Origin of the sequence: Pseudomonas sp. 67(2021), assembly GCF_017491835.1 — a bacterium.
Classification (GTDB): Bacteria; Pseudomonadota; Gammaproteobacteria; order Pseudomonadales; family Pseudomonadaceae; genus Aquipseudomonas; species Aquipseudomonas atacamensis.
Genome location: NZ_JAFGYL010000013.1, coordinates 1 through 169,184, shown reverse-complemented (window position 1 = coordinate 169,184; position 169,184 = coordinate 1). Strand labels below are relative to the sequence as shown.

153 protein-coding genes are annotated in these 169,184 nt (G+C 60.4%); 54 read left to right on the top strand and 99 right to left on the bottom strand.

The window, feature by feature from the left end; all coding sequences use genetic code 11:
• Nucleotides 1–263 (top strand): DUF6124 family protein (locus J5M66_RS17405; RefSeq protein ID WP_207808680.1); only part of this gene is annotated, 263 nt, incomplete at its 5' end.
• A gap of 166 nt (nucleotides 264–429) precedes the next feature.
• Here J5M66_RS17405 and J5M66_RS17400 read toward each other — a convergent pair.
• From J5M66_RS17400 to J5M66_RS17145, 52 genes are all read right to left on the bottom strand, one after another.
• On the bottom strand, nucleotides 430–666 hold the full coding sequence (locus J5M66_RS17400) for a hypothetical protein (RefSeq protein WP_095050185.1): 237 nt from the start codon (nucleotides 664–666) through the stop codon (nucleotides 430–432).
• Between the two features lie 139 nt (nucleotides 667–805).
• Nucleotides 806–1,945, bottom strand: a complete 1,140-nt coding sequence (flhB, locus tag J5M66_RS17395; protein ID WP_076566597.1) for a flagellar biosynthesis protein FlhB — start codon at nucleotides 1,943–1,945, stop codon at nucleotides 806–808.
• Nucleotides 1,946–1,948: 3 nt separating this feature from the next.
• Complete coding sequence (fliR, locus tag J5M66_RS17390; protein WP_073472764.1) at nucleotides 1,949–2,734, bottom strand: flagellar biosynthetic protein FliR; 786 nt, start codon at nucleotides 2,732–2,734, stop codon at nucleotides 1,949–1,951.
• A 3-nt stretch (nucleotides 2,735–2,737) separates the two neighbouring features.
• Nucleotides 2,738–3,007, bottom strand: a complete 270-nt coding sequence (gene fliQ / locus J5M66_RS17385; protein ID WP_016771067.1) for a flagellar biosynthesis protein FliQ — start codon at nucleotides 3,005–3,007, stop codon at nucleotides 2,738–2,740.
• Nucleotides 3,004–3,762, bottom strand: a complete 759-nt coding sequence (gene fliP, locus J5M66_RS17380; RefSeq protein WP_071171446.1) for a flagellar type III secretion system pore protein FliP — start codon at nucleotides 3,760–3,762, stop codon at nucleotides 3,004–3,006. The genes fliQ and fliP overlap by 4 nt, the downstream gene beginning before the upstream one ends.
• Nucleotides 3,762–4,214, bottom strand: coding sequence for a flagellar biosynthetic protein FliO (fliO, locus tag J5M66_RS17375; RefSeq protein WP_024012109.1), 453 nt, complete (start codon nucleotides 4,212–4,214; stop codon nucleotides 3,762–3,764). Before fliO ends, fliP begins: the two co-directional genes overlap by 1 nt.
• Nucleotides 4,215–4,676 (bottom strand): flagellar motor switch protein FliN, encoded by a 462-nt coding sequence (gene fliN / locus J5M66_RS17370; RefSeq protein ID WP_162999812.1) that lies wholly within the window; start codon nucleotides 4,674–4,676, stop codon nucleotides 4,215–4,217. It abuts the gene before it with no gap.
• A gap of 52 nt (nucleotides 4,677–4,728) precedes the next feature.
• A complete protein-coding gene (gene fliM, locus J5M66_RS17365) occupies nucleotides 4,729–5,697 on the bottom strand; it encodes a flagellar motor switch protein FliM (RefSeq protein ID WP_003222890.1) in 969 nt (322 codons plus the stop codon).
• 9 nt (nucleotides 5,698–5,706) lie between these two features.
• Nucleotides 5,707–6,210, bottom strand: a complete 504-nt coding sequence (gene fliL / locus J5M66_RS17360) for a flagellar basal body-associated protein FliL (protein WP_016771071.1) — start codon at nucleotides 6,208–6,210, stop codon at nucleotides 5,707–5,709.
• 213 nt (nucleotides 6,211–6,423) lie between these two features.
• Entirely contained in the window at nucleotides 6,424–7,791 is a 1,368-nt protein-coding gene (locus J5M66_RS17355) for a flagellar hook-length control protein FliK (RefSeq protein ID WP_207808682.1), read from the bottom strand.
• 105 nt (nucleotides 7,792–7,896) lie between these two features.
• Nucleotides 7,897–8,244, bottom strand: coding sequence for an Hpt domain-containing protein (locus tag J5M66_RS17350; protein WP_130901802.1), 348 nt, complete (start codon nucleotides 8,242–8,244; stop codon nucleotides 7,897–7,899).
• 30 nt (nucleotides 8,245–8,274) lie between these two features.
• The gene (locus J5M66_RS17345; protein WP_279381530.1) at nucleotides 8,275–9,978 is read right to left on the bottom strand and encodes a fused response regulator/phosphatase; all 1,704 of its coding nucleotides are present in this window, start codon (nucleotides 9,976–9,978) and stop codon (nucleotides 8,275–8,277) included.
• 5 nt (nucleotides 9,979–9,983) lie between these two features.
• Nucleotides 9,984–10,289, bottom strand: a complete 306-nt coding sequence (locus J5M66_RS17340; RefSeq protein WP_016771075.1) for an STAS domain-containing protein — start codon at nucleotides 10,287–10,289, stop codon at nucleotides 9,984–9,986.
• A 190-nt stretch (nucleotides 10,290–10,479) separates the two neighbouring features.
• The gene (fliJ, locus tag J5M66_RS17335; protein ID WP_016771076.1) at nucleotides 10,480–10,929 is read right to left on the bottom strand and encodes a flagellar export protein FliJ; all 450 of its coding nucleotides are present in this window, start codon (nucleotides 10,927–10,929) and stop codon (nucleotides 10,480–10,482) included.
• 6 nt (nucleotides 10,930–10,935) lie between these two features.
• Nucleotides 10,936–12,294 carry a flagellar protein export ATPase FliI gene (fliI, locus tag J5M66_RS17330; RefSeq protein WP_207808686.1) on the bottom strand — a complete coding sequence of 453 codons (1,359 nt, stop codon included), beginning with the start codon at nucleotides 12,292–12,294 and terminating at the stop codon, nucleotides 10,936–10,938.
• Nucleotides 12,284–13,090, bottom strand: coding sequence for a flagellar assembly protein FliH (fliH, locus tag J5M66_RS17325; RefSeq protein WP_041479018.1), 807 nt, complete (start codon nucleotides 13,088–13,090; stop codon nucleotides 12,284–12,286). The genes fliI and fliH overlap by 11 nt, the downstream gene beginning before the upstream one ends.
• A 4-nt stretch (nucleotides 13,091–13,094) precedes the next feature.
• On the bottom strand, nucleotides 13,095–14,114 hold the full coding sequence (gene fliG, locus J5M66_RS17320) for a flagellar motor switch protein FliG (RefSeq protein WP_016771079.1): 1,020 nt from the start codon (nucleotides 14,112–14,114) through the stop codon (nucleotides 13,095–13,097).
• Nucleotides 14,107–15,894, bottom strand: coding sequence for a flagellar basal-body MS-ring/collar protein FliF (gene fliF / locus J5M66_RS17315; protein ID WP_071171439.1), 1,788 nt, complete (start codon nucleotides 15,892–15,894; stop codon nucleotides 14,107–14,109). Before fliF ends, fliG begins: the two co-directional genes overlap by 8 nt.
• Before the next feature lie 14 nt (nucleotides 15,895–15,908).
• Nucleotides 15,909–16,238, bottom strand: coding sequence for a flagellar hook-basal body complex protein FliE (gene fliE, locus J5M66_RS17310; RefSeq protein WP_016771081.1), 330 nt, complete (start codon nucleotides 16,236–16,238; stop codon nucleotides 15,909–15,911).
• Between the two features lie 128 nt (nucleotides 16,239–16,366).
• On the bottom strand, nucleotides 16,367–17,749 hold the full coding sequence (locus J5M66_RS17305; protein ID WP_207808688.1) for a sigma-54 dependent transcriptional regulator: 1,383 nt from the start codon (nucleotides 17,747–17,749) through the stop codon (nucleotides 16,367–16,369).
• Between the two features lie 5 nt (nucleotides 17,750–17,754).
• Nucleotides 17,755–18,966, bottom strand: a complete 1,212-nt coding sequence (locus tag J5M66_RS17300; protein ID WP_207808690.1) for an ATP-binding protein — start codon at nucleotides 18,964–18,966, stop codon at nucleotides 17,755–17,757.
• A gap of 110 nt (nucleotides 18,967–19,076) precedes the next feature.
• A complete protein-coding gene (locus tag J5M66_RS17295) occupies nucleotides 19,077–20,552 on the bottom strand; it encodes a sigma-54 dependent transcriptional regulator (RefSeq protein WP_016771084.1) in 1,476 nt (491 codons plus the stop codon).
• A gap of 172 nt (nucleotides 20,553–20,724) precedes the next feature.
• Complete coding sequence (locus J5M66_RS17290; RefSeq protein WP_016771085.1) at nucleotides 20,725–21,021, bottom strand: hypothetical protein; 297 nt, start codon at nucleotides 21,019–21,021, stop codon at nucleotides 20,725–20,727.
• Between the two features lie 11 nt (nucleotides 21,022–21,032).
• Complete coding sequence (gene fliS, locus J5M66_RS17285; RefSeq protein ID WP_071171435.1) at nucleotides 21,033–21,431, bottom strand: flagellar export chaperone FliS; 399 nt, start codon at nucleotides 21,429–21,431, stop codon at nucleotides 21,033–21,035.
• A gap of 129 nt (nucleotides 21,432–21,560) precedes the next feature.
• Nucleotides 21,561–23,021, bottom strand: a complete 1,461-nt coding sequence (fliD, locus tag J5M66_RS17280) for a flagellar filament capping protein FliD (protein WP_207808692.1) — start codon at nucleotides 23,019–23,021, stop codon at nucleotides 21,561–21,563.
• Nucleotides 23,022–23,103: 82 nt separating this feature from the next.
• A complete protein-coding gene (locus J5M66_RS17275; protein ID WP_207808694.1) occupies nucleotides 23,104–23,460 on the bottom strand; it encodes a flagellar protein FlaG in 357 nt (118 codons plus the stop codon).
• 72 nt (nucleotides 23,461–23,532) lie between these two features.
• Nucleotides 23,533–24,384: a flagellin domain-containing protein gene (locus tag J5M66_RS17270; RefSeq protein ID WP_071171432.1), complete on the bottom strand. Its 852-nt coding sequence runs from the start codon at nucleotides 24,382–24,384 to the stop codon at nucleotides 23,533–23,535.
• Nucleotides 24,385–24,626: 242 nt separating this feature from the next.
• The gene (locus J5M66_RS17265; protein WP_123442849.1) at nucleotides 24,627–24,893 is read right to left on the bottom strand and encodes a hypothetical protein; all 267 of its coding nucleotides are present in this window, start codon (nucleotides 24,891–24,893) and stop codon (nucleotides 24,627–24,629) included.
• Nucleotides 24,890–26,179 carry a 6-hydroxymethylpterin diphosphokinase MptE-like protein gene (locus J5M66_RS17260; protein WP_207808696.1) on the bottom strand — a complete coding sequence of 430 codons (1,290 nt, stop codon included), beginning with the start codon at nucleotides 26,177–26,179 and terminating at the stop codon, nucleotides 24,890–24,892. The genes J5M66_RS17265 and J5M66_RS17260 overlap by 4 nt, the downstream gene beginning before the upstream one ends.
• Nucleotides 26,180–26,265: 86 nt before the next feature.
• Nucleotides 26,266–27,192 (bottom strand): ketoacyl-ACP synthase III, encoded by a 927-nt coding sequence (locus J5M66_RS17255; protein WP_207808698.1) that lies wholly within the window; start codon nucleotides 27,190–27,192, stop codon nucleotides 26,266–26,268.
• Nucleotides 27,193–27,419: 227 nt separating this feature from the next.
• Nucleotides 27,420–28,472, bottom strand: a complete 1,053-nt coding sequence (pseI, locus tag J5M66_RS17250) for a pseudaminic acid synthase (protein ID WP_207808700.1) — start codon at nucleotides 28,470–28,472, stop codon at nucleotides 27,420–27,422.
• On the bottom strand, nucleotides 28,465–29,970 hold the full coding sequence (gene pseG / locus J5M66_RS17245) for a UDP-2,4-diacetamido-2,4,6-trideoxy-beta-L-altropyranose hydrolase (RefSeq protein ID WP_123442852.1): 1,506 nt from the start codon (nucleotides 29,968–29,970) through the stop codon (nucleotides 28,465–28,467). The genes pseI and pseG overlap by 8 nt, the downstream gene beginning before the upstream one ends.
• The gene (pseF, locus tag J5M66_RS17240; protein ID WP_207808702.1) at nucleotides 29,967–30,662 is read right to left on the bottom strand and encodes a pseudaminic acid cytidylyltransferase; all 696 of its coding nucleotides are present in this window, start codon (nucleotides 30,660–30,662) and stop codon (nucleotides 29,967–29,969) included. Before pseF ends, pseG begins: the two co-directional genes overlap by 4 nt.
• 6 nt (nucleotides 30,663–30,668) lie before the next feature.
• A complete protein-coding gene (pseC, locus tag J5M66_RS17235; protein WP_207808710.1) occupies nucleotides 30,669–31,832 on the bottom strand; it encodes a UDP-4-amino-4,6-dideoxy-N-acetyl-beta-L-altrosamine transaminase in 1,164 nt (387 codons plus the stop codon).
• Nucleotides 31,829–32,830, bottom strand: a complete 1,002-nt coding sequence (pseB, locus tag J5M66_RS17230) for a UDP-N-acetylglucosamine 4,6-dehydratase (inverting) (protein ID WP_130901151.1) — start codon at nucleotides 32,828–32,830, stop codon at nucleotides 31,829–31,831. The genes pseC and pseB overlap by 4 nt, the downstream gene beginning before the upstream one ends.
• 23 nt (nucleotides 32,831–32,853) lie before the next feature.
• Nucleotides 32,854–35,769 carry a TIGR00180 family glycosyltransferase gene (locus tag J5M66_RS17225; RefSeq protein WP_207808712.1) on the bottom strand — a complete coding sequence of 972 codons (2,916 nt, stop codon included), beginning with the start codon at nucleotides 35,767–35,769 and terminating at the stop codon, nucleotides 32,854–32,856.
• A gap of 51 nt (nucleotides 35,770–35,820) precedes the next feature.
• Complete coding sequence (locus tag J5M66_RS17220; protein WP_207808714.1) at nucleotides 35,821–36,555, bottom strand: cephalosporin hydroxylase family protein; 735 nt, start codon at nucleotides 36,553–36,555, stop codon at nucleotides 35,821–35,823.
• 63 nt (nucleotides 36,556–36,618) lie between these two features.
• Nucleotides 36,619–37,476, bottom strand: coding sequence for an NAD(P)-dependent oxidoreductase (locus J5M66_RS17215; protein WP_207808716.1), 858 nt, complete (start codon nucleotides 37,474–37,476; stop codon nucleotides 36,619–36,621).
• Nucleotides 37,473–38,699, bottom strand: coding sequence for a class I SAM-dependent methyltransferase (locus J5M66_RS17210; RefSeq protein ID WP_207808719.1), 1,227 nt, complete (start codon nucleotides 38,697–38,699; stop codon nucleotides 37,473–37,475). The genes J5M66_RS17215 and J5M66_RS17210 overlap by 4 nt, the downstream gene beginning before the upstream one ends.
• Nucleotides 38,696–39,256, bottom strand: a complete 561-nt coding sequence (gene rfbC, locus J5M66_RS17205) for a dTDP-4-dehydrorhamnose 3,5-epimerase (protein ID WP_207808722.1) — start codon at nucleotides 39,254–39,256, stop codon at nucleotides 38,696–38,698. Before rfbC ends, J5M66_RS17210 begins: the two co-directional genes overlap by 4 nt.
• Nucleotides 39,253–40,335: a CDP-glucose 4,6-dehydratase gene (gene rfbG / locus J5M66_RS17200; RefSeq protein ID WP_207808724.1), complete on the bottom strand. Its 1,083-nt coding sequence runs from the start codon at nucleotides 40,333–40,335 to the stop codon at nucleotides 39,253–39,255. The genes rfbC and rfbG overlap by 4 nt, the downstream gene beginning before the upstream one ends.
• Nucleotides 40,317–41,090 carry a glucose-1-phosphate cytidylyltransferase gene (gene rfbF / locus J5M66_RS17195; protein ID WP_207808727.1) on the bottom strand — a complete coding sequence of 258 codons (774 nt, stop codon included), beginning with the start codon at nucleotides 41,088–41,090 and terminating at the stop codon, nucleotides 40,317–40,319. Before rfbF ends, rfbG begins: the two co-directional genes overlap by 19 nt.
• Before the next feature lie 283 nt (nucleotides 41,091–41,373).
• Nucleotides 41,374–45,054, bottom strand: a complete 3,681-nt coding sequence (locus J5M66_RS17190; protein ID WP_207808729.1) for a calcium-binding protein — start codon at nucleotides 45,052–45,054, stop codon at nucleotides 41,374–41,376.
• Nucleotides 45,055–45,281: 227 nt separating this feature from the next.
• Nucleotides 45,282–48,884 (bottom strand): glycosyltransferase, encoded by a 3,603-nt coding sequence (locus J5M66_RS17185; protein WP_207808732.1) that lies wholly within the window; start codon nucleotides 48,882–48,884, stop codon nucleotides 45,282–45,284.
• 114 nt (nucleotides 48,885–48,998) lie between these two features.
• Nucleotides 48,999–50,567, bottom strand: a complete 1,569-nt coding sequence (locus J5M66_RS17180) for a flagellar hook-associated protein 3 (RefSeq protein WP_207808733.1) — start codon at nucleotides 50,565–50,567, stop codon at nucleotides 48,999–49,001.
• A 13-nt stretch (nucleotides 50,568–50,580) separates the two neighbouring features.
• Nucleotides 50,581–52,626, bottom strand: a complete 2,046-nt coding sequence (flgK, locus tag J5M66_RS17175; RefSeq protein ID WP_207808734.1) for a flagellar hook-associated protein FlgK — start codon at nucleotides 52,624–52,626, stop codon at nucleotides 50,581–50,583.
• Between the two features lie 25 nt (nucleotides 52,627–52,651).
• Nucleotides 52,652–53,968 carry a flagellar assembly peptidoglycan hydrolase FlgJ gene (flgJ, locus tag J5M66_RS17170; protein ID WP_123442866.1) on the bottom strand — a complete coding sequence of 439 codons (1,317 nt, stop codon included), beginning with the start codon at nucleotides 53,966–53,968 and terminating at the stop codon, nucleotides 52,652–52,654.
• An 11-nt stretch (nucleotides 53,969–53,979) separates the two neighbouring features.
• On the bottom strand, nucleotides 53,980–55,068 hold the full coding sequence (locus J5M66_RS17165) for a flagellar basal body P-ring protein FlgI (protein WP_024012083.1): 1,089 nt from the start codon (nucleotides 55,066–55,068) through the stop codon (nucleotides 53,980–53,982).
• Between the two features lie 27 nt (nucleotides 55,069–55,095).
• A complete protein-coding gene (gene flgH, locus J5M66_RS17160; protein WP_016771110.1) occupies nucleotides 55,096–55,791 on the bottom strand; it encodes a flagellar basal body L-ring protein FlgH in 696 nt (231 codons plus the stop codon).
• A gap of 51 nt (nucleotides 55,792–55,842) precedes the next feature.
• A complete protein-coding gene (gene flgG / locus J5M66_RS17155) occupies nucleotides 55,843–56,628 on the bottom strand; it encodes a flagellar basal-body rod protein FlgG (protein WP_024012082.1) in 786 nt (261 codons plus the stop codon).
• 45 nt (nucleotides 56,629–56,673) lie between these two features.
• The gene (locus tag J5M66_RS17150; protein ID WP_016771112.1) at nucleotides 56,674–57,414 is read right to left on the bottom strand and encodes a flagellar basal body rod protein FlgF; all 741 of its coding nucleotides are present in this window, start codon (nucleotides 57,412–57,414) and stop codon (nucleotides 56,674–56,676) included.
• Nucleotides 57,415–57,730: 316 nt separating this feature from the next.
• Nucleotides 57,731–59,290, bottom strand: a complete 1,560-nt coding sequence (locus J5M66_RS17145; protein WP_123442868.1) for a sigma-54-dependent transcriptional regulator — start codon at nucleotides 59,288–59,290, stop codon at nucleotides 57,731–57,733.
• 393 nt (nucleotides 59,291–59,683) lie between these two features.
• Between J5M66_RS17145 and phhA the strand changes: the two genes are divergently transcribed.
• The 6 genes from phhA to J5M66_RS17120 all read left to right on the top strand — a co-directional run bounded on the left by phhA (nucleotide 59,684) and on the right by J5M66_RS17120 (nucleotide 64,094).
• The gene (gene phhA / locus J5M66_RS17140) at nucleotides 59,684–60,475 is read left to right on the top strand and encodes a phenylalanine 4-monooxygenase (protein WP_206420852.1); all 792 of its coding nucleotides are present in this window, start codon (nucleotides 59,684–59,686) and stop codon (nucleotides 60,473–60,475) included.
• A gap of 115 nt (nucleotides 60,476–60,590) precedes the next feature.
• Entirely contained in the window at nucleotides 60,591–60,947 is a 357-nt protein-coding gene (locus tag J5M66_RS17135) for a 4a-hydroxytetrahydrobiopterin dehydratase (protein ID WP_016771115.1), read from the top strand.
• Nucleotides 60,947–62,140: an amino acid aminotransferase gene (locus J5M66_RS17130; RefSeq protein ID WP_207808736.1), complete on the top strand. Its 1,194-nt coding sequence runs from the start codon at nucleotides 60,947–60,949 to the stop codon at nucleotides 62,138–62,140. The genes J5M66_RS17135 and J5M66_RS17130 overlap by 1 nt, the downstream gene beginning before the upstream one ends.
• 269 nt (nucleotides 62,141–62,409) lie before the next feature.
• Nucleotides 62,410–62,541: a hypothetical protein gene (locus tag J5M66_RS27175; RefSeq protein ID WP_016771117.1), complete on the top strand. Its 132-nt coding sequence runs from the start codon at nucleotides 62,410–62,412 to the stop codon at nucleotides 62,539–62,541.
• A gap of 70 nt (nucleotides 62,542–62,611) precedes the next feature.
• Entirely contained in the window at nucleotides 62,612–62,794 is a 183-nt protein-coding gene (locus J5M66_RS17125) for a hypothetical protein (protein ID WP_039761215.1), read from the top strand.
• 112 nt (nucleotides 62,795–62,906) lie between these two features.
• On the top strand, nucleotides 62,907–64,094 hold the full coding sequence (locus J5M66_RS17120) for an MFS transporter (RefSeq protein WP_051600625.1): 1,188 nt from the start codon (nucleotides 62,907–62,909) through the stop codon (nucleotides 64,092–64,094).
• Here the strand turns inward: J5M66_RS17120 and arfB are convergent.
• Nucleotides 64,091–64,504 (bottom strand): alternative ribosome rescue aminoacyl-tRNA hydrolase ArfB, encoded by a 414-nt coding sequence (arfB, locus tag J5M66_RS17115; protein ID WP_016771119.1) that lies wholly within the window; start codon nucleotides 64,502–64,504, stop codon nucleotides 64,091–64,093. The two genes, J5M66_RS17120 and arfB, sit on opposite strands and share 4 nt — an antisense overlap.
• Nucleotides 64,505–64,728: 224 nt before the next feature.
• The gene (locus J5M66_RS17110; protein ID WP_123442870.1) at nucleotides 64,729–66,141 is read right to left on the bottom strand and encodes an amino acid permease; all 1,413 of its coding nucleotides are present in this window, start codon (nucleotides 66,139–66,141) and stop codon (nucleotides 64,729–64,731) included.
• An 892-nt stretch (nucleotides 66,142–67,033) separates the two neighbouring features.
• On the opposite strand from J5M66_RS17110, the gene J5M66_RS17105 reads away from it, so the two are divergent.
• Entirely contained in the window at nucleotides 67,034–67,171 is a 138-nt protein-coding gene (locus J5M66_RS17105) for a hypothetical protein (RefSeq protein WP_003222780.1), read from the top strand.
• A gap of 71 nt (nucleotides 67,172–67,242) precedes the next feature.
• The gene (locus J5M66_RS17100; protein WP_207808737.1) at nucleotides 67,243–68,208 is read left to right on the top strand and encodes a leucyl aminopeptidase; all 966 of its coding nucleotides are present in this window, start codon (nucleotides 67,243–67,245) and stop codon (nucleotides 68,206–68,208) included.
• 291 nt (nucleotides 68,209–68,499) lie between these two features.
• On the opposite strand, the gene rluB is transcribed toward J5M66_RS17100, so the two are convergent.
• From rluB to J5M66_RS17070, 6 genes are all read right to left on the bottom strand, one after another.
• Nucleotides 68,500–69,720 (bottom strand): 23S rRNA pseudouridine(2605) synthase RluB, encoded by a 1,221-nt coding sequence (rluB, locus tag J5M66_RS17095; RefSeq protein WP_073472826.1) that lies wholly within the window; start codon nucleotides 69,718–69,720, stop codon nucleotides 68,500–68,502.
• A 142-nt stretch (nucleotides 69,721–69,862) separates the two neighbouring features.
• Nucleotides 69,863–70,054 carry a DUF1289 domain-containing protein gene (locus J5M66_RS17090; protein ID WP_016771121.1) on the bottom strand — a complete coding sequence of 64 codons (192 nt, stop codon included), beginning with the start codon at nucleotides 70,052–70,054 and terminating at the stop codon, nucleotides 69,863–69,865.
• A 144-nt stretch (nucleotides 70,055–70,198) separates the two neighbouring features.
• Nucleotides 70,199–71,164: an SMC-Scp complex subunit ScpB gene (scpB, locus tag J5M66_RS17085; protein WP_207808738.1), complete on the bottom strand. Its 966-nt coding sequence runs from the start codon at nucleotides 71,162–71,164 to the stop codon at nucleotides 70,199–70,201.
• Between the two features lie 11 nt (nucleotides 71,165–71,175).
• The gene (locus J5M66_RS17080) at nucleotides 71,176–71,874 is read right to left on the bottom strand and encodes a ScpA family protein (RefSeq protein ID WP_172828192.1); all 699 of its coding nucleotides are present in this window, start codon (nucleotides 71,872–71,874) and stop codon (nucleotides 71,176–71,178) included.
• Nucleotides 71,875–71,997: 123 nt separating this feature from the next.
• Nucleotides 71,998–72,627: an L-threonylcarbamoyladenylate synthase gene (locus tag J5M66_RS17075; protein ID WP_016771124.1), complete on the bottom strand. Its 630-nt coding sequence runs from the start codon at nucleotides 72,625–72,627 to the stop codon at nucleotides 71,998–72,000.
• 13 nt (nucleotides 72,628–72,640) lie between these two features.
• The gene (locus tag J5M66_RS17070) at nucleotides 72,641–73,504 is read right to left on the bottom strand and encodes a PHP domain-containing protein (protein ID WP_207808741.1); all 864 of its coding nucleotides are present in this window, start codon (nucleotides 73,502–73,504) and stop codon (nucleotides 72,641–72,643) included.
• A gap of 87 nt (nucleotides 73,505–73,591) precedes the next feature.
• Between J5M66_RS17070 and J5M66_RS17065 the strand changes: the two genes are divergently transcribed.
• The 4 genes from J5M66_RS17065 to J5M66_RS17050 all read left to right on the top strand — a co-directional run bounded on the left by J5M66_RS17065 (nucleotide 73,592) and on the right by J5M66_RS17050 (nucleotide 75,925).
• Nucleotides 73,592–74,188: a septation protein A gene (locus J5M66_RS17065; protein WP_016771126.1), complete on the top strand. Its 597-nt coding sequence runs from the start codon at nucleotides 73,592–73,594 to the stop codon at nucleotides 74,186–74,188.
• Nucleotide 74,189: 1 nt separating this feature from the next.
• A complete protein-coding gene (locus tag J5M66_RS17060) occupies nucleotides 74,190–74,489 on the top strand; it encodes a YciI family protein (RefSeq protein ID WP_206420856.1) in 300 nt (99 codons plus the stop codon).
• A 340-nt stretch (nucleotides 74,490–74,829) separates the two neighbouring features.
• Nucleotides 74,830–75,240, top strand: coding sequence for a translation initiation factor 2 (locus J5M66_RS17055; protein ID WP_039761083.1), 411 nt, complete (start codon nucleotides 74,830–74,832; stop codon nucleotides 75,238–75,240).
• A gap of 7 nt (nucleotides 75,241–75,247) precedes the next feature.
• Nucleotides 75,248–75,925, top strand: coding sequence for a response regulator transcription factor (locus tag J5M66_RS17050; protein WP_016771129.1), 678 nt, complete (start codon nucleotides 75,248–75,250; stop codon nucleotides 75,923–75,925).
• A gap of 160 nt (nucleotides 75,926–76,085) precedes the next feature.
• On the opposite strand, the gene J5M66_RS17045 is transcribed toward J5M66_RS17050, so the two are convergent.
• On the bottom strand, nucleotides 76,086–76,559 hold the full coding sequence (locus J5M66_RS17045) for a hypothetical protein (RefSeq protein WP_207808742.1): 474 nt from the start codon (nucleotides 76,557–76,559) through the stop codon (nucleotides 76,086–76,088).
• A gap of 265 nt (nucleotides 76,560–76,824) precedes the next feature.
• Between J5M66_RS17045 and J5M66_RS17040 the strand changes: the two genes are divergently transcribed.
• On the top strand, nucleotides 76,825–77,277 hold the full coding sequence (locus J5M66_RS17040) for a Spy/CpxP family protein refolding chaperone (protein WP_207808744.1): 453 nt from the start codon (nucleotides 76,825–76,827) through the stop codon (nucleotides 77,275–77,277).
• Between the two features lie 176 nt (nucleotides 77,278–77,453).
• Nucleotides 77,454–78,794: a HAMP domain-containing sensor histidine kinase gene (locus J5M66_RS17035; RefSeq protein ID WP_206420858.1), complete on the top strand. Its 1,341-nt coding sequence runs from the start codon at nucleotides 77,454–77,456 to the stop codon at nucleotides 78,792–78,794.
• A gap of 214 nt (nucleotides 78,795–79,008) precedes the next feature.
• Here the strand turns inward: J5M66_RS17035 and J5M66_RS17030 are convergent, their stop codons facing one another.
• A complete protein-coding gene (locus tag J5M66_RS17030; protein WP_206420859.1) occupies nucleotides 79,009–79,575 on the bottom strand; it encodes a nitroreductase family protein in 567 nt (188 codons plus the stop codon).
• A gap of 121 nt (nucleotides 79,576–79,696) precedes the next feature.
• Between J5M66_RS17030 and J5M66_RS17025 the strand changes: the two genes are divergently transcribed.
• The gene (locus J5M66_RS17025; protein ID WP_207808746.1) at nucleotides 79,697–81,151 is read left to right on the top strand and encodes a TrkH family potassium uptake protein; all 1,455 of its coding nucleotides are present in this window, start codon (nucleotides 79,697–79,699) and stop codon (nucleotides 81,149–81,151) included.
• Here J5M66_RS17025 and J5M66_RS17020 read toward each other — a convergent pair.
• Entirely contained in the window at nucleotides 81,108–82,169 is a 1,062-nt protein-coding gene (locus J5M66_RS17020) for an AraC family transcriptional regulator (protein ID WP_206420860.1), read from the bottom strand. The two genes, J5M66_RS17025 and J5M66_RS17020, sit on opposite strands and share 44 nt — an antisense overlap.
• 165 nt (nucleotides 82,170–82,334) lie before the next feature.
• Here J5M66_RS17020 and J5M66_RS17015 point away from each other — a divergent pair, with 165 nt between their 5' ends.
• A complete protein-coding gene (locus J5M66_RS17015) occupies nucleotides 82,335–82,646 on the top strand; it encodes a DUF962 domain-containing protein (RefSeq protein WP_016771135.1) in 312 nt (103 codons plus the stop codon).
• A 14-nt stretch (nucleotides 82,647–82,660) separates the two neighbouring features.
• Nucleotides 82,661–83,251, top strand: a complete 591-nt coding sequence (locus J5M66_RS17010; protein ID WP_016771136.1) for an HD domain-containing protein — start codon at nucleotides 82,661–82,663, stop codon at nucleotides 83,249–83,251.
• A gap of 110 nt (nucleotides 83,252–83,361) precedes the next feature.
• Here the strand turns inward: J5M66_RS17010 and J5M66_RS17005 are convergent, their stop codons facing one another.
• Nucleotides 83,362–84,177, bottom strand: coding sequence for a UDP-2,3-diacylglucosamine diphosphatase (locus J5M66_RS17005; protein WP_016771137.1), 816 nt, complete (start codon nucleotides 84,175–84,177; stop codon nucleotides 83,362–83,364).
• 135 nt (nucleotides 84,178–84,312) lie between these two features.
• Between J5M66_RS17005 and J5M66_RS17000 the strand changes: the two genes are divergently transcribed.
• Both J5M66_RS17000 and J5M66_RS16995 read left to right on the top strand, forming a co-directional pair.
• Nucleotides 84,313–85,077: a helix-turn-helix domain-containing protein gene (locus J5M66_RS17000; RefSeq protein WP_207808748.1), complete on the top strand. Its 765-nt coding sequence runs from the start codon at nucleotides 84,313–84,315 to the stop codon at nucleotides 85,075–85,077.
• Between the two features lie 72 nt (nucleotides 85,078–85,149).
• Nucleotides 85,150–86,043, top strand: a complete 894-nt coding sequence (locus tag J5M66_RS16995; RefSeq protein ID WP_206420863.1) for a DMT family transporter — start codon at nucleotides 85,150–85,152, stop codon at nucleotides 86,041–86,043.
• Here J5M66_RS16995 and J5M66_RS16990 read toward each other — a convergent pair.
• Nucleotides 86,037–86,324 (bottom strand): SelT/SelW/SelH family protein, encoded by a 288-nt coding sequence (locus tag J5M66_RS16990; protein ID WP_016771139.1) that lies wholly within the window; start codon nucleotides 86,322–86,324, stop codon nucleotides 86,037–86,039. The two genes, J5M66_RS16995 and J5M66_RS16990, sit on opposite strands and share 7 nt — an antisense overlap.
• Before the next feature lie 71 nt (nucleotides 86,325–86,395).
• On the opposite strand from J5M66_RS16990, the gene J5M66_RS16985 reads away from it, so the two are divergent.
• Entirely contained in the window at nucleotides 86,396–88,585 is a 2,190-nt protein-coding gene (locus J5M66_RS16985) for a patatin-like phospholipase family protein (RefSeq protein ID WP_122880861.1), read from the top strand.
• Between the two features lie 103 nt (nucleotides 88,586–88,688).
• Here the strand turns inward: J5M66_RS16985 and J5M66_RS16980 are convergent, their stop codons facing one another.
• The 3 genes from J5M66_RS16980 to recQ all read right to left on the bottom strand — a co-directional run bounded on the left by J5M66_RS16980 (nucleotide 88,689) and on the right by recQ (nucleotide 93,321).
• Entirely contained in the window at nucleotides 88,689–90,497 is a 1,809-nt protein-coding gene (locus J5M66_RS16980; protein WP_123443097.1) for a FimV/HubP family polar landmark protein, read from the bottom strand.
• 127 nt (nucleotides 90,498–90,624) lie between these two features.
• Complete coding sequence (locus tag J5M66_RS16975; RefSeq protein ID WP_016771142.1) at nucleotides 90,625–91,059, bottom strand: MarR family transcriptional regulator; 435 nt, start codon at nucleotides 91,057–91,059, stop codon at nucleotides 90,625–90,627.
• Nucleotides 91,060–91,191: 132 nt separating this feature from the next.
• On the bottom strand, nucleotides 91,192–93,321 hold the full coding sequence (gene recQ, locus J5M66_RS16970) for a DNA helicase RecQ (protein ID WP_123442881.1): 2,130 nt from the start codon (nucleotides 93,319–93,321) through the stop codon (nucleotides 91,192–91,194).
• A 405-nt stretch (nucleotides 93,322–93,726) separates the two neighbouring features.
• Between recQ and J5M66_RS16965 the strand changes: the two genes are divergently transcribed.
• The 3 genes from J5M66_RS16965 (at nucleotide 93,727) to J5M66_RS16955 (ending at nucleotide 97,878) form a co-directional block, all read left to right on the top strand.
• Nucleotides 93,727–94,314: a YecA family protein gene (locus J5M66_RS16965; RefSeq protein WP_016771143.1), complete on the top strand. Its 588-nt coding sequence runs from the start codon at nucleotides 93,727–93,729 to the stop codon at nucleotides 94,312–94,314.
• Between the two features lie 10 nt (nucleotides 94,315–94,324).
• A complete protein-coding gene (locus J5M66_RS16960; RefSeq protein ID WP_123442882.1) occupies nucleotides 94,325–94,720 on the top strand; it encodes a YbaN family protein in 396 nt (131 codons plus the stop codon).
• A 149-nt stretch (nucleotides 94,721–94,869) separates the two neighbouring features.
• Nucleotides 94,870–97,878: an Ig-like domain-containing protein gene (locus tag J5M66_RS16955; protein ID WP_207808751.1), complete on the top strand. Its 3,009-nt coding sequence runs from the start codon at nucleotides 94,870–94,872 to the stop codon at nucleotides 97,876–97,878.
• Nucleotides 97,879–98,170: 292 nt separating this feature from the next.
• Here J5M66_RS16955 and J5M66_RS16950 read toward each other — a convergent pair whose 3' ends face one another.
• Nucleotides 98,171–106,018 (bottom strand): retention module-containing protein, encoded by a 7,848-nt coding sequence (locus J5M66_RS16950; protein ID WP_207808759.1) that lies wholly within the window; start codon nucleotides 106,016–106,018, stop codon nucleotides 98,171–98,173.
• Nucleotides 106,019–106,550: 532 nt separating this feature from the next.
• Here J5M66_RS16950 and J5M66_RS16945 point away from each other — a divergent pair.
• The 3 genes from J5M66_RS16945 (at nucleotide 106,551) to J5M66_RS16935 (ending at nucleotide 111,610) form a co-directional block, all read left to right on the top strand.
• The gene (locus J5M66_RS16945; RefSeq protein ID WP_016771146.1) at nucleotides 106,551–107,909 is read left to right on the top strand and encodes a TolC family outer membrane protein; all 1,359 of its coding nucleotides are present in this window, start codon (nucleotides 106,551–106,553) and stop codon (nucleotides 107,907–107,909) included.
• 169 nt (nucleotides 107,910–108,078) lie between these two features.
• Nucleotides 108,079–110,238, top strand: coding sequence for a type I secretion system permease/ATPase (locus J5M66_RS16940; RefSeq protein ID WP_207808761.1), 2,160 nt, complete (start codon nucleotides 108,079–108,081; stop codon nucleotides 110,236–110,238).
• 10 nt (nucleotides 110,239–110,248) lie between these two features.
• Nucleotides 110,249–111,610 (top strand): HlyD family type I secretion periplasmic adaptor subunit, encoded by a 1,362-nt coding sequence (locus J5M66_RS16935; RefSeq protein WP_016771147.1) that lies wholly within the window; start codon nucleotides 110,249–110,251, stop codon nucleotides 111,608–111,610.
• 114 nt (nucleotides 111,611–111,724) lie between these two features.
• Here the strand turns inward: J5M66_RS16935 and J5M66_RS16930 are convergent, their stop codons facing one another.
• Both J5M66_RS16930 and J5M66_RS16925 read right to left on the bottom strand, forming a co-directional pair.
• Complete coding sequence (locus J5M66_RS16930) at nucleotides 111,725–112,321, bottom strand: DTW domain-containing protein (RefSeq protein WP_207808764.1); 597 nt, start codon at nucleotides 112,319–112,321, stop codon at nucleotides 111,725–111,727.
• 6 nt (nucleotides 112,322–112,327) lie between these two features.
• The gene (locus tag J5M66_RS16925; protein WP_007956593.1) at nucleotides 112,328–113,221 is read right to left on the bottom strand and encodes a LysR family transcriptional regulator; all 894 of its coding nucleotides are present in this window, start codon (nucleotides 113,219–113,221) and stop codon (nucleotides 112,328–112,330) included.
• 293 nt (nucleotides 113,222–113,514) lie between these two features.
• Here J5M66_RS16925 and speB point away from each other — a divergent pair, with 293 nt between their 5' ends.
• From speB to J5M66_RS16905, 4 genes are all read left to right on the top strand, one after another.
• Complete coding sequence (gene speB, locus J5M66_RS16920) at nucleotides 113,515–114,465, top strand: agmatinase (RefSeq protein ID WP_003222717.1); 951 nt, start codon at nucleotides 113,515–113,517, stop codon at nucleotides 114,463–114,465.
• 9 nt (nucleotides 114,466–114,474) lie between these two features.
• Nucleotides 114,475–114,897: a nuclear transport factor 2 family protein gene (locus tag J5M66_RS16915; protein WP_207808766.1), complete on the top strand. Its 423-nt coding sequence runs from the start codon at nucleotides 114,475–114,477 to the stop codon at nucleotides 114,895–114,897.
• Nucleotides 114,898–114,948: 51 nt separating this feature from the next.
• Nucleotides 114,949–116,460, top strand: coding sequence for a cytosine permease (locus J5M66_RS16910; RefSeq protein ID WP_125917806.1), 1,512 nt, complete (start codon nucleotides 114,949–114,951; stop codon nucleotides 116,458–116,460).
• A 157-nt stretch (nucleotides 116,461–116,617) separates the two neighbouring features.
• Nucleotides 116,618–117,997: a sodium:solute symporter gene (locus J5M66_RS16905; RefSeq protein ID WP_039761028.1), complete on the top strand. Its 1,380-nt coding sequence runs from the start codon at nucleotides 116,618–116,620 to the stop codon at nucleotides 117,995–117,997.
• A 161-nt stretch (nucleotides 117,998–118,158) separates the two neighbouring features.
• Here J5M66_RS16905 and J5M66_RS27170 read toward each other — a convergent pair whose 3' ends face one another.
• Nucleotides 118,159–118,287 (bottom strand): PA1414 family protein, encoded by a 129-nt coding sequence (locus J5M66_RS27170; RefSeq protein WP_003184145.1) that lies wholly within the window; start codon nucleotides 118,285–118,287, stop codon nucleotides 118,159–118,161.
• 142 nt (nucleotides 118,288–118,429) lie between these two features.
• Nucleotides 118,430–119,323, bottom strand: coding sequence for a LysR family transcriptional regulator (locus J5M66_RS16900; RefSeq protein ID WP_123443098.1), 894 nt, complete (start codon nucleotides 119,321–119,323; stop codon nucleotides 118,430–118,432).
• A gap of 103 nt (nucleotides 119,324–119,426) precedes the next feature.
• On the opposite strand from J5M66_RS16900, the gene J5M66_RS16895 reads away from it, so the two are divergent.
• Nucleotides 119,427–120,608 (top strand): MFS transporter, encoded by a 1,182-nt coding sequence (locus tag J5M66_RS16895; RefSeq protein WP_123442888.1) that lies wholly within the window; start codon nucleotides 119,427–119,429, stop codon nucleotides 120,606–120,608.
• Here the strand turns inward: J5M66_RS16895 and J5M66_RS16890 are convergent.
• From J5M66_RS16890 to J5M66_RS16880, 3 genes are all read right to left on the bottom strand, one after another.
• Entirely contained in the window at nucleotides 120,556–121,485 is a 930-nt protein-coding gene (locus J5M66_RS16890) for a DMT family transporter (protein WP_123442889.1), read from the bottom strand. The two genes, J5M66_RS16895 and J5M66_RS16890, sit on opposite strands and share 53 nt — an antisense overlap.
• 253 nt (nucleotides 121,486–121,738) lie before the next feature.
• Nucleotides 121,739–122,131, bottom strand: a complete 393-nt coding sequence (locus J5M66_RS16885) for a DUF2177 family protein (RefSeq protein WP_016771156.1) — start codon at nucleotides 122,129–122,131, stop codon at nucleotides 121,739–121,741.
• 44 nt (nucleotides 122,132–122,175) lie between these two features.
• The gene (locus J5M66_RS16880; RefSeq protein WP_016771157.1) at nucleotides 122,176–123,012 is read right to left on the bottom strand and encodes a S1-like domain-containing RNA-binding protein; all 837 of its coding nucleotides are present in this window, start codon (nucleotides 123,010–123,012) and stop codon (nucleotides 122,176–122,178) included.
• Between the two features lie 339 nt (nucleotides 123,013–123,351).
• Between J5M66_RS16880 and J5M66_RS16875 the strand changes: the two genes are divergently transcribed.
• The 3 genes from J5M66_RS16875 (at nucleotide 123,352) to J5M66_RS16865 (ending at nucleotide 125,407) form a co-directional block, all read left to right on the top strand.
• Complete coding sequence (locus tag J5M66_RS16875; protein ID WP_016985943.1) at nucleotides 123,352–123,540, top strand: hypothetical protein; 189 nt, start codon at nucleotides 123,352–123,354, stop codon at nucleotides 123,538–123,540.
• A 203-nt stretch (nucleotides 123,541–123,743) separates the two neighbouring features.
• On the top strand, nucleotides 123,744–124,460 hold the full coding sequence (locus tag J5M66_RS16870; protein WP_016771158.1) for a TorF family putative porin: 717 nt from the start codon (nucleotides 123,744–123,746) through the stop codon (nucleotides 124,458–124,460).
• 77 nt (nucleotides 124,461–124,537) lie between these two features.
• Nucleotides 124,538–125,407 carry a DUF6279 family lipoprotein gene (locus J5M66_RS16865; RefSeq protein ID WP_207808768.1) on the top strand — a complete coding sequence of 290 codons (870 nt, stop codon included), beginning with the start codon at nucleotides 124,538–124,540 and terminating at the stop codon, nucleotides 125,405–125,407.
• Between the two features lie 121 nt (nucleotides 125,408–125,528).
• Here J5M66_RS16865 and J5M66_RS16860 read toward each other — a convergent pair whose 3' ends face one another.
• The gene (locus J5M66_RS16860) at nucleotides 125,529–125,921 is read right to left on the bottom strand and encodes a transcriptional regulator (protein ID WP_122752047.1); all 393 of its coding nucleotides are present in this window, start codon (nucleotides 125,919–125,921) and stop codon (nucleotides 125,529–125,531) included.
• A gap of 172 nt (nucleotides 125,922–126,093) precedes the next feature.
• On the opposite strand from J5M66_RS16860, the gene J5M66_RS16855 reads away from it, so the two are divergent.
• Nucleotides 126,094–126,828 carry a thioredoxin family protein gene (locus tag J5M66_RS16855; protein WP_206420875.1) on the top strand — a complete coding sequence of 245 codons (735 nt, stop codon included), beginning with the start codon at nucleotides 126,094–126,096 and terminating at the stop codon, nucleotides 126,826–126,828.
• An 88-nt stretch (nucleotides 126,829–126,916) separates the two neighbouring features.
• Nucleotides 126,917–127,192, top strand: a complete 276-nt coding sequence (locus tag J5M66_RS16850) for a hypothetical protein (protein WP_206420876.1) — start codon at nucleotides 126,917–126,919, stop codon at nucleotides 127,190–127,192.
• Between the two features lie 51 nt (nucleotides 127,193–127,243).
• Here J5M66_RS16850 and J5M66_RS16845 read toward each other — a convergent pair whose 3' ends face one another.
• Nucleotides 127,244–128,584, bottom strand: a complete 1,341-nt coding sequence (locus J5M66_RS16845) for a DEAD/DEAH box helicase (RefSeq protein ID WP_024012040.1) — start codon at nucleotides 128,582–128,584, stop codon at nucleotides 127,244–127,246.
• Nucleotides 128,585–128,775: 191 nt separating this feature from the next.
• Here J5M66_RS16845 and J5M66_RS16840 point away from each other — a divergent pair, with 191 nt between their 5' ends.
• A complete protein-coding gene (locus J5M66_RS16840) occupies nucleotides 128,776–130,074 on the top strand; it encodes a mechanosensitive ion channel family protein (protein ID WP_056783642.1) in 1,299 nt (432 codons plus the stop codon).
• A 106-nt stretch (nucleotides 130,075–130,180) separates the two neighbouring features.
• Here the strand turns inward: J5M66_RS16840 and J5M66_RS16835 are convergent, their stop codons facing one another.
• The 3 genes from J5M66_RS16835 to J5M66_RS16825 form a co-directional block, all read right to left on the bottom strand.
• On the bottom strand, nucleotides 130,181–131,047 hold the full coding sequence (locus tag J5M66_RS16835; RefSeq protein ID WP_136492163.1) for a carboxylate/amino acid/amine transporter: 867 nt from the start codon (nucleotides 131,045–131,047) through the stop codon (nucleotides 130,181–130,183).
• Nucleotides 131,048–131,408: 361 nt separating this feature from the next.
• Nucleotides 131,409–132,008, bottom strand: coding sequence for an FMN-dependent NADH-azoreductase (locus J5M66_RS16830; protein ID WP_073472882.1), 600 nt, complete (start codon nucleotides 132,006–132,008; stop codon nucleotides 131,409–131,411).
• A gap of 232 nt (nucleotides 132,009–132,240) precedes the next feature.
• On the bottom strand, nucleotides 132,241–132,555 hold the full coding sequence (locus J5M66_RS16825; protein ID WP_016771198.1) for a hypothetical protein: 315 nt from the start codon (nucleotides 132,553–132,555) through the stop codon (nucleotides 132,241–132,243).
• A gap of 49 nt (nucleotides 132,556–132,604) precedes the next feature.
• On the opposite strand from J5M66_RS16825, the gene J5M66_RS16820 reads away from it, so the two are divergent.
• From J5M66_RS16820 to J5M66_RS16805, 4 genes are all read left to right on the top strand, one after another.
• Nucleotides 132,605–133,528, top strand: a complete 924-nt coding sequence (locus J5M66_RS16820) for a LysR family transcriptional regulator (RefSeq protein WP_016771199.1) — start codon at nucleotides 132,605–132,607, stop codon at nucleotides 133,526–133,528.
• Between the two features lie 14 nt (nucleotides 133,529–133,542).
• On the top strand, nucleotides 133,543–134,346 hold the full coding sequence (locus tag J5M66_RS16815; RefSeq protein ID WP_125917798.1) for an alpha/beta hydrolase: 804 nt from the start codon (nucleotides 133,543–133,545) through the stop codon (nucleotides 134,344–134,346).
• A 3-nt stretch (nucleotides 134,347–134,349) separates the two neighbouring features.
• Entirely contained in the window at nucleotides 134,350–134,913 is a 564-nt protein-coding gene (locus J5M66_RS16810) for a peptidylprolyl isomerase (RefSeq protein WP_016771201.1), read from the top strand.
• A gap of 88 nt (nucleotides 134,914–135,001) precedes the next feature.
• Nucleotides 135,002–136,834 carry an ABC transporter ATP-binding protein gene (locus tag J5M66_RS16805; protein ID WP_207808770.1) on the top strand — a complete coding sequence of 611 codons (1,833 nt, stop codon included), beginning with the start codon at nucleotides 135,002–135,004 and terminating at the stop codon, nucleotides 136,832–136,834.
• A 117-nt stretch (nucleotides 136,835–136,951) separates the two neighbouring features.
• Here J5M66_RS16805 and J5M66_RS16800 read toward each other — a convergent pair whose 3' ends face one another.
• On the bottom strand, nucleotides 136,952–138,076 hold the full coding sequence (locus J5M66_RS16800; RefSeq protein WP_207808772.1) for a GNAT family N-acetyltransferase: 1,125 nt from the start codon (nucleotides 138,074–138,076) through the stop codon (nucleotides 136,952–136,954).
• A 281-nt stretch (nucleotides 138,077–138,357) separates the two neighbouring features.
• Here J5M66_RS16800 and J5M66_RS16795 point away from each other — a divergent pair, with 281 nt between their 5' ends.
• Complete coding sequence (locus tag J5M66_RS16795) at nucleotides 138,358–139,680, top strand: putative porin (RefSeq protein WP_207808774.1); 1,323 nt, start codon at nucleotides 138,358–138,360, stop codon at nucleotides 139,678–139,680.
• A 143-nt stretch (nucleotides 139,681–139,823) separates the two neighbouring features.
• Here J5M66_RS16795 and J5M66_RS16790 read toward each other — a convergent pair whose 3' ends face one another.
• The 5 genes from J5M66_RS16790 to aceK all read right to left on the bottom strand — a co-directional run bounded on the left by J5M66_RS16790 (nucleotide 139,824) and on the right by aceK (nucleotide 148,148).
• Nucleotides 139,824–140,060: a zf-HC2 domain-containing protein gene (locus tag J5M66_RS16790; protein ID WP_130900119.1), complete on the bottom strand. Its 237-nt coding sequence runs from the start codon at nucleotides 140,058–140,060 to the stop codon at nucleotides 139,824–139,826.
• Nucleotides 140,054–140,665, bottom strand: coding sequence for a sigma-70 family RNA polymerase sigma factor (locus J5M66_RS16785; protein ID WP_041478829.1), 612 nt, complete (start codon nucleotides 140,663–140,665; stop codon nucleotides 140,054–140,056). The genes J5M66_RS16790 and J5M66_RS16785 overlap by 7 nt, the downstream gene beginning before the upstream one ends.
• A 135-nt stretch (nucleotides 140,666–140,800) precedes the next feature.
• Nucleotides 140,801–141,922 carry a beta-ketoacyl-ACP synthase III gene (locus J5M66_RS16780; RefSeq protein WP_130909987.1) on the bottom strand — a complete coding sequence of 374 codons (1,122 nt, stop codon included), beginning with the start codon at nucleotides 141,920–141,922 and terminating at the stop codon, nucleotides 140,801–140,803.
• Nucleotides 141,923–142,375: 453 nt separating this feature from the next.
• Entirely contained in the window at nucleotides 142,376–146,287 is a 3,912-nt protein-coding gene (gene hrpA / locus J5M66_RS16775) for an ATP-dependent RNA helicase HrpA (protein ID WP_207808775.1), read from the bottom strand.
• Nucleotides 146,288–146,426: 139 nt separating this feature from the next.
• Nucleotides 146,427–148,148, bottom strand: a complete 1,722-nt coding sequence (aceK, locus tag J5M66_RS16770) for a bifunctional isocitrate dehydrogenase kinase/phosphatase (RefSeq protein WP_207808777.1) — start codon at nucleotides 148,146–148,148, stop codon at nucleotides 146,427–146,429.
• 214 nt (nucleotides 148,149–148,362) lie between these two features.
• Between aceK and J5M66_RS16765 the strand changes: the two genes are divergently transcribed.
• Complete coding sequence (locus tag J5M66_RS16765; RefSeq protein ID WP_207808780.1) at nucleotides 148,363–149,271, top strand: DMT family transporter; 909 nt, start codon at nucleotides 148,363–148,365, stop codon at nucleotides 149,269–149,271.
• A 113-nt stretch (nucleotides 149,272–149,384) separates the two neighbouring features.
• Here the strand turns inward: J5M66_RS16765 and J5M66_RS16760 are convergent, their stop codons facing one another.
• The gene (locus J5M66_RS16760) at nucleotides 149,385–150,248 is read right to left on the bottom strand and encodes a DMT family transporter (protein ID WP_207808782.1); all 864 of its coding nucleotides are present in this window, start codon (nucleotides 150,246–150,248) and stop codon (nucleotides 149,385–149,387) included.
• Between the two features lie 445 nt (nucleotides 150,249–150,693).
• Between J5M66_RS16760 and J5M66_RS16755 the strand changes: the two genes are divergently transcribed.
• Nucleotides 150,694–151,230, top strand: a complete 537-nt coding sequence (locus tag J5M66_RS16755) for a hypothetical protein (protein WP_123442898.1) — start codon at nucleotides 150,694–150,696, stop codon at nucleotides 151,228–151,230.
• A gap of 43 nt (nucleotides 151,231–151,273) precedes the next feature.
• Nucleotides 151,274–151,450, top strand: coding sequence for a hypothetical protein (locus J5M66_RS16750; protein WP_207808784.1), 177 nt, complete (start codon nucleotides 151,274–151,276; stop codon nucleotides 151,448–151,450).
• Between the two features lie 46 nt (nucleotides 151,451–151,496).
• Here J5M66_RS16750 and J5M66_RS16745 read toward each other — a convergent pair whose 3' ends face one another.
• Both J5M66_RS16745 and cysK read right to left on the bottom strand, forming a co-directional pair.
• Nucleotides 151,497–152,435: an aspartyl/asparaginyl beta-hydroxylase domain-containing protein gene (locus J5M66_RS16745; RefSeq protein WP_041478836.1), complete on the bottom strand. Its 939-nt coding sequence runs from the start codon at nucleotides 152,433–152,435 to the stop codon at nucleotides 151,497–151,499.
• 184 nt (nucleotides 152,436–152,619) lie between these two features.
• Nucleotides 152,620–153,594, bottom strand: a complete 975-nt coding sequence (gene cysK / locus J5M66_RS16740) for a cysteine synthase A (protein WP_016771214.1) — start codon at nucleotides 153,592–153,594, stop codon at nucleotides 152,620–152,622.
• A gap of 141 nt (nucleotides 153,595–153,735) precedes the next feature.
• Between cysK and J5M66_RS16735 the strand changes: the two genes are divergently transcribed.
• Nucleotides 153,736–154,812, top strand: a complete 1,077-nt coding sequence (locus J5M66_RS16735; protein WP_016771215.1) for a DUF748 domain-containing protein — start codon at nucleotides 153,736–153,738, stop codon at nucleotides 154,810–154,812.
• On the opposite strand, the gene J5M66_RS16730 is transcribed toward J5M66_RS16735, so the two are convergent.
• Nucleotides 154,809–155,306, bottom strand: a complete 498-nt coding sequence (locus J5M66_RS16730) for a helix-turn-helix domain-containing protein (protein ID WP_207808786.1) — start codon at nucleotides 155,304–155,306, stop codon at nucleotides 154,809–154,811. The genes J5M66_RS16735 and J5M66_RS16730 overlap by 4 nt on opposite strands.
• A gap of 225 nt (nucleotides 155,307–155,531) precedes the next feature.
• On the opposite strand from J5M66_RS16730, the gene J5M66_RS16725 reads away from it, so the two are divergent.
• Nucleotides 155,532–156,377: a MoxR family ATPase gene (locus tag J5M66_RS16725; protein ID WP_007911294.1), complete on the top strand. Its 846-nt coding sequence runs from the start codon at nucleotides 155,532–155,534 to the stop codon at nucleotides 156,375–156,377.
• A 12-nt stretch (nucleotides 156,378–156,389) separates the two neighbouring features.
• Nucleotides 156,390–157,568: a VWA domain-containing protein gene (locus tag J5M66_RS16720; protein WP_207808788.1), complete on the top strand. Its 1,179-nt coding sequence runs from the start codon at nucleotides 156,390–156,392 to the stop codon at nucleotides 157,566–157,568.
• Between the two features lie 141 nt (nucleotides 157,569–157,709).
• Here the strand turns inward: J5M66_RS16720 and J5M66_RS16715 are convergent, their stop codons facing one another.
• The 4 genes from J5M66_RS16715 to J5M66_RS16700 all read right to left on the bottom strand — a co-directional run bounded on the left by J5M66_RS16715 (nucleotide 157,710) and on the right by J5M66_RS16700 (nucleotide 161,432).
• The gene (locus tag J5M66_RS16715) at nucleotides 157,710–158,633 is read right to left on the bottom strand and encodes a biotin-dependent carboxyltransferase family protein (RefSeq protein WP_207808790.1); all 924 of its coding nucleotides are present in this window, start codon (nucleotides 158,631–158,633) and stop codon (nucleotides 157,710–157,712) included.
• Nucleotides 158,630–159,334: a 5-oxoprolinase subunit PxpB gene (gene pxpB / locus J5M66_RS16710; protein ID WP_207808801.1), complete on the bottom strand. Its 705-nt coding sequence runs from the start codon at nucleotides 159,332–159,334 to the stop codon at nucleotides 158,630–158,632. Before pxpB ends, J5M66_RS16715 begins: the two co-directional genes overlap by 4 nt.
• Complete coding sequence (locus tag J5M66_RS16705) at nucleotides 159,331–160,083, bottom strand: 5-oxoprolinase subunit PxpA (protein ID WP_207808802.1); 753 nt, start codon at nucleotides 160,081–160,083, stop codon at nucleotides 159,331–159,333. The genes pxpB and J5M66_RS16705 overlap by 4 nt, the downstream gene beginning before the upstream one ends.
• A 62-nt stretch (nucleotides 160,084–160,145) precedes the next feature.
• Complete coding sequence (locus J5M66_RS16700; protein ID WP_071174695.1) at nucleotides 160,146–161,432, bottom strand: MFS transporter; 1,287 nt, start codon at nucleotides 161,430–161,432, stop codon at nucleotides 160,146–160,148.
• Between the two features lie 159 nt (nucleotides 161,433–161,591).
• Here J5M66_RS16700 and J5M66_RS16695 point away from each other — a divergent pair, with 159 nt between their 5' ends.
• Nucleotides 161,592–162,506 (top strand): LysR family transcriptional regulator, encoded by a 915-nt coding sequence (locus tag J5M66_RS16695; RefSeq protein WP_207808807.1) that lies wholly within the window; start codon nucleotides 161,592–161,594, stop codon nucleotides 162,504–162,506.
• Nucleotides 162,507–162,739: 233 nt separating this feature from the next.
• Here J5M66_RS16695 and J5M66_RS16690 read toward each other — a convergent pair whose 3' ends face one another.
• The 3 genes from J5M66_RS16690 to J5M66_RS16680 are packed head-to-tail and all read right to left on the bottom strand — an operon-like array spanning nucleotide 162,740 to nucleotide 164,584.
• Complete coding sequence (locus tag J5M66_RS16690) at nucleotides 162,740–163,282, bottom strand: DUF2937 family protein (protein ID WP_024012023.1); 543 nt, start codon at nucleotides 163,280–163,282, stop codon at nucleotides 162,740–162,742.
• Between the two features lie 12 nt (nucleotides 163,283–163,294).
• Nucleotides 163,295–164,071: a class II glutamine amidotransferase gene (locus J5M66_RS16685; protein ID WP_024012022.1), complete on the bottom strand. Its 777-nt coding sequence runs from the start codon at nucleotides 164,069–164,071 to the stop codon at nucleotides 163,295–163,297.
• A gap of 15 nt (nucleotides 164,072–164,086) precedes the next feature.
• Entirely contained in the window at nucleotides 164,087–164,584 is a 498-nt protein-coding gene (locus J5M66_RS16680; protein WP_016771225.1) for a hypothetical protein, read from the bottom strand.
• A 236-nt stretch (nucleotides 164,585–164,820) separates the two neighbouring features.
• Between J5M66_RS16680 and J5M66_RS16675 the strand changes: the two genes are divergently transcribed.
• Both J5M66_RS16675 and J5M66_RS16670 read left to right on the top strand, forming a co-directional pair.
• Nucleotides 164,821–166,875 (top strand): S9 family peptidase, encoded by a 2,055-nt coding sequence (locus tag J5M66_RS16675; protein WP_207808809.1) that lies wholly within the window; start codon nucleotides 164,821–164,823, stop codon nucleotides 166,873–166,875.
• 236 nt (nucleotides 166,876–167,111) lie between these two features.
• Nucleotides 167,112–167,585: a cyclic nucleotide-binding domain-containing protein gene (locus tag J5M66_RS16670; protein WP_016771227.1), complete on the top strand. Its 474-nt coding sequence runs from the start codon at nucleotides 167,112–167,114 to the stop codon at nucleotides 167,583–167,585.
• Here J5M66_RS16670 and J5M66_RS16665 read toward each other — a convergent pair.
• Nucleotides 167,582–167,866 (bottom strand): hypothetical protein, encoded by a 285-nt coding sequence (locus tag J5M66_RS16665; protein ID WP_016771228.1) that lies wholly within the window; start codon nucleotides 167,864–167,866, stop codon nucleotides 167,582–167,584. The genes J5M66_RS16670 and J5M66_RS16665 overlap by 4 nt on opposite strands.
• 80 nt (nucleotides 167,867–167,946) lie before the next feature.
• On the opposite strand from J5M66_RS16665, the gene J5M66_RS16660 reads away from it, so the two are divergent.
• A complete protein-coding gene (locus J5M66_RS16660; protein ID WP_016771229.1) occupies nucleotides 167,947–168,633 on the top strand; it encodes an MnmC family methyltransferase in 687 nt (228 codons plus the stop codon).
• Nucleotides 168,634–168,682: 49 nt separating this feature from the next.
• Entirely contained in the window at nucleotides 168,683–169,054 is a 372-nt protein-coding gene (locus J5M66_RS16655) for a YajD family HNH nuclease (RefSeq protein ID WP_003222612.1), read from the top strand.
• Nucleotides 169,055–169,184: the final 130 nt, after the last annotated feature.

The following is a 169,184-nucleotide window of genomic DNA, read 5'->3' as shown; positions in this document are numbered from 1 at the left end:
TCGACCACTACCTCTGCCCACCCGGCTCTACTCCACCGCCGTTCAGCCCCCGCGCCATGTACGCCGTCACCGCCGACACCAAAAACGAAGACCTGCTGGCCAACGCCTGCGAAACCCTCGCCTCGGCCAAAACCATCGCCCAGGAATTCGCCGGACTGGTCAAACCATCCCAGCGCCGAACCCTGATGGGGATTGCGCAACTGATCATGCTCGGGGAATTGGCGGTGAATCGGGTGCTGGATAATCTGGAGTTGGCGCAGTAGCACGGCGCAATGATCGTTCCCACGCTCCTGCGTGGGAATGCCTCAACGGACGCTCTGCGTTCGGCTTTGGAAGGGACGCGGAGCGTCCCGGGCTGCATTCCTTTGCTGCGCGTGGTAACGATCATAAAGAACCGCCGCCCCGTTCAGCAGCTTTGCGATCAATTGCTCAATACCGGAGGATTTTTACTTTTCCATTCTTGCTCTTGGGCAATTCGAACTCGACCTCGCCGCCGACTTTAACGCTCGCCCGCAGGGCATCGGGCAATGGAATGCTGAATCGGTATTCTTTGGCCGTCAGAAAAAAACCCGTGGCTTCGGCAAAGGAAATACATCGTCCCGAGGGCTTCGGCGTGATGGTGCCCCTTCCGGTTTTTTCGTCATAACTGCTGAAAATACCTTTCATTGTCGTGCTCCCTTGCACTCGCCTGCCTGACAGCGTCAGTGCGTGCCTGCACCTTGCATCAAACTGCAAAATCACGACGAGCGCACCTGTCAGAGTTGACAGTAAAGGGAGATCTCAGACCAATGGCTGCACAACGACGTCAGGAGTCGCGACGCAGATCCGGCGGAATCGGCAAGTCGTCCTTGAGCGGATCCGGCCGTTTGCCCTTGCCTGCCTGGTGCTGGCGGATCTGGTAGACGTAGGCCAATACCTGCGCCACTGCCAGATACAGCCCGCCAGGAATTTCCTGCTCAAGCTCAGTTGAGTAATAGATCGAGCGCGCCAGCGCCGGCGATTCAAGCAGCATGACGTTGTTGGCCACTGCGATTTCGCGGATTTTCAGGGCGATGAAGTCGCTGCCCTTGGCCAGCAGCACCGGTGCGCCGCCCTTTTCCGAGTCGTATTTGAGTGCGACGGCGTAGTGGGTCGGGTTGGTGATGACCACGTCGGCTTCGGGAATCGCTGCCATCATGCGCCGCTGGGACATTTCGCGCTGGGTCTGGCGGATGCGTTGCTTGACCTCTGGGCGACCTTCCTGGTCCTTGTGTTCGTCGCGCACTTCCTGCTTGGTCATCAGCAGTTTCTTGTGCGCTTCCCAGAGCTGCACCGGCACGTCGACGGCGGCGATGATGATCAGGCCGCAGGCCAGCCACAGTGTGCTCCAGCCCACCAGCAGGACGCTGTGAATGATCGCCATGTCCAGTGGTTCGTGGGCGATGCGCAGCAAGTCGTCGACGTCGGCGGACAGCACCAACAGCGCCACCCCCAGAGTAATCAGAAACTTCGCCAGGGCCTTGAGCAGTTCGACCACAGCCTTGAACGAGAACATGCGTTTGAGGCCGGCGGCCGGGTTCATCCGGCTGAATTTGGGCGCCAGCGACTTTGCGGCGAACAGCCAGCCACCGAGGGAGATCGGCCCGATGATGGCGGCGAGCAACAGGGTGATCATCACCGGCTGAATCGCCAGCAAGGCGATCAGGCCCGACTCCAGCAAGAACCGGCCCATCGCGCCTTGGTCCATGACCACTTCGCGGGACAGGGTGAAGTTCAGGCGCATCACGTCCATCATTTCTTGCGCGAGCATGCCGCCGAAGATCAGCAGCGCAGAGGCGCCAGCCATCATCACGGCGAGGGTGTTGAGTTCTTTGGAACGGGCGATTTCACCCTTCTCACGGGAGTCCTTTTTGCGTTTCTCCGTGGGGTCTTCCGTTTTGTCCTGACCGCTTTCGCTCTCTGCCATGACTCAGCGCGCCCGTGCCAGTTCGCGTAGCAACTGCAAGGCCTCGCTGGCCAGCGGTTGATACTGGTTGAGAATGTCCGCCAGGCCCACCCAGACGATGAACAGGCCGAGCACCAGGGTCAGCGGAAAACCGATCGAGAAGATGTTCAGTTGCGGCGCGGCGCGGGTCATCACGCCGAACGCGATGTTGACCACCAACAGTGCGGTGACGGCCGGCAACACCAGCAGCAATGCGGCGCCGAGGACCCAACCGAGTTTGCCGGCCAATTCCCAGTAATGCGCAACCATCAAACCACCGCCGACCGGCAGCGTGGTGAAGCTTTCAGTGAGGACTTCGAACACCACCAGATGGCCGTTCATTGACAGGAACAGCAACGTCACCAGCATGGTGAAGAACTGCCCGATCACCGCCACCGAAACGCCGTTGGTAGGGTCGATCATCGAGGCGAAGCCCATGCCCATCTGCACCGCGACAATCTGCCCGGCGACGGCAAAGGCCTGGAAGAACAGTTGCAGGGAAAAGCCGAGCACGGCGCCGACCAGAATCTGCTCGCCGATCAGCAGCAGGCCGCTGAGATCCAGCGGGCTGACGGCGGGCATCGGCGGCAGCGCCGGGGTGATGACCACGGTGATCGCCACAGCGAAATACAGGCGCACGCGCCGCGGAATCAGGGTGGTGCCGAACACCGGCATGACCATCAGCATCGACGCCACGCGAAACAGCGGCAACATGAACGACGCCACCCAGGTGCTGATCTGGGTGTCGGTCAGCTGAAGCAGCGACTGCATGGCTTAGCCGATGACCATCGGAATGTTTTTGTACAGCTGGATGATGTATTCCATGAACGTCTGCACGATCCACGGACCGCCGATGATCAGGGTCACCAGCATCACCAGAAGACGCGGCAGGAAGCTCAGGGTCTGTTCGTTGATCTGCGTGGCGGCCTGGAACATCGACACCAGCAGGCCGACCAAAAGGCTCGGCACCACCAGAATGGCGACCATCATGGTGGTCAGCCACAGGGCTTCACGAAAGATATCGACCGCGACTTCCGGCGTCATGGCGAAACACCTCCAAAACTGCTGGCCAGAGTACCGATGATCAGCGCCCAGCCATCGACCAGCACGAACAGCATGATCTTGAACGGCAGCGAGATAATCAGCGGCGAGAGCATCATCATACCCATGGCCATCAGCACGCTCGCGACAACGAGGTCGATGATCAGGAACGGAATGAAGATCATGAAGCCGATCTGGAAGGCGGTTTTAAGCTCGGAGGTCACGAACGCCGGCACCAGAATGGTCAACGGCGCCTGATCCGGGCTGGCGATGTCGGTGCGCTTGGACAGGCGCATGAACAACTCCAGATCGCTGGTGCGGGTCTGCGCGAGCATGAAGTCCTTGATCGGCACCTGAGCCTTTTCCACAGCTTGCTGGGCGGTGAGGGTTTCCGCCAGATACGGTTGCAGCGCGTCGTTGTTCACCCGGTCGAACACCGGCGCCATGATGAACAGCGTCAGGAACAGCGCCATGCCGGTGAGGATCTGGTTCGACGGCGTCTGTTGCAGGCCGAGGGCCTGACGCAGGATCGAGAAGACAATGATGATCCGCGTGAAACTGGTCATCAGGATGACCGCTGCCGGAATAAAACTCAGCGCGGTCATGATCAGCAGGATCTGCAGACTGACCGAATATTCCTGCGCGCCGTCGGCATTGGTGCCCAGCGTGATCGCCGGGATCGACAACGGATCGGCGGCGAACGCCAGCGGCGCGGCCAGCAACAGGAGCAGCGTCAAGACGATGCGGAGCGCACCCATTACTTCGTATCCTTTTGGTCCTTGCCAAGAATCTTCAGCAGATGCTGAGCAAATTCCGGCGTCGCTTTTTCACTGGCGGTGGGGACTTCGACCGGCTCTTTGAGCACATGCAGCGCGGTGATGGTGCCGGGGCTGAGGCCGAGCAGAATCTGCTCGTTGCCGACCTGCACCAGCATCAAGCGATCACGCGGACCGAGCGCGCGGGAACCGATCAGCTCGATCACCTGGCCCTTGCCCGCCGGCCCCGCCTGTTGCACGCGGCGCAACAGCCAGGCGAGGAAGAAGATCAAGCCCAGCACCAGTAGCAAACCGAACACCAGTTGCGTCAACTGACCGGCCACGCCGCTGTTGACCATTGGCGCGGTGGCGGCAGGCGCGGCAGTGGTCGCGCTCGGCTCGGCAGCCAGCACGCTCAACGGCCATGCCAGCAGCACCCAGAGAAACCTTTTCACTCAGCGCAGCTTCTTGATGCGTTCGCTTGGGCTGATCACGTCAGTCAGGCGGATGCCGAACTTCTCGTTGACCACCACTACTTCGCCGTGGGCGATCAAGGTGCCGTTGACCAGCACGTCGAGCGGCTCACCGGCCAGCCGATCAAGCTCGATCACCGAACCCTGGTTGAGTTGCAGCAGGTTGCGGATATTGATGTCGGTGCTGCCGACTTCCATCGAGATCGACACTGGAATGTCGAGGATCACGTCCAGGTTCGGACCGTCGAGGGTCACCGGATCATTGTTCTTCGGCACACTGCCGAACTCTTCCATCGGCAGACGGTTGGAGCTGGAAGTGCCGGCGTCGGCGGCCAGCAGTGCATCGATGTCAGCCTGGCCGGCATCACCGGTTTCTTCCAGGGCCGCAGCCCATTCATCGGCCAGTGCCTGATCGTCCTGCGCGTTCATATCGTCGTTCATCATGTGTCCTCGGCGGGCAACAATTCGGTTAAATACGGGGGTGAAAGGCGCCGCCTCAGCGACGCTCGATCGGCTCGATCACTTGCAACGCGAGGTTGCCTTTGTGCGAGCCCATCTTGACCTTGAAGGCCGGCACGCCGTTGGCGCGCATGATCATGTCTTCCGGCATCTCGACCGGGATCACATCGCCCGGTTGCATGTGCAGGATGTCGCGCAGCTTCAACTGGCGGCGGGCCACGGTGGCACCGATCGGCACGTCGACATCGAGCACGTCCTGGCGCAGGGCGTTGACCCAGCGCTCGTCCTGATCGTCGAGGTCGGACTGGAAACCGGCGTCGAGCATCTCGCGCACCGGCTCGATCATCGAGTACGGCATGGTCACGTGCAGATCGCCGCCACCGCCATCGAGTTCGATGTGGAAGGTGGAGACCACAATCGCTTCGCTCGGGCCGACGATGTTGGCCATGGCCGGGTTCACTTCCGAGTTGATGTACTCGAAATTGACTTCCATGATCGCCTGCCAGGCTTCTTTCAGATCGACGAAAGCCTGCTCGAGCACCATGCGCACTACGCGCAGTTCGGTCGGGGTGAATTCCCGCCCTTCGATCTTGGCGTGACGGCCGTCGCCACCGAAAAAGTTGTCCACCAGCTTGAACACCAGTTTGGCGTCGAGGATGAACAGCGCGGTGCCGCGCAGCGGTTTGATCTTGACGAGGTTGAGGCTGGTCGGCACGTACAGCGAGTGCACGTATTCGCCGAACTTCATCACCTGCACGCCACCGACAGCCACGTCCGCCGAGCGGCGCAGCATGTTGAACATGCTGATGCGGGTGTAGCGGGCAAAGCGCTCGTTGATCATTTCCAGCGTCGGCATGCGTCCACGGACGATGCGATCCTGGCTGGTCAGGTCGTAGCTTTTGACACTGCCGGGTTCGGCAGCATTATCGGTCTGTACCAGACCATCATCGACGCCATGCAGCAGCGCATCGATTTCATCCTGGGACAGCAGATCCTGCACGGCCATGTCGTGTTCCTACTGCAGTACGAAATTAGTGAAAAGCAACTGTTCGATGACCACTTTGCCCAGTTCTTTCTGCGCCACTTCCTGGACGCTGGCGGTGGCCTTCTGGCGCAACATCTCCTGGCCGACCGGGGTCGCCAGTGTGGCGAAATCCTGACCGGAGAAGAGCATTACCAGGTTGTTGCGGATAACCGGCATGTGCACTTTGAGCGCGTCCAGATCGGCCTGATTACGCGCCAGCATGGTGATGCTCACCTGCATGTAGCGCTGACGGCCGTTCTGGTTGTAGTTGGCAACAAAGGCCGGCGCCATCGGCTCGAAAATCGCCGCCTGCTTGCCGACCGGCGCTGCTTCAGCGGCCTCGGCAGGCTTGCTCTGCGCGCCATGCATGAAGAACCAGGTCGCCCCGACGGATGCACCGATGGCCACCAGCAACGCCAGCACGATCACGATGATCAGCTTGAGTTTGCCTTTGGTTGCGGGGTCTTTTACTGCTGCAGCTTCGCTCTTCGCCATGCCAATAATCCGTCACTAATCGGGGGTTTCACAGTCGCACGGCAAGGCAAGAGCAAGTGTTATGCCAGAAGTGTCAGCGCGTCATCTGAACGGCGCCATAAACAAATGTGGGAGCGAGCCTGCTCGCGAAAGCAATGTGTCAGTCAACATATAGGTCGAATGTCACATCGTATTCGCGAGCAGGCTCGCTCCCACATTGGGTATTGCGTTGCGTCAGGCGTAATAGTCGACCGCGCTGGTGCCAATCACGCTGGTAGTCTGCGCCGCCACTTCAGCGACAGTAGCTGGTGCCAATTCCTCATCCGCCGAATCCAGGCGTCCGCCGGCAGCGCTGGTCCGGCCACTCTGGCCCTGCTGCGCCTGCTCCTGGCCTTGCTGCCCCTGCCAGCCACGGTTCTGGTCGGCGACGTTGACGTCGACCTGGCCCATGCCCTGCTGGTTGAACATGTCGCGCAGGCGGTGCATCTGGCTGTCGAGCGCTTCACGCACGCTCGGATGCGCGCTCATGAAGGTGACCTGGGTCTGCTGATCGGGAACCATGTTCACGCGGATATCCAGGCGCCCCAGCTCCGCCGGCTGCAACTGAATGTCGGCGGCCTTCAGGTTGACGCTGGACAGGTACATGACGCGGTTGACCACTTCTTCGGTCCAGCCGCTCTGGTGCATGGCGATCGGCTGATTCACTGGCAGCGCATTCGCGGTTTTCGGCGTAGCGGCCTGGGTGAGTGCCGCCAGACGGTTGGCGAAGTCGTCGACACGGGTGTCGCTGGTGGCGGACTTCAGATCCTTCAGGCCATCATCGATCAGCCCGCTGAAAGCTTTATCGCCGCCCTGGCTGGTGCTGTCCTTGTCGGCCTGCACGTCGAGCATGCTGGCCATGCCGGCGGCAAAGTTCTGCGCGGCGGTCAATTCGCCGTCAGCCTGAGCTTGAGCAGGCGTGGCTTTCGGTTGCGCCTGGCTGGCGGCAGAAATATGCCCGCCCTGCTCCATCGCCATGCGCACGGCCGGCAGCGAATCGAGCGGATCGGCTGTCGGATCAAATTCGCTGTCGGTTGCCGCCGGATCTTTGACCATGCCCGACACGACCGCCAGTGCAGGCGTTTCGGTTTCCGGCTGGGCTGGCGTGGTGACTGTTGGTGCTTGCACCACAGGCGCTGCCACCAACGGCTGAACGACTTGCGCCAAGGCCGGATCAAGCGCCGGATCTACAGGCGCGGCATCGGCCACAGGGGTTTGTACCGTTTCAGTGGTGTCATCGGCAGTGGCAGTCGCGTCGTCGCTCGTCGCCGCTTTGTCGGCAGGCAACGCTTTGCCGCTATCGGCAACAGCTGGCTCGGGCGCGGCAGACTGATCTTTGCCGATATCCTTTTTGCCGCTGCTGTCTGCGACCTTATCGCGTGCCGGCTTGACTGAGTTGTCGGCGCTCACGGCAGGCTTGGCCGGCGCCTGATCGGCGAACACTTTGGCGAAGCTGGAGGCCTTGTCCCCGGCGTCTGCGGCCATTGCCGACGATTTGGCAGAGGCGGCTTGTGCCTTGGCCTGAGCGGCGGTCTGAAGAAGAATGTTGGGGGTCGCAGGCATGACACGGTCTCCGCTGCACTGGGATCGTAGGTACAGTTGAGCAAGATGACTGCAAGTGCCGGGCCAGTTTGGCCTGACACTTGCGAAAAGCGCCGTACGGCAGCTTCAGTGGATGTGGGCGTGGTGCTTTTCGCTTTCGTACACCGGGCGTACTTCGGCGAATTCGGAATGGATATCGGCCACCAGTTGAGCGAGCGCTTCCGGACTTTTGTCCTTGGCATTCGACTCAAGGTCCTGGCACAACTCGGCCAGTCGAACCGCGCCCATGTTGCTGGCACTGCCCTTGAAGCTATGGGCTACATCGGATAGCGCTTTGGCGCTGGTGCTGTCCTGCAACTCGTGCAGGCGGCTTTGCGAATCTGCCAGAAAAGTCTCCAGCAATTCCGTATAGCCGTCCTCCATTACCTCGCGCAAAGTATCGAGGACTTCGCGATCTACATGTGTGTCTGTCACTTGCTCACTCCTTGATCAAGAATGGGCGGATTATGCCTCAATCTCCCAGAAAAACTCCACGCTGGCACTACGACCCTGGTCCGACCAACTGGCGTTGCGCCCCAGTTGCCGGACCAGCCCGATGCCGCGTCCCGACAAGCGGGCGTTATCCACGGGCCGCTCCATGACCCGCGCCACATCAAAGCCCTTGCCGCTGTCCTCGACGCGAATGACCAGCCGCCCGCCCTCGCCTTGCGGCTGGACCTGCAGATGCACGCGCACGAAACCGTCTTGCAGCGCCTCCAGCCGCGCCGCGCGCATTTCATAGTAGCGGGCGAAACCTGCCGCATCGCGTTTAAGGCTGGAGTCCAGCCCAAGCACGCCATGCTCCAGGCCATTGGAATACAACTCGGCGAGCACGCTGTACAGCGCTCCGCTTTGCGCGCGCAGGCCATGTACCTCAAGCAGCAACTGCAAGAGGAACGGCAACGGATTGAAACGCCTGAGCGTGGCGCCGCGAAATTCGAAACTGGCCGACCAGTCCAGCGGGCACGACTGGCCGCTGTCGGAATACACCGGCGCCGCGCCGTGGGTCTGCGTCGACTCAAGCAGACTGACCTCGACCATGCTCACATCGTCACGGGCCTGCCCGCGAAAATCGCGCAGTGCCTGTTCGATATCCTCGAACAACCGATCCGGCTCGCGGTTCGCCGCAAAGACCTGCTGCAAGCGCTCGACGCCGAACAACTGGTCATTGGCATCGCAGGTATCGATTACCCCGTCCGATAACAGAAACACCCGATCATCGACGGCCATCGGATACACATCCGTACGGTCATCGAAGGCTTGCGCGCTGAGAATCCCCAGTGGCAAATGCCGCGCCGGCAACGGCACGCGCTCGCCACTGGCCATGCGATGCAAGTAACCGTCGGGCATGCCGCCGTTCCACACCTCCACCGAACGGCTCTGGAAACTCAGACTGAGCAAGGTAGCGCAGCAGAACATGTCCACCGGCAGGATGCGCTTGAGCTTGGCGTTCATCTCGCGCAGGGTTTCGGCCAGGCCATAGCCCTTGGCGGTCATCCCATAAAACACTTCGGCCAGCGGCATCGCCCCCACCGCTGCCGGCAAACCATGCCCGGTGAAATCGCCGAGCATGACGTGCATGTCACCGGCCGGCGTGTACGCCGCGAGCAACAAGTCACCGTTGAACAGCGCGTAAGGCGATTGCAGGTATCGGATGTTCGGCGCACTCAGGCAACCGGAATGCGCGACTTTGTCGAACACCGCTTTGGCCACGCGTTGTTCGTTGAGTAGATAGTCGTGATGTCTGGCGATCAGATCGCGCTGCTGCAGGACCGTTGCCTGAAGGCGGCGCAAGCGATCCATCGCCTTGATTTTGGCGGCGAGTATCACTTGGTTGTACGGCTTCGCCAGAAAGTCGTCGCCGCCAGCCTCCAGACACCGGGCCAGCGCCTCACTCTCGGTCAGGGATGTGAGGAAGATGATCGGCACCAGCGCTTCCCCCGCCAGTGCCTTGATCTGCCGCGCCGCTTCGAAGCCGTCCATCACCGGCATTAGCGCGTCCATCAACACCAGATCGGGCTGCTGTTCTTTGAACGTTTCCACCGCCTCGGCACCATTGGCCGCCGTCAGCACCCGATGGCCCTGACGGCGGACAATGGTCGACAGCAGCAGCCGGTCGGCGGCGCTGTCTTCGGCGATAAGAATGGTCAGCGGCTCTTGCGCCTGCATGGGCGTCAACTGATGTCGAAGAGTTTGTCGAAGTTGGAAATCGCGAGGATTTTCTTCACATCGGAGCTGCTGTTGACGACACGGATATCCGACTCGTCGCCGCCGGCGTGATCACGCAGCAGAAGCAGCATGCCCAGCGCTGAGCTGTCGAGATAAGTGGCCTCTTTGAGGTCGACCACGATGGATTCGGGTTTGTGTGGGAGCCGTTCATACGACTCGCGAAATTCCTGATGGCGACCGAAATCGAACCGGCCTTTGACGGCGATGGTGAGCTTTTTCTGGTCTGGAGAGACTTCTGTAACGACTGACATTGACTGGCTTCCTTGTCATTGACGAACCTGTACAAGGTGTAGCACCTGGATAGGGTTGGGGCAAGGCGCAACGGTTGAACAAGTGTGGGAGCGAGCCTGCTCGCGAAGGCGTTCTGGCAGTTGACTACAGGGTTGACTGACACGGCGCTTTCGCGAGCAGGCTCGCTCCCACAGGGTTTGGCGGTGTGATTTAGAAGGCATCACGCCGTGGCAACCGCTGGGACAGTTCATCCAGCAGCTTCTGCTCGCGCTTGTCTTCCAGGCGCTGCGCCTCGTCGCGATAGCGCTGCACCAGTTTGCGCAAACCCTCGACGCGGGCAAACGCCTGCTGCCATTCCTCACGCGCCTTGTCGAGCTTGTTCTGATGCCAGACCAGGCTCTGCCGTTGCTGGTCGACGGCAGTATCGAGTTGCGCCAGGAAACCCTGAAAACCCAGCAGCCATTGCCCGGTCACGCCGGTGCTGCCGCGCACGATCCACTGCTGCGAGTAATCCAGACGAAAGGCATTGAGGTCGGCCAGTTTGCTTTCGGCAACTTTGACCTGGCCCTGAAAGTAGGCGAGGCGCTGCACGGCGGCTTTCTCGGCCTTTTCGGCCATGTCCACCACCGGTGCCAGGCGCGCGGCGCGGCTGACGGCCATGGCCGGTTACCCGCCCGCCGCAGGGGCGAACAGGGTTTCCAGATAGGCCTGGCTTTCACCCAGATTGATTTTGTCGTTGAGGCCCTGGCGCTGATACCTGACCAACTGCGGTTGCAGGGAAATCGCCAGATCGGTCTCGCGATCGCCACCGGCCACATAGGCACCGACGCTGATCAGATCGCGGCTCTGTTGATAGCGCGACCAAAGCTGCTTGAAATACTGCGCGCGCTGCATGTGATCCGGCGAAACCACCGCCGGCATCACCCGGCTGATCGAGGCTTCGATGTCGATCGCCGGATAGTGACCTTCCTCGGCCAGGCGTCGTGACAGCACGATATGGCCGTCGAGCACACCCCGCGCCGAGTCGGCAATCGGGTCCTGCTGGTCGTCGCCTTCGGACAGTACGGTGTAGAACGCCGTGATCGAACCGCCGCCCTTCTCCGCGTTACCGGCACGCTCCACCAGTTTCGGCAGTTTGGCGAACACCGAGGGCGGATAGCCCTTGGTTGCTGGCGGTTCGCCGATGGCCAGAGCGATTTCCCGCTGGGCCTGGGCGAAACGGGTCAGCGAGTCCATCAGCAGCAGAACGTTCTTGCCCTTGTCGCGGAAATACTCGGCGATGCGCGTGCAATACATCGCCGCGCGCATACGCATCAGCGGCGCATCGTCCGCCGGCGAGGCAACCACTACCGAACGCTTGAGGCCTTCTTCACCGAGGATGTGCTCGATGAACTCTTTAACTTCGCGACCACGCTCACCGATCAGGCCGACGACGATGATGTCGGCTTCGGTGAAGCGGGTCATCATGCCCAACAGCACCGATTTACCGACGCCGGTACCGGCGAACAGGCCCAGACGCTGGCCACGGCCGACCGTCAGCAAACCGTTGATGCAACGGATGCCGACGTCCAGCGGTACGCTGATCGGGTCACGGTTGAGCGGGTTGATTGTCGGGCCGTCCATCGGCACCCAGTCTTCGGCCTTCATGCCGCCCTTGCCGTCCAGCGCGCGACCGGCGCCGTCGAGGACACGGCCGAGCATGCTCATGCCCATCGGTAAACGACCGGTATCGGCCAGGGGCACCACGCGGGCGCCCGGGGCAATGCCAGCGACGCTGCCAACCGGCATCAGAAAGACTTTGCTGCCGGAAAAACCCATGACTTCCGCTTCCACCTGAGACGGATGGTAGCTGTCGTCATTGATCACCATGCAGCGGGTGCCCATGGCGGCGCGCAGGCCTTCGGCTTCGAGGGTCAGGCCAACCATGCGCAGCAGCCGACCTTCAAGGATCGGCGCGCCGGCAATCTCGGTGGCCCCGGCATAGGTGCTCAGGCGCTTGGCGAAGCTGGTGCGTTCAAGGCGCATCGCTGGCGTCCGCGCGCGGCTCGTCAGAGTCGACAGCCGCTGGGGTGTCTTCGGGAATGTCCAGACTCAAGTCAGGCGCTGCCGGATGCAGAGCCTGCTCATGCAATTGGTCGAACAGCTTGGCCATAACCTGGGTCACCCGCGATTCGACGCTGGCGTCGATGCGGCTGTGCTCGGTTTCAACCCGGCAGCCGCCCGGCAACAGCGACTCGTCTTCAACGATGCGCCAGGTTTCTTCGTGGCGTTCGCGCAGGGCTTTGACCTGGGCGAAATCCTGCGGATTGACGTACAGGCGCACGTTTTCCACGCCCAGCGGCAGCAGCTTGAGGGCATCGCGCATGACGTGTTCGATCTGCGTCGAATCGATGGCCAGTTCGCGCTTGATCACCTGTTTGGTGATGTGTTGCACGAGGTCGACCAGCGACTTTTCAATCTGGGTGTCTTGCTCGGCGATCGGTTCGAACAGGTTGGCCATCAACAGCTCGAGGCTGGCGATTTTCGCCGCCAGCGCCGTTTCGGCTTCCTGACGCACCTTCAGCGTGGTGCTGTGAAAACCTTCTTTTTCGCCGATGGCGAAGCCCTCGTTGTAAGCCTCCTGACGGATGCTTTCGAGTTCCTCCAGGGTCAGTGGCTGGACTTCTTCCAGCGGCACTTCTTCCATTTCCGGCGGTTCGGGCTCCGGCTCAGGCTCGGGTTCCGGTTTCGGCGGGTCGAAGCTGGGCAGCGCCCAGGACTCGAAACCACGAACATCGCGGGCGCGGATCAGATCCGTCACAGATTCGTCAGGCTTATCCATGGGCTTAGATCATTTCCTCGCCGCCCTTGCCACCGAGCACGATCTCGCCGGCTTCGGCCATACGACGGGCAATGGTGAGGATTTCCTTCTGCGCGGTTTCGACATCGCTGACGCGCACCGGGCCTTTCGCCTCGAGGTCGTCGCGCAACAGTTCGGCAGCACGCTTGGACATGTTCTTGAAGATCTTTTCCTTGACGCCTTCGTCCGAACCCTTGAGGGCCAGCACCAGCACATCGGAAGATACTTCGCGCAACAGTGCCTGGATGCCACGGTCGTCGACGTCGGCAAGGTTGTTGAACACGAACATGAGGTCTTCGATCTGACCGGACAGGTCTTCGTCGACTTCGCGGATCGAGTCCATGAGCTGGCCTTCGATCGAGCTGTCGAGGAAGTTCATGATGTCGGCCGCACGCTTGATGCCACCCAGGGTGGTGCGCGAGGCGTTCGAGTTGCCGGAGAACTGTTTCTCGAGAATCTGGTTGAGTTCTTTCAAGGCAGCCGGTTGCACGGTGTTCAACGACGAAACACGCAGGATGATGTCCAGACGCACTTTGTGGTCGAAGTTGCCGAGCACTTCACCGGCCTGATCCGGATCGAGGTACGCGACCACGATCGCCTGGATCTGCGGGTGTTCGTAACGGATCACGTCAGCGACTGCGCGCGGCTCCATCCATTTCAGGCTGTCGAGGCCGCTGGTGTTGCCACCGAGCAGGATGCGGTCGATCAGGCCGTTGGCCTTGTCTTCGCCCAGGGCCTGGGTGAGCATCTTGCGCACGTAGTCGTCGGAACCGACGCCGAGGCTGGTCTGATCGCCGACGATGTCGACGAACTCGCTCATCACCTGCTCGACCTGTTCGCGATGGACGTTGCCCATCTGCGCCATGGCCACGCCGACGCGCTGAACCTCTTTGGGGCCCATGTGGCGCAGCACTTGCGCAGCATCGGTCGAACCCAGGGACAGCAGCAGAATCGCGGCTTTGTCGACCTTGGTCAGTTTGACGGTGGCGGCTCGGTTATCACTCATCTGCGTTAATCCACTCTTTCACGACCTGAGCCACGCGACCCGGGTCTTCAGCTACCAGACTCTTGATTGCATTCAGCTGCGCGTCATAACCCTCGCTCGGGCTCGGCAACAGAATGCTCTGCGGACCACCGAGGCTCACGCGGTCGTTGGCCAGTTCGCCGTCCAGGCCGCCCATGCCACCGAGTTCCACGTCGCTGCCCAGACCGGCCAGCTCCTTGCCTTTGCCACCGCCGGTGATGTTGTTGAGCACCGGACGCAGCACACCAAACACCAGTACGAGGATGAACAGCACACCCAGCACTTGTTTGACGATGTCCCAGAACCATGGCTGGGAGTAGAACGGAATATCGGCAATCACTTCGCCACGCTCGGCGGAGAACGGCATGTTGATCACGCTGACGCTGTCGCCACGGCTGGCGTCGAAACCGACGGCGTCCTGCACCAGACGAGTGAAGCGCGCCAATTCGTCGGCGCTCCACGGCGCACGACTGGTTTCACCGTTGGCCGGGTTGATCTTGACCTGATCGTCGACCACCACCGACACCGACAGGCGATTGAGACGGCCCTGCTGCTGCTTGGTGTGGCTGATCGAACGGTCGAGCTCGAAGTTCTTGGTCGATTGTTGACGCTTGTCCGCCGGGTACGGCGCGAGCATTGGCTGGCCGGTGGCCGGGTCCATGATCTGCTGACCGTTGGCGTCAACCAGTGGCTGACCCGGCTGGATCATCCCGGCCGGTGCGGCGGTGCCACCGGTGGTCTGCGGCGCCGAGGCAGGCGCCGGTGGCTGGTTGCTCAGGGCACCCGGCACACCTTGCGGACCATTGCTGGCGGTACGTTGTTCGTTGACCGACTGCTCGCTGCGCAACGCCGGTTGGTCCGGGTTGAATTGCTCGGCAGTCGATTCGACGGCACTGAAATCGACGTCGGCCGAAACTTCAGCCTTGTAGCGATCGTTGCCCAGTACCGGTTGCAGAATGTTGTGCACGCGCTGGGTGAGCATGCTTTCCATGCGGCGGCTGTAATCGAACTGCTTGCCGGCCATGGTCATTTCCGAGTTCTCCGCCTGATCGGAGAGCAGGTTGCCCTTCTGATCGACGACGGTGATCTGCGATTTGCTCAACTCTGGCACAGAAGTCGCCACCAGGTTGATGATCGCCACCACCTGACCCGGCTCCAGCGAACGCCCGCTGTACAGCTCGACCAGTACCGAAGCGCTTGGCTTGCGCTCGTCACGGACGAACACCGAACTCTTCGGAATCGCCAGGTGCACGCGGGCACCCTTGACGTTGTTCAGGCTGGAGATGGTCCGCGCCAGTTCGCCTTCGAGGCCGCGACGATAACGGGTCGCTTCCATGAACTGGCTGGTGCCCAGACCCTGTTCCTTGTCGAGGATTTCGAAACCGATGTTGCCGTCGCTGGGAGTGACACCAGCAGCAGCGAGTTTCATCCGCGCACGGGACAGGTCGTCGGCCTTGACCAGCAAGGCGCCGGAATTGGGTTCTACGTTGTAAGGGATGTCAGCGGCGGCCAGGGTTTCCATGACCTGCTTGGCGTCCATGCCGGCAAGGCTGCCGTACAGTGGACGGTAATCCGGCTGCTGCGACCACAGCACCACGGCAAAGCCAATCGCCACGCTCGCAGCCAGACCGACCAACAGGCCGACCTGACGCAGCACGGTCATCTGGGAAAGGTTTTCCAGAAAGGACAGGCCGAACAGCGGCGGTTTGCCGTCGATCGGGGTGGCCTTGGCCGGAACGTTATCAGCGACTGCTTCTGCCATGACTTATTTCGCCCTTAAACCGGCATCTGCATGATGTCTTGGTAAGCCTGGACCAGCTTGTTGCGCACCTGGGTCAGAGCCTGGAACGACACGCTGGCTTTTTGCGACGCAATCATGACGTCAGTCAGGTCGACACCGCTCTTGCCGATCTCGAACGCGTTGGCCAGTTGAGTCGACGCCTGCTGGGTATCGCTGACTTTATTGATCGCCTGACCGAGCATGTCGGAAAAGCTGCTGCCCGCGATTTCAGGGACAGCGGCAGTCGATTTACGCGCAGACATGGCATCCACTTTCATGGCCTGCATGTCCATCATCAACCGATTAAATTCAATACCTTGGCTCATGGTCTACTCTCTTGGGCGGCCCGCAATTTTTTGACACTCACTCGGCGGGTACACAGGTATTAGCAACAAGGGTGCCAGCTAGTGGGCACCCTTCTGAGAAAAGCATCTGGAATGTTTTGCAGCATCGATCAGGTGGCGAACAGATAGCCTTCGACGTCCATCCCGGCGTCGCGCATTTGCGCGAGCTTGTAGCGCAGAGTTCGCGGGCTGATGCCGAGCTTTTCGGCAGCTTCCTTGCGCCGGCCACGCTCAGCGCGCAGGGTGTCGATGATCATCTGAAACTCCCGGCGGCGCAGGTCATCGCCAAGGGCGCCGGAAGAATCCGCCTCGATTTCCACCTCGCGGATCACCGATGCCGGGACCGGCAACGGCGCAAATGTCACCGCACCGCTCAGGCAAAAATCCTGCGGCTGAATCAAACCGCCCTGCTGCAGGATCAGCGCGCGCTGAATGGCGTTGTCCAGTTCACGCACATTGCCCGGCCACGGGTACGCGGTCAGACATGCTTGGGCTTCGGGGGACAGCTTCGCTGCTGCGTGCTTCATTTTATTGACGTGTTTGGCCAACAACTTTTCCGCCAGCGGCAGGATATCGGCAGTGCGTTCGCGAAGTGGACGCCAGGCCAGAGGGAAAACCGACAAGCGATAAAACAGGTCTTCGCGAAAACGCCCCGCCGCCACTTCGCCGGCCAGATCACGGTTGGTCGTGGCGACCACGCGAATATCCAGACTGATCGGCTTGCGCGCGCCCACTCGCTCCACTTCACGCTCTTGCAGAACGCGCAGCAGCTTCGCTTGCAGGCCGAGGGGCATTTCGGAAATTTCGTCGAGCAGAATGGTGCCGCCGTCCGCCTGCTCGAACTTGCCTGCCTGCGAGGCGATAGCGCCGGTGAACGAACCCTTCTCATGACCGAACAATGTCGCTTCGAGCATGTTGTCAGGGATCGCCGCGCAGTTGATCGCAATAAACGGCTGGCTCGCCCGTCGCGATTGCTGGTGAATGTAGCGCGCCAGCACTTCTTTACCGGTGCCAGACTCGCCGGAGATGAGGACAGTCGAATCACTGCGCGCAACCCGCGCCGCCAACTCAAGCAACTGCGCACTGGCCGGTTCAACGGCGACGGGGCCATCCGCTTCGCCAGCGTCAATGCTGCCCAGCGCATGGCGCGCCACCAGATCGAGCAGCGCTTTGGGCTCGAACGGCTTGACCAGATAATCCGCCGCCCCTTGGCGCATCGCATCGACCGCACGCTCGACGGCGCCGTGGGCGGTCATCAGCAGCACCGGCAATTGCGGCTGGCGCGCGCGCAGCACCGCGAGCAATTGGTGGCCGTCCATGCCCGGCATGTTGACGTCACTGACCACCAGGCTGAAGGCTTGCTGCGCGACCGCCGTCAGTGCTTCTTCGGCGCTGCCGACGGCGTGATAGTCGTGGCCGGCGAGCAGCAGCGTATCGGCCAGCGCTTCGCGCAACGAACGGTCATCCTCGACCAGCAACACCTTGAGGCCCATGACGTTTATTCAACTCCCTGTGCAGCGGAAAACAGTGGCAGGCTGACCTGCGCGCAGGTGCCGCGCCCGACTCGCGAGCGCAGGGTCAATTCTCCCTGATGCGCACGGGCCACCGCTTTGACCACGGTCAGGCCGAGGCCGGTCCCGGTAACTTTGGTAGTAAAAAAAGGCTCGCCGAGGCGCACCAGAACTGTCGGCTCAATGCCGCTGCCGCTGTCGCTGACACACACGCGCAGAGTGTTGCCTCTGGTGTAGCAATGCACTTTCAGGCGCGCCCCGCCGGCGCTGGCCTGAATGGCGTTTTCAATCAGATTCAGTAATGCCCCGACCAGCGTATCGCGGTTGCACAGCAGCTCACCGGCATGGCTGTCGCACTGCCAGCGGATCGGCAGATCCTGCACATGGGTCAGCGCCGCTGCCTGCAGCGATTGCATCAAGGCATTGGGGGTAATGCGGTCGGTCAGCGGCAATTCACCGCGAGCGAACACCAGCATGTCGCGCACTTGATGTTCGAGTTCGTGCAGACGCTCTTTCAGGCGCCCGGCAAAGCGTTGCTGGGTTTCCACCGGCAATTGCTGTTCGGTCAAATGGCTGGCGTAAAGCAAAGCGGCGGACAGCGGCGTGCGAATCTGGTGGGCCAGCGAGGCAACCATGCGCCCCAGCGACGACAAACGCTCATGCCGTGCCAGTTGATCCTGCAGATGCCGGGTTTCCGTCAAGTCGTTGAGCAACACCAACTGCCCCGGCTCGGCATCCAGCGAGCGGGTGGAAATCGACAGGCGTCGACCGTTTTTCAAGGAGATTTCGTGACCGTCGTCTTCACGGGGAGCGAAGCAGCGTGCGATCACATGGCGCCAGAGTTCGCCTTCGAGTGGCGAGCCGAGCAGATCGATGGCGGCCGGGTTGGCTTCGCGTACCAGACCGTGACCGTCAATGACGATGACGCCGCCGGGCAACAGGTCGAGGAGGTTTTGCAGGCGATTGGCCAGGCGTTCTTTTTCCGCCAGTTCCTGCATGCGCTGGGCGCTGACCACGGCCAGCTCACCCTTGAGTTCGGTGACCCGCGCTTCGAGCAGGCTGTAGGAGTCGGTCAGCTGGCTCGACATCTGGTTGAACAGCTGGAAGGCCTGCTCAAGCCCCTGACGACTTGCCTGCTCTACGGACGAGGGTTGCCCCACGATATTGGAGGCAGAAGAGATCTGGGCGGCTTGGGGCATTGGGCTCTCTCGCTTGGCTGACCGTCAGTGAAACGGAACGTTGCGAGGGCTGTAGCAATACCCGTGCCTAAAAAAAACTGCTTATAAATGAAGCGCTTGAAAAACAGGCGTCAATCATCCGCCTGTTCGTCTCCTCCAGCCCGGCTCATGCCGTATTTGCGCATCTTCTCGACCAGGGTGGTGCGACGGATGCGCAGACGTTCAGCGGCGCGGGCAACAATGCCATTGGCATCGTCCAGCGCTTGCTGAATCAGGCCCTGCTCCAGACCACCGAGGTAGTCCTTGAGGTCGAGGCCTTCCGGCGGCAGCAGTGCACTGGCGCTGAAGTCAGGCGTATGGCCGTTGATCGCCACGCGCTCTTCCAGATCGCTGCGCAGGCTGTCGACCATCTGCTCGTCTTCGTCGTCGACGTAGCGGAATTTCTTCGGCAACTCGACCACGCCGATCACGCCGTACGGGTGCATGATCGCCATGCGCTCGACCAGGTTGGCCAGCTCGCGGACGTTGCCCGGCCAGCCGTGACGGCACAGCGACATGATCGCCGCCGAGTTGAAACGGATCGAACCGCGCTTCTCGTGCTCCATGCGCGAGATCAGTTCGTTCATCAGCAGCGGGATGTCTTCGACGCGCTCACGCAGTGGCGCCATCTCGATCGGGAACACGTTCAGGCGATAGTAGAGGTCTTCGCGGAACGAGCCGATCTCGATCATGCTTTCGAGATTCTTGTGCGTTGCGGCAATGATGCGCACGTCGACGCTCTGGGTCTTGTTGCTGCCCACGCGTTCGAAGGTGCGCTCTTGCAATACGCGCAGCAGCTTGACCTGCATCGGCAGCGGCATATCGCCGATTTCGTCGAGGAACAGCGTGCCGCCGTTGGCCAGCTCAAAGCGCCCGGCACGGCTGGTGATCGCGCCAGTGAAAGCGCCCTTCTCGTGGCCGAACAGTTCGCTTTCGAGCAGCTCTGCAGGGATCGCCCCGCAGTTGACCGGCACGAATGGCGCGTCGCGGCGTTTGGAGTGGTAGTGCAGGTTGCGCGCGACCACTTCCTTGCCGGTGCCGGACTCGCCAAGAATCAGCACGCTGGCGTCGGTGTCGGCCACTTGCTGCATCATCTGCCGCACGTGCTGAATCGCACGGCTGGTGCCGACGAGGCTGCGGAATAGATTGGGTTCGCGATGACGGCCGCGCTCGCGAGCCTGATCGTACATCTCGCGATAGACCTGGGCGCGGTGCAGCGAATCGAGCAATTTGCTGTAGCTAGGCGGCATTTCCAGGGTCGACAGGACGCGGCGACGCTGGTCTTCAGGCAGGTCAACGGAAGAATTATCGCCCATTAACAAAACCGGAAGGAACTCATCCCAGGTTGCGAGTGTCTTTAGCAAGCCCAAAAGCGCGCCAGGAGCATTGACGGTCCCGATCAGTACGCAAATGACTTCACGACTAGACGACAAAGAGCCGACAGCCTGCTGCCAGTCATGGCTGCCGCAGGGTAAATTTTCTTCGCCAAGAAAATTCAGAATCACCGCCAGGTCGCGGCGGCGGACGCTATCGTCATCGATCAGCAGAATTTTGGTTTCACGCCACATGCAATAGCAACTTCCCTAGTCAACTCAATGCCCGAAAAATAAGGCAAGCGAGACGCTTGCAGGACACCATGTGCCTGTAGACGCCCTAAACCTGATAATAGCCACTAGTTAAGTCAAAAAACCGTGCACAGTCAAATTTATGGCGCACATCTCTGGTTCAACTGACGGTTAATCAACCAAACAGATGGTAAACCTTTGCAGCCTTTTGCGCTTGGGTGATCTGCGACATCTCGTTGGCTATCGCCTGCCGCTCGCCCATTGCTACCTCGAGAAGCTCTTTGTAGACGAATAGCAGCTCCTCAAGGTTGTCGCGCAGTGCTACTTCGTCCAGCGAAGCTTCCGCCATGACGTCTTCCATGCAGGAACGGCAAGCCAGATCCAACTCACCAATGGCTTCCCAGTTTCGTTCGGCCAATGCTCCGACCAACGCTTCACGGGTATCGGCAATTCGCTGCAATACAAGACTCATGGTGATCTCCTTCAGAACTGCGGAGCCGGCACGGGCGCGATGGCGTCCCAGCCTTCTTTTACCGTTGTCAGCAGGCCGGCTACCTCATCAAGAATCTTCGGATCGCTCTTGACGTTGGCTTCAGCCAGCCGCTTCATCATGTAGATGTACAGCTGGTTGAGCTCGCCTACTGAATCGGCGCTGTTTTCCAGATCCAGACCCTCACACAAGCCGCCAATGATGCCGACAGCCTTGCTGATCGCCGTGCACTTGGCCGGGATGTCCTTGCGTTCGATGGCGCCTTTGGCCTGAGCGATACGCTCCAGACCACCTTCCATCAGCATTTGCACCAGACGATGCGGGCTTGCTTCGGAAGTCTGTGCGTGAGCGCCGACTTTCTGGTACTGCCGAAGGGCTAACATTGGATTCATGTTCTACCTCATTGCCACAATGACTCGTATAAGCAGTGTATCGCCAACGAATCGCAGAACTTTAGATCAAAAGACAAAAACCCGGCACACGCCGATAAAGCGTAGCCGGGTTTTTGTCGTCCCTGCTCGTTACTTCGCAGATTGCTGAGCGTTCAGCGTGCTGAAGAACGACGTGATGTTGCTGGCTGTTGCTTTCATCTGGCCGACCAGCAAGTCCATGGCGTTGTACTTGGCGGTCAACGTCTTCGTCAAGTTGGCGACACGCAAGTCCAAAGCCAATTGCTGATTGGTCAGGTTGCGCGTGTTCTTGTTCAGAATGGCCATACGCTGGTCGAGCAAGCCGGTACCAAGCTTGTCATCCGCCGGTGGCTTGAGGTACGGATCCACCGCCTTGCTCATGCGCGCCAACAGACCATTGGTGTCGTCAGTACCGGTAAACAACTGTTGAACCTGACCGGTCATGCCTGGCTGGGCCATCGTTTTGTTGAACGCATTGGAGTCAAACGTCAGGTTACCGGTGTTGCGGTCGGTCATGACACCCAACTGCGACAGCACCGCCAAAGGCCCACCGGCGCCTGGCGCAGTCAATTCCGCTCGAACATTGGCAAGCAGCGCGCGCGGCATGGCGTCGCCCGTGAACGCCGCCTGCACTGTCAGCTTGCCATCTGCGTCCGGCGTCGCCTTGGACAGCGTATCAATGGTGTTTTTCAGCGTGTTGAATGCATCGACAAACGCTTGAATCGATGTTTGCAGGCCCTTGGTGTTAGCGTCCACGCCGACAATAGTCGGAGTCGCAACATTGCCCGTTACAGGGCTGACTGTCGTCAAGTTCAGCGTCAAGCCACTGATAGCACCGGTCACCGTGTTGCTCTTGCTGCTGACCTGCAAGCCGTCAATGGTCAGCTGAGCGTTTTGTGCGACACCGTTGACCGCACCCGAAGCCCCTGCTGCTGGACTTGCACCCATCGGCTTGGTGCCATCGATTTCCAGACCGGCAATGCCGCTGACGGTGAGGTCGGAGCCTTCGCCAGTCTTGCTCGAGCTGATGACCAGGCGCGAAGCGCCGGTGCTGTCGGTCACGATGTTCGCTGAGATACCGTTGGCGCCCTGTGCCTTGTTGATCGCGTCGCGCGTGGTTTGCAAGGTGGAGTTCGCCGGAATATCGACGTTGTAATCAGTGCCATTCTGACTGATTTTCAGGGTACCACTCGGAATGGCACTGGCGGCACCGCCGGCGAAAGATGCGCTGGCGACTTTCGAACCCGTAGCCAGCTGACTGACAACGACGCTGTAACTGCCCGAAACCGCGGTGCTATCGGAGGTAGCGGTCAGCGTCGTGTTATTCGCTGAAGCGGTGAAACCGGCGAAGGCCGGGTTGGTTTTGTTGCCAAGATTGCTCATCGCTGTCTGGAAAGCGGTCAGCGCGCTTTTCAGCGACCCTATACCGGAAATCTTCAGCGTGTTGGCTTTGGTCGCAGTGTCGATCTGCGTCTGCTTCGGCGCCTTGTCGGCATTGACCAAGGCAGTGACGATCGCACCGATGTCCAGGCCGGAACCCAGTCCGGAACCCGGTAGAATTGGACTTGCCATGTGCATCTCCCTTCAGATTGTTGCCATTCTTTTGACCGCTACAGGCGTCCTGAGAACGAACAAACACTATTCATGCCAGCTATCAGACTTTGGCGTCGAACAGCACGTGGCTTGCATTGGCGAGGCTGTCTGCCAGCTTGAGGGCTTCTGCGGAGGGAATCTGTCGCACGATCTCACCCGTCTCGCTTGCAATCACCTTGACGATGACTTTGCCGGAATGCTCGTCGATAGAGAATTCCAGATTGCGCTTGATCGATTGAACGAACTTCTCGATCTCCTGCACTGCCAATTTCAACTTGGTGTCGTCCGAATCCCGACTCTTGGCAGCGACCGGCGCTTGAACCTTGGCCACCTCGGGCGTTTCCGACGGTTTTTCAGCAACCGACGTGACTGGCTTGGGAGCCGGATAAGACAGGTTAAGCTTGACGCTCATGTCCATGCTCATCACCTCCTAACGTAAAAAAGCGAGAGAGCACGACCAGCGCACTCCCCCGCTCAAACTCATTCCGAATTACTGAAGCAGCTTCAGTACAGCGGAAGGCAGTTGGTTGGCTTGAGCCAGAACCGAAGTGGAAGCTTGCTGCAGAGTTTGCTGCTTGGTCAGGTTAGCAGTTTCAGCGGCGAAGTCGGTGTCTTGTACACGACCCTGTGCAGCGGTGGTGTTCTCAACGATGTTCTGCAGGTTGGAGATGGTGCTGGTCAGACGGTTCTGCGAAGCACCCAGGCTGGCACGGGTATCACCGATCGCAGCGATAGCAGCGTCGATTGCAGTGATAGCAGCGTCAATGTTGGTGCCAGCAGTAGCGGCGTCGGTACCGGTCAGAGCTAGGGTAGCTTTGTCCACGGACAGGCTGACGGCGTCGAACTTGGAGCTCAGTACCAGGTCGATGTGGTTGGCAGTACCGGTGTTTGCGCCAACTTGCAGAGTCACAGTACCAGCCGAACCGTCCAGCAGGTTTTTGCCGTTCAGGTTGGTGGAAGCTGCGATACGGCTGATTTCGTCGGACATGTCGGCGAATTCAAGGTTGGTTGCTTTCTGGTCAGCAGTGCCGTTGGTGCCGGTACGTGCTTTAACAGCCAGCTCACGCATACGCTGCAGGATGTCGGTGGTAGCTTGCAGAGCGCCTTCAGCGGTCTGGGCAACGGAGATACCGTCGTTGGCGTTCTGGATAGCCTGGTTGCCACCACGGATTTGCGATTGCATACGAGTGGAGATCTGCAGGCCAGCGGCGTCGTCTTTGGCGCTGTTGATTTTCAGGCCGGAAGACAGGCGCTGCATCGAAGTGGACAGAGCGTCGGAAGCGCGGTTCAGGTTTTTCTGAACGTTCAACGATGTGGTGTTGGTGTTTACTGTTAAAGCCATGACGAATTCCTCGTTGGTTGGGTACTGCGGCTTCCGGCCCTGGCAACCGCCGGGTATGGCCTAGAGAACCTTCGTAATAGTTATCGTCGGGATTGCAGGTTGCTTGAGGGCTTTTTGAAAAAATTTTGCCATCACCACGCCACCCCCGAGAAAACAAAGACTTAGCAGCACATCCAGCGCGAAAAAATGACGTCATAAAACCGCCTGTAACGCAAAGCCGCGGGCCAGCGCTGCGCAGCGGTTCAGCGCCTGGCACTTTCCAGCAATTCGACCAGTTCGTATTCCATATAGTCAGCCAGGCCCAACCAGTCCTGGCGCTCCTGACAGTCGAGCATTTGCGTGAGCACCTGTGCCCACGCCTGCTGGATATCCACTGAGGCAGACGCCAGACATTGCTGGGCCTGTTCGAATGCATCGACCATCGTCAGTGCCGCCTCAACGTCACGCCCAAGGCGAAACAACGCGGCACACTGACGACACTGATCCTGACACTGACCCAGCGCACTCATTGCACGAACTCCGGATTGAAAGCGGTCCCGGCAATCAATGCACCGGCGCGGCTGCTGTTGAGAAACTCGACCTGCGGATGCGCGGCGATATAACGCTCAAGCACACACAGATAACCGCGAAAGTTCAGCTGAGTGCTGACGCGCTGACCGTAGCCATCGCGCACCCAGTGCCGCGCCTGATTCACCGGTGGTCCGAGATCGCCGTCATTCCAACCCGCGTGAGTCTTGTTCATCGGGAAAGCGAAGTCAGCGCCAAATAGCGTGATACGCCTCACGCCCATTTTTACCGCGAGGTCCACCGCCGGATGGATCACGCTACCGCCGACATGCAGCTCACCGCGTGGATACTGTTCTCGCAGGTCGCTGTAGATCGGGCTGGCCGAATAGCCGCCATAGCGCTTGCCCTTCCATGCCTTCAATACCTGCGGGTCGCTCATCGGCAGGTACACCAGGGTAATGCCGTCAGACGTATCGAAGGGCAGATGCCGAAAGCCGATGCGCTGATCGATGCTCACCACCAGATCAGGCACGATGCCGTGTTCGCGCAACGGTCGATAAGCGGTATCAACACAGATGAACAACGGCCGCTCGGCACGCTGACGAATCGCCGCCAGCCGCTCGAAATGCTGCTCCAGCGTCGGGCCGGTGGCGATCACGTAGATTTCACGTCCAGCGCAACTGCCGAACAGCTGCGCGACATCGGCATCGCCAAGCAGCACCGGCAGACATTCCTGCAAGCGTTGCTGGATTTGTGGCGACTGCGGATCGAAATCGCGATTGTTGAATGTCAGGTGCACTTCATTGGTCAGCCGGTCGCGGATCTTCGCGTTGAAGTCATCGGCCAGCAGCATCTCGGCCGGCAAGGCAAAGAATGGCGTGAAGAAGTCAGGATGATCACCGGCGTAAAACAGTTCGACCCGAGGATCCTGCAGCCACTGGCGCTGATCGAGCAGTTGCAGTACCAGCGCGAACAGCGCGCCGTTGAGGATGTGCACGTACAGTTTTTCCAGGTCTGCGCGATCGAGCAGCACGCCGGGCAAATCGCCCAGGCCGGTGCCATAGACATGCAGATGCGGTTTTGCCGGCAGGCTTGCCGCCTGAACCTGCGCCTCATGCAGACGATCATGGCGACTGGTCAACTGAATGCCGTCAACGCTCAGCGTCGAGCCCAGCCCTTGCACGAGTTCGGCCTGTACGGACGCGCTGTCTTCAGCCATCAATCGCTCGAACAGCGTCGGCCAGCGCCGTTGCAACACCTCGGCATTGGCTTGGAAAAACTCGCTCATGGCGCCTCGCGCTCCTTCTCGGGCAAAAAAATAGCGTTCAAGGTTAACCTTGAACGCTATTTTTGTATCAGTGGTTTTTCTGCAGTTTACGGGCGATAGATGATCGCCGAGCCCCACGACAGACCGACACCAAAACCGCTCAGCGCAACGCGCTGCCAGTCGGAATCAAGCACGTGTTTTTCCAGCAGCAGCGGAATGCTCGACGACACGGTGTTGCCGGTCTCGACCATGTCCTTAATGAACTTCTCCGGTTCGCCTTCAAAGCGTCGCGCCACGGCGTCGACAATCGCCGCGCTGCCCTGGTGAATGCAGAATGCGTCGATGTCATCGGCCTTGAGATTGGAATCGTCGAGCAACTCGTGCAGGTGCGCCGGGACTTTCAGCAGAGCGAAGTTGAAGACCTGACGACCATTCATGAAGAACACGCCGTTGCTGACTTTCAAGTGCGGTGCGCCGGAACCGTCGGTGCCGAACTTGGCCTTGCCCAGCGCCCAGGTCGGGTTTTCGCCCATCCACGTAGCGGTGGCGGCATCGCCAAACAGCATGGTGGTGTTGCGGTCTTGCGGGTCAACGATTTTCGAATATGGGTCAGCAGTAATCAGCAGGCCGTTCTTCAGGCCGGCGGCTTCCATGAACCCCTTGATCGCGTAGATGCCGTAGACGTAACCGGAGCAGCCCAAGGAGATATCGAACGCTGCGACATTGGTCGGCAGGCCGAGCTTGTCCTGGACGATTGCTGCGGTGTGCGGCAAGCCTTCTTCGTCACCGTTCTGAGTGACGACAATCAAGGCGTCGATCGATTCACGCTTCAGTTCAGGATTGCTGGCAAACAGCGCTTTGGCCGCTTCCACGCACAGATCGGAAGTTTCCTGCTCAGCATCTTTGCGCGGCAGGAACGCCGAACCGATCTTGCCAAGGATGAACTCTTCATCCTTTTCGAATTTTGCACCTTGTGCGTAATTGTCCACGCCGGCTACAGGAACGTAGCTCGCAATGCTTTTTATGCCAATCATTACGGCTTCCCAATAAAAAACAGCCCAAAACCACCGCTCGCAAGGATTCGAGGGGCGCCGACAAACAGAAAACGGCCGCCACAACGGGCAGCCACGGGAAGCGCAAAGGGCTATCACTGGAACCGCAAAACGGGCCAGGCGCCATCTCCCCGGTCAATACAATACAGTGAAGATGCGCGTTATGACTCGCAGGTCACGCTATTTTGCCGAATCGATGGCAGATTGGCCTATTCGACCAGCGACCAGTCCAGCGGCGTACCGCGCTTGATCGCGGTGCGCGCACGGCGTCCGAGGACGGCATCGGTGTGCTTGGGCGGCAGACCGAGACCGGGACGAATGGCGCGCAGATTGTCGCCGGTAAAGGTTTCACCGGCAGCCATGTCAGCGGAGACATACAGCGAGCGGCGATAGACCAGCGACTTGCGCTCGGCCTCGGTCACGCCGTAATGCACCTGCCCCATGGCTTGCCAGGCGCGCTCGGTCTCCACCACCAGGCTGGCCATTTCCGCCGGCTCCAGGGAGAAACTCGCGTCCACACCACCGGCGGAACGATCGAGGGTGAAATGCTTCTCCACCACGGTGGCGCCCAGCGCCACCGCTGCCACCGACACGCCAACGCCCATCGAATGATCTGACAGCCCGACCTCGCAGCCAAACAGCTCGCGCAGATGCGGGATCGTGCGCACGTTGCTGTTGAGGGGCGTGGCCGGATAGGTGCTGGTGCACTTGAGCAACACCAGATTCTTGCACCCGGCCTCGCGTGCGGCACGCACGGTCTCATCCAGTTCGGCGATGCTGGCCATGCCGGTGGAGATGATCAGTGGTTTGCCGGTCGCTGCCACTCGACGGATCAACGGCAGATCGGTGTTTTCAAAACTGGCAATCTTGTACGCTGGCACTTCAAGGCTTTCGAGAAAATCCACCGCGCTGTCATCGAACGGCGTCGAGAACGCGAGCATCCCCAACTCCTTGGCCCGAGCAAAAATCGGCGCGTGCCACTCCCACGGCGTGTGGGCTTTTTCGTAGAGATCGTAGAGCGACGTGCCGGCCCACAGACTACCCGGATCCTTGATGAAGAATTCGCCTTCAGCCAAATCCAGGGTCATGGTTTCGGCGGTGTAGGTTTGCAGCTTCAAGGCATGCGCTCCCGCCTTGGCCGCCGCCTCGACGATTTGCAGAGCGACGTCGAGAGACTGGTTATGGTTGCCGCTCATTTCGGCAATGATGAACGGCGGCGCATCGGCACCGATGGTGTGCTGGCCAATCTTGAAACTAGACATGCGGGTGATCCTTCAAAACACGGCTGAACGCGCAGGTCTCTTGAGTGAACCCGGCGTCGCGGAAGACTTTCAATGAAGACTGATTGGCGGGCATGACCCGCGCAGTGATGCGCGTCAATTGCGGCCAGTGCGCAGCGACAAACGCCTCGCCACGGCTGAGCACTGCCCTGCCCCAACCGAGGCCGAAACGCCCCTCCAGCAGATAAATCGACACTTCGGCTTCGAACCCGCGCAAGTCGTAGCGCAGCACCCCGACCGAGCCGTCGTCCGCCTCGGCAATCAACAGCAGGCGCTGAGGGTTGCGCAAACTGGCCGTCAACCAGTTCAGATGCTGCGCCCAATCGATCACGCCGGTTTCCAGCGACCAGCGCCGTACCGCTTCAGCATTGCGCCCATCGAACAGCAACTGCGCATCGTCCAGCGTCGCCGGGCGCAGTTTCAGCACCGCGCCGGCCAGCGCCGCCGCGACGCGTGCGGCACCGCGCCCGTCGACCAGTTGCCGCGAGCGCTCGGCGAGGCTGCGGCGTAGAAAATGATTGTTCACGACGAAGCCGACCGCATCACGCAACTGCTCGACGCTGACCTGCTCGCGAGCCCCCATGAACACATGCGCACCGGCAGCGGCCATGACTTCGCCGTTGGCCTGCTGATTGTTCGCCACGGCGATGCAGATGGTCGGCAAGCCCAACGCCGCGCGCTCCCAACTGGTGCCACCGCCAGCGCCGATAAACAGGTCGGCCTCAGTCATGCGCTGATGGAAATCGCTGACGAAACTGTGCAGGCGCCAGTTCGGTCGCTTCTCGGCCAACGCTTGCATCTGCGTCCACGCCGGGTTGTCGGCGCCAGCGACGAAATCCACCTGCAACTCAGTGAAATCCGCCAGCGCCAGCATCGCGTGGTGAGTCTGCCTCGCCGCGTCGAAACCGCCGAAATTCACCAACACCCGGCGCGCCTGCGGTTTGATCTCGATGGCATCGCAGTTGAATTCTTCGCGCAGCATGGCGTAGCGCGGGCCGAGCAAGGTGCGACAGCCTGGCGGCAGCAGCGGCGCGTAGTTTTCGCTAAGACCGGACAGGTTCTGATTGAGCAGCAGATCGACGCTGTAGCGCCGCGTGGCCAGATCATCCACGGCGGCGATTCGATGCGCCCAGCGCCGGGCAGCGGTTTGCCAGTGATGATCGAGGCCGTAATGGTCGACGATGATCCAGTCGAACGGTGCCTGCCCGTCCAGCAGCAGGCCCAGTGCATCAATATCGAACTGCCACGGCAACATCGATTCGATGGCCTGCAGCGGGTCCTCATCACGATAGCGCTCGGGCAGCGCGAAGATCTCGAAGCCCTCGGCATTCAAGGCTTCGAGTCGATGCCCGGGCAAACGCCGAGAGGCAAATGCGACATGACTGCCCTGCCCGCGCAGCACCCGCGCCAGGGTCAGGCAGCGGGCAATGTGGCCGCTGCCAATGGTCGGCGAAGCGTCGGCGCGGATCAGCACCCTCATCGCAGCTCTCCGCCGGCCTTGAGCGCCGCGTACAGGTATTCGGCGCGTTTCCAGTCCTCGGGGGTGTCGATGTCCTGGACCAGATGACGCGGCAGGACCACCGGCAGGCTGGTTGGCGAGAACAGCGTCTCGCCACGCAACCACGCTTCGCTGCGCCCCCAGTAAAATTGCCCGGCATCCTGAAACGCTTCGGGCAGATCCTGCGAACGGGTGGTACGAAATTCGGGGTACATGGACATCAAAGCGCCCTCCTCGTCGAGGGTCAGTGCGCGCTGCACCGGGAAACCGAAACCGCACACCGAAAAGGCAAACGACTTGTGCGGATGCTGCTTGAGCAAATCCAGACCCTGACGCAGATAACGCGCCTGCAACAACGGCGCGGTCGCGTACACGCAGCAGGCGTAATCGAACGTCGGCAATTGCTGCAAGGCATGCACGATCACCGCAGCGGTACCGGTGAAATCATCGGCCAGATCGGCCGGTCGCATGAACGGCACTTCAGCGCCATGTGCTCGTGCGACGTCGGCGATTTCGTCATCGTCGGTGCTGACCACAACCCTCTCGAACAGCCCTGACCCCAGCGCCGTGCGAATCGAGCGGGCGATCATCGGTACGCCGTCGAACGGTTTGAGATTCTTGCGCGGGATGCGCTTGCTGCCACCACGGGCGGGGATGATCGCGACGCAGCTCACGGTGCCTTACTCCTCCAGTAGCAGCCGACGCAGTTGCTCGACCACCTGATCCTGTTGTGCTTCGCTGAGCAAAGGGAACAGCGGCAAGCTGATCGCCTCGGCGTAATAGCGCTCGGCCTCGGGAAAGTCGCCCTCGGCAAAACCCAGCTCGCGATAGTACGGCTGCAGATGCACAGGAATATAGTGCAGATTCACGCCGATACCGGCGGCACGCAAAGCTTCAAACACCTGACGATGACTGAGGTTGCAGCGCTCGACCTGCACGCGCACCACGTAAAGGTGCCACGCCGATTCGGCCTCCGGTTGCGCGCTCGGCAAGGTCAGCGGCAGGTAGGCGAGGAGTTGATCGTAACGCGCGGCCAGTTCCCGGCGACGTGCAACAAACTCATCCAGTTTGGCCAGTTGCGACAGGCCCAGCGCCGCTTGCAGATCGGTGATCCGATAGTTGAAGCCCAGCTCGACTTGCTGGTAATACCACGGCCCGTGGCTGGGCTCGGTCATGTGCTCGGGATCGCGGGTCATGCCGTGGCTGCGCAGGCGTCGCAGACGTTCGGCCAGCGCCGGGCGATTGGTCAGGACCATGCCGCCTTCGGCGCTGGTGATGATTTTCACCGGGTGAAAACTGAACACCGTCATTGCCGCAAATTCGCCACAACCGACCGGGCGGCCGGCGTAGCTCGCGCCCACCGCGTGCGAGGCGTCTTCGATCACGGTGAATTTATAGCGCACCGCCAAGTCGGCAATCTTGCGCATATCGCAGCTCTGCCCGGAGAACGCGACGGCGACGAGGACTTTGGGCAGCGTGCCGTCGCGTTCGGCCCGTTCGAGCTTCGCTTCAAGCGCGAACGCATCGAGGTTCCAGGTCAGCGGATCGATGTCGACGAAATCAACATCAGCGCCGCAATAACGCCCGCAATTGGCTGAAGCCAGAAACGTATTCGGCGAGGTCCACAAGCGATCGCCCGGCCCCAGGTCAGCGGCCAGACAAGCGATGTGCAGCGCCGCCGTGGCGTTGCACACCGCCACGGCGAAATCGGCCTGACAGCGCTCGGCCATGGCCTGCTCGAAGCGTTCGATGGTCGGCCCTTGGGTCAGCCAGTCCGATTGCAGCACCTCGACCACCGCATCGATGTCCGCCTGATCAAGGCTCTGCCGACCGTAGGGGATCATACCGACAGCTTCGCGTGCAGATCGGCGATCTGCCCCACTGAAAGGAAATGCGGGTTGGTGTCCGAGCGATACTCGAAATCCTCGCCCACCGCACGGCCACGTTCACCGAGTTTATCGACGGCGAAATCGACGTCGACGCTGGTAAAACGAATCGACGGCTGAATCGTGTAATGGTCTTCAAACTCAAGGGTCATGCGCGCATCGTCCAGCGGCACCATCAGTTCGTGCAGCTTCTCACCGGGACGAATGCCGACGTTCTTGTGCGGCAGATGCTCGGCCATGCCACGCGCCAGATCGACGATGCGGATCGACGGAATCTTCGGCACGAACACTTCGCCGCCGTGCATGCGAGCGAAGCTATCGAGGACGAACTGCACGCCGTGGTCGAGAGTGATCCAGAACCGCGTCATGCGCTCGTCGGTGATCGGCAATTCTTGCGCGCCGTCAGCGATCAGCTTGCTGAAGAACGGCACCACCGAACCACGCGAGCCAGCGACATTGCCATAGCGCACCACGGCGAAACGGGTCTGCTGCTCGCCGGCGATGTTGTTGGCGGCGACGAATAATTTGTCCGAGAGCAACTTGGTCGCACCGTACAGATTGATCGGGCTGGCCGCTTTGTCGGTGGACAGCGCGACGACTTTCTTCACGCCATTGTCGATGGCGGCGGCGATGATGTTCTCCGCGCCATTGACGTTGGTGCGGATGCATTCAGTCGGGTTGTATTCCGCCGCCGGCACCTGCTTCAACGCCGCAGCATGGACGACGTAATCGATGCCGCGCATGGCCTGACGCAAGCGCTCGGCGTCACGCACGTCACCGATGAAATAACGCATGCATGGCGCGTTGAACGTCTGCTGCATTTCGTACTGCTTCAGCTCGTCGCGAGAGAACACCACGACGCGCTTGGGCTGGTATTGCTCGAGCAAGCGGCGAATGAAGTTACGGCCGAACGAGCCAGTGCCGCCGGAGATGAAAATCGATTGTCCGTTGAACATGTGGTGATTCCTGTCCGGCCTGCTCAGGCGAGCAACTGCGCCCAATTGATCGAGGCGTTTTCGCCAAGAGTGAAACCTTTGCCACTCAGGGCCAGGTTGGCGTTGTACGCCGGGTCCTGCGCGAAAGCATCCGGCCACTTTTCACGCAGTGCCGCCAATGCCGCTGGCGCCTGTGGCAGCTCGCCGGTGTGCAGCACCTGCACCAGTGGCGTCCACACGGTGAGGTAACCGGCCTGTCCGGCCTTGAGGCACAGATCGACATCGGCATAGCCCGCAGCGAAGGTCATCTCGTCCAGGCCACCAAGTGCATTGAACATGTCCTTGCCAATCATCAGGCACACCTTGGACACCGCCGAGTAATTCTGCTCGACAGCCAGACGCTGCATGTAACCCTCAGCCTTGTGTTTCTCGCCGATGAAGGGCGAACCGACGCCATCGTTGAGGCCGAGAATCAGACCGGCCTGAGCAACCTTGCCATCACGATCGACCAGTTTGGCGCCGACGATGCCGACTTCAGGACGCTGGGCATGGTTGAGCAGCGAATCGATCCAGTTCGGGTTGACCACTTCGCTGTCGGCGGCCAGCAGCACCAGGTATTCACCCTGCGCCTGCTCGCTGGCGGCGTTGTACAACGCGACTTCGCCGAGTGGCTGATCGGCACGCAGTACGTTGACCTTGGCGTGGCGCAGCGTGCCCAGCCAGTCGTTGACCGCTGCCGACTGGTTGGCGTTGGCGGCCAACAGCACTTCGTAGCGGCTGTAACGGGTGCGCAGCAGCACGCCTTCGAGGCAGCGACGCAGTGCCGGCAGATCATCAATGACCGGCACAATGATCGACACCAGCGGTTGTTCGGTATGGCGATAATCGATCTGCCAGGTGCCCGGCAGCGCCGAGGTGACCTTGGCCTTGTAACCGCGATTGCCCAAGTGACGCAGCAGCGCCAGACGCTCATGGGCGTTTTCTTCCAGAGGCGCCTGCTCGGTGATCAGCAGCGGCTCGTCGAGGTGCGCCAGACCGTCGAGGCCGCCCTGTTCGATGATGCGCAGCAACAGATCGAATTCCAGCGCTTTGCTGAAGTCGGCCTGATAGCCACCCGCTTCAAGCAACACTTCGCGACGGATCAGCCAGTGCCGCGCCATCAGCGATGGCACGCTTTGCAGCAGATCAAGGTTGAAACCGGGGCGGAACACGTCGACCAGCGCTCCTTCGGCAGTGCGCTGAATTTCATCAGTCGCTACTGCGCGAACACCGCTGGCCGCCATCAGTTCCAGACCCGCGCGGCCCAGGCCGGCCGGAGTGAATTCGTCGCCCACGTTCGCCAGCAGCAACCAGTCGCAAGGCGACTGCGCAGCGCTCTGGTTGAGCTTGTCGACAAGATTGCCCGGGGTAACCCGAACAAAATGCAAGGTGTTTTGCGCGGTAGTCGCGGTCTGCGGCTCACCCGTGGTGAAGACTACAATCTTGAAAGCTTTGCTGATCCCTTCGACAAGGCTGTCGAGCGTGATTTGCAGCTTCTCGATACTGTCATCCAGGTCAAGCAGGAAAATACCGAATTGCGGTCCGCCGTTGCTGGCGGCCAGACGCGCAGCAATTGACCCAGCCTGTTCGGCGTCAGGCTTGCGCGCCGCCAGCCAATCGAGCAAACGCCCCGAGCGCATCTTGCGGAAGAGCGGGTAGTGATCAAGGTTCGACACGACTTCAAGACGCGCGTCCCACTCGAGCATTTCCTGTGCAGGCACTTCCTCGCCAACCAGCTGAAGTTGCTCGGCCAGACGCTTGACCACGTGACGGTTGAACGCGTTGCTGTCATGAGCTTGCCACAGCCGGTCGGTGACACTTTCAGGGGTGTCGTTATTACGCGCCTGCAGCAGATACTCCTGCCGGGTCCAGACGCCTTCAAGCTTCTCAAGCTGAATACGCCCGGCGGGCATCGCATGCAAGAGGAATTCGAACTGGGTCAGCAAGTCGAAGAAGTGCTGGTTGTAAAACGGCATCTCGACGTATTGCCGTGGGCCGAATTTGCGTTCAGGTGCCTTGGTGAAGTTGTTCCAGGTCGACTCGAAAATCAGCTCGGTCGTCAACGCACGCCCAGAGACCAGACTGTCGGTCATGGCCTCGAAGCTTTTCAGGGCAAATGCCTTGCGCTGCGCCTGATCGAGATCGGTGATGGCGGTCGGCAAGGACGCAAGGAATTCTGCGAAGGCTTCCCGTTCGGCCACCGACTTGGCATCGGTATAGGACAGTGCGTGATAGACCTCGGTGTTGTGGTCAGAGAAGCCGATGTTGATCTCGCGCACGACATACGGGATCGGCAGGATCCGCGCCTTGGCGTTTGCCAGCAGATAATAGGTGTGGCCGATTTCCTGCCATTCGAAGCTGGTGCCTGCCGGCAAAGCGGCGTACCAGTCCTGAATGATCGAAGTACGGCACACGCCGTAAAACGGCGGTACGTACTGATGCATGAAATCGAGGACGCGATCCTCGGCGCGCTCGGATGCGTAGTCTTCACAGATCTTCTTGTCGCGACGGTAGTAGCTGACGCTTCCCGCCAGCGCCAGGTACATCAGGCAGTAACCGTGGCACAGGCCGTAGTCACGGTTCGCTTCGAGGAACCTGACCGATTCGGCCAGCGACTCATGCAGGATGAAGTCGTCGTCGGCGGCAAACACCATGTACGGCGTGGTCAACTGCGCAACGCCGTAAGTCAGTTTGGCCTGCATGCCCCAGTAGGCAAATTGCGGCAAGTGCTGATAATCGACCGCCGAAAAATCACCTTCCGGGCGCTCGGGGGAAGAATCCAGCACCAGCACCTTGCAAGGCAGGCTGCTGTAGTACTGCAGCGCTCGGCGCAAAAAAGCCGGGCGGTTGTGAGTGATCAGTACCACTGTCAGCAACTCGCTCAATGGCAGCGTGTTTTCAGAACCGTACTTGCCTTGCATAACTTCTCCTGCCGCGATCAAACCGTGCGAAAACACTGTAATGAAAAACTGTCAACGAACCCGACGCAGATAACCGTCCGAAGCAACGGTGATCAGCAACTTGTCCTGCATCTGCTGATCGATTTCAAAATCAGCGTTTTCCTTGAGATAAGCCCACACCGCAGTCTTAGGGTTGTCACCCGGGCCCCACGGACGATCCGGGAAAGCATCGGCCGGCATGTCCTCGACGACGGTGTCCATGACCACGCAATAGCTGTCCACCGACACCAATGGTGCGTAGAGACGCAACTCTTCCAGGACGTGTTCGTGGGTATGGTTGGAGTCGAGCACCACGATGACTTTCTTGCCAGCAGCCGCCTGACGCACCTGCTCGACCACCGCCGGGTCAAGGCTGGAACCTTCGATCATGCTGATGCGCTTGATCATCGGATGGCTTTCGATGGCCTCACGGTTGTGCGCGCGGATATCGCGATCAATGCCGAGCACTTCGCCATGACCCTGCAGCTCCAGCAACGAAGCGTAGTAAATGATCGAACCGCCATGAGCGATACCGCACTCGATCACCAGGTCCGGCTTGATCCGCCAGATCAGTTCCTGCATCGCCATCATGTCTTGCGGCAATTGAATGATCGGGCGACCCATCCACGAAAAGTGATAGGTGTACTTGTGCTTGGCCGACTCGTTATAGAACTGCTGGGCCAGCGCCTTGAGTTCCTGGTTCCGGCCTTGGGCAACCACTTCAGCCTGGCACTCTGCTTCGAAGGCTTTGATCAGGTTATCGCTCATTGTTGGTCTCACTGAAAATTCATTGGGTTTGCACATGGCCAAAAGGCCTTCGCGGCAGGCGCATCAGTCGCTGCGCTGCGCCTCGAGTAATTGTTGTAACCGCTCCACCACAGCCCAGAACGCCATGGGCTCGTGGGTCGGATAGGGATAGTGGCCGAGGTTCAAATCCAGCGTTGCGCCACGCTCACGCAAGCGCTGTTCGACCAGCGCACGCACCGACACCGGTTGACCGCTGGCGCAGTTGACTACGCCAGCGAAGTCGCGCTGATGGAGGATCGCGGCGAGATGACTCGCAGCGGTTTCAATTGCGAGGAAATCGCGCAACTGCTCACCGGCCGACATGTTGAAGGTCGGCTCACCGCTATCGATCGCCCGGTCCAGCGCGGCCAACAGACTGTTGGGGTTCTGCCCTTGGCCATGCAGGTAGAACAACCGCGCCCACTGCAAAGTGAACGGCCGCTCCTGCTGCAGGTTCTGCAAAAACAAGTGCAGCGTGTGCTTGGCCAGACCGTAAGGATTGCTCGGCCGTGGCTCGGTTGACTCGCTGAGCGGGCCGCTCTGCATGCCGTATTCGAAACAGGTACCGGTAACCAGAACCTGCTGCACGCCCGCCTCGACCGCACTTTTGATAAAGCGGTAATCGGCCATCAGGTTGTGCTCGAAATGAAACAGCGCCCGATAGTTCGGCAGCCCCGGCCAGGCCAGATGCACGAGTGCATCGATGCCTTCGGTCAGCGCTACGACATTCAGATCGGCAGCGTGAATATCCGCGCTGACGAACTCGACGTCGTCGATCCACGGTATGCTTCGCGCCGTTTCTGCGTTGCGAGCTACCGCGCGAATTTCGCAGCCGCGTTCAAGCAATGCAGCAACCAGATGCCGACCGACGAAACCGGTAGCGCCGGTAACCAGAACCTTCACAGCACTTTCAACTCAGGCACGGCGATGACGAAGCGCCCGTCCCACTGACGCATCTGCGCCAGTTGCTGACTGACTTCGTGCAGCAGGTTCCACGGCAGCACCAGCACGTAGTCCGGTTTCTCAATGTCGATCTGCGCCGGTGCCACTATCGGGATGCGACTGCCCGGCAAGAACTTGCCCTGTTTGTGCGGGTTGGCATCCGCGACCCAAGCGAGCAAGTCTGGCTTGACCCCGGCGTAATTGAGCAAGGTATTGCCCTTGGCTGCCGCGCCGTATCCGACCACACGTTTACCGTCGACCTTGGCCTGCAACAGGAAGCGCAGCAGGTCATGTTTGATGCGTTCGGCAGCAGGCGCGAGGGTCGCGTAGTACTCGGCGGTTTTCACCCCGGCATCGAGTTCGGCCTGCAGTTGTTGCTGAACTGCCGGGAGAACAGTGCGGCGCTGGCCGTCCTTGCGCTGCACGAATACGCGCAGCGAGCCGCCGTGCGTGCTCAACTGGCTGACGTCGAACACTTCCAGGCCGTTGCGCTCGCACAGGGTCCGCACGGAGGTCAGCGACAGGTAGGAATAATGTTCGTGATACAGCGTGTCGAACTGCGCGCCGGCCATCAGCGTCAGCAGTTGCGGAAACTCGAAGGTGGCGACGCCGGTCGGCTTGAGCAACATCGCGAAGCCGGCGAGGAAATCGTTGATCTCCGGCACATGGGCGAGCACGTTGTTGGCCGCCATCAGGTCGGCGCTCCAGCCTTCGCTGCGCAATTGCGTGGCGGTGTCGCGGCCGAAAAACAGCTCACGAATCTCCAGGCCTTTCTCGCGTGCAGCCTGTGCGGTGCTGCGGGTCGGCTCGACGCCCAGGCACGGGATGCCGCGCGCGGCGACGTATTGTAGCAGGTACCCGTCATTGGCGGCGACCTCGACCACACGGCTGTCGGCGTTCAGCCCGAAGCGCTCGCTCATCTCGGCGACATAGCGCTCGGCGTGATTCAGCCAAGTGCTGGAAAACGAACTGAAATAGGCATATTCGGCGTCGAAAAGTCTGTCGGCACTGGTGTAGTCCTCAGTCTGGACCAGCCAGCATTGCTCGCACACCGCGACTTTCAGCGGGACCCATTGCTCGGCCTGTTCCAGGCGATCGGCGTGCACGTAGGCGTTGGACGGCGGCGAAGTGCCGAGGTCGATCAGCGGCAGGCTCAGCGGTGCGGCGCACCCACGGCAGTTCATAGACGCACTCCAGCAAAGTGTTGATCGAGCGCGGGATGGCTGGAATCACGCGCTGACAAATTATTGACAGGCAACGGCCAGGCAATCGCCAGCCGCGGATCGTTTACCGACAAGCCGCCCTCGTGTTCCGGCGCGTAATCGGCGCTGTGCAGATAGAGCAATTCGGCGTCGTCGGTGAGCGTCTGAAAGCCATGAGCGAAACCGGCCGGAATCAACAGGCTGCGGCCATCGCCCGCCTTCAAGCGCTCGGCGTGCCAGTGCAAAAAGGTTTCCGAGTCAGGACGCAGATCCACCGCGACATCCCAAACTTCACCGCGCAGGCACGTGATCAGTTTGGCTTCCGGGGCGTCGGCATCCTGATAGTGCAGGCCACGCACACTGCCCTTCTCGCGAGTGCAGGAATGGTTGATCTGGCGGATGTGGAAAGCGCTGCCGAACGCACTCAGGCTGCCTTCGCAGAACAACCGGGCGAAGTGCCCGCGCTGATCTTCGAAGCGCTTGTGCTGAACGCAGAACAGACCGGCCAGCGGCAACGCTTGCAGGGAAAACTCGCTCACAGCGCGCCTCGGTACAGATTCAATTGGCCCAGAGTTACGGCGCGCATGTCATCGCCGTTCTGCCACGCCAGATGCCAATCCAGGGTCTGCGCCAGGCACGCCTGCAACGACCAGCGCGGCTGCCAGCCGAGCACCTGCCGCGCACGACTGCTGTCCAGACGCAGCAGACCGGCTTCGTGCAATTCACTCGGCTCGATGCGCAAACCACGGGCCTGCGGCCAACGGTTGGCGAGCAGTTCAACCACTTCACCGACGCTGCACATGTCAGCCTCACCGGGACCGAAGTTCCACGCACCGGCGTATTCCGGGCCGTACTCGTAGAGAGCAGCAGCCAGTTGCAGATATCCGGCCAGCGGTTCCAGCGCGTGCTGCCACGGACGCACGGCTTGCGGGTAACGCAGGGTCACTGGCTCGTCGGCGGTCCATGCTTTCAATACGTCGGGAATCAGTCGCTCCGGCGCAAAATCACCACCGCCCAGTACATTGCCAGCGCGTGCGGTAGCCAAGGCCAGACCGTGTTCGGCATGTTTGTCCGCCGGGAAGAACGACGCCGCGTACGACTGCGCGAGCAATTCGCAGCAGGCCTTGCTGCTGCTGTAAGGATCGTGTCCACCAAGGGCTTCGTCTTCGCGGTATGGCCACAGCCATTCCTTGTTGGCGTAGACCTTGTCGGTGGTCACCAGCACGCAGGCCCGCACGCCGCCGACCTGACGAATCGCTTCGAGCAGATTCAGCGTACCCATGACGTTGCTGGAATAGGTGCCAAGCGGATCGCGATAGCCCTCGCGCACCAGAGGCTGGGCCGCCAGATGCAGGACGATTTCCGGCTCGGTCTCGGCGATGATTTCCAGCAAGGCACCGAGGTCACGCAGATCGCCGCGTTGATCATTGATGCCTTCGCGCACGCGCGCCAGTTCGAACAGGCTCGGCTCGGTCGACGGATCCAGAGAAAAACCGCTGACCTGCGCACCAAGGCTTTGCAGCCACAGGGTCAGCCAACTGCCCTTGAAACCGGTGTGTCCGGTGACCAGCACGCGTTTGCCACGCCAGAAATCCGCATTCAAGCCCATTGCTTCCATGGGGCCTCCCCGCTCTGCCACAGCGCTTCGAGATGGTTCTTGTCGCGCAGGGTGTCCATCGGTTGCCAGAAGCCGTCGTGTTCAAACGCTTTCAATTGCTCCTCGCGGGCCAGACGCGCCAACGGCTCGGCTTCCCAGGTGGTTTCATCGCCAGCGATGTAGGGCAAGACTTTCGGCGACAGGACGAAGAAGCCGCCATTGATCCAGCCGCCGTCGCCACGGGGTTTTTCAGTGAAGCCGAGGACCTGATCGCCTTGACGCTCAAGTGCACCGTAGCGCCCCGGTGGCTGCACGGCAGTGACCGTCGCCAGGCGACCATGGCCCTTGTGGTAATCGACCAATTCACGGATGTTCAAATCGGAAACGCCGTCGCCGTAGGTGAAGCAGAACGCGTCTTCATCCTTGAGGTAACGGCCGGCACGCAAGAGGCGGCCACCGGTCATGGTCTCCTCGCCGGTGTCGATGAGGGTCACGCTCCACGGCTCGCTGTAGTTCTGATGTACGTCCATGCGGTTTTCACGCATGTTGAAAGTGACGTCGGAGGTGTGCAGGAAATAGTTGGCGAAGAAGTCCTTGATCGCGTAGCCCTTGTAGCCCAGGCAGATGACGAAGTCGTGGATCCCGTGGGCGGAATACTGCTTCATGATGTGCCAGAGAATTGGCTTGCCGCCGATCTCGATCATCGGCTTGGGCTTGAGGTGCGATTCTTCGCTGATGCGCGTGCCGAGGCCACCCGCCAAAATTACTGCCTTCATCGTCTCCCCTCTTGTTCTTCACCGGGCTGCGCATGGCTTTCTTGAGCGTTGCGGGCCAACTGCCTCTACCTTTTGCCGGACGGGGCGCCGGTGCAGTGACCGCTAGCGCTCGTTTTATGGCGATTTGAGGGGAGCTTGCAGGAAACGCGCCAGCTCGCGCGCACCGTATACCAGCTCTATTAGTTGCGTTTACGCGCTGCCATGAAAAAGGGGGCCCGATCCACTGGATCGGGCCCCCTTCGTTACAGGCTGCGAAAACCGTTAATTACGGCAATCGGTCAAATCAGCCAAACATGGCAAACCCATCACCATTGAGTGGCAGAACATCACCGTTGGCCGCTATGAAGTGTTCGATGGTGTTGCCACCCGCGAACCAGTCTTGCAGCTTTACCCCCTGGGCGGTGGGGTCAGACACAGGGTAATAACCGTCATTGAGGTATAGGTCATCACCCACCCGTGCGAGTTGCAATGACTGGGCCGACTGAATGTTGTTCAGTTTCAGCGTGTCATTGAGACTTAGCCCATCGTCACGGATGGTCACCAACTGGGCGGTGTTGACGATGTAGGTGTCGTCACCGGCCCCCCCATTGGCAAAGCCACCAGAGCTCATTTGCCAAGGGTAAGCATTTTTTATCCCGAGCGTCAGTGAGTCATCGCCCGTCCCGCCCAGCAGGACAAAATTATTGCCCGTGCCCGTGAGCGTGTCGTTACCCTCGCCACCCTCTGCCTTGCCTGAAGCAACAATGATCGTGTCTCGCCCCGCCTCTCCGAAGGCCAGGGTGCCGGTGTCGTCCGCAGCACTGTAGATGTAGTCGTCACCGTAGCCGCCAAACAGCATGTCTGCTTGCGGTCCAAGGGAAATGCCGATCAGGTTGAACGGTCCGACGGCGGAGACCAGCCCGCCATACAGGGTGTCACCGCCATTACCGCCATACAGCACATCATTGCCCAGCCCACCCTCGAGAAGGTTTCCGGTTGCGCTGGCTGAAATGGTGTCATCGAAGTGACTGCCGACTACTCGCTCGATATTGAGCAAGACATCACCTTGAGCATCTCCGCCCAGATTGAGGTTGGTCGTCAGATTGATGTTTACCCCTGACGCACTGGTGATGTACCAGGCACTGTCATACCCTTCTCGCCCGTCGATCCTGTCGGCACCACTACCACCAATGAAGATATCGGTGCTGGCCGAGCCGGACAGCGTGTCGTCAAAGCTACTGCCCTGATAGATCTCAATGCCGGCGAAGGTGTCTCCCGCCGCGTCACCGCTGTTGGCGTTGGTTTTCAGGTCAATGGTCACGGCGCTTTCGGACTGCTCGTAGCTGACCACGTCCTGGCCCAGCAGGCCATCGAACGCCATGGCCGCACTGGATGCAATGAAAGTATCGTTGAAACCGGTGCCACGCAGGCCCTCGATGCTGACGTAGGTGTCCCCCGCCGCGATCCCCGAATGCACGCCTGTCTTGAGGTTGATATTGACCGCTACCGTGCTGTCCGCATAGCCCACGGTGTCGATCCCGGCGCCGCCGATAAACTGGTCGGCTCCACCACCGCCGAACAACACGTCATTACCCGCCCCACCCGTAATGATGTTGTCGATGGCGTTGCCGTATCCGGTGAACGCACCGGTGCCGGTGTAGGTCAGGCGTTCGACGTTGGCACTCAGTGCGATCTGACCGTAAGTGGTCCGCACCTCGTCAATACCCCCGCCGGACTGCTCGACCACCGTGCCGCCGGCGCCATTGAGGAAGTACACGTCGTCACCCGCACCGCCTTCGAAGGTGGCCGTCATCAGATCAATGGTGAACGTGTCGTTGAAAGCGGAACCGATGACCTTCTCGATGTTGATCAGGGTATCGCCTTCGGAGTCGCCACCCACGCCTGCGCGGCCTGGAGTGTTGTAGCGAATCTCGACGTTGATTCCGGCGGCGGAAGTCGAATAGTCAACCGTATCCATGTTCCCGACAGAGCCATCGAAGGCAATGGCGCGGCCATCGGCGACGAAGATATCGTTGTAGTTGGAACCGCGAACACCTTCGATGTCGTTGAAGGTATCGCCAGTCGCAATGCCGCTATTAACGCCGGTTTTCAGGTTAACAGTCACTGCCACCGCGCTGTCGGTGTAGCCCACCGTATCGAAGCCCGCACCGCCGAAGAACTGGTCGGCACCGCCGCCACCGAACAGCGTGTCATTACCGATGCCGCCGGTGATGATGTTGTCGATCGCATTGCCGTATCCGATGAACGCACTAGTGCCGGTATAGGTCAAGCGTTCTACATTGGCGTTCAGACTGAGCTGACCGTAGGTGGTCCGAACCTCGTCATTGCCCCCTCCAGCCTGCTCGACCACCGTGCCGCCAACACCATTGAGGAAGTACACATCGTCACCCGCGCCACCTTCGAAGGTGGCCGTAAGATTATCGAGGGTGAACGTGTCGTTGAAAGCAGAGCCGATCACCTTCTCGATGTTGATCAGCGTATCGCCTTCGGAGTCGCCTCCGATGCCTGCACGACCTGGGGTGTTGTAACGAATGTCGACGTTGATTCCGGCGGCGGAAGTCGAATAGTCCACCGTATCCATGTTCCCGACAGAGCCATCGAAGGCAATCGCGCGGCCATCAGCGACGAAGGTGTCGTTGAAGTTGGAGCCACGAATACCTTCGATGTCGGTAAAGGTGTCACCGGTGGCTATCCCCGTGTGGACGCCGGTTTTCAGGTTGACGGTGACGCCGACAGTACTGTCGGTGTAACCCGCCGTGTCGACACCCGCACCGCCGATGAATTGATCCGCGCCGCCGCCACCGAACAGCGTGTCATTACCGATGCCGCCGGTGATGATGTTGTCGATCGCATTGCCGTAGCCGGTAAACGCTGTGGTACCGGTGTAAGTCAGGCGTTCGACGTTGGCACCCAACGACTGCGAATAATAGTTGGTGCGCACTTCATCATTGCCACCGCCGGCCTGCTCGATGACCGTGCCACCGAGACCGTTGATGATGTAAACGTCGTCCCCGGCACCGCCTTCGAAGGTCGCCGTCAGGGTATCGATGCTGAAGGTGTCGTTGAAAGCAGAGCCGATCACCTTCTCGATGTTGATCAGCGTATCGCCTTCGGAGTCGCCGCCGATGCCTGCACGACCTGGGGTGTTGTAACGAATGTCGACGTTGATTCCGGCGGCGGAAGTCGAATAGTCCACCGCATCCATGTTCCCGACAGAACCATCGAAGGCAATCGCGCGGCCATCGGCGACGAAGGTGTCGTTGAAGTTGGAGCCACGAATACCTTCGATGTCGGTAAAGGTGTCACCGGTGGCTATCCCCGTGTGGACGCCGGTTTTCAGGTTGACGGTGACGCCGACAGTACTGTCGGTGTAACCCGCCGTGTCGACACCCGCACCGCCGATGAATTGATCCGCGCCGCCGCCACCGAACAGCGTGTCATTACCGATGCCGCCGGTGATGATGTTGTCGATCGCATTGCCGTAGCCGGTAAACGCTGTGGTACCGGTGTAAGTCAGGCGTTCGACGTTGGCACCCAACGACTGCGAATAATAGTTGGTGCGCACTTCATCATTGCCACCGCCGGCCTGCTCGATGACCGTGCCACCGAGACCGTTGATGATGTAAACGTCGTCCCCGGCACCGCCTTCGAAGGTCGCCGTCAGGGTATCGATGCTGAAGGTGTCGTTGAAAGCAGAGCCGATCACCTTCTCGATGTTGATCAGCGTATCGCCTTCGGAGTCGCCGCCGATGCCTGCACGACCTGGGGTGTTGTAACGAATGTCGACGTTGATCCCGGCGGCAGATGCCGAGTAATCAACAGTATCTAAATTCGCCCCCCCATCGATCTTGTCTGCACCGGCTCCGCCCATTATCAGATCATTGCCCGCCCATCCGATGATCTCATCATCACCACTCGTACCTACCAGCGTATCCGCGCCGTTTGTTCCGTTTATGACCGCCATTTATTCTTCCTTGCCTTGTTGTGAATCGGTACAGGTTCGTGTGGTGATCACAGGTCATCGCAGCGAACGTTGAAGACAGACGATTAGGTAAATATCGACAGCAAATGATTACAGCTTTAGCCGTGGCCAAAAATTCTTTCCAGAGAAGGCACCGAACAAGCTACAAACAAAAAAACAGGCGGCTTTTATCAAAGGCGCCTGTTCGAATGGTCACGACTGCATTTCAATCAATCTGCCAACCAGCCATATTCCCAATGCCGCAAATTATCACCACGCAGTACATAGTCACGCAGTACCACCTCACGCAATTCGTCGCCCATGCGATAGCTCGCATCCGGATCAGCCAGATGCATGCGGATAGCCTGCAGCCACTCATCGGTCGTATTGGTCTTGATCCGCGTGCACGGCAGGTAACCTCGGTACGCCTCGGTGTCCGTACAAATGACCGGGTAGCCGCAAGCGCCGTATTCCAGCAGACGCAAATTGCTCTTGCAGTCGTTGAAGATATGAAACTCCAGCGGCGCCAGAGCCAAGTCGAGATTAAGGCTGGCAAGTTTCGCCGGGTATGCGTCAAGGGCGATGACGCCATGGAATTCATGCATATAAGGGCGCAAGTCATCCGGGCACATGCCAAAAAACACCCAGTCAACCTCGTCAGCAAGTTCGCGCACGACATCCGCAATCACCGCCAGGTCACCATGGTGACTGGTGCCGCCACCCCAGCCCACACGCGGTTTCTTTGAAGTACGGCGCTGGCTGCGCAGATTGCTCCAGAACTCTTTTGCCAACATGTTAGGCACCACACGGATATCGTGATGCATGTCTGACAAGGCATTGGCCAACGGCTCGGTCGAGACCACGACGCGATCACACAAGCCGATCCCCCGGCGCACGATCCGCTCCATCTCATGCTTGTCCGGCATGTTGCGAATGTGGGCGTTGCGATGAGGCACATCGATGACGTAGTCGTCCAGTTCATAGATGCGTCGGGCGTGGAAGTAGTTGCGCAGCAGCGGAATTTCATTGACCGGTGCTTCGGTGTAACGCCCTTGCAGAATGATCACATCCGGTGCCAGCCGCTCGATTTCGACGATCGGCGGCAGGTTTACGCTGTAGCGGATCTGCCCTTGCACCCTGCCCGCCGCCTCAAGTTCGATCAGCGGTTGCGTGACACGATAATGACCGATAGCCGATGCATTGATCGGCAAACCCAGAATCTTCGGCAAGGTGCTGTGGCTGAAGGGCGTCCAGCCAGCGCGCAGGCCCGGCTCGAGGGTGAAACTGGAACCGGTATGCTTGTACAACGCCAGATTGGGATTGTAGGCCGGATCCCGCGCAATGAACGGCAGCCACCGTTTGTAGAATGTTTCTTCCTGCTGGCTGTGCGAGGTGGTTTCTTCATTGTTGACCGTCTCGATCGGCTGCGCACCAAGCGCCAGGGTCGCATAAGGCGTCCACACTACGAGATATCCCTGGCTGGCCACGCGCATGGCCAGGTCGACTTCATGCAGCGTGCGCGGCAGCTCCTGCTCGTCCAGGCCGTCAGCCGCTTCGTATACGGACTTGCGCACCATCAGGCAATCGGCGCCGACGGCGCTCAGGTTCTGCACCGCCTGCAAGCGGAACATGTACCCGGACGACTGCATCGCCTGTCCGTAGAACGGCAGACCGGCAGCGCCCTGCAAACCGAGCACCAGGCCCGCATGCAGCACATGGCCGTCGGGGTTGAAGAGTTTCGCCCCGACGATACCGACTTCCGGACGCTGGGCGTGGTTAAGCAACTCATCCAGCCAGTCACTCTGTGTGATCACGGTATAGGGGTTGAGTAACAGCACGTATTCGCCCTTCGCCTGGCCAACGGCAAAATTGCGCAATGCGGCGAGGTTACCCAGGCGCGGGTAACTCAGCACCCGCACGCGCTCGCTGCCCAGTTGCGCCATACCGTACAGCCAGGCGCGCGCCTCGGCTGTCTCGCTGGCGTTGTCGACCAGCAACAGTTCGTACTCGCTGTAGCCGGTTTTCTCCAACAGGCTTTCGACGCAGCGTTGCAAGGCAGCGACCTGGTCGCGGGTGGAAATGATGATCGAGACCAACGGGCGACGCGCATGGCGGTAATCGACCCGATTGAGCAGCTCGACGCTGCCGCGGCGCAGATCATGGGCGATCCCCAGGCGATCAAGATGTGCCGACAACAATCGCGGGTTGGTTTGCGTCACGGCTGGCAAAGACAACCATTGGCTCAGGTCGAATGACGACTCGATGGCAATTTCGGCCAGATGGCCCACCACCTGAGTGCCCTGATCCTCAACCATGCGCCAGAGCATGTCGTGAGGCGCCAGCTCTGTGAACGTCGAATCGAAACCGCCCATTGCGAGAAAAGCCGCGCGCCGAAACGCCAGCGCACGACCGACGTAAGGGAAGGTGCGCATCAGGTCCAGATTGAAGTCGGGCTTGAAGGCCGGCTCCATCGACTCACCCGCACGCAAGCTGCCTTCATCGCTGTAGACACAATCCAGATCACTATTGAAGGCGATGCGTTCCGCCATCATCAGCAAGGCCGGGGCCACCAGACGATCACCGGCGCGCAGCAAGTAGAACCAGTCGGCGCCTTCGAGCTGCGGCAGCAACTGATTGATCTGTTGCAGATAGTCTTCCTGCAACGGCAGATGGAACACCCGTTCATGCAGAACCGGCTCAGCGCAATCGTTCGACAGCACCAGTGTCAGTTCCGGCGCATAGATCTGTGCGGCGAGACTTTCCAGGGTTCGCTCCAGCGCCGCAGGGCTGCCTTGCTCATCAATCACAATGGGCACAAAACGCGGTGTGGAAGGCCACTCGGCCAAAGTGTCGGGCAGCAACCGACGCTGCACGTCACTGAGCGTGCGACACTCCAGCCACTGCGCATAAAGCTCGGAAAAACTCTGGCTTTCGCCGCCCACTTGCCATTTCTGGGCACTCTGCTTGGTGCCGAGCGTTCGGCTCAGCGGCAACTCCTCCCAGACTCTCGGTGAGTCATCGGCCTTGGGCATGGGGACATAACGCACCCATCCCGGCGCAGGCGCCGACTCACCGCTGCGAGCCTTGAGCATTTGCAACAGCCATTGCCGTTCGACCTCAAGCGCGTCCTTCATCGCTTGCTGAGCGCTGAGACGATCGGGATAGAGGCGTTCGACGCTCAAGACATGATTGGAGACCATTGCATTGCCGCGCCGCAGCAGACAAACGAACAGGGCAAAATCGAGGCTTGCGACAAAACAATGGCCCGGCTGTGTCAACGCTGGCAGTAGTTCGGCCACGTCAGCACGGCGGAACAGTGCATTACTGAACCCACCGAGAATGTTCGCTGGAAACGATTCGAAGAGCGCCAGCAGGTCATCACCCTTGAACAACCCGCTGATCGGCGACAGCGGCGTGTTCTCCAGCCGGGATGGCAGGACCATGTCATCGGCGTCCCAGAACAGACGCTGAGCCAGCACCAGATTGACTTCGTCGCGATGAGCCAGCACGTCGGCCTGGCGCTCGATGCAACTGGTGAACAACTGATCGTCGTCACACAAAAACTTGATGAACTCGCCCTGAGCCTGAACCAGGCAGGCCTGCAGATTGCCGACCATGCCCAAGGTGCGCGGATTACGCACATAGCGCACGGCAACGCCGCTCTGCTCACTCAGCGCGACAACCATCGCCTCTATTTCATCGCCACGACTGTCATCGCACACGATGATTTCAAGATTGCCGTAGCCCTGACTGATAGCGCTGCGCAGCGCCCGCTCGAAGAAGCGCGGATTGAAGGCAGGAATCACAAGGCTGACAAGGGGGAGAGAATTCACGGTGGACTCGCAGGCGGCGCGAACCCGACCGGAACAGCGAGCCCTCAAACCGCGAAAAAAAGACTATAAAAATTCAAGAGCCAACGTACCGGGTGCTTGCACACCCGGTCACTATCAGATCTTGTTGAACAGACCCAACTGGCTGATTTTGCTGAACGCCAGTTGCGCAGCCTGCAACATGGTCTGCTGCAAGGTCAGGCGGGTCATGACTTCAGCCGGATCCGAATCACGAATCGAGCCCTGCGTCGTGGTGTTGGCCGTGCTCAGGCTGTCATTGGTGACGCTCTGCATATCCAGCGCCTGCCCGCGCGCACCGATCGAAGTGACCGCCGTGCCAATCTGGTTGGTAGCGGCGTCGATATTGCCGAGACCCGCCTCCATCGCACCTTGCAGTTTTTGCTTGGCTACAGGATCGCCATCGATTGGCGTGTTCAATGCGCCAATCATCTGACCCAGTGTGTCGAGAATATTCTGCGTCTGGTGATTGTTCGGCTGTATCGAGAACTGATCACCGGTTGCCGGGGTGTTGCCCAAGGCAAACGTCACACCGGCGGCCGTTGCGTTGCCACCGACCACGGTGCCCGAAGACACCGGTTTGCTGTCGGCGGTGACCGGTGCTGCGTACAGATCGAAATCGGTGGCACTGGTGAACTTGAGAACCGCGCCGCCCTGCGGGAATGCCGCAGTGTAGGCTGCCTGATCGGTGATGGTCGATCCAGTAATCACCGCTGTAGAGGTATTGCCCGGGCTGCGCGTGGTGGTGAACGTATCAGGGCTTACCGCCAGCTGAAAGCTGTGCCCGGCAATGACTGCGTCCGGGTTGGTGTCGCCTTCTTTCAGGTTGATATTCAGCTTCATGTCGATGCCACGGAAGCTGAAGCTCTGGTTGGAGCCGCTGGTATTGCTGATCACGCCGTTCTTGCTCGCTTCCGCAGTCACGTCGTTGCCCAGGGCGTCGGTGATTTGCATCTGCGTGCTGCTGATGAAGCTGACGGTGTACGGCTGACCACTGGTGAATTTGGCGTTGTAAGTAGCTTCGGTACCGACCGTGCCGTTGGACAGCACCACGCGACCATCGTCCACCGCCGGGGCGGTCATCTTGACGCTGGTGCGGGCGGCATTGATGGTCTGCTGGAAGGCATCCCAACCGGTGGTGTTGGTGCCGACTGTCAGGCCATCGCCAATGCCCAGATCGATGGTGGTCTGGTCGCCGTTGTACGTGTAGGTGCCGTCGGTGTTTTGCGAATACGGCGCGGTATCGGTTTTCGAACCCGAGAACAGATAGTTACCGTTGGCGTCCTTGGCGTTCATCAGCCCCAGCACTTGTTGCTGGATCTGGCCCAGTTCCGCAGCGTACGCCTGGCGATCCTTGTCGGTGATCGTGCCGTTGTTCGCGGCCAGCGCAAGTTCCTTGGCCCGTGCCAACGCCGTGGTGATCGAATCCAGCGTGGACTCCTGCACGTTCAACGCACTTTTGGTGGTATCGACGTTGGTCTTGTACTGATCGAGCATCGCTGCCTGCTGGCCCAGCTGCAGCAGACGCCCGGCACCGATCGGATCGTCGGCGGCAGTGTTGATGCGTTGCAGGCTGCTCGCCTCGCTCGCGGTGGCAACGGCCTTGTTGAAGTTACGCTGATAGTCCGAAGCTTGCGTTCCGTAATACTGGGCGGTGGAAATGCGCATGAATTACGACTCCTTAAAGGCTGTTGATCAGCGTGGCGAAAGTTTCCTGCGCAGCTTTGATGATCTGCGAAGACGCTGTGTAGTACTGCTGGTACTTGACCAGGTTGCCGGTTTCTTCGTCCAGGTTGACCCCGGAAAGCGAATCGCGGGCACCCTTGGCGTTCTCCAGAATCGCCGTGGTCGCGGCGCTGTCGGACTTGCCTTGGGCGGTCTTGGTACCGACGTTGGTCACCAGGGTGTTGTAGGCGTCGGTCAGGCTGATGCCCTTGCTCGCCGAACCGGTGTCCACGGTCTGTTTGGTTTGCAATGCGACCAGTGCCTGGGCGTTGCGGTTGTCCGAAGACGCCGCGCCGGTCAGGTTCATGGTGAAGGTCTCGCCGGTTTTCGGCGTGCCGCCCACGGTGGTCTGCACGGTGAAGGTCTTCTGTACGTTCGGCGTGACCGTAGTGTCCATCACCGGGTTGCCGCTGGCATCGACGATGCCGACCTTCAAATTCAGCGTGTTCGACTGGCCAGGGACGATGGTGCCGGTGCCCAGCGTCCCGCCCTTGGCGTCGACCAGGGTGTACGACTGGCTGCCACCGCTGGCCGCGCCGAAGACCAGTTTGACCGGCGTCGAATTCTTCAGCGCCGCCTGCATGTCAGCCTGGGCGGTCGGGTTGTAGATGTCGATCCTGTCGCTGAGCGTCGGCTGGGTGTAAGTGCCCAGACCATTGGCGCTGGCGACGCCGGTCAGCGGACCGGCCGCAGCGATTTTCTTCGGATCGGTCAGGACCGTCTGAATGCTCGCCGCGGCGTTGCGGGTCGGCGTGACTTTAAATGAGTCACCCGCGCTCAGCGCGCCGCCATTCAAGGCCAAGGTGAAACCGTCGATCACTGGCGGCGGATTGGTCGTGGTGCTGAATGCGCCCAGATCGGTGCCGTCGGAACGCTTGACGGTGTAATCGGTGGCGCTGGTGAAGGTCACCTGATAGTCGCTGGTGGTCAGCTTGCCGGTGTCCTTGATGGTCACATCGAGGTTGCCCGAACCGGCGCTGTTGCCATCCTTCGCAATGCTGCGCTGACTGATCAGCGCGGCACTGTTGATGTTGTTGAAAATCGCCGCGCCGAAGTCACCGTTCTTGTCGATGCCCTGGGCTTGCTGGCTGTTGATCTGATCGGCAATCACCAGAGCGACGCGACCGAGCTCGTTGAGCGACGGGTCGAGGACTTCCTTGCGATAGGTCAGCAGACCGCCGATTTCGCCACCGCTGATCACCGAAGTAATGTCGATGGTGCTCGAACCGCGATCCATCTGAATCGACATGCGCGAAGGGTCGGTCTTGCTCGCAACCATGCTCAGGCTGTTGGTGGTGTTGCCGATGACCAGCGGCTGGCCGCTGCCGACATAGATGTCGAAGCTGGTGCCGCGTTCGACGACCTGGGCACCGGTCAGTTCGGAGAGCTGACGCACGGCTTCGTTACGGCTGTCGAGCAGGTCGTTCGGCGCCCCGCCACTGGTGGAGATTTCGCCGATCTTCTGGTTGAGATTGGCGATCGCCGTGGCGAGTTTGTTCACCTGGGCGGTCATGTCGCCGAGGCTGCCGTTGATCGTGGTGTTCTGATCGTTGAGCTGCTTGGCCAGGGTATTGAAACGGCTGGTCAGCGCCTGCGCGCCGGTCAGCACCGACTGACGCGAAGTGTCATCGGTGGCCGACGTCGATACGCCCTGCATCGAGGTGAAGAATTTCTGCAGCACACCGGTCAGGCCGGTGTTGGTGTCCGACAGCATGGCGTCCAGCGGCGTCGCCTGCTTGAGGAAAGCTGCCGATTCGCTGTCCAGCGACGTCGCGGTGTGCAGCTGCGATTCCAGGTACGAGTTGTACACCCGGCGCACGTCAGCCAGGGTCGTGCCCGTGCCGATGAAAACGCTGCCGTACTGCTGCGAGGACTTGGTGCCCTGCACGGTTTGCTGACGTGAATAACCGGCGGTGTCGACGTTGGCAATGTTGTTGCCTGTCGTAGCCAGAGAGGACTGGCTGGCCGACAGTCCCGACATCCCGATATTGAGCAAACTCATGGTTCAGACCTTATTACCTGGTGCCTTATAAAGGCGTGGTGGAGACACCCGCCGCAGCGTAGTTTTCAAAACTGTTCATCTGCTTGGCAATTTGCGAAATCTTCGTCGCATAGTTCGGGTCGGTGGCGTAACCGGCCTTCTGCAACTCGCGTACAAACTGTTCTGGGTTATCGGCCGACTTCAGCACTTCTTGATAGCGATTATTGCTCTGCAGCAACGTCACCAGATCGTGGAAGCTGTCCTTGTACGAGGCGTAGGAACGGAACTCTGCCGTCTCCTTGACCATCGCGCCATTGCGGAACTCGCTGGTGATCGCGCGGGCCGAATCGCCCTTCCAGTTGCTGCTCGCCTTGATGCCGAACAGGTTGTGGCTGCTGCTGCCATCCTGAGCGCGCATGACCGATTTGCCCCAACCGGTTTCCAGTGCCGCTTGCGCCACCAGATAACGCGGATCGACGCCGATGCGGTCGGCGGCTTCCTTGGCCATCGGCAGCATGGTGTTGACGAATTCGTCGGCAGAGCTGAAGGCCTTTTTCGCCGGTGCCAGCGGAATCTGCGCCATGGCGCGGCCGTAGACCTGCATCTGCCCGCCGGCAGCTTTCTGCTCTTCGGCACGGGCCAGCCAGTCGCCGTTGTACAACGCACCGGAGCCTGTGACGGCGTTAGTCGCAGCCCGTTGCGGCAAGGCGTTGGTCGCTGCGGCCGCAGTGCTGGCAGTGGCCACGCTCGGCGCCGACGGCACCAGACCAGCGAGCAAGCGGTCGGCCAGTTTCGGCGGCAATGCCAGACGCCGCTGGTTGATCAGCGCCATGTCGTTGCGATGGGAAATATCGGTGTTGTTCGGCGCATGCACCGAGCGCGATGCCCACAACGGACGCTCGCCGTTGACGCGGGACAGCGGACCGGTGGCGACGGTGCCGGCGGCAATCGGCGTCGGCACGGCGGCGGCCTTGGCCAGCGCTTCCTGCTGCTTGGCGGCGGACGCGGCCGCAGCCTCGCCCGGCGCCATCGGTTTGTTCTTCGACATCTGCCGGATCAGCACGTCGGCCAGGCCGATACCACCGCCCTCCCGCGACATGGAAACCGCCAGTTGCTGGTCGTACATTTCCTGATACTGCTTGGCCGCCGGCGTGTTCAGCGGGTTGTCCTGGCCGAGCGCTTCGGTGGCCGAACGCATCGACTTGAGCATTTCGCCGAGGAACAGCGACTCGAACTCCTGCGCCACCTTGCGCATGTTCTCGTCGCTGTTCTTGTCGCCGACCTTGAGCTGGTTCAGACGATTGAGGTCGGAGTAGGAACCCGAATCGCTGCTGCTGACCAGACCGCTTTTGCGCATATCCATGGTGGCCGGCCTCAGATCACGATCAGGTCGGCTTGCAATGCGCCGGCCTGCTTCAGAGCTTCGAGAATTGCCATCAGGTCACCCGGTGCCGCGCCGACCTGGTTCACCGCACGGACGATCTCGTCGAGGGTGGTGCCCGGGCCGAACTTGAACATCGGTTTGGCTTCCTGTTCGGCATTCACTCGCGAGCGCGGCACGACGGCGGTCTGGCCGTTGGACAGCGGGCCCGGCTGGCTGACGATCGGGTCTTCGGTGATGGTCACGGTCAGGCTGCCGTGGGTCACGGCGGCTGGCGACACTTTCACGTTCTGGCCGATGACGATGGTGCCGGTACGCGAGTTGATGATGACTTTTGCCACCGCCTGACCCGGATCGATTTCGAGGTTCTCCAGGATCGACAGGTAGTCGACGCGCTGGCTCGGATCCAGCGGCGCAGTCACCCGCACCGATCCGCCGTCGATGGCTTGGGCGACGCCAGGGCCGAGCATGTCGTTGACCTTGTCGACGATGCGCTTGGCGGTGGTGAAGTCGGAGCGGTTGAGGTTCAGCGTCAGGCTGTTGCCCTGGTTGAAACCGCTCGGCACCGCACGTTCCACCGACGCACCGCCAGGGATGCGACCGGCCGACGGAACGTTGACGGTGATCTTCGAACCATCGCGGCCTTCAGCGTCGAAACCGCCAACGACGAGGTTGCCCTGAGCGATCGCATAGACGTTGCCGTCGATACCCTTGAGCGGCGTCAGCAGCAAGGTGCCGCCACGCAGGCTCTTGGAGTTACCGATCGAGGACACGGTGATGTCGACCTGCTGACCCGGTTTGGCAAACGCTGGCAGATCGGCACTCACCGACACCGCCGCGACGTTCTTCAACTGAACGTTGCCCGATCCCGGCGGCACCTTGATGCCGAACTGCGAGAGCATGTTGTTGAAGGTCTGCAGGGTGAACGGGGTCTGCGTCGTCTGGTCACCGGTGCCGTTAAGCCCGACCACCAGGCCGTAACCGATCAACTGGTTGGAGCGCACGCCGGAAATGCTGGCGATATCTTTCAGCCGCTCGGCGTGGGCGGTGAACGCCGCAGACATCAACAACGCGGCCACCATAAGGCTTTTCAGATTCAACGTAGCCACCTAGAAAGGGAACAGCGGGCTGAGGAAGAAACGGTCGAACCAGCCTGGCTGACTCGTATCGGCAAACGCGCCGGTACCCGAGTAGGTAATGCGCGCATCGGCGACACGGGTCGACGACACGGTGTTGTCGGTCGCGATGTCGTCGGCGCGGACCATGCCGGCGATGCGCACCAGTTCGTCACCGGTGTTGAGCGTCAGCCACTTCTCGCCACGCACGGCGATGATGCCGTTGGGCAGCACGTCGGCCACGGTCACGGTGATCGAACCGGTCAGGCTGTTGCTCTGCCCGGACTTGGCGTCGCCCTTGGTCGAACGGTCGGCGCTGTAGCCGGCGTTGAGGCTCAGGTCACCGCCGCCAATCGGGTTGTTGGTGGTCAGGCTGGAGCCGAACAACGAGGTCAGGCCGATCGAGTTATCGCTGTTCTTGTCCATCTGCGAGTTGGCGTTCTTGCTTGCCTGCGTGCGCTCGTTCAGGGTGATGGTGATGATGTCACCGACCCGGAACGCCTTGCGGTCGCTGTACAGGTTCTGCTCGAAGCCGGCCTGATAGATCGAGCCGTTGTTGGCCGCCGCCGGCAACGGTGTGCGCGGCAACACCGGGGCGTAGTAAGGGTCATTGGGCTTGGGCGTCGGGGCGACGCAGCCCGCGAGCGAGACGACCCCACTCAATGCCAGAACAGATACAAAGCGCTTCATGACCCTACCTCACGGTGTTGCTGGCGACCTCAGGCCGCCCCAAAGACTGGATTACAGATTCTGCGTTACGAACGAGAGCATCTGGTCGGCGGTGGAGATCACCTTGGAGTTCATCTCGTAGGCGCGTTGAGTGGTGATCATGTTGACCATCTCTTCAACGGTGCTGACGTTCGAGGTTTCCAGGGTGTTCTGCAGCGTGGTACCGAAACCGTTGAGGCCCGGGGTGCCGACCTGCGGCGCGCCGGAAGCAGCGGTTTCCAGGAACAGGTTGTTGCCCACGGCTTGCAGGCCGGCCGGGTTGATGAAGTCGGCGGTCTGCAGGTTGCCGATCACTTGCGAGGCCGGGTTGCCGGCGATGGTGATCGACACGGTGCCGTCACGGCCGACGGTGAAGGTCTGCGCATCGTTCGGGATGATGATCGCCGGCTCCAGGGCGAAACCGCTGGCGTTGACGATCTGGCCATTGGAGTCGAGGTGGAAAGTACCGTCACGGGTGTAGGACGTGGTGCCGTCCGGCTGCAGGATCTGGAAGAAACCGCGACCGTCGATGGCCATGTCCAGCGGCTGCTCAGTGGTTTGCAGGCTGCCGGCGGTGAAGTTTTTCTGGGTGCCGACAATGCGCACACCGGTACCCACTTGCAGACCCGACGGCAGTTCGCTGTCCTGGGTCGACTGGGCACCTGGCTGACGCTTGATCTGATAGAGCAGGTCCTGGAACTCGGCACGGTCACGTTTGAAACCCGTGGTCGAGACGTTCGCCAGGTTGTTGGAAATGGTGGTCAGGTTGGTGTCCTGGGCGGACAGACCGGTTTTGGCAACCCATAGAGCCGGAAGCATTCGATTCTCCTCGTGCGCCTGTTTTACGGCGCGACGTTCTGATAATTAGCTGATCTGCAAGACCCGAGCCATGGCCTGGTCGTCGTCTTTGGCGGTGTTCATCATCTTGACGTGCAACTCGAACTGCTTGGCCAGGGCCAGCACCGAAGTCATTTCTTCCACGGCATTGACGTTGCTCGACTCAAGGAAACCCGAGACCAGTTTGACGTTGGCGTCGGCTTGCGCCGGCTGGCCGTCCTTGGTGTAAATCGAACCGTCGAGGCCTTTGTTCATGTTCTTGATGTCCGGGTTGACCAGCTTGATCCGGTCGACTTCGGCCATGACGCGGGGGCCTTCGCCCATCGCGCGAATGCTGATGGTGCCGTCTTCGCCGACTTCGACCTGCTGCTCGGGCGGCACGGCGATCGGGCCGCCATTACCGATCACCGGCATGCCGTTGCCGGCGCGCAATACGCCGAGGGCGTCGATGTTGAGGCTGCCGGTGCGCACGTAGCTTTCACCACCGCTGGGGTTTTGCACGGCGATGAAACCGTTGCCGGATACCGCGACGTCGAGTTCACGACCGGTCTGCACCAGCGAGCCCGGCGTGAAGTCGGTGGCGGGACGTTCGCTCATGGCAAACGCACGCGCCGGAAAGCTGTCACCGAACACCGGCATCGAACGCGCCTGCTCGAGGTCGCGCTGGAAGCCGTTGGTGGAGATGTTCGCCAGGTTGTTGGCATGCGCCCGCTGCGCCAGTGCGTTCTGGCTGGCGCCGGTCATTGCCACATAAAGGTACTTGTCCACTGTGTTTCCTCTGCATGCCGGACGTTTGCCGCCCACCGCTGTACTGCTCAGCCATAAGCAATTTGCAGACCAACTTTTTATTGGCGGGCGAAGGCCCGGTAAACAGGGGACTTGAGGGGATCAGAGGGGGAATCTGAAATGGGTCGAAGACGAAAAACCGGCGGTGTCATGCCGGTTAGTGGCAAGGTTCGGCCTGGACACTGATCGTTCCCATGCTCTGCGTGGGAATGCCTCACTGGACGCTCTGCGTCCGCTTTGGGACGCGGAGCGTCCCGGGCTGCATTCCCACGCAGAGCATGGGAACGATCACTTGCGGCTATGACTGAGACTTGCCAACCTCATACTCACGCAACTTGTTGGCAATCGTCGTGTGCGAAACCCCCAGCCGCTTGCCCAACTGCCGACTGCTGGGATGCTCGGAATACAAGCGCTCCAGCACCGCTTTCTCGAAACGCCCGACGATCTCGTCCAGACTGCCGTCGAGAGAAAAATCGCCAAGCGGCTGCCGCACGCCGTAATCCGGCAGGCGAATATGTTCGGCCTTGACCGTGCCGCCGTCGCACAGGGAAACCGCCTGGAACAGCACGTTCTCCAGCTGCCGCACGTTGCCCGGCCAGTGGTAATGGCTGAGGCGATCCATCGCCGCCGGAGCCAGTTTCGGCAGCGGACAGCCGATCTGCCGACTGGCCTGGTCGAGAAAGTGTTCAACCAGCGGCGTCAGACCGTCGAGGCATTCGCGCAGTGGCGGGATGTGCAGCGACAGCACGTTCAAGCGGTGATAGAGATCCTGACGAAACTCGCCGCGCGCGCACAATTCGGACAAGTCCACCTGGGTTGCGCAGATCACCCGCACATCGAGATAGACCTCTTCATCACTGCCGACGCGACGGAAGCAACCGTCCTGAAGAAAGCGCAGCAGCTTGACCTGCAAGCGCGGGCTCATCTCGCCGACGCCATCGAGAAACAGCGTGCCGCCAGCGGTCAACTCCAGCAGGCCAAGCTTGCCCTCAGCGCGAGCGCCTTCGAAAGCGCCGGGGCCGTAGCCGAACAGTTCGGTCTCGGCCATCGACTCCGGCAGTCCGGCGCAGTTGAGCGCCATCAACGGTGACTGTCCACGCGGGCTGGCGAGGTGACAGGCGCGCGCGAGCAGTTCCTTGCCGGTGCCGGTTTCGCCTTCTATTAATAGCGGCGCATCCAGCGGCGCCATGCGTCGCGCTTCGCGGACCACAGCGGCCATGACTTTCGAGCTCTGGAAGATACTGTCGAAGCCGCGCAGCTCCTGTTTGCGCACGTTGTAGATGCGCTCGCCGACGCGGTCGGCGCGGTGCAGCGTCAGTACGGCGCCGGCCATGGCCTCGCTGTCATCGTGCTCCGATTGCAGCGGGGCGATGTCGGCGAGAAAGATGTCGCCCTTGACCTTGACCCGCATGCCGTTGATCCGCGATTTGTTGGCGCGCACCAGTTCGGGCAGGTCGAAATCCTCGGCGTAGCGCGACAGCGGAATCCCCGGCACCTCATCGACGCGCACCCCGAGCAACTGCGCCGCCGCGCGGTTGGCCGCAACGATCGAGCCGCCCATGTCGATCGACAACACCGGAAACTCCAGCGCGCCAAGCAGTGCGTTCAATTCCATGTGCCGGCGTTCACTGGGCATCAGCCCGACGCGCTTGACCCCAAACACCCCGCCGATCGCCTCGAACTTGGGGCGCAACGCCTGGAACTGAATGTTGATCAGGTTCGGGCAGTGCAGGTAGATCGCATTGCCATGCTCACCACCCACCTCGCCGCGTGCGACGTTGATCCCGTACGCCACCAGCAGATTGAGAATGTCGCGCAGGATGCCGATGCGGTTCTGGCAGTGGACTTTGATGCGCATAGAAAAAGGCCCGACAGGTTTGAGAGGAAAACACATGTCCTTGTGGGAGCGAGCCTGCTCGCGAAGGGGCCAGCACATCCAGTATCGATGTGTCAGACAGACCGCTTTCGCGAGCAGGCTCGCTCCCACAGGGTTCTGTGGCGCGCCCGGGGCAGATGTTTCTGTCGAGGCACGCAGATAGTTGTCAAGATTATGTGACAGCCCCTGCCCTTTTCAAACCCGCCAATCACCGTAATTGCTGATTACCCGACAAAGCGTAACGATAACTTTACGAAACTCGACGAAATTTCCTACACATGCACGGCTCAACATGCTGCGCAGCTTCGCGCTCTGGGGTATTCCTTTAGCCATCGCTGGACATAACAAAAACGAATTTCCTAGCAGGAGAGCAGCATGAAGCAGACGCAATACGTGGCTCGCGAGCCCGATGCGAAAGGTTTTATCGACTACCCCGCCGAAGAACATGCGGTGTGGAACACGCTGATCACTCGCCAGTTGAAGGTGATTGAAGGTCGCGCGTGCCAGGAATACCTGGACGGTATCGAAAAACTCGGTCTGCCCCACGACCGCATCCCGCAACTGGCCGAGATCAATAAAGTGCTCGGCGAGACCACTGGCTGGCAGGTTGCCCGGGTGCCGGCGCTGATTCCCTTCCAGACCTTTTTCGAGTTGCTTGCCAGCAAACAATTCCCCGTCGCCACCTTCATACGTACCCGCGAAGAACTCGACTATCTGCAAGAGCCGGACATTTTTCACGAGATCTTCGGCCACTGCCCGCTACTGACCAACCCCTACTTCGCTGAATTCACCCACACCTACGGCAAGCTTGGCCTGCAAGCGACCAAGGAAGAACGCGTGTATCTGGCGCGGCTGTACTGGATGACCATCGAATTCGGTCTGGTCGACACCCCGCAGGGCAAGCGCATCTACGGTGGCGGGATTCTGTCCTCGCCGAAAGAAACCGTTTACTGCCTGTCGGACGAGCCCGAGCATCAGCTCTTCGATCCGCTGGAAGCCATGCGCACGCCGTATCGCATCGACATCCTGCAGCCGCTGTACTTCGTCCTGCCCAATCTCAAGCGCCTGTTCGATGTGGCCCATGAAGACATCATGGCCATGGTTCGTCAGGGCATGCAGTTGGGCTTGCACGCGCCGAAATTTCCGCCGAAACCCAAAGCCGCCTGAACCGCGACTTTTGCTGACAATTGCGTCTGTCCGTCGCCGCCACTTTGCTTTAGCGTGGCGGCATTGACGGCACACGCGCTTTAATAAAAAACACACTCGTTTTCAGGAATCCACCATGTCGACTTTGAACCAAGCCCACTGCGAAGCCTGCCGCGCCGATGCGCCACAAGTCAGCGACGAAGAACTGCCGATCCTGATCAAGCAGATCCCTGACTGGAACATCGAAGTACGCGACGGCATCATGCAGCTGGAGAAAGTTTTCCTGTTCAAGAACTTCAAGCATGCGCTGGCGTTCACCAACGCCGTCGGCGAAATCTCCGAGGCCGAAGGTCACCACCCGGGCCTGCTGACCGAGTGGGGCAAAGTCACCGTGACCTGGTGGAGCCATTCGATCAAAGGCCTGCACCGCAACGACTTCATCATGGCTGCGCGCACTGACGAAGTGGCCAAGACCGCAGAAGGACGCAAGTAATGCACTTCGACGCCATCGGCCGGGTCCCCGGCGACCCGATTCTCGGTTTGATGGAGGCCTATGCGCAGGATGCCAATCCGCGCAAGTTCGACCTCGGCGTTGGCGTCTACAAGGATGCCCAGGGTCTGACGCCAATCCCCGAGGCGGTGAAAATCGCCGAGGCACGACTGGTCGAAAGCCAGGACACCAAGACCTACATCGGTGGCCACGGCAATCCGCTGTTCGGCAAGGTCATCAATGAGCTGGTACTCGGTGCCGACTCGCAACTGATCACCGAACAACGCGCCGGCGCCACCCAGACCCCGGGCGGTACCGGTGCCTTGCGGCTGGCGGCAGACTTCATTGCGCAGTGCCTGCCGGGCAAAGGCGTGTGGTTGAGCAACCCGACCTGGCCGATCCACGAAACCATTTTCGCCGCCGCCAAGGTCAAGGTCAGCCACTACCCGTACGTCGGCAGTGACAACCGCCTCGACGTCGAAGCGATGCTCGCCGTGCTCAGGGAAGTGCCGAAGGGTGACGTGGTGCTGCTGCATGCGTGCTGCCACAACCCGACCGGTTTCGACCTGAGCCATGACGATTGGAAGCGCGTGCTTGAAGTGGTGCGCAGCCGCGATCTGCTGCCGCTGATCGACTTTGCTTATCAGGGTTTTGGCGATGGCCTGGAGCAGGACGCCTGGTCGACCCGGCTGTTCGCGGCCGAAGTGCCGGAGCTGCTGATCACCAGTTCCTGCTCGAAGAACTTCGGCCTGTATCGAGACCGTACCGGTGCGCTGATCGTCTGCGCGACCAGCGCTGACAAGCTCATCGACATCCGCAGCCAACTGGCCAACATCGCCCGCAATCTGTGGTCGACGCCGCCGGATCACGGCGCGGCGGTGGTCGCGACCATCCTCGCCGACCCAGAGCTGAAAGCGCGCTGGGCCGATGAAGTGGAAGCGATGCGCTTACGAATCGCGCAGTTGCGCAGCGGTCTGGTCGAAGCGCTGGAACCCCACGGTTTGCGCGAGCGTTTTGCCCACATCGGCGTGCAACGCGGGATGTTCTCCTACACCGGCCTGTCGCCGGAACAGGTTAAACACCTGCGCGAGCGGCACAGCGTGTACATGGTCAGCTCGGGTCGGGCGAACGTTGCCGGGATCGACGCCACCCGCCTCGCATCGCTCGCCGACGCGATCGCTGACGCCTGCAAATAATCCCCCACCCGACTGATCGTTCCCACGCTCTGCGTGGGAATGCAGCCCGGGACGCTCCGCGTCCCAACAGCGGACGCAGAGCGTCCATTGAGGCATTCCCACGCAGAGCGTGGGAACGATCAGCAGACCCAGCGCTTGCCTCCCTGCGGCCATGTGTCGCATTAATTTGAATTAAAAGTCTGATTGTCATTTTTCCTGCTGTATCCTGCGCAGGCTTTGTAAAGCGCGGAGCACCTGATCTATCAACAGACTTAGCGAGGAGCGCAACCATGCACGAGATTCCCAATCTCCCCTTCCCAAGCCTGCACGTACCTGAGCAGACGACCCCGCAACACGCCGGCGCTGAAAAGCCCGAGCCGCAAGAAGCCGCTGACAGCCGCAAAGCTGACAGCGAAGAGTAAGACCCGCCGTACAGACCGTGTGGAAAGCGCTAACATGCGCTTTCCACACTGCCTGAAGCCCGAGCCCGCCATGACCGACGAATTCTCCGAAAGCCAAGCTGCCGTGCTGATCGGCGCCACCGAGAAAATGATCGAGATCTGGAATCGCCTCTCACCCGAGAAACAGGCCGCCCTGCTCGAGCGTTTCGGCAGCGAAGAAAACGCCCTCGCCGCCCTCGTCACCACGCAACTGGTCGCCCCCGCGAAATCCTGAAAGCGCCGCCCGGCAAATAGTTTTACTTTTCCCCGCCCCTGAACGGTTCACGCCGGTATCATGAGCAGCCTATCTAATCTGCTGCTCCCGTGGATCGTTACCCATGTCGTCTATACCCGAGCCCCAGCGTCCGCTGGCGGTTACGCTGCAAGTAGTCTCCATCGTCCTTTTCACCTTCATCGGTTACCTGAACATCGGCATCCCGCTCGCCGTGTTGCCGGGCTACGTCCACAGTGACCTGGGTTTCGGTGCGGTGATCGCCGGGCTGGTGATCAGCGTGCAATACCTCGCCACCCTGCTCAGCCGCCCGTACGCGGGCAAGATCATCGACAACCAGGGCAGCAAACGCGCAGTGATGATCGGCCTCGCTGGCTGTGGCTTGAGCGGTGTGTTCATGCTGATTTCCGCGTGGACACCGAACCTGCCACTGCTGAGCCTGATCAGCCTGCTGATCGGCCGTCTGGTGTTGGGCAGTGCGGAAAGCCTGGTCGGTTCTGGTTCGATTGGCTGGGGCATCGGCCGGGTCGGCGCGGCGAATACGGCGAAAGTGATTTCCTGGAACGGCATCGCCAGTTACGGCGCCCTGGCGATCGGCGCGCCGTTCGGTGTATGGCTGGTAAGCAGGTTAGGGCTGTGGAGCATGGGCGTGAGCATCATCCTTCTCGCCCTGCTCGGTCTGGCGCTGGCATGGCCGAAGACCGCCGCGCCGATCGTCGCCGGTGAACGCCTGCCGTTCATGCATGTGCTGGGCAAAGTCTTCCCCCACGGCTGCGGACTGGCGCTGGGCTCGATCGGTTTTGGCACCATCGCCACGTTCATTACCCTGTATTACGCGACCCAGCACTGGGACAACGCGGTGCTGTGCCTGAGCCTGTTCGGCGCCAGCTTCATCGGCGCGCGGCTGCTGTTCGGCAATCTGATCAACCGCCTCGGCGGCTTCCGCGTGGCGATTGCCTGTCTGTCGGTGGAAACGTTGGGACTGTTGCTGTTGTGGATTGCTCCGGATGCGCATTGGGCACTGGCCGGTGCGGCGCTGAGCGGTTTCGGCTTCTCGCTGGTGTTCCCGGCGCTGGGCGTGGAAGCAGTAAATCTGGTGCCAGCCTCGAGCCGTGGCGCGGCGGTCGGTGCCTATTCACTGTTCATTGATTTGTCGCTGGGGATCACCGGGCCGCTGGCCGGGGCGATCGCAGCAGGATTCGGTTTTGCTTCGATCTTCCTGTTCGCCGCATTTGCAGCGTTGAGCGGCCTTGGCTTGAGTGTCTATCTGTACAAGCACACGGCGAAGTATCGCGAGGTTTAGAAGTCCACCTTGCCGCGCCCGGCCTTGATGCTGCCGCGCTTGGTTTTCGACTCCAGCCGACGCTTCTTCGAACCGAGGGTCGGCTTGGTCGGGCGGCGTTTCTTTTCCACTTTGGTGGCGCTGAGAATCAGCTCGACCAGCCGCTCCAGCGCATCGGCGCGGTTGGCTTCCTGGGTGCGATATTGCTGCGCCTTGATGATCAGCACGCCGTCGCTGGTGATACGACTGTCTCGCAGCGCCAGCAGGCGTTCCTTGTAGAACTCCGGCAATGACGAGTTGGGAATGTCGAAGCGCAAGTGCATGGCACTGGAGACCTTGTTGACGTTCTGTCCACCGGCGCCTTGCGCGCGGATGGCAGTCAATTCGATCTCGGCATCCGGAAGATGCACGTTGTTGGAAATCACCAGCATGGAAAAGCGTCCGTAATCAGAGGGTGCAGGATAACCTGATTCACTCAACCTCTGTGGGAGCGAGCCTGCTCGCGAAGGCGGTGTGTCAGTCGATGCAGATGTTTCTGATGGACCGCTTTCGCAAGCAGGCTCGCTCTCACAGGGTTCGGTGTGATGCCAGATTTTTCCATTTCAAAACAACAAACCCGGCACTCTGGCCGGGTTTGTCGTTTCTGCCTGCGAGGTTATTTCGCTGTTGCAGCCACCACCGCCTGCACACTGCGCTTGTTCTTGATCAGGTAGCAGACCCACATGAACACCACCCACACCGGAATCGCATACACCGAGATCTGAATCCCCGGGATCAGCAGCATCACGCTGAGGATGAACACCACGAACGCCAGGCAGACGAAGTTGCCGTACGGGTACCACAGCGCCTTGAACAATGGCGTCTGTTTGGTCTGGTTCATGTGCTGGCGGAACTTGAAGTGCGAGTAGCTGATCATCGCCCAGTTGATCACCAGCGTCGCAACCACCAGCGACATCAGCAGTTCCAGCGCGTGCTGCGGGATCAGGTAATTGAGCAACACGGCAACCAGCGTCACTGCCGCCGACGCCAGAATCGAACGCACCGGCACGCCGCGCTTGTCGATCTTCGCCAGACCTTTCGGCGCATCGCCCTGCTCGGCCATGCCCAGCAGCATGCGGCTGTTGCAGTAGGTGCCGCTGTTGTATACCGACAGCGCAGCGGTCAGCACGACGAAGTTGAGGATGTGCGCGGCGGTGTTGCTGCCGAGCATCGAGAACACTTGTACGAACGGGCTGCCGCTGTAGGAATCGCCCGACGCATTGAGAGTTTCCAGCAGGCTATCCCAAGGAGTCAGCGACAGCAGGATCACCAGTGCGCCAATGTAGAAAATCAGGATGCGGTAGATCACCTGATTGATCGCTTTCGGGATCACGGTTTTCGGCTTGTCCGCTTCAGCGGCGGTGAAACCGAGCATTTCCAGACCGCCGAAGGAGAACATGATGATCGCCATGGCCATCACCAGACCGCTCACCCCGTTGGGAAAGAAACCGCCGTGGGACCACAGGTTGCTCACCGACGCTTGCGGGCCGCCGTGGCCGCTGACCAGCAGGTAGCTGCCCAGGGCGATCATGCCAACGATGGCCACAACCTTGATGATCGCGAACCAGAATTCGGCTTCACCGAAGACTTTGACGTTGGCCAGGTTGATCGCGTTGATCAGCACGAAGAATGCTGCCGCGGAGACCCAGGTCGGGATGTCCGGCGCCCAGTAATGGATATACTTGCCAACCGCCGTCAGCTCGGACATGCCCACCAGAATGTACAGAATCCAGCAGTTCCAGCCCGAGAGGAAACCGGCGAAACCGCCCCAGTATTTGTGCGCGAAATGACTGAAGGAACCGGCCACCGGCTCTTCGACGATCATTTCGCCGAGCTGGCGCATGATCATGAAGGCGATGAAGCCGCAGATGGCGTAGCCGAGGATCATCGACGGCCCGGCGGATTTCAGGACCCCGGCAGAACCGAGGAACAATCCGGTACCGATCGCGCCACCGAGGGCGATCAGTTGAATATGGCGATTTTTCAGGCCGCGTTTAAGCTCGCCTGATTGTGAGGGTTGTCCACTCATGAAAAAGGTCTCACGCAAGGTTTGATGATGTTCAGTAGACGTTGCTGCAAGGTTGCGATTTCAGGCAGCCCCGATCAAACCCCAGCGCAGGCACCAGGAGTTCAGCTCATTTACAACGGTCATGCGTCACCTGTTTGTTTTTATCTGTGACGAAATCGAACCCGGCACGCTTGTGGCGCGGCGGAGTGAACAAGGCGGATAGCCTCGAGATTTTTGCGATTACGCAGAGGGTCACAGTTAAAACGCGGCGCATTGTACACCGCTAACCCCCTGCTGCCAGACCCGCCTGATCAGCGTGTCGGTTGCCGGGATTGCATGTGTCCGCCTCGACAGTCTCGAGCGGCTGCAAAATGTGAGTCAGACCTTTGCAGGCCATCGACGGGGACGAGGAGAAAACCGTCCCACGGGGAGAAGTGGAAATCAGTCGCGGCGTACATTGCGCCTCCTTCTTGTTATTCGCCTGCACAACAGGCATGGGGCGCATAACACCCTGCCTGAAGGCTGGAAACAAGCGCGCCAGAGCCCTGCGTGGCGCACGCTGCGTCGGGTTACGGAAGCTTTTCCTTACAACGGAGGGCGAGACGGGAAATCACCGCGTTGGCGGGCCAATATCGTCAGGTTTTCTTTACAACGCGTAACGAATATTTTCCGAATCAGAAATTTCTGTAGGACGTCTGCATATTGACGGTCGCTAGCTTGCTATCAATTTCGCCGACCTAGTTTTTTGTTTTCAAATAAGAAAATTCATCGCGAAAAACAGAACAAAAAGTCTATTTAAAAATTAAATGGATAAATTTTTGCATTCACAAAAACGCTCAACTAGGTTCTTCACGTCTCACCGGCCACCTCGACCGGTCAGTCATAAACCGTGAAATTCTCTAGGAGATCGACCATGCAAGCACTGGAAAAAGACTTGGATACCGAACTGCAACTGGACGAATGGTTTGAAGCGCCAACCCATGAGGCCGCTGTGGAAATGATGCAAGCCGACGCGGTGGTTCCGTTCGGCACGGCGATGTGGCCTCTGTAAGACATCCCGGGCAGGCACGGTCCGGCCGGTCGTGCCTGCCGCTTCATTTCCCGGTCAGTCAGGGAGGATTCATGGACAAGCCCCGCGCCATCTCGCATTTCCTTTACTACCTCGAACATCACCCAGCCCTCGCCGGCCTCGACTCGGCGAAGGTCATGCTCGGCCATACTGCCGACTACGAAGCCCTGACCGGCGCCATTGCCGAACAGGCCGGTGAACATCCGCGCTTCCAGTTCAGCGCCCGGCGCCTGGACCTGGAAAGCACCGCAGCGCTGTCCGAAGCAATTGCCGATAGCGATCTGTACATTTTCTTCTACGACTCTTCCACCCTGCTCAACCCACGCCCCGACGGCCCGGAGTTCGTTCGTGCGCTGCAAGCGGTCATGGCGGAAAACTGGAAGAAGTCGCTGCTGTTCAAGGATTACGGCGACTACTTCTACGACACTTTCAGCATCACCCCGCAGCGCATCGCCGGGCTCAACAGTCACCTGATCCAGCGCATGTCCCAAGCGACCACGCTGAGTTTCAAGGACGACCACGGCTCATGGTTCGAAACGCCGATGAGCAGCATCAAGAAGTGGACCGACATCAATGGCGTCGGCAACTTCGACCTCGCCCCCGGCGAAATTGCCACCCACAGCGAAGCCATCAATGGCCATGTGAAATTCAAGGGCACCTTCCTCAGCACCATCCCCTTCGCGCGCAAGTACGGCGTGCTGGATTCGCCGCTGGAATTGTGGATCGAGAACTCGACCATCAGCCGCATCGCCACCGACGTGCCGGGGCTGGAACATGATTTCAACAAGTACCTGGATGCCAACCCGTCGAACCGGCGAATTGAGGAGTTGGGGATTGGCACAAACGAAGGCGTGAAGGATCTGTATGCGCGCAATGCCGGGTTCGAGGAGCGGCATTGTGGGCTGCATCTCGGACTGGGCGGTGGCGCCAAGGGCAGTCATCACCTGGACCTGATTTTTTCTGGCGGGGTGTTGGCGCTGGATGACAAGCCGGTGTTTGACGGGCGATTTGTGTTTTAGGCGACTGACACCTTCGCGAGCAGGCTCGCTCCCACAGGGGATTTATGTAAGCCGCAGATGATCATTCCCACGCTCCGCGTGGGAACGCAGCCCGGGACGCTCCGCGTCCCTTCCAAAGCCGAACGCGGAGCGTCCGTTGAGGCATTCCCACGCAGAGCGTGGGAACGATCGGTGTCAGCACAGACTTTCGTCCAGACAAAAAAAACGCCAACCCTGAGGTTGGCGTTTTTGCTTCAGCTTGTAGCTTGTAGCTTGTAGCTTGTAGCTTGCAGCTAGTAACTCACAGCTGCCTTATTCCGGTTTCTTGCGTCCAAAACCCGGACGCTGACCGGAACCGGCCGGTGCGCCGCGACGCTTGCCCGAGGGCTTGTCGCCGTCGACCAGTTTGATCCCCGGACGCTTCGGCGCCGGTTTGGCCGGGCGCTTGTTGCTGGTGTCGGCTGGACGATCCGCCACTGGCGTACCGCGACCGGCCGGTGCACGACCTTCGCCACGCTCGGTACGACCATTGGCCGGACGCGGTGCGCGCTCGCCGTCACGGGCGACTGGCTTACGACCTGGACGCTCGCCTTCGATCTGCGGCTCACGGCTCGGGCGCGGTGCGGTGGGTGCGCCAGCGGCTGGACGCAGGGTACGCACGCGCTCGGTCTTGGCCATCGGCCGCGACGATTTGCGCTGCATGCGTTCGAGCTTGTCCTTGCTCTTGGCGTTCAGCTGCGGCATTGCCACCGGCGTCAGGCCGACTTCGGCGCTGAGCACGTCGACTTCGTACTGGCTCATTTCGCGCCAGCGGCCCATCGGCAGGTCGGAGTTGAGGAACACCGGACCGAAACGCACGCGCTTCAGACGGCTGACCACCAGACCCTGCGATTCCCACAGACGACGCACTTCACGGTTGCGCCCTTCCATGACCACGCAGTGGTACCAGTGGTTGAAACCTTCACCGCCCGGCGCCTGTTGAATGTCGGTGAAACGCGCCGGGCCGTCTTCCAGCACCACGCCGGCCTTGAGGCGTTCGATCATCTCGTCATCGACTTCGCCGCGTACGCGCACGGCGTACTCGCGGTCCATCTCGTAGGACGGGTGCATCAGGCGGTTGGCCAGCTCACCGTCAGTGGTGAACATCAGCAGACCGGTGGTGTTGATGTCGAGACGGCCGATGTTGATCCAGCGGCCTTCTTTCGGACGAGGCAGCTTGTCAAACACGGTCGGACGGCCTTCCGGGTCGTCACGGGTGCAGATTTCGCCGTCGGGCTTGTTGTACATGATCACGCGGCGCACCGATTCGGCGGCCTCTTCGCGCTTGATCACTTTGCCATCGATGGTAATGGCGTCGTGCATGTCGACGCGCAGGCCGAGGGTGGCGTCTTTGCCATTGACCTTGATCCGGCCCTGGCTGATCCAGGATTCCACGTCACGGCGCGAGCCGACGCCGATACGGGCGAGGACCTTCTGCAGCTTTTCGCCTGCTGGGCCGATTTCCTGGTCGTCTTTCTGATTGATGTCACTCATCTGGGCACCTCCCGGTGTGGTCTGTTCAGGCGGCGCCTGAAGTATTGAAAACTGGGTCCAGGCCGAAGGGATCGGCGAAGGGTCGCGAATCATACGCGGATGTGCGCCATCGCGCATCAGAGACTAGTTGATCGAGTGCCGGTTATTTCTTTTTCCGCCGACCGGCACCACCGAGTTTGATCAGGCGCAGCGCGGCTTCGGCCAGCACGGTACGCTTGTCGTCCTTGTCGAGTTTCTTCCAGGCCTTGATCTCGCGCTTGCTGCGACCGCAACCCAAGCAGATGTCGTCGGAGAATTTGCAGAGGCTGATGCAGGGGTCTTTGGTTGAGCTCATCGCAATCTCCAGAACGACATTTCACCCTGTGGGAGCGAGCCTGCTCGCGAAGGCGCAGTGTCATTCAGTATTGATGTATCTGACACACCGCCTTCGCGAGCAGGCTCGCTCCCACAAGGGTCTTCACTGGTTTCTCAATAGGCGTCAGTCTTCGAACTCGCGCCGTTCGGCTTCGATTGCCTCGGCCAGTGCGCGGGCTTCGGCTTCTTCTTCGCTGAGTTCCGGTTCCGGCTGTTCGAGGGCGGCGACAGCGGCCAGGAGTTTCTCGCGGGCTTCGGCGACACCGAGAATATCTTCTTCCGGTTCGGCGTCGGGCGCGGCTTCAAGTTCAACTTCAACTTCATCAACCGGCGCGATGATCTCAAGCTCGGGCACCGGCGCTTCGCCATCCACCGCATCGCGCAGCAAATCGTCGAAATCGGTTTTGATGCCCTCTTCCATGCTGTCCAGCTCCAGCAACAGGGAATGGAAACTGGTTTCTTCCTTTTCCTCCTCCGGCTCGGCGCTGGCGTCGGCCAGCTCCTGCAGGCTCTGCGGCACCGGCGCGTCGTCGAAGTCGAGCACCGGTTCGGCTTCCATCTCGCGCAGTTCGGCCAGCGGCGGCAGGTCTTCGAGGTTTTTCAGATTGAAGTGGTCGAGAAACGCCTTGGTCGTGGCGAACATCGCCGGTTTGCCCGGCACGTCGCGATAACCGACGACGCGGATCCACTCACGCTCGAGCAAGGTCTTGACGATGTTGCTGTTGACCGCCACGCCACGCACGTCTTCGATTTCGCCCCGGGTGATCGGCTGGCGATAGGCGATCAACGCGATGGTTTCCAGCAAGGCGCGGGAATAGCGCTGCGGGCGCTCTTCCCAGAGACGGCCGACCCACGGCGAGAACTTCTCGCGGATCTGCAAGCGATAGCCCGACGAGACTTCCTTGAGCTCGAAGGCACGGCCCTCGCAGGATTTGCCGAGCAGGGTCAGGGCTTTCTTGAAGACCGCCGGCTCCGGCCGCTCGCCTTCTTCAAACAGTTCATACAGGCGCTCAAGGGATTGCGGCTTTCCCGAGGCCAACAGAAAGGCTTCAAGCAGGGACGCCAGCTCGCGGGGTTCAGTCAGGTTCATACAGGGACTCGTTATTCGGCTCGGGCTCGCACGTGGATCGCGGCGAACGGCTCATTCTGCACCAGCTCGACCAAGGATTCCTTGACCAGTTCAAGGATCGCCATGAAGGTCACCACCACACCCAGGCGACCTTCTTCAGCGGTGAACAGCTCGACAAACGGCACAAAACCGCCGCCCTTGAGCCGTTCCAGCACATCACTCATGCGCTCGCGGGTGGACAGCGCTTCACGGCTGACCTGGTGGCTTTCGAACATGTCGCCACGGCGCAGAACTTCGGCCATGCACATCAGAATCTCTTCCAGCGCGACGTCGGGCAACAGCTTGCGCGCCCGCGCTTCCGGGGCATCGAGCTTGGGCACGATCACATCCCGGCCGACCCTACTCAGCCCATCGATACCTTCAGCGGCAGCCTTGAAGCGCTCGTATTCCTGCAAGCGGCGGATCAGTTCAGCGCGCGGGTCGTCTTCTTCATCTTCAACGGTTTCGGCGCGCGGCAGAAGCATGCGCGATTTGATCTCGGCGAGCATCGCCGCCATCACCAGATATTCGGCGGCCAGTTCCAGGCGCACCGATTGCATCAACTCGACATAGCCCATGTACTGGCGGGTGATTTCCGCCACCGGGATGTCGAGGATATTGATGTTCTGTTTGCGGATCAGGTACAGCAGCAGGTCGAGCGGACCTTCGAAGGCTTCAAGAAAGACTTCCAGCGCATCCGGCGGGATGTACAGGTCCAGCGGCATTTCCATGACCGCCTGGCCATAGACCATCGCGAACGGCAGTTCCTGTTGGGCGCCGGCCTGGGGATCGATCACGGTTTCCACTGCGGACATTCAGGCCTCGACCATGAACGGCGTCGGATCGCCGCAACCGACGCGGACCACTTCCGGGTCGTCGCCGGTCAGGTCAATCACCGTTGAGGCCTTGATGCCGCCAAAACCGCCGTCGATGATCAGATCGACCTGATGCTCAAGCAACTGGCGCATTTCGTAGGGATCGCTGAGTGGGTCTTCATCGCCGGGCATGATCAGCGTCACGCTCATCAGCGGCTCGCCGAGTTCGGCCAGCAGCGCCAACGCGATCGGATGGCTTGGCACGCGCAGGCCGATGGTGCGTTTTTTCGGATGCAGCAACAGGCGCGGCACTTCGCGGGTGGCGTTGAGAATAAAGGTGTAAGGCCCCGGCAGGTGCGCCTTGAGAATGCGGAAGGTGCCGGTGTCGATCTTGGCGTAATTGCCTAGTTGCGACAGGTCGCTGCAGATCAGCGCGAAGTTGTGTTTTTCATCGAGCTGACGCAGACGTCGCACACGCTCGATGGCGGTCTTGTCGCCGATCTGGCAACCAATGGCGTAGGACGAGTCCGTGGGATAAATCACCACCCCGCCCTTGCGGATGATCTCGACCGCCTGTTTGATCAGGCGCGCTTGCGGGTTTTCCGGATGTATCTGGAAAAATTGACTCACATTCTCTACCTGTTCAGACGGCGGCAATATCTGTGTCATGTTTGAACCGACACCACAGGGGTGGAAGGTCCTCGGGAACCGGCCGGTACTGGCCGATCTCGGACCAGCCGCCAGGGCCATGGAAGTCACTGCCGGCGCTGACCAGCAGACCGAACTCACGGGCAAGGATCGCCAGGCTGCCCACCTGTTCTGCGGGCTGATGGCCATTGACCACCTCGATAGCATGCCCGCCTGCTTGAATATAGTCGGCAATCAGCTTTCGGCGCTTGCTACGGGTGAAATCGTAGTGCCATGGATGCGCCAGGCTGACCCAGGCACCGGCGGCGCGCAGGGTGGCGACGGTGTCTTCCAGGGTCGGCCAGTGCAGCTTGACGTCGCCGAGTTTGCCGGCGCCGAGCCATTTGCGAAATGCCTCGGCGCGATCCTTTACATAACCTTCACGCACCATCCAGTCGGCGAAATGCGGCCGGGCCGGCGCGTTGCCGCTGTCGCCCAGTTCCTGCTGGATCTGCCGGGCGCCGTCGAGGGCACCGGGCATCCCCTTGAGGGCGAGCTTGCGGCTTATTTCTTCCGACCGCAGCCAGCGGCCATCGTGCAATTTGGCGATCGCTTCACCCAACGGCGCGGCGTTGACGTCGAAACCGTAGCCCAATACGTGAATGGTCGCCCCGCCCCAGGTGCAGGACAATTCGACGCCGTTGACCAGTTGCATGCCTAACTCGGTGGCGGCAGTACGCGCCTCGGCGAGCCCCTCAAGAGTGTCGTGGTCGGTCAACGCCAGGACTCGCACGCCGTTTTCGAACGCTCGCGCAACCAGAACCGCAGGCGCCAGGGCGCCGTCGGAGGCCGTGCTGTGGCAGTGCAAATCAACATTCACGGGGAGTTGTAACCTCAAATCAGCTGGCGCTATCGCGCGCCCATATGTTTGTTATTATGCCGCCACATCCAGCTTCTGGCTCTCACTGTGAAACAATTCATCGATTTCATCCCGCTTTTGCTGTTCTTCATCGTTTACAAACTTGATCCACGGGTCGTCGACATTGCCGGCCAGCAAGTGACCGTAGGCGGTATCTACAGCGCCACGGCGATGCTGATCATCAGTTCGCTGGTGGTGTACGGCGCGCTGTTCATCAAGCAGCGCAAGCTGGAAAAGAGCCAGTGGCTGACGCTGATCGCCTGCCTGGTATTCGGCAGCCTGACGCTGGCATTCCACAGCGAAACCTTCCTGAAATGGAAAGCGCCGGTGGTCAATTGGTTGTTCGCTGCGGCGTTCATCGGTAGCCATTTCATCGGCGATCGCCTGCTGATCAAACGCATCATGGGCCACGCGCTGACCTTGCCAGACCCGGTCTGGACGCGCCTGAACATCGCCTGGATCGGCTTCTTCCTGTTCTGCGGCGCGGCCAACCTGTTTGTCGCCTTCACCTTCCAGAGCATCTGGGTCGACTTCAAGGTGTTCGGCAGCTTGGGCATGACCGTGCTGTTCCTGGTCGCACAGGGCGTTTACCTGTCGCGCCATCTGCATGACACCGATACCACAACGCCAAAAACCGAGGACTGACATGCTCTACGCCATCATTGCCACCGACGTTGCCAACTCGCTGGAAGCTCGCCTGGCCGCACGACCCGCTCATCTGGAACGCCTGCAAGCGCTCAAGGGCGAAGGCCGCATCGTGCTGGCCGGCCCGCACCCGGCCGCCGACAGCAATGATCCGGGCGCAGCGGGTTTCACCGGCAGCCTGATCGTCGCCGAGTTCGACTCCCTGAGCGCCGCACAGGCCTGGGCCGATGCCGATCCGTACATTGCCGCCGGCGTCTACGCCAATGTGATCGTCAAACCGTTCAAGCAAGTCCTGCCGTAACCGACCTGTTGGAACAGTGAGGGATTAATGTGGCGAGGGGATTTAGCGAAACGTCGCACCGCCCCGCTGGGTGGCGAAGCCGCCCCAAAACCCATCCAACGCGGTGTGTCTGACACACCGCACGCTCCCATTTCAGGACTGCTACGCAGCCCAACGGGGCGGCGCGACGTTTCGCTAAACCCCTCGCCACAGAATATTCATCAGCCACAAATTATTTGTCAGCCACCAACATCACCTCCTGCGCACTGAACCTTCTCGCTTCTCATCCATCTCAATCGCTCATTATTCTCGTTTGCCTGCCGACAACCTGCCCAATATCCATTTGGAAACAGGTGTCGCGATGCGCAAGGGTCCGTTGTGTCTGATGTTGCTCACGTTGTCGATCATGGCGCCCGCCCATGGTGAGGAAACCACCGAAGGCGGCAGCTCCACGCCATTGTCGCTGAGCGCCGGCAGCCAGATCACCGAACTGCAACAGCGGCTCAAGGCCAGTGAACAGCAGCGTGAAGAACTGAACAAACAACTGCAAAATGCCGACAACACTCGCGAAAGCGCCCAGCTCGCCCGGCTGCGCCAGGAGAACCAGCGTCTGAAGCTGCAACTCAAGGAAGCCCAGGCCAGCCCGCTGCCGCGTTTGCTGACCGATCAACAGCAGTGGTTCGTCACTGGCGCCGGGGTAGCGCTATTGGCGCTGCTCTGCGGTATCTTTGCCAGTGGTGCAAGCCGAAAACGTCGGCAATGGCTAAATTGAGTGAGTCATGAGCGAGCTGTTACTGATTGATGATGACCAGGAGTTGTGCGAACTCCTGAGTAGCTGGTTGAGCCAGGAAGGCTTCCAGGTGCGCGCCTGCCACGACGGCCAGAGCGCGCGCAAGGCGTTGGCCGAAACCGCCCCGGCGGCAGTGGTGCTGGACGTAATGCTGCCCGACGGCAGCGGTCTGGAACTGCTCAAGCAATTGCGCAACGACCACGCCGACCTGCCGGTGCTGATGCTGTCAGCGCGTGGCGAACCGCTGGACCGCATCCTCGGCCTCGAACTGGGCGCCGACGATTACCTGGCCAAACCCTGCGACCCCCGCGAACTGACCGCACGCCTGCGCGCCGTGTTGCGCCGCAGCCATCCGGCCGCCGTATCGACGCAGCTCGAGCTGGGTGATCTGAGTTTCAGCCCAGTGCGCGGCGTGGTCAGCATCGACGAAAAAGAACTGACCCTGACCGTCTCCGAAAGCCGCCTGCTCGAAGCCCTGCTCAAGCAGCCCGGCGAGCCGCTGGACAAACAGGAACTGGCGCAACTGGCCCTCGGCCGCAAGCTGACCCTGTACGACCGCAGCCTCGACATGCACGTCAGCAACCTGCGCAAAAAAATCGGCCCCCACCCCGACGGCCGCCCGCGCATCGTCGCGCTGCGTAGCCGTGGTTACTACTACAGTCTATAAGACCTGCGCCGTGTAGAAGTGAGCCTGCTCGCGATGGCGGTGTGTCAGTCAACACATTCTTTTCTGGCACCGCCATCGCGAGCAGGCTCACTCCTACAGAGGGGTATCTGATCGTTTCCGCGCTCTGTAGGAAATGCAGCCGTCGGTGGCTTTGCAGTGGTTAATCGGGCATCGAACGAATTATGTCGGCCAAATCGTCCTTGGTTATCTCGTTGGCCTTAATGGCAGCGGCAATGTCTTTTTTGGAAAGTGGAAAACGCTTGAAAATTTCTTGCAAAGTATTCGCATCAACATTTGCCAGCCAGAGCGGATCAATGAAAGAACCGCCGTACTCAGGCTTCATCGGTACTTCTTCGTGGGCAATCGTACCCTTATGGTTGAGATACAGCACATAACGATCATGCCCTTCAGGAAAGCTCTTATCGTGATATAGCGTAGTACCCTGCGGCAGCACGTAGTAATTCTCGTTGCCGTTTGGACCCTCGATCAGCAACGGTTCCTTAGTTTTGATCATCTTCATATCGTGCCCCTGCGAACCATGATCAAAAATCAGGAATGCCAAAAAAATCGCATTGACCGATAAAGCTGCCATCAGCCATGGGCCGAGTTGCCTGGTAAACGTTTTATTAGTCATAGGGAAGCTCGGTATTCGCTTTGTTAAGGCACGCAGCCGTTGTTCTTTCGCTGAGCGACAATGTCGTCTAAATGAGTGATCACAGCCTCGGCCCGTGCATTATCCAAAAGATCGCAGCCTTCAGCATCACCTGCACTGGATATGTGTAAGGCCGGGCACGAAGCGTCTTTACCGAAGCTTTACGCTGCGCTGACCGCCGCTGACCTTGATCTGCGTAATCTGCACTCATCCGGAACGTACCGGGAACGAGACAAGGAGATACACCATGCGCAAGACTCTTATCGCTCTGATGTTCGCTGCCGCTCTGCCAACCGTGGCCATGGCCATGCCGCAGGATGGCGGTCCGCTGGGTGGTCCGCTGGATGGCCCGCGCCACGGTGGTCAGATGCACGGCGGCATGCACGGCAAAGGCCCGTACAGCCAGCTCGATCTGACCCGCGAACAGCGCGAGCAGATTCGCAAGATCATGGGCGAGCAGATGCACGAGCGTAAGCAGGTGGTCGACAAGTACCTGGAGAAACTCTCGCCGGCCGACCAGAAAGCCATGAAGGACGAGATCGCGGCCAACCACAAGAAAGCCGAGTCCGATGTCCGTGCACTGCTTAAGCCCGAGCAACAGAAGCAGTTCGACGAAATCCAGAAGAAAGGCGCCGAACGCCGCGCCGAATGGGCCGAGTTCAAGGCCTGGAAAGCGCAGCAGGCACAAAAGGCGCAATAATGGCTTGACCCTGGGCCCGACGACTCACCTCGTCGGGCCTGTTCCATTCAAATCGAATGTGGGAGCGAGCCTGCTCGCGAAAGCGCTGCCTCAGCCAGGGATGGATTGACTGACACTGCGTCTTCGCGAGCAGGCTCGCTCCCACATTTGAACGGTGTAATTTTCGAGGATTTTCTGTGCGTTCACTGTTCTGGCGGATTCTTGCGAGCTTCTGGCTGGCCATCGCTCTGGTAGCCGGGCTGTCGATTCTGCTCGGGCACATGCTCAATCAGGACGCGTGGATTCTCAGCCGCCATCCCGGCCTCAACACGCTGGCGGCGGAATGGACGCAGACTTACGAAACCCAAGGCGAAGAAGCCGCGCAGGACATTCTCGAACAACGCAAACGCCAGTATCACATCGACGTTCAAGTGCTCAACGAAACCGGCGATCCGGTGGTGCGTGGCACCTTCCCGCGCCGCGCCGCAGCATTCGAAGCGCGGCAGAACAACGATGACCGCCGCCTGCCGTGGCGGCGTCTGACCGACGAAATCACCAGTGAAAAAACCGGTGATACCTACCTGTTCATCTACCGCATCCCACACCCGGAACTCGACGCCTGGCACCGCGAAAGCCTGCTCTGGCCGCTGAGTGCGCTGGGCATCGCGCTGGTGGTGCTGACCCTGTTCAGTTTGCTCGTGACTTTCTCCATCACCCGCCCACTGAGTCGCTTGCGCGGCGCGGTGCATGATCTGGGGCAGACCACATATCAGCAGAACAGCTTGGCGAAACTGGCCAACCGCCGTGACGAATTCGGCGTGCTGGCCACCGATTTCAACCGCATGGGCGCGCGCCTGCAAAGCCTGATCGGCAGTCAGCGCCAGCTGCTGCGCGATGTCTCCCATGAACTGCGCTCACCACTGGCGCGCCTGCGCATCGCGCTGGCTTTGGCCGAGCGTGCCAACCCGCAAGAGCGCGAGAAACTGTGGCCACGCCTGACCCGCGAATGCGACCGGTTGGAGGCGTTGATCAGTGAAATTCTGGTGCTGGCGCGAGTCGATGCCGACAACGCCAGCGCTGAAGAAGTGGACCTGAATGCGTTGCTCGCCACGCTGCAAAAGGATGCGCAGCTCAGCTCCCCCGAGCAGCCCGTACGCCTGCAAGCCGAGCCGCATCTGAATCTCAAAGGCTGGCCAACGATGATCGAGCGCGCCGTGGACAATCTGCTACGCAACGCCCAGCGCTTCAACCCGAGCGATCAGCCGATTGAATTGCAGGCAGCGCGGCAGGGTGAGCGGATTGTCATCAGCGTGCGCGACCATGGGCCGGGGGTACAGGCGGAACATCTGAGCCAGTTGGCTGAACCGTTTTATCGCGCGCCGGGGCAGACCGCTGCCGGGCATGGCCTGGGGCTGGCGATTGCCAAACGGGCGGCAGAACGGCATGGCGGCACGCTGACGCTGGCCAATCATCCGCAGGGCGGCTTTGTGGCGAGTCTGGAATTGCCGTTGGTACCGGGAGTCGTGGTCCAGCCCTGAAAAAGCCCCTCACCCCAACCCTCTCCCGGAGGGAGAGGGGGCCGACCGAGTTGTCTGCCGTTGTGCATCGACCTTATGGATTCGCAGAAACTAGACGTCCGGTATCCCGACGCTGGATTCAGCGAAGGACGCTCAGGTCGGTGTAATTCCAAAGCATCCCCCAATCAGTCCCCTCTCCCTCTGGGAGAGGGTTAGGGTGAGGGGCTTGTGATCTTCAGACCTTACCTGGCCAGGCGCTGACGAACTCAGCCAGATCAACCTTCTCCGCCACCCGCGGCTCCTTCTGCGGCGTGCCGAGATAGAGAAACGCGATCACTTCCTCGCCTTCCACCAGTCCCAGGCCTTCGGCCACATGCTTTGAGTACGCGAGATCCCCGGTGCGCCACACCGCGCCAATCCCCTGCGCATACGCCGCGAGCAAGATACCGTGGGCCGCACAGCCGGCCGTAAGCAGTTGCTCGGCCTTCGGATATTTCACGTGTTCCTGCAATTTCGCGATGACCACAACCACCAGCGGCGCGCGCAGTGGGCCGTTGCGCGCCTTGTCGATCATCGCGTCGGTGACTTCGCCGCTCTGCTGGCGGGCCGCCTCGGCCAGCAACTCGCCCATTTGCTCACGCGCTGCGCCTTCGACGGTCAAAAAGCGGTACGGCTGCAAGTGCCCGTGATCCGGGGCACGCAAGGCCGCGCCGAACAGGGCTTCGCGCTGCTCGGCAGTGGGGGCCGGTTCGACCAGGCGGGGAACGGAAACACGGTTGAGCAACGCGTCGAGAGCCTGCATCGGCCACCTCCTTTGAAAAATGTGCGGCTATTCTAGCTTCATCTGCGCAGCGCCTGCCGGTTTACATGCCTTGCCCCACAGGTAGAATGGCGCCCTTCTCCCACCAGCCCGAGCGGATTTCATGGCGTTGCCGACCTTACGGATCATTGGTTTTATCATCGGCATCTTCCTGATCACGCTGGCTGTGGCCATGGTCGTGCCGATGGCCACGCTGGTGATTTTCGAGCGCACCAGCGACCTGCCGTCGTTCCTCTGGGCGAGCATGATCACCTTTGTCGCCGGCCTCGCTCTGGTGATACCCGGCAGACCCGAACACATTCACCTGCGCCCGCGCGACATGTACCTGCTGACGGTCAGCAGCTGGCTGGTGGTGTGCATTTTCGCCGCGCTGCCGTTTCTGCTGACCCAGCACATCAGCTACACCGACTCGTTCTTCGAAAGCATGTCCGGCATCACCGCCACCGGTTCCACCGTGCTCAACGGCCTGGACAACATGTCGCCGGGGATTCTGATGTGGCGGTCGCTGCTGCACTGGATCGGCGGCATCGGCTTCATCGGCATGGCCGTGGCGATTCTGCCGCTGCTGCGCATCGGTGGCATGCGCCTGTTCCAGACCGAATCCTCGGACCGCTCGGAAAAGGTCATGCCGCGTTCGCACATGGTGGCGCGGCTGATCGTGGCGGCCTACGTCGGTATCACCATTCTCGGCAGCCTGGCGTTCTGGTGGGCCGGGATGAGCCCGTTCGATGCGATCAACCACGCGATGTCGGCGATTTCCACCGGTGGTTTCTCGACCTCCGACCAGTCGCTGGCCAAGTGGACGCAACCGGCGGTGCACTGGGTGGCAATCGTCATCATGATCCTCGGCAGTCTGCCGTTCACCCTGTACGTGGCGACGCTGCGCGGCAACCGCCGGGCGTTGATCAAGGATCAACAGGTGCAGGGTTTGCTGGCGATGCTGCTGGTGACCTGGCTGGTGCTCGGCACCTGGTACTGGTGGACCACCGAGCTGCATTGGCTGGAAGCGCTGCGGCATGTGGCGCTGAACGTGACCTCGGTAGTCACTACCACCGGTTTCGCCCTCGGCGACTACAGCCTGTGGGGCAACTTCTCGCTGATGCTGTTTTTCTACCTGGGCTTCGTCGGCGGATGCTCCGGCTCGACAGCGGGCGGGATCAAGATTTTCCGTTTCCAGGTCGCCTATATCCTGCTCAAGGCCAACCTCAATCAGCTGATCCACCCGCGCGCGGTGATCAAGCAGAAGTACAACGGTCACCGCCTCGACGAAGAAATTGTCCGTTCGATCCTGACCTTCTCGTTCTTCTTCGCCATCACCATCTGCGTAATCGCGCTGCTGCTGTCGCTGCTCGGGGTCGACTGGATGACCGCGCTGACCGGCGCCGCCAGCACCGTGTCCGGCGTCGGCCCGGGTCTGGGCGAAACCATCGGCCCGGCCGGCAACTTCGCCACCCTGCCGGATGCGGCGAAGTGGATTCTGTCGTTCGGCATGCTGCTCGGCCGATTGGAGATCATTACGGTATTTGTGCTGTGTATTCCGGCGTTCTGGCGTCATTGACCGCGTCCGGCACCTGCGTCAGGCGCAAGCGGTACTCGCCGGGCGTGGTGTCGAACCAGCGGCGAAAAGCGCGGAAGAAGTTGCTCGGGTCGGCAAAGCCCAGCAGGTAGGCGATTTCCAGCAAGGTCATGCTCGGTTGCGCCAGATACTGCTCTGCGAGTTCACGCCGGGTGTCGTCGAGCAATTGCTGGAAACTGGTGCCCTCCTCCTGCAAGCGCCGCTGCAAAGTGCGCTGCGACAGGTGCAACGTCTGCGCCACGGTGTCACGCTTGGGCTCGCCCTGGGGCAATAAACGACACAGCACCTGGCGTGCCCGGTGCGTCACGCGACTTTCGGAAAACCGCGCCAGATATTCCCCGGCAAAGCGATCATGCAACAGCGCCATGGCTTCGTTGGCGGTCGGCAGCGGCGCCTCCATATCGGCACGTTCGAAGATCAACGCATCGTAAGGCGCGTTGAACACCAGCGGCGCGTGAAAGGCTTCTTTATAGGGTTGCAGGTTTGTCGGCTGATCGCCCTGAACCAACACTTTGACCGGGTGCAGCGGGCGCCCGGTCAGCCAGCCGCACAGCGCCAACGCGCAGGCCAGTGACGCTTCGGCGCTCTGCCGGGTCGGCGGCAGGTGATCGCCGTGCACGGTGAGAATCAGCGCATAACCTTCATCGAGCGAGCGAAAGCTCAAGTCGGCGCTTTCGGCAATGATGCGTTGATAGCGCACCAGACGCTGGAAACCTTCGGCCAGGGTATTGCTCGACATCAGCGCGTAGCCGGCGACATGAAACGAGGCCGGGCGCACCACTTTGCCCATGTTCAGGCCGATCGCCGGGTTGCCGGACACCTCGACCGCTCGCTGCCAGAGCCGGGTCATGGAATCCTGCGGGAAACGCGCATCCGGATCTTCCAGGGCAGTGAAATCCAGCCCCAGTTGCCGGAACAGAACCCGGCAATCCAGGCCGTCCATCTCCAGTGCTTTGACAATCCCCATCGCCCAGCTTGCAGAAGTCGTTCGTTCGCTCATGGTTGTTATTCTTTTACATGACGGGCTGCAGATAACCGCCCTATTTGCGAAGGATACTAAAGTGGCGCCGATTGTCACTGGCCCACGCCAATGATCACTCTAGACTCAAATAAGCTCCCCGCCGAACAACTTGTCGCCAGAACAATCACCACAGAGAGCGCGGTCGTGGAAAACATCAAGCAGTTCAACAGCTTCGCCGAGTTCTACCCGTATTACCTCGCCGAACACAGCAACAGCACCTGCCGTCGTCTGCATTTCATCGGCACTTCTCTGGTCATCTTCATTCTCGCCCTGAGCATCGCCAAAGGCGCCTGGCTGCTGTTGCTCGCGCTACCTCTGGCCGGCTACAGCTTTGCCTGGATCGGCCATTTCTTTTTCGAGAAAAACCGCCCGGCGACGTTTCAGCATCCGCTGTACAGCCTGCTCGGCGATTTCGTCATGTACCGCGACATGATTCTCGGTCGCGTGGCGTTCTGAATGAGGGTCTGCCAATGAATGCCCATGCTCGCTTCACCCATATGAAGGACGGCACCGAGGAAGACTGGGCGATCATCGCCGCTGATTTCAGTGCCTATGCCAGACAGCTGCCATCGCGGATCCTCGCGCATTTGAAGCTGCTTGAGGGCGACTTCGGCGGTTTCCCCGTGGATCGCCTGACCCACTCGTTGCAAACCGCGACCCGCGCCTTTCGCGACGGGCGTGACGAGGAATACGTGGTCTGCGCGCTGTTGCACGACATTGGCGACACCCTCGGTTCCTACAATCATCCGGACATCGCCGCAGCGATTCTCAAGCCGTTCGTGAGTGCGGAGAATCTGTGGATGGTGGAGAAGCACGGCATCTTTCAGGGCTATTATTTCTTTCATCACCTGGGCATGGATCGGCACTTGCGCGAGCAATTCAAGGATCATCCGCAGTTCCAGGCCACTGCCGAATTCTGCGCCAAATACGACGCGGCGGCGTTTGATCCGGCGTACGACACGCTGCCGCTGAGTTTCTTCGAGCCGATGATGGAACGGCTGTTTGCGCAGCCGAAGAACTCGATTTACAAGGCTGCGATGCAAGAACACAGCCCGGCCTGAGAACACATGTGGGAGCGAGCCTGCTCGCGAAAGCGCTGTATCAGGCACATAAGTTTTGTCTGACACTACGCCTTCGCGAGCAGGCTCGCTCCCACAGGGTGCTTTTTCGCTCAGGCGATTTCGGCAACTTTGGCAGCTTTCAATTCCGCCTCCCGCGCCTGGGCATCCGCCAGTCGATACAACTCGATCGTGCCGTCCCAATGCTCGATCAGCGCCGTGCACGACTCGACCCAATCGCCGCAGTTGAGATAATCCACCCCGCCGACCTTGCGAATTTCGGCATGGTGGATATGCCCGCACACCACGCCATGCAGTTCGCGCTTCACACACTCGTGGGCGATGGCTTCTTCAAAGTCGCTGATGAAACTGACGGCGGTCTTGACCTTGTGTTTCAGGTAGGCCGACAGCGACCAGTAACCGTAGCCATACCGGGCGCGCCAGTGATTGAGCCAGCGGTTGAGGGTCAGGGTGAATTCATAGGCCGAGTCGCCGAGAAACGCCAGCCAGCGGTGATAACGGGTGATCACATCGAACTGATCGCCGTGAATCACCAGCAAATGCCGGCCGTCCGCCGTAACGTGCACCGCTTCGTCGACCAACTGGATATTGCCCAGAATCAGTTTCGAATAGCGCCGCAGGAATTCGTCGTGGTTGCCGGTGACGTAGATTACCTCGGTGCCGCGCTTGCTCATGGTCAGCAGGCGGCGGATGACGTTGGTGTGGGCTTGCGGCCAGTACATGCCGCTGCGCAGTTTCCAGCCATCGATGATGTCACCGACCAGATAAACCTTGTCGGCGTGGTAGCCCTTGAGAAATTGCGACAAGTGCTCGGCCTGGCAATCCCGCGTGCCCAGGTGCACATCGGAGATCCACAGGGTTCGCACCCGTTGTTTGCGACTGGGTCTGGCGAGCTCGGCGCTGGTCATGGGCAACCCTCTGCGATGTTTTCGCCAGCTTGCGCGCGCCGGGTTAATCGACCGTGACAGACTTGAGTCAGTCGTGTGACAACGCATCCGGCGTACTGCGGTGTAGACTGACGGCCACCTCGGAGACAACCTGCCATGCGACCGATCCTCACCCTGCGCCAGTACACCCACGACCTGATTGTGCACAGCCACGAGCACGCGCAGTTGGTGTTCGGTCTGTCCGGTGCGCTGGATTTCGAGGTCGAGGGCTGTGGCAGCCAAGTGCGTCAGCAGAGTGTTGTGGTGGTTCCGTCCGGCGCTCATCATGCCTGCGACAGTCCCCAAGGCAGCAGCTGCCTGGTGCTCGACATCCCTGAAGGGCAATGGGTGCAGGACTCGCTGGGCGCGCACGCCGAGGCCAGTCGCCGCTTGCTCGATCATCCGGGGCGGCTGTCGCTGGACTCGGGGCAGAGCCAATTGGTCAACTGGCTGGCGAACAGTCCGGTCAGCGATCCGTTGATCGCGCAGCAAGGCGCGGTGTTGCTGCTGGCCAGTCTCAATCACGCGCAACCTGCCGAACTCCGCGCGCGTCGCCTGCCCTACGCCGCGCTGGATGCGCACATCGAGCAATACTCCGCCTATCCGCTGCAAGTCGCCGACCTGGCGCGCGTGGCCGGGTTGTCCAGCGCGCGCCTGCACGCACGGTTCATGGCCGAATGCGGACAGACGCCGATGGATTACATCCGCAGTCGACGCCTGCATCTCGCGGTGCAACTGCTGCGCGACACTGCATTGCCGATTGGTGAAGTAGCCAGTCGCGTCGGTTACAGCTCGCAAAGTGCGTTCTCGGCCGCAGTCCTACGTGAGTTCGGCTCCTCGCCCGGACATCTCCGGCGCGATTCCTGCGACAAAAGACGATAGCCTGCCGACAGACTTGCAGGCCGAGACGCGGTTCAATGGCCCCATGAAGTTGAACCTGAAAAAAGGAATGCAATGACTCCGCGTACCGCCCTCGGCGCCCTGCATATAGGCGCTTTGATGTTCGGCCTGACCGGTGTGTTCGGCAAACTCGCTGCCGCCTCCCCTGCTGTGATCGTCTTTGGACGTGCAGCTTTCGCCGTGCTCGCCCTGGCATTTTTCGCCCGTTTCGCCAGCCAGCATGGTTGGCAGAAACTTCAGACCGTGGACTGGCGGCGCCTCGCCCTCAGCGGCGTGTTGCTGGCTGGGCACTGGGTGAGTTTCTTCATATCCGTGAAGATCGCCGGCGTGGCCATCGCAACATTGGGCTTTGCCAGTTTCCCGGCGTTCACGGTGATTCTCGAAGGACTGATCTTCCGCGAACGCATCCGCCCCAATGAAATCGTCCTGGTGGTATTGGTCAGCATCGGTCTGGTGCTGGTGACGCCCGCATTTGATCTGGGCAGCGGCGCCACCGTCGGCTTGCTTTGGGCCGTACTGTCCGGCCTGCTGTTTTCCCTGCTGTCGCTGACCAACCGCGCCAGTTCCGGGCGCATCCCGGCGGTGCAGGCAGCGTTGTGCCAGAACGTCGTCGTGGCGTTGTGTCTGTTGCCGGTCGCGGCGCCGCAGTTGAGTCAGGTCCGAGCGCTGGACTGGTTGTGGATCGCCCTGCTCGGAGTGTTCTGCACGGGCGTGGCGCACAGCCTGTTCGTCGCCAGTCTGGCGGTGATCAAGGCACGCACGGCGGCAGTGGTGTTCGCCATGGAGCCGGTCTACGGCATCACCCTCGCCTGGCTGCTGTTCAGTGAAACCCCGACCCTGCGCATGCTCATCGGTGGCGCGCTGATCATCGTCGCGATTGTGGTGTCGGCGCGGATGTCAGGCTCGGCCGACAAGAAAACCGTCGCCGCCGAAGCCGCCTCTCACTGAGTGCGGTCGTTGTGGCCGAGGTCGCGGTCAGGATCGATCTGATCGCGCACTCGCTGTTTCAATACCTTGGCCTCGGGAAAACCACCGTCGGCCTTGCGCTCCCAGATCTGCACACCCGCACAAGTGATGTGAAACACCCCGCCGGTGCCCGGCACCAATGACACTTTGCCCAGGTCGTCAGCGAAGGTGCTGAGCAGCTCCTGGGCCAGCCACGCCGCGCGCAGCAGCCACTGGCATTGGGTGCAATAAGTGATGACAACTTCGGCTTTGGCGACGGTCATGATCGCTGAAACTCCTGATACAGAGGGCGCCGCTATAATAGCCGGCTTTACCGCTTGCCCCGAGACTCACAATGCGCCGTTTGCTGTTCTGCCTGCTGCTTGGTTTCCTTCCCCTGCTGGTTCTCGCCAGTGAGGCGCCACGACCGAAAGTCGGCCTGGTGCTGTCCGGCGGTGCTGCGCGCGGGCTGGCGCACATCGGCGTGCTCAAGGCGCTGGAGGAACAAGGCATCAGGATCGATGCGATTGCTGGCACCAGCATGGGCGCGGTGGTCGGTGGGCTGTACGCCTCGGGCTACAAGGTCGATGAACTGGAAAAGCTCGCCCTGAGCATCGACTGGCAAGCGGCGCTGTCCGACGCGCCGCCGCGTGAGGACGTGCCATTTCGACGCAAGCAGGACGACCGCGACTTTCTGGTGAAGCAGAAACTCAGCTTCCGCGACGACGGCAGCCTCGGCCTGCCATTGGGGGTGATTCAGGGCCAGAATCTCGCGCTGCTGCTGGAAAGCCTGTTGGCCCACACCAGCGACACCCGCGACTTCGACAAACTGCCGATCCCGTTTCGCGCCGTGACCACCGACATCGCCAATGGCGAAAAAGTGGTGTTCCGCAAAGGCCACCTGCCGCAAGTGATCCGCGCGAGCATGTCCATCCCCGCAGTGTTCGCCCCGGTCGAGCTTGATGGCCGGTTGTTGGTGGACGGCGGCATGACCGACAACATCCCGCTGGATGTCGCGCGGGAAATGGGCGTCGACATCGCCATCGTCGTCGATATCGGCACACCGCTGCGCAATCGCAAGCAGTTGACTACCGTGGTGGACGTGCTCAATCAGTCGATCACCCTGATGACCCGGCGCAACTCCGAAGAACAACTGGCGACGCTGCACGCCAATGACGTATTGATCCAGCCTGCGCTGGCCGCGTTCGGCGTGACCGATTTCGGCAAGGCTCAAGAGATGATCGACGCCGGTTATCGCGCCACGCGAATCCTCGATGCGCGGCTGGCGCAACTCAAGCCGACGGAAACCCAGGACGCGGAACTGAACGCCGCCCGCCAGCCGGGACAGCGCACGCCGATCATTACCGCGATCCGCGTCGAAAACGATTCGAAGGTCGACGATGACGTGATTCGCTATTACATCCGCCAGCCGATCGGCGCGCCGCTGGACCTGGGCCGCCTGCATTCGGACATGGGCACGCTGTACGGCCTCGATTACTTCGATCAAGTGCGTTACCGCGTCGTGCACAAAGGCCAGGATCACACCTTGGTCATCAGTGCCAGCGGCAAGCGCAGCGGCACCGATTACTTGCGGGTAGGCCTCAATCTGTCGGACGACATGCGCGGCGACAGTGCTTTCAACCTTGGTGCGAGCTATCGCGTCAACGGCATCAACCGCCTCGGCGCGGAATGGCTGACCCGCGCGCAGATCGGCGACAAGCAGGAGCTGTACAGCGAGTTCTATCAGCCGCTGGACGTCGGCTCGCGTTACTTCGTCGCGCCCTACGCCTCGTTCGAGGCGCAGAACGTTGACTCGGTGCTGGATAACGATCCGATCGCGCAGTATCGGGTCGAGCGCTACGGCTTCGGCCTCAACCTTGGGCGGCAGATCGGCAACAACGGTGAAGTGCGACTCGGCGTCGGCCAGGCCTGGGGCAAGGCTGACGTGCGCATCGGTGATCAGGATCTGCCGAGCGAGAGCTTCAACGAAGGTTTCTATACCGTGAAGTATTCCTACGACTCGCTGGACAACGTCTACTTTCCGCACGAGGGCAAGGACGTCAGCCTGACGTTTGCCCAGTTCGAACCGGGCCTGGGTTCAGACAATCGCTATCGCCAATGGGAACTGAATTTCGACAAGGCCATGAGCCATGGGCCCGACACGCTGATTCTCGGCGGGCGCTACGGTCGGACGCTGGACGATGCCAATGTGGTGACCTCAAGCTTCCTGCTCGGCGGCGCGCGGCAGTTGTCGGGGTTCCGTGAGGATGCGCTGTCCGGGCAGAACGTCAGCCTGATGCGCGCCGTGTACTACCGCCGCCTGACGCCGCGCTCGTACCTGCCGCTGGACTTCCCGCTGTACGCCGGGGCCTCGCTGGAACGCGGTCGGGCGTGGAACAACGACAATGAATTCGACAGCGGCTACATCAATGCCGCGAGTGTGTTTATCGGCTTCGACACGCCACTGGGGCCGTTGAACTTCACGTATGGGTTGAATGATGCGGATGAGCAGGCGGTTTATCTGAATCTGGGGCAGACGTTCTGACGCCTTCGCGAGCAGGCTCGCTCCCACAGGGAAAGCACATTCCATTGTGGGAGCGAGCCTGCTCGCGAAAGCGGTCTCGGATGAACACGAAATACGTCGGCGCTCAGCGAATCCCCGCCAACAACGTCCTCGCGGTTTGCTTCAACGGCTCATCCCCTTCTCTGAGCAATTCATTGAGCAGCGCGATCGCACTGTCGATGTCGCCGTCGTCGATGCAGGTTTGTGCCTGTTCGAGCTTGCCGGCGGCCTCGGTGTCAGTGTCGGTGGACTCGGGTAATTGCAGATCCAGAGGTTCCAGCACCAGCGACGGCTCGGGATCGCCGAACTCATTGAGAAAGTCGTCGTCGAGCGGCTGGGCGTCGGGTTCGGGGATCCATTCGAGTTCGGCTTCTTCGGCAGATGCAGCCTGTGGCAGTTCGAAATCGACAGGTAACACCGACAGGCTGGTGCCCAGCGCCGGATCATCGACCGGCGGTGACGCGGCATCAGTGCGGCTATCGTTCAGATCCCAATTTGAATCCATCGACAGCTCGCCCAGATTCAATTCGAAATCATCCTCGAGAGCGCTGGGCGACGCTGCAAGCGGCGCGACTGCGGTCGCTGCCGTGGCCACGGGCAGTTCGGGCGCGATTGGCGTTGCTGCAAATGCCGCCGGTGCGGCGCCTGCCAGTTTTGCATGGCGAGCGCGGATTTCAATCAGTTCGCGGTCATCGACGCCAAGCGCACGCAGGCGGTTTTCCTGCTGTTCAAAAGCGCCGCTGTCACCTTGGCGCCCAAGAACCTCCAGCAACTGCAGACCGAGATCAGTGCGTTCAGGCTCCTTGTGCAAGGCATCGCGCAGCAGCCCGGCCGCTTCGCTGAGTCGACCGTAGGCCAGATAGATGCCCACGGCCTCCAGCACGTCGCCGGCACCGGGTTCGTCGCGATGATCGGCGGCCGCGTGCGCACCGACAGATTGTTGAAGCTCGGGCTCGTCGACTTCTTCTTCGGCGCTCACGGGCGATAGCGGCATCGGCGTGCCATCTGCTGTCAAACGTTGCTGACGGCGACGTATGAGCAACGCAGCCAGCACGCCCAGCAGCAATAGAAGTCCGCCAAGCAGCGGCCAGTTCACGCCATCGTCTGCCGCCTCGACCGGGGCTGAAACAGCGGCCGGAGCCGGCGCGACCACGGGTGGTGGCGGCGCTTTCTGCACTTCGGCCAAGCGGGTTTGCAACTCCTCGATCTGCTTCTTGCCGTCGGCTATCTGCACTTGCTGCTCTTGCAGCCTGAGGTTCTGTTCGTCGAGGGTCTTTTGCAGTTGCTGGGTGAGCAGCACGCTGGCGGCCAATTGCTCGGCCTGCGCATCGTTGGCAGGTGCCGCCGGCGTTGGCGGCACAGGCGCCGCAGTGCGTTTGCCCTGGGCAGCCTGAGGCGGTGCGGTAACCGGTTCGACGGTTGGAAATTCGGAGGATTGCGGGCGCGGATCCGGCTCGTCGGTGGCGGGCACGATGCCCGGCGAACCCGGCGGGTCGATCAGCACCGTGTACTCGCGCAACAGACGGCCGTTGGGCTGATCGAGCTGCACGAGGAAGTTCAGGAAAGGTTCGTTGACCGGTTTGCCGGACGTCACCCGGATCATCTGGCGGCTGCCGCGCAGGATCGGGGTGAACTTGAGATCATTGAGAAAGAACACCCGCTCGACGCCCGCCCGGCCGAACTCATCCGCCGAAGCCAGGCTGGCCGAGAGATCGTTTTGCGTCAACGTGCCGACATCGACCAGCGCGATGTCGGCCTTGAACGGCTGATTGAGGGCTGAGTGAACAGTGATCTCGCCCAACCCCAACGCCATCGACCAGGTCGAATAGCTGAATACGCCAGCGAGCAGCAGCCATTTGGCGCCCCCGCGCAGCACGTGCCGACTTGCGAGCATGAGCATCCCTTAAATAAGCAAAACCGGTTTCTATGCGTTCGCACATCCGGTACGAACACGATATTGCCCAGTAGTTCTTATAGTCGGCTCAGCGCGATCTCTCAAAAAATCACTGGCGGGATGTGCCTCAAGATTTTTCCAGGTTGGCCAGAATGTGCCCGTGTACGCGCATGCACACCTTCAAATCCGCCTCATCGACGCCCTCGAACAATTCGTGACGCAGTTGCGTGGCAATGGTTTCGATCTGTTCGATCAGGGGCAGCGCAGGTGCGCAGAGCACGATTTTTTTCGCCCGACGGTCTTCCATCACTGACTGGCGTTGCACCAGTCCCTGGTTTTCCAGACTATCAAGCAAGCGCGCCAGGGTCGGGCCTTCGACGCCGACACTCTGCGCCAGTTCGCGTTGGGTCGGTGCCTCTTCAAAACGCGCCAGATGCAGCAGCACCAGCCAGCGCGCCTGCGACAGGCCCAGCCCGGCGAGACGACGATCCAGTTCGGCACGCCAGCCACGAGACATCTGGGCCAGTTGCATACCAAAGCGATGTTGATCGGTTAACGGCATAAAACACTCACGGTTAGACTGAAAATACGGAAAATCTAATTATTAGTCAGCTAAGCATGGGCGGCAGTTATAGGCAAGAGTCGCTCTGTACTGAATCGTTACAACTGCACGGGGCTTGGCGCATACGTCGTTTCACATCTCGAATTCAGACTGCAACGCCGCCCGCACGCAATACAGCACGCCTTCCGGCACACGCCCGGCAAACAGCTCAGCCACTTCAGCGACCGACGGCAACTCGCCCTCACCATCGAGGAACGCGTCCTGCACTTCGCCCATCAATTCCTCAGGCAAGTCCAGCGCCTGCTCCAGCGACAATTGCTGCTTGCCGATGGCTTCGGCGAGCATGGCGTAGACGTTCTTCTCCGAGCACTGCAACTGCCCGGCGATCTGCAGCGGGGTCATGCCGGCGCGGGCCAGGGTGATCAGCTCGTGACGGACATCGGCGACCACCTTCGGCGCCTCCGCCTCGCCGCCGAGTACTTCGAGGAAGGCTTCGCCGTAACGTTCCAGCTTGCGTGCGCCAACGCCGCTGACTCGGGCCATTTCCGCCAGCGAGGTGGGTTGGCTGCGGAGCATTTCCAATAGCGTCGAGTCAGGGAAGATGACATATGGCGGCACGCCGTGTTCTTCGGCGAGTTTGCGCCGCAGTGCGCGCAAGGCTTCCCACTGTTCGCGTTCCTCGCCGCGCACCAGCTGGCTGGCCTGGCTCTTGCTGCCGGTTTTGGCGGTGACTTGCGGTTTCAGGTCGCGGCGCAGTTCCAGTTTCACTTTGCCTTTGAGCAAAGGCCGGCAACTGTCATTCAAGCGCAGACCGCCATAACCCTCGTGGTCGACATCGGCCAACCCACGCGCCACCAGTTGGCGGAACAGCGAGCGCCACTCGCTCTCGCTCAACGCCTTGCCAACGCCAAACACCGACAAATGCTGATGGCCGAAGCTGCGCACCTTTTCGTTGTCCTTGCCCAGCAACACGTCGACCAGATGACCGACGCCATAGCGCTGGCCGGTGCGGAAAATCGCCGACAATGCCTGACGTGCAGGCTCGGTGGCGTCCCAGGTCTGCACGCCGTCGACACAGTTGTCGCAATGCCCGCACGGTTCGGGCATGTCTTCGTCGAAATAGGCCAGTAACGCCTGCCGGCGGCAGCGGGTCTCTTCGCACAGCGAGAGCATGGCGTCGAGCTTGTGCTGCTCCAGACGCTTGTGCCGCTCGTCGCCTTCGGAGTTCTGCAGCATCTGCTTGAGCATCACCACGTCTTGCAGACCGTAAGCCATCCACGCATCCGCCGGCAGCCCGTCACGGCCGCCGCGCCCGGTTTCCTGGTAATACGCCTCGAGAGATTTCGGCAGATCAAGGTGCGCGACGAAGCGTACGTTGGGCTTGTCGATGCCCATGCCGAACGCCACGGTCGCGACCATGATCAGGCCTTCCTCATTGAGGAAGCGCTTCTGGTGATAGGCGCGCAGATCATTGGGCAGACCGGCGTGATACGGCAGCGCCGGGAAGCCCTGCTCGCTGAGGAACGCCGCAACTTCTTCAACCTTCTTGCGCGACAGGCAATAAACGATGCCGGCATCGCTGCGCCGTTCGGCGAGGAAGGCCAGTAACTGCTTGCGCGGCTGTTCTTTGGGCACGATGCGATAGAAGATGTTCGGGCGGTCGAAGCTCGACAGGAAGCGCTCGGCGTTCTGCAGGTGCAGGCGATCGACAATTTCTTCGCGGGTGCGCTTGTCGGCGGTCGCGGTGAGAGCGATGCGCGGGACGTTGGGGAACAGCTCGGCCAATTGACCCAGTTGCAGGTATTCGCGGCGGAAATCGTGGCCCCATTGCGATACGCAATGCGCTTCGTCGATGGCGAACAAGGCGATTTCCAGGCTTTGCAGGAATGCCAGCATGCGCGGCTGCACCAAGCGCTCGGGCGCCAGATAGAGCATTTTCACTTCGCCGCGTTTGATTCGCAGAGCGAGATCGCGCTGCTGCTCGGCACTCAGCGTGGAGTTCAGCGCAGCGGCGGCCACGCCCAGTTCTTCGAGGGTGGCGACCTGATCGTCCATCAGCGCGATCAACGGCGACACGACCACCGCCAGACCTTCACGCAACAGCGCCGGCACCTGGAAGCACAACGACTTGCCGCCACCGGTAGGCATCAGCACCAGCGCATCACCGCCGCTGGCTACGCGCTCAATGATCGCACCCTGACGGCCACGGAAACTGTCGTAGCCGAAGATGTCCTTGAGGACGCGTTGAGCCTGTTCGAGCATAAAAACTCCAAAAATCTACCGATACATCCCTGCTCAGGCTGGTTCAGAGCAGCTTCGGCTGCTTAAACAAAACGTAAGAACACATTGCATGACCAGCGCAGCGCCGGCAGGGATCGCAAAACGCGGCAGTATACCCGAGGCCTTCGCCGCAGAGGGTGCCGCTGAGAAGACACTGATAAACCTGCCACACACAAAACCCTGTGGGAGCGAGCCTGCTCGCGAAAGCGACCTGTCAGTCGATATAAAAGTGCCTGATACACCGCCTTCGCGAGCAGGCTCGCTCCCACAGGGTTATTCATCTTTCCAGTGAGGCCGGTAATTCGGGCAAATCTGCCAAGCGGCTGGCTAGAGCGCGCAAGAAGGCCTAGAATTCCCGCATTGTTTATTCCCCAAGGTAGCCCCGTAATGTCCTTCGCTGAGCAACTGACCCGCCTGCAAGTCTTCCTCGACGCCGACGAGCTGCACGACGAGGCGCTGGATTACGTCGCCGCCCACGGTTACCTGACCGCGCTGTCGATCTGCTCCGAAGACGTTCCGGAGCGCGAGTGGATCGACGCGCTGTTCGCCGAAGAGCCGCATTACACCGACGAAGCCCAGCGTGCCGAAATCGAAGCCACGCTGATCGGCCTTAAGGCGCACATCGCTCGCCAACTGGCCTCGGATGAAGAATTCGAATTGCCGTGCGAACTGGATCTGGGCGAAGAGCCGGACGACTCCGAACTGCGCGGCTGGTGCATCGGTTTCATGGAGGGCGTGTTCCTGCGCGAAGCGGCCTGGTTCGAAACCGCCGAAGAAGAAGTCAGCGAAATGCTCCTGCCGATCATGGTCGGTTCCGGCCTGTTCGACGAGCAGCCTGAGTTCGAAGACATCGCCAAGGACGCCAACCTGATGGACGACATGATCGTTCAGATCCCGGAAGCCCTGACTGCGCTGTACCTGCTGTGCCAGGCCCCCGACGAAAAACCGGCGATCCTCAAGCCTCGTCACCACTAAGACCCGGCCTATGGACAACCCCATAGGCAACCGCCCCCTGATGTTGCGCTACGTCCTGCTGGCCATCGGCTGGCTCAGCGTGGCATTGGGGGTGATCGGCATCTTCCTGCCGGTCCTGCCCACCACCCCCTTCCTCCTGCTCGCCGCGGCCTGCTTCGCGCGCAGCTCTCCGCGCTTCTATCGCTGGCTGGTCGAACACCCGCGCCTCGGGCCATGGATTCGCGACTACCTCGAAGGCAACGGCATCCCGCTCAAAGGCAAGGTCTACGCGATCGGCCTGATGTGGGTGAGCATTCTGTTCTCATGTTATCTGGTGCCGCTGGTTTGGGCGCGTGGGTTCATGCTGACCAGTGCGGTGCTGGTGACGATTTATATTTTGCGGCAGAAAACCTTAAAAAAAGGCTGATTACCACGCCGCTGCCTGCTCAACCGTTCGTCCGATATCTACGCATACCTGTCAGAGTTGACAGGTGCGCGATTTACCGGCCCATGATTAATTCTTCCGTATCGGCGCTGACAGCCCAGGTAAGCGCCCCGTGTGGAAGGCGAAAATTCATGAACAGCTCGCAATACCTGATATTTCCTCCTGCGCCGCGTTCCCGTGTCAGTGTGCTGGCCATCTATCCGCCGGAACCACGCCTGCACAAGCTGCAAGCTGACAAAAGCTATGGTATCAACATCGCCATGGTTACTCAGGACATTAACGGATTGGGCTTCCGTCTCCCGGAATATCTGTCTCAAGGCATTGGTGACCATATCAAAGTCTTCATCGATGAACCCGATGTCACTAACCCTTTGTCCGTGATTGATTTCATCCTTACGGAGGAGGATTTTGAGGCCGATGGAAAGATTCCTAAAACCGTATTTTTTTACATTTCAGCTGAAATCCTCGAGGAGAAATTCCTGCCGTTTACAGACGTCAGGCTGGATTGCTGGATGATAGTCACAAGACAGAGCGGCAACCCATCGGAATCGCCACACGCACAGCTCTGGTTCAAATACCCCGCACCCGGCGAGGCGGACACTGATGGTGGAAAGTCCCTCAATCAGGGCCTCAAGCTGCCGCTCGCATCGGAAAGCATCGTCGATCAGAACGTCATCAAAGAGGGCATGGAAGTCACGGTCAAGCATTACTTCAATCAGCAGATCGGCGATACGGTCGTGCTGAAATGTGGTTCGCTGCGGCTGGACTTCGTCGTGACTGACGCCTCGGCCGACATCGTTTTCAAGCTGACGTCTGACTTACTTGGCAAATTGCAACAAACCAGCAATCTGGTGGTGCGCTGGAGCGTTTATGACGTTGTCGAGAACTCCAGTGGTTTTTCGGAACCGCTCATTCTGCCGTTCAAGCCAGGAATAACTTTGTTGGCCGCGCCGATTTTCGAGCAGTCCGATGGCGACGACGTTCTACACCATGATTGGCTTGCAGGCGGCCCGACGAACATTCTCCTGACGGGCAGTTTTGCGATCAACGATGTGATCGCCCTGACACTGGAAGGATTCACCCGAAACAACGTGCCAGTCACTCATACCTATTCTTTAACGGTGACCGTCGCCAGCAAGACACTGTACTTTCCAGTCGAAAACTTCCGCATTCAAAATGTGATAGGTGGAAGTTTACGGGCAACCTATATCCTGACCAGAGCAGGTCAGCCCAAGCTCTCCAAACCTGCTGACGTAACCGTTGCGGGTAAATCGTTGCCACTGGGAGCGCCGGAGGTCACCCCACTGGTGGAAGGCGAACTGGCGGTCGATACTGCCAAAGCCCTAATAAATGTCGCCAGCTTCTGGCCCTTGAAACAAGGGGCAGAGGTCAAGCTGCACTGGCAGACCACAGACATCAATGGCAAGTTGGTACAGTTCACTTGGGGACAGCTGGTAACCGATCCTTCAAAGCCCATCGTTTTCGAGGCCGAGAACGAGTACATCAAGCCCTACGCCAGCGCGAGACTGGCCGTGCAGGCCACCATCACCAATCCCGGCGAAAGTGAAGTCTTTTCCGATATCGCTCAGTTGAAGATCGGCGATCCCAAGGAGCTTGTCCTCACGCCGCCTTCACTGGTATCACCTTTCACTAATCCGCTTGATCCATTGGCGGAGCTGCCGAGCATGCTGGTGGAATATCTCGATGCCAAGACCGAGAAGGTCCGCCTGGTGTGCACACCACTGCCCTTGGGATTTGATCGCTTCCCGCTGGTAGACCTGGATTCGGCCAAACAAGCCACCTTTCTCCTGAACAGAAAGTTGATAACGGCGCTTCACGGCGAAACCGTGGGTTTCAAATTCAACCTGAATCAGGACGGCAAGAAAATCGGATCATCTCCGGAAACAGAGATTTCTTTCAAACTGATCGCTGATCAGGATCCCAGGTTTCCGCGACCGCGAATCATTGGCATTGACAACGCAATACTGGACGTAAAAAAACTGACCAGCGCAGACAAATTGGCGGTCAACCTCTGGCACGGACAACGACCGGGCCAGAGCATGACGCTGGTGCTGATCGGCATCGACAGCACAAACAACCCTGTCCGCCACGTCATCATCAACGCGGAGGCGAGCGTCACCAGCGCCGGGCTGATACGGGAACTGTCAACGCCGACGCTGGAAGTGTTGAGAAATCTCAAAAGCGGCAGTACGGCGACATTGATATTTTCCGTGCGCCTGGGGTTGCGCGGCAAACCGGTGGAATTTCCTCACCAGACGTACCAAATCGAATCTCTGGTTGAACTGCAACCGGTCATTACATTGGTCAAGGACTCGCAGAACCGGGAGATACCGCATAGCGACCTTACGGTTGACCCCAATGTCACGGTTGAAGGGACTGCGAGTACAGAGCAGCAGGTTGAAGTGCTGGTGGATGGCGAGCCGGTGGAGACGTTGACCACAGACAAGGACGGCAAATTCTCAGTGCTACTGAAGGGGCTCGTTGTCGATGTACTGACAATCGTGCAGATTCGGGCGCTATATGGTGAAGGTCTGCTCTCTCCTTTGCGTTCGTTCACGCTGCGCAAAGCGCTGCAAATCAACAATAGCGCCATGGCCCTGCATGGACCGAGAGTTTATGCATGGCCACACAGTGCGGACTTTCCAGGTAACACTCAAATCCGTGCTGCTGTCCCATCTACCGGCGTTCCCCCGATCACTTACAGAAGCAGTAATTCGAACGTGGCCCATGTTGACGGCAACGGGAAAGTCACCGGTATGCGTAACGGCAATACCTACATCACGGTGCAAGACCGATTCAGCTCATTTTCATACAACGTTGATGTTCGGAATGTCTACCAGCTGCACGTGTCTGGGTATGCAATGAACCATTACCAGGCAGTAAACTGGATGAACAGTGTTTATGGTTCAGTTCCTTTAAACAATTATTTTAATAGCATGTACGCTGTCTATGGCAAAGACCATAACTGGCCGCTAGCTTCAGGCTGGATAACGTGGATGTGCACCGGCGCTGCATGTGGTCACAATCAGGGGGGTTACTACGTTTGGCGAGGCGGCGGATATCTCTGCCGTAACGACTTGAGCATCGGATATTGGGCATGGTGCCTCAGACCTTATTGACAATTGTGCCGTGCCATTGCTGCTGAGCAGCAGATCATGCTCGGGAAGTTGGCGGTGAATCGGATTCTGGATAATTTGGGCTGTCGGCGTGAGCTTGTGTCAAACACCGGCTGATTGTCCGGTGCCATCTCTGGCCCCTTTTCGAGCAGGCTCGCTCCCACATTGAAATGCATTCCACCGTGGGAGCGAGCCTGCTCGCGAAGACTGACGTGTGAGCAATGCAGTACCATCAGGCAGAAAAAAACCGCCGCCCCTTTGAGCTGGACGGCGGTTTTTTTGTTTCAGACGGCGCTTACACCGTATCCACCTTCAAGGAATGATCATTAAGCATGCCGCTGATGATCGTCGCCGTGTCATGCCCCCCAGCCACCATGCCGCCCGCCCCGGGTGTCACGCCGTAGTGGCTGGCGAGGTTGACGCCGGCCAGGTCGATGGTCTGGTTCGGCGTGCCGCCGGCCATGGCGCTGACGTCGATGCTGGTCATCACCGAGGCGCCGCTGCCGCTGACGGTGAAGTGCAGATAGTCGTCCAGCGACGCGGTGCTGGCGTTTTCGCCTTGCAGCAGTTGCGACAGGTCGAGTTTGTCGGTGCCGGGGGTGAAGTCGGTGATCAGGTCGTGGCCGCTGTTGCCCTTGAGCCACTGGAAGGTGTCAGCCCCTGCCCCGCCTGTCAGCGTATTGTTGCCCATGCCACCGATCAGCAAGTCATCGCCAGCGCCGCCATTGAGGAAGTCGTTGCCGAGGCCGCCGTTGATCACGTTGTTGTTGCCGTCGCCGGTGAGGCTGTCGTTGAAGTTCGAGCCGAGCAGATTTTCGATGCCGGTCAGCGTGTCAGTACCGGCGCCGAGGGTATTCTGCGCACCGAGCAGGCCGAGATTGACGGTGACAGCGGCCGTGGCGTGGGCGTAGCTGGCGGTGTCGCTGCCAGTGCCGCCGTCGAGCAGGTCGTTGCCGGCGCCGCTGTAGAGCAAATCGTTACCGCCGTCGCCGTGCATTTCGTTGTTGCCGGAGCCTGCGCTGAGCACGTCGTTGCCTTCGCCGGCGTTGATCACATTGTTGCCACTGCCCGCTACCAACACATCGTCGCCAGCAGTGCCGGTCAAGGTGTGGCCGTCCTGATAGCTGATGCTGACGTTGGCCGTGTCGCTGCCGCCGTGGTTATCGTTGGCGGTGTAGGTGCCGTGGAAGTCCGGCGTGATGTCGTGGGCCCCCGCATAGTTGAGGGTCATGGTCAGTTGGTAGTTTTCCGCCGCGTTCGGGTTGCCGCCACCATTACCAATGTTGGTGATGTGGATCTGGTAGACGCCGTCCGCCGAGGCGCTGAGGGTCTGGCCGTCCGCCAGCGCCATCCAGGCACCGCCGTTGAGCGAATACTCCATGCTGATCTTACCGGCACCCAGATTGTGATCCAGATTGAGGGTTTCGCCCTGACGTAGATTGACGGTGATGCGATCTTCATCGTTGGCATTGCTGTTGCTCACCATGCCCAGATAACCGCTGACCACCAGCGCGGCGGTCATGGTCGCGGCATTGGCGCTGAAGGCGCTGCGCACGTTGGCCAGGTTCTGGTTGGCCGCATTATTGTTCTGCCCAGTGAAACCGATCAGGCCGGTACCGGTGAAGTCCGCCGCTTTCGAAACCCAACCGGTGTTGAAGCTGGTTGGCGTGGCGTTGAGGGTGTCGCCGTTCGGATCGCTGTCATTGGCCAGCAGCAGCTCACCCGGCACCACGATGTTGCCCGAGAGCACGTTGGTGATGACGTGATCGTCCATCGCCACCGGTGGCGCGTTGGGAATCACTTTCACCGTCAGGGTGGAGCTGGCCAGATCGCCGTCTTTGTCGCTGACGGTAAAGCCGATGTTTTCGGTGATGACCACGGCGGTGGTTTTCTGCGAGGTGTAGCTGTATTCGCCGGTATCAAGATTGACCACCAGCGTGCCGCTGTTGTTGGTGGCAATGCTGACGCTGTTGTTGGCGGTATTGAAGGTGCCGTGATTGGCGCCGCCGCTCGCGGTCAACGAACCCTGGCCACTGAGGGCTTTCGGATCGTAGGTGTAGGTGGTGCCGTCGACCACGATCGACTTGATGAAACCGCCATCGGCGCCGAACGAACCGCCCTCGCCCAGCAGCGAACCGGTGACCGGCGCGCCCTGCACGGTGCCGGACAATACCGAGTTGAGCTGATTGAGATCGGTGACCACCACCGCATTGGTATTGGTGTGGTTGATGCCGTCGTAGGCCAGCGGATCGAGGTTGGCGTTGCTCACGCCACTGCCCAGACCGATTGCATAGTTCTTGATGTTGTTAGCGTCGAGGAAGTTTTTCAGCGCGGCCTCGTCAGCCGTGCCGATGTCGCCCTCGTTGGGCTTGCCGTCGGAGAAGAAGTAGCCGACGTTCTGTGCCCCGGTGAGTTTGCCGGAGGTGTCGAACGCGGTCTGCATCACCGCCACGGCGGCATCGTAGTTGGTGCCGCCGCCGGCGTTGAGGCCGGCGAGCAATGTCTTGGCAGTAGCGACATCGACCCACACCGTGGTGCGGTCGGCGGCATTGCTGCTGAACGTCACCAACTGCACTTTCACATCGCCCAGATCATCGTACTTGTCGAGCAAGGCGCCAATGGCCTGCTTGGCCAGTGCCAGCCGCGACAGGCCCGGCACGCCAGAGGGATCGGCCATGCTGCCGGAAATGTCGAGGACGATGAGGATGTTCGAATCAATCTCCACTGCGGTAACCGAGCGATCCGAGGCAACGGCTTTCGGCACATCGTCGACGATGTTCACCACAAGCGTGCTGGTGGTGCTGTTGCCCAGCGCATCGGTGGCTTTGTAGGTGAACGTTTCGCTGAGGGTGTTCGGCCCGTCGTTGGCGTTCGGCGCGGTTTTCGGCGCCGAGGTCAGCGTGTAGGTGTAAGTGCCGTCAGCGTTGAGCAGCAGTTGCCCGTAGCTACCGGCGGCGTTGCCGACCAGGGTGTACGTGATCGCGCCGCTGCCACCACTGACCGAACCGACCAGCGTGCCGCTGGCGGTTTCGCCGGTGTTGCCCGGTTCGCTGCCGGTGACTGTGCCGGCGGCGAGATCCTGGCCATCCTTGTTCAGGTCGAGGGCTTTTTCGTAGACCGTGACATCCTGATCCACCGAGGCGACCAGTTTGCTGTCGGCGACATTGATGGTCAGCGTTGTGGTGCTTTCGTCGCCATCGCTGTCACGGATGGTGTAGGTGAACGTGTCGGTCGCGCCCGGCGGGCTCACCGAGTTCGGGTTGCTGTGGTAAACCGCGTTGCCCGCCGCGTCGAGGGTCAGGTAGCCGTAGTTGCCGTTGATGTTGCTGTTGAGCCCGCCGCTGGCCGACGTCGCGGTGTTGCTGCCGACGCGCACGCCGACCACCGTGGCGGCGCCGTCGGCACCGCTGAGGTCATTGCCGAGCACACTGACATTGACCGTGCCGCCCTCCGCCACCGAGCCGGTATCGGCGTTGGCAGTCGGCAAATCGTCGACGATGTTGACGTTGATCTGACCGCTGGCGGTACTGCCATCGGTATCAGTGGCGACCACGTCGAAGCTCTCACTGAGGCTGTTGGCGCCGTTGGCGTTCGGATGGGCTTCGTTGTCGACCAGGGTGTAGCTGTAACTGACCACGCCGGAGGCCGGATCGTAACCGGTGATGGTGAACGTACTGCCCAGTGGCGAGACCACCGATTGCGGCAAACCGGCGGCGACGCCATTGCTGATCACCGCAATGCCGCCGACCGTGAGGGTTTGCAGGCCATCAAGCGCAGTCACGGTGAAGCTGCCGCTTTGGGTCAGCGCCGAGGTGTTGGGGCTGCTGCCGTCGCTGAGGTTTTTCTCGTAGACGGTGATTTCGCCGCCCTTCACATCGAGGCCGTCGAGGCACACCGGATCGTCGTTGTTATGGATGTTCAGCACCAGGTTGGCGGTGCTGGTGTCGCCGTCCGCGTCGGTGATGGTGTAGGCGAAGGTTTCCGTGCCGTTGCCGCCGCCCTGGAGGTTTTTGAAATCGGCGTCGTTGGCGTCCAGCGTGTAGGTGTAAGTGCCGTTGGCGTTGAGCACCAGCGTGCCGTAAGTGCCAGTGAAAGTACCGGCGGTTACCGGGCCGCTGGCGACGCGGTCGGCGCCCTGCACGTCGTTGTCGAGGACGTTGCCGGTCAGGGTCACCTGGACTTCTGTTGCGCTGTCGGCATTGCTGTCATTCAGCGCCTTCGGCACGTCATCGACGATGCTCACAACGATCGTGCTGGTGACGACATTGCCCAGCGAATCGGTGGCCTGATAGGTGAAGGTTTCGCTCAGGCTGTTGGCGCCGTCGTCGGCGTGCGGCGTAGTGGTCGCTGGCGAAGTGAGCGTGTAGGTGTAAGTGCCATTGGCATTGAGAACGATCTGCCCGTAGTTGCCGGTGGCACTGCCAACCAACGCATAACTGATCGCGCCGACCGCACCGGTGACCGAGCCGACCAGGGTGCCGGAAGCGGTTTCGCCAGTGCTGTTCGGATCGCTGCCGACCACACTGCCCGCTGCCAGATCCTGGCCATCCTGGTTCAGGTCGAGGGCTTTTTCGTAGACGGTGACATCGGTGTCGCTGACCGCTTTCAGGCAGCTGTTGTAGACGTCGATGGTGATCGTCGTGGTGCTTTCGTCACCGTCGGCATCGCGCACGGTGTAGGTGAACACATCCACCGCGCCCGGGCCGTTCACCGTGTTCGGATTGCTGTGATAAACGGCGTTGCCGTTGGCATCAAGCGTGAGGTAGCCGTAGGTGCCGTTGATCTGCGAATTGAGCCCGCCGATGGCCGAAGTCGAGGTGTCAGCACCGGCGCGCACGCCAACCACTGCACCGGTGACCGCCGGGCCGTCAGCGCCACCGATATCGTTGTTGAGTACGTTACCGCTGACAGTACCGCCCTCCGCCACCGAAGCCGCGTCCGCATGCGCGGTCGGCAAATCGTCGACGATGTTGACGTTGATCTGGCCGCTGGCGGTGCTGCCATCGGTGTCAGTCGCCACCACGTCGAAGTTCTCGGTGAGGCTGTTGGCGCCGCTGGCAGTCGAGTGGGTTTCGTTGTCGGCCAGGGTGTAGCTGTAGCTGACCACGCCGGTCGCCGGATCATAACCGCTGATGGTCAAGGTGCTGCCCAGCGGGGTGACGATTGATTGCGGGAAGCCTGCGGCCACGCCATTGGTGATCACCGCGATGCCACCGACTGTGAGGGTCTGCAGACCATCGAGAGCGCTGACGGTGAAAGTGCCGTTCTGGGTCAGCGCCGGGGTGTTGGGGCTGGTGCCGTCGCTGAGATTTTTTTCGTAGACGGTGAGTTCGCCGCCGTTGACGTCGAGGCCATTGAGCAGCACCGGATCGTTGTTGTTGTGGATGTTCAATACGAGATTGGCAGTGCTGGTATCGCCGTCGGCATCGGTGATGGTGTAGGCGAACGTTTCGGTGCCGTTACCGCCGCCGGTCAAGGCTTTGAAATCGGCATCGCTGGTATTCAGCGTGTAGGTGTAAGTGCCGTTGGCGTTCAGAACCAAGGTGCCGTAAGTACCAGTGAATGTACCGGCCGTGACTGGACCGGTGGGTACGCGGTCGGCGCCTTGCACGTCGTTGGTCAGGACGTTGCCGGTCAGCGTCAGTTGGCTTTCTGAGGCAGTGCCGTTGCTGTCATCGTTGGCCTTTGGTACATCGTCGACGATGTTGACGTCGAGGGTGCCGGTGGCCGTCGTGCCGTTGTCATCAACGACCGTGACCGCGAACTGCTCAGGCAGATTGTTCGCGCCGTTGGCGTTCGGATGCGCTTCGTTATCAGCCAAGGTGTAGCTGTAACTGACCACGCCGGTTGCAGCGTTGAAACCAGTAATCGTCAGCGTGCTGCCCAGTGGCGTGGTGATTGACTGCGGGAAGCCTGCGGCAACGCCATTGGTCACCACGGCAATTCCACCAACAGTCAGCGTGGTGACGCCGTCCAGTGCGGTGATGGTGAACGTGCCGTTTTGTGTCAGCGCGGTGGCGTCCGGTGCGCTGCCGTCGCTGAGATTTTTCTCGTAGATCGTCAGCTCGCCACCGGCGACGTTCAGGCCATCGATGGTGACTGGATCGTCGTTGTTGTGGATCTGCAGAACGAGATTGGCAGTGCTGGAATCGCCGTCGGCATCAGTGATCGTGTAGGCGAAGGTTTCCGTGCCGTTACCGCCGCCGGTCAAGGCTTTGAAATCGGCATCGCTGGTATTCAGGGTGTAGGTGTAAGTGCCGTTGGCGTTCAGAACCAAGGTGCCGTAAGTACCAGTGAATGTACCGGCCGTGACTGGGCCTGTCGGTACGCGGTCGGCGCCTTGTATGTCGTTGGTGAGGACATTGCCGGTCAGGGTCAGCACGGTTTCCGAGGCAACGCCGTTGGCGTCGTCAAACGCTTTGGGCGCGTCGTCGGTGATGTTCACGTCGAGGGTGCCGGTGGCGGTGGTGCCGTTGTCATCAACGACCGTGACCGCGAATTGCTCAGGCAGATTGTTGGCGCCGTTGGCGTTCGGATGCGCTTCGTTATCAGCCAGGGTGTAGCTGTAACTGACCACGCCGGTTGCAGCGTTGAAACCAGTAATCGTCAGCGTGCTGCCCAGTGGCGTGGTGATCGATTGCGGGAAACCTGCGGCGACGCCGCTGGTCACCACGGCGATGCCACCGACTGTCAGCGTGGTCACGCCGTCCAGTGCGGTGATGGTGAAGGTGCCGTTTTGTGTCAGCGCGCCAGTGTCCGGGGCGCTGCCGTCGCTGAGGTTTTTTTCGTAGATCGTAAGCTCGCCACCGGCGACGTTCAGGCCATCGATGATTACAGGATCGTCGTTGTTATGGATCTGCAGAACCAGATTGGCAGTGCTGGAATCGCCGTCGGCATCAGTGATCGTGTAGGCGAAGGTTTCGGTTCCGTTGCCACCGCCGGTCAAGGCTTTGAAATCGGCATCGCTGGTATTGAGCGTGTAGGTGTAAGTGCCGTCGGCGTTCAGAATCAAGGTGCCGTAAGTACCGGTGAAAGTACCCGGCGTGACCGGTCCGGTAGGTACGCGGTCGGCACCTTGTATGTCGTTGGTGAGGACGTTGCCGGTCAGGGTCAGCACGGTTTCCGAGGCAACGCCGTTGGCGTCGTCAAACGCTTTGGGCACATCGTCGGTGATATTCACGTCCAGCGTGCCAGTGGCGCTGTCGCCATTGCTGTCGGTGGCGATCACGGTGAACTGTTCGCCGAGATTATTCACGCCGTCGCCGGCCGCGTGGGTCTCGTTGCCGTTGAGGGTGTAGCTGTAGCTGACCGTGCCGGTCGCCGCGTTGTAACCGGTGATGGTCAGGGTGTTGCCCAGTTGCGTGGTGATCGACTGGGGAAAGCCGATCGGCACGCCGCCAACAATCACGTTGATGCCGCCGATGCTCAGGCTGTTCAAACCATCCGCTGCCGAGACCGTGAAGCTGCCACTTTGCGTCAGCGCGCCTGGATTGGCCGCTGTACCGTCAGGCAGATTGGCTTCATTGAGGTTCAGCTCGCCATCCGCCCCATTGAGGCCGTTGAGGATGACCGGGTTGTTCACTGGTGGCGGTGGCACCACGACCGGCGCTGGCGTGTCGTCGCCATTGTCGATGTCCGCGTCGCGACGATACTCGGGAAATTCGGGAATACCGTTGAAGCCAGCGGTGGGGAAACCAATGATCGGATCGACTCGGCCGCCAACTTCGGTGAGCAGAACGAAACTGTGCCCGCCGCCCAGTTCACCGGTATTGCCGGTGGGCGCGTTGGGGCCGGCCGCGGTGGCTTCGGCGGTTTTGCTCGGGTCTTCACCGGCGGCGATGGCTTGCTGGATCTGCTCGACATCGGTCAGTTGCGCCTGGCTTGGGGTCTGCGCTTCGTCGACGTTCACCGGGACAGCCTGGTCGGCCAGCAATTGCCCGGTCATGGTGATGCTGCTGCCCCGGCCGAGGGTCAATTCCTCGCCGTTTTGCAGTTTCACTGCCACCGCGCCTTCCGCGCCGGTGATCAGTTGATCGCCAGCGTACAAACGATCGCCTTCGAACAGCGGACGCTTGATGCCGTCGCTCGCCTGGGCGAACACCTGACCAATGACTTTTGTGACCGTACCAATGAGCGCTGCCATGTGAAATCCTCCGCTGCCGACCACCGTCGGCACTGGTTCGCGAAGCAGCCCATGGCTCAATCGGGTTGCCGGGGGCGACGCTCGCACCCTCGACAGTTCGTTTCGCAGGCCCGGTTTGAGGTGAATTGTCAGCGCGATCAAGCACTTGCCAACCCTGTTCAATCCATCGACCCACTAGCGCTACGTAACGGTGGTGAATCACCCGAGTGACAAAAATCTGTCGCTCATTCCCCGCTACGCGTCCCTCCCCTTCAGCAGTACTTCGCAGTGTCTCGCAAAGTGAATGGAACTTTCCTCAAGCCTTTTCGAGCTCCCTAAAGCGCATAAAACAAAGGCTTTCGAGCTGAACAATGTGCTGCTTTTGAAAAACCGCATAAGTTTTTTTTGGAATATACCTTATGAAAATTTTTTCTTAGCTACGCTCTAGGATGTTCTTAGCTCTGTTGTTACAAGAGTGAAACGCTTACACCCTAAATTTACGTCAAATATTTGGCGACGGTAACACAACATTGAGATCCAGGGAGATGCACCCATGCGCGTTTTAACCCCCCTCTGCAGCGCGGTTTTGCTGGCCATGGCTTGCACTTCCCAAGCCCAGGCGATGAACCTCACCGAGGCGATTCAGAGCACCATCGCTACCCACCCGGAACTGGCTTCGCGCGTGGACGCCCGCCTGTCTGCGGATGAGCAGGTGAAAGTGGCCAAGGGCGGGTTTTATCCGTCGGTCGATCTGAACGCGGCCTACGGGCGCGGCTACAGCGACAACACCAACACCCGTGCCTTCGGTAATCACAACACCGAAATTCTCAATTACACCCAGTCCGAGCTGCGCTTGCGGCAGATGATCTTCGACGGCTTCAACACCGCCAACGAGGTCGAGCGCACCAAGGGCGTGTCCAATTCGCGCGCCTACTACGCGCAAGGCACCGCACAGGATCTGGCCCTGCGCACCATCGAGGTCTACCTCGAAGTGCTCAAGCGTCGGGAACTGGTGACGCTGGCGAAGAACAACCTGCAGGCGCACTTGCGCGTCAACGACCAGATCGGCCTGCGCACCGAGCGCGGCATCGGCAGCACCGCCGACTCCGATCAATCGGTTGCCCGTCGTGCACTGGCGCAGAACAACCTCGACACCGCCGAAGTCGATCTGGCCGACGCCGAATCGAATTTCTACAGCGTGGTCGGACGCATGCCCGATGAGCTGGAAACCCCGGCCTCGACTCGCGGTGAGATGCCACCGGACCTGCGTGAAGCGCAGCAGAGCATGGTCGACAACAACCCGTACCTGAAATCGGCCCAGGCTGACGTGCAGTCCGCCGAGAGCCAGTACGAAGTGGCCAAGTCGCCGTTCTACCCGCGCTTCGACGCGGAAGCGGCAGTGGGCGCAAACAACAACGTGCAGGGTGATGAAGGCCACGACAACGAATGGCGTGTCGGTGTGGTGATGAACTACAACCTGTTCCGTGGCGGCAGCGACAAGGCACGTCTGGCCGCGAATGCCCACGACATCAACCAGGCGATGGACATCCGCAACAACGCCCTGCGTCAGCTCAACGAGAACATTCGTCTGGCCTGGAACGCCATGGAAAATGCCAAGAAGCAGACGCCGACCGCTCGCGAATACGCAGAAACCACCAAACGCGTGCGCGCCGCTTATCAGGACCAGTTCGGCCTCGGCCAACGCACCCTGCTCGACCTGCTCGACAGCGAAAACGAGCTGTACAACGCCAACCGTCGCTACACCGAAATCCGCTACACCGAGGAATACTCGATGTACCGCGTGCTGGCGAACATGGGCCAATTGCTGAGCAAGCAACGCGTGGTGCTGCCGGCTGATGCGATTGCCACGACCGAAGTGAAAAACCAGGCGCGTCTGCCCGAGTTGAAATAGATCCTGCAGGACCTGCCGAAGGCTGCGATCTCTGATCGTTCCCACGCTCTGCGTGGGAATGCAGCCCGTGACGCTCCGCGTCACTGGACGCAGAGCGTCCCTAGAGGCATTCCCACGCAGAGCGTGGGAACGATCCGATAACCGAGCCCGTTCAACAGAGGCAATCACTATGACCAGCATGGAACCCGGCGCCACCGGGGTCGATCCGCGCCTGAGCTTCGACGACCCGTTACTCGACGGCCTGCTGATCCTCTGCAAACTGCATGGCGCCACGGTCAGTCGTGCCAGCCTGAGCGCCGGGCTGCCTCTGAACAAACAACGCCTGAGCCTCGATCTGCTGCCCCGTGCAGCCGCGCGGGCCGGATTGCAGGCGCGGCTGTTGCGCCGTGACCTGAAAGACATTTCGCCGCTGAACCTGCCGATCCTGCTGCTGCTCAACGACGGGCGCACTGCCGTGCTGCGGCGCTTCGGCGAGGATGGCAAAGCCCTGCTGCTGCCCAGCGAAGCCGACGGCGGCGAGCAATGGGTCAGCCGCGAAGAACTCAGCGAACACTACAGCGGCCAGGCCTTGTTCGCCCGTCCGCGCCACGAACTCGAAGACCTGCGCGCGCCGCTGGTGCCACGGGTAAATGCGTGGTTTCGCGACACTCTCAAACTGTCGAAATGGCTGTACAGCGATGCGATCCTCGCCAGTTTCCTGATCAACCTGCTCGGCCTGATGGTGCCGCTGTTCGTCATGCAGACCTACGATCGCGTGGTGCCCAATCAGGCGACCTCGACGCTGTGGGTGCTGTCGATCGGTTTGCTGATCGGCACCGGTTTTGAACTGGTGCTGCGCGTGGTGCGTGCGCACCTGCTCGACACCGCCGGCAAGAAAACCGATGTGATCCTCTCGGCAACGTTGTTCGAGCGCATCACCGGCATGTCGATGAAAGCGCGGCCGGCGACCATCGGCGGCTTTGCCCAGAGCATTCACGACTTCCAGGGCCTGCGTGAGTTTCTCACCGCCGTGACCCTGACCAGCCTGATCGACTTGCCCTTCGTGGTGTTGATGCTGGTAGTGATCGGCCTGCTCGGCGGCTGGCTGGTGGTGATTCCGCTGCTGGCGTTTCCGATCACGATCATTTTCGCCATGGCGATTCAGGTGCGCCTGCGTGACACCGTGCAGAAAAGCCTGAGCCTCGGCGCCGAGCGTCAGGCAGTGCTGATCGAAACCCTCGGTGGCCTGGAAACCCTCAAGGCTTGCGGCGCCGAAAGCGAGCGCCAGCACAAATGGGAAAGCACCCACGGCGCCCTCACCCGCCTCGACAGCCACGCGCGCAAACTGTCGGCGCTGGCCACCAACGGCACGCTGTTCATCCAGCAGTTTTCCGGGATGGCGACGATTGTGGCCGGGGTCTACAGCATCATTGCCGGCAACCTCAGCGTCGGCGCGCTGGTTGCCACCTACATGCTTGGCAGTCGTGTGCTCGCCCCGCTCGGGCAGATCGCCGGGCTGATCACCCGCTACCAGCAAGCGCAACTGACCATGAAAAGCACCGACGCACTGATGGCGCTGCCGCAGGAGCGCGACGGCAAACAACGGCCACTGGAACGTACGCAGCTGCAAGGTGCCCTCGACGTCAGCGGCGTGACGTTCCACTACAACGGCCAGAATGCGCCGGCGCTGAGCGAGGTCAGCTTCAGCCTGAAAGCCGGCGAGCGGGTCGGCATCATCGGCCGCAGCGGCTCCGGCAAAAGCACGTTGGCGCGATTGGTGATGGGTTTCTACAAAGCGGAACAAGGCCAGTTACTGCTCGACGGCCTCGACCTGCGCCAACTGGACGTGGCTGACCTGCGCCAGCAGATCGGTTATGTCGCCCACGACCTGCCGCTGCTGGCCGGCAGCTTGCGCGACAACCTGACCCTGGGCGCGCGTTACATCAGCGATTCACGCATGCTCGAAGTCGCCGAACTGACTGGCGTCACCGAACTGGCCCGACAACACCCGCAAGGCTTCGACCGACCGGTGGGCGAACGCGGACAACTGCTATCCGGCGGCCAACGCCAGGCGGTGTTGCTGGCGCGCGCGTTACTGCTCGATCCACCGATCATGCTGCTCGACGAACCCACCAGCGCCATGGACAACAGCAGCGAAGACGCGCTGCGACAGAAACTGCATGGCTGGGTGCAAGGCAAAACCCTGCTGCTGGTCACCCACCGCACCTCGATGCTGAGCCTGGTGGACCGGTTGCTGGTGCTGGACAACGGCCGGGTCGTCGCTGACGGCCCGAAAGAAGCGGTCATCGATGCACTGCGCAAGGGCCGTGTCGGCTCGGCGGCGGTCTAGGAGTTACGCCATGCCTGCTTCCTCCGATAGCAACAAACGCGGTTACTTCGACAGTTTCGGCAAAAGCGCCGAAGCCGAGTTCATGCCGGAAACCGCCGGCGCAGCATTGCAGGATTCGCCGCGAAAATCGCGGATCACCGTGTGGCTGGCGGCAGCGCTGCTGATCGCCGCCCTGGTCTGGGCCAAATTTGCCGTGCTCGAAGAAGTGACCATGGGCGAAGGCAAGGCGATTCCGTCGAGCAAGGTTCAGGTGATCCAGAACCTTGAGGGCGGCATCGTCACCGAGATTTACGTTCGCGAAGGCCAGATGGTCGGCAAGGGCGACACCCTGCTGCGTCTGGATGACACGCGCTTCCGCTCGAACAAGGGCGAGAGCGAGGCCGACCGTTACGCGCTGACCGCGCAGGTTGAACGGCTGTCAGCAGAGGCCGAGGGGCGCCCCTTCAAACTCTCCGCTGAAGTCATCGCCAAAGCGCCGCAAGTCGCCGAGGACGAGCGCTCGCTGTACGAGCAACGCCAACGCCGCTTGGCCAGTGAACAGCGCACCCTCAGCGAACAATTGCGGCAGAAAACCCAGGAGCTGGCGGAGTTTCGCTCCAAGCAGGGCCAGTTCAGCTCGAGCCTGGCGCTGCTGCAACAAGAGATGAACATGTCCGAACCGCTGGTGAAAACCGGCGCCGTGTCACCAGTGGAAATCCTCAGGCTCAGGCGCAGCGCCGTGGAAATCCGTGGTTCGCTGAACGCCACCACGCTGGCGATTCCCCGCGCCGAATCGGCCATCGCCGAGATCCGCAGCAAGATCGACGAATCCGAGCAGACCTTCCGCTCCGAGGCCGCTAAAGAGCTGAATGAGAAACGCACCGACCTGTCGAAAATCACCGCGTCGAGCATCGCCATCGACGATCGCGTCAGCCGCACTACGGTGACGTCGCCGGTGCGTGGCGTGATCAAGCAGATGAAGGTCAACACCATCGGCGGCGTGGTCCAGCCGGGCAGCGACATGGTCGAAATCGTGCCGCTGGAAGACAACCTGCTGATCGAAGCCAAGGTCCGCCCGCAAGACGTCGCGTTCCTGCATCCGGGCCAGAAAGCCATGGTCAAATTCAGTGCCTACGACTACACGATTTACGGCGGGCTGAGCGCCAAGCTCGAGCTGATCGGCGCCGATACGATCACCGATGACAAGGGCAACAGCTTCTATCTGATTCAGGTGCGCACCGACAAGAATCACCTGGGCGGCGACGTGAAACCGCTGCTGATCATCCCGGGGATGGTGGCGACAGTGGACATTATCACCGGTGAGAAAAGCGTCTTGGATTACCTGCTCAAACCGGTGTTGAAAGCGCGGACCGAGGCGATGCGTGAACGTTAGCCAATGATCGTTCCCACGCTCCGCGTGGGAATGCCGCCCGGGACGCTCCGCGTCCTTTCACGACGGTGACGCAGAGCGTCACTGGATGCATTCCCACGCAGAGCGTGGGAACGATCATCTGTCGCCATGGTTACGCTGGAAGACCTCCTCCCCCATCGCCGCAATCTGCCCTTCGATCAGCGCTTCAAACGGCTTGAGCAACGGCGCAAACGTCGTCGGCGCTTCGAGGGTTTCCAGCGCCTGCACGATCGCCTCGATCGTCGATAGCGCCCCCGGCCCCGGTGCCTTGCGCAAGCGATAGCGCGACACCCCGCCCTCGGTCAGGGTCACCCGTGGCAGCGCCGCCAGCAGCGGATTGAGGTGCAGCATCTTGCGCGCTTTGCGCCATGTTCCATCCGGGACGACCAGCAACATTGGCTGATCATTTGGCGCGTAGACCTGCAACGGCTGCGCATCCTCAGCCGGGAACAGCAAGCGCGCCTGATAGCCCGGCCGGTTCAACAGTTTCGGCAAATCCTCGAATACCTCACCGACAATCAGCTCGGCATTGCTCAGCCCCAGCGCCGCCAGCCGCGCGGTATTGAGCGCGTGACTGACCTCGCTGGGATGCTGCAGCACTAACACCCGCGTACGGCTGTCGAGGTGCGGAATCAACGGGCACAGGCAGTGGGTCTGGGGGCGCAGGCAGCGCGGGCATTGTGGTCGGGACATTTTTTCTCAAGCCTGATTGAGCTGCGCTTTGAGCAAATCGCGGAAGGTCTGGATCAGCGGCTCGCGGCTGCGGCCCCTGCGCATGATCATCGAAAACGGCGCCTGATAACCGAAGGTCGCCGGCAGCAGAACACGCAGATCACCCTTGTCGGCCCAGGCCTGCGCGTAGTGCTCCGGCAGGTAACCGATGTAGGCGCCGGAGAGCACCAGAATCAGCTGCGCTTCCATGCTTTCCACGGTCGCGGCGCTGTGTTTGAAACCGTGCCGGGCCAGTTCCGCCTGACTCCAGTAACCGCGCCCGACCATCCGTTGCTGAGTGATGACCTGCTCGGGAATGCGCCGTTCGTTGAACAGTGGATGGCGACTGCTGCAATACAGCCAGTGCTGCTCGCGGTACAGCGGCATGTAGACCAGACCGCTCATGCGCGTGGAAAACGCACCGATGGCCAGGTCAAGGCGATTGTCCTGCACGCCGAGCTGCAACTCGTAAGGGCTCATCACCGACAGGTGCAAATGCACCGCCGGGTGTTCCTGGCTGTAGGCGCCGATGGCTTCAGCAAACGGCAGGGCCTTGTCGCTGACCGTGGAATCGATCACCCCGAGATTGAGCGTGCCGCGCAGTTCGCCCTTGAGCGCGGCGGCGTATTGCTCGAAGCCTTCAAGCTCGGCGAGCAGGCGCAGGGTTTCCTGATGGAACAGCTCGCCCTTGCTGGTCAGGCTGAAGCCACCGCGCCCGCGATGGCACAGCACCAGACCGAGCGCGGCTTCGAGCTGGCTCATGTAGGTGCTGATCGCCGAGGTCGACAGGTTGAGTTCCTGCTGCGCATTGGCAAAACCCTGGTGACGCACGACGCTGACGAAGATGCGCAGGAGTTTCAGGTCGGGTAAAGCGTTGGCCATTTCTGCTCCCAAGGATCGTTCCCACGCTCTGCGTGGGAATGCAGCCCGTGACGCTCTGCGTCACTTGCGAGTACGGCTGGACGCGGAGCGTCCGTGGATGCATTCCCACGCAGAGCATGGGAAAGATCAGGTGTGGAAGTCTGGCATTAGTTTAGAAAAATCTGAACTAAGTTTTTGCCCGTAGCGATTCTTCCCCGTCACTACATTTCGCATGATCGGCCCCACAGCGGCGTCCGAACCTGTGCTCCACGGCGCGCCGGGATAAATAAAACAAAGACGATGAGGCCCTACCCGTGGACAAGATTCTTCACCAACCACTGGGCGGCAATGAAATGCCGCGCTTCGGCGGCATCGCCACCATGCTCCGACTTCCCCATGTACCGACCGCTGCCGGCCTCGACGCTGCCTTCGTTGGCGTGCCGCTGGATATCGGCACTTCGCTGCGCCCCGGCACCCGCTTCGGGCCGCGCGATATCCGCACCGAATCGGTGATGATCCGCCCGTACAACATGGCCACCGGCGCCGCGCCGTTCGACTCGCTGTCGGTGGCCGACATCGGTGACGTGGCGATCAACACCTTCAACCTGCTCGACGCCGTGCGCATCATCGAAGAAGCCTACGACAACATTCTCGAGCACAACGTCATTCCGATGACCCTGGGTGGCGACCACACCATCACCCTGCCGATCCTGCGCGCAATCCATAAAAAGCACGGCAAGGTTGGCCTGGTGCACATCGATGCCCACGCTGACGTCAACGACCACATGTTCGGCGAGAAGATCGCCCACGGCACCACGTTCCGTCGTGCCGTCGAAGAAGGTCTGCTCGATTGCGATCGCGTGGTGCAGATCGGTTTGCGTGCCCAGGGCTACACCGCCGACGACTTCAACTGGAGCCGCGACCAGGGCTTCCGCGTGGTGCAGGCCGAAGAGTGCTGGCACAAGTCGCTGGCGCCGCTGATGGCGGAAGTGCGCGAGAAGGTCGGTGGCGGTCCGGTGTATCTGAGTTTCGACATCGACGGCATCGACCCGGCCTGGGCGCCCGGCACCGGCACCCCGGAAATCGGCGGCCTGACCACCATTCAGGCGATCGAAATCGTCCGTGGCTGTCAGGGCCTCGACCTGATCGGCTGCGATCTGGTAGAAGTCTCGCCCGCTTACGACACCACCGGCAACACCTCGCTGCTGGCCGCCAACCTGCTGTACGAAATGCTCTGCGTACTGCCTGGCGTGGTTCATCGCTGAGGGTCGGTCATGCACGTACGTGATCAGGTTTTGCACGCGGCCGCCGAGTTGGTCGCCGCGTTTGCGCGTAACGATCGCGAAGCTTATTTCGGGGCTTTCAGCGCCGATGCCAGCTTCGTTTTCTACACCCTCGACCAGCCATTGCTGTCGCGCGATGCCTATCAGGCGTTGTGGGACCGCTGGCGTGCCGAGGATGGATTCGAGGTGCTGTCGTGCACCTCGAGCAACGCCTTCGTCAGCCTGCAGGGTGACGTGGCGATTTTCATCCATGACGTGGCCACCGAGCTGCGCATGCAAGGGGAGCAACACTTCAGCCAGGAGCGCGAGACGATTGTTTTCAGAAGACAAGCGTCGAGCCTAGAACAACAAGGCCTATGGCTGGCCTGTCACGAACATTTGTCCGCAATGCCGGAAGGGCTGCCACCCCCTTAGCCAATGGTGACGCTCACGCACGATGAGCGCGCCTGATGATCGGAGCAGATCATGAATAACAACAACAACGAAAAAAGCCTTAGCAGCATCGAAACAAACGGGGTCGAACAGATCCCGGATCATGAGCGCGACGCCCGACCCAGCGACTTGTTTCGCTTGATCTTCGGCGGCGCCAATACGTTTGCCACCGCTGTGCTCGGCAGCTTCCCGGTGCTGTTCGGCCTGTCGTTTCAGGCGGGTGTCTGGGCGATTGTGCTGGGTGTGGTGGTCGGTGCGCTGATCCTCGCGCCGATGGGCCTGTTCGGCCCGCTCAACGGCACCAACAACGCCGTGTCTTCCGGTGCGCACTTCGGCGTGCACGGGCGGATTGTCGGTTCGTTCCTGTCGTTGCTGACGGCAATCGCGTTCTTCTCGCTGTCAGTGTGGAGCTCGGGTGATGCGCTGGTCGGCGGTGCCAAACGCCTCGTCGATCTGCCGGAAACCGACCTGACCCTGGGCCTGGCCTACGGCCTGTTCGCGCTGCTGGTGCTGACCGTGTGCATCTACGGTTTCCGCATCATGCTGTGGGTCAACCGCATCGCCGTGTGGGCCGCGAGCCTGTTGTTCCTGCTCGGCATCTTCGCCTTCGCCCCTGCTTTCGACAGCCAGTACGCCGGCAGCGTGGCGCTGGGTCAGGCCGGGTTCTGGGCGGCATTCATCGGCGCGGCGCTGGTGGCGATGAGCAACCCGATTTCCTTCGGTGCGTTCCTCGGCGACTGGTCGCGCTACATCCCGCGTGAGACGCCGAAGGGCCGAATCATGCTGGCGGTGATCGCCGCGCAACTGGCGACGTTGATTCCTTTCCTGTTCGGCCTCGCCACCGCCACCATCGTCGCGATCAAGGCGCCGGACTACATCGCCGCGAACAACTATGTCGGCGGCTTGCTGGCCGTCTCGCCGAGCTGGTTCTTCCTGCCGGTGTGCCTGATTGCGGTGATCGGCGGCATGTCCACCGGCACCACCTCGCTGTATGGCACCGGGCTGGACATGTCCAGCGTGTTCCCGCGCGTGCTGTCCCGGGTCAAGGCGACCTTGCTGATCGGCGTGCTGTCGATCGCCTTCATCTTCATCGGCCGTTTTGCGGCGAACCTGGTGCAGAGCGTGTCGACCTTCGCCGTGCTGATCATCACCTGCACCACCCCGTGGATGGTGATCATGATCATCGGCCTGCTGGTGCGGCGCGGCTTCTACTGCCCGGATGACCTGCAAGTGTTCACTCGCGGCGAACAGGGCGGACGCTACTGGTTCAACCACGGCTGGAACTGGCGCGGTCTGGGGGCGTGGATTCCGAGTGCGCTGGTCGGCCTGTGCTTCGTCAACCTGCCGGGGCAGTTCGTCGGCCCGCTGGGCGAACTGGCCGGTGGCATCGACATCAGTTTGCCGGTGACATTGGGCCTGGCGTCGGTGGTGTATCTGACGCTGTTGCGCCTGTTCCCCGAACCTCGGGAGGTGTTTGGGCCAACGGATGTGCGCAGCCAAAGCATGGAGACGCCGGCCAAAGCGCCGTTGCGCCAGGCTGCCTGATCTAACACAAAACCCTGTGGGAGCGAGCTTGCTCGCGAAAGCGATCTGTCAGTCACATGAACATTGAATGTGCCGCAGCCTTCGCGAGCAAGCTCGCTCCCACAGAGAGATTCGACCTTAGCCTCACCATAAAAAAGACAATCGGAGACACGCCATCATGGCTTTGGATTTATTCGTCGTACTCATTTATGCCGCTGCGATGCTGATTCTCGGCTACTACGGCATGCGCAAGGCCAAGACCCACGAAGACTATCTGGTTGCCGGGCGTAATCTGGGGCCGTCGCTGTACATGGGCACCATGGCAGCGACCGTTCTCGGCGGCGCGTCCACCGTCGGCACTGTGCGTCTGGGCTATGTGCATGGCATTTCCGGTTTCTGGCTGTGCGCGGCACTGGGCTGCGGCATCGTCGCGCTGAACCTGTTCCTCGCCAAGCCCTTGCTGAAACTCAAGGTATTCACCGTCACCCAGGTCCTGGAGAAGCGCTACAACCCGATGGCGCGCACCGCCAGTGCGACGATCATGCTCGCTTACGCGCTGATGATCGGCGTGACCTCGATTCTGGCGATCGGCACTGTGCTGCAAGTGTTGTTCGGTCTGCCCTTCTGGATCTCCGTATTGCTGGGCGGCGGTATCGTGGTGATTTATTCAACGATCGGCGGCATGTGGTCGCTGACCCTGACGGACATCGTCCAGTTCGGTATCCAGACCGTCGGCCTGATGTTCCTGCTGTTGCCGATCTGCCTGTACCGCGTCGGTGGCTGGGATCAACTCGTCGCGCAACTGCCGGCGGCCAGCTTCAACTTCACCAGCATCGGCTGGGACACGATCATCACCTACTTCATGATCTACTTCTTCGGCATCCTGATCGGCCAGGACATCTGGCAGCGGGTGTTCACGGCAAAAAGCGAAAAAGTCGCCAAGTACGCCGGCACCTCGGCCGGGATCTACTGCATCATTTACGGCCTGGTCTGCGCCTTGATCGGCATGGCTGCGCATGTGCTGATTCCGGATCTGGACAACGTCAACAACGCCTTTGCCGCCATCGTCAAAGTCTCGCTGCCCGACGGCATCCGTGGCCTGGTGATCGCTGCTGCACTGGCGGCGATGATGTCCACCGCCAGCGCCGGCCTGCTCGCCGCGTCCACCACCCTTACCGAAGACCTGCTGCCGAAGCTGCGCGGCGGCAAACAGTCCAACGTCGCGGTCAGCCGTCTGTTTACGCTGCTGACGGGGATCGCGGTGTTGGGCATTGCTCTGGTCGTCAATGACGTGATCAGCGCGCTGACCCTGGCTTACAACCTCTTGGTCGGCGGCATGCTGATTCCGCTGATGGGCGCGATTTTCTGGAAGCGTGCGACCACTGCCGGGGCGATCAGCGCGATGACGCTGGGCTTTATCACCGCGCTGGTGTTCATGGTCAAGGACGGCATGGACGCGAACACGCCGATCTATTACAGCCTGGGTGTCAGCCTGGTGAGCTTTGTACTGGTCAGCCTGTTCTCGCCGCGCCCGGCGACCGTGGCAACCGCGGTGTGAATCGGCTGTAACGACTTGATGCTTTCTTCAGCGGGTGTGGCGTCGGTGGCCACACCCGTTTTTTTCGCTTGGCGAAAAGCAAAAGATCGCAGCCTTCGGCGGCTCCTACACTTTGTAGAAACTGCCGACGGCTGCGATCTTGAAATCTCTGATCGCAGGTATTAACGGCGACGTGGCTGGCGTCGGCGCTGTTCGTCGTCCGTGCGAATCGGTACCGGTTGCAGAGGCGGTTCGATCAAACCGAGGGCAACTCCCAAATCGTGCAGCCAGTTCTGGATTTTCTCTTTCATCGTCATGCCCCCTTCAGGGTGGTGCTGAGCGGCCGGAATTCTGAGGCCGCTTCGCACTGATAATAGTCCGAAGTCCTACGCAATGCTCGGCCAAATCCGCAATGATCTGTTACTGAATTGAACAGAATCTGTTGCGATTGGTTCAGGCTGTTTCACGGACGTCATGCAAAGCCACGGGATAGACCGCTTGCTGCACGTCGATCCAGGCATTCAGGTTGGCCCCGGCCATACCCTTGCGCCACATGAGCCACGTTGTCGCACCCGCGAACGGCTCGGCCAACGGATGCACGGCGACGCTTTCGCGACCTGGCAAGCTGGCCAACATCGACTCGGCCATCAACGCCACACCACTGCCGGCAATCACACAGGCGAGCATGCCCTGATACGACTCGATCTCCATCGGCCGGCCCATCGCCGCGTGGTAATGAGAGAACCACGCTTCCAGACGCATGCGATATGAACAGCCCTGACGAAAAGTGAACACCGAGCGCCCTTCCACGTCCCGCGCGGTGCGTACTGGCGGATGGTCGATTTCAGTGATCAGCACCAGCCGCTCCTCGCACAACGGCACGCCATCGAGCCCGGCCAGCTCCAACGGTCCGTCGACCAACGCCGCGTCGAGGCGGCCGGTGAGCAACCCTTCGAGCAATTCCCCGGTCGGTGCCGATTGCACCTGCAAATTCACTGTCGGGTATTGCTTGTGATACCGCGCCAGCAGCGCCGGCAGATGGATCGCCGCCGTGCTGTACATGGTGCCCAGCACGAAGTCGCCGGCCGGTTGCCCGCCCATCACCGCCGCACTGGCCTGATCGCGCAGAGCGAAGAGTTTGCCGGCGTAGTCGAGCAGCACCTTGCCCGCCGGCGACAACTGCAAGCGCTGCCGTTCGCGGACGAACAGTTCGACGCCCAACTGCTCTTCAAGCTGTTTCAGGCGCGTCGACAGATTCGACGGCACGCGATGCAGCCGCTCGGCGGCGCGGGTGATCGAGCCTTCCTCAGCGACCGCTTGGAATATCCGCAACTGGCTGAATTCCACCATCTTCTCCTGAACAGAACAAGTTGCTCACTATTATTCAATTTTAAAGAAAGTCAATCGATCCTAGCCTGACGGTCATTGCTCCTATGAAGGAAGCCCGACCATGTCGCCGCTCATACATTTATCCGCCTGTTTCGTTGCCCTGATGATGGCCATGGGCATTGGCCGTTTCGCCCTGACACCTCAGATGCCGCACCTGCTCAGCGAAGGGCAGATCGACCTCACCGCCGCCGGGCTGATCGCGGCGGCCAACTACCTTGGCTATCTGCTTGGTGCTGTGGATGCGATGTTCGCCCAACGGCCGCAGCTGGTGCAGCGTCGCCTGCATGGCGGGCTGTGGCTGTGCGTGCTGCTGACACTGGCGTCGTTCTGGGCCAACGGTTTCTGGTCGCACCTGCTATTGCGCTTTGGCACCGGGGTGGCGAGTGCCTGGGTGCTGGTGATGATTACTTCGCTCAGTCAACCGCTGGCGGCGGCAGCGGGTCGCCCGCGCTGGGGTGCTCTGGTTTTTGCCGGACCGGGTCTGGGGATTTTTCTCACAGGCTTGCTGGCGCTGGTCTCACACCGCTTGCAGCAGACATCGGCAACCCTGTGGCTGATTTACGCGGCCGCCGCGTTGCTGATGATGCTCGGCGTCTGGCGGTTGTTACCGCAGCCCGCAGAGGTAACGAAGTCGGCGGTCGTCCCGGCGACATCAGCGAACCGAGGCATTGGCAGGCTGGCGCTGGTATATGCGCTGTACGGCATCGGCTACATCATTCCGGCAACGTTCCTGTCGCAGATGGCTAACGCGCAGTTTCACGGCCAGTGGCAGGCGGATCTGTTCTGGCCGTGCTTTGGCCTCGGCGCGGCAATCGGTGTGTGGTTGGTGAGTCTGCGCCGACATGATCCCGAGACCACGCGGCACTGGCTGATGGCGACGTTGTGGCTGCAAGCGGCCGGAGTGTTCGCCTGTCTGCTGGGCAGCGGCCTCGGCCTGGCGTTGGGGGTGATCCTCTGCGGCACGCCGTTTCTGGCCTGCATGCAACTGGTCATGCAGCGTTCGCGAGAGCTGGCGCCCCACGCCACTCAGCGCAACGCCGGGATGCTCACGGCGTGCTTCGCTGTCGGCCAACTGAGCGGCCCGCTGCTGGCGGCGCTGAGCAGCCATTTCAGCGGCGGTTTGCAGCCAGCGCTGTTGATCGCCGGCGCCGGCTTGTTGCTGGCCGGCGCGCTGGCAATGCAGGCAAAGGCTACTGGCCCAGCGCCTTGCGCAAACGGCGACGCAGCCACTGTTCGGCGCTGACGAAAGTGATGCCGAGCAGCACCAGTACGGCGCCGATGACGAAGTTCACGCTCAACTGTTCGCCGAGCAGCAGCACGCCGAAGGTCACGCCGAACAACGGCGTCATGAACGAGAACACCGCAAGGTTGGCCGCCAGATAACGGCGCAGCAGCCAGAACCACACCAGGTAGCTGAAGAACGACACCACCAGCCCTTGGAACAGCACACTGGCCACCGCCACGGTAGTCAGGCTGACGTGGGTGATCTGGCCGCTGAACAACGCGATCAACAGCAGACCGAGGAAACCGACCATCAGCTGATAAAACAGGGTCAATGTCACCGGCGCTTCCGACAGTCGCGAGGCGCGCACCACCACGGTGGTCGCGCCCCAACAGGCGCCGGCCAATACGCCGAAGGCATCGCCCAGCAGCATGCGCCGATCAAGGTTGTCCCACGACACACCGCCGGCGAAGGCAATCGCGATGCCGATGAACGCCAGCAGAATCCCCAGCCATTGCAACGGGCGCAAACGCTCGCTGGCCAGCAGGAAATGCACGCCGAGTGCGGTGAAGATCGGCGCGGTATACAAGAACACCGACATATGCGCGGCGGTGGTCAGTTGCAGACCTTCGGCAATGAACAGAAATTCCAGACCAAACAGCGCACCGGCCAGCAAGCCGCCGCGCCAGGTGCTGCCGACCTGATCCCAACCGCCCTTCCAGCAGATCAGCAAACCGACCAGCAACGCAGAAATTCCCGAGCGCCCCGCCGCTTGCATCACTGGCGCGATGTCCGTTGCCGCCCACTTGATCAGGACTTGCTGCACACCCCAGATCAGGCACAGGCCGATCATCACTTGCAGGGCAAAACCGTCGGCATTGCGCCGCTCGGCACTCACCGCAACACCTCGAACACACACAACATGGCAGGCCATCCAATGGTCAGAAAACAGTGTCGGGGATTATCAATCAGTCGCGCGGAAAAAGCCGTCTGGAAAAGACATTAAGTTGGTCAGTGGCGTCAGCGCTGAATGGTTGACGGCTGCGCCGTCATTCGCGAGCAAGCCCGCTCCCACAGAGGGTTCGGTGAACATGTGGGAGCGAGCCTGCTCGCGAAGAGGCCAGCATTGCCAACACAACTGCCGGATCAGCTCAGGCAAATCGCTTCGCCATCAAATAACCCACCGTGCAGGCAACCGCCGTCGCCACTGTCCCCCACGCCCAGTCCATCAAACTCACCTGCACCGACCAGTCGCGCAAGGTCGCCCAATTGGTCAGGTCATAAGTGCCGTAGGCCACCAGCCCCAACAGCGCACCCAGCTTCGCCGCCCTCTGCCAGCTCAGCGCCGGCAACACGACAAACACCACGCAGCCAATAACGTACAGGCAATAAAAAACCGCTGCGGGCAACAGCAGCGGTTTTTCCAGCATCAGCGAACCGAGCAGTTCGCGATAGGTCGGCGCCATCAGCAGCCCGAGCCAGATGCCGTCGAGCAGCAGAAACGTCAGCAGCGTTGCGACGTAAGCGATCAGCGCCTTTTTCATCGATCCAACCTCTTGTGTGGCCTGCAACATGGGCCACTCAAGGCTCAGGTTAGTTCAATGCGATCGGCGTGAATGACGATCTTGCCTTCCTTGTACAGCGAACCGATGGCTTTCTTGAAGTTGCCCTTGCTGACACCGAACAGGCTGCTGATCAACGCCGGATCACTCTTGTCACTGACCGCCAGGGTGCCGTCGTTTTCGCGCAACTTGCCGAGGATCTTCGAACTCAGACTGCTCGCCGCTTCCTGACCAACCGGTTGCAGGCTCAGGCTGATCTTGCCGTCGGCGCGCACTTCCTTGATGAAGCCTTTCTCGCGCATGCCCGAACGCATGAACTTGAAGATCTCGTTCTTGTGGATCAGGCCCCAGTGCTTGTTGTTGATGATCGCCTTGAAGCCCATGTCGGTGGCTTCGGCCACCAGCAGATCAACTTCCTGGCCCGGGCTGTAGGTGGCCGGGGTCTTGTCCAGGTAACGATCAAGGCGCGCGGTGGCGGTGATGCGGCGCGTGTGTTTGTCGAGGTAGACGTGCACCACGCAGTATTCGCCAGCAGTCATCTGGCGCTTTTCTTCCGAGTACGGCAGCAACAGATCTTTCGGCAGCCCCCAGTCGAGGAACACGCCGATGCTGTTGACTTCAACCACTTTCAGACTGGCAAATTCGCCGACCTGAACTTTCGGTTTTTCCGTGGTGGCGAGAAGTTTGTCTTCGCTGTCCAGATAGATGAATACGTTGAGCCAGTCTTCATCTTCGCTGGGAATATCTTTGGGGATATAACGGTTGGGCAAAAGAATTTCGCCGTCGGCACCGCCGTCCAGATATAAACCGAAGTTAGTGTGTTTAACCACTTGCAAACTGTTGTAACGCCCGACTAAAGCCATTTCCGAAACCCTCAATACGTGGGCGGCATTCTACCCGTTTTTGCCGCAGACGTCGGGCGACAGATCCTCGCACCGGGAAATCTGCTTCAACGTGTTGATTTTGCTTGATCACTGCCCTACGGGGTGCCGCTCGTCAGTCCGGTCCGACGCTTCACAGCCGTGCTGATTTGCCTCACTTCAATTAAATGTTCTTATTTAAAACAGCAGGTTAGCTGCTTATTACGAGTGAGCGGCCGGTAATAATGCAGCGTTACGGTTGGTTAATCCGGGGGATATTTACCAAGCTATTGTCAAGTTATTCCTGTACGATGCCTGGCCGAGTTACTTTTCTAAAGGTTAATGGCCGCCATGCGTGTAAAAGCATCCACCAGCAAAGCAAAGCCAGCTCCAGCCGTTGAAACCAGCGAATCGATCAACGATCAGATCGCAGCATTCCTCAAGTCCGGCGGCGAGATCCAGCAAATTGCCAAAGGCGTCAGCGGCCAGACATTCGGCCCGTCCAAGCAGATCAGCCTGGGCAAGAAGTAATACCGGTTTCACCCCGTCCAGAGGCGCTTTGAGCTTCGAAGCGCCTGGACTGGCACCGCGCAACACCCCTTCGCTTTAAACAAAAATTCCCGAAAATCGACGAACGGCCATCAATGCCGGGCATTCGTCGGTATCCTTGAACGCGTCTAGATCAAGCGTTTCAGCAGGCCTTTGCCCTGCGCTCGCGGTTCATGGAGTGACGCATGCGCCCATTTCCCTGTTTATTGTTCGTCAGCCTGCTGTCAGGCGCGACCGCGCACGCGCAGGTTTTTCAGGGTGAACTGGGTGACTTCGATCTCAAGCTCGGCACTACGCCCAGCCGCAGCATGGCCCAGGGCCTGGTGAAACCGGCGGCGGTCGGCTCGTTCCACGGTGGCCTTGATCTGAGCCACGACAGCGGCGTGTATTTCGGCCAGTACGCGCCGAGCATGGGCATCAGCCCGGGCAAGAACCTCGAGATCGATTCCTACGTCGGCTTCAAGCAGCCGTTCGATCAGGTGCTCGGCTATGAAGTCGGGATGATCCATTACAGCTACCCACGCGTGGACACCCTCGACAGCCAGGAGCTGTTTGGTGGCCTGACTCTGCTCGGCAGTCGCTTCGGCATTGCCCTGAGCAACGACCCGGATAAACAGAACAACACCTTGTTTGCCGACCTCACTGGCAATCAGCCGTTCGGCATTGGCGTGAGCATGAAATACACCACGCACCAGTTGAATACACCGGCGGCGGTGGACGGTGGCTATATCAGCAGTTTCACTGATTGGTCGGTGAAACTGTCGCGGCCATTCATGGGCGTCGATCTTGATCTGATCTACAGCGACTCCAGCCTCAGCGGCAGTGATTGCTCGGCCTATTCCGGGCACAACAGCGAGTGCGACGGCCTCGTCACCCTCAAGGCTGTACGCACGTTCTATTGATCGGCTGAACTGCCGCGCGCATCCTGCATCACATAAGAATCAGATTTCCGACGCCAGGCTCTCGCAAGGATTTGCCCATGTCTCGCTGGTTCAAACAGATTGCCGCCCTGCTGATCTTCACCCTCGCCCTCGGCGCTTGCAGCCGCGTGGGCCTGGCCTACCGCAACCTCGACGTCATCATCCCGTGGTCACTCAGCGACTACGTGGACATGAACGGCGAGCAGAAAGACTGGTTCAATGAACGCCTCAAGGAACATCTGAGCTGGCACTGCACCACGCAGTTACCGGGTTACCTCGACTGGCTGGACCGTTTGCAGGCCATGGTCGAGAGCAATCAGGTGAGCGACGCCGCGCTGCAGGAGCGCACCGCCGAAGCCAAACAGGCCATCGCCGAAACCGCCCGGGAAATAACCCCTTCGGCCATCGAGTTGCTGCAAGGACTGGACGATAAACAGGTGGCAGAAATGAACGAAGCGTTTGCCAAGGATTTGCGCAAACGTCAGCAGGAATACGTGAAACCACCGCTGGCCCAGCAGATCAAGGAACGCGGCGAGCGCATGGAAAAACGCCTGAACGATTGGCTAGGCCCGCTCAGTGATACACAGAAACAACGCGTCGTGGCCTGGACCAATGCCTTGGGCGACCAGAACACCCAATGGATCGCCAACCGCGCGCACTGGCAGCAACAGTTCAGCGCCGCCGTTGCGCAACGCCAAAGCGCGGAATTCCCACAACGCATCGAGACGCTTCTGGTCAACCGCGAGCGCTTATGGACAGCGGATTACCGCAAGGCCTACGCCAACACCGAAGCCCAGGCGCGCTCGCTGTTTGTCGACTTGATGGCCGAGAGCACGCCGCAACAGCGTGAGCGTTTGTTGAAGAAAATCGAGGGAGTGCGTAAGGACTTCAATGACCTCAAGTGCCTGAAGGCCGCGAAGAAACCTTGAAATCACTGGAATCCAATGTGGGAGCGAGCCTGCTCTCGAAAGCGGAATATCAGACAGATCAGATGTCACTGACAGACCGTATTCGCGAGCAGGCTCGCTCCCACAGGGGGATTTCGCTGGTTCAGGCGATTTGAGCCTTTGAAGCGACTTCATCAAACGTCACCTCATTCAGCGCATCCTCCTGCTCATCCAGCACCTGACGCGGATGGTCGTTGCCGGGGATGCTGCTGTCGATCAGGCTCAGCAGGCTGGAGCCGCGCGGGGTCAGAATGAAGTTGTTGCCAGTACTGCCCTCGTGATCCGGCCGTGGCTCGATGAATCCGCGCTCCAGCAAGAGCTTTTCATAATCACAGGCCAGGGTTTTCAAGTGATCGAGATTGTCGATCGGCTCGCCGGCGCTGGCTTTCTCGGCCGCGTAGTCTTCGGCATAAGCCCGGGGAGCGAAGCTGTGGCCAGCGCTGTTCTGCACTTCATGCAGCAAACGTTCAATCAAATCCCAGTTATAAGTCGTCATCCTGATCCAACCTCCGGTGCGGGTGATTTTGTGCCGCTTTCAAGGTTGTGACCGAAGCGCTGCGCAGCCGTTCAGCAGTATTTCCGGACCCGACCGACCGGCGGCTGTCGATTCCCTCGCACGATGAACGACTAGGCTGAAACAGCCGGTTCAACCCGCAGGAGACATCGTCATGAACGTTACAAACCATCCGGTGGTATCACGCGAAGAATGGCTCGCCGCCCGTCAGCAGCATTTGGCCCGCGAAAAAGCCTTCACCCGAGACCGCGATCGCCTCAGCGCCGAGCGCCGCGCCCTGCCGTGGGTGAAAGTCGACAAGGACTATCATTTTCAAGGGCCGAACGGCGAGCTCAAGCTCAACGACCTGTTTGGCAACAACAGCCAGTTGATCATCTACCATTTCATGTTCGCCAAAGGCTGGGAGCAAGGCTGCCAGGGCTGCTCGTTCCTCAGCGACCACATCGACGGCGCCAACCAGCACCTGGCCCATCACGATGTTTCGGTCTTCGCAGTTTCCCACGCGCCGTTCGAGGAATTTCAGGCATTCAAACAGCGAATGGGCTGGAAATTCGCCTGGGTCTCGTCAGAAGGTTGCGATTTCAATTACGACTTCGGCGTCTGCGCCCGGGCTGAAGACGTCGCGGCGGGAAAGGCTACCTACAACTACGAAAAAACCGACAGCGCCGAGGAAGAAATGCCGGGGCTGAGCGTGTTTTATCGCAATGACGAAGGCGAGATTTTCCACACCTATTCCACATACGCGCGCGGTCTGGACATGCTGGTTGGCGCTTACCACTATCTGGATCTGACGCCCAAGGGCAGGAATGAAGACGAGATCATGGAATGGGTTCGGCATCATGATCGCTATGACGGTGCGCCAAAGTCAGGCTGCTGCCATGCCGATTGAGCGCAACCCTGCCCCCACAGTTTCTGAACTTTTGCCAGGCTTCAGGCCTCAACCGCTTACCTGCCTTAACCGGAACTGAGGCCTGCCCATGAAAACCCTGATCAAGCTGTCCCTCGCCGCTACCCTTGTCTGCGCCCTGCCCGTCTGGGCCTGCACGCCGGAAGAGGCGACGATCAAACGCGAACAACTGGCCAAGGAAGTCTCCAAGCTCACCGAGCAGAATCCGGAAAAGGCCAAGGAGATCAACGCCGAGTTGCAGAAAATGGATCTGGGCACGGCCAGTGCGGATCTCCCAGACAAATGCCAGTTGATCGATCAGCGTTTGAAGGAACTGGGGTCGGCGCAGAAGAAAGCCGACAGTTAAGGACGAAAAAAAACCGGACAATGTCCGGTTTTTTTATGCGCGTTCTATAGCTTACTCAGCCGCAGGCTCGGCTGGCTTGCGGCGCTTGAGCGGGGCCATGCCGTCGCTGCTCACCAGAGAATCCGGCTTTGGACGGTTGACGCTCTTGCGCTTGGTCGGCGTCTTGGCGGCGGTTTTCTTTTTGTCGCCCTTGGCGTCAGTCTTTTTCTTCTTCACGCCGACGGCTTTACCCGAAGCCTTGACCTTTTTCGGCCCCCCGTAGGTGCCTTTGACTTCCTTGATCGTGCGGCGCTCGAAGCTCTGCTTCAGGTAGCGCTCGATGCTCGACATCAGGTTCCAGTCGCCGTGGCAGATCAGCGAGATCGCCAGGCCATCGTTACCGGCACGGCCGGTACGACCGATGCGGTGTACGTATTCGTCGCCGCTGCGTGGCATGTCGAAGTTGATCACCAGATCCAGACCGTCGACGTCCAGACCACGGGCAGCAACGTCGGTAGCGACGAGGATCTTCACACCGCCCTGCTTCAGGCGATCGATCGCCAGTTTGCGATCCTTCTGGTCTTTCTCGCCGTGCAGCACGAACGCCTTGTATTCCTGAGCCACGAGGCGGCCGTAGATGCGGTCGGCCATGGCGCGGGTGTTGGTGAAGACGATGGCCTTCTGGTAGGTCTCGTTGGCCAGCAGCCAGTTCACAATCTGCTCTTTGTGCTGATTGTGGTCGGCGGTGATGATTTGCTGACGAGTCGTCGAGTTGAGCTGGCTGACCGCGTTGAGCTGCAAGTGCTCCGGGTTGTTCAGGACCTTGGCGATCATCTCGCGCAGACCGGAACCGCCGGTGGTCGCAGAGAACAGCATGGTCTGCTGACGGTTCGGGCACTCGTCGACCAGACGCTGCACGTCTTCGGCGAAACCCATGTCGAGCATGCGGTCGGCTTCGTCGAGCACCAGCACTTCGACTTCTTTCAGGTCGAGGTTGCCGGCATTGAGTTGCTCGATCATCCGCCCCGGGGTGCCAATGAGGATGTCCGGCACTTTGCGCAACATGGCGGCCTGGACTTTGAAGTCTTCGCCGCCAGTGATCAGGCCGGACTTGATGAAGGTGAACTGCGAGAAGCGTTCGACTTCCTTCAAGGTCTGCTGGGCCAGTTCACGGGTCGGCAGCAGGATCAGCGTCTTGATGCTGACGCGGATCTTCGCCGGGCCGATCAGGCGATTGAGGATCGGCAGGACGAAAGCGGCGGTTTTGCCGCTACCGGTTTGCGCCGTCACCCGCAGATCACGCCCCTGGAGCGCCAGCGGAATGGCCGCGGCTTGCACAGGCGTTGGCTCGACAAATTTCAGCTCGGCCACAGCTTTGAGCAGGCGTTCGTGCAGGGCGAATTGGGAAAACACGGGTGCTACCTCGAAGATATGCAAAAAAACAGCTGCATAGGTTACCGGTTTCGAGCGCTCAGGCCGAGTTTCTTTGTGCAAACGCCGACAATCAGTGGTTTTTTTGTTGCCCGATTTGTCACTCGCTGCAATACACAGCGTCTTAAATGCTCTAATCGGCCCTCGCGTCTTACAGAAGAAATGTTTCGCTTATGGATATCAAACAGCTCTGGCTCAAAGCCCAAGGCCTCTGGGGCACGCTCGAAGAGCACCCACTTCTGCAATCGGGACTGGCGCTGCTGGTGCTGCTGGTCATCGCGCTGGTGCTCGGACGGGTGGCGCGTTACCTGATCCTGCACGCCAGCCGCATGCTCGGCCGCCAACCGGCGCTGCACTGGATCAATGACTTCCGCCACAACAAGGTGTTTCAACGGCTGGCGCAGATGACGCCGTCGCTGGTGATCCAGTTCGGCCTGCACCTGGTGCCGGAGCTGAGCAAAACCGCGATGAATTTCCTCGGCAACGTCGCCCTGGCGTTCACCATCCTGTTCCTGCTGCTGGCGGTCAGCGCCCTGCTCAACGCCCTGCTCGACATCTACGCGCGCACCGAGCATGCGCGTACACGCTCGATCAAAGGCTACGTGCAACTGGCGAAAATGGTTTTGTACGTGTTCGGCGCGATCATCATCGTCGCCACCCTGATCGACCGCTCGCCGCTGTTGCTGCTGTCGGGTCTGGGTGCGATGTCGGCAGTGATCCTGTTGGTCTACAAGGACACGCTGCTGTCGTTCGTCGCCAGCGTGCAGCTGACCAGCAACGACATGCTGCGCGTCGGCGACTGGATCGAAATGCCACAAGTCGGCGCCGATGGCGACGTGGTCGACATCACGTTGCACACCGTCAAAGTGCAGAATTTCGACAAAACCATCGTCTCGATCCCGACCTGGCGGCTGATGTCCGAGTCGTTCAAGAACTGGCGCGGCATGCAGCAGTCCGGCGGTCGGCGGATCAAACGCAGCCTGTTCATCGATGCCAGCGGCGTGCGCTTCATCCGCGACGACGAGGAAGAAAAGCTTTCCCAAGTGCACCTGCTGACCGACTACATGGGCCGCAAGAAAGCCGAGCTCAAGGCCTGGAACGAAGCGCAGGGCAATGTCGCGGCAATGTCGGCCAACCGCCGCCGCATGACCAACATCGGCACCTTCCGCGCCTACGCGCTGGCGTATCTGAAGAGTCATCCGGAGATTCAGCCGAACATGACCTGCATGGTCCGGCAGATGCAGACCACCGCGCAGGGCATTCCGTTGGAAATCTACTGCTTCACCCGCACCACGGTGTGGGCCGATTACGAGCGGATTCAGGGGGATATTTTCGATTACCTGCTGGCGGTGTTGCCGGAGTTCGGGCTGAGCCTGTATCAACAGCCGAGTGGCGGGGATTTACGCGCAGGCTTGCTGCCGGCGGTGTTGGGCTCGGCGAGTATTCCGGAGCCGGAAAAACACCTGATGTAACCCAAAGATCAAATGTGGGAGCGAGCCTGCTCGCGAATGCAATGTGTCAGTCGACCCATACTTATCTGACCCAACGCCTTCGCGAGCAGGCTCGCTCCCACAGGGGTTATGCGGCGGCCGGGGATTTACGGATGCCCAACCGACTGATCCACACAGCCGCCAGAATCACACCCCCGCCAAGGAACAATCTCCCCAGTTCCTCATGCTGATTCCAGATCAGCAGATTCAACAACAATCCCACCGGCACATGCAGGTTGTTCATCACCGCCAGGGTGCCGCCGTTGACCATGCACGCGCCCTTGTTCCACCAGTACAGACCCAATGCGGTCGAGACCAGACCGAGAAACAGCAACACGCCCCATTGCAGCGGCGCTTCCGGTAGAAAGTTCGACTTGCCGAACAACAGGAACGCTGGCAGCACAACCGCCAATGCACCGAGGTAGAAATAACCGAAGCGACGGTAATGCGGCAGGTCACTCGGATGCTTCGCCACCAGATGCTTGTACAACACTTGCCCGGCGGCATAAGTGAAGTTGGCCAGTTGCAGCAGCAGAAAGCCCATGAAAAAGTCGGGACTGATGCTGTCGAAGCGAATCACCGCCGCACCGCCCACGGCTACCAGCGCAGCAACCAATGCCCACGGATTAAAGCGGCGGTTCAGCGCGTCTTCGATCAACGTCACGTGCAGCGGCGTGAGAATGGTGAACAGCAACACCTCCGGCACCGTCAGCACACGGAAGCTCAGGTAAAGGCAGACGTAAGTCACACCGAACTGCAACGCGCCGATCAGCAACATGCCACGCATGAACGCCGGCTCCACCGAACGCCAGCGTGTCAACGGTATAAACACCAGCCCCGCCAGCACTACACGCACCAGCACCGCGAAGTAACTGTCGACATGCCCGGCCAGGTATTCGCCGATCAGACTGAAGGAAAACGCCTGGATCAGCGTCACAAAAAGTAGATAGCCCATGTTCGCCTCGAAAATCGAATGGCGGCGACGATAGCGGGTTTTGCGCCAGACCGCGAACCCTCGAACAACACAAATCCCTGTGGGAGCGGGCTTGCCCGCGATGAGGGAGGGTCAGGCAAGTATTTGTCGACTGACACTCCGCCATCGCGGGCAAGCCCGCTCCCACAGGGACTTATGTGAAATTCGGATGTGCAGTGTTCAGAAAAATCGCAGACAAAAAAAAGCCCGATCTCGCTAAAGCGTTCAATCGGGCTACAGCACTCAGGAGCAAAAGTGCAAAGGGAGGTTCGATGCGCGTGGAACCTTGAAGGGGTTGCGCCAGGTCACTAGACCATCCAGCGATTATCTGGCGATTAACCGATCAAGCGACCTGAGACAATTTGGCGTTGGCCTGATTCAGGCCCTTCTCCTGGAAGTCACCGCCCAGGTTCATGCCCTCGGCATGGATAAAGGTCACGTCGTTGATCCCGATGAAACCCATCACCTGGCGCAGGTACGGTTCCTGATGATCCGCCGGGCCACCGGCATACACACCACCGCGAGCAGTCAGGACAAAGGCACGCTTGCCGTTGAGCAGACCTTGCGGACCGGTTTCGGTGTACTTGAAGGTCACCCCGGCGCGCAGCACATGATCCAGCCAGGCCTTGAGCGTGCTCGGGATCGCAAAGTTGTACATCGGTGCGGCCATCACCAGCACGTCGGCGGCAAGCAGCTCATCAGTCAATTGGTTGGAGCGGTCCAGCGACGCCTGTTCGCTGTCGTTGCGCTGTTCGGCGGGTTTCATCCAGCCACCGAGCAAGTTGGCGTCCAGATGCGGCACCGGGTTCGCGGCGAGGTCACGCACGGTGATCTGATCGGCAGGGTGCGCGGCTTTCCACTGAGCGATGAAGGTCTGGGTCAGTTGACGGGAAACCGAGTCTTGCTGGCGGGCACTGCTTTCGATGATCAGAACGCGGGACATGGTGTGTAGCCTCCATCCGAATATGTTGTAAGTCGATGGAGTGAAGGTTAAACAGAGTCGAATCGATGAAAAAGCGCAAATAATTGCTGCAAAGCATCGAATAATTAGTTTAGATGCTGACACATACCCTGTGGGAGCGAGCTTGCTCGCGAATTGGCCGTATCAGTCGACATCATTGTTGAATGACATACCGCCTTCGCGAGCAAGCTCGCTCCCACAAGGGTTCGCGGTGCTATTTCGGGGTGCAGGTCAGTTTGATGCGCAGCTTGATGATCTCTCGGGTGAACTTGGCCGTGGCGTTTTTATGCTTGCCTGCCGGGACATCGATGCTGCGCGTGCGTGGTGCTTCCGGGCCGTTGCTGAACACCGCACGGCAGGTCGCATCGACATCACCGTAGTTGGCCACGCGGATCGAGCCGATGTCGTTGTCCGTGTCGTAAGTCTCGTAGTCGATCTTCATGCCGTTGAGATCCTTTTGCACGTCGATCGGATAGGCAAACGCGGTCAACGGCAGCAGCGCCAGCACCACACAACAGAATTTTTTCATTCGGCAGTCTCCATGAGGGACGGCCAGCTTAGGACAAGAGGAGCTATTGATGAAAGCGCCCCGCGTGACCCTTGATCAATGGCGAACGTTGCAGGCCGTGGTCGACCACGGCGGATTCGCCCAGGCCGCCGAGGCCCTGCACCGTTCGCAATCGTCGGTGAGCTACACCGTCGCCCGCATGCAGGATCAGCTCGGCGTGCCATTGCTGCGCATCGACGGGCGCAAAGCTGTGCTCACCGAAGCCGGCGGCGTATTGCTGCGCCGTTCGCGGCAATTGGTCAAACAGGCCAGCCAATTGGAAGACCTCGCCCATCACATGGAGCAAGGCTGGGAAGCTGAAGTGCGGCTGGTGGTCGATGCGGCCTACCCGAGCGCGCGGATCGTCCGTGCCCTGACCGCGTTCATGCCGCAGAGTCGCGGCTGCCGCGTGCGTCTGCGCGAGGAAGTGTTGTCGGGCGTCGAGGAAGTGCTGCTCGAAGGCGTGGCGGATCTGGCCATCACCGGCCTGAGCATTCCGGGCTACCTGGGTGCGGAATTGAGCGATGTCGAGTTCGTCGCCGTTGCCCACCCTGATCACCCGCTGCATCGGCTCAACCGCGAGCTGAGCTTTCAGGATCTGGAAACCCAGATGCAAGTGGTGATCCGCGACTCCGGCCGCCAGCAGCCGCGCGATGTCGGCTGGCTCGGCGCCGAACAGCGCTGGACCGTCGGCAGCCTCGCCACCGCCGCGACCTTTGTCAGCAGCGGCCTGGGCTTTGCCTGGCTACCGCGGCACATGATCGACCGGGAATTGAAGGATGGTTCGCTCAAGCTGCTACCGTTGGACCGAGGCGGCAGCCGCAATTCGAGTTTCTATCTGTATTCGAACAAGGACAAACCCCTGGGCCCGGCCACGCAAATCCTTATCGAACTGCTGCGCACCTTCGACACCTTGCCGCTGGACGCACCGTTTGCCGCCCCCGAACAAGCCTGACACGGAGTTCACCGATGGCGTATTTCGAGCACGAAGGTTGCAACCTGCACTACGAGGAATATGGCCACGGTGCGCCGTTGCTGCTGGTTCACGGGCTCGGCTCGAGCACCCTGGACTGGGAAATGCAGATCCCCGCGCTGGCCGCGCACTACCGGGTGATCGTCCCGGACATACGCGGCCACGGGCGCTCGGACAAACCCCGCGAGCGCTACAGCATCGCCGGGTTCAGCGCCGACCTGCTGGCCTTGATCGAACACCTGCGCCTCGGCCCGGTGCACTACGTCGGGCTGTCGATGGGCGGGATGATCGGCTTTCAACTGGCTGTCGATCAGCCGCAAGCGCTCAAGAGCCTGACCATCGTCAATAGCGCGCCACAGGTCAAATTGCGCAGCCGCGATGATTATTGGCAGTGGTTCAAACGCTGGAGCCTGATGCGCCTGCTCAGCCTGGAAACCATCGGCAAAGCCCTCGGCAGCAAACTTTTCCCCAAGCCGGAACAGGCCGATCTGCGACGGAAAATGGCCGAACGCTGGGCAAAAAACGACAAACGTGCTTATCTCGCCAGCTTCGATGCGATCGTGGGCTGGGGCGTTCAGGAACGACTTTCCCGGGTGTCCTGTCCAACGCTCGTCATCAGCGCCGACCGTGACTACACACCGGTGGCGTTAAAGGAAACCTATGTAAAACTGCTGCCGGATGCGCGGCTGGTGGTCATTGACGACTCGCGCCATGCCACCCCGCTCGATCAACCCGAACGCTTCAATCACACGCTGCTGGATTTTCTCGCCACAGCCGACCTTCACTCTCAGGATCACTGACCCATGCTGAAAAAACTCGCCCTCGCCGCCGGCTCCGTACTGTTTGCCGCCAACCTGATGGCTGCTACCCCGGCCAAGGCGCCCCACGTGCTGCTGGACACCACCAACGGCCAGATCGAAATCGAACTGGACCCGGTCAAGGCACCGATCAGCACGAAGAACTTCCTTGAATACGTCGACAGCGGCTTCTACAACAACACCATTTTCCACCGCGTGATCCCGGGTTTCATGGCTCAGGGCGGCGGCTTCACCCAGCAGATGCAACAGAAAGAAACCAAGGCGCCGATCAAGAACGAGGCCAGCAATGGCCTGCACAACGTTCGCGGCACCCTGTCGATGGCGCGCACTTCCAACCCTGATTCGGCGACCAGCCAGTTCTTCATCAACGTCGCCGACAACGCGTTCCTCGACCCGGGTCGCGACGCCGGTTACGCGGTGTTCGCCAAAGTGGTCAAGGGCATGGACGTCGTGGACATCATCGTCAACTCGCAGACCACCACCAAACAAGGCATGCAGAACGTGCCTGTCGACCCTGTGATCATCAAGTCGGCCAAGCGCATCGACTGAGTTTCGCCGGGCATATCGAGCGGCGTGGGGCTGAGCCTGCGCCGCTCGCACTGATAAAAGGAGAGCCCGGATTCCGGGCGGTTATCTGATGCTCTATCGCCGTTTCGAACAACTGATCGATATCTTCCGCGACGCCCCGACGGCGTCCCCGCCGGACCGCGTCTGGCCCTTCTACGTCTATTACCTGAAGCAGGTCTGGCCAAGTTTTGCTGCCCTGCTCGTCATCGGCCTGTTTGCCTCGTTGATCGAAGTAGCGTTGTTCAGTTACCTGAGCCGCATCATCGATCTGGCCCAAGGCACGCCCAACCCGAATTTCTTCAGCGACCACGCCCTCGAATTGACCTGGATGCTGGTGGTCGCTCTGGTGCTGCGACCGATCTTCTTTGCCCTGCACGACCTGCTGGTGCATCAGACCCTGAGCCCCGGCATGACCAGCATGATCCGCTGGCAGAACCACAGTTACGTGCTCAAGCAGAGCCTGAATTTCTTCCAGAACGACTTCGCCGGGCGCATCGCCCAGCGCATCATGCAGACCGGCAACTCGCTGCGCGATTCTGCCGTGCAAGCGGTGGACGCGCTGTGGCACGTGGTGATCTATGCGATCAGCTCGCTGGTGCTGTTCGCCGAGGCCGACTGGCGCCTGATGATCCCGCTGCTGACCTGGATCGTCGCTTACATCGGCGCGCTGTATTACTTCGTGCCGCGGGTGAAGGAGCGCTCGGTGGAAGCCTCTGACGCGCGCTCGAAACTGATGGGCCGTATCGTCGATGGCTACACCAACATCGCCACGCTGAAACTGTTCGCCCACACCAACTTCGAACAGCACTACGCCAAGGAAGCCATCGAAGAACAGACCGTCAAAGCGCAAATGGCCGGTCGCGTGGTGACCAGCATGGACGTGGCGATCACCGCGATGAACGGCCTGCTGATTGTCGGCACCACGGCGCTGGCATTGTGGCTGTGGACGCAGTCGCTGATCACCGTCGGCGCGATTGCCTTGGCCACCGGCCTGGTAATCCGTATCGTCAACATGTCCGGCTGGATCATGTGGGTAGTCACCGGCATTTTCGAAAACATCGGCATGGTCCAGGACGGTCTGCGCACCATCTCGCAACCGGTCAGCGTCACCGACCGCGAGCAGGCCAAACCGCTGGCCGTGGCCTCGGGCGAAGTGCGTTTCGAACACGTGGATTTTCACTACGGCAAGAAGAGAGGCATCATCGGCGACCTCAATCTGACGATAAAACCGGGGGAGAAAATCGGCTTGATCGGCCCGTCCGGCGCCGGCAAATCGACCCTGGTCAACCTGTTGCTGCGCCTGTACGACGTCGAGGGCGGGCGCATCCTGATCGATGGGCAGAACATTGCCGAAGTCGGCCAGGAAAGCCTGCGTGCGCGGATCGGCATGATCACTCAGGACACCTCGCTGTTGCACCGCTCGATCCGTGACAACTTGCTTTACGGCAAACCCGACGCCACCGACGCCGAACTGTGGGAGGCGGTGCACAAGGCTCGCGCCGATGAGTTCATTCCACTGCTATCCGACGCTGAAGGCCGCAGCGGTTTCGACGCGCATGTCGGCGAGCGCGGGGTGAAACTCTCGGGCGGTCAGCGCCAGCGCATCGCGATTGCGCGGGTGCTGCTCAAGGACGCGCCGATCCTGATCATGGACGAAGCCACCTCGGCACTGGATTCGGAAGTCGAAGCAGCGATTCAGGAAAGCCTCGAGACCTTGATGCAGGGCAAAACCGTGATCGCCATCGCCCACCGTCTCTCGACCATCGCGCGCATGGACCGTCTGGTGGTGCTGGAAAACGGCAAGATCGCCGAGAGCGGCACCCACGCCGAACTGCTCGCCCATCGTGGTTTGTATGCACGGTTGTGGGCGCACCAGACCGGAGGGTTTGTCGGTATCGATTGATCGCGCGATATGATCGTTCCCACGCTCCGCGTGGGAATGCCTCAAGGGACGCGGAGCGTCCAGTGACGCGGAGCGTCACGGCCTGCATTCCCACGCAGAGCGTGGGAACGATCATGGTCAGGTGTGGCGATAGGGCAACGCCGTTCGGGCCTCTTCGGCATAGGCCAGAACCCCGGCGCGCTCTTGCTGGAGGAAATCCTTCACCGCCGCTTTCAGCCCCGGATGGCGCAGGTAATGCCAGGAATGGGTGATCACCGGTTCGAAGCCGCGAATCAACTTGTGCTCGCCCTGTGCCCCGGCATCGAAACGCTGGATGCCTTGGGCAATCGCGTAATCCATGCCCTGGTAGAAACACGTCTCGAAATGCAGCCGATCAAACTCGGCCAGGCAACCCCAATACCGCCCGTAGAAACTGTCGCCACCGACCAGACTGAACGCCATCGCCACCGGCCGGGAGCCCTGTTTGGCCAGGACCACGCGAATCGCTTCGGGCATGCGTTCGGCCAGCAGGCTGAAGAACTCCCGCGTCAGATATGGCGCCTGACGCCGCACCGCGTAGGTGTTGGCATAGCAGGCGTACACGAAATCCCACTGTGCCTCGTCCAGCTCACGCCCCTCCAACCACTCGAACTCAAAGCCCTGCCCCGCCACCTGCTCGCGTTCCTTGCGCATCTGCTTGCGCTTGCGTGAGCTGAGAGCGTCGAGAAAATCCTGAAAGTCGCGGTAACCACGGTTCTGCCAGTGATATTGACAGCCGATGCGCTGCAGCCAGCCCGGTTGCTCGGCCATCGCCGCATCGGTAAACGGATCAGTGAAATTGATGTGCGCGCTGGAGAGCTCTTCGACCTGCAAATAGCCGGGCAGACTTTTCAGCAGTTCGAAACCGTCCTCCACTGTTGCCGCCAGCAAGCGCGGGCCGCTGACCGGACTGAAGGGCACGGCAGTCAGGAGTTTGGGGTAGTAATCGATGCCGGCACGCGCGCAGGCGTCGGCCCAGCCGTGATCGAAGACGTACTCGCCGTAGGAGTGCCACTTGCGATAACTGGGCAGTGCGGCGATCAGTCGATCATCTTCGATGTGCAGCAAATGCTCCGGCTGCCAGCCTATATGCGGGCCGACACTGCCGCTGTCTTCCAGCGCGCTGAGGAAGGCGTGACGCAGGAACGGCTGGTTGTCCGGCACCAGCGCATCCCAGCTTGCCGGGGCGATTTCTGACAGGTCTTGCAGGCGTTGCAACGGCATTCACTGGCACTCCACAGCTTGGCGACAAAGCCCGGCGAGTATCGCTGATCGCGACCCCGTTGCACACGCTCAATCGGCCGACAGCGCTCTAACTCGATAGTTCACGCCTGATCCGCATCGTCATCAACCTGCCATCACTGTGCCACCGCCCTGTCATAAACCATCGCGATACTGGCGCCTGTTTTTAGAGCGCCGGGTTCTAACCCGGACACAGTTTTCCGGCCTTCAGGCCGGTTGTGCCCAGGATGGTTCAGCCATCCCCTTCATCTTCGGAGATTGCTATGCGTCTTGCTTCCACGAAAACTGCAGCGGCCCTGTGCGGCGGCTTGTTGCTGGCCATGAGCGTTCCGGCCAGTGCTGCAGTCGACGCCAAACTGTTCGACATGCTCAAGGCCAACGGGTCGATTTCCCAGGCGCAGTACATCGAGCTGCAAACAGAACTGGCCAAGGATCAGAAGGCTCAGCAAATCGCCCAACAGGCGCAGCAGGAAACCAACGAACAAGTAGCGGCGGTCGCGAAGAAGACCAACGAACAGAGCCTGTTCGATCAGAAACTGGCCTGGGCGGCCAAGACCCAGTTCAAGGGCGACGTCCGTATCCGTCAGGAAACCATCAAGATCGACGGCGAGCCGAACAACGGCGGCCGCGACAAGGACCGCCAGCGCATCCGTGCGCGTCTGGGCGCCTATACCGAGATCAACCCGCAAGTCGACACCGGTATCCGTATCGCCACCGGCGGCGGTGACGACGCGCGCTCGACCAACCAGGATCAGGACAACTACTTCGACAAGAAGCAGATCTGGCTCGACCTCGGCTACATCGACTATCACCCGGATCAGATCAAGAACCTGCACGTGATCGGCGGCAAGATGCTGCAACCATGGGTGAGCATGGGCGACGTGATCTGGGACAGCGACATCAACCCGGAAGGTCTGGCCGTTACCTACAAATACCCACTGGGCGGCAGCGCCGAACTGTTCGGCAGCCTGGGTAACTACAACCTCAAGGACAACGTTGACGGCGACGGCGTGCAATTCCGCCACGACCTGCGCCTGACCGCTGGCCAGTTGGGCAGCCGCTTCAACATCACTGACAACCTGAAGATGACCGTCGGCGGCAGCGTTTACGCTTACCAGAATGACGATGACAGCCGCTGCACCGGCACCTCGACGCCGTGCGCGCTGGCAGTCAACGGCAACTCGGCCGACAACGAATTCCGTCTGTATGAAGGGTTCAGCCAGATCGACATCGGCGGCCTGCCAATGCCGCTGTCGTTCTACGGCCAGTACGTGAAGAACAACGATGCCGTGACCGATCAGGACACCGCATGGTTGCTCGGCGCCAAGTCGAAAGTCTTCGGCTTCAACCTCGACTACAACTATCGCGACGTGCAGCGCAACGCCGTGGTCGGCGCCTTCACCGACTCCGACTTCGCCAACGGCACCACCGGTTCGCGCGGGCACAAGTTCAAGGTCGGTTACGACATCGACAAGAACTTCGCCGTCGGCGCCACGTACTTCCTGACCAAGGCCGACTTCGCCAGCCGCAGCCAGCGCGATGCAGATGCCAACACCCTGCAGTTGGATGCTGAAGCGAAGTTCTAAGAAAACAGCTACAAGCTTCGAGCGACAAGCTGCAAGTCACCGCTCCCCTTGCGACTTGTCGTTCGAAGCTGATGTCCTGCAGCCCGGTGCAATGCCAGCGATCCCCATCATCCGTTCGCTGACGCTGCCCCGGGCTGACTCTTTCAAGGACTGTCGTCGCGCCTCTGCGTCGCCAGACGCTCAGCCAAAGCATCCACTCCCTCTTCCGGTTGTTCCGGCAGCGCCTTCAGGGTTGCCTGCATCACGCGCATCTGCCGCATGAAGCGCCGGCAATTGCGGCAGAACAACAGGTGATGACGCACCATCAGCGTCTCGCGAAAGCTCAGTTGGCCATCGAGATAATCGCTGGATCGTGCCACTTGCTCCTTGCAGGTCAACATTCTCCTGTCTCCTCAAAATGTTCCACGGTCGCGAAGACCTTCAAGCGTGCCCGGTGCAGCAGCACGCGGACATTGGAGAGCGAGATCTCCAGAAGATTACAGATTTCTTCCAGCTCCAGACCCTGGCGTTCGCGCAACAGCAGGACACTGCTCTGCAACTCGGACAGACTCAGCAACGTGTGTTCGAGGCATTCGCGCAGTTCGTTTTCGGTGAGCAGCGCCTCTGGGGTGTCCTGATGCCAGGCAAATGGCGCGACCAGCCAATGACCGTCGCTCGAGGAAAATCGATCGTCACCGATGGTGCCGTGAGGTGATGGCAGGTCGTCGAGCAGGACTTCCCGGCGATTGAGCTTGTAGCGACTCTTGGCCGAATTGGCGGTAATGGTCAGCAACCAGGTTTTGAGGCTGGACCGGCCTTCGAAACTGGCCAGATGGCGCACCACCGACAGCCAGGCATCCTGCACCACTTCCTCGACATGACGCTGGCCGACAATCGCGTAAGCCACCGCGCGCATGGCGCTCTGATAGGTGGTGACCAGTTCCTTGAAAGCCTTTTGCTCCCCCGCCAGCAAGCGCGTGAGCAGTTGGGTGTCGTCAGCCGCCATCCATCAATCCCCTTGTCCGGACTTCGAAAATGAACGCGGCAGGTGTGCACCTGCCGCGACGTCCGAAAAATTACAGCGTTTCAGCCGCTTCGAATGTAGGAAAGATCGACGCGATTAAGGGGAAATTAACCTGTTTCAGCGCTTGCGCAGCAACACGCTACCGATCGAATAACCAGCACCGAAGGAACTGAGCACCGCCAGCGAACCCGAGGCCAGATCATCTTGGTATTTGTGGAAGGCAATGACCGAACCGGCCGAACTGGTGTTGGCGTAGCTGTCGAGAATCACCGGCGCTTCTTCTTCAGTGGCTTCACGGCCGAGCAGCTTGCGCACGATCAGGTGGTTCATGCTCAGATTGGCCTGGTGCAGCCAGAAACGCTTCACGTCGCCGACGTTGAGCTGATTCTCTTCCAGGTGCTCGCCAATCAGCTCGGCGACCATCGGGCAGACATCCTTGAACACCTTGCGGCCTTCCTGCACGAACAGCTTGTCGCGGGCACCGATGCCCTCTTCTGCCGCTCGGTTGAGGAAGCCGAAGTTATTGCGGATGTTGTTGGAGAACTTGGTCAGCAATTTGGTGCTGACCACGTCGAACTGGTACTTGGACGTCGCCAGATCCGCGCGCTCGATGATCACCGCAGTCGCGGCATCGCCGAAGATGAAGTGGCTGTCGCGATCACGGAAGTTCAGGTGCCCGGTGCAGACCTCCGGGTTGACCATCAGGATCGCCCGCGCCTGGCCCAGTTGCACGCTGTTGGCGGCGGCCTGGATGCCGAAGGTGGCGGAAGAACACGCCACGTTCATGTCGAAACCGAAACCTTCAATGCCCAGTGCTTCCTGGACTTCGATGGCGATGGCCGGGTAAGCGCGTTGCAGGTTGGAGCAGGCAACGATCACGCCGTCGATATCGGCTGCGGTTTTGCCGGCTCGTTGCAGGGCTTGTTCGGCAGCGCCAACGGCCATCTGGCAGAGCACCGACCATTCATCGTTGGAACGCTCGGGCAGGCGCGGGGCCATGCGTTGCGGATCGAGGATGCCGTCCTTGTCCATGACAAAGCGGCTCTTGATGCCCGAGGCCTTTTCGATGAACGCGGCGCTGGATTCGGTCAGGGCCTGGACTTCACCGCTGGCAATCGCCTCGGCGTTATCGGCGTTGAACTGGGCGACGTAGGTATTGAAAGACTGCACCAGCTCTTCGTTGGAGATGCTGTTGGCCGGTGTGTACAGGCCGGTGCCGCTGATGACGACGTTATGCATGGTCGTTTCTCTAATCTGTTCAGGCAGAAAGTGCTGGAACCGTCGTACCAACACGCAAAGGGTCTATTCCCATCCGGGGGACGCAAACCTGGCATCGTTTTATTCCGCAGCGCGACACGGCCGAAGGCTCTGGGTCGCGAAACGGCGGGTTATGATGGCGAAGTTTGCCATAAACCCAGAATTTTGGCGCCTTTCTCCTGCTCAACTCGATCCCTGCAGGAGCTGCCGAAGGCTGCGATCTTTTGATGATCGTTCCCACGCTCCGCGTGGGAATGCAGCCCGTGACGCTCCGCGTCACTGGACGCGGAGCGTCCCCAGAGGCATTCCCACGCAGAGCATGGGAACGATCGATGAACCGAGCTCGCAGGTTTTGGGGCGGCTTCGCCACCCAGCGGGGATAAATCCCCTCGCCACAAAGACCGCTTCCTCAGGGGGATTGTGTATGGCTGCAGGTCAGGGCTCGACCTGGCTCCACTGTTTGCTCAGGCGCTTGTCGGAGATCGGCACTTTGGTGCCCAACTGTTGGGCGAACAGCGACACGCGGTATTCCTCCAGCCACCAGCGGTACAACTCCAACTGCGGATCGCGCTTGCCTTCCTGCGCATGCTTGGCCGCGCGGGTCTGGTATTGCGCCCACAGGCCAGCGAGTTCGCCGCTCCAGACCCGATCTTTCTGCACCTGTGCGCCGAGTTTCTCGAAACGTTGCTCAACCGCTTTCAGATAACGCGGCAACTCCTTGAGCCACTGCATCGGCGTTTCGCGGACGAAACCCGGATAGACCAGATTGCCGATCTGTTGCTTGATGTCGTTGAGTGCCACTGCCTGGGCAAGATCGATCTTGCCCTTGAAGCGTTTTTGCAGACCGTGCCAGATCTTGAGAATTTCCAGAGTCAGCCGCGCAACCCGCTCGGCGTGCTCCGTCCAGTTGCCGCGTTTGCGTTCGGCCAATGCCGCCAATCCGGCGCCATCGCGGGGCAACGGGTCTTCACCTTCGAGAATGCAACTGTCGAGACTGGCCAGCAGAATGTCTTCGACCAGCGCATCGACCCGGCCCAGTTCGCGATACAGCAAGCCCAATTCAGTCTGCCCGGGCAACTTGCCGCGCAGGAATTTCGCCGGCTCGGCCAGTTGCTGCATGAGCAAACGCTGCAAGGCGCGACGATGCTGGAACTCGGCCTCGGCGGGGGTAGAGAAGCGTCCCTCCTTGACCGTGCCGCCCTCTTCCACCAGCGCCGGGTAGACCGTCATCGACAACCCGGCGATCTTCTGCTGGGTCTTTTCCGCCACCGGGGCAAAGACTTTTGCCTCGACCGGTTGCTGACTTTTCGCACTCTGCGGCACCGCCAGCGCGGCCTGGCTGGCTTCGGCGAAGCGTGCGGTCAGCTCAGCCAGATCGCGGCCTTCGCCAAGGAACTTGCCCTGGCCATCGACGATTTCCAGGTTCATGCGCAGATGGCTCTCAACCTGCTGCGCCGCTTCCGCCCACGCTTCATCGCTGACCCGCGCGCCGGTCATGCGCAGCAGCTCGCGACCGAGCGCTTGCGGCAGCGAACCTTCGGCGAAAGTCATGCGCTGCAACGCGGCCTTGATGAAGTCCGGCACTGGCACGAAGTTCTTGCGCAGGGCTTTCGGCAGATTGCGCACCAGAGCAATGCACTTAGCCTCGATCAGCCCCGGCACCAGCCATTCCAGACGCTCCGGCGGCAGCATCGGCAGCAACGGCGCCGGCACGCGCAAGGTCACGCCGTCGCGCGGGTGATTGGGCTCGAAATGATAAGTCAGCGCCAGTTCCAGATCGCCAATGTGCAACGTATCCGGGTAATCACGGGCGGTGACTTCGCTGGCCTCGCGGGCCAACACGTCTTCTTCGCGCATGATCAGCAGTTGCGGATCTTTCTGGCTGTTGACCTTGTACCAACTGTCGAAGGTCGCGGTCTGGTGGATCTCGGCCGGCAGACGTGCATCGTAGAAGGCGTAGAGGGTTTCTTCGTCGGCGAGAATGTCGCGACGGCGAGCCTTGGCCTCCAGTTCGTCGAGCTGCTCGAGCAGTTTCTGATTGGCGCTCAGGCATTTGGCCCGCGACTGAATCTCGCCGCGCACCAGGCCTTCGCGGATAAACAGCTCACGGGATACCACCGGATCGACCGGGCCGTAATGCACCGGGCGGCGACCGACCACGATCAGGCCGAACAGGGTGATCTGCTCGTAGGCGACGACCTGGCCCCGCTTCTTCTCCCAATGCGGCTCGAAGTGATTCTTCTTGATCAGGTGCCCGGCCAGCGGCTCGATCCAGTCGGCATCGATCTTGGCAACCATCCGCGCGTAGAGTTTGGTGGTTTCCACCAGCTCAGCAGTCATCAGCCACTGCGGGCGCTTCTTGCCGATGCCCGACGACGGATGAATCCAGAAGCGCCGTTGCCGCGCGCCGAGGTAATCGCCGTCTTCGGTTTTCTGGCCGATCTGGCTGAGCAAACCGACCAGCACCGCTTTGTGCAGCTTCGGGTAATCCGCCGGCTCTTTGTTCAGGCTCAGCTGCATGTCGCGGCAGATCAGGCTCAACTGGCGATGAGAATCACGCCATTCGCGCAGGCGCAGGTAATTGAGGAAGCTCTTCCGGCACCAGTTACGCAGCGGGTTGGCGGTCAGCGCTTGGCGTTGTTCTTCAAAACCACGCCACAAATTGACCAGCCCGGCGAAGTCGGAATCCGGATCCTTCCATTGCGCATGGGCCTGATCCGCCGCTTGCTGACGCTCCGGCGGACGCTCGCGCGGGTCCTGAATCGACATGGCGCTGGCGACGATCAGCACTTCCTGCAAGCTGCCGAGCTTGGCCGCTTCGAGGAGCATGCGGCCCATGCGCGGGTCGACCGGCAAGCGCGCCAACTGGCGACCGAGCGGCGTCAGCTGACTGTTGCGATCTACCGCCGAAAGCTCTTGCAGCAGGTTGAAACCGTCGCTGATTGCCTTGCCGTCCGGCGGTTCGATAAACGGGAACGCGGTGATTTCGCCGAGGCGCAGATGGAGCATCTGCAGGATCACGGCGGCGAGGTTGGTGCGCAGAATTTCCGGATCGGTAAATTCCGGGCGCCCAAGGAAGTCCTCTTCGCTGTACAAACGCACGCAGATACCCGGCTCGACCCGCCCGCAACGACCTTTACGCTGATTGGCGCTGGCCTGGGAAATCGCTTCGATCGGCAAGCGCTGAACCTTGGCCCGATAGCTGTAACGACTGATGCGCGCGGTGCCGCTGTCGATCACATAGCGAATGCCCGGGACGGTCAGCGAAGTCTCAGCGACGTTGGTCGCCAGCACCACGCGGCGGCCCGGATGCGACTGGAAAATCCGCTGCTGTTCAGCCGGCGACAGGCGCGCGTACAGCGGCAGGATCTCGGTGTGTTTGAGCTGGGCCTTGCGCAACATGTCGGCGGCGTCGCGAATCTCGCGCTCGCCAGGCAGGAACACCAGTACATCGCCGGGGCTGCGCCGTTCGCTGCGCTCGTAGGCGGCGATTTCGTCGAGGGTGGCGAGAATCGCCTGATCGACGGTCAGGTCGTCCTCGACCCGGTTGCCCTCTTCGTCCTGCTCCAGGCTCAGCGGCCGGTACCAGGTTTCCACAGGAAAAGTACGGCCCGACACTTCGACGATCGGCGCGTCATCGAAGTGCTTGGAGAAGCGCTCCAGATCGATGGTCGCCGACGTGATGATGACCTTGAGGTCGGGACGGCGTGGCAGCAGGGTTTTCAGGTAGCCGAGGAGGAAATCGATGTTGAGGCTGCGTTCGTGTGCTTCGTCGACGATGATCGTGTCATAGCGTTCCAGATAACGATCGTTCTGGGTTTCCGCCAGCAGAATGCCGTCGGTCATCAGTTTGATCAGGGTGTTGGAATCGCTTTGATCTTCGAAACGCACCTGATAGCCGACCAGCGCTCCGAGCGGCGTGCCGAGTTCTTCGGCGACACGGCTGGCGACACTGCGCGCGGCGATCCGACGCGGCTGGGTATGGCCGATCAGACCGTGCTGGCCGCGACCGATTTCCAGGCAGATCTTCGGCAACTGGGTGGTTTTGCCCGAACCGGTTTCGCCGGCGATGATCAGCACCTGATGTTGCTCCAGGGCCTTTTTGATCTCGTCGCGCTTGGCCGCGATCGGCAAACTGTCGTCGTAACGAATCACCGGCAGGCTCGCGCGACGCGCCAGTACCTGATCACAGGACGCCTGCATCCGCGCCACCCACTGGGCCAGTTTGGCCTCGTCGGGTTTCTTGCGCAGCTCAAGCAACTGCCGCCGCAGCCGGTGACGGTCGGCGAGCATGGCGTGATCGAGGTTTTTCAGCAGTTTGTCGATGGAGGGCGATTCGTCGGTCATCGGGTAGGCAATTCGGTCGTCTATTTATGCAGGGGGCGGATTGTCGCAGAAAAGCAGCTGCAAGCGCCAAGCTACAAGCCGCAAGTCACTGCGGCTTTCAACTTGCAGCTTGAAGCTTACCGCTTGCAGCTGCGTCTTGTTATTCGTTGTCGAGGCCCTTGCGCCGGTATGGGAAGACGTCGATGACTTTCCCCGCCCGAATCGCCTCCTGCAAGCCCTTCCAGTAATCGGCGTTGTACAACTCGCCATGCAATTGATCGAACAATTTCCGCTGCCCGGCATCGGCAAACAGGAACGGCGGAAACTCCTCGGGAAACACGTCCAGCGGTCCGATCGAGTACCACGGCTCAGAGGCCATTTCATCCTCCGGCGTGCGCGGTTGCGGGATGTGGCGGAAGTTGGCTTCGGTCAGGAAGCAAATTTCGTCATAGTCGTAAAACACCACGCGCCCGTGACGGGTGACGCCGAAGTTTTTCAGCAGCATGTCGCCGGGAAAGATATTCGCCGCCGCCAGTTGCTTGATCGCCAGACCGTAATCTTCCAGCGCTTCACGTACCTGGGCGTCGTTGGCATTTTCCAGATAAAGGTTGAGTGGGGTCATCCGCCGCTCGGTCCAGCAGTGGCGGATCAGCACGGTTTCGCCTTCGACCGAAACAGTGGATGGCGCGACCTCTAGCAGTTCTTCGAGGCACGCCGGATCGAACTTGCTCAGCGGAAAACGAAAGTCGGCAAATTCCTGGGTATCGGCCATGCGACCGACCCGATCGACGCTTTTCACCAGACGATACTTTTCGATCACCGTGGCGCGATCGACGTTCTTCGACGGTGAGAAACGGTCCTTGATGATTTTGAATACGGTGTTGAAACCCGGCAGGGTGAACACGCTCATGACCATGCCGCGCACGCCCGGGGCCATGATGAACTGATCGTCGGTGTTGGCCAGGTGATTGATCAGCGCGCGGTAAAACTCCGACTTGCCGTGCTTGTAGAAGCCGATCGAGGTGTACAACTCGGCGATGTGCTTGCCCGGCAGAATGCGTCGCAGAAAACCGATGAACTCCGCCGGCACCGGTACATCGACCATGAAATACGAACGGGTGAAAGAGAAAATGATCGACACATCGGCTTCGTCGGTGATCAACGCATCGATCTGAATGCCCCTTCCTTCGCGGTGCAACAGCGGAATCACCAGCGGCCATTGCTCATCGCGGGTGTAAATGCGTCCGACCAGATACGCGCCCTTGTTGCGGTAAAGCACCGAGGAAAACAGCTCGACGCTTAGCTCCGGGTCCTTGCACACCCAGTCCGGCAGGTTCTCGCGCAATTGCGCTTCGAGCCGCAGCAGGTCGCCAGGCAAATCGGCGTAATCTTCGCTGAAGCGGTAATCGGAAAAAATACTCGCGAGCATCCCGGACAACTGGCCCTGCGGCTTGTATGTGCGGGTTTGCGCGGCGCGGGCTCGGCGCAGGCTCGGGCGTGTGGTGTGGATGAACATGCAGCCGTCACTGATCAGATCGTGGCTGAACAACCCGCAGAAAATCGAGTTGTACCAGGTTTCCGAAAGCTCATCGTCGAAGCGCAAGTCGATCACACTGATGTAGGCGCTTTTCACCAGCGGCCAGCAGCTGACGTTCATCAGGGTTTCGTCGTCGAAATACTCGCGCAGGCGAGCGACGGTTTCGCCAACCTTTTCTTCGTACAGACTGATCCGCGCCGCCGAGGCGACCTGCGCCTCCTGCCAGCGCGCCTGTTCGAAGCGCTCGCGCGCGCCGTCGGTGATGCGGCGGAAATGCTCGCGGTAATCGTCGAAGCCGGCGAGGATCATCCGGGCGATCTCGGTGGCTGGCCATTGCTGCGACATAAATGAAACCTCGGCGGGAAATCGATTCGTTTGAGCTTAGTCACGGAACCGTCCGCAGGAAAAGCGCAATTTCTGCCAAAACCGATACCGGGGCGACCGTTGACGAGGTTTCTCGTGCCGATGCATCGGCAAGCAGAATTAAAAGCCCGAATAGCGGTTGCCATGATCCGGACGCTCGGCAACACTCTCGTCCCGATCAAGGAAGGAGCCCGCCGTGAGCCCTGTCGATATTTTCCGTATGTTGTCGCTGGCCGCTATCTGGGGCGCGAGTTTTCTGTTCATGCGCATCATTGCCCCGGTGATCGGCACGATCCCGACCGGTTTCTTTCGGGTGTCGATCGCGGCGGCCGGGCTGCTGGTGATACTCGGGCTGATGCGCATCAGCTGGGACTTCAAGGGCAAGCTGAAAACCGTGATGCTGCTGGGCGTGATCAACTCGGGGATTCCGGCGACGCTGTATTCGGTGGCGGCGCAAGTATTGCCGGCCGGCTATTCGGCGATCTTCAACGCCACCACGCCGCTGATGGGCGTGTTGATTGGCGGCCTGTTTTTCAGCGAAAAGCTCACGGCGGCCAAGCTCAGCGGCGTGTTCCTCGGTCTGTTCGGCGTCGGTGTGCTGACGCGCGCCGGTCCCGTAGCCTTCGATCTGCAACTGCTGATGGGCGCGGTCGCCTGCCTGCTGGCGACCACTTGCTACGGCTTTGCCGGATTCCTCGCACGGCGCTGGCTGGATCACGCCGGTGGGCTGGACAGCCGTTTGTCGGCATTGGGCAGCATGCTCGGGGCGACGTTGTTTTTGCTGCCGCTGTTCGCCTACAGCACCATTACCGCGCCGCCGGTCAGCTGGGGCGGCTGGCATGTCTGGCTGTCGCTGCTCGGCTTGGGCCTGGGCTGCACGGCGTTTGCCTACATCATCTATTTCCGCCTGCTCAGCTCGATCGGCCCGGTGAAGTCGATGACCGTGACCTTCATGATCCCGCCGTTCGGCGTGTTGTGGGGGGCGTTGTTGCTGGATGAGCCGTTGTCGATGGCGCACATTTATGGCGGGGTGCTGATTGCGGCGGCGTTGTGGCTGGTGTTGAAGCCGGCGGTGGCGAAGCCTGCAAACGCGTCAGTCCGTTAGATTTTCTGCCGCAGATATTCGCGAGCAGGCTCTCTCCCACAGAAAAATACATTCCAATGTGGGAGCGAGCCTGCTCGCGAAAGGCGGCGCAACAAGCGCCACCTGCCTATCGGCTATCCGGTTTTACGGAACACAAATACCAATCCAACAATGATCAGCAACATCCCCAGCACACCCAACGCCGCCAGCCGATTGCCGAAAATCAGGTAATCCATCACCGCCGTCACCGCCGGCACCAGATAGAACAGACTGGTGACATTCACCAGATTGCCCCGCGCGATCAGTCGATACAGCAACAGCGTCGCCAGCACTGAAACCACCAGGCCCATCCATAACACCGGGACAATGAAGCCTGCGCTGTGCTCGAAGTGAAACGGCTGGAACGGTACGAACACCGCGCACAGCAACAGCCCGGCCAGGTACTGCACTGGTAGCGTACCCAATGGATTTTCGGTGATGCGCTTTTGCATGATCGAGCCGAGCGTCATGCTCGCCAGCGCCAGCAAACCGAACAGCATGCCGGCCCAGGACATTCCGGCCAGACCGATCCCTTGATAAACCACCATGATCAGCCCGGCCAGACCCAGCGCCAGGCCGAACAGGCGGCTCGCCGAACGCTGCCGTTCCATCAAGACCACGGTGAGGATCGGCTGAACGCCCATGATCGTCGCCATTACCCCCGGCGTGACTTTGCAATCCAGCGCCAGCAGATAAAAGATCTGATAGGCCCCGAGCAACACCAGTCCCGTGGCGATCGCGAACAGCATCGGCTTGCCACCCTTGGGCAGCTTCAATCTCAGCAGCGGCGCCAGCAACACCAGCCCGCACAGGGCGATGGCGAAGCGAATCAGCAGAAAGGCAAAGGGCGAAGCATGGACGAGGCCCCATTTGGAGAAAATCGCCCCGCTGCTCCACAGCAGAACGAACAGGCTCGTGGACGTCGCCGCGAGCGCGGATTGTTTCGAAAGGACAAACATGAATACCACCTGTAGTCAGGCAAGAAGCCAACTCAGCCGAAGCTGAAATTCAGTAGGTTGTTCTGGCGGGCGCAGGGGTCAGCAGAAACTGCCGATCAACCCCGCACACCAACGCCCGGCGGCGAAACGACTGCGCACACCGGCGTGCTACTGACAGGTGGAGGGTAATGACTGATCTGCACAGGCTGCCGATTCCCGCACGGCACGACGCCAGCGTTGACCGCTGAATCGACTACCGCGTTGATGAGGGATGCAGGCATGAATGCTGATCTTTAGTGAGGAAATGAACGCGCGAGCCAGGCGGCTCGCGGGCTGACTATAACCAGCCCGGGACATAGATTGCAATGACTTGGGCGAAGGGCCGGTAGCGACAGTCTGGCGCCGGGTGGTTAGGGTTATTGGCGCGGCAACGGATTGTCAGGAGACATGGAATGCAAGAGATCATATGCCAAGGGAACGGACGTATTTGCGGTATCAGGTTTATCGGTCGGAGGCGAGGAAGCGGGCTGCAGTTACATTTGCGAAGCTGCAGAGCGAGTTGGAGGGGCGCGGAATTGTTGACCTTGATTTTTCCAGGGTTCGCTTCGAAGCTATTGATTCGTCCGCCATGAGCGCTTATGAGCAATGGCTCGATTCGCATTTCTGCTGGATCGAGATCGTCCGATGGAAAGCCAAAGAACCAATGAGCTTCGATTTGGCTATCTGGTTTGATCGTGAACTTTGTGGACTTTGTTTCGCCAATCCGAACCAAAGCCGATTACGAGTCAAAATTGTGCGTCTTGAGGGTCAGCCAAACGATCATCCACTCAAAAGCCGCATAGCGACCCTCGCCCTGACTGCGGTTACTCATTTCGCACTGATCATTGGCAGCCAACATATCGAAATTCAAGAGCCTCTTTCGGGAGCCATACCGCTATACCGTCAACTGGGTTTCGAGTTCGACTCTGAAGGCCGTCTTGTGAAGCGTATTGACAAAGTCTAGTATCTGAGCAACTGCTCATTTGCTGATCAACGTCGGAGATCCCATGAAAGCTGTCGTTGAAAATAAAGCAACAGACTTCAAATCCAGAAAGACGAAAAGAAAGCGGTCATCTGTTGAGTTATCTGAAACCGAGATGAATCGCATCAGGAATGCACTGGCCGATCCAGCCGTCGAAGAGCCAAGGGGCTTACTAGCCGGTTCGTCCGTTTCCTTCCGTTAACAAAAAACCGCTCCAAAAGAGCGGTTTTTTTATTTCTGACCCAACGTCAACCAAACAACCAATACCCCAGCAACGTCAGCACCAACACCGCCAGCACCGGGCGCATTACCCTGTAGGCCTTGGGGTGCCGGCGCTTCCACTGCTTGACCACGCCGCTGAAACGGTCGCTGAAGTTCTTGCTCCAGGCATAAGCCTGGTTGATGCCTCCTACGCGTTCGTCATCCAGATTCTGCGGCGCGGTGGCGCGGCCGAGCCAGCCACTGATGAAGCGATTGATGCGGGTCATCAGGCGGTTGCTCAGCGGGCGTTCGATGTCACAGAACAGAATCACTCGAGTCTGAGCGGTTTCATTCTTGACCCAGTGCACGTAGGTCTCGTCGAACATCACGTCATCGCCGTCGCGCCAGGCGTAAACCTGACCGTCGACGAAGATCCGGCAGTCGTCGGAGTTGGGTGTCGACAGGCCGAGGTGATAACGCAGGGAGCCGGCGAACGGGTCACGGTGCGGATTGAGGTGACTGCCGCCCGGCAGCAGCGCGAACATCGCGCCCTTGACGTTGGGTATGGCACTGACCAGTGCCACGGTTTTCGGGCAAAGAGCTTCGGCCGATGGCAGCGGTTTGTCGTACCACTTCAGATAGAAACGCTTCCAGCCCTTCTTGAAGAACGAACCGAAACCGGCATCGTTGTTTTTCTCGGCGGCGCGAATGTAGCCTTCGTCGAACAGGTGCATAGCTTCGTCGCGAATGGTTTCCCAGTTGTCCCGCAGTACATCCAGCTCCGGAAACTTGCTGCGATCCAGATACGGTCTGGATGGCACTGCGGAAAACAGGTACATCAACGCGTTGTACGGAGCAAACAGTGCGGAGTGGTTGACGAACTGGCGCAATACCGGCAAACGCGCCTTGCCGCGCAAATGCACATAGAGCGTGCTGCCCAGAAACAGCAACAGCACAAACGCCTTGGCGGCAAACGAAACGGTCATCAACGACTCCTTGAATAAAGACAACGCTGCGCAATGCCCTTTTCCCGGCATGGCAGCCGGCCATGATAAACACTACCGGCTCCGGGAAAAACCCGCCTGACACAAGATTCAGTGTTAAGCATTACGCAACAAAGCCTTTATTAACATGCAGCGCCTGAACCCTGGCTGACTTGAATCAACAGGCTTACTGCTGGTTCTCCTGCTCGGTGAACAGGTCACTGAACAGCATGCTCGACAGATAACGCTCGCCCGAATCCGGCAGCACCACGACGATGGTTTTGCCCTGCATCTCTGGTTTCTCCGCCAGACGCACCGCCACCGCCATGGCAGCACCGCAGGAAATCCCGCACAAAATCCCCTCTTCCTGCATCAGGCGCAAAGCCATGGCCTTGGATTCTTCATCGGTCACCTGCTCGACGCGATCGACCATCGACAGATCAAGGTTCTTCGGCACAAAACCGGCGCCAATGCCCTGAATCTTGTGCGGGCTCGGCTTGATTTCGGCACCGGCCAACGCCTGCGTAATCACCGGCGAAGAAGCGGGCTCGACGGCCACCGACAAAATCGGTTTACCGGCGGTGTTCTTGATATACCGCGAGACACCGGTAATGGTTCCGCCGGTGCCGACGCCAGCCACCAGCACATCCACGGCGCCGTCGGTGTCGTTCCAGATTTCCGGGCCGGTGGTCTTCTCATGAATCGCCGGGTTGGCCGGGTTATCGAACTGCGCCGGCATGAAGTATTTGTCGGCATCGCTGGCGACGATTTCCGCAGCTTTCTCGATGGCGCCCTTCATGCCCTTGGCCGGCTCGGTCAACACCAATTCCGCGCCCAAGGCTTTCAGAACCTTGCGGCGCTCGATGCTCATCGACGCCGGCATGGTCAGCATCAATTTATAGCCACGCGCAGCGGCAACGAAGGCCAGACCTATACCGGTATTACCGGAAGTCGGCTCGACAATGGTCATGCCCGGCTTGAGTCTGCCGCTGCTTTCGGCGTCCCAGATCATGTTGGCGCCGATTCGGCATTTGACCGAGTAACCGGGGTTGCGCCCCTCGATCTTGGCCAGGATGGTGACCCCGCGCGGCGCGATGCGGTTGATCTGGACCAGCGGCGTATTACCGATGGAATGGGCGTTGTCAGCGTAAATACGGCTCATGGCTGGGTCCTTATGCAGCGTTGAATTCAGCCTTCCAAGGTAAGCCCGTTGCCGATCACAGTCCAGTCGGGTCGAACGTCTGCAAACGCGCGGAGTCAATCGCTTTGAATCGTCAAGCCACACTCTTGAAGGAACAATGGCATGAAACGTCGTTACAGCTGGCCGCTCTGGACCCTGGCGGGTGTCGTAGTGCTGCTGGTCGCCCTGCATTTCGCCCTGCCCTATCTGGTACGCGACTACCTCAATGACAAACTTGCGGACATGGGCGATTACCGTGGCCAGATCACCGATGTCGACCTCGCGCTGTGGCGCGGCGCCTACAAAATCAACGGCCTGAAAATCGTCAAGGTCGATGGCAAGGTACCAGTGCCGTTCGTCGATGCGCCGTTGATCGACCTGTCGGTAAGCTGGCATTCGTTGTGGTACGACCATGCCGTGGTCGCGCAGGTGCAATTTCTCAACCCAGAAATCAACTTTGTCGACGGCGGCCCCAACAAACAGAACTCGCAGACCGGTCAGGGCACCGACTGGCGTGAGCAGTTGGGCAAGCTGCTGCCGATCACCCTTGATGAGGTGCAGATCAACGACGGCCGTATCACCTTCCGCAACTTCAATTCCAAGCCGCCGGTGAACATGAATGCCAGCAACGTCAACGCCAGCATCTACAACCTGACCAATGTGGTCGACAAGGAAGGCAAACGCGACGCCCGCTTTGAAGGCAAGGCTTTGCTGCTGGGCCACGCGCCGCTCGAAACCACCGCCACCTTCGATCCACTGAGCAACTTCGAAGACTTTGAATTCCGTCTGCGCGCTCGCGACATCGAGCTCAAACGCATGAACGACTTCGCCGCCGCCTACGGCAAGTTCGACTTCAACGCCGGTCACGGCGACGTGGTTATCGAAGCGAAGGCAGAGAAAGCCCGGCTCACCGGCTACATCAAACCTCTGCTGCGCGACGTCGACGTATTCAACTGGCAGCAGGACGTCGAGAACAAGAACAAAGGCCTGTTCCGCTCAATCTGGGAAGCGCTGGTCGGCGGCACCGAGACCGTGCTGAAAAACCAGAACAAAAACCAGTTCGCCACCCGCGTTGAACTCAGCGGCAATGTTCACCAGCAGAACGTCAACGCCTTTGAAGCGTTTCTGCAGATTTTGCGCAATGGCTTCATCCAGGCATTCAATGCGCGGTACGAACGGCCGAAGCCAGATGAGGATTAAGTTTTGCGGTTGACGACATATCGACCTGTGTCTTCGGCCGCTATCGATGAACGCTGTTGCAGTGAATCCCAGCCCAGACAGGCCAACGCCAAAGAACGTGGCACTGCTTCACGCCCATTGCTGTAACGGCTGATGCTGCGAGCGCTCACACCGAGCGCTTCGGCCGCATCATTGAGAGAAAGTCCGGTACGGGCGCGCCAATCGATAAAAATGCGCGTGTTCTCATCCTGGGCATTTTGCGCTAGCGCATCCATGTACAAGGTGTCTGCACCGATCTGTACGTCGGGTTCAACCCATTCAACGATCCAACCCTCGTCCCCGACTACGGCAGTCGCAAAGACTTCGCGATCAAGCAGTGGCCGCAGACCTGGATAAGTATGAATATCCATCCCCAAATCAACTGTCAGTTGCTGACCATTGATAAATGTCAGCGCCAGCCTGAAATCCGACAGGACGTGCGCAGATCGCAGACGCGGCCGTTTCATGGGTAACATCGATTTTCTGCCTTTTTACTAACCGAGCCAGAGAGGCTATCGCCAAATCGGCGATACCGGAATACTGGCCATCCGCCGAGACTGAGTCAACATGTGACGCTCCATTCAGAGACTGAATAAGCCGTCTGCGTTCACAGTCGACCGGCGTGCGCGTTATAGTCGGGCATCCGATTATTTCGCCCCGCCCTGCCCGTAAGGTCAGCGTTACCGTTCGAGGATTTGCAGATGAAGTTCGAAGGCACCCAGGCCTACGTCGCCACCGATGACCTGAAGCTGGCGGTCAACGCCGCCATCACCCTGGAACGGCCGCTGCTGGTCAAGGGTGAACCGGGCACCGGCAAGACCATGCTCGCCGAGCAACTGGCCGAGTCGTTCGGTGCCAAGCTGATCACCTGGCACATCAAATCCACCACCAAGGCCCATCAGGGTCTGTACGAGTACGACGCGGTCAGCCGTTTGCGCGACTCGCAGCTGGGCAATGAAAAAGTCCACGATGTGCGCAACTACTTGAAGAAAGGCAAGCTCTGGGAAGCTTTCGAGTCCGAGGAGCGGGTGATTCTGCTGATCGACGAAATCGACAAGGCCGACATCGAGTTCCCTAATGACTTGTTGCAAGAACTCGACAAGATGGAGTTCTACGTTTACGAAATCGACGAGACCATCAAGGCGAAGAAACGCCCGATCATCATCATTACTTCCAACAACGAGAAAGAGCTGCCGGACGCCTTCCTGCGCCGCTGCTTCTTCCACTACATCGCTTTCCCCGACCGCACTACCCTGCAGAAAATCGTCGACGTGCACTACCCGGACATCAAAAAGGATCTGGTCAGCGAAGCGCTCGATGTGTTCTTCGACGTGCGCAAGGTACCGGGCCTGAAGAAAAAGCCTTCGACGTCCGAGCTGGTCGACTGGCTGAAACTGCTGATGGCCGACAACATCGGCGAAGCGGTGCTGCGCGAGCGCGATCCGACCAAGGCCATCCCGCCACTGGCTGGCGCGCTGGTGAAGAACGAACAGGACGTGCAACTGCTTGAGCGCCTGGCGTTCATGAGCCGGCGCGGCACCCGCTAAGAGGCTGCTGCCATGTTGCTCAACCTGTTCAACGAAATGCGCGCAGCCAAAGTACCGGTGTCGGTGCGCGAGCTGCTCGACCTGATCAACGCGCTGAAACAGCGCGTGACCTTCGCCGACATGGACGAGTTCTATTACTTGTCGCGGGCGATTCTGGTGAAGGACGAGCGCCATTTCGACAAGTTCGACCGCGCGTTCGGTGCCTACTTCAATGGCCTGGAGAAACTCGACGACCACTTGCTGGCGCTGATTCCCGAAGACTGGCTGCGCAAGGAATTCGAGCGCTCGCTGAGCGACGAAGAACGCGCGCAGATCCAGTCCCTTGGCGGGCTGGACAAGCTCATCGAGGAATTCAAGAAGCGTCTGGAAGAACAGAAGGAACGCCATGCCGGCGGCAACAAATGGATCGGCACCGGCGGCACCAGCCCGTTCGGCTCCGGCGGTTTCAACCCTGAAGGCATCCGGGTTGGCGACGCCGGCAAGCGTCAGGGCAAAGCGGTCAAGGTCTGGGATCAGCGCGAGTACAAGAACCTCGACGATTCGGTGGAACTGGGCACACGCAATATCAAGGTCGCCTTGCGTCGTCTGCGCAAGTTCGCTCGCCAGGGTGCGGCGGAAGAACTCGACATCGACGGCACCATCGACCACACCGCCAAGGACGCCGGCCTGCTGAATATCCAGATGCGCCCGGAACGGCGCAACACGGTGAAACTGCTGCTGTTGTTCGACATCGGCGGCTCGATGGACGCGCACGTGAAGATCTGTGAGGAATTGTTCTCGGCCTGCAAGACCGAGTTCAAGCACCTGGAGTACTTCTACTTTCACAACTTCATTTATGAATCAGTGTGGAAGAACAACATGCGCCGCACTTCCGAACGCACTTCGACCCAGGATCTGCTGCACAAGTACGGCGCCGACTACAAAGTGATTTTCATCGGTGACGCCGCCATGGCGCCCTACGAAATCACCCAGGTTGGCGGCAGCGTCGAGCACTGGAACGAAGAGCCGGGTTACGTGTGGATGCAGCGCTTCATGGAGAAATACAAGAAGCTCATCTGGATCAACCCGTATCCGAAGGACACGTGGGGCTATACCTCGTCGACCAACATCGTCCGCGATCTGATCGAGGATCAGATGTATCCGCTGACGCTGCGCGGGCTTGAAGAAGGGATGCGGTTTCTTTCCAAATGACGACCTGACCGTTCCCATGCTCCGCGTGGGAATGCATCAAGTCACGCTCTGCGTCACAGGGACGCGGAGCGTCCCGGGCGGCATTCCCACGCGGAGCGTGGGAACGATCAACATCTGTGGGAGCGAGCGCTCGCGAAGCTTTTAGCGATCTTTGAAGCGCTGTAAATACTCGACATGCTCGCGGTGCGCGACGTCCTGCACCACCGGCCTTAACCTCACCTTCGCTCCCGGCAGGCACTGCGCCAATCGCGCCAGCGCCAGCGGTGTCAACGCGCCCAGGCGCGGATAGCCACCAATGGTCTGGCGATCGTTGAGCAACACAATCGGCTGCCCGTCCGGCGGCACCTGCACTGCCCCCAACGGAATCCCCTCGGAGATCATCGGCGCGCCTTGATATTGCAACGCCGCGCCGAGCAGGCGGATGCCCATGCGGTCGGCGCGACTGTCGATGGTCCAGGTGCTGTTGAACACATCAAACAGGCTCTGCCCGCTGAACTGGCCGATCTGTGCGCCGAGCACCAAGTCCAAAGGCGCGTGCATTTTGAAATCCGGCCGCAGCGCCGAAGGCATTTCGCGCACCGCTGGCGCTTCGCCGCTGTAACCGAGCGCCGCCCCTTTGGCGAGCGGAAGGCCCATGCCATCAAGTCCGCCCAATTCTTCTCGCAGTACCGTGGCACTGCTGCCCAGTACCTTGGGCGCAGTAAAACCACCGGGTGCGGCCAGATAAACCCTGGCGCCGAGCAAAGGCTGGGTGAAGCGCAATGTCTGCCCTTTCGCCAACCGGAAACTGCGCCACGGCGCCAGCGGCTGGCCGTCGATCTGCGCGCCGAGATCCGCTCCTGCCAGCGCCAGCAGGCAATCCTCCTCAGCCACCACAGCAAACCCGCCGAGGGTGATTTCAACCACCGCCGCATTCAGTTCATTACCCAACAGCCAATTGGCCCAGCTCATCGAGCACCAATCCGCCGCGCCGCCCTGGGTCACGCCCAGATGTCGCACGCCAAACCGCCCGGCATCCTGCAACAGGCACAGCGGTGTGCTGGCTTCGATCGTCAATCGACTCATGCCAACGCCTCCAGTGGTGTGTCATCGCCGCCCAAGCGTATGAATTCGGCGTGGTCGACCGCTTCGAAGCGCACCGTGTCGCCGGGTTGCATCAGACTGTAGCCGTCGCGATGGCGATCGAAGAGTTTCGCCGGGGTGCGCCCGATCAGGTTCCAGCCACCGGGCGAGACCACCGGATAAGCCGCGGTCTGCCGCTCGGCGATACCGACGCTGCCGGCGGCGACTTTCTTGCGCGGTGTGCTCAAGCGTGGCGCGGCGAGCATTTCTTCGACCAGGCCCATGAAGGCAAAACCCGGCGCAAAGCCAAGGGCGAACACCTGATACTCCCGCGCACTGTGGCGACGAATCACCTCCTCCACCGCCAGCCCGCTGCGTTCGGCCAACAGGCTCAGTTCCGGGCCGACGCTCAAGTCGTACCAGACCGGCAAGACGTGACACTGCCCAGCGCTTCGCGCATTCGGCGCCAGATCGACCAGCGCTGCGGCGATCAATTCGCGCGCCTGCGCCGGACTTAACAGCGTCAGATCGTAATGCACCATCAACGTCGTATAGGACGGCACCAGATCGATCAGTTGTGCACCAAACGCCGTGCGCAAGCGCTCGCTGGCGGCGAGCATCCACGGCATGTTGACTTCGGCGATTTCATCGAACAGACGCAGCATCAGGCAATCGAGCGCCACCACTTCAACCCGTGGATTCATGACGCACTCGACTGCTGCAAGGCCTGACGAATACGCCGCACGGCGGCCACGGAACTGGCGTTGTCGCCGTGGACGCACAAGGTGTTGGCGCGCAGGATCAAGGCGCTGCCATCGCTGGCGCTGAGTTCGCCGCCACGGGCGATGGTCAACGCTTGCTCGATGATTTTTTCGGCATCGTGATGCACGGCGTCCGGCAGTTGCCGTGAGACCAGCCGACCGCCACTGTCATAGGCACGGTCGGCGAACGCTTCAAACCATAGAGTTACGCCGTATTCATCGCCGATCTGCTGCGCGCCAGCGTTGTCCCGGGTCGCCATCAACATCAGCGGCAGGCTGCGGTCATACGCGGCCACGGCCTGCACCACCGCGCGCAACTGCGCCGGGTTGGCCATCATGTCGTTGTACATCGCGCCGTGGGGTTTGACGTAACTCACACGCCCGCCCTGCGCCTTGCAGATGCCGTCGAGGGCGCCGATCTGGTAATGCAGGATGTCCTGCAGCTCTTGCGCGGAATACGCCATGGAGCGTCGGCCGAATCCGACCAGATCCTGATAGGCCGGGTGCGCGCCAATCTGCACGCCGTGTTCGAGCGCCAGCGCCACGGTTTTGCGCATGGTGCTCGGGTCGCCGGCATGGAAACCACAGGCAACATTGGCGCAATCGATGAAGGGCATGACCTCGGCGTCCAGACCCATGGTCCAGCTGCCGAAGCTCTCGCCAATGTCGCAATTCAATAGCAGGCGGCTCACGGTGAACACTCCTGTAGCTGCTGGTCTTTTTATCTGTAGGAGACTTCTGCGCAGGGTATCAGTTACTGCGCGTCGAGTTGCTTGCCACGGGTTTCCGGCAGGCTCAGCGCCGCCAGAATCACCACGCCGTAAGAAACCGCCGCGAAGGCGCCGATGCCCATGCTCAGCGGCACTTTCTGGCTGAGCAGGCCGATCAGCAGCGGAAACAACGCCGCCAGTGCGCGGCCGATGTTGTAGCAGAAACCCTGACCCGAGCCGCGAATCCGCGTGGGGAACAATTCAGTCAGAAACGCGCCCATGCCGCTGAAAATCCCCGAAGCGAAGAAGCCCAGCGGAAAGCCCAGCCACAGCATCACGCCGTTGCTGACCGGCATCTGCGTGTAGAGCAGAACGATGGTGAACGAGCCGACCGCGAACAAAATGAAGTTCTTTTTCCGCCCGAGCAGGTCGGTCAGATACGCGCTGATCACATAGCCGACGTAGGAACCGACGATCACCATCGCCAGATAACCGCCGGTGCCGAGCACGCTCAAGCCACGTTCGTTCTTGAGGAAAGTCGGCAGCCAGGAGGTGATCGCGTAGTAACCGCCCAGCGCACCGGTGGTCAGCAAGGAAGCGCGAAACGTGGTGAAGAGCATGCCGGGGGCAAAGATCTCGTAGAACTTCGCCGGGTTCTCTGGTGTTTGTGCTGCTTTGGCTTCGCGATAGATTTCCGGATCTTTTACCAGGCGACGGACAAAAATCACGAATATCGCCGGCACGATGCCAAGGATGAACAGCGCGCGCCAGGCGTCTTCCGCTGGCAGCACCGAGAACAGCAACGCGTACAGAATCGCCGTCAGGCCCCAGCCCAGCGCCCAGCCGGATTGCACCATGCCCACCGCTTTGCCGCGATCTTTGGCGCGGATCACTTCACCGATCAACACTGCGCCAGCAGTCCATTCACCGCCGAAACCGAAGCCCATCAGGGTGCGCGCGATCAGCAATTGTTCGTAGTTTTGCGCGAAGCCGCAGAGGAAGGTGAAGAAGGCGAACCACAGCACCGTCAGTTGCAGGGTGCGCACGCGGCCGATGCGGTCGGAGAGAATCCCGGCGACCCAACCGCCGATGGCCGAGGCGATCAGGGTGCTGGTGTGAATCAGCCCCGCTTCGCCAGTGGTGATACCCCACATCGCGATCAGCGTCGGCACGACAAAGCTGAGCATCTGCGTGTCCATGCCGTCCAGACCGTAGCCGATCTTGCAGCTCCAGAACGTGCGGCGCTCCTGCTGGTTGATGTTGCGGTACCAGTCGAACGGCCCGGGGCGCGTCACAGGTTTGGATAACGGGAGGGTGTCGGGGGCACTCATGGCAAATCTCCGCAGGGCTTTTATTGGTCTTGTTCGAAGCTCCGACGACGCCTATCGTGGGAACCGGATGCGCCGATTTTTCGTCGCCCTGCCCTGCGCCGTCCAACGAATAAAAACCCGCCTTAGGCATAAGAAAAATTTGTCAGCCGAGCCTTGTCCATGAATCTGAAGTTTCTCGAGACCTTTGTCTGGGTCGCGCGCCTGAAGAGTTTTCGCCTGACCGCTGACAAGCTGTTCACCACCCAGGCATCGATTTCCAGCCGCATTGCGGTGCTCGAAGGCGAGCTGGGCGTGAAGCTGTTCCTGCGCGATTCACGCGGCGTCAGCCTGACCCCGGAAGGCTTGAAGGTGCTCGATTACGCTGAACAGATGCTCGACACCATGGCGGCGCTGAAACAATCGATCGAAACCCGTTCGAGCAAGGTCGGGCGGGTGCGTATCGGCGTGATGGACACAGTGATCCATACCTGGCTTAGCCCGCTGGTGGCGCAGATGACCGATCTGTACCCACGGGTGGAAATCGAATTGGTCGCGGATACCGCGCTGAACCTCTGCGATCAACTGCAAAAAGGCTTCCTTGATCTGGTCCTGCAAACCGATCTGGTCCGTCACGAAAGCGTGCGCAGCCTAGAGCTGGCCAGCCATCCGCTGGGCTGGATTGTCGCGAGCAATTCGATCTACAACCGTGACTACGCCGACCTCGCCGAACTGGCACAGGAGCGGATCATCACCTATTCGAAAAACTCACGACCGCATCAGGATATCGTCGCCCTGATGCAGGCCAACGGCGTCATGGCGCCACGTTTGAATTGCGTGAATTCGGTGTCAGCGATCACCCGGCTATTGCGCGATGGCTTCGGTATCGGCGCGCTGCCGCCGGTGCTGGTGGCCGAGGAGCTGGCGCGTGGCGAATTGATCTTGCTCGACATCGAGCAGCGGCCGGCGAATCTGCCGGTGGTGGTGTCGTGGCGGGTCGGGGTTGAGTGGGTCGAGGAGATTGTGACGTTGTGTCAGCAGGTCTTGGCGGGGTATACGCACAAGGTGGGCAAGGACTGCATCACCCTCACTGGATGATCAGTGGCGAGGGGATTTATCCCCGCTCGGCTGCGCAGCAGTCGTGATTGCGGCCAACGCGGTCTTTCAGAGGTACCGCATTTGCAGGTTTTGGGGCTGCTGCGCAGCCCAACGGGGATAAATCCCCTCGCCACAGAACCCACTCACCACAGAACTCATTCACCACAGAGCCCACTCGCCACAGAATCCCCCATGCCATAAGGCCTCTGTTGCCAGAGGGGATTGAGCAGGTTTTACAAACCGCGGACGTCGCGATCTTCGATCGGTCGGCTCTGGCGCAGGCGGCGGCCGCCGAGGACGACCCAGTCGATCAGGCGGAACAGGCATTCGACACCGAACGACAGCAGCAACGCGCCGCTCATGCCCCAGATCATCGCCTCTGGCGTCAACAGGATCTGGTAGCTGTAGCCGTTCCAGGTTTCCTTGCGAATATCCGGATCAGCAGCCAGGACCACTTGCAGGAAGCGCACATACCACGGGCCTTGCATCGCCTGGAATTGCTTGTCCAACGCGACCTGGCGGGTGAGCAAGGTGTTCAGGCTGTCGGCATCGCTGCGGAAAATCGGGTCTTCGCTGGCCCGGTAATGCGCGACCAGCGCCTGCATGTCGCCTTTGAAAAACTGATCCGCCGTGCCCTGGAAACCGCGCAGGCCGGTCTGCGCTTCGATCAGGTGCGCTTCGACACGCTGGGCGTAATCGTTGATAAACCCCGGGACCTGGACACCGATCAACAGGCCCGCCGCAAACAACACCAGCCGTAGATAACTGAGCAACATGGGTGCAAATCCTTATTCGGTCTTGCCCTGGCTGACGCATTCGCCGCGTCGCCACAGGCTCCATTGGCCCGGTTCGTAGCGGGTCCAGGTTTCGTTTTCGGTCAGAGGCTCGGTGGCAATCACCGTGACCACATCGTTGGGCGTGGTTTCGGCCTGGAAGTCGACAATCACATCGACATCCTTGAGCCGCGCCGGGCCGAACGGTGCGCGGCGGGTGATCTGAGCGAGTTTGGTCGAGCAGTAACAGAACAGCCAGTCACCGTCGCTGAGCAGGCAATTGAACACGCCTTTGCTGCGATATTCGGCGCACGCTGCGACCAGATCCGGCAGCAGCACTTCGATATCGACCGGCTCGGGGAAGGCTGCGCGTACCCGGTTGAGCAAATCGCAGAAGGCCGCTTCGCTGTCGGTATCGCCGACCGGGCGGTAGAAACTCTTGATCGGAGTGAAGTCGGCGAGTTGACCGTTGTGCGCGAAACACCAGTTGCGCCCCCACAGTTCGCGGACGAACGGGTGGGTGTTGGACAGGCAGACCTTGCCGACGTTGGCCTGGCGGATGTGGCCGATGACCACTTCGCTCTTGATCGGATAACGCTGCACCAGATTGGCTACTTCCGACTCGCTGCTCGCCGCCGGGTCCTGAAACAGACGCAAGCCGCGCCCCTCGTAGAAGGCAATGCCCCAGCCGTCGCGGTGCGGGCCGGTGCGGCCGCCGCGCTGCATCAGGCCGGTGAAGCTGAACACGATGTCAGTCGGCACGTTGGCACTCATGCCCAGTAATTCACACATGTGCGGACTCTCGGGTTACAGACGCGGCTCGACCCGCATGCGCTGCGGATTGTTCGGCACTGGCGGGCGACCGTAGCGGTCATCACCGGCGCCGCCGAACGGTTGATCATCGTCGCGCTCTTCGGCACGGGCCGCAGCCTTGGCGGCCTCGGCGCGTTCACGCCGCGCTGTCGAGGCGCGCTCGATCGGCAGGCGGATCAAGACGAAAACCAGATACACCCCGAAGGCGATCATGCCGTACATGAACAGATCGGAAACCGCGCGCCAGGCGTTGTTGCCGACCTTGAACAGCATGTCCAGGGCGGTGATGGCGATGGCCGGTGCAACTTTGGCTTTCACCGGATCGACGATGGTCGGGCTGAACAGCAACACCGCCATCAGCACACGCAGCGGCTCGCGCAGCCAGCGCCACATCCAGGTGGTCAGGCGCATCCATACCAGCAGGCAGCCCACGGCGGCAAAGGCGTAAAGGCCCCAGGCGATCAGATAGTCGTTCTCGGTCATGGTGTCCATGGCAAGGCAGGCAAATAGGCGCTTATAGTAACGACTTTTCGCCCATGCGGCTTGTCCCAATACCAGACGGCCAGCAGCCGCCCCTGTGGGAGCGAGCCTGCTCGCGAATACGGACTGTCAGTTGCAACAGCGTTGCCTGACACACCGCTTTCGCGAGCAGGCTCGCTCCCACAAGGGCTGCGGCGCTTTCAAGACCTGCGAACAACCCAATTCCGAATACTGTCCGAGACCCTTCCATGCCCCAATCCGCCAATGTCATGACTGCCCCGATTGCCCAGCGGGCGCCCGGCGCCGACCCGTATGCCTGGCTGCAGGAGCGCGACACCGAAGCGGTGCTCGACTACCTCAAGGCTGAAAACGCTTATCAGGAAGCGCAAACCGCCGATCAGGCCGAACTGCGCGAAAGCCTGTTCAATGAGATCAAGGGCCGGATTCTCGAGACTGATCTGTCCCTGCCCTCGCCTTGGGGCCCGTATCTGTATTACACGCGCACCACCGCCGGTGACGAATACGCCCGGCACTACCGCTGCCCGCGTCCTGCCGACGACAGCCTGACCCTCGACGAAAGCCGCGAACAATTGCTGCTCGATCCGAATGCGCTGGCCAACGGCGGTTTCTTCTCGCTCGGTGCTTTCAGCATCAGCCCCGATCACCAGCGCCTGGCCTACAGCGTCGATGCTTCGGGCGACGAGATCTACACGCTGTTCGTCAAAGAGCTGTCCAACGACAGGGTCAGCGAACTGGAATTCGAGGATTGCGACGGCAGCATGACCTGGGCCAACGACAGCCTGACCCTGTTTTTTGGTGTGCTCGACGACACCCATCGCCCGCATAAACTGTTCCGCTATCGCCTCGATGGCACTGCCGCTGAAGAGGTTTTTCACGAGCCTGATGGGCGGTTCTTCCTGCATTGCTACCGCGCCAGCTCCGAACAGCAATTGCTGCTGTCGCTGGGCAGCAAGACCACCAGTGAAGTCTGGGCGCTGGACGCCAATCAGCCGCATCTGCCGTTCAGCTGCCTGGCGCCACGGATCGAAGATCACGAATACGACGTCGACCACGGCCTGCTCGATGGCGTCTGGACCTGGTTTATCCGCACCAACCGCGACGGCATCAACTTCGCTCTGTATCAGGCCCCGGACACTGGCGTGCCGCCGAGCGAGGCCGACTGGCAGAACCTGATCCCGCACAACGAAGAAGTGATGCTCGACGGCGTCAGCCTCAACGCAGAGGCGATGACCTTGAGCTTGCGCGAAGGTGGCCTGCCGATCATAGAGGTTCACCCGCAGGGCTTGGCGTCTTATCGCGTGCAATTGCCCGATGCGGCCTACAGCCTGCATGTGCAAAACAGCCTGGAATTCGAGAGCGATCGCATTCGCTTGCGCTACGAAGCGTTGAATCGCCCGGCTCAGGTGCGTCAGTTGATCCTCGCGAGCGGCGAGCAAACGGTGCTCAAGGAAACCCCGGTACTCGGCCAATTTGATGCCGACGCCTATGTCAGCCAACGTCTATGGGCCACCGCCCCCGACGGCACGCAAGTGCCGATCAGTCTGGTGATGAAACGCGAGATGGTCGGTAAACCGGTGCCGCTGTATCTGTACGGTTACGGCGCCTACGGTTCCAGCCTCGACCCATGGTTTTCCCATGCACGCCTGAGCCTGCTCGATCGCGGCATGGCCTTCGCCATCGCTCACGTACGCGGTGGTGGTGAATTGGGCGAAGCCTGGTATCGCGCCGGCAAGCAGGAACACAAACACAACACCTTCAGCGACTTCATCGCTTGCGCCGAATTCCTGATTCTCAACGGCATCACCACGGCGGAGAAACTGGCGATCAGCGGCGGCAGCGCCGGTGGCCTGCTGATCGGCGCGGTGCTCAACCAGCGCCCGGACCTGTTCGGCGTGGCGATTGCCGAAGTGCCGTTCGTCGACGTACTCAACACCATGCTCGACCCCGAGCTGCCGCTGACCGTTACCGAATACGACGAATGGGGCAACCCGGAAGAACCGGACGTCTATGATCGGATCAAGGCTTACGCGCCGTACGAAAACGTCACCGCGCAGGCTTATCCGCCACTGCTGGTGATCGCCGGTTACAACGACAGCCGTGTGCAGTATTGGGAGGCGGCCAAGTGGGTGGCGAAATTGCGCGCGACCAAGACCGACGACAATGTGCTGCTGCTCAAGACTGAATTGGGTGCTGGGCATGGCGGCATGAGCGGGCGCTATCAGGGATTACGTGACGTAGCGCTCGAATATGCATTTGTGTTCAAGGTTTTCGGAATTGCCTGAGGAACTCTGTGGGTGGCTTGGGTCTTAACTGCAGACCCTTGTGGCGAGGGGATTTATCCCCGTTGGGCTGCGAAGCGGCCCAAAACCCTGCAAACTCAGTATTCCTGAAGCACCGAGTTGGCAGGATTTGCGACTGCTGCGCAGCCGAGCGGGGATAAATCCCCCCGCCACAAAAGCCCATTCCTACGGGATCCGTGTATAGCCTTGAAATGTGATAACAAAAAGACCGCATCGACATGTCTGAACCGACCTTTCTGAACAACGAAATCCGCGACTGGCTGATGGACTGTGGCCTGTTCGATCAATTGCAACTGGCCGACTTTGCGGCCGCTTCCGGTTACTTCAGCATCAGCACCGTGGCTGAGGGCGAGGCGATTTTTCGCGAGGGTGATGCCGGCAGTTTCATGTGCATCATCCACACCGGCCAGGTCGCCGTGCAGAAAACCGGCGCCGACGGCCAGGTGATCACCATGGCCACCCTGCGCAGCGGTCGCGCCTTCGGTGAAATGGCCGTGCTCGATGGCGAGCGCCGCTCGGCTACCTGCATCGCGGCGAGCAACTGTCAGTTGCTCAATCTGGGCAAGGATTCGCTGGAAAAAATGCTCAACGACGCACCGAAAATCGCCGCGAAGATCATCCGCGCCCTCGCCGTCTCGCTGTCCAAACGCCTGCGCATGGCCGACGGCCAACTCGCCGCGCAACAGGTTTAACCGCCGGGGGACTTGACCTTGTTGCCGTTCGGCTCGATGCCCGGCACCGGTTGATCCTTGCTCGGCGGGCTGGGCATTTCGATCGGCACCAGCGGCGGGCTGCCACTGCCGGCGCCCGACTTGGGCAGGGTGATCGGGGTGATCTGCGGATACGGCGTCGGCGTCGCGGTGCCGGGCGAGCCGGGCTGCGGCGTCGGGCTGACCGGAACGCTCTGCTGGGCCTGCACTGCAGTAATCGCGAGCGCGGCCAGGGTAATGACCGTTAGAATGGTGCGCTTCATCAAGGGCTCCGTTTGGCCTTTAGTCTGTGCTCAGGCTACTCCCAACGCGCCTGCTTGCCTTCCCCCTTGTAGAGATTTCCATGAAACGTTTCGTTCTGCTCGACACCACCCCGATCCCTGAAAACGGCGGTGCCCTGTGCCTGTTCGAGTATGGCGAGGATTTCGTCATCAAGATCCAGGGCGGCGACGGCGGACAGTTGATGAACACGCGCATGCACGGTTCTGAAGATGCGCTGGCCGAGATTCCCTGCCGCAAGGTCGCCGGCCGGCCGAATTCGCGGGTGTTGATCGGCGGCCTGGGCATGGGTTTCACCCTCGCCTCGGCACTCAAGCACCTGGGCAAGTCCGCCGAAGTGGTGGTCGCTGAGCTGGTGCCCGGGGTAGTCGAGTGGAATCGCGGCCCGCTCGGGGAGAAGTCCGGTCGGCCATTGCTCGATCCGCGAACGGTGATCCGCATGGAAGATGTGGCCAACGTGCTGCAAAGCGAGCCGAACGGTTTCGACGCGATCATGCTCGACGTCGACAACGGTCCTGAAGGTCTGACCCAGAAGGCCAACAGTTGGCTGTACTCCGCCGCTGGTCTGAATGCCTGCGCCAAGGCCCTGCGCCCCAAAGGCGTGCTCGCGGTGTGGTCGGCCAGCGCCGACCGGCAGTTTTCCGACAAATTGAAGAAGGCCGGTTTCAAAGCCGAAGAAGTCCAGGTCTTCGCCCACGGCAACAAGGGCACCCGCCACACGATCTGGATTGCCGAGAAGCTCAAGGGCTGAGCTAAACTCTGCGCATAACCGTCATCAGTCTTTCTGCAAAGGTGAACCCATGAGTTCGTCCACCCCCACCAACACGTCGAAGCTGGACCGCATCCTCGCCGACAACCAGCGCGACAAGGAAATGGGCTACCGCGACAAGGCCCTGAAAATGTACCCGCACGTTTGCGGCCGCTGCGCCCGTGAGTTTTCCGGCAAGCGCCTGAGCGAACTGACTGTGCATCACCGCGACCACAACCACGACAACAACCCGCAGGACGGCTCGAATTGGGAGCTGTTGTGCCTGTATTGCCACGACAACGAACACTCGCGTTACACCGATCAGCAGTATTTCGGCGACGGCTCGCTGAGCACACCAAAGATCGCCAAGGCCACGCATAATCCGTTTGCGGCCCTCGCTGGCTTGATGAAAAAAGAAGACTGAAGATCTTCATCGCCTGAGCTGGCCCTTTCGCGAGCAGGCTCGCTCCCACAGGGGATGTGGGAGCGAGCCTGCTCGCGAAAGCGGCCTGCCAGACACCACAAGTCTCGAATCTGCCCGCCCTCCCCCAATC

What these genes read in the sequence shown, in the direction of transcription:
- J5M66_RS17400 (WP_095050185.1), bottom strand. Translation starts at nt 666, where the DNA reads ATGAAAGGTATTTTCAGCAGTTATGACGAAAAAACCGGAAGGGGCACC.
- flhB (WP_076566597.1), bottom strand. Translation starts at nt 1,945, where the DNA reads ATGGCAGAGAGCGAAAGCGGTCAGGACAAAACGGAAGACCCCACGGAG.
- fliR (WP_073472764.1), bottom strand. Translation starts at nt 2,734, where the DNA reads ATGCAGTCGCTGCTTCAGCTGACCGACACCCAGATCAGCACCTGGGTG.
- fliQ (WP_016771067.1), bottom strand. Translation starts at nt 3,007, where the DNA reads ATGACGCCGGAAGTCGCGGTCGATATCTTTCGTGAAGCCCTGTGGCTG.
- fliP (WP_071171446.1), bottom strand. Translation starts at nt 3,762, where the DNA reads ATGGGTGCGCTCCGCATCGTCTTGACGCTGCTCCTGTTGCTGGCCGCG.
- fliN (WP_162999812.1), bottom strand. Translation starts at nt 4,676, where the DNA reads ATGATGAACGACGATATGAACGCGCAGGACGATCAGGCACTGGCCGAT.
- fliM (WP_003222890.1), bottom strand. Translation starts at nt 5,697, where the DNA reads ATGGCCGTGCAGGATCTGCTGTCCCAGGATGAAATCGATGCGCTGCTG.
- fliL (WP_016771071.1), bottom strand. Translation starts at nt 6,210, where the DNA reads ATGGCGAAGAGCGAAGCTGCAGCAGTAAAAGACCCCGCAACCAAAGGC.
- J5M66_RS17355 (WP_207808682.1), bottom strand. Translation starts at nt 7,791, where the DNA reads ATGCCTGCGACCCCCAACATTCTTCTTCAGACCGCCGCTCAGGCCAAG.
- J5M66_RS17345 (WP_279381530.1), bottom strand. Translation starts at nt 9,978, where the DNA reads ATGCAGGCGCAAGAGCCGCTGACCATTCTTATCGCCGAAGACAGCGCC.
- J5M66_RS17340 (WP_016771075.1), bottom strand. Translation starts at nt 10,289, where the DNA reads ATGTCAGTCGTTACAGAAGTCTCTCCAGACCAGAAAAAGCTCACCATC.
- fliJ (WP_016771076.1), bottom strand. Translation starts at nt 10,929, where the DNA reads ATGGCCGTCAGCCGCGCCGCGCGCCTGGCACCGGTGGTGGACATGGCC.
- fliI (WP_207808686.1), bottom strand. Translation starts at nt 12,294, where the DNA reads ATGCGCCTTGAACGCACCAGCTTCGCCAAGCGCCTGAGCACCTATGCC.
- fliH (WP_041479018.1), bottom strand. Translation starts at nt 13,090, where the DNA reads ATGGATAAGCCTGACGAATCTGTGACGGATCTGATCCGCGCCCGCGAT.
- fliG (WP_016771079.1), bottom strand. Translation starts at nt 14,114, where the DNA reads ATGAGTGATAACCGAGCCGCCACCGTCAAACTGACCAAGGTCGACAAA.
- fliF (WP_071171439.1), bottom strand. Translation starts at nt 15,894, where the DNA reads ATGGCAGAAGCAGTCGCTGATAACGTTCCGGCCAAGGCCACCCCGATC.
- fliE (WP_016771081.1), bottom strand. Translation starts at nt 16,238, where the DNA reads ATGAGCCAAGGTATTGAATTTAATCGGTTGATGATGGACATGCAGGCC.
- J5M66_RS17305 (WP_207808688.1), bottom strand. Translation starts at nt 17,749, where the DNA reads ATGGGCCTCAAGGTGTTGCTGGTCGAGGATGACCGTTCGTTGCGCGAA.
- J5M66_RS17300 (WP_207808690.1), bottom strand. Translation starts at nt 18,966, where the DNA reads ATGCCCCAAGCCGCCCAGATCTCTTCTGCCTCCAATATCGTGGGGCAA.
- J5M66_RS17295 (WP_016771084.1), bottom strand. Translation starts at nt 20,552, where the DNA reads ATGTGGCGTGAAACCAAAATTCTGCTGATCGATGACGATAGCGTCCGC.
- J5M66_RS17290 (WP_016771085.1), bottom strand. Translation starts at nt 21,021, where the DNA reads ATGAGTCTTGTATTGCAGCGAATTGCCGATACCCGTGAAGCGTTGGTC.
- fliS (WP_071171435.1), bottom strand. Translation starts at nt 21,431, where the DNA reads ATGAATCCAATGTTAGCCCTTCGGCAGTACCAGAAAGTCGGCGCTCAC.
- fliD (WP_207808692.1), bottom strand. Translation starts at nt 23,021, where the DNA reads ATGGCAAGTCCAATTCTACCGGGTTCCGGACTGGGTTCCGGCCTGGAC.
- J5M66_RS17275 (WP_207808694.1), bottom strand. Translation starts at nt 23,460, where the DNA reads ATGGACATGAGCGTCAAGCTTAACCTGTCTTATCCGGCTCCCAAGCCA.
- J5M66_RS17270 (WP_071171432.1), bottom strand. Translation starts at nt 24,384, where the DNA reads ATGGCTTTAACAGTAAACACCAACACCACATCGTTGAACGTTCAGAAA.
- J5M66_RS17265 (WP_123442849.1), bottom strand. Translation starts at nt 24,893, where the DNA reads ATGAGTGCGCTGGGTCAGTGTCAGGATCAGTGTCGTCAGTGTGCCGCG.
- J5M66_RS17260 (WP_207808696.1), bottom strand. Translation starts at nt 26,179, where the DNA reads ATGAGCGAGTTTTTCCAAGCCAATGCCGAGGTGTTGCAACGGCGCTGG.
- J5M66_RS17255 (WP_207808698.1), bottom strand. Translation starts at nt 27,192, where the DNA reads ATGATTGGCATAAAAAGCATTGCGAGCTACGTTCCTGTAGCCGGCGTG.
- pseI (WP_207808700.1), bottom strand. Translation starts at nt 28,472, where the DNA reads ATGTCTAGTTTCAAGATTGGCCAGCACACCATCGGTGCCGATGCGCCG.
- pseG (WP_123442852.1), bottom strand. Translation starts at nt 29,970, where the DNA reads ATGAGGGTGCTGATCCGCGCCGACGCTTCGCCGACCATTGGCAGCGGC.
- pseC (WP_207808710.1), bottom strand. Translation starts at nt 31,832, where the DNA reads ATGATCCCCTACGGTCGGCAGAGCCTTGATCAGGCGGACATCGATGCG.
- pseB (WP_130901151.1), bottom strand. Translation starts at nt 32,830, where the DNA reads ATGTTCAACGGACAATCGATTTTCATCTCCGGCGGCACTGGCTCGTTC.
- J5M66_RS17225 (WP_207808712.1), bottom strand. Translation starts at nt 35,769, where the DNA reads ATGCAAGGCAAGTACGGTTCTGAAAACACGCTGCCATTGAGCGAGTTG.
- J5M66_RS17220 (WP_207808714.1), bottom strand. Translation starts at nt 36,555, where the DNA reads ATGAGCGATAACCTGATCAAAGCCTTCGAAGCAGAGTGCCAGGCTGAA.
- J5M66_RS17210 (WP_207808719.1), bottom strand. Translation starts at nt 38,699, where the DNA reads ATGAACTGCCGTGGGTGCGCCGCACCGCTGAGCCTGCCGCTGATCGAC.
- rfbG (WP_207808724.1), bottom strand. Translation starts at nt 40,335, where the DNA reads ATGGAAGCAATGGGCTTGAATGCGGATTTCTGGCGTGGCAAACGCGTG.
- rfbF (WP_207808727.1), bottom strand. Translation starts at nt 41,090, where the DNA reads ATGAAGGCAGTAATTTTGGCGGGTGGCCTCGGCACGCGCATCAGCGAA.
- J5M66_RS17190 (WP_207808729.1), bottom strand. Translation starts at nt 45,054, where the DNA reads ATGGCGGTCATAAACGGAACAAACGGCGCGGATACGCTGGTAGGTACG.
- J5M66_RS17180 (WP_207808733.1), bottom strand. Translation starts at nt 50,567, where the DNA reads ATGCGCATTTCCACCGCCCAGTATTACGGAACGCAAGCTTCGGACTAT.
- flgK (WP_207808734.1), bottom strand. Translation starts at nt 52,626, where the DNA reads ATGAGTTTGCTCAATATCGGGATGTCGGGACTGTCGGCCAGCCAGTCC.
- flgJ (WP_123442866.1), bottom strand. Translation starts at nt 53,968, where the DNA reads ATGGATATGCGCAAAAGCGGTCTGGTCAGCAGCAGCGATTCGGGTTCC.
- J5M66_RS17165 (WP_024012083.1), bottom strand. Translation starts at nt 55,068, where the DNA reads ATGGTGGCCGCGTTGTTGATGTCTGCGGCGTTCACCGCCCACGCCGAG.
- flgH (WP_016771110.1), bottom strand. Translation starts at nt 55,791, where the DNA reads ATGAAGCGCTTTGTATCTGTTCTGGCATTGAGTGGGGTCGTCTCGCTC.
- flgG (WP_024012082.1), bottom strand. Translation starts at nt 56,628, where the DNA reads ATGCTTCCGGCTCTATGGGTTGCCAAAACCGGTCTGTCCGCCCAGGAC.
- J5M66_RS17145 (WP_123442868.1), bottom strand. Translation starts at nt 59,290, where the DNA reads ATGCGCATCAAAGTCCACTGCCAGAACCGCATCGGCATCCTGCGCGAC.
- phhA (WP_206420852.1), top strand. Translation starts at nt 59,684, where the DNA reads ATGAAGCAGACGCAATACGTGGCTCGCGAGCCCGATGCGAAAGGTTTT.
- J5M66_RS17135 (WP_016771115.1), top strand. Translation starts at nt 60,591, where the DNA reads ATGTCGACTTTGAACCAAGCCCACTGCGAAGCCTGCCGCGCCGATGCG.
- J5M66_RS17130 (WP_207808736.1), top strand. Translation starts at nt 60,947, where the DNA reads ATGCACTTCGACGCCATCGGCCGGGTCCCCGGCGACCCGATTCTCGGT.
- J5M66_RS27175 (WP_016771117.1), top strand. Translation starts at nt 62,410, where the DNA reads ATGCACGAGATTCCCAATCTCCCCTTCCCAAGCCTGCACGTACCTGAG.
- J5M66_RS17125 (WP_039761215.1), top strand. Translation starts at nt 62,612, where the DNA reads ATGACCGACGAATTCTCCGAAAGCCAAGCTGCCGTGCTGATCGGCGCC.
- arfB (WP_016771119.1), bottom strand. Translation starts at nt 64,504, where the DNA reads ATGCTGGTGATTTCCAACAACGTGCATCTTCCGGATGCCGAGATCGAA.
- J5M66_RS17110 (WP_123442870.1), bottom strand. Translation starts at nt 66,141, where the DNA reads ATGAGTGGACAACCCTCACAATCAGGCGAGCTTAAACGCGGCCTGAAA.
- J5M66_RS17105 (WP_003222780.1), top strand. Translation starts at nt 67,034, where the DNA reads ATGCAAGCACTGGAAAAAGACTTGGATACCGAACTGCAACTGGACGAA.
- J5M66_RS17100 (WP_207808737.1), top strand. Translation starts at nt 67,243, where the DNA reads ATGGACAAGCCCCGCGCCATCTCGCATTTCCTTTACTACCTCGAACAT.
- rluB (WP_073472826.1), bottom strand. Translation starts at nt 69,720, where the DNA reads ATGAGTGACATCAATCAGAAAGACGACCAGGAAATCGGCCCAGCAGGC.
- J5M66_RS17090 (WP_016771121.1), bottom strand. Translation starts at nt 70,054, where the DNA reads ATGAGCTCAACCAAAGACCCCTGCATCAGCCTCTGCAAATTCTCCGAC.
- scpB (WP_207808738.1), bottom strand. Translation starts at nt 71,164, where the DNA reads ATGAACCTGACTGAACCCCGCGAGCTGGCGTCCCTGCTTGAAGCCTTT.
- J5M66_RS17060 (WP_206420856.1), top strand. Translation starts at nt 74,190, where the DNA reads ATGCTCTACGCCATCATTGCCACCGACGTTGCCAACTCGCTGGAAGCT.
- J5M66_RS17055 (WP_039761083.1), top strand. Translation starts at nt 74,830, where the DNA reads ATGCGCAAGGGTCCGTTGTGTCTGATGTTGCTCACGTTGTCGATCATG.
- J5M66_RS17050 (WP_016771129.1), top strand. Translation starts at nt 75,248, where the DNA reads ATGAGCGAGCTGTTACTGATTGATGATGACCAGGAGTTGTGCGAACTC.
- J5M66_RS17045 (WP_207808742.1), bottom strand. Translation starts at nt 76,559, where the DNA reads ATGACTAATAAAACGTTTACCAGGCAACTCGGCCCATGGCTGATGGCA.
- J5M66_RS17040 (WP_207808744.1), top strand. Translation starts at nt 76,825, where the DNA reads ATGCGCAAGACTCTTATCGCTCTGATGTTCGCTGCCGCTCTGCCAACC.
- J5M66_RS17030 (WP_206420859.1), bottom strand. Translation starts at nt 79,575, where the DNA reads ATGCAGGCTCTCGACGCGTTGCTCAACCGTGTTTCCGTTCCCCGCCTG.
- J5M66_RS17025 (WP_207808746.1), top strand. Translation starts at nt 79,697, where the DNA reads ATGGCGTTGCCGACCTTACGGATCATTGGTTTTATCATCGGCATCTTC.
- J5M66_RS17020 (WP_206420860.1), bottom strand. Translation starts at nt 82,169, where the DNA reads ATGAGCGAACGAACGACTTCTGCAAGCTGGGCGATGGGGATTGTCAAA.
- J5M66_RS17010 (WP_016771136.1), top strand. Translation starts at nt 82,661, where the DNA reads ATGAATGCCCATGCTCGCTTCACCCATATGAAGGACGGCACCGAGGAA.
- J5M66_RS17005 (WP_016771137.1), bottom strand. Translation starts at nt 84,177, where the DNA reads ATGACCAGCGCCGAGCTCGCCAGACCCAGTCGCAAACAACGGGTGCGA.
- J5M66_RS17000 (WP_207808748.1), top strand. Translation starts at nt 84,313, where the DNA reads ATGCGACCGATCCTCACCCTGCGCCAGTACACCCACGACCTGATTGTG.
- J5M66_RS16995 (WP_206420863.1), top strand. Translation starts at nt 85,150, where the DNA reads ATGACTCCGCGTACCGCCCTCGGCGCCCTGCATATAGGCGCTTTGATG.
- J5M66_RS16990 (WP_016771139.1), bottom strand. Translation starts at nt 86,324, where the DNA reads ATGACCGTCGCCAAAGCCGAAGTTGTCATCACTTATTGCACCCAATGC.
- J5M66_RS16985 (WP_122880861.1), top strand. Translation starts at nt 86,396, where the DNA reads ATGCGCCGTTTGCTGTTCTGCCTGCTGCTTGGTTTCCTTCCCCTGCTG.
- J5M66_RS16980 (WP_123443097.1), bottom strand. Translation starts at nt 90,497, where the DNA reads ATGCTCGCAAGTCGGCACGTGCTGCGCGGGGGCGCCAAATGGCTGCTG.
- J5M66_RS16975 (WP_016771142.1), bottom strand. Translation starts at nt 91,059, where the DNA reads ATGCCGTTAACCGATCAACATCGCTTTGGTATGCAACTGGCCCAGATG.
- recQ (WP_123442881.1), bottom strand. Translation starts at nt 93,321, where the DNA reads ATGCTCGAACAGGCTCAACGCGTCCTCAAGGACATCTTCGGCTACGAC.
- J5M66_RS16965 (WP_016771143.1), top strand. Translation starts at nt 93,727, where the DNA reads ATGTCCTTCGCTGAGCAACTGACCCGCCTGCAAGTCTTCCTCGACGCC.
- J5M66_RS16960 (WP_123442882.1), top strand. Translation starts at nt 94,325, where the DNA reads ATGGACAACCCCATAGGCAACCGCCCCCTGATGTTGCGCTACGTCCTG.
- J5M66_RS16955 (WP_207808751.1), top strand. Translation starts at nt 94,870, where the DNA reads ATGAACAGCTCGCAATACCTGATATTTCCTCCTGCGCCGCGTTCCCGT.
- J5M66_RS16950 (WP_207808759.1), bottom strand. Translation starts at nt 106,018, where the DNA reads ATGGCAGCGCTCATTGGTACGGTCACAAAAGTCATTGGTCAGGTGTTC.
- J5M66_RS16945 (WP_016771146.1), top strand. Translation starts at nt 106,551, where the DNA reads ATGCGCGTTTTAACCCCCCTCTGCAGCGCGGTTTTGCTGGCCATGGCT.
- J5M66_RS16940 (WP_207808761.1), top strand. Translation starts at nt 108,079, where the DNA reads ATGACCAGCATGGAACCCGGCGCCACCGGGGTCGATCCGCGCCTGAGC.
- J5M66_RS16935 (WP_016771147.1), top strand. Translation starts at nt 110,249, where the DNA reads ATGCCTGCTTCCTCCGATAGCAACAAACGCGGTTACTTCGACAGTTTC.
- J5M66_RS16930 (WP_207808764.1), bottom strand. Translation starts at nt 112,321, where the DNA reads ATGTCCCGACCACAATGCCCGCGCTGCCTGCGCCCCCAGACCCACTGC.
- J5M66_RS16925 (WP_007956593.1), bottom strand. Translation starts at nt 113,221, where the DNA reads ATGGCCAACGCTTTACCCGACCTGAAACTCCTGCGCATCTTCGTCAGC.
- J5M66_RS16915 (WP_207808766.1), top strand. Translation starts at nt 114,475, where the DNA reads ATGCACGTACGTGATCAGGTTTTGCACGCGGCCGCCGAGTTGGTCGCC.
- J5M66_RS16910 (WP_125917806.1), top strand. Translation starts at nt 114,949, where the DNA reads ATGAATAACAACAACAACGAAAAAAGCCTTAGCAGCATCGAAACAAAC.
- J5M66_RS16905 (WP_039761028.1), top strand. Translation starts at nt 116,618, where the DNA reads ATGGCTTTGGATTTATTCGTCGTACTCATTTATGCCGCTGCGATGCTG.
- J5M66_RS27170 (WP_003184145.1), bottom strand. Translation starts at nt 118,287, where the DNA reads ATGAAAGAGAAAATCCAGAACTGGCTGCACGATTTGGGAGTTGCCCTC.
- J5M66_RS16895 (WP_123442888.1), top strand. Translation starts at nt 119,427, where the DNA reads ATGTCGCCGCTCATACATTTATCCGCCTGTTTCGTTGCCCTGATGATG.
- J5M66_RS16885 (WP_016771156.1), bottom strand. Translation starts at nt 122,131, where the DNA reads ATGAAAAAGGCGCTGATCGCTTACGTCGCAACGCTGCTGACGTTTCTG.
- J5M66_RS16880 (WP_016771157.1), bottom strand. Translation starts at nt 123,012, where the DNA reads ATGGCTTTAGTCGGGCGTTACAACAGTTTGCAAGTGGTTAAACACACT.
- J5M66_RS16875 (WP_016985943.1), top strand. Translation starts at nt 123,352, where the DNA reads ATGGCCGCCATGCGTGTAAAAGCATCCACCAGCAAAGCAAAGCCAGCT.
- J5M66_RS16870 (WP_016771158.1), top strand. Translation starts at nt 123,744, where the DNA reads ATGCGCCCATTTCCCTGTTTATTGTTCGTCAGCCTGCTGTCAGGCGCG.
- J5M66_RS16865 (WP_207808768.1), top strand. Translation starts at nt 124,538, where the DNA reads ATGTCTCGCTGGTTCAAACAGATTGCCGCCCTGCTGATCTTCACCCTC.
- J5M66_RS16860 (WP_122752047.1), bottom strand. Translation starts at nt 125,921, where the DNA reads ATGACGACTTATAACTGGGATTTGATTGAACGTTTGCTGCATGAAGTG.
- J5M66_RS16855 (WP_206420875.1), top strand. Translation starts at nt 126,094, where the DNA reads ATGAACGTTACAAACCATCCGGTGGTATCACGCGAAGAATGGCTCGCC.
- J5M66_RS16850 (WP_206420876.1), top strand. Translation starts at nt 126,917, where the DNA reads ATGAAAACCCTGATCAAGCTGTCCCTCGCCGCTACCCTTGTCTGCGCC.
- J5M66_RS16840 (WP_056783642.1), top strand. Translation starts at nt 128,776, where the DNA reads ATGGATATCAAACAGCTCTGGCTCAAAGCCCAAGGCCTCTGGGGCACG.
- J5M66_RS16835 (WP_136492163.1), bottom strand. Translation starts at nt 131,047, where the DNA reads ATGGGCTATCTACTTTTTGTGACGCTGATCCAGGCGTTTTCCTTCAGT.
- J5M66_RS16830 (WP_073472882.1), bottom strand. Translation starts at nt 132,008, where the DNA reads ATGTCCCGCGTTCTGATCATCGAAAGCAGTGCCCGCCAGCAAGACTCG.
- J5M66_RS16825 (WP_016771198.1), bottom strand. Translation starts at nt 132,555, where the DNA reads ATGAAAAAATTCTGTTGTGTGGTGCTGGCGCTGCTGCCGTTGACCGCG.
- J5M66_RS16820 (WP_016771199.1), top strand. Translation starts at nt 132,605, where the DNA reads ATGAAAGCGCCCCGCGTGACCCTTGATCAATGGCGAACGTTGCAGGCC.
- J5M66_RS16815 (WP_125917798.1), top strand. Translation starts at nt 133,543, where the DNA reads ATGGCGTATTTCGAGCACGAAGGTTGCAACCTGCACTACGAGGAATAT.
- J5M66_RS16810 (WP_016771201.1), top strand. Translation starts at nt 134,350, where the DNA reads ATGCTGAAAAAACTCGCCCTCGCCGCCGGCTCCGTACTGTTTGCCGCC.
- J5M66_RS16805 (WP_207808770.1), top strand. Translation starts at nt 135,002, where the DNA reads ATGCTCTATCGCCGTTTCGAACAACTGATCGATATCTTCCGCGACGCC.
- J5M66_RS16800 (WP_207808772.1), bottom strand. Translation starts at nt 138,076, where the DNA reads ATGCCGTTGCAACGCCTGCAAGACCTGTCAGAAATCGCCCCGGCAAGC.
- J5M66_RS16795 (WP_207808774.1), top strand. Translation starts at nt 138,358, where the DNA reads ATGCGTCTTGCTTCCACGAAAACTGCAGCGGCCCTGTGCGGCGGCTTG.
- J5M66_RS16790 (WP_130900119.1), bottom strand. Translation starts at nt 140,060, where the DNA reads ATGTTGACCTGCAAGGAGCAAGTGGCACGATCCAGCGATTATCTCGAT.
- J5M66_RS16785 (WP_041478829.1), bottom strand. Translation starts at nt 140,665, where the DNA reads ATGGCGGCTGACGACACCCAACTGCTCACGCGCTTGCTGGCGGGGGAG.
- J5M66_RS16780 (WP_130909987.1), bottom strand. Translation starts at nt 141,922, where the DNA reads ATGCATAACGTCGTCATCAGCGGCACCGGCCTGTACACACCGGCCAAC.
- hrpA (WP_207808775.1), bottom strand. Translation starts at nt 146,287, where the DNA reads ATGACCGACGAATCGCCCTCCATCGACAAACTGCTGAAAAACCTCGAT.
- aceK (WP_207808777.1), bottom strand. Translation starts at nt 148,148, where the DNA reads ATGTCGCAGCAATGGCCAGCCACCGAGATCGCCCGGATGATCCTCGCC.
- J5M66_RS16760 (WP_207808782.1), bottom strand. Translation starts at nt 150,248, where the DNA reads ATGTTTGTCCTTTCGAAACAATCCGCGCTCGCGGCGACGTCCACGAGC.
- J5M66_RS16755 (WP_123442898.1), top strand. Translation starts at nt 150,694, where the DNA reads ATGCCAAGGGAACGGACGTATTTGCGGTATCAGGTTTATCGGTCGGAG.
- J5M66_RS16750 (WP_207808784.1), top strand. Translation starts at nt 151,274, where the DNA reads ATGAAAGCTGTCGTTGAAAATAAAGCAACAGACTTCAAATCCAGAAAG.
- J5M66_RS16745 (WP_041478836.1), bottom strand. Translation starts at nt 152,435, where the DNA reads ATGACCGTTTCGTTTGCCGCCAAGGCGTTTGTGCTGTTGCTGTTTCTG.
- cysK (WP_016771214.1), bottom strand. Translation starts at nt 153,594, where the DNA reads ATGAGCCGTATTTACGCTGACAACGCCCATTCCATCGGTAATACGCCG.
- J5M66_RS16735 (WP_016771215.1), top strand. Translation starts at nt 153,736, where the DNA reads ATGAAACGTCGTTACAGCTGGCCGCTCTGGACCCTGGCGGGTGTCGTA.
- J5M66_RS16730 (WP_207808786.1), bottom strand. Translation starts at nt 155,306, where the DNA reads ATGTTACCCATGAAACGGCCGCGTCTGCGATCTGCGCACGTCCTGTCG.
- J5M66_RS16725 (WP_007911294.1), top strand. Translation starts at nt 155,532, where the DNA reads ATGAAGTTCGAAGGCACCCAGGCCTACGTCGCCACCGATGACCTGAAG.
- J5M66_RS16720 (WP_207808788.1), top strand. Translation starts at nt 156,390, where the DNA reads ATGTTGCTCAACCTGTTCAACGAAATGCGCGCAGCCAAAGTACCGGTG.
- J5M66_RS16715 (WP_207808790.1), bottom strand. Translation starts at nt 158,633, where the DNA reads ATGAGTCGATTGACGATCGAAGCCAGCACACCGCTGTGCCTGTTGCAG.
- pxpB (WP_207808801.1), bottom strand. Translation starts at nt 159,334, where the DNA reads ATGAATCCACGGGTTGAAGTGGTGGCGCTCGATTGCCTGATGCTGCGT.
- J5M66_RS16700 (WP_071174695.1), bottom strand. Translation starts at nt 161,432, where the DNA reads ATGAGTGCCCCCGACACCCTCCCGTTATCCAAACCTGTGACGCGCCCC.
- J5M66_RS16695 (WP_207808807.1), top strand. Translation starts at nt 161,592, where the DNA reads ATGAATCTGAAGTTTCTCGAGACCTTTGTCTGGGTCGCGCGCCTGAAG.
- J5M66_RS16690 (WP_024012023.1), bottom strand. Translation starts at nt 163,282, where the DNA reads ATGTTGCTCAGTTATCTACGGCTGGTGTTGTTTGCGGCGGGCCTGTTG.
- J5M66_RS16685 (WP_024012022.1), bottom strand. Translation starts at nt 164,071, where the DNA reads ATGTGTGAATTACTGGGCATGAGTGCCAACGTGCCGACTGACATCGTG.
- J5M66_RS16680 (WP_016771225.1), bottom strand. Translation starts at nt 164,584, where the DNA reads ATGGACACCATGACCGAGAACGACTATCTGATCGCCTGGGGCCTTTAC.
- J5M66_RS16675 (WP_207808809.1), top strand. Translation starts at nt 164,821, where the DNA reads ATGCCCCAATCCGCCAATGTCATGACTGCCCCGATTGCCCAGCGGGCG.
- J5M66_RS16670 (WP_016771227.1), top strand. Translation starts at nt 167,112, where the DNA reads ATGTCTGAACCGACCTTTCTGAACAACGAAATCCGCGACTGGCTGATG.
- J5M66_RS16665 (WP_016771228.1), bottom strand. Translation starts at nt 167,866, where the DNA reads ATGAAGCGCACCATTCTAACGGTCATTACCCTGGCCGCGCTCGCGATT.
- J5M66_RS16660 (WP_016771229.1), top strand. Translation starts at nt 167,947, where the DNA reads ATGAAACGTTTCGTTCTGCTCGACACCACCCCGATCCCTGAAAACGGC.
- J5M66_RS16655 (WP_003222612.1), top strand. Translation starts at nt 168,683, where the DNA reads ATGAGTTCGTCCACCCCCACCAACACGTCGAAGCTGGACCGCATCCTC.